Source organism: Streptomyces sp. NPDC046931 (assembly GCF_040644655.1).
Classification (GTDB): Bacteria; Actinomycetota; Actinomycetes; order Streptomycetales; family Streptomycetaceae; genus Streptomyces.
Genome location: NZ_JBEYWX010000003.1, coordinates 173014 through 394471 on the forward strand (window position 1 = coordinate 173014; position 221458 = coordinate 394471).

Annotated in this window: 244 protein-coding genes, 1 tRNA gene and 6 pseudogenes (2 of these 251 running past the window's edge); 168 read left to right on the forward strand and 83 right to left on the reverse strand. The window is 70.4% G+C overall.

From position 1 onward, the window contains the following. Both gltB and ABZ876_RS07960 read left to right on the forward strand, forming a co-directional pair. On the forward strand, positions 1–42 hold the final stretch of the coding sequence (gene gltB / locus ABZ876_RS07955; RefSeq protein WP_361776992.1) for a glutamate synthase large subunit. It extends 4554 nt beyond the left edge of the window; the window shows 42 of its 4596 coding nt (coding positions 4555–4596); its start codon lies off the left edge, out of view; its stop codon occupies positions 40–42. Continuing rightward, complete coding sequence (locus tag ABZ876_RS07960; RefSeq protein WP_361776038.1) at positions 35–1498, forward strand: glutamate synthase subunit beta; 1464 nt, start codon at positions 35–37, stop codon at positions 1496–1498. Before gltB ends, ABZ876_RS07960 begins: the two co-directional genes overlap by 8 nt. 124 nt (positions 1499–1622) lie before the next feature. Here the strand turns inward: ABZ876_RS07960 and ABZ876_RS07965 are convergent, their stop codons facing one another. Next, positions 1623–2534, reverse strand: coding sequence for a rhomboid family intramembrane serine protease (locus ABZ876_RS07965; RefSeq protein ID WP_361776041.1), 912 nt, complete (start codon positions 2532–2534; stop codon positions 1623–1625). Between the two features lie 149 nt (positions 2535–2683). Between ABZ876_RS07965 and ABZ876_RS07970 the strand changes: the two genes are divergently transcribed. After that, entirely contained in the window at positions 2684–3403 is a 720-nt protein-coding gene (locus tag ABZ876_RS07970; RefSeq protein ID WP_361776043.1) for a VWA domain-containing protein, read from the forward strand. Between the two features lie 21 nt (positions 3404–3424). Here ABZ876_RS07970 and ABZ876_RS07975 read toward each other — a convergent pair whose 3' ends face one another. Both ABZ876_RS07975 and ABZ876_RS07980 read right to left on the reverse strand, forming a co-directional pair. After that, positions 3425–4381, reverse strand: coding sequence for an acyl-CoA dehydrogenase family protein (locus tag ABZ876_RS07975; RefSeq protein ID WP_361776046.1), 957 nt, complete (start codon positions 4379–4381; stop codon positions 3425–3427). Then, complete coding sequence (locus ABZ876_RS07980) at positions 4381–5520, reverse strand: acyl-CoA dehydrogenase family protein (protein ID WP_361776049.1); 1140 nt, start codon at positions 5518–5520, stop codon at positions 4381–4383. The genes ABZ876_RS07975 and ABZ876_RS07980 overlap by 1 nt, the downstream gene beginning before the upstream one ends. Before the next feature lie 60 nt (positions 5521–5580). Between ABZ876_RS07980 and ABZ876_RS07985 the strand changes: the two genes are divergently transcribed. From ABZ876_RS07985 to ABZ876_RS07995, 3 genes are read left to right on the forward strand one after another with little or no spacing between them, the layout of a single operon-like run. Next, a complete protein-coding gene (locus tag ABZ876_RS07985; protein ID WP_361776052.1) occupies positions 5581–6366 on the forward strand; it encodes an SDR family oxidoreductase in 786 nt (261 codons plus the stop codon). A gap of 42 nt (positions 6367–6408) precedes the next feature. Beyond that, positions 6409–7020: a TetR/AcrR family transcriptional regulator gene (locus tag ABZ876_RS07990; protein WP_361776055.1), complete on the forward strand. Its 612-nt coding sequence runs from the start codon at positions 6409–6411 to the stop codon at positions 7018–7020. Between the two features lie 47 nt (positions 7021–7067). After that, complete coding sequence (locus tag ABZ876_RS07995) at positions 7068–8225, forward strand: acetyl-CoA C-acetyltransferase (protein WP_361776058.1); 1158 nt, start codon at positions 7068–7070, stop codon at positions 8223–8225. A gap of 169 nt (positions 8226–8394) precedes the next feature. Here the strand turns inward: ABZ876_RS07995 and ABZ876_RS08000 are convergent, their stop codons facing one another. From ABZ876_RS08000 to ABZ876_RS08015, 4 genes are read right to left on the reverse strand one after another with little or no spacing between them, the layout of a single operon-like run. Beyond that, on the reverse strand, positions 8395–9456 hold the full coding sequence (locus ABZ876_RS08000; protein ID WP_361776061.1) for a nitronate monooxygenase: 1062 nt from the start codon (positions 9454–9456) through the stop codon (positions 8395–8397). Beyond that, positions 9456–10211 (reverse strand): CoA-transferase, encoded by a 756-nt coding sequence (locus ABZ876_RS08005; RefSeq protein ID WP_361776064.1) that lies wholly within the window; start codon positions 10209–10211, stop codon positions 9456–9458. The genes ABZ876_RS08000 and ABZ876_RS08005 overlap by 1 nt, the downstream gene beginning before the upstream one ends. After that, positions 10208–11188 carry a CoA-transferase gene (locus ABZ876_RS08010; protein ID WP_361776067.1) on the reverse strand — a complete coding sequence of 327 codons (981 nt, stop codon included), beginning with the start codon at positions 11186–11188 and terminating at the stop codon, positions 10208–10210. Before ABZ876_RS08010 ends, ABZ876_RS08005 begins: the two co-directional genes overlap by 4 nt. After that, positions 11189–11932 carry an enoyl-CoA hydratase family protein gene (locus ABZ876_RS08015; RefSeq protein WP_361776070.1) on the reverse strand — a complete coding sequence of 248 codons (744 nt, stop codon included), beginning with the start codon at positions 11930–11932 and terminating at the stop codon, positions 11189–11191. It lies immediately after the preceding gene. Between the two features lie 82 nt (positions 11933–12014). On the opposite strand from ABZ876_RS08015, the gene ABZ876_RS08020 reads away from it, so the two are divergent. Both ABZ876_RS08020 and ABZ876_RS08025 read left to right on the forward strand, forming a co-directional pair. Then, positions 12015–12851 (forward strand): SDR family oxidoreductase, encoded by an 837-nt coding sequence (locus ABZ876_RS08020; protein ID WP_361776073.1) that lies wholly within the window; start codon positions 12015–12017, stop codon positions 12849–12851. Next, positions 12848–13759, forward strand: coding sequence for an SDR family oxidoreductase (locus ABZ876_RS08025; RefSeq protein ID WP_361776076.1), 912 nt, complete (start codon positions 12848–12850; stop codon positions 13757–13759). The genes ABZ876_RS08020 and ABZ876_RS08025 overlap by 4 nt, the downstream gene beginning before the upstream one ends. A 45-nt stretch (positions 13760–13804) precedes the next feature. Here the strand turns inward: ABZ876_RS08025 and ABZ876_RS08030 are convergent, their stop codons facing one another. The 3 genes from ABZ876_RS08030 to ABZ876_RS08040 all read right to left on the reverse strand — a co-directional run bounded on the left by ABZ876_RS08030 (position 13805) and on the right by ABZ876_RS08040 (position 16634). Beyond that, positions 13805–14125: a hypothetical protein gene (locus ABZ876_RS08030; RefSeq protein WP_361776079.1), complete on the reverse strand. Its 321-nt coding sequence runs from the start codon at positions 14123–14125 to the stop codon at positions 13805–13807. Positions 14126–14883: 758 nt separating this feature from the next. Beyond that, positions 14884–15627 (reverse strand): ankyrin repeat domain-containing protein, encoded by a 744-nt coding sequence (locus ABZ876_RS08035; protein ID WP_361776082.1) that lies wholly within the window; start codon positions 15625–15627, stop codon positions 14884–14886. Between the two features lie 110 nt (positions 15628–15737). Continuing rightward, entirely contained in the window at positions 15738–16634 is an 897-nt protein-coding gene (locus ABZ876_RS08040; RefSeq protein WP_361776085.1) for a hypothetical protein, read from the reverse strand. A gap of 262 nt (positions 16635–16896) precedes the next feature. Between ABZ876_RS08040 and ABZ876_RS08045 the strand changes: the two genes are divergently transcribed. After that, positions 16897–17667: a serine protease gene (locus ABZ876_RS08045; RefSeq protein ID WP_361776995.1), complete on the forward strand. Its 771-nt coding sequence runs from the start codon at positions 16897–16899 to the stop codon at positions 17665–17667. Positions 17668–17858: 191 nt separating this feature from the next. Then, the gene (locus tag ABZ876_RS08050; RefSeq protein WP_361776088.1) at positions 17859–18209 is read left to right on the forward strand and encodes a chorismate mutase; all 351 of its coding nucleotides are present in this window, start codon (positions 17859–17861) and stop codon (positions 18207–18209) included. 25 nt (positions 18210–18234) lie between these two features. On the opposite strand, the gene ABZ876_RS08055 is transcribed toward ABZ876_RS08050, so the two are convergent. The 3 genes from ABZ876_RS08055 to ABZ876_RS08065 form a co-directional block, all read right to left on the reverse strand. Continuing rightward, entirely contained in the window at positions 18235–19512 is a 1278-nt protein-coding gene (locus ABZ876_RS08055) for a hypothetical protein (protein ID WP_361776091.1), read from the reverse strand. 19 nt (positions 19513–19531) lie between these two features. Continuing rightward, positions 19532–19927 (reverse strand): hypothetical protein, encoded by a 396-nt coding sequence (locus ABZ876_RS08060; RefSeq protein ID WP_361776094.1) that lies wholly within the window; start codon positions 19925–19927, stop codon positions 19532–19534. A 110-nt stretch (positions 19928–20037) separates the two neighbouring features. After that, positions 20038–20559, reverse strand: coding sequence for a helix-turn-helix transcriptional regulator (locus ABZ876_RS08065; RefSeq protein ID WP_361776097.1), 522 nt, complete (start codon positions 20557–20559; stop codon positions 20038–20040). 215 nt (positions 20560–20774) lie between these two features. Between ABZ876_RS08065 and ABZ876_RS08070 the strand changes: the two genes are divergently transcribed. The 20 genes from ABZ876_RS08070 to ABZ876_RS08165 all read left to right on the forward strand — a co-directional run bounded on the left by ABZ876_RS08070 (position 20775) and on the right by ABZ876_RS08165 (position 30813). Next, positions 20775–20981, forward strand: a complete 207-nt coding sequence (locus ABZ876_RS08070; protein ID WP_361776100.1) for a helix-turn-helix transcriptional regulator — start codon at positions 20775–20777, stop codon at positions 20979–20981. Further along, entirely contained in the window at positions 20978–21307 is a 330-nt protein-coding gene (locus ABZ876_RS08075; protein WP_361776103.1) for a hypothetical protein, read from the forward strand. Before ABZ876_RS08070 ends, ABZ876_RS08075 begins: the two co-directional genes overlap by 4 nt. Before the next feature lie 130 nt (positions 21308–21437). Next, positions 21438–21857 (forward strand): hypothetical protein, encoded by a 420-nt coding sequence (locus ABZ876_RS08080; protein WP_361776106.1) that lies wholly within the window; start codon positions 21438–21440, stop codon positions 21855–21857. Further along, positions 21854–22141 carry a hypothetical protein gene (locus ABZ876_RS08085; RefSeq protein WP_361776109.1) on the forward strand — a complete coding sequence of 96 codons (288 nt, stop codon included), beginning with the start codon at positions 21854–21856 and terminating at the stop codon, positions 22139–22141. Before ABZ876_RS08080 ends, ABZ876_RS08085 begins: the two co-directional genes overlap by 4 nt. After that, positions 22138–22443, forward strand: coding sequence for a hypothetical protein (locus ABZ876_RS08090; RefSeq protein WP_361776112.1), 306 nt, complete (start codon positions 22138–22140; stop codon positions 22441–22443). Before ABZ876_RS08085 ends, ABZ876_RS08090 begins: the two co-directional genes overlap by 4 nt. Then, positions 22440–22649, forward strand: a complete 210-nt coding sequence (locus ABZ876_RS08095; protein ID WP_361776115.1) for a hypothetical protein — start codon at positions 22440–22442, stop codon at positions 22647–22649. Before ABZ876_RS08090 ends, ABZ876_RS08095 begins: the two co-directional genes overlap by 4 nt. Further along, a complete protein-coding gene (locus ABZ876_RS08100) occupies positions 22646–22999 on the forward strand; it encodes a hypothetical protein (protein ID WP_361776118.1) in 354 nt (117 codons plus the stop codon). Before ABZ876_RS08095 ends, ABZ876_RS08100 begins: the two co-directional genes overlap by 4 nt. After that, a complete protein-coding gene (locus ABZ876_RS08105; RefSeq protein ID WP_361776121.1) occupies positions 22996–23181 on the forward strand; it encodes a hypothetical protein in 186 nt (61 codons plus the stop codon). Before ABZ876_RS08100 ends, ABZ876_RS08105 begins: the two co-directional genes overlap by 4 nt. After that, positions 23178–23360, forward strand: a complete 183-nt coding sequence (locus ABZ876_RS08110) for a hypothetical protein (RefSeq protein ID WP_361776124.1) — start codon at positions 23178–23180, stop codon at positions 23358–23360. The genes ABZ876_RS08105 and ABZ876_RS08110 overlap by 4 nt, the downstream gene beginning before the upstream one ends. Continuing rightward, the gene (locus ABZ876_RS08115) at positions 23357–24049 is read left to right on the forward strand and encodes a hypothetical protein (protein WP_361776127.1); all 693 of its coding nucleotides are present in this window, start codon (positions 23357–23359) and stop codon (positions 24047–24049) included. Before ABZ876_RS08110 ends, ABZ876_RS08115 begins: the two co-directional genes overlap by 4 nt. After that, the gene (locus ABZ876_RS08120) at positions 24046–24405 is read left to right on the forward strand and encodes a hypothetical protein (RefSeq protein ID WP_361776130.1); all 360 of its coding nucleotides are present in this window, start codon (positions 24046–24048) and stop codon (positions 24403–24405) included. The genes ABZ876_RS08115 and ABZ876_RS08120 overlap by 4 nt, the downstream gene beginning before the upstream one ends. Beyond that, positions 24402–24815, forward strand: coding sequence for a hypothetical protein (locus ABZ876_RS08125; RefSeq protein ID WP_361776133.1), 414 nt, complete (start codon positions 24402–24404; stop codon positions 24813–24815). The genes ABZ876_RS08120 and ABZ876_RS08125 overlap by 4 nt, the downstream gene beginning before the upstream one ends. 164 nt (positions 24816–24979) lie before the next feature. Then, entirely contained in the window at positions 24980–25210 is a 231-nt protein-coding gene (locus ABZ876_RS08130) for a hypothetical protein (protein WP_361776136.1), read from the forward strand. 88 nt (positions 25211–25298) lie between these two features. After that, on the forward strand, positions 25299–26144 hold the full coding sequence (locus tag ABZ876_RS08135) for a hypothetical protein (protein WP_361776139.1): 846 nt from the start codon (positions 25299–25301) through the stop codon (positions 26142–26144). A gap of 2 nt (positions 26145–26146) precedes the next feature. Beyond that, positions 26147–27070 carry a hypothetical protein gene (locus ABZ876_RS08140; protein WP_361776142.1) on the forward strand — a complete coding sequence of 308 codons (924 nt, stop codon included), beginning with the start codon at positions 26147–26149 and terminating at the stop codon, positions 27068–27070. A 67-nt stretch (positions 27071–27137) separates the two neighbouring features. Further along, the gene (locus ABZ876_RS08145; RefSeq protein ID WP_361776145.1) at positions 27138–27539 is read left to right on the forward strand and encodes a hypothetical protein; all 402 of its coding nucleotides are present in this window, start codon (positions 27138–27140) and stop codon (positions 27537–27539) included. After that, positions 27536–27865, forward strand: coding sequence for a hypothetical protein (locus ABZ876_RS08150; protein ID WP_361776148.1), 330 nt, complete (start codon positions 27536–27538; stop codon positions 27863–27865). Before ABZ876_RS08145 ends, ABZ876_RS08150 begins: the two co-directional genes overlap by 4 nt. Before the next feature lie 97 nt (positions 27866–27962). Continuing rightward, positions 27963–28190: a hypothetical protein gene (locus tag ABZ876_RS08155; RefSeq protein ID WP_361776151.1), complete on the forward strand. Its 228-nt coding sequence runs from the start codon at positions 27963–27965 to the stop codon at positions 28188–28190. Then, positions 28187–29005 carry a hypothetical protein gene (locus ABZ876_RS08160; protein WP_361776154.1) on the forward strand — a complete coding sequence of 273 codons (819 nt, stop codon included), beginning with the start codon at positions 28187–28189 and terminating at the stop codon, positions 29003–29005. Before ABZ876_RS08155 ends, ABZ876_RS08160 begins: the two co-directional genes overlap by 4 nt. Further along, on the forward strand, positions 29005–30813 hold the full coding sequence (locus ABZ876_RS08165) for a DNA cytosine methyltransferase (RefSeq protein ID WP_361776157.1): 1809 nt from the start codon (positions 29005–29007) through the stop codon (positions 30811–30813). The genes ABZ876_RS08160 and ABZ876_RS08165 overlap by 1 nt, the downstream gene beginning before the upstream one ends. 88 nt (positions 30814–30901) lie before the next feature. On the opposite strand, the gene ABZ876_RS08170 is transcribed toward ABZ876_RS08165, so the two are convergent. Further along, the gene (locus ABZ876_RS08170; RefSeq protein WP_361776160.1) at positions 30902–31120 is read right to left on the reverse strand and encodes a hypothetical protein; all 219 of its coding nucleotides are present in this window, start codon (positions 31118–31120) and stop codon (positions 30902–30904) included. A 242-nt stretch (positions 31121–31362) separates the two neighbouring features. Between ABZ876_RS08170 and ABZ876_RS08175 the strand changes: the two genes are divergently transcribed. The 15 genes from ABZ876_RS08175 (at position 31363) to ABZ876_RS08245 (ending at position 38605) form a co-directional block, all read left to right on the forward strand. Beyond that, positions 31363–32505 carry an HNH endonuclease signature motif containing protein gene (locus ABZ876_RS08175; RefSeq protein ID WP_361776162.1) on the forward strand — a complete coding sequence of 381 codons (1143 nt, stop codon included), beginning with the start codon at positions 31363–31365 and terminating at the stop codon, positions 32503–32505. Beyond that, positions 32502–33233 (forward strand): hypothetical protein, encoded by a 732-nt coding sequence (locus ABZ876_RS08180; RefSeq protein ID WP_361776165.1) that lies wholly within the window; start codon positions 32502–32504, stop codon positions 33231–33233. Before ABZ876_RS08175 ends, ABZ876_RS08180 begins: the two co-directional genes overlap by 4 nt. Next, positions 33230–33574 (forward strand): hypothetical protein, encoded by a 345-nt coding sequence (locus ABZ876_RS08185; protein WP_361776168.1) that lies wholly within the window; start codon positions 33230–33232, stop codon positions 33572–33574. The genes ABZ876_RS08180 and ABZ876_RS08185 overlap by 4 nt, the downstream gene beginning before the upstream one ends. Next, positions 33571–33816 carry a hypothetical protein gene (locus tag ABZ876_RS08190; protein ID WP_361776171.1) on the forward strand — a complete coding sequence of 82 codons (246 nt, stop codon included), beginning with the start codon at positions 33571–33573 and terminating at the stop codon, positions 33814–33816. The genes ABZ876_RS08185 and ABZ876_RS08190 overlap by 4 nt, the downstream gene beginning before the upstream one ends. Then, positions 33813–34118: a hypothetical protein gene (locus tag ABZ876_RS08195; RefSeq protein ID WP_361776174.1), complete on the forward strand. Its 306-nt coding sequence runs from the start codon at positions 33813–33815 to the stop codon at positions 34116–34118. The genes ABZ876_RS08190 and ABZ876_RS08195 overlap by 4 nt, the downstream gene beginning before the upstream one ends. Next, positions 34115–34288 (forward strand): hypothetical protein, encoded by a 174-nt coding sequence (locus ABZ876_RS08200; RefSeq protein ID WP_361776177.1) that lies wholly within the window; start codon positions 34115–34117, stop codon positions 34286–34288. Before ABZ876_RS08195 ends, ABZ876_RS08200 begins: the two co-directional genes overlap by 4 nt. Before the next feature lie 96 nt (positions 34289–34384). Beyond that, positions 34385–35392: a class I SAM-dependent methyltransferase gene (locus ABZ876_RS08205; protein ID WP_361776180.1), complete on the forward strand. Its 1008-nt coding sequence runs from the start codon at positions 34385–34387 to the stop codon at positions 35390–35392. Positions 35393–35448: 56 nt separating this feature from the next. Further along, positions 35449–35640 carry a hypothetical protein gene (locus tag ABZ876_RS08210; protein WP_361776183.1) on the forward strand — a complete coding sequence of 64 codons (192 nt, stop codon included), beginning with the start codon at positions 35449–35451 and terminating at the stop codon, positions 35638–35640. Between the two features lie 76 nt (positions 35641–35716). Continuing rightward, entirely contained in the window at positions 35717–36187 is a 471-nt protein-coding gene (locus tag ABZ876_RS08215; RefSeq protein ID WP_361776186.1) for a hypothetical protein, read from the forward strand. After that, positions 36184–36363 (forward strand): hypothetical protein, encoded by a 180-nt coding sequence (locus tag ABZ876_RS08220; RefSeq protein WP_361776189.1) that lies wholly within the window; start codon positions 36184–36186, stop codon positions 36361–36363. Before ABZ876_RS08215 ends, ABZ876_RS08220 begins: the two co-directional genes overlap by 4 nt. Beyond that, entirely contained in the window at positions 36360–36698 is a 339-nt protein-coding gene (locus ABZ876_RS08225) for a helix-turn-helix transcriptional regulator (protein ID WP_361776191.1), read from the forward strand. The genes ABZ876_RS08220 and ABZ876_RS08225 overlap by 4 nt, the downstream gene beginning before the upstream one ends. Continuing rightward, entirely contained in the window at positions 36695–36913 is a 219-nt protein-coding gene (locus tag ABZ876_RS08230) for a hypothetical protein (protein WP_361776194.1), read from the forward strand. Before ABZ876_RS08225 ends, ABZ876_RS08230 begins: the two co-directional genes overlap by 4 nt. Continuing rightward, positions 36910–37593, forward strand: coding sequence for a hypothetical protein (locus ABZ876_RS08235; RefSeq protein ID WP_361776197.1), 684 nt, complete (start codon positions 36910–36912; stop codon positions 37591–37593). Before ABZ876_RS08230 ends, ABZ876_RS08235 begins: the two co-directional genes overlap by 4 nt. Then, the gene (locus ABZ876_RS08240; protein WP_361776200.1) at positions 37590–37904 is read left to right on the forward strand and encodes a hypothetical protein; all 315 of its coding nucleotides are present in this window, start codon (positions 37590–37592) and stop codon (positions 37902–37904) included. The genes ABZ876_RS08235 and ABZ876_RS08240 overlap by 4 nt, the downstream gene beginning before the upstream one ends. A gap of 38 nt (positions 37905–37942) precedes the next feature. Further along, positions 37943–38605: a hypothetical protein gene (locus ABZ876_RS08245; RefSeq protein WP_361776203.1), complete on the forward strand. Its 663-nt coding sequence runs from the start codon at positions 37943–37945 to the stop codon at positions 38603–38605. Positions 38606–38653: 48 nt separating this feature from the next. Here ABZ876_RS08245 and ABZ876_RS08250 read toward each other — a convergent pair whose 3' ends face one another. From ABZ876_RS08250 to ABZ876_RS08260, 3 genes are all read right to left on the reverse strand, one after another. Continuing rightward, positions 38654–39184, reverse strand: a complete 531-nt coding sequence (locus ABZ876_RS08250; RefSeq protein WP_361776206.1) for a GIY-YIG nuclease family protein — start codon at positions 39182–39184, stop codon at positions 38654–38656. A 15-nt stretch (positions 39185–39199) separates the two neighbouring features. Continuing rightward, positions 39200–39961 carry an XRE family transcriptional regulator gene (locus ABZ876_RS08255; RefSeq protein ID WP_361776209.1) on the reverse strand — a complete coding sequence of 254 codons (762 nt, stop codon included), beginning with the start codon at positions 39959–39961 and terminating at the stop codon, positions 39200–39202. 97 nt (positions 39962–40058) lie between these two features. Next, positions 40059–40304 (reverse strand): hypothetical protein, encoded by a 246-nt coding sequence (locus tag ABZ876_RS08260; RefSeq protein WP_361776212.1) that lies wholly within the window; start codon positions 40302–40304, stop codon positions 40059–40061. A gap of 215 nt (positions 40305–40519) precedes the next feature. On the opposite strand from ABZ876_RS08260, the gene ABZ876_RS08265 reads away from it, so the two are divergent. The 11 genes from ABZ876_RS08265 to ABZ876_RS08315 all read left to right on the forward strand — a co-directional run bounded on the left by ABZ876_RS08265 (position 40520) and on the right by ABZ876_RS08315 (position 47403). Then, the gene (locus ABZ876_RS08265) at positions 40520–40942 is read left to right on the forward strand and encodes a hypothetical protein (RefSeq protein ID WP_361776215.1); all 423 of its coding nucleotides are present in this window, start codon (positions 40520–40522) and stop codon (positions 40940–40942) included. Continuing rightward, the gene (locus ABZ876_RS08270) at positions 40939–41379 is read left to right on the forward strand and encodes a hypothetical protein (protein WP_361776218.1); all 441 of its coding nucleotides are present in this window, start codon (positions 40939–40941) and stop codon (positions 41377–41379) included. The genes ABZ876_RS08265 and ABZ876_RS08270 overlap by 4 nt, the downstream gene beginning before the upstream one ends. After that, positions 41376–41546, forward strand: a complete 171-nt coding sequence (locus ABZ876_RS08275; protein ID WP_361776221.1) for a hypothetical protein — start codon at positions 41376–41378, stop codon at positions 41544–41546. The genes ABZ876_RS08270 and ABZ876_RS08275 overlap by 4 nt, the downstream gene beginning before the upstream one ends. Positions 41547–41647: 101 nt before the next feature. Further along, positions 41648–41806 (forward strand): hypothetical protein, encoded by a 159-nt coding sequence (locus ABZ876_RS08280; protein WP_361776224.1) that lies wholly within the window; start codon positions 41648–41650, stop codon positions 41804–41806. Between the two features lie 79 nt (positions 41807–41885). Then, a complete protein-coding gene (locus tag ABZ876_RS08285) occupies positions 41886–42041 on the forward strand; it encodes a hypothetical protein (protein ID WP_361776226.1) in 156 nt (51 codons plus the stop codon). A 91-nt stretch (positions 42042–42132) separates the two neighbouring features. After that, a complete protein-coding gene (locus ABZ876_RS08290; protein ID WP_361776229.1) occupies positions 42133–42336 on the forward strand; it encodes a hypothetical protein in 204 nt (67 codons plus the stop codon). 10 nt (positions 42337–42346) lie between these two features. Then, positions 42347–42874 carry a hypothetical protein gene (locus ABZ876_RS08295; protein ID WP_361776232.1) on the forward strand — a complete coding sequence of 176 codons (528 nt, stop codon included), beginning with the start codon at positions 42347–42349 and terminating at the stop codon, positions 42872–42874. A 23-nt stretch (positions 42875–42897) separates the two neighbouring features. Next, positions 42898–44007 (forward strand): hypothetical protein, encoded by a 1110-nt coding sequence (locus tag ABZ876_RS08300; protein WP_361776235.1) that lies wholly within the window; start codon positions 42898–42900, stop codon positions 44005–44007. Between the two features lie 9 nt (positions 44008–44016). Next, positions 44017–46083 carry a hypothetical protein gene (locus ABZ876_RS08305; RefSeq protein WP_361776237.1) on the forward strand — a complete coding sequence of 689 codons (2067 nt, stop codon included), beginning with the start codon at positions 44017–44019 and terminating at the stop codon, positions 46081–46083. A 220-nt stretch (positions 46084–46303) separates the two neighbouring features. Then, positions 46304–46669 (forward strand): hypothetical protein, encoded by a 366-nt coding sequence (locus ABZ876_RS08310; protein WP_361776240.1) that lies wholly within the window; start codon positions 46304–46306, stop codon positions 46667–46669. Between the two features lie 236 nt (positions 46670–46905). After that, positions 46906–47403 (forward strand): hypothetical protein, encoded by a 498-nt coding sequence (locus ABZ876_RS08315; protein ID WP_361776243.1) that lies wholly within the window; start codon positions 46906–46908, stop codon positions 47401–47403. Here the strand turns inward: ABZ876_RS08315 and ABZ876_RS08320 are convergent. Both ABZ876_RS08320 and ABZ876_RS08325 read right to left on the reverse strand, forming a co-directional pair. Beyond that, positions 47400–47600 (reverse strand): hypothetical protein, encoded by a 201-nt coding sequence (locus ABZ876_RS08320; RefSeq protein WP_361776246.1) that lies wholly within the window; start codon positions 47598–47600, stop codon positions 47400–47402. The genes ABZ876_RS08315 and ABZ876_RS08320 overlap by 4 nt on opposite strands. A gap of 49 nt (positions 47601–47649) precedes the next feature. Further along, the gene (locus ABZ876_RS08325) at positions 47650–47937 is read right to left on the reverse strand and encodes a hypothetical protein (protein ID WP_361776249.1); all 288 of its coding nucleotides are present in this window, start codon (positions 47935–47937) and stop codon (positions 47650–47652) included. Positions 47938–48032: 95 nt separating this feature from the next. On the opposite strand from ABZ876_RS08325, the gene ABZ876_RS08330 reads away from it, so the two are divergent. Genes ABZ876_RS08330 through ABZ876_RS08350 form a run of 5 tightly spaced genes read left to right on the forward strand, consistent with a single transcriptional unit; the run spans position 48033 to position 49484 of the window. Then, entirely contained in the window at positions 48033–48395 is a 363-nt protein-coding gene (locus ABZ876_RS08330) for a hypothetical protein (RefSeq protein ID WP_361776252.1), read from the forward strand. A gap of 12 nt (positions 48396–48407) precedes the next feature. Beyond that, positions 48408–48815 carry a hypothetical protein gene (locus tag ABZ876_RS08335; RefSeq protein ID WP_361776255.1) on the forward strand — a complete coding sequence of 136 codons (408 nt, stop codon included), beginning with the start codon at positions 48408–48410 and terminating at the stop codon, positions 48813–48815. Further along, positions 48812–48961 (forward strand): hypothetical protein, encoded by a 150-nt coding sequence (locus ABZ876_RS08340; protein WP_361776258.1) that lies wholly within the window; start codon positions 48812–48814, stop codon positions 48959–48961. The genes ABZ876_RS08335 and ABZ876_RS08340 overlap by 4 nt, the downstream gene beginning before the upstream one ends. Before the next feature lie 8 nt (positions 48962–48969). Further along, positions 48970–49227: a hypothetical protein gene (locus ABZ876_RS08345; protein WP_361776261.1), complete on the forward strand. Its 258-nt coding sequence runs from the start codon at positions 48970–48972 to the stop codon at positions 49225–49227. Positions 49228–49253: 26 nt separating this feature from the next. Next, positions 49254–49484 (forward strand): hypothetical protein, encoded by a 231-nt coding sequence (locus ABZ876_RS08350; protein ID WP_361776263.1) that lies wholly within the window; start codon positions 49254–49256, stop codon positions 49482–49484. A 73-nt stretch (positions 49485–49557) separates the two neighbouring features. Here ABZ876_RS08350 and ABZ876_RS08355 read toward each other — a convergent pair whose 3' ends face one another. The 3 genes from ABZ876_RS08355 to ABZ876_RS08365 all read right to left on the reverse strand — a co-directional run bounded on the left by ABZ876_RS08355 (position 49558) and on the right by ABZ876_RS08365 (position 50246). Next, positions 49558–49725, reverse strand: a complete 168-nt coding sequence (locus ABZ876_RS08355; protein ID WP_361776266.1) for a hypothetical protein — start codon at positions 49723–49725, stop codon at positions 49558–49560. 123 nt (positions 49726–49848) lie between these two features. Beyond that, positions 49849–50043 (reverse strand): hypothetical protein, encoded by a 195-nt coding sequence (locus ABZ876_RS08360; protein ID WP_361776269.1) that lies wholly within the window; start codon positions 50041–50043, stop codon positions 49849–49851. Beyond that, positions 50043–50246 (reverse strand): hypothetical protein, encoded by a 204-nt coding sequence (locus ABZ876_RS08365; RefSeq protein WP_361776272.1) that lies wholly within the window; start codon positions 50244–50246, stop codon positions 50043–50045. Before ABZ876_RS08365 ends, ABZ876_RS08360 begins: the two co-directional genes overlap by 1 nt. A 111-nt stretch (positions 50247–50357) precedes the next feature. Between ABZ876_RS08365 and ABZ876_RS08370 the strand changes: the two genes are divergently transcribed. The 22 genes and pseudogenes from ABZ876_RS08370 to ABZ876_RS08475 all read left to right on the forward strand — a co-directional run bounded on the left by ABZ876_RS08370 (position 50358) and on the right by ABZ876_RS08475 (position 72926). Continuing rightward, complete coding sequence (locus ABZ876_RS08370) at positions 50358–50987, forward strand: hypothetical protein (RefSeq protein ID WP_361776274.1); 630 nt, start codon at positions 50358–50360, stop codon at positions 50985–50987. After that, positions 50984–52567: a hypothetical protein gene (locus ABZ876_RS08375; RefSeq protein ID WP_361776277.1), complete on the forward strand. Its 1584-nt coding sequence runs from the start codon at positions 50984–50986 to the stop codon at positions 52565–52567. Before ABZ876_RS08370 ends, ABZ876_RS08375 begins: the two co-directional genes overlap by 4 nt. Positions 52568–52666: 99 nt before the next feature. Then, the gene (locus ABZ876_RS08380; protein ID WP_361776280.1) at positions 52667–54190 is read left to right on the forward strand and encodes a phage portal protein; all 1524 of its coding nucleotides are present in this window, start codon (positions 52667–52669) and stop codon (positions 54188–54190) included. Continuing rightward, a complete protein-coding gene (locus ABZ876_RS08385) occupies positions 54190–55206 on the forward strand; it encodes a hypothetical protein (RefSeq protein ID WP_361776283.1) in 1017 nt (338 codons plus the stop codon). Before ABZ876_RS08380 ends, ABZ876_RS08385 begins: the two co-directional genes overlap by 1 nt. Before the next feature lie 51 nt (positions 55207–55257). Further along, entirely contained in the window at positions 55258–56040 is a 783-nt protein-coding gene (locus ABZ876_RS08390; RefSeq protein WP_361776286.1) for a hypothetical protein, read from the forward strand. 137 nt (positions 56041–56177) lie between these two features. Beyond that, entirely contained in the window at positions 56178–57092 is a 915-nt protein-coding gene (locus ABZ876_RS08395; RefSeq protein ID WP_361776289.1) for a phage major capsid protein, read from the forward strand. Between the two features lie 65 nt (positions 57093–57157). Further along, complete coding sequence (locus ABZ876_RS08400; protein WP_361776292.1) at positions 57158–57622, forward strand: hypothetical protein; 465 nt, start codon at positions 57158–57160, stop codon at positions 57620–57622. Positions 57623–57624: 2 nt separating this feature from the next. Beyond that, entirely contained in the window at positions 57625–58071 is a 447-nt protein-coding gene (locus ABZ876_RS08405; RefSeq protein ID WP_361776295.1) for a hypothetical protein, read from the forward strand. Further along, on the forward strand, positions 58068–58400 hold the full coding sequence (locus ABZ876_RS08410) for a hypothetical protein (protein ID WP_361776298.1): 333 nt from the start codon (positions 58068–58070) through the stop codon (positions 58398–58400). Before ABZ876_RS08405 ends, ABZ876_RS08410 begins: the two co-directional genes overlap by 4 nt. Positions 58401–58468: 68 nt before the next feature. Continuing rightward, positions 58469–58840, forward strand: a complete 372-nt coding sequence (locus tag ABZ876_RS08415) for a hypothetical protein (RefSeq protein ID WP_361776301.1) — start codon at positions 58469–58471, stop codon at positions 58838–58840. Continuing rightward, on the forward strand, positions 58837–59286 hold the full coding sequence (locus ABZ876_RS08420; protein WP_361776304.1) for a hypothetical protein: 450 nt from the start codon (positions 58837–58839) through the stop codon (positions 59284–59286). The genes ABZ876_RS08415 and ABZ876_RS08420 overlap by 4 nt, the downstream gene beginning before the upstream one ends. Beyond that, positions 59283–59507, forward strand: coding sequence for a hypothetical protein (locus ABZ876_RS08425; RefSeq protein ID WP_361776307.1), 225 nt, complete (start codon positions 59283–59285; stop codon positions 59505–59507). Before ABZ876_RS08420 ends, ABZ876_RS08425 begins: the two co-directional genes overlap by 4 nt. Further along, entirely contained in the window at positions 59504–59785 is a 282-nt protein-coding gene (locus ABZ876_RS08430; protein ID WP_361776310.1) for a hypothetical protein, read from the forward strand. The genes ABZ876_RS08425 and ABZ876_RS08430 overlap by 4 nt, the downstream gene beginning before the upstream one ends. A 3-nt stretch (positions 59786–59788) precedes the next feature. After that, positions 59789–60355, forward strand: coding sequence for a hypothetical protein (locus tag ABZ876_RS08435; RefSeq protein ID WP_361776313.1), 567 nt, complete (start codon positions 59789–59791; stop codon positions 60353–60355). A gap of 38 nt (positions 60356–60393) precedes the next feature. Beyond that, positions 60394–60804, forward strand: coding sequence for a hypothetical protein (locus tag ABZ876_RS08440; RefSeq protein WP_361776316.1), 411 nt, complete (start codon positions 60394–60396; stop codon positions 60802–60804). Positions 60805–60914: 110 nt separating this feature from the next. After that, a complete protein-coding gene (locus tag ABZ876_RS08445; protein ID WP_361776318.1) occupies positions 60915–61199 on the forward strand; it encodes a hypothetical protein in 285 nt (94 codons plus the stop codon). A 4651-nt stretch (positions 61200–65850) separates the two neighbouring features. Further along, positions 65851–66036 (forward strand): annotated as a pseudogene (locus ABZ876_RS08450) (LAGLIDADG family homing endonuclease); the annotation flags it as partial. Positions 66037–66210: 174 nt separating this feature from the next. Next, the gene (locus tag ABZ876_RS08455) at positions 66211–66864 is read left to right on the forward strand and encodes a hypothetical protein (RefSeq protein ID WP_361776998.1); all 654 of its coding nucleotides are present in this window, start codon (positions 66211–66213) and stop codon (positions 66862–66864) included. Further along, positions 66864–68522: a carbohydrate binding domain-containing protein gene (locus ABZ876_RS08460; protein WP_361776321.1), complete on the forward strand. Its 1659-nt coding sequence runs from the start codon at positions 66864–66866 to the stop codon at positions 68520–68522. The genes ABZ876_RS08455 and ABZ876_RS08460 overlap by 1 nt, the downstream gene beginning before the upstream one ends. A gap of 4 nt (positions 68523–68526) precedes the next feature. After that, positions 68527–71397 carry a fibronectin type III domain-containing protein gene (locus tag ABZ876_RS08465; RefSeq protein ID WP_361776324.1) on the forward strand — a complete coding sequence of 957 codons (2871 nt, stop codon included), beginning with the start codon at positions 68527–68529 and terminating at the stop codon, positions 71395–71397. Position 71398: 1 nt separating this feature from the next. Continuing rightward, a complete protein-coding gene (locus tag ABZ876_RS08470; RefSeq protein ID WP_361776327.1) occupies positions 71399–71923 on the forward strand; it encodes a hypothetical protein in 525 nt (174 codons plus the stop codon). Next, positions 71916–72926 (forward strand): hypothetical protein, encoded by a 1011-nt coding sequence (locus ABZ876_RS08475; RefSeq protein ID WP_361776330.1) that lies wholly within the window; start codon positions 71916–71918, stop codon positions 72924–72926. The genes ABZ876_RS08470 and ABZ876_RS08475 overlap by 8 nt, the downstream gene beginning before the upstream one ends. Here ABZ876_RS08475 and ABZ876_RS08480 read toward each other — a convergent pair. The 9 genes from ABZ876_RS08480 to ABZ876_RS08520 all read right to left on the reverse strand — a co-directional run bounded on the left by ABZ876_RS08480 (position 72885) and on the right by ABZ876_RS08520 (position 77275). Next, positions 72885–73157, reverse strand: a complete 273-nt coding sequence (locus tag ABZ876_RS08480) for a hypothetical protein (protein ID WP_361776332.1) — start codon at positions 73155–73157, stop codon at positions 72885–72887. The genes ABZ876_RS08475 and ABZ876_RS08480 overlap by 42 nt on opposite strands. Next, positions 73157–74020: a hypothetical protein gene (locus ABZ876_RS08485; RefSeq protein ID WP_361776335.1), complete on the reverse strand. Its 864-nt coding sequence runs from the start codon at positions 74018–74020 to the stop codon at positions 73157–73159. Before ABZ876_RS08485 ends, ABZ876_RS08480 begins: the two co-directional genes overlap by 1 nt. Next, entirely contained in the window at positions 74017–74445 is a 429-nt protein-coding gene (locus ABZ876_RS08490) for a DUF6221 family protein (RefSeq protein ID WP_361776338.1), read from the reverse strand. Before ABZ876_RS08490 ends, ABZ876_RS08485 begins: the two co-directional genes overlap by 4 nt. Next, positions 74442–75386, reverse strand: a complete 945-nt coding sequence (locus tag ABZ876_RS08495; RefSeq protein ID WP_361776341.1) for a glycosyltransferase family 4 protein — start codon at positions 75384–75386, stop codon at positions 74442–74444. The genes ABZ876_RS08490 and ABZ876_RS08495 overlap by 4 nt, the downstream gene beginning before the upstream one ends. Before the next feature lie 62 nt (positions 75387–75448). Further along, complete coding sequence (locus ABZ876_RS08500) at positions 75449–75772, reverse strand: hypothetical protein (protein ID WP_361776344.1); 324 nt, start codon at positions 75770–75772, stop codon at positions 75449–75451. Positions 75773–75781: 9 nt separating this feature from the next. After that, positions 75782–76732: an NAD-dependent epimerase/dehydratase family protein gene (locus tag ABZ876_RS08505; protein WP_361776347.1), complete on the reverse strand. Its 951-nt coding sequence runs from the start codon at positions 76730–76732 to the stop codon at positions 75782–75784. Next, the gene (locus tag ABZ876_RS08510) at positions 76729–76881 is read right to left on the reverse strand and encodes a hypothetical protein (protein ID WP_361776350.1); all 153 of its coding nucleotides are present in this window, start codon (positions 76879–76881) and stop codon (positions 76729–76731) included. The genes ABZ876_RS08505 and ABZ876_RS08510 overlap by 4 nt, the downstream gene beginning before the upstream one ends. After that, the gene (locus ABZ876_RS08515) at positions 76878–77060 is read right to left on the reverse strand and encodes a hypothetical protein (RefSeq protein WP_361776353.1); all 183 of its coding nucleotides are present in this window, start codon (positions 77058–77060) and stop codon (positions 76878–76880) included. Before ABZ876_RS08515 ends, ABZ876_RS08510 begins: the two co-directional genes overlap by 4 nt. Further along, the gene (locus tag ABZ876_RS08520) at positions 77057–77275 is read right to left on the reverse strand and encodes a hypothetical protein (RefSeq protein WP_361776356.1); all 219 of its coding nucleotides are present in this window, start codon (positions 77273–77275) and stop codon (positions 77057–77059) included. The genes ABZ876_RS08515 and ABZ876_RS08520 overlap by 4 nt, the downstream gene beginning before the upstream one ends. Before the next feature lie 289 nt (positions 77276–77564). Between ABZ876_RS08520 and ABZ876_RS08525 the strand changes: the two genes are divergently transcribed. From ABZ876_RS08525 to ABZ876_RS08570, 10 genes are all read left to right on the forward strand, one after another. Then, positions 77565–78374, forward strand: coding sequence for a hypothetical protein (locus ABZ876_RS08525; protein ID WP_361776358.1), 810 nt, complete (start codon positions 77565–77567; stop codon positions 78372–78374). A 2-nt stretch (positions 78375–78376) separates the two neighbouring features. After that, the gene (locus ABZ876_RS08530; protein ID WP_361776362.1) at positions 78377–79279 is read left to right on the forward strand and encodes an endolysin; all 903 of its coding nucleotides are present in this window, start codon (positions 78377–78379) and stop codon (positions 79277–79279) included. Between the two features lie 17 nt (positions 79280–79296). Then, complete coding sequence (locus tag ABZ876_RS08535) at positions 79297–79617, forward strand: hypothetical protein (protein ID WP_361776365.1); 321 nt, start codon at positions 79297–79299, stop codon at positions 79615–79617. Between the two features lie 31 nt (positions 79618–79648). Then, on the forward strand, positions 79649–79936 hold the full coding sequence (locus tag ABZ876_RS08540; RefSeq protein ID WP_361776368.1) for a hypothetical protein: 288 nt from the start codon (positions 79649–79651) through the stop codon (positions 79934–79936). After that, positions 79933–80628: a collagen-like protein gene (locus tag ABZ876_RS08545; protein ID WP_361776371.1), complete on the forward strand. Its 696-nt coding sequence runs from the start codon at positions 79933–79935 to the stop codon at positions 80626–80628. The genes ABZ876_RS08540 and ABZ876_RS08545 overlap by 4 nt, the downstream gene beginning before the upstream one ends. A 9-nt stretch (positions 80629–80637) precedes the next feature. After that, the gene (locus tag ABZ876_RS08550) at positions 80638–81726 is read left to right on the forward strand and encodes a hypothetical protein (RefSeq protein WP_361776374.1); all 1089 of its coding nucleotides are present in this window, start codon (positions 80638–80640) and stop codon (positions 81724–81726) included. 8 nt (positions 81727–81734) lie between these two features. Beyond that, a complete protein-coding gene (locus ABZ876_RS08555) occupies positions 81735–81863 on the forward strand; it encodes a hypothetical protein (protein ID WP_361776377.1) in 129 nt (42 codons plus the stop codon). Between the two features lie 118 nt (positions 81864–81981). Then, entirely contained in the window at positions 81982–82218 is a 237-nt protein-coding gene (locus ABZ876_RS08560) for a hypothetical protein (RefSeq protein ID WP_361776380.1), read from the forward strand. Between the two features lies 1 nt (position 82219). Continuing rightward, on the forward strand, positions 82220–82708 hold the full coding sequence (locus ABZ876_RS08565; protein WP_361776383.1) for a helix-turn-helix transcriptional regulator: 489 nt from the start codon (positions 82220–82222) through the stop codon (positions 82706–82708). Beyond that, on the forward strand, positions 82705–83721 hold the full coding sequence (locus ABZ876_RS08570; protein ID WP_361776386.1) for a tyrosine-type recombinase/integrase: 1017 nt from the start codon (positions 82705–82707) through the stop codon (positions 83719–83721). The genes ABZ876_RS08565 and ABZ876_RS08570 overlap by 4 nt, the downstream gene beginning before the upstream one ends. Positions 83722–84080: 359 nt before the next feature. On the opposite strand, the gene ABZ876_RS08575 is transcribed toward ABZ876_RS08570, so the two are convergent. Then, complete coding sequence (locus ABZ876_RS08575; RefSeq protein ID WP_361776389.1) at positions 84081–84269, reverse strand: hypothetical protein; 189 nt, start codon at positions 84267–84269, stop codon at positions 84081–84083. Between the two features lie 34 nt (positions 84270–84303). Next, positions 84304–84543 (reverse strand): winged helix-turn-helix domain-containing protein, encoded by a 240-nt coding sequence (locus ABZ876_RS08580; protein ID WP_361776392.1) that lies wholly within the window; start codon positions 84541–84543, stop codon positions 84304–84306. A 157-nt stretch (positions 84544–84700) separates the two neighbouring features. On the opposite strand from ABZ876_RS08580, the gene ABZ876_RS08585 reads away from it, so the two are divergent. Further along, complete coding sequence (locus tag ABZ876_RS08585) at positions 84701–84940, forward strand: hypothetical protein (RefSeq protein ID WP_361776394.1); 240 nt, start codon at positions 84701–84703, stop codon at positions 84938–84940. Positions 84941–85133: 193 nt separating this feature from the next. Here ABZ876_RS08585 and ABZ876_RS08590 read toward each other — a convergent pair whose 3' ends face one another. Next, entirely contained in the window at positions 85134–85340 is a 207-nt protein-coding gene (locus ABZ876_RS08590) for a helix-turn-helix transcriptional regulator (RefSeq protein WP_361776396.1), read from the reverse strand. Between the two features lie 573 nt (positions 85341–85913). Here ABZ876_RS08590 and ABZ876_RS08595 point away from each other — a divergent pair. The 5 genes and pseudogenes from ABZ876_RS08595 to ABZ876_RS08615 all read left to right on the forward strand — a co-directional run. Next, positions 85914–86024 (forward strand): annotated as a pseudogene (locus tag ABZ876_RS08595) (chorismate mutase); the annotation flags it as partial. A 139-nt stretch (positions 86025–86163) separates the two neighbouring features. Beyond that, positions 86164–86721, forward strand: a complete 558-nt coding sequence (locus ABZ876_RS08600; protein WP_361776399.1) for a response regulator — start codon at positions 86164–86166, stop codon at positions 86719–86721. Positions 86722–86924: 203 nt separating this feature from the next. Beyond that, entirely contained in the window at positions 86925–89426 is a 2502-nt protein-coding gene (gene pepN / locus ABZ876_RS08605; RefSeq protein ID WP_361776402.1) for an aminopeptidase N, read from the forward strand. Between the two features lie 792 nt (positions 89427–90218). Beyond that, positions 90219–91583, forward strand: coding sequence for an aminotransferase class I/II-fold pyridoxal phosphate-dependent enzyme (locus ABZ876_RS08610; RefSeq protein ID WP_361776405.1), 1365 nt, complete (start codon positions 90219–90221; stop codon positions 91581–91583). Continuing rightward, the gene (locus tag ABZ876_RS08615) at positions 91580–93079 is read left to right on the forward strand and encodes a SidA/IucD/PvdA family monooxygenase (RefSeq protein WP_361776408.1); all 1500 of its coding nucleotides are present in this window, start codon (positions 91580–91582) and stop codon (positions 93077–93079) included. Before ABZ876_RS08610 ends, ABZ876_RS08615 begins: the two co-directional genes overlap by 4 nt. Before the next feature lie 86 nt (positions 93080–93165). On the opposite strand, the gene ABZ876_RS08620 is transcribed toward ABZ876_RS08615, so the two are convergent. Then, positions 93166–94971: a 5'-nucleotidase C-terminal domain-containing protein gene (locus ABZ876_RS08620; RefSeq protein ID WP_361776411.1), complete on the reverse strand. Its 1806-nt coding sequence runs from the start codon at positions 94969–94971 to the stop codon at positions 93166–93168. A gap of 373 nt (positions 94972–95344) precedes the next feature. Here ABZ876_RS08620 and pyk point away from each other — a divergent pair, with 373 nt between their 5' ends. Continuing rightward, positions 95345–96781, forward strand: coding sequence for a pyruvate kinase (gene pyk / locus ABZ876_RS08625; protein WP_361776414.1), 1437 nt, complete (start codon positions 95345–95347; stop codon positions 96779–96781). 51 nt (positions 96782–96832) lie between these two features. Here pyk and ABZ876_RS08630 read toward each other — a convergent pair. Both ABZ876_RS08630 and ABZ876_RS08635 read right to left on the reverse strand, forming a co-directional pair. Further along, a pseudogene (locus ABZ876_RS08630) lies at positions 96833–97610 on the reverse strand (helix-turn-helix domain-containing protein). Between the two features lie 84 nt (positions 97611–97694). Next, a tRNA-Leu gene (locus tag ABZ876_RS08635) sits at positions 97695–97777 on the reverse strand. 99 nt (positions 97778–97876) lie between these two features. On the opposite strand from ABZ876_RS08635, the gene ABZ876_RS08640 reads away from it, so the two are divergent. Next, a complete protein-coding gene (locus ABZ876_RS08640; protein WP_361776417.1) occupies positions 97877–98527 on the forward strand; it encodes a response regulator in 651 nt (216 codons plus the stop codon). 85 nt (positions 98528–98612) lie between these two features. On the opposite strand, the gene ABZ876_RS08645 is transcribed toward ABZ876_RS08640, so the two are convergent. The 9 genes from ABZ876_RS08645 to ABZ876_RS08685 form a co-directional block, all read right to left on the reverse strand. After that, complete coding sequence (locus tag ABZ876_RS08645; RefSeq protein WP_361776420.1) at positions 98613–99329, reverse strand: ABC transporter ATP-binding protein; 717 nt, start codon at positions 99327–99329, stop codon at positions 98613–98615. Next, a complete protein-coding gene (locus ABZ876_RS08650; protein WP_361776423.1) occupies positions 99326–100237 on the reverse strand; it encodes an ABC transporter ATP-binding protein in 912 nt (303 codons plus the stop codon). The genes ABZ876_RS08645 and ABZ876_RS08650 overlap by 4 nt, the downstream gene beginning before the upstream one ends. A gap of 5 nt (positions 100238–100242) precedes the next feature. After that, complete coding sequence (locus tag ABZ876_RS08655; protein ID WP_361776425.1) at positions 100243–102066, reverse strand: branched-chain amino acid ABC transporter permease; 1824 nt, start codon at positions 102064–102066, stop codon at positions 100243–100245. 5 nt (positions 102067–102071) lie between these two features. After that, a complete protein-coding gene (locus tag ABZ876_RS08660; RefSeq protein ID WP_361776428.1) occupies positions 102072–103004 on the reverse strand; it encodes a branched-chain amino acid ABC transporter permease in 933 nt (310 codons plus the stop codon). Positions 103005–103118: 114 nt separating this feature from the next. Then, positions 103119–104351: a branched-chain amino acid ABC transporter substrate-binding protein gene (locus tag ABZ876_RS08665; RefSeq protein WP_361776431.1), complete on the reverse strand. Its 1233-nt coding sequence runs from the start codon at positions 104349–104351 to the stop codon at positions 103119–103121. Positions 104352–104639: 288 nt separating this feature from the next. Then, positions 104640–105251: a Tat pathway signal sequence domain protein gene (locus ABZ876_RS08670; protein WP_361777001.1), complete on the reverse strand. Its 612-nt coding sequence runs from the start codon at positions 105249–105251 to the stop codon at positions 104640–104642. Next, positions 105248–105673: a hypothetical protein gene (locus ABZ876_RS08675; protein WP_361776434.1), complete on the reverse strand. Its 426-nt coding sequence runs from the start codon at positions 105671–105673 to the stop codon at positions 105248–105250. Before ABZ876_RS08675 ends, ABZ876_RS08670 begins: the two co-directional genes overlap by 4 nt. 63 nt (positions 105674–105736) lie before the next feature. Further along, the gene (locus ABZ876_RS08680; protein WP_361776437.1) at positions 105737–106225 is read right to left on the reverse strand and encodes a hotdog fold thioesterase; all 489 of its coding nucleotides are present in this window, start codon (positions 106223–106225) and stop codon (positions 105737–105739) included. A 56-nt stretch (positions 106226–106281) separates the two neighbouring features. Then, complete coding sequence (locus ABZ876_RS08685) at positions 106282–108561, reverse strand: FdhF/YdeP family oxidoreductase (RefSeq protein WP_361776440.1); 2280 nt, start codon at positions 108559–108561, stop codon at positions 106282–106284. A gap of 373 nt (positions 108562–108934) precedes the next feature. Here ABZ876_RS08685 and polA point away from each other — a divergent pair, with 373 nt between their 5' ends. Beyond that, positions 108935–111661, forward strand: a complete 2727-nt coding sequence (gene polA / locus ABZ876_RS08690; protein ID WP_361776443.1) for a DNA polymerase I — start codon at positions 108935–108937, stop codon at positions 111659–111661. 70 nt (positions 111662–111731) lie between these two features. Here the strand turns inward: polA and ABZ876_RS08695 are convergent, their stop codons facing one another. Then, a complete protein-coding gene (locus ABZ876_RS08695; RefSeq protein ID WP_361776446.1) occupies positions 111732–112586 on the reverse strand; it encodes a DUF4184 family protein in 855 nt (284 codons plus the stop codon). A gap of 267 nt (positions 112587–112853) precedes the next feature. Between ABZ876_RS08695 and ABZ876_RS08700 the strand changes: the two genes are divergently transcribed. The 3 genes from ABZ876_RS08700 to ABZ876_RS08710 all read left to right on the forward strand — a co-directional run bounded on the left by ABZ876_RS08700 (position 112854) and on the right by ABZ876_RS08710 (position 115985). Continuing rightward, the gene (locus ABZ876_RS08700; RefSeq protein ID WP_361776449.1) at positions 112854–114626 is read left to right on the forward strand and encodes a lytic transglycosylase domain-containing protein; all 1773 of its coding nucleotides are present in this window, start codon (positions 112854–112856) and stop codon (positions 114624–114626) included. 140 nt (positions 114627–114766) lie between these two features. Then, positions 114767–114901, forward strand: a complete 135-nt coding sequence (locus ABZ876_RS08705; protein ID WP_361776452.1) for an SPW_0924 family protein — start codon at positions 114767–114769, stop codon at positions 114899–114901. Between the two features lie 91 nt (positions 114902–114992). Further along, the gene (locus ABZ876_RS08710; RefSeq protein ID WP_361776455.1) at positions 114993–115985 is read left to right on the forward strand and encodes a DUF3068 domain-containing protein; all 993 of its coding nucleotides are present in this window, start codon (positions 114993–114995) and stop codon (positions 115983–115985) included. On the opposite strand, the gene hrpB is transcribed toward ABZ876_RS08710, so the two are convergent. The 3 genes and pseudogenes from hrpB to ABZ876_RS08725 form a co-directional block, all read right to left on the reverse strand. Continuing rightward, the gene (hrpB, locus tag ABZ876_RS08715; protein ID WP_361776457.1) at positions 115975–118509 is read right to left on the reverse strand and encodes an ATP-dependent helicase HrpB; all 2535 of its coding nucleotides are present in this window, start codon (positions 118507–118509) and stop codon (positions 115975–115977) included. The genes ABZ876_RS08710 and hrpB overlap by 11 nt on opposite strands. Before the next feature lie 184 nt (positions 118510–118693). Then, positions 118694–119020, reverse strand: a complete 327-nt coding sequence (locus ABZ876_RS08720) for a hypothetical protein (protein WP_361776460.1) — start codon at positions 119018–119020, stop codon at positions 118694–118696. Between the two features lie 166 nt (positions 119021–119186). Further along, positions 119187–120243 (reverse strand): annotated as a pseudogene (locus ABZ876_RS08725) (class I SAM-dependent methyltransferase). A gap of 147 nt (positions 120244–120390) precedes the next feature. Here ABZ876_RS08725 and rpsA point away from each other — a divergent pair. The 4 genes from rpsA (at position 120391) to ABZ876_RS08745 (ending at position 124650) form a co-directional block, all read left to right on the forward strand. After that, a complete protein-coding gene (gene rpsA, locus ABZ876_RS08730; RefSeq protein ID WP_361776463.1) occupies positions 120391–121881 on the forward strand; it encodes a 30S ribosomal protein S1 in 1491 nt (496 codons plus the stop codon). Between the two features lie 659 nt (positions 121882–122540). Continuing rightward, positions 122541–123479 carry a PAC2 family protein gene (locus tag ABZ876_RS08735; RefSeq protein ID WP_361776465.1) on the forward strand — a complete coding sequence of 313 codons (939 nt, stop codon included), beginning with the start codon at positions 122541–122543 and terminating at the stop codon, positions 123477–123479. Between the two features lie 63 nt (positions 123480–123542). Next, positions 123543–124151, forward strand: a complete 609-nt coding sequence (coaE, locus tag ABZ876_RS08740; RefSeq protein ID WP_361776468.1) for a dephospho-CoA kinase — start codon at positions 123543–123545, stop codon at positions 124149–124151. Between the two features lie 118 nt (positions 124152–124269). Next, entirely contained in the window at positions 124270–124650 is a 381-nt protein-coding gene (locus ABZ876_RS08745) for a tetratricopeptide repeat protein (RefSeq protein ID WP_234515118.1), read from the forward strand. A gap of 29 nt (positions 124651–124679) precedes the next feature. Here the strand turns inward: ABZ876_RS08745 and ABZ876_RS08750 are convergent, their stop codons facing one another. Then, entirely contained in the window at positions 124680–124943 is a 264-nt protein-coding gene (locus ABZ876_RS08750; protein ID WP_361776471.1) for a DUF6343 family protein, read from the reverse strand. Between the two features lie 113 nt (positions 124944–125056). On the opposite strand from ABZ876_RS08750, the gene ABZ876_RS08755 reads away from it, so the two are divergent. Both ABZ876_RS08755 and ABZ876_RS08760 read left to right on the forward strand, forming a co-directional pair. Next, positions 125057–126043, forward strand: a complete 987-nt coding sequence (locus ABZ876_RS08755; protein WP_361777004.1) for an acyltransferase domain-containing protein — start codon at positions 125057–125059, stop codon at positions 126041–126043. 130 nt (positions 126044–126173) lie between these two features. Continuing rightward, a complete protein-coding gene (locus tag ABZ876_RS08760) occupies positions 126174–126650 on the forward strand; it encodes a DoxX family protein (protein WP_361776474.1) in 477 nt (158 codons plus the stop codon). 28 nt (positions 126651–126678) lie between these two features. Here the strand turns inward: ABZ876_RS08760 and ABZ876_RS08765 are convergent, their stop codons facing one another. Next, entirely contained in the window at positions 126679–127236 is a 558-nt protein-coding gene (locus ABZ876_RS08765) for an RNA-binding S4 domain-containing protein (RefSeq protein WP_361777007.1), read from the reverse strand. A 273-nt stretch (positions 127237–127509) separates the two neighbouring features. On the opposite strand from ABZ876_RS08765, the gene ABZ876_RS08770 reads away from it, so the two are divergent. From ABZ876_RS08770 to ABZ876_RS08780, 3 genes are all read left to right on the forward strand, one after another. Next, positions 127510–128211 carry a uracil-DNA glycosylase gene (locus ABZ876_RS08770; RefSeq protein WP_361776477.1) on the forward strand — a complete coding sequence of 234 codons (702 nt, stop codon included), beginning with the start codon at positions 127510–127512 and terminating at the stop codon, positions 128209–128211. Positions 128212–128240: 29 nt separating this feature from the next. Beyond that, complete coding sequence (locus ABZ876_RS08775; RefSeq protein WP_361776480.1) at positions 128241–129002, forward strand: nucleotidyltransferase domain-containing protein; 762 nt, start codon at positions 128241–128243, stop codon at positions 129000–129002. A 206-nt stretch (positions 129003–129208) separates the two neighbouring features. Continuing rightward, the gene (locus ABZ876_RS08780; RefSeq protein ID WP_361776483.1) at positions 129209–129382 is read left to right on the forward strand and encodes a hypothetical protein; all 174 of its coding nucleotides are present in this window, start codon (positions 129209–129211) and stop codon (positions 129380–129382) included. 34 nt (positions 129383–129416) lie between these two features. Here the strand turns inward: ABZ876_RS08780 and ABZ876_RS08785 are convergent, their stop codons facing one another. Next, positions 129417–129773, reverse strand: coding sequence for a hypothetical protein (locus ABZ876_RS08785; protein ID WP_361776486.1), 357 nt, complete (start codon positions 129771–129773; stop codon positions 129417–129419). 92 nt (positions 129774–129865) lie between these two features. Continuing rightward, positions 129866–130612 carry an ATP-binding protein gene (locus ABZ876_RS08790; protein ID WP_361776489.1) on the reverse strand — a complete coding sequence of 249 codons (747 nt, stop codon included), beginning with the start codon at positions 130610–130612 and terminating at the stop codon, positions 129866–129868. Between the two features lie 330 nt (positions 130613–130942). On the opposite strand from ABZ876_RS08790, the gene ABZ876_RS08795 reads away from it, so the two are divergent. From ABZ876_RS08795 to ABZ876_RS08805, 3 genes and pseudogenes are all read left to right on the forward strand, one after another. Continuing rightward, positions 130943–131803, forward strand: coding sequence for a helix-turn-helix transcriptional regulator (locus ABZ876_RS08795; RefSeq protein WP_361776492.1), 861 nt, complete (start codon positions 130943–130945; stop codon positions 131801–131803). Further along, positions 131804–132058, forward strand: a complete 255-nt coding sequence (locus tag ABZ876_RS08800; RefSeq protein WP_361776495.1) for a DUF397 domain-containing protein — start codon at positions 131804–131806, stop codon at positions 132056–132058. A gap of 127 nt (positions 132059–132185) precedes the next feature. Then, positions 132186–133000: pseudogene (locus tag ABZ876_RS08805) on the forward strand (SAM-dependent methyltransferase). Between the two features lie 323 nt (positions 133001–133323). Here ABZ876_RS08805 and ABZ876_RS08810 read toward each other — a convergent pair. Together ABZ876_RS08810 and ABZ876_RS08815 are read right to left on the reverse strand one after the other, a co-directional pair. Beyond that, positions 133324–134814: a glutamate synthase subunit beta gene (locus tag ABZ876_RS08810; protein WP_361776498.1), complete on the reverse strand. Its 1491-nt coding sequence runs from the start codon at positions 134812–134814 to the stop codon at positions 133324–133326. 214 nt (positions 134815–135028) lie between these two features. After that, positions 135029–135718, reverse strand: a complete 690-nt coding sequence (locus ABZ876_RS08815) for a DUF2293 domain-containing protein (RefSeq protein WP_361776501.1) — start codon at positions 135716–135718, stop codon at positions 135029–135031. Positions 135719–135998: 280 nt separating this feature from the next. On the opposite strand from ABZ876_RS08815, the gene ABZ876_RS08820 reads away from it, so the two are divergent. Further along, positions 135999–136640, forward strand: a complete 642-nt coding sequence (locus tag ABZ876_RS08820; RefSeq protein ID WP_361776504.1) for a uridine kinase — start codon at positions 135999–136001, stop codon at positions 136638–136640. 198 nt (positions 136641–136838) lie between these two features. After that, the gene (locus ABZ876_RS08825) at positions 136839–137267 is read left to right on the forward strand and encodes a CBS domain-containing protein (protein WP_361776507.1); all 429 of its coding nucleotides are present in this window, start codon (positions 136839–136841) and stop codon (positions 137265–137267) included. A gap of 21 nt (positions 137268–137288) precedes the next feature. Here ABZ876_RS08825 and ABZ876_RS08830 read toward each other — a convergent pair whose 3' ends face one another. Next, positions 137289–138416: a magnesium and cobalt transport protein CorA gene (locus ABZ876_RS08830; RefSeq protein WP_361776510.1), complete on the reverse strand. Its 1128-nt coding sequence runs from the start codon at positions 138414–138416 to the stop codon at positions 137289–137291. A 196-nt stretch (positions 138417–138612) separates the two neighbouring features. On the opposite strand from ABZ876_RS08830, the gene ABZ876_RS08835 reads away from it, so the two are divergent. Further along, positions 138613–139407, forward strand: coding sequence for a methyltransferase domain-containing protein (locus ABZ876_RS08835; RefSeq protein WP_361776513.1), 795 nt, complete (start codon positions 138613–138615; stop codon positions 139405–139407). A gap of 49 nt (positions 139408–139456) precedes the next feature. Here ABZ876_RS08835 and ABZ876_RS08840 read toward each other — a convergent pair whose 3' ends face one another. Together ABZ876_RS08840 and ABZ876_RS08845 are read right to left on the reverse strand one after the other, a co-directional pair. Beyond that, positions 139457–140362 carry a PfkB family carbohydrate kinase gene (locus ABZ876_RS08840; protein ID WP_361776516.1) on the reverse strand — a complete coding sequence of 302 codons (906 nt, stop codon included), beginning with the start codon at positions 140360–140362 and terminating at the stop codon, positions 139457–139459. Next, positions 140359–141264, reverse strand: a complete 906-nt coding sequence (locus ABZ876_RS08845) for a pseudouridine-5'-phosphate glycosidase (protein WP_361776519.1) — start codon at positions 141262–141264, stop codon at positions 140359–140361. The genes ABZ876_RS08840 and ABZ876_RS08845 overlap by 4 nt, the downstream gene beginning before the upstream one ends. A 97-nt stretch (positions 141265–141361) precedes the next feature. Here ABZ876_RS08845 and ABZ876_RS08850 point away from each other — a divergent pair, with 97 nt between their 5' ends. Continuing rightward, positions 141362–141790: a VOC family protein gene (locus ABZ876_RS08850; RefSeq protein WP_361776522.1), complete on the forward strand. Its 429-nt coding sequence runs from the start codon at positions 141362–141364 to the stop codon at positions 141788–141790. 87 nt (positions 141791–141877) lie between these two features. Here the strand turns inward: ABZ876_RS08850 and ABZ876_RS08855 are convergent, their stop codons facing one another. Then, positions 141878–142432 carry a methylated-DNA--[protein]-cysteine S-methyltransferase gene (locus ABZ876_RS08855; protein ID WP_361776525.1) on the reverse strand — a complete coding sequence of 185 codons (555 nt, stop codon included), beginning with the start codon at positions 142430–142432 and terminating at the stop codon, positions 141878–141880. 85 nt (positions 142433–142517) lie between these two features. Beyond that, a complete protein-coding gene (locus ABZ876_RS08860; RefSeq protein ID WP_361776528.1) occupies positions 142518–143390 on the reverse strand; it encodes a glycerophosphodiester phosphodiesterase family protein in 873 nt (290 codons plus the stop codon). 280 nt (positions 143391–143670) lie between these two features. Here ABZ876_RS08860 and ABZ876_RS08865 point away from each other — a divergent pair, with 280 nt between their 5' ends. From ABZ876_RS08865 to ABZ876_RS08890, 6 genes are all read left to right on the forward strand, one after another. Continuing rightward, complete coding sequence (locus ABZ876_RS08865; protein ID WP_361776531.1) at positions 143671–144534, forward strand: MHYT domain-containing protein; 864 nt, start codon at positions 143671–143673, stop codon at positions 144532–144534. 39 nt (positions 144535–144573) lie between these two features. Then, complete coding sequence (gene uvrB / locus ABZ876_RS08870) at positions 144574–146718, forward strand: excinuclease ABC subunit UvrB (RefSeq protein WP_361776534.1); 2145 nt, start codon at positions 144574–144576, stop codon at positions 146716–146718. Between the two features lie 155 nt (positions 146719–146873). Further along, complete coding sequence (locus ABZ876_RS08875) at positions 146874–147452, forward strand: TerD family protein (RefSeq protein WP_361776537.1); 579 nt, start codon at positions 146874–146876, stop codon at positions 147450–147452. Between the two features lie 45 nt (positions 147453–147497). After that, positions 147498–149462 carry a TerD family protein gene (locus tag ABZ876_RS08880; RefSeq protein WP_361776540.1) on the forward strand — a complete coding sequence of 655 codons (1965 nt, stop codon included), beginning with the start codon at positions 147498–147500 and terminating at the stop codon, positions 149460–149462. Between the two features lie 280 nt (positions 149463–149742). Continuing rightward, positions 149743–150723 (forward strand): TerC family protein, encoded by a 981-nt coding sequence (locus tag ABZ876_RS08885; protein ID WP_361776542.1) that lies wholly within the window; start codon positions 149743–149745, stop codon positions 150721–150723. Positions 150724–150765: 42 nt separating this feature from the next. Further along, entirely contained in the window at positions 150766–151866 is a 1101-nt protein-coding gene (locus ABZ876_RS08890) for an ionic transporter y4hA (protein ID WP_361776545.1), read from the forward strand. A gap of 35 nt (positions 151867–151901) precedes the next feature. On the opposite strand, the gene ABZ876_RS08895 is transcribed toward ABZ876_RS08890, so the two are convergent. Next, the gene (locus ABZ876_RS08895) at positions 151902–153236 is read right to left on the reverse strand and encodes an MFS transporter (protein WP_361776548.1); all 1335 of its coding nucleotides are present in this window, start codon (positions 153234–153236) and stop codon (positions 151902–151904) included. Positions 153237–153462: 226 nt separating this feature from the next. Here ABZ876_RS08895 and aroQ point away from each other — a divergent pair, with 226 nt between their 5' ends. The 3 genes from aroQ to ABZ876_RS08910 all read left to right on the forward strand — a co-directional run bounded on the left by aroQ (position 153463) and on the right by ABZ876_RS08910 (position 155769). Further along, positions 153463–153936 carry a type II 3-dehydroquinate dehydratase gene (aroQ, locus tag ABZ876_RS08900; protein ID WP_361776551.1) on the forward strand — a complete coding sequence of 158 codons (474 nt, stop codon included), beginning with the start codon at positions 153463–153465 and terminating at the stop codon, positions 153934–153936. 68 nt (positions 153937–154004) lie between these two features. Continuing rightward, positions 154005–154256, forward strand: a complete 252-nt coding sequence (locus ABZ876_RS08905) for a hypothetical protein (RefSeq protein ID WP_361776554.1) — start codon at positions 154005–154007, stop codon at positions 154254–154256. Between the two features lie 7 nt (positions 154257–154263). Next, a complete protein-coding gene (locus ABZ876_RS08910; RefSeq protein WP_361776557.1) occupies positions 154264–155769 on the forward strand; it encodes an ankyrin repeat domain-containing protein in 1506 nt (501 codons plus the stop codon). A gap of 48 nt (positions 155770–155817) precedes the next feature. Here ABZ876_RS08910 and ABZ876_RS08915 read toward each other — a convergent pair. The 3 genes and pseudogenes from ABZ876_RS08915 to ABZ876_RS08925 all read right to left on the reverse strand — a co-directional run. Then, positions 155818–156235: pseudogene (locus ABZ876_RS08915) on the reverse strand (ATP-binding cassette domain-containing protein); the annotation flags it as partial. A 317-nt stretch (positions 156236–156552) separates the two neighbouring features. After that, positions 156553–157209, reverse strand: a complete 657-nt coding sequence (locus ABZ876_RS08920; RefSeq protein ID WP_361776560.1) for an MBL fold metallo-hydrolase — start codon at positions 157207–157209, stop codon at positions 156553–156555. 38 nt (positions 157210–157247) lie between these two features. Beyond that, on the reverse strand, positions 157248–157934 hold the full coding sequence (locus ABZ876_RS08925; protein WP_361776563.1) for a maleylpyruvate isomerase family mycothiol-dependent enzyme: 687 nt from the start codon (positions 157932–157934) through the stop codon (positions 157248–157250). Between the two features lie 223 nt (positions 157935–158157). On the opposite strand from ABZ876_RS08925, the gene uvrA reads away from it, so the two are divergent. Further along, complete coding sequence (gene uvrA / locus ABZ876_RS08930) at positions 158158–161238, forward strand: excinuclease ABC subunit UvrA (RefSeq protein WP_361776566.1); 3081 nt, start codon at positions 158158–158160, stop codon at positions 161236–161238. 136 nt (positions 161239–161374) lie between these two features. On the opposite strand, the gene ABZ876_RS08935 is transcribed toward uvrA, so the two are convergent. Further along, a complete protein-coding gene (locus tag ABZ876_RS08935; RefSeq protein WP_361776569.1) occupies positions 161375–162286 on the reverse strand; it encodes a carbohydrate kinase in 912 nt (303 codons plus the stop codon). Next, positions 162283–163377: a LacI family DNA-binding transcriptional regulator gene (locus tag ABZ876_RS08940; protein WP_361776572.1), complete on the reverse strand. Its 1095-nt coding sequence runs from the start codon at positions 163375–163377 to the stop codon at positions 162283–162285. The genes ABZ876_RS08935 and ABZ876_RS08940 overlap by 4 nt, the downstream gene beginning before the upstream one ends. A 194-nt stretch (positions 163378–163571) precedes the next feature. On the opposite strand from ABZ876_RS08940, the gene ABZ876_RS08945 reads away from it, so the two are divergent. Continuing rightward, the gene (locus tag ABZ876_RS08945) at positions 163572–164000 is read left to right on the forward strand and encodes a Rieske (2Fe-2S) protein (protein ID WP_361776575.1); all 429 of its coding nucleotides are present in this window, start codon (positions 163572–163574) and stop codon (positions 163998–164000) included. Between the two features lie 18 nt (positions 164001–164018). On the opposite strand, the gene ABZ876_RS08950 is transcribed toward ABZ876_RS08945, so the two are convergent. Next, positions 164019–164975: a hypothetical protein gene (locus ABZ876_RS08950; protein WP_361776578.1), complete on the reverse strand. Its 957-nt coding sequence runs from the start codon at positions 164973–164975 to the stop codon at positions 164019–164021. 472 nt (positions 164976–165447) lie between these two features. Here ABZ876_RS08950 and uvrC point away from each other — a divergent pair, with 472 nt between their 5' ends. The 12 genes from uvrC to pgi all read left to right on the forward strand — a co-directional run bounded on the left by uvrC (position 165448) and on the right by pgi (position 181061). Next, positions 165448–167484, forward strand: a complete 2037-nt coding sequence (gene uvrC / locus ABZ876_RS08955) for an excinuclease ABC subunit UvrC (protein ID WP_361776580.1) — start codon at positions 165448–165450, stop codon at positions 167482–167484. Beyond that, on the forward strand, positions 167481–168497 hold the full coding sequence (gene rapZ / locus ABZ876_RS08960) for an RNase adapter RapZ (RefSeq protein ID WP_361776583.1): 1017 nt from the start codon (positions 167481–167483) through the stop codon (positions 168495–168497). The genes uvrC and rapZ overlap by 4 nt, the downstream gene beginning before the upstream one ends. Beyond that, complete coding sequence (gene yvcK / locus ABZ876_RS08965; protein ID WP_361776586.1) at positions 168494–169540, forward strand: uridine diphosphate-N-acetylglucosamine-binding protein YvcK; 1047 nt, start codon at positions 168494–168496, stop codon at positions 169538–169540. The genes rapZ and yvcK overlap by 4 nt, the downstream gene beginning before the upstream one ends. Beyond that, positions 169531–170520 carry a DNA-binding protein WhiA gene (gene whiA / locus ABZ876_RS08970; protein ID WP_055491670.1) on the forward strand — a complete coding sequence of 330 codons (990 nt, stop codon included), beginning with the start codon at positions 169531–169533 and terminating at the stop codon, positions 170518–170520. Before yvcK ends, whiA begins: the two co-directional genes overlap by 10 nt. A gap of 150 nt (positions 170521–170670) precedes the next feature. Then, the gene (locus ABZ876_RS08975) at positions 170671–173625 is read left to right on the forward strand and encodes a M14 family zinc carboxypeptidase (RefSeq protein WP_361776589.1); all 2955 of its coding nucleotides are present in this window, start codon (positions 170671–170673) and stop codon (positions 173623–173625) included. A 226-nt stretch (positions 173626–173851) separates the two neighbouring features. Continuing rightward, positions 173852–174859: a type I glyceraldehyde-3-phosphate dehydrogenase gene (gene gap, locus ABZ876_RS08980; RefSeq protein ID WP_361776592.1), complete on the forward strand. Its 1008-nt coding sequence runs from the start codon at positions 173852–173854 to the stop codon at positions 174857–174859. Between the two features lie 167 nt (positions 174860–175026). After that, positions 175027–176238, forward strand: coding sequence for a phosphoglycerate kinase (locus ABZ876_RS08985; RefSeq protein WP_361776595.1), 1212 nt, complete (start codon positions 175027–175029; stop codon positions 176236–176238). Between the two features lie 6 nt (positions 176239–176244). Then, positions 176245–177021 carry a triose-phosphate isomerase gene (gene tpiA, locus ABZ876_RS08990; RefSeq protein WP_361776598.1) on the forward strand — a complete coding sequence of 259 codons (777 nt, stop codon included), beginning with the start codon at positions 176245–176247 and terminating at the stop codon, positions 177019–177021. 131 nt (positions 177022–177152) lie between these two features. After that, the gene (gene secG / locus ABZ876_RS08995; RefSeq protein ID WP_311697112.1) at positions 177153–177389 is read left to right on the forward strand and encodes a preprotein translocase subunit SecG; all 237 of its coding nucleotides are present in this window, start codon (positions 177153–177155) and stop codon (positions 177387–177389) included. Positions 177390–177600: 211 nt separating this feature from the next. After that, a complete protein-coding gene (locus tag ABZ876_RS09000) occupies positions 177601–177936 on the forward strand; it encodes an RNA polymerase-binding protein RbpA (RefSeq protein ID WP_078066843.1) in 336 nt (111 codons plus the stop codon). 134 nt (positions 177937–178070) lie between these two features. Beyond that, on the forward strand, positions 178071–179339 hold the full coding sequence (locus ABZ876_RS09005; RefSeq protein WP_361776603.1) for an MFS transporter: 1269 nt from the start codon (positions 178071–178073) through the stop codon (positions 179337–179339). 69 nt (positions 179340–179408) lie between these two features. Beyond that, entirely contained in the window at positions 179409–181061 is a 1653-nt protein-coding gene (gene pgi, locus ABZ876_RS09010; protein ID WP_361776606.1) for a glucose-6-phosphate isomerase, read from the forward strand. Between the two features lie 75 nt (positions 181062–181136). On the opposite strand, the gene ABZ876_RS09015 is transcribed toward pgi, so the two are convergent. From ABZ876_RS09015 to ABZ876_RS09025, 3 genes are all read right to left on the reverse strand, one after another. After that, positions 181137–183419 carry an FtsX-like permease family protein gene (locus ABZ876_RS09015; RefSeq protein ID WP_361776609.1) on the reverse strand — a complete coding sequence of 761 codons (2283 nt, stop codon included), beginning with the start codon at positions 183417–183419 and terminating at the stop codon, positions 181137–181139. Between the two features lie 63 nt (positions 183420–183482). Next, on the reverse strand, positions 183483–184232 hold the full coding sequence (locus ABZ876_RS09020; RefSeq protein ID WP_361776612.1) for an ABC transporter ATP-binding protein: 750 nt from the start codon (positions 184230–184232) through the stop codon (positions 183483–183485). Beyond that, positions 184229–184744, reverse strand: coding sequence for a PadR family transcriptional regulator (locus ABZ876_RS09025; RefSeq protein WP_361776615.1), 516 nt, complete (start codon positions 184742–184744; stop codon positions 184229–184231). Before ABZ876_RS09025 ends, ABZ876_RS09020 begins: the two co-directional genes overlap by 4 nt. Positions 184745–184865: 121 nt before the next feature. Here ABZ876_RS09025 and ABZ876_RS09030 point away from each other — a divergent pair, with 121 nt between their 5' ends. The 5 genes from ABZ876_RS09030 (at position 184866) to ABZ876_RS09050 (ending at position 191557) form a co-directional block, all read left to right on the forward strand. Continuing rightward, entirely contained in the window at positions 184866–186137 is a 1272-nt protein-coding gene (locus tag ABZ876_RS09030) for an ABC transporter substrate-binding protein (RefSeq protein WP_361776618.1), read from the forward strand. A gap of 215 nt (positions 186138–186352) precedes the next feature. After that, positions 186353–187987, forward strand: a complete 1635-nt coding sequence (locus tag ABZ876_RS09035) for an alpha-amylase family glycosyl hydrolase (RefSeq protein ID WP_361777010.1) — start codon at positions 186353–186355, stop codon at positions 187985–187987. A gap of 40 nt (positions 187988–188027) precedes the next feature. After that, on the forward strand, positions 188028–189353 hold the full coding sequence (locus ABZ876_RS09040) for an ABC transporter substrate-binding protein (RefSeq protein WP_361776621.1): 1326 nt from the start codon (positions 188028–188030) through the stop codon (positions 189351–189353). A 6-nt stretch (positions 189354–189359) separates the two neighbouring features. Further along, positions 189360–190721, forward strand: coding sequence for an ABC transporter permease subunit (locus tag ABZ876_RS09045; protein WP_361776624.1), 1362 nt, complete (start codon positions 189360–189362; stop codon positions 190719–190721). Next, complete coding sequence (locus ABZ876_RS09050) at positions 190718–191557, forward strand: carbohydrate ABC transporter permease (RefSeq protein WP_361776627.1); 840 nt, start codon at positions 190718–190720, stop codon at positions 191555–191557. Before ABZ876_RS09045 ends, ABZ876_RS09050 begins: the two co-directional genes overlap by 4 nt. 72 nt (positions 191558–191629) lie before the next feature. Here the strand turns inward: ABZ876_RS09050 and pgl are convergent, their stop codons facing one another. From pgl to tkt, 5 genes are read right to left on the reverse strand one after another with little or no spacing between them, the layout of a single operon-like run. Continuing rightward, complete coding sequence (pgl, locus tag ABZ876_RS09055; RefSeq protein WP_361776630.1) at positions 191630–192412, reverse strand: 6-phosphogluconolactonase; 783 nt, start codon at positions 192410–192412, stop codon at positions 191630–191632. Further along, positions 192409–193485 (reverse strand): glucose-6-phosphate dehydrogenase assembly protein OpcA, encoded by a 1077-nt coding sequence (gene opcA / locus ABZ876_RS09060; protein WP_361776633.1) that lies wholly within the window; start codon positions 193483–193485, stop codon positions 192409–192411. The genes pgl and opcA overlap by 4 nt, the downstream gene beginning before the upstream one ends. Continuing rightward, positions 193482–195014 carry a glucose-6-phosphate dehydrogenase gene (zwf, locus tag ABZ876_RS09065; protein ID WP_361776636.1) on the reverse strand — a complete coding sequence of 511 codons (1533 nt, stop codon included), beginning with the start codon at positions 195012–195014 and terminating at the stop codon, positions 193482–193484. Before zwf ends, opcA begins: the two co-directional genes overlap by 4 nt. Positions 195015–195018: 4 nt before the next feature. After that, positions 195019–196137 (reverse strand): transaldolase, encoded by a 1119-nt coding sequence (gene tal, locus ABZ876_RS09070; protein ID WP_361776639.1) that lies wholly within the window; start codon positions 196135–196137, stop codon positions 195019–195021. 34 nt (positions 196138–196171) lie between these two features. Further along, positions 196172–198259, reverse strand: coding sequence for a transketolase (tkt, locus tag ABZ876_RS09075; protein WP_361776642.1), 2088 nt, complete (start codon positions 198257–198259; stop codon positions 196172–196174). Between the two features lie 400 nt (positions 198260–198659). Here tkt and ABZ876_RS09080 point away from each other — a divergent pair, with 400 nt between their 5' ends. From ABZ876_RS09080 to ABZ876_RS09090, 3 genes are all read left to right on the forward strand, one after another. Further along, positions 198660–199613 (forward strand): heme o synthase, encoded by a 954-nt coding sequence (locus ABZ876_RS09080; protein WP_361777012.1) that lies wholly within the window; start codon positions 198660–198662, stop codon positions 199611–199613. Positions 199614–199693: 80 nt separating this feature from the next. Beyond that, entirely contained in the window at positions 199694–200050 is a 357-nt protein-coding gene (locus ABZ876_RS09085) for a hypothetical protein (protein WP_361776645.1), read from the forward strand. A 68-nt stretch (positions 200051–200118) separates the two neighbouring features. Continuing rightward, a complete protein-coding gene (locus tag ABZ876_RS09090; protein WP_361776648.1) occupies positions 200119–201225 on the forward strand; it encodes an amidohydrolase family protein in 1107 nt (368 codons plus the stop codon). Between the two features lie 100 nt (positions 201226–201325). On the opposite strand, the gene ABZ876_RS09095 is transcribed toward ABZ876_RS09090, so the two are convergent. The 4 genes from ABZ876_RS09095 to ABZ876_RS09110 form a co-directional block, all read right to left on the reverse strand. After that, the gene (locus ABZ876_RS09095) at positions 201326–202333 is read right to left on the reverse strand and encodes a COX15/CtaA family protein (protein ID WP_361776651.1); all 1008 of its coding nucleotides are present in this window, start codon (positions 202331–202333) and stop codon (positions 201326–201328) included. 80 nt (positions 202334–202413) lie between these two features. After that, positions 202414–203184 (reverse strand): ABC transporter permease, encoded by a 771-nt coding sequence (locus ABZ876_RS09100; protein ID WP_361776654.1) that lies wholly within the window; start codon positions 203182–203184, stop codon positions 202414–202416. 88 nt (positions 203185–203272) lie between these two features. After that, a complete protein-coding gene (locus ABZ876_RS09105) occupies positions 203273–204196 on the reverse strand; it encodes an ABC transporter ATP-binding protein (RefSeq protein WP_361776657.1) in 924 nt (307 codons plus the stop codon). A gap of 52 nt (positions 204197–204248) precedes the next feature. After that, positions 204249–205040, reverse strand: coding sequence for an AAC(3) family N-acetyltransferase (locus tag ABZ876_RS09110; RefSeq protein WP_361776660.1), 792 nt, complete (start codon positions 205038–205040; stop codon positions 204249–204251). Between the two features lie 162 nt (positions 205041–205202). Here ABZ876_RS09110 and ABZ876_RS09115 point away from each other — a divergent pair, with 162 nt between their 5' ends. From ABZ876_RS09115 to dapD, 11 genes are all read left to right on the forward strand, one after another. Then, positions 205203–205982 (forward strand): metalloregulator ArsR/SmtB family transcription factor, encoded by a 780-nt coding sequence (locus ABZ876_RS09115; protein ID WP_361776663.1) that lies wholly within the window; start codon positions 205203–205205, stop codon positions 205980–205982. Continuing rightward, entirely contained in the window at positions 205979–207400 is a 1422-nt protein-coding gene (gene sufB, locus ABZ876_RS09120) for a Fe-S cluster assembly protein SufB (RefSeq protein WP_361776666.1), read from the forward strand. The genes ABZ876_RS09115 and sufB overlap by 4 nt, the downstream gene beginning before the upstream one ends. A gap of 88 nt (positions 207401–207488) precedes the next feature. Beyond that, the gene (sufD, locus tag ABZ876_RS09125) at positions 207489–208709 is read left to right on the forward strand and encodes a Fe-S cluster assembly protein SufD (RefSeq protein WP_361776669.1); all 1221 of its coding nucleotides are present in this window, start codon (positions 207489–207491) and stop codon (positions 208707–208709) included. Then, positions 208706–209035: a non-heme iron oxygenase ferredoxin subunit gene (locus ABZ876_RS09130; RefSeq protein WP_361776672.1), complete on the forward strand. Its 330-nt coding sequence runs from the start codon at positions 208706–208708 to the stop codon at positions 209033–209035. Before sufD ends, ABZ876_RS09130 begins: the two co-directional genes overlap by 4 nt. Before the next feature lie 7 nt (positions 209036–209042). Next, positions 209043–209807, forward strand: coding sequence for a Fe-S cluster assembly ATPase SufC (gene sufC, locus ABZ876_RS09135; RefSeq protein WP_361776675.1), 765 nt, complete (start codon positions 209043–209045; stop codon positions 209805–209807). Beyond that, entirely contained in the window at positions 209804–211060 is a 1257-nt protein-coding gene (locus ABZ876_RS09140; protein ID WP_361776678.1) for a cysteine desulfurase, read from the forward strand. The genes sufC and ABZ876_RS09140 overlap by 4 nt, the downstream gene beginning before the upstream one ends. An 18-nt stretch (positions 211061–211078) precedes the next feature. Continuing rightward, positions 211079–211546: a Fe-S cluster assembly sulfur transfer protein SufU gene (gene sufU / locus ABZ876_RS09145; protein ID WP_234516748.1), complete on the forward strand. Its 468-nt coding sequence runs from the start codon at positions 211079–211081 to the stop codon at positions 211544–211546. Next, on the forward strand, positions 211543–211878 hold the full coding sequence (locus tag ABZ876_RS09150) for a metal-sulfur cluster assembly factor (RefSeq protein ID WP_234516749.1): 336 nt from the start codon (positions 211543–211545) through the stop codon (positions 211876–211878). The genes sufU and ABZ876_RS09150 overlap by 4 nt, the downstream gene beginning before the upstream one ends. 252 nt (positions 211879–212130) lie before the next feature. Next, entirely contained in the window at positions 212131–212451 is a 321-nt protein-coding gene (locus ABZ876_RS09155; protein ID WP_361776683.1) for a multidrug efflux SMR transporter, read from the forward strand. Beyond that, positions 212451–212987 carry a TetR family transcriptional regulator gene (locus ABZ876_RS09160; RefSeq protein WP_361776686.1) on the forward strand — a complete coding sequence of 179 codons (537 nt, stop codon included), beginning with the start codon at positions 212451–212453 and terminating at the stop codon, positions 212985–212987. The genes ABZ876_RS09155 and ABZ876_RS09160 overlap by 1 nt, the downstream gene beginning before the upstream one ends. Before the next feature lie 98 nt (positions 212988–213085). Further along, positions 213086–214075 (forward strand): 2,3,4,5-tetrahydropyridine-2,6-dicarboxylate N-succinyltransferase, encoded by a 990-nt coding sequence (dapD, locus tag ABZ876_RS09165; protein ID WP_361776689.1) that lies wholly within the window; start codon positions 213086–213088, stop codon positions 214073–214075. 35 nt (positions 214076–214110) lie between these two features. Here the strand turns inward: dapD and ABZ876_RS09170 are convergent, their stop codons facing one another. Continuing rightward, positions 214111–214239 (reverse strand): hypothetical protein, encoded by a 129-nt coding sequence (locus tag ABZ876_RS09170; protein WP_361777028.1) that lies wholly within the window; start codon positions 214237–214239, stop codon positions 214111–214113. An 89-nt stretch (positions 214240–214328) separates the two neighbouring features. Then, positions 214329–215231: a 4-hydroxy-tetrahydrodipicolinate synthase gene (gene dapA, locus ABZ876_RS09175; RefSeq protein ID WP_361776692.1), complete on the reverse strand. Its 903-nt coding sequence runs from the start codon at positions 215229–215231 to the stop codon at positions 214329–214331. A 241-nt stretch (positions 215232–215472) separates the two neighbouring features. Between dapA and ABZ876_RS09180 the strand changes: the two genes are divergently transcribed. The 4 genes from ABZ876_RS09180 (at position 215473) to ABZ876_RS09195 (ending at position 217871) form a co-directional block, all read left to right on the forward strand. Then, positions 215473–215613 (forward strand): hypothetical protein, encoded by a 141-nt coding sequence (locus ABZ876_RS09180; RefSeq protein WP_361776695.1) that lies wholly within the window; start codon positions 215473–215475, stop codon positions 215611–215613. Next, positions 215610–216272 carry a hypothetical protein gene (locus ABZ876_RS09185; protein ID WP_361776698.1) on the forward strand — a complete coding sequence of 221 codons (663 nt, stop codon included), beginning with the start codon at positions 215610–215612 and terminating at the stop codon, positions 216270–216272. Before ABZ876_RS09180 ends, ABZ876_RS09185 begins: the two co-directional genes overlap by 4 nt. Before the next feature lie 196 nt (positions 216273–216468). Further along, the gene (locus ABZ876_RS09190) at positions 216469–217110 is read left to right on the forward strand and encodes a helix-turn-helix domain-containing protein (protein WP_361776701.1); all 642 of its coding nucleotides are present in this window, start codon (positions 216469–216471) and stop codon (positions 217108–217110) included. A 26-nt stretch (positions 217111–217136) separates the two neighbouring features. Further along, positions 217137–217871, forward strand: a complete 735-nt coding sequence (locus ABZ876_RS09195) for an SRPBCC domain-containing protein (protein ID WP_361776703.1) — start codon at positions 217137–217139, stop codon at positions 217869–217871. A 25-nt stretch (positions 217872–217896) separates the two neighbouring features. Here the strand turns inward: ABZ876_RS09195 and ABZ876_RS09200 are convergent, their stop codons facing one another. Beyond that, positions 217897–219723 (reverse strand): endonuclease/exonuclease/phosphatase family protein, encoded by a 1827-nt coding sequence (locus tag ABZ876_RS09200; protein ID WP_361776706.1) that lies wholly within the window; start codon positions 219721–219723, stop codon positions 217897–217899. A gap of 332 nt (positions 219724–220055) precedes the next feature. Between ABZ876_RS09200 and ABZ876_RS09205 the strand changes: the two genes are divergently transcribed. Continuing rightward, positions 220056–221458, forward strand: the 5' portion of a protein-coding gene (locus tag ABZ876_RS09205) for a hypothetical protein (protein WP_361776709.1). Its footprint extends 25 nt past the window's final position; the window shows 1403 of its 1428 coding nt (coding positions 1–1403); the start codon lies at positions 220056–220058; the stop codon falls past the right edge of the window.

Here is a 221458-nt window from a genome sequence, read left to right on the forward strand (position 1 = left end):
GAGATCACCGAGAAGATGATGGAGGCGGCGACCAATGGCTGATCCCAAGGGCTTCCTGACGCACGGCCGCGAGGTCGCCTCGTCCCGCCCCGTCGAGGAGCGCAAGAAGGACTGGAACGAGGTCTACGTTCCCGGCTCGCTGCTGCCGATCATCAGCAAGCAGGCCAGCCGGTGCATGGACTGCGGCATCCCGTTCTGCCACAACGGCTGTCCGCTCGGGAACCTGATCCCCGAGTGGAACGACTACGCCTACCGCGAGGACTGGACCGGGGCCTCCGAGCGCCTGCACGCCACGAACAACTTCCCGGAGTTCACCGGCCGCCTGTGCCCGGCCCCGTGCGAGTCGGCGTGTGTGCTCGGCATCAACCAGCCGCCGGTCACCATCAAGAACGTCGAGGTCTCGATCATCGACAAGGCGTGGGACAACGGCACCGTCAAGCCGCAGGTCCCCGAGCGCCTGTCCGGCAAGACGGTCGCGGTCATCGGCTCGGGCCCGGCCGGTCTGGCCGCCGCCCAGCAGCTGACCCGGGCCGGTCATACGGTCGCGGTGTACGAGCGCGCGGACCGCGTCGGCGGTCTGCTCCGCTACGGCATCCCCGAGTTCAAGATGGAGAAGCGGCACATCAACCGCCGTATCGAGCAGATGCGCGCGGAGGGCACCCGCTTCCGTACCGGCATCGAGATCGGCCGCGACCTCAAGGCGACGGACCTGCGCAAGCGGTACGACGCCGTGGTGATCGCCGCGGGCTCGACGACCGCACGTGACCTCCCGGTCCCGGGCCGCGAGCTCAAGGGCGTCTACCAGGCCATGGAGTACCTCCCCCTGGCCAACAAGGTGCAGGAGGGCGACTACGTGGCCCCGCCGATCTCGGCGGAGGGCAAGCACGTGGTCGTGATCGGCGGCGGCGACACGGGCGCGGACTGCGTGGGCACGGCCCACCGTCAGGGCGCGGCCTCCGTCACCCAGCTGGAGATCATGCCCCGCCCGAACGACGAGCGGCACCCGGTCAACCAGCCGTGGCCGACCTTCCCGATCCTCTACAAGGTCACCTCGGCCCACGAGGAGGGCGGCGAGCGCATCTACTCGGCCTCCACGACCCACTTCGAGGGCGACGAGGACGGCAATGTGCAGTGGCTGCACCTGGCCGAGGTCGAGTTCGTGGACGGCAAGCTGAACCGGAAGCCGGGCACCGAGCGGAAGATCCCGGCGCAGCTGGTCACCCTCGCCATGGGCTTCACCGGCACCGACCAGCAGAACGGACTGGTCGAGCAGTTCGGCCTGGAGCTGGACGAGCGTGGCAACATCGCCCGCGACGCCCACTTCCAGACGAACGTGCCGGGCGTGTTCGTGGCGGGCGACGCCGGCCGCGGCCAGTCGCTGATCGTCTGGGCGATCGCCGAGGGCCGCTCGGCGGCCCGCGGCGTCGACCGCTACCTCACGGGCGTCAGCGACCTGCCGGCCCCCATCCGCCCGACGGACCGCGCCCTCGCGGTCTGAGGCACCACGGCGTGACCTGAGGGTCGCTCACCCACGTCCCGTACAAAGGCGTACGGAACACAGACGGCGCCTGCCCAGTCCCCGACCGGACCACGGGCAGGCGCCGTCGCATGTGCCGAAGGGCTCAGCCCGTCAGTTCCGTGACCTTGCCGACCGTGAGCAGCACCAGCAGGACCAGCAGTGCGGCGCAGGCGGCCGCCTGGAGCAGGCCGCGGCGCGGGCCGCGCGGAACGTAGGCGTACGCAAGGGTCACCACCCCGCCCGCCAGCAGACCGCCGAGGTGCCCCTGCCAGGAGGTGAGGCCCGCGGAGACCACCAGCCACAGCAGCAGGCCCGTCATGTAGCGGTTCACGGTGCTCATGTCGGCTCCGAGACGGCGGGCCATCACGTAGTAGGCGGCGCCCAGCCCGAAGATGGCGCCGGACGCGCCGACCGTGTGGGTGCCCGGGGCGATCAGCAGGACCAGCACCGAGCCGCCGAGGGCCGAGAGCAGGTAGAGCGTGATGTAGCGGACCCGGCCCAGTTGTGCCTCCACCACTCGCCCGACGTTCCACAACGAGACCATGTTCATCACGATGTGCAGAATGCCGAAGGTCCCCTGCATGGGCGGAAGATGCAGGAACGCGCCGGTCAGCAGCCGCTCCCACTGACCGCCGGCCACGCCCTCCGCGTGCAGCTCCGGGGGGTACGGGTACTGCCACAGGTAGTGGCCGCCGTCCGGTCCCCGAAGAGCGGCGCCCAGCATCGAGAACCGGTCCACGATCGCCGGTCGCACCAACTCGCCCAGGTAGGCCAGGATGTTGAGGCCGATCAGGACATACGTCACCACGGGCGCAGTGGTGATCCGGCCGCCGAACGCCGTACGCGCCTGCCGGATCGACCGCGCGCCCTCCTTGACGCACTCCACGCACTGGTGGCCGACCGCCGCCTCGCGCATGCAGTCCGGGCAGATGTAGCGGTCGCAGCGGGTGCAGCGGACGTAGGACTCCACCTTGGGGTGGCGGTAGCAGGTGGTGACGGCGGATTCGGGCTCCACGGCCGGCTCCTCGGACGGGGGGGGGACGGATGAAGGTGAGCCGGTGGTGACGGCGGCGAACAAAATAGCGAACACCTGGGGATGGTGATCGACGAGGGGCAGGAGTGGCGTACCGTCGGCCTTCCACCCCGCAGTGCAAGGGAGTCCCCATGGCCGCGATCAGTCTCCGCAAAGTCGAGGAGACCGCTCCCGCGCTCGTCGGTCTGTACAAGACCGCCGGGGTGTCCCTGGCCAAGCACGGGCTGGACGGGCAGCGGGCCGCCGTCTACCTGGTGGTGGACTACTCCGGCTCCATGCGGCCGTATTACAAGGACGGCAGCGTACAGGCGCTCGCCGAGCGGGTGCTCGGGCTGTCCGCGCACCTCGACGACGACGGCAGCGTGCCGGTCTTCCTCTTCTCCACGGACGTCGACGCCGTCGCCGACATCTCCCTCGCCGACCATCACGGCCGGATCGACCGGATCGTGGCCGGGCTCGGACACATGGGCAAGACCAGCTACCACCTGGCGATGGACGCCGTCATCGACCACTACCTGGACAGCGGCTCCCGGGACCCCGCCCTCGTCGTCTTCCAGACCGACGGCGGCCCGATCAGCAGACCCGCCGCGGAACGGTATCTGTGCAAGGCGGCCAAGCTGCCCCTGTTCTGGCAGTTCATAGGATTCGGGGACCCGGACAGCAGACAGTTCGACTTCCTGCGCAAGCTCGACGAGCTGCCGGTGCCGCGCACGCGCGTCGTCGACAACGCGGGGTTCTTCCACGCCGGAACGGACCCGCGGCAGGTGTCCGACGCCGAGCTGTACGACCGGCTGGTGGGCGGGTTCCCGCAGTGGCTGGCGGAGGCACGGGCCGAGGGCATCGTGCCGTGACCGCGCGGGCCGCGCCGCTCCTCACCCGTGGGGACGCAAGCCCCTGAGGACGGCGGCCCGGCACTCCGCGGGCGTCCCCCACGCCCCGCGCAGCACACGGGCCTTCGTCAGCCAGAGGGACAGGTCGTACTCGGCGGTGTAGCCGATCGCGCCGTGCAACTGGAGTGCGGTCCTGGCGGTCGCGTACGCCGCCTCGCACGCCGCGACCTTGGCGGCGGCGATGTCCGCCGGAGCCATCGACAGCGCGGCCCCGAAGAGCAGCGGCCGTGCGAACTCCAAGGCGATCGCGGTGTCGGCCAGCCGGTGCTTGACCGCCTGGAACGATCCGACGGGCACCCCGAACTGGATGCGCTGCCCGACGTAGGCGACGGTCCGGTCGAGCAGGGCGAGACCCACGCCCAGAGCCTGCGCGGCCGTGGCCAGGCGCGCCCAGTCGAGAGCGTCCGGGGGGACGGCCGGGCACAGCAGCTCGCCGCCGGGCAGCGGGACGGCGAGCCGGCGGGCGGGATCCAGGGACGGCCGCACCTCGGGACGGCAGCCGGGCGACAGCCACACCTTCCCGTCCGCGAGGAGCAGGACGACATCCGCCGTGTCCCCGTCCAGCGCGTACACCGAGCCCACCGTGGCCATCGCCTTGCCGGAGACCAGCGGCGGCAGCAGCCGCGCGGCATGCTCGGGCGCCCCGGCGAGCAGGGCCGCCGCGAGCACCGTCTCCACCACCGGGCCCGGCACCGCGTGGCGGCCCAGCTCCACGAAGGCCACGGCGAGTTCCACGGGAAGCGGGCCCATCCCCTCGTACGCCTCCGGTACCGCCGGCGCGAAGACGCCGGCCCCGGCGATCCGGGACCACAGCGTCCGCCCGGCCGTGTGCTCGCCCGCACTCCAGGCCCGGGCGACCGACGGGGTGTCGGCGGCGGTCAGCAGGGCGTCCAACGAGCTTGCGAACGCCCGCTGTTCATCGGTGAGCAGAAATCGCATCAGCGTCGGCCCTTCGGCAGTCCGAGCAGACGCTCGGCGATGATGTCGCGCTGGATCTCGTTGGTGCCGGCGTACAGGGGGCCCGCAAGGGAGAACACATACCCCTCGGCCCAGTGGGTGTCCGCCCGCTCGCCCTCCTGGCCCAGGAGATCGAGCGCCGTCTCGTGCAGCGCCAGGTCGTACTCGGACCAGAACACCTTGTTCAGGCTGGCCTCCGGGCCGATCGGCGTGCCGTCCAGGAAGCGGGAGGCGACCGCGTAGGTGAACAACTGGTAGGCGCGGGCGCCGATCAGGGCGTCGGCCACCCGGTCGCCCACCGGCGCCGGACCGCCGTGCGCCTGCCAGAGCGCGAGCAGCCGCTCGGCGGCGGCGAGGAAGCGGCCGGGAGAGCGGAGGGTGAGTCCGCGCTCGTCGGCCGCCGTCGACATGGCGATCCGCCAGCCCCGGCCCGGCTCGCCGATCACGTCCTCGTCGGGCACGAACACATCGTCCAGGAACAGTTCGGCGAAGGCCGGCTTGCCGTCGAGCCGGCCGATCGGACGGACCGTCACCCCGGGAGCGCGCAGGTCGAACATGAGGTAGGTCAGGCCCAGATGGGGTTTCGGGGCGTCCGGATCACTGCGGAACAGACCGAACGCGCGGTCCGCGAAGGCCGCCCGCGACGACCAGGTCTTCTGCCCCCTGAGCAGCCAGCCGCCCCGGGTGCGCACGGCCCTGGACCGCAGCGAGGCCAGGTCGGAGCCGGCATCGGGCTCCGACCACGCCTGCGCCCAGATCACCTCGCCGGTGGCCATCGGCGGCAGCACCCGGGCCCGCTGCTCCTCGGTGCCGTGGGCGAACAGCGTCGGCGCCAGCAGGCTGATGCCGTTCTGGCCGACACGGCCCGGGGCGCCCGCCGCGTAGTACTCCTCCTCGAAGATCAGCCACCGCACCAGACCCGCGTCACGTCCGCCGTACCCGGCCGGCCAGGAAACCACCGACCAGCGGTCCGCGGCGAGTTCCGCCTCCCATGCGCGGTGGGCCGCGAACCCCTCCTCGGTCTCCAGTGAGGGCAGCGGCACCGAAGGCACATGCGCGGCCAGCCAGGATCGGGCCTCGGAGCGGAAGGCCTCGTCGGCGGGGGAATGGGTGAGATCCACGGGCGGCACCCTTCGAAGACGGGCTTCCCTAACAAGTGTTTGGTAGGTTAGCGTGGGCCTATGACAGGCGTCGAGAGTCCGGCGTACGTGCCCGGCCACGGGCTGCTCCAGGGCCGCACCGCCGTCATCACCGCGGCGGCCGGTGCGGGTATCGGGGGCGCGACCGCACGGCGGTTCCTGGAGGAGGGCGCGCGGGTGCTGATCAGCGACGCCCACGCCCGCCGGCTCCAGGAGCACGAGACCGAGCTGGCCCGGGAATTCGCGGGGACCGTGGCGTCGGCCGTCTGCGACGTCACCGACGACGCCCAGGTCAGGGCCCTCTTCGACACGGCCGTCCGGCTGCACGGCCGACTCGACATCGTCGTGAACAACGCCGGCCTCGGCGGCACCGCCACGCTGGCCGACATGACCGACGAGCAGTGGTCGAAGGTGCTCGACGTGACGCTGAACGGCACCTTCCGGTGCACCCGGGCGGCCCTGCGGTCGATGAGGGAGACGGGCGGCGGAGTGATCGTCAACAACGCCTCCGTGCTCGGCTGGCGCGCCCAGGCCGGACAGGCCCACTACGCCGCCGCGAAGGCAGGGGTCATGGCCCTGACCCGCTGTGCCGCCATGGAGGCCGCCGAGTACGGCGTACGGGTCAACGCCGTCTCCCCGAGCCTCGCCCTGCACCCGCATCTGGCGAAGGTGACGACGCCCGGACTGCTGCGGGAACTGACCGCACGCGAGGCCTTCGGGCGGCACGCGGAGCCATGGGAAGTCGCCAACGTGATCGTCTTCCTGGCCTCCGGCTACTCCTCCTACATGACCGGCGAGGTCGTCGCCGTCAGCAGCCGGCACCCCTAGAGCCGTGCGATGGACCAGCGCCCTCGGGACCACAATGGATCCGTGCCGACCAAGAAGAAGCCCCAGGTGACCGCCGCGCCCGCCCGCCGCCGCGAACTCCTCGACACCGCAGCCGAGGTCTTCGCCGAACAGGGCTACAACGCCACCACCGTCCGCACGATCGCGGACCACGCCGGGATGCTCGCGGGCAGCCTCTACTACCACTTCGACTCCAAGGAGTCGATGCTGGAGGAGATCCTGCGCACGTTCCTCGACGAGCTCTGGGACGGCTACGACACCGTCCTGGAGGCCGAACTCGGCCCCCGCGAAACCCTGGAGGCGCTGGTCACCGAGTCCTTCAGGGAGATCGACCGGCACCGCGCGGCCGTCGCGATCTACCAGAAGGAGTCCAGGCAGCTCGCCGCGCAGGAACGGTTCGCGTTTCTCGCCGAGTCGCAGCGCAAGTTCGAGAAGGCGTGGCTGTCCACGCTGGAGCGCGGGGTCGCCGCCCGGGTCTTCCGGTCCGATCTCGACGTCCGGCTCACCTACCGGTTCGTGCGCGACACCGTGTGGGTCGCCGCGTCCTGGTACCGGCCCGGGGGACAGCACAGTCCGGAGGAGATCGCCCGGCAGTACCTGTCGATGGTGCTCGACGGGATCGCCGTGCGCACCTAGTCGTAGACGACCGTCTGTGACATCCGTCCAGCGCGAGGGAGTTGACCATGGCCGAGGCCTATGTCGTCGAAGCGGTCCGCACGCCCGTCGGACGGCGCCGGGGCGGATTGAGCGGCGTCCATCCCGCCGATCTGGGCGCCCATGTGCTGAAGGCCCTGGTGGCGCGTTCCGGGGTGGACCCGGCCGCCGTGGAGGATGTCGTCTTCGGCTGCCTGGACACGGTCGGGCCGCAGGCCGGAGACATCGCCCGCACCTGCTGGCTCGCGGCCGGGCTGCCCGAGGAGGTGCCGGGCGTGACGGTCGACCGGCAGTGCGGATCCTCCCAGCAGGCCGTGCACTTCGCGGCGCAGGCCGTGCTCTCCGGCACCCAGGACCTCGTGGTCGCGGGCGGCGTGCAGAACATGTCGCAGATCCCCATCGCCTTCGCCTCCCGCCAGGCCGCCGAACCGCTGGGACTCACCGAGGGCCCCTTCGCGGGCAGCGAGGGATGGCGGGCCCGCTACGGCGACCGGCCCGTCAACCAGTTCCACGGCGCCGAGCTGATCGCCGCCAAGTGGGGCATCAGCCGCCGTGACCAGGAGGAGTACGCGCTGCGCTCGCACTTCAGGGCGGTCCGCGCGATCGACGAGGGCCGCTTCGACCGGGAGACCGTCGCCCACGGGGATGTCACGGTCGACGAGGGCCCGCGCCGGGGCACCTCGCTGGAGAAGATGGCCGGGCTGAAGCCGGTCCTGGAGGGCGGCACCGTCACCGCCGCCTGCTCCTCGCAGGTCTCCGACGGCGCGGCGGCCCTGCTGCTGGCCTCCGAACGGGCGGTACGGGAACACGGTCTGACCCCGCGCGCCCGGGTCCACCACCTCTCGGTGCGCGGGGAGGACCCGATCCGGATGCTGACGGCACCGATCCCCGCGACCGCGCACGCCCTGAAGAAGACCGGCCTCACGATCGACGACATCGACCTCGTCGAGATCAACGAGGCCTTCGCCCCGGTCGTCCTCGCCTGGCTCAAGGAGACCGGAGCCGACCCGGAGAAGGTCAACGTCAACGGCGGCGCGATCGCCCTCGGCCACCCCCTGGGCGCCACCGGCGCCAGGCTGATGACCACCCTGCTCCACGAGCTGGAGCGCACCGGCGCCCGTTTCGGCCTCCAGACGATGTGCGAGGGCGGAGGCCAGGCCAATGTGACGATCATCGAACGCCTCTGAGCGGACCCGATCGCCGCCCGCCGGGTGCCGGTGCCGACGGACGGCGATCGGCACCGCGCCGGCCCGGACTCGACGACCGCCCCTGCGCCTGCCGGGGGCTCGGCGGTCGCCGTCTGCGTCTGCCGGGGGCTCGACGGCCGCGCGCTGCGTCTGCCGGGGGCTCGGGCCGTCAGGGGCCGGGGCCGTCGAACCGGGCCAGGGTCTTCAGCACCTCCTCCGCCTCCCTCATGATCCGGTCCACCAGTTCCGCGCACGACGGCAGGTCGTCGATCACCCCGGCGACCTGCCCGGCCGCCATCACCCCGAGGTCCGTCCGCCCGTCCACCATCGCGGCCCTCAGCAGCATGGGCGTGTTCGCGGCCAGCAGGACCTGGCTCAAGCTCAGCTGCCTGCCGTGCCTCATGGCGAGACCGTCCCGGACCATCGCCGGCCACGTCAGTCCCGACAGCTTCCGGAAGCCCGCCGCCCGGCGCACCGCGCGCACCAGTGCCCCGGCCCGGCCCGCGCGCTCCAGCGAATCGACGAACGGGGTGCGCAGCATCCGGTGCGGCAGCCCGTCCACGGCCGTCGTCACCGTGACGTCCCGCACCGTCGCCGCCAGATACCGCGCCTTCACCGCGTCCGGAACCGTCGAATCCGAGGTCAGCAGGAACCGCGTGCCCATCGCGATGCCCGCCGCCCCGTACGCCAGCGCCGCGACCAGCCCCCGCCCGTCGCGGAACCCGCCCGCCGCCACCACCGGAATGTCGACCGCGTCCACCACCTGCGGCAGCAGCACGCTCGTCGCCACCTCGCCGGTGTGACCGCCGCCCTCGCCGCCCTGCACGACGACGGCGTCCGCACCCCAGGCGGCCACCTTCTCCGCATGCCGCCGGGCGCCCACCGACGGGATCACGACCACCCCCGCGGCCTTCAGCTCGGCGATCAGCTCACGGGACGGCGCCAGCGCGAAGGACGCGACCCGCACACCCTCCTGGATGATGATCCGCACCCGGTCGCCCGCGTCTTTGGCGTCCGCGCGCAGGTTCACCCCGAACGGTGCGTCCGTGCGCGCCCTCACCTCCCGTATCGCCTCCCGCAACCGGTCGGCCGTCATGGTCGCGGAGGCCAGGACCCCCAGCGCCCCCCCGTTCGCCGCGGCGGAGACCAGACGCGGCCCCGCCACCCAGCCCATCCCCGTCTGGACCACGGGGTGCCGCACACCGACGAGCCGGGTGAGCGCCGTGTCCATCAGCGCCCTCCACCCTCGGCGCCATGATCCGGGACCTCCCGCTCCCGTATCCCCTCCGGATCGATCGCCTCACGGATCAACCGCAGTTCCCGCGGCGTCGGTTCCCGCGTGGCGGGCACCTCGCCCGGCACCGTCAGCTCGAAGCCCGTCGCCGCGCGTACCTCCTCCACGGCCACCCCCGGGTGCAGCGAGACCAGCCGCATCGAGTGGTCCGGGGTGGCGAAGTCGAAGACGCCGAGGTCGGAGACCACCCGCGGGATGTCGTGGAAGCGTGCGGTGGCGGGATGCCGGGCCGCGCGGTCGTACCCCACCCCGCAGACCATGTCGACCCGCTCCACGAACACCCGCCGTGAGTGCCGTGGGATCCAGTAACTGGTCGGGTTGTTGAGGGTGTTGACCGGTGCCCCGCGCACCCCCAGCAGCTGTCGCCGGGGTCTCGCCCAGTCGCCGACGCACGAGATGTTCTGGTTTCCGAAGCGGTCGATCTGGCTGGCGCCCATCATCACGTGCCGTCGGCCGCCGGTGACCAGCGCCAGATGCTGACGGTAGGGCAGCCAGCCCTCCACCGTCCCGTCGACGTCCACGAGCATCGCCTCGCCGTCGGTGAGCAGCAGATCCGGCGAGAAGGTGCGCCGGGCGAGCCGCGCCCCGACCGAGGGGATGATCCCCATGGGACTCGCGAGGATCTCGCCCGCGCCGCGCCAGGCCTCGGCGCAGGCGATCACGCAGTACTCGGCGCGGGTGACTCCGCTCATGACCGCTCCCGGTGCCAGGCCCGTACGGCCGACTGGTAGGCGTGTTCGTCTCCGGTGAGGAACCGTTCGGCGAATTCGGGCCACGCCGTGGTCGCGTAGTGCCGCTGGAAGGACTCGTCCCGTTCGTGGTCCGGCGCACAGGACGTGAAGTGCGCCCCGTTCGGAGCCTCGACGACACCGGTCACGGTGTGGCGTTTGATCAGCAGGGTCCCCGGCGCGGCCTCCTTCGTCAGCTCCGCCGTGTCCACGATCCGCTCGCACGAGACGTAGGCCGCGTCGGCCGCCTCGCAGAACAGGTCGTCGAAGTACGGGTCCGGGCCCAGATACCGGCCGTTGCCCCGCCGGTCGGCACGGTTGACATGGACCAGTACCGCGTCCATCCGCAGCGCCGGCATGGCGACGAACTCCTCCGGGACACCCGGCTCCCGCGCATCGGCGCCCGCGCCCGCGACCGTGCCCGTGCGGATCACCTCCCCGGCGGCCCGCCCCGCCCGCCCGGGCTCGGCGGCCGGCTCGGCCGGCTGCCCACCGCAGAACGTCCACCCCTCCCCGTACGGCGAAGTGACGGTCCGCAGGCCGGGGTTGACCCGCAACACGTCCGATCCCACGCCCGCCCGCACCGGCAGGAACGGCAGCCGGTTCGCCGCCGCGCGCAGTCCCCACATCAGCATCGCCTCATCGATCTCCACCAGCTCCAGCGCGCCGCCCTCACGCGCAGCGCGGTAGTGCGGCTCCAGCGGAATCGAGTCCAGGGTCGCGAACGCGGCGACCAGTCTGCGGATCCGTCCCGCGGCCGCGAGCATGCCGACGTCCGGGCCGCCGTAGGAGACGACCGTGAGGTCGGTGATCCGGGAGCGGAGCAGCGCCCGCACCAGGGCCATCGGCTTGCGGCGCGAGCCCCAGCCGCCGATGCCGAGGGTCATGCCGCTCTCCAGCCGGGAGACCACCTCGTCCGCGGTCATCGTCTTGTCCCTCATCTATGTGTTCCCCTCGCCGAAGGTGTCCCGGACCCGGTCGGCGACGCCGCTGGTCTGTGCCTCGAAGGTGAAGCCCTGCTCGAAGCGGTAGCTGCGGCGCACATCGACCGGGTCGATGCCGTTGATGGCGGCCTTGGCGAGCCGCAGCAGTTCGCCGTCCTTGGCGGCGATCTCACGGGCCAGTTCCAGCGCGGCGCCCCGCAGGCCGTCCCGTGGCACGACCCGCCACACCGAACCGTGCGCTCGAAGCTCGGCCGCCGTCGCCGTGCGCGAGGTGTAGTACAGGGTGCGCATCAGATGCGGCGGCACCAGCCGGGCCAGATGCGTGGCCGCGCCCAGTGCGCCGCGCTCCAGCTCCGGCAGCCCGAAGACGGCGTCCTCGCTCGCCACGATCGCGTCCGCATTGCCGGCGAGCCCTATCCCGCCGCCCAGGCAGAACCCCTGCACCGCCGCCACGACCGGCACCTCGCACTCGTAGACCGCCGCGAACGCCTCGAAGCAACCGCGATTGGCCCCGATCAGCCCGCGGCCCCCCTTCGCGCGTATCTCCTTGATGTCCACACCCGCGTTGAAACCGCGTCCCTCCGCGGCCAGCACGACACAGCGGACCTGTGGGTCGCGGCCCGCCGACCGCACCGCGTCGGCCAGACAGAACCAGCCGGTCACCGGGAGCGCGTTGACCGGTGGGAAGTCGACCGTGACGACGGCGACCCCTTTTTCCGGGCACGAGGTGGAGACACCCATGGGCACATCAGCTACCTTTCCACCAAACGTTTGTTAGGTGTGCTTCGAAGCTAGCAGCCATCCCATTCCACCGGGAGGCCCTGTGGACAACTCCAGCGGCACGACCGCCCCGAGCCTGCGCGGCCAGGTCGCCGTCGTCACCGGCGGCACCCGCGGCGTCGGCGCGGGCATCGCCCGGGCGTTCGTCGCGGCCGGCGCCGATGTGCTGGTGTGCGCCCGCCGGCCACCCGAAACGCCCCTGCCGGGTACCGAGTTCGTCCGGCTGGACGTCCGCGACCCGGCCGCCGTACGGGACTGCCTGGACGCGCTGCCCCGCCTCGACGTCCTGGTCAACAACGCGGGCGGCGCCCCCTACCGGCTCCTCGCCGACGTGGGCCCCGAGCGGCACGCCCGGGTCGTCGAACTCAACCTCCTCGCCCCGCTGACGGTCTCGCTCGCCGCGTACGCCCACCTCAGGCGCGCCCGGGGAGCGATCGTCATGATCGGCAGCGTGAGCGGCAGCCGCCCTTCGCCGGGCACCGCCGCGTACGGCGCAGCCAAAGCCGGCCTGGAGAGCCTGGCGCGCTCCATGGCCGTGGAGTGGGCGCCGGAGGTGCGGGTCAACACGCTCGTCGTCGGCATGGTCCGCACCGAGCTGTCCCACCTTCACTACGGCGACGAGGACGGTATCGCGGCCGTCTCCCGCACCGTCCCGCTCGGCCGGCTCGCCGAGCCGTACGACATCGGCGAGGCCGCCGTCTTCCTCGCCTCGGACGCCGCCGCGTACATCACCGGCGCCAGCCTGCTCGTCCACGGGGGAGGGGAACGGCCGGCGTTCCTCGACGCGGCGACGGCCGACAAGGGCACCCGCTACGGCATCGCAGAGAGCCGGGAGACAAGCCGAGAAGGCAGCCGGAACACAGGAGGGGGTACGACGTGACCGGTATCGCGGACGGCCGTGTGGTGATCGTCACCGGGGCGGGCCGTGGGCTGGGCCGCGCGCATGCCCTCGCGTTCGCCGCCGAGGGCGCGAGGGTCGTCGTCAACGACCTCGGGGTCGGCCTCGACGGCGCGCCCGGTGCCGGAAGCCCGGCCGGGCGGGTCGTCGAGGAGATCCGAGCCGCGGGCGGCGAGGCGGTCGCGCACGGCGGCGACATCGCGACCGGAGCCGGCGCGGCGTCCGTGGTGGCGACCGCCCTGGAGACGTACGGACGCCTCGACACGCTCGTCAACAACGCCGGGTTCCTGCGGGACCGGATGCTGGTCAACCTCGACGAGGAGAGCTGGGACGCCGTACTTCGGGTTCATCTCAAGGGGCACTTCCTGGTGCTCAAACACGCGGCGGCGCACTGGCGGGCCGAGTCGAAGGCGGGACGCGTCCCGTGTGCCCGGGTCGTGAACACCGCCAGCGGCGCGGGACTGCTGGGCTCGCTCGGGCAGGCGAACTACAGCGCCGCGAAGGCCGGGATCGTCGCGCTGACCCTGGTCGCGGCGGCGGAACTGGCCCGCTACGGCGTGCAGGTCAACGCCCTCGCCCCCGCCGCGCGCACCAGGATGACCGAGCGCACGTTCGCCGAGACGATGGCCGCGCCCGCCTCGGGCTTCGACACGATGGCTCCCGAGAACGTCTCCCCCCTGGTCGTCTGGCTAGGCTGCGCCGCGAGCGCCGGCGTCACGGGACGTGTCTTCGAGGCCGAGGGCGGGCGGATCACCGTGATGGAGGGATGGCGGCGGGGTCCGACCGCCGAGGAGAGGGCGCGCCGGACACCGGCCGAGGCCGGCGAAACGGCCCGGAAGCTGCTGGCACGGGCCGAGTCGCCGCAAGCGGTGTACGGGGCGGAGCCATGAGGGCCGTTCCATGACGGTTGCCTCGGCGGGCGACTCCGCTCGCGGTCAGGGCACCACCGTTCCCTCCGCGATGCTCGGCATCCCCTCGCCCGACGCGTTCCAGCTGCACATGTACACCTGGTAGTGGTGGCCGGGGGTCAGGCCGGTGAACTGCGACGGGTCGGGCTGCGCCGGTGGCGGGTCGGCGGCGTTCTCGACCAGCGGCGGCGGCTCCGGCGGGTGCGCCGCGTTCTGCTTCTCGGCCCCGGTCAGCGGACCGACGAAACGGGCCTGCCAGTTCTGGTCCCGGGCCCACTCCCACAGCCGGTACCGCAAAGTGCTGTCGCCCTCGTACCCGTTGCTGATCGAGTCGCCGACGACCATCACGTTGCACGTCTTGCCGTCCGCCGCGCCGCACTGCTCGGTGGAGGTGGAGACGTCCGTCGTCCCGAGCCCCGTCTCGAAGTTGCAGACGTCGTTGTACGGCTCCGGCCGCCCCGGCGACGCACTTGCCCTTGATCACCCACGCCTGGCCGGAGGTCTGCCGGGCGTATTCGGCCGAGGCGAACCGCCAGATCTCCTTGGCGTTGTCGGGAGTGTCGAACGGCGGCATCTTGAGCCCGGCCTCGTTGAGGCGCATCTCCAGCGTCTTCTGGCCGCGCTGTCTCGCGTACTTCTCGGTCAGCGGTTTGACGCTGTCGGCCTCGCTCTCGCAGGAGCCGATCCGCCCGGTCCAGAAGAGGTTGCTGCCCGGCGCGCTCACCAGAGGGGCCCGCACCTGGTCCTGCGTGGGGATGCCGTCGGCGCACGCGTGCGGGGCCAGAGCGTTCTGCCCGAGAGCGAGCAGGGCGCCGACCACCATGAGCGTCAGCCATCTTCGCCATTCCGGTCGAGGGCGGCCGTCGTGCCGCCCGGATAACGCGCGTGTGGCCCGGCCCGGCGCGCCTGTGAACGCGTCTTCGGTGTTGGACGCCGTCAAGGAGACTCCTCGGTGGGGTGACCGCGAGGGTGGAGATCAGTGCCGCATTGACACCCCGTCAAGGCCTAGCGCCCGGCGATGGCAGAGGGGTTGCCGGGGAGTAAGACGTCGGCCGGGGCACCAGCACCGTCAGGTCTTGCGCAGACGGTCTGCCGGGCCGGGCCCGCTACCCCGTGAGCGAACCGGGATCCCGCTCCAGCAGGGCCACTATCGCGCGATGCCCCGTCTGCCGGTCGTTGCCCGCCGCCGGCAGACCGTCGCGCAGGAGCGCCACCTCCACGGTCACCGTGCCGGGCTCGTCCTCCCGGCGGCTCGTGGCGTACGCGTGCCCCGGCCCGTACGCCGCCTCCAGGCCCGCACGCAGTTCCTCCTCGACGTCCACCGCCAGCCAGCGCCGGGCCTCGGCCAGGGCCTCCCGGCGGGCCCGCGCCCCGTGCGCCAGCAGCGCCCGCACACAGCCGGGCGAGCCGCGGCGGGCGGCCGCCACCAGCGGGGGCTCGCCGCCGGGACCGGGCAGATCGGGGTCCGCTCCCGCCGCCAACAGCACTCGCAGGACCTCCACGTGTCCGCGTTGCACCGCCCACGTCAGGGCACGGAATCCGTACTCCTCCCGCAGATCCGGTGCGGCCCCGGCCGCCAGCAGCGCCCGTACGACCTCGGTGTGGCCCCCGCAGGCGGCGCCGCACAGTGGCGCGTCGGAGCCGGAGCTGAGACGGTCCGGGTCGGCGCCCGCCGCCAGCAGCAGCCGTACGATGCCGGGCGCGTCGCTCACCGCCGCCAGGTACAGGGCGGTCTGGCCCTCGGCGTCCACCGAGTCGGGATCGGCGCCCGAGCGCAGCGCCCGCAGGGCCGCGTTCTCGTCCCCTTCGTACACCGCCGCGAACAGCCTTGGCGGCTCGTGCATGTTCATGCCTCGACCCTCGCTCGCCGAGGGGGCCGAGGGCAAAGGCATATCGGGTGTTCTGTGCCACCCTTCGCCGCCTTCGCTGACCTCCCCGTCGCAGCCGCGCCGGCCGGACCTCAGGTGTCGCACTCCAGTACGGTCCGGCACAGCCCGCAGCGGGCCCGCACCCGCCCCCGCACGGGCACCCTGATCCGCTGGTGGCAGGTCGGGCAGGAGAAGCAGACCCCGAGCGGGCCGCGGCCGGCCGAGGTGAAGGAGTAGGGCGCGCCCGGATGCGAGCCGGGCTCGGAGTGGTCCTGGGCGTGCCGGCGGTCCCTGGCGTAGCGGCGGCGGCCCGCCCAGCCGGCCGCCGTCAACGGTGGCTGCTGCTCGTCGCGGCGGGCCTGGGCCAGGCCCCTGGTATATGCCGTGTACGCCTGCGGGCTGGTGAACCAGATCGCGGGTTCCTCGCCGAACAGCAGCGCCCGCTTGGCGAGGACATAGCCGAACTCCTCCGGGGTGAGATAGCCGAGCTTCTGCGACGAGGCGCTGTCCTCGCGGTAGGCGTCGAGGAGCAGCCAGCCCGCGCCCAGGTAGGTCGCCGCCGTGTCGGTGAGGATCTCGTTGTCCCGCGTGCCGGGGAAGGACAGGCCGAGGCGGTGCAGATACACATGCATCACCTCGTGCGCCAGGGCCGCCCCGATGTCCCGGCGGTGAGTGCGGAACCGGTCGTTCAGCTCTACGAAGTACTCGGGTCCGGCGGCGAGTTCGACGTTCGCCGCGTGGATCATCTCGCGGAAGCCGACGATGATCCGGGCGTCCGGCAGCCGGTAGTGGCGCACCATCTCGCGGGCCACGCGCAGCGCGCCCAGGTGCAGGTCGTCCTGGTCGCAGAACGCCACGTCGGCCGGGAGCACGCTGGTCGCGAAGGTGCGGATGGTGTCGTACGACAGCCGCTTGTACAGCGCGGTGATGGCCGCCCGCACCGTGTCCAGATGTGGATAGCCGTGCTCGACCGGTCCGCCGTTCGCCACGTCCGCACCCCCTGAAGACGCCGGCTCTGCCTCCACTGTATGCGCGCTTCCTGCCGGCCGTGTGCACGCTTCCTCCCGCGGTGGGGCGTGCCCGGGCGCCCGGTTGTCGCACCGTGCGCCGTCTGGCCGGAAACCGGTTCTTGTCGGCAGCGTCCGATTCTCCCAATAATCCGTAAAGGCTTGGCGGGAGCATGACATACATGATATTCGCGTGCCGCCGCCGGGCGATCAACCCCCCACGAAAGGAAGCACGGTGAAGCTTCTGAAGAACACCGGCGGCCTCAAGAGAGCCCTCGCGGCCCTCACGGTCGCGCTCGCCGCCCTCTCGCTCCAACCCCTGTCGGCGCAGGCGGCTCCCCGGCCCGTCGTCGGCGGGACCCCTGCCGCGCAGGGAGAGTTCCCGTTCATGGTGCGGCTCTCCATGGGCTGCGGCGGGGCCCTCTACACCGAGAACATCGTCCTGACCGCCGCGCACTGCGTCAGCGGATCCGGCACCAACACCTCCATCACCGCCACCGCCGGCGTCGTGGACCTGCGCAGCAGCAGCGCGATCAAGGTGAAGTCGACCAAGGTGCTCCAGGCCCCGGGCTACAACGGCAAGGGCAGGGACTGGGCGCTGATCAAGCTCGCCCGGGCCGTCGACCTGCCCACGCTGCCGATCGCGAACAGCAGCGCGTACAACAACGGCGACTTCTCCATCGTCGGCTGGGGCGCGGCGCGCGAGGGCGGCGGCCAGCAGCGCTATCTGCTCAAGGCCCAGGTCCCCTTCGTCGACGACGCCACCTGTCAGCGTGCCTACGGCAACGACCTGGTGCCCGGCGAGGAGATCTGCGCAGGGTTCCCGCAGGGCGGCGTCGACACCTGCCAGGGCGACTCCGGCGGGCCCATGTTCCGCAGGGACACCACGGGCGCGTACGTCCAGGTCGGCATCGTCAGCTGGGGCGAGGGCTGCGCACGGGCCGGCTACCCCGGCGTCTACACCGAGGTCTCGACGTTCGCGGCGGACATAGCCCGCGCCGCCGCCGGCCTCTAGCGAGACCCTGGGAACGTACCCCCCCCTGACGGGTACGGGGCGCCCGCGGCCCCTCCGGCCGCGGGCGCTCTCCCGTGGACCCGCACTTCACCGGCCGCGGGCACCCTCCAGCCGACCGCCCGATATCGGAGACGATCCGCAGTCCGGACAGAAGTGGGAGGGCGCCCGCACGCCCCGTAGGGTGGTCGCTCATGACCACCCGCAACACCGCCGACGGCGATGTCGACCCGGCCGTCCGCGCCGAACTCGCCCGGCTTCGCGACAGCATCGACAACATCGACGCCGCCGTCGTCCATATGCTCGCCGAACGCTTCAAGTGCACCCAGCGGGTCGGCCATCTGAAGGCCGCACATCATCTGCCGCCCGCCGACCCGGCCCGCGAGGCCGCCCAGATCGCCCGCCTCCGCCGGCTCGCCGAGAGCGCCAAGCTCGACCCCGCCTTCGCGGAGAAGCTGCTCAACTTCATCATCGCTGAAGTGATTAGGCACCATGAGCGGATCGCCGATGGGGGTTTGACCAGCAGCGGAGACGAAGGATCTTGACGTGCCCCCGGCGGAACCTGATCGTTTAGGAGATATTTGGGGGACCAGACCCCCAGACACTCTCCCACCCCAGGTTCCGCATCGCCCGCTCGTACCGCCGCTGAAAGGCGTCGAGCCGGTACTGCCGCATCACCGGAGTCGGATGCTGGTACGTGCCCTTAATCCCAGGGTACTTGTGCCCGGACTGCTCGTGCGCCAATACCGGATTCACGTCGTCCTCCGCCTGCCACGTGTCGTGCGTGTGCCGCAGAGCCCGCATCGTCAACCCCGGCATGATCGGATCCCATCCTTCCTTCAGCGCGGTCCCGCGCGCCTTCGGCCGCGCATCCCGGCCGTCAGCCGCGGGCCGGATGATGCGGAACCACTCCGAGCGCCACCACCACTTGCCCGTCGGCGTGCAGAACACCCACTCAAACGGCCACGCCTTCAGGTGCTCCTCAAGCGCCTCGGCGAGGAACGGCGGCAAGTCGATGTCCCGGGCCGACGTCTCATTCTTCGGAGGCTCCAGGCCACGGAAGATGCGACGCCTGCCCTCCTCGTCGCGCTTGTAGTACTCGGCCAGCGCACCCGCCTCCTTGTCGACACGCAGCACCGGGCACGTGAAGATGCCGCCGTCGTGCCGCTGGCGGCGCTCAAGTAGCGCGTTGTCCCGGTGCAAGCCGACCAGTTCCTCCCACCGCAGCCCGGTGAACGCCGTCGTCAGCACGTGCAGCCCGTAGGCCGGGCCGAGCCGGCGCGCCAGCTGCAGCACCACCTCCGGCTCGGCGACCTGGTCCTCGACCGGCTTCTTCTTCACGACGTCCGCAGGCAGGCCGGTGATACGGCGGCCGGCAAGCGGATTGGCGGTGATGTGCCGGGCATCGACGGCGCCGTTGACGATGCGGCTCATCAACTGCACGCAGTCCCGCACCGTGCTGCGGGCCACGGTCAGGGCCAGCTCGCGCGCCCACGCCTCGACGTCGAACCAGTTCAGCGCGTTCAACGGCGTGTCCTTCCACTTGGGAAGGATGTGCGCCTCGAGGCGCTCCCACCGGTTCATCGTCGTCCGGCCGCGCGGCTTCTGCGCCGCCATCCACTCCTTCACGAAGGAGCCGAACTTCTTGCGCGACAGTTCAGGGTCGACCCAGCGGCCCTCACGGATCGCCGCCTCCTGTGCGTCGCCCCACTCCTCGGCGAGCCTGCGGGTGGGGAAGCCCGGCTCGCTTCCCCACGTCCCGTCGGGCTTCTTGTAGCGGGCCCGCCACGTGTACTTGGTGGTCTTCTTCCCGTTCTTGACCTTGAAGACCTTCTCGGCGTGCGCCACGGTGCCCCCTTGCGTTCAGCTACTCGACGTCATTGTCGTCGTGGTAGCCCTCGGGTACACGCTGCCAGTACGGCGACCGTTCGGTGTCGAGACGGCCGAGATAGTCCGCGGCGCGCTGGCTGATCAGGTCCGGGTGCACCTTGTAGGTGATCGAGTCGACGCGGTCTTCCACGCCGATCGCCCACCGGTCCGGCAAGTCGCGGACACGCAGCCACAGTACGGGAATCATCGGGCCCACAGACCCGGGCGGGCGCGGCGCCCACCACTGCGCCTGATCCGTCAGGAGCTGGGACAGATGCTTGGGTCCGTCCTCGTGGATGTCCGACTCGTGCAGCCGGAACAGGCAACCACTGCCGTCCTCGAGATCGATGATCTCCGGCTCTATGTAGTCACCCTTGACGCGCTCAACGTGCATAACCCACATGTGCACTTCCCCGGTCCGAGCGGTGCCCCCCCCCTCGGTGACGGTCCGTCGATCGAAGCACACTTTTGAGTCACAGTCGACCTGTTGAGGCCGAAACAATGTCAGGAGTCCTGCGGGGTGTCTGTTTCGCCAGGGATTGCCTGAAGGTGACGTCGAGTCCTGCGCCACTGCTGCCACAGCTTGTCCAGGTCGTCGTCGCTGAGATCCTCCGCCCCCTTCAGGACGACGATGATCCGCGTGTCCTCGTCCTCGGTACCGAGGTGCACCACGGTGCTGTCGAGTGTCTTGCCGGAGCGCAGCTCGAGGTCGATGGCCGGCGGCAGATCGGATTTGCGGTCGGAGGCCTGCGCCGAAACCGGGCGCGTGGCCGGTTCTGGCTCTCGGCCTTCAAGGATTCGAGCCGGGGAGTCCTCGGTCCAGCCGACGAGGCGAGCGTAGGCGCGCATGGTCGCGGTGACCTTGGTGAACGGGCTGCCGTTGGCTTGCCGGCCTCGCTCGATCGCCTGGATCGGGGTGCGGGTGACGGACAGGCGTTCCGCGACCTCGACCTGCGTGAGGTCGGCCGCTTGACGTGCTTCGGCGAAGGCTTTGCCCAGCCGCTCCCAGTCTCGCTCTGGCTCCATGTCTCCACATCATGCACTACTGCCATGCAACCACCTAGCCGGGATCCAGCCTTTTGACCTGCGGCAAGGCTCTCAAACGGAGCGTTTGGGTTGCATGGGGGCGCACGACGTTTACAGCAGGTAAGCCCCATCTCACGCGGGCGAGCTCTCCTAAATAGCTACGAAGGCTCTCCGAAGGCTTGCGTAAGGCATCCGATACGGCTAGTTTCTGAGGCGTGAGACCGCATGCCAGCGCTATCCGCTACAGACGGGAGGCTCTCGATATGAGCCTACGAACGCTCTCCGCCAGAACAGGCATCCATAGGGGCCATCTCTCCCGAGTCGAACGAGGACTCGCCGGTCTGGGCGACGAGAACATCCGGAAGGTCGCGGACGCGCTGGGTGTCACTCCCGCCGACATCACTCACGAGGAGAAGCCGTGACCGCCGTGACCGCCCCCAGGGCCACGAAGAACCCCGCCAAGCACCAGGCCGGCGACGACACCCCCACGTCCCGCAAGCCCCCGACCTGGGACCAGATCCGCGAGGACGTCCCCGCGCCCGGAACACCCGAGGGCGCCTACTTCCACTACACGCCGGCCGAGGCCGCCGAGTGGCTCCCGTTCGGGGTGCACAAGCTCCGCAAGATGGCCTTCGCCCGCGAGATCCCCTACGTCGACAACGGGAACCGTGTCTGGTTCTCCGGCATGAACATCCGGGCGATCTCCGAGCAGTTCACGGTCCAGCCGTTCAAGAAGGCCGCCGCCTGAACTGCCACCGCAGTCGCCGCCTGACGGCTGAAGCCCCAACCGCCGGTTTCTGGCGAGTCACCGGCAGCCGGGGCCCCGCGGCCCGAAAGCCGCGCGATCCACCCACACCATCCGAAGAGAAGGGCAGACCGTGCCTACATCATCCCAGACTCCTGCCGAGCAGCACCTGTGGGAAAGCGACCACCCGTACTACTGCACCGAGGGCAACTACTTCGTTCCAGGCACCCGATGGGACGAGGTCCACGCCGAGTACGACTCGTGGACCGAGTTCTACGCCGCGTGGGGCAACAGCGACGAGGACATGAACCTCGTCTTCCGCTGGGACTGGAAGCGCGACAGCGGCGAGTACCTGGAAGAGGGCGAGGAGCCCGAGCCGGACAAGCTGCACGTCTACTGGGTCCTCCAGCGCAAGGCGATCCTCCGCTCCACCGTCTGCGTCGTCACCGAGGCCGACGAGCCCGCCGTCCGCGCTTGGCTGGTCGAGCGCGCGAAGACCATCGCCGCCATCTGGGCGCCCATCGTCCTTTCCACCGAGGACGGTGCCCGATGAGCGCCCCGACCCCGGACTACCCGCTGGACGAGTTCGACCGGATCACCGCGACCGTCCCGATGCTGTCCGCGTTCCGCGTCCTGTGGAACTGGGCGGAGGAACTGCTGAAGAAGGAGCACCCGCACGGCTTCGAGCCTGCGGAGATCGGCCGGACCGCGTTCGACTGCCTCCCCGAGGAGGAGCGCGAGCAGGCGATGGACGAGCTGTTCTACGCCTACTGGGAGCGGACCGTCGACGCCCGCGAGGCCCGCGCCCGCGCTGAGGCTGCCGGGGGTGCCGCATGAGCGCCAAGCCCCTGACCGACGAGCGGCTCGCGGAGATCCGGAGCCTGCTGCGCTACGAGTCGTCGATCTCGTTCCACTCGGCCCGCGCGAAGGAGTCGATGCTCCTGCTGCTCGCCGAGGTACACCGCCTCCGCGCCGAGCTCGCCCACGCCGTCCCGCACGCCCGCGAGCTGGCGCTGAAGGACGCGGCCCGCTGGATGTGCGAGGAGTCGCCCGAGGCGGCGTTCGACCGGATCCACGAAGCCGCGCAGGACGCCCAACGTGACGCCAACGCGGCGCTCGACAAGGCGGTGGCGCGATGACCCGCCCGATCTCCGACCTGGACGTGCCGCTCGCCGTGGTCGAGGCGCAGACCGCCGCCGTGGCGACCCTGCACGACGCTGCCGCGCACACCCACTCCCCGTCTGACCGGCTCGCCTACGCCCTCGACGAATGGTTCGTCACGCACGACGTGCCGCTGTCGACCGAAGCCGACTACCCCAACTGGCGCCCCGGAGGTGCCGCGTGATCCATACCACCGTCTCCGAGTTCCTGCCCGTCCGCCCGCGGAAGGCGTCCGCCTCGCGTCGCCGCCGGCACCACACCCGGCTGCCGTACCGGCTGCACCGCATCATCCCCGACGCGGCCACGGTCCTCCTCACCCCGGTCTGGTCGGACGCGAAGGGCCCGATGGAGCGCGTCTTCGTCATCGTCTGCCGCGACACCGACGGCCAGCAGATCCGCCTCCCGCGCGGAGCCTCCCGCGACATCGCCGCCCTCATCCAGGGCGCGTTCCCCAGCGCCGACTGGGACCGCACCCAGACCTGGCGGGCCGACACCAACGAGCTGACCACGTGGCGGCAGGGGAGGACGGCGTGACCGCGTTCCTGAGGGCCTTCGTCTTCTGCAGCAGCTGCGGCGAGCCGTTCGATAACGGCACCGTGCCCAGCGCGAGCACCGTCCGCGAGGCCCGTCGCGAAGCCAAGCGCATGGGCTGGGTCCACAAGCGCGACGGCCGCGACCTCTGCGAGGACTGCCAGGACGCCGAGGCCGTCTCGTGACCGCCTTCGCCGCCTACAAGACCGCCCGGATCCTCGCCGCCCACGGCCTCGACTCGGACACGGCCACCACCTCCGACATCGACGCCGCCGCCGACCACGCCGGCAGCCCCCGGCCCGCCAACGCACACGACCGGCACGCCGTGCGTATCGCCCTCGACGCCATCGGAGACGCCCGATGACCATCACCGACCCGACCACCGCACCGGCCACCACAGTCGCCGACTGGGAACTCGCCGAACGCGTCAGCCGCCACATGCAAACCCACTTCCCCGAGACCACGGCAGCCGCCTCCTGGACCGTCGCACGCGACGAACGCGACAACACCGCCGTCGTCGTCGGCCCCGGAGACGACCCGACCATGCCGGGCGGCTCCTACGGCATCCACGCCTGGCGCTGGCTGTGCTCCCTCCGAGACGCCGGGTTCACCGCCGAACCGCGCACCGACATGGAAGTGTTCGGCCGCCCCGACGAACAGTCCCCCGACGGGCGAGCCCGCTGGATGCACATCACCGACTGGAGCGAGGCAGCCATCGTCCCCGAGCGCAGCATCGTCGAACTCGTCGACGAGCTGTGCCAGAAGATCGGCATGCGGCCCCAGCATTACGTGGAGCTCGATCCGACCGCACACCCGCCGGTGCAGGCCGTGTTCGGGGCGGTCGTCCACGCCGAAACGGCCTGCTTCACCTACCACCCCGACGGCGAATGCGGCGGAATGACCGTGACCGTCTACCAGGACGAGACCGGTCACAAGGTCGCGCGCGGCAAGGTGCCCGCCTGGCTGTGGGAGATCGGCGAAGCCCACCGCGAGCACGCCGGCTACGTCGGGGCCTGGTGCCACCTCCGCGACATGGCCGGAGGCGACCGATGACCAGCACCATCACCGTCACCGCCATCGACATCGCCGATGTCCTCGACAAGGCCCGCGCCCACATCGTCCGGTACGGCTTCTACAGGAAGTACCTGTACAACGCCAACCAGGCCGCGAAGGGCATGCCGCTCAACCAGTGCGAGGTCGACCTCGACGGCGCGATCTGCGTCGCCGTACACGGCACCCCGCTCCACCTCGGCCGCGACCCCCTCACCCAGGCCGCCGCGGACGCCATCCTCGCCCGCATCACCGCCCCGTCGCTCGTCAACTGGTGCAGCCGGAAAGGCAACGGCAAGCAGCAAGCCATCGCCCTCCTCCGGGACGCCGCAGACCGGCAGCGCAGGAGGACGGCATGAGCATCGCCGACTACCTGCCCCGCATCGGCCTCTTCGACCGGACGGCACCCAGGCACCGCGCCATAGACGAGGTGGGACGACTCCGGCACCAGCTGGCCGGGGCGGAGATCTACATGGCCGGGCAGCGCATCCAGATCGAAGACGCCGAGCAGGAACGCGACGACGCGATCGAGCGCCGGGACATCGCCGAGAAGGCGCTCGCCCAGGCCGAGGCCGTCATCCGGCTCCGCGACCAGACCATCGCCCAACTCGAACGACGCCTCGACATCGCCTGCCGGGCGAACGCCGCCGCCGACCTCACGCAGGAACTCGACACCAGCAGCCTCCGCGACAACTACGCCGCCGGAGTCCTCACCCTCCAGCAGGCGCACTGCATCGGGCCCGTCACCGACCCCGGCCGCACCCAGTAGCCCGCCGGGCCGCGCGGATGGCGAAGGCCGCAGGCCCGGCGACACCACCACAACCGAAGACCGCCGCGTCGAGCCCCGCGCTCCGCGGCACCCCGGCCGCCGGCCCGCGGCCACCCCCAACCCGGGCCGGCGGTCACCCATCAGCACACCCGAAAGCAGGACCCATGAGCCCCATCCACCACTTCGGCCGCTGGCAGATCGAGCTGTACCAGCGCGCCATCCACATCACCCGACAACCCGACCCGCACTGCCCCGACTGCCGGGGCGACCTCGGCGGCTGGATCCCACACGGCGCCGACATCACCTGGGGCGAATGCGCCTGCCTCAACCAACTCCGCACCTGGCGCCTGCCCCTCTGGCCCCGCCGCACCATCCGAGAGGAGTACCCGTTCTGATGAGCCCGCTCGCCTGCCGCCAGTGCGGCAACACCGACGGGCCGTTCCTCCCGGACGGACGCTGCGAAGACTGCGCGGACGGTGCCGAATGACCGATCCCCGCCACGCCTACGCCACCGACCGCGGTCGCTACTACCGCGACCCGGCCGGTGGACCGGACCTCGTCTCCGTGACGAATGTCCTGTCCGCTGGCGTCGCGAAGTTCGCGCTCGTGCCGTGGGCCGTCAAACTCACCGCCGAGCACTGCGTCGACAACCGCCTCGAGGTCGCCCGCCGCGCCCTCAAGGACCGCGAGCAGCTCCTGAAGGACATCAAGGCCGTCCACGTAGCGGCCCGCGACAAGGCCGCAGACCTCGGCACCCGCATCCACAACCGCGCCGAGAAGATGGCCCTCCTCGCCCCGTTCGAGCCGGACGCCGAAGTCGACCCCTACGCCCGCCAGCTCACCCTGTTCTGGGAGCGCTGGGACGTCGACCTCGAGCAGGACATCATCGCCGCCGAGATCACGTTCGCGCACCGGCGCCTCGGCTACGCAGGCACCGGCGACGTGATGATCCTGCTGCGCACCGGCTGGCGCCGCATCCGCGGTCGCCGCGCCAAGCAGCTATGGCTGCTCGACTACAAGACCAGCGCCAAACGCCCGGCCTCCTCGGTCTACCCCGAGAACGCCATGCAACTGGCCGCCCTCCGGTTCGCGGAGTGCGTGTGGCTGCCGGACGACACCGACGGCCAGGTCCCCGCCATCCAGCGCACCGCCGTCCTCAACCTCCGCCAGCGCTCCCACGCCCTCGTACCGATGCCCGGCAACCGGCGCGCCTTCCGCGCCTTCCGCGGCGCGCTGGAGACCACCAAGTGGCTTCACGCCGCCCCGACCACCTACCCCGCGCTCCTGCCGCCCCCGGCCGAAGCGCAGCCGACCCGAAAGGCAGCCTGACCATGGGCTCCCGACTCCTCAACATCCAGCGCCGCGCCGCCGAACACGGCCGGCTCCGCACCGGCTACACCCAGGGCAACCGGCCCGTCCGCTCCGCCACCTGGGTCGTCACCTCCCACTCCGAAGAGCACGTCCGCACGGCCGCCAAGCTGTGGGGCGGCGAGCCCGAGTCGTGGAAGCCGCTCAACTCCACGATCGAGCAGTGGCGCGTCATCACCCAGGCGCCCGCCATCGAGGCCCTGATCACGCCCGGGGATCCGCTGAACCAGTACAACGAGCTGTGGTCCGCGGGTGGCTGCCAGCGCCGCTGCGACGGCGAGACGGAACTCCTGTCACGTCAGCCCTGCATCTGCGCCCGCCAGTTCGGCGAGGACTGGCACCAGCAGAAGAAGGGCACCGTCTGCTCCGCCACCTCCCGCCTCAACGTGATGCTCCCCGACCTGTCCGGGATGGGCATGTGGCGGGCCGAGACCCACTCCTTCTACGCCGCATCCGAGTGGGGCGGCATGGTCGACATGGTCCTCGCCGGCACCGACGGCAAGGGCTTCGTTCCGGTGACGCTGCGGATCGAGCCGCGGCAGGTCGTCCGTGAGGGCAAGACGAAGAAGTTCCCGGTCGTCGTGGTCGAGCTGCGCGGGGTGACGCCGCGGCAGGCACTCACCGGTCCGATGACGGCCGCGGTCGCGCTGGACCCGGCCGCTGGCAGCCAGGCTGTGGCAGCGATCGAGGCGGGCCGCCCGGACTACCTCGCTGAAGCCGAAGGATCCCTCACCTCCGACGACGTCCGAGACGTCTGGCGCCGCGCCCGGGCCAACGGCCACGTCGACCCGAAGGGCCAGGACGAACTGTCCAAGCAGCTCATGGCGATCGCCGAGCGCATGGACGCGGAAGCCAACGAACCCGTCGACGCCGAGCTCGTCGACTAGCCCGCACATCGCGAAGGCCGGCCCGCGGGTATCGGGCCGGCCGTTCACCCGACAAGGAAACCACGCCATGAAGGCACTTCCCGAGACCACGCTGCTGGTCTGGTACTGCGGACGCTGCCGCAAGTCCTGCAAGGTGCAGCCGCCGGACCCCGAGCAGGTCGCCTGCAAGTGCGACAGCCCCGTGCCCGGCCTGCGCCCCACCCGCGTCACCGTCATGCACGCGCCGAAGCAGCGGCCCATGCACGCCCTCAGCGACGAGGAAGCCCGACTCCGGGCGCTGGCCCGCAAGGGCACCCGCGTCCGCGTCACGTTCGAGGGCGAGATCGCTGACGCCTGGGAGTGGTCCAACGGCATCTCACGCGGCCTCGACTTCGTCGTCACCAGCCCAGACGGGCGCCGCCACACCGTCAACGGCAAGCAGCCCGGCCTCCGGATCGAGGCCATCACAGACGAGGAGTCCGCGCCGTGACCGCCACCGTGCAGCCCGCCCTCGACGGCAGCGTCCCCAAGTCCCGCACGCAGCAGCGCATCGACGACTACGAGACGTGGGTCGAACTCGTCCGCCCCACCTTCGTCGAGGTCGCCAGCACCGGCCGGCCGTTCCTGTGCTGGAAGGTCGCCCGCGACCACGAACTCCCCGACCCGCCGGACCGCGACCACGACTGGGGCCGGTTCATGGCCTCCCTCCACAAGGACGGCGTCGTCCGCACCGACGGGTTCGGCTACACCCGCGACAAGTCCGCCATACGCCGCTGGCGCGGCACCGCCGCAGCGGTGAAGGGGAGGGCCGCCTGATGGGCCTCGCCTGGATCGTCCCCGCCTGGATCACCGCCGGGGCCCTCATCGCCGCCGCCGGGCTCGTCTACCGGCGCCTCCGCTACGGGAGGCGACCGTGACCCGGCTCATCGACTGGGCCATCGCCCACCCCGCGCCCGCCATCGCGGCCTGGCTCCTCGCCGGGGCCGTCGCCTTCCTCGCCGCCTACTGCGCCATCGGCGCCCTCTGGGACGCCATCGACCAGCGGCGCGTACAGCGCGGCATCCGCGCCCTCGAACGCCACATCCAGAACCCCGCCGTCCGCGCCATGTACCTCGCCCAGCCCCGAAGGGAGAAGCCGTGACCACCGCCGTCCGCGAAGCCCCCCACCACAACAACACCCTGTGCGTGAAGTGGTACGACTGCAAGCTCCCCGACTGCCTGGACCGGTTCAACGCCCGACGGCGCGCCATCCGCGCCGGCATCACCGAGCCCAGCCGCACACTCGTCGACGCCGAACCCATCCGGAAGCACATCCTCGACCTGCAGGAAACCGGACTCACCCCCACCCGCATCGCCCGCCTGGCCGGCCTGTCCCACACCACCATCACCGCCTTCCTCAAAGCCCAGCCCTCCCGCGGCCGGGGCCGCAAGAGGTACACCACCCCCGAAACCGCGGCGAAGATCCTCGCTGTCCGGCCGCTCACCACCGCCGGCACCATGCGCCGCATTCAGGCCCTCGTCGCCGTCGGATGGACCATTCGGAAGATCGCCGACCGTGCGGGTGTCTCCGCCCGCTGGATCGTCGAACTCCGCCCCGAAATCGTCGTCAACGTCGTCAGCGCCGAAAAGATCGCCGCCGCCTACGAGCAGCTGCGCGAGCTCAAGCCCCAAAAGAACGGCGTCTGGCCCGGCCACGCGAAGAGGTCCCGCGAGCGCGCCAGGGCCAACCGGTGGCCCACCCCCAAGTACTGGGCCGACCACATGGACGACATCGACGACCCGCACTTCGAGCCCATGTACGGCGTGACACGCGGCGAGACCCTCGCCGCCGACGCCCGCGAACTCTTCGGCTACGGCGTGTCCGTCAAGCAGGCCGCCGACCGGCTCGGCGTCACCAAGCAGCACCTTCAGCAGGCGCTCCTGCGCCACCCCGAGATCGAAAGGACCGTCGCCTGATGTACCGCCACGACGACACCGCCTTGACGGTGATGGACTGGTTCTGCGGGGCCGGCGGCTCCAGCCAGGGCATGCACTCCATCCCCGGCGTCCGCATGGCCCGCGCGGCGAACCACTGGGAGCGGGCGATCGAGTCGCACGCCGCGAACTTCCCCGAGGTCGACCACTACCGCGGCGACATCCGCGAAGCCCCGGTCGACAAGTGGCCCGTCACGGACATCTTCTGGGCGTCCCCGGAGTGCCCGCAGTGGTCCAACGCCCGCGGCAAGCGCCGTGACTTCGACGCCTCCCTGCAGGGCGACCTTTTCGACGGCTTCGGGCCGTCCGAGGAGGTCGAGCGGTCCCGGGCGCTGATGGAAGAGGTGCCGATGTACCTGCGCGGGGTCATCGCCCGCGGCGGCCTGGTCAAGGCTGGGGTCGTCGAGAACGTCGTCGACGTCCGCGCCTGGGACCAGTGGGACCGCTGGATCGGCGAGATCAAGAAGCTCGGCTACAAGACCCGGGTCATCGCCCTCAACAGCATGCACGCCGACCCGCGCACCGTCCACAAGGCGCCGCAGTCCCGCGACCGCCTGTACGTCGCCTACTGGCACGAGTCCCTCGGCCGGACCCCGGACTGGGACAAGTGGCTCCGGCCGCGCGCCTGGTGCCCGGGCTGCGAGCAGTGGGTGCAGGCCGTGCAGCGGTTCAAGGACCCCGGCCGCGACATGGGCCGCTACCGCCAGCAGTACGTCTACCGCTGCCCCAACACCCGCTGCCGCAACCAGATCGTCGAACCGGAGACGCTCCCGGCCGCCGTCGCGATCGACTGGAACCTGCCCGGGCAGCGCATCGGCGACCGCGCGAAGCCCCTCGCCGAGAAGACGCTGAAGCGGATCGAGGCCGGCCTCCAGAAGTTCGCTCGTCCGATCACCCTGGAGGCGGCGGGCAACACCTTCGAGCGCCGCCCCGGTGTCCGGACGTGGCCCGTTGATGCGCCGATCACCACGCAGACGACTACGGCAACGAAGGCCCTGGCCTACGAGCCCCTGGTCGTCCCGGCGGGCGGCACCTGGCGCAACGACGCGACCAGCGTCGGGGAGCCGATGCCGACCCGCACCACCCGGGAGAACGACGGTCTCGCCATACCGCCGCTCCTCATCCCCGTCGAGGGCCGCGACGGCAAGGAACCCGCGTCCGCGCACGCTCCGCTCCGCACCCAGACCGCACGCAACGAAACCGGGCTCGCCTGGCTGCCGTTCATGATCAAGCTCCGGGGCGGCGGCGACCAAGGCCGGGCACTGTCGGCGTTCGAAGCCCTCGGCACTGTCTCCGCTGACGGCAACCACCACGGCGTCGTCACCCCGCCGCACCTGCCCGCCTTCGTGATGCGCAACAACGGCAGCCAGGGGAACGGCGGCGAGCACTGCACCCCGGCCGACGAGTACTTCCGCACCATGACCACAGCCGGCCACCAGTCGCTCATCACCTGGGAACACCTCCTCGTCCCCTACTACGGAAACGGCACCGCGCGGACCGTCCGGGAGCCCGTCGGCACCCTGTCCACCCGCGACCGGTACGCCCTCGTCCGCGGCGACGTCGACATCAACGACGTGCTGTTCCGCATGCTCGAGCCACACGAGATCGGCCGCGCCATGAGCTTCGCCGACGCCTACATCGTGCTCGGCAACAAGCGGGAGAAGGTCCGCCAGTACGGCAACGCCGTCACCCCGAACTGCGCCGAGGTCATCGTCGCCGCCCTGGTCGAGGCCATCAGCGGCGAGGACATCGAGCGGCACACCCAGCCCGAGACGGCGCTCGCTGCCTAGCCGCCGGCCGCGCGACCGGCCCTGACCAGCAGCACGACAAAGCCCCGCGCGGATGGCGCGGGGCGGGAGGAGAGGAGGAGGAATGCAGCTAGGACTGGGCGAGGTTCCGTGCGGCCAGGAGGTCGCGGACCTCCTCCTCGGCCAGCCGCTTCGGCAGCACAGCCTTCGGCCTGCGCAGATACCAGGCGATGAACTCGCGGATCAGCCGGGACCGCTCCCGGTCGCCCACGAGAGCACCGAAGTCGTCCCAGTCCTCCTTCGGGATCCGGACTGGGCGAGCGGTGGTGTGGGTCTCCTTCGCGGTCATGGCCTGAGCGTAGCGCGTGTGCGTACACGCGCGCCAGATAGAGCGTTGCCGTGTACGTACACGACGGGTAGGCTCGTGTACGTACACGAGAGCGCTAAGTCGCCCTGCTCGTGCAGTCCTTCGCGCCTGCAGATAGCCCCGAATTTCAAGATCAAAGGACACCACCGCATGGCCGTCTCCGAGCGCCCCAGCATGCCCAATCGCAGCCGGAAGGGTGGTGCCTGATGCCCCGCATCCGGACGGTGAAGCCGGAGTTCTGGGAGGACGAGCTCCTCGGCGTCATCCCGCGTGACGCCCGACTGCTCTTCATCGCCACCTTCAACATGGCCGACGACGAGGGGATCCTCCGCTGGACGCCGGCCTACATCAAGGCCCAGGCGTTCATGTACGACGACGACCTCACGATCGGCGACGTCGGCAAGCTCATGCAGTGCCTCACCGACACGGGCCTGGTCTTCCCGTACATCGGCGGGGTGGCTCGCCAGCAGATGGCCGTCGTCGTGAACTTCCGGAAGCACCAGCGGATCAACCGGCCGCAGAAGAGCAAGCTGCCGCCTCCATCGCTGGGCAACTACAAGGTCCGCGAGATGTACGCCCGCCGCGACGGCTGGACCTGCCAGCTGTGCGGCAACGAAATTCCGCGGCTTCCGGTAGCGAACGACTCGCACAACCTTTCCATCGACCACATCAGGCCCGTGGTCGCGGGCGGCACCGACCACCCGTCAAACGTGCGGGCCACGCACCAGGCATGCAACAAGAGCCGCCGCGACACCCCCGACGGGGAGGAGTTCATTCCACCCCGAAGCCTCGCCGGTCTTGAAGCCTCACTGAACGACGCACTGAATCGTTCAGGGAACAGTTCACTGAATGGTTCAGTGAACGAATCTCACGCAAACGTGAACTTCGAGCCTGAGCCGGATACGGACAGTGAGATTTCTTCACTGAACCATTCACTGATGGAAGGGAAAGGAAGGGAAGGGAACAGGGAAAGGAAGGGAACCCCCCAACCCCCGTCGGACTCCAGCTCTCCCGCCGTCGCGCAGACGGGCGAGAGGGCCATCGAAGACCGGATGACCGACGCCTTCCTCGACCGCTTCGCCCGCGGCAACTCCTACAGCCGACGCCAGGTCCGCAAGGTCGTCGCTGACGCTCTCGCCAACGAGACGGATCCCAGCGAGCTGTGGCGAGCCCTCGAGCGCCTCGGCTCCCTCTCGAAGCCCGTGAGCGCCGGAACCCTCCAGTTCGCCTTCTCCGAGATCCGGCAAGCCCAGAACGCCAGCAACGTCATCGCCCTTTCCTCCGGCCAGCCGCTGCCCGGCCTCGACACGAACCTCGCCGGCTGGGCTGCTGTTGCCGCTTCCTTCGACACCGAGGACTCCGCATGAATCCGCGAGAAGCAGCCGAGCTGCTTGGCCACTGCGCCATGTTCGACGGGCGCAAGCCCAGCCAGGGAGCCGCCGTCGCTTGGGCCTCCGCCCTCCACGACGTCCCGCTCGACAACGACGCCAAGGCCGCCGTCGCCGCGTACTACTCCACCCCGCCGAAGGACCCCGACGCGAAGCTGTGGATCCTGCCGCACCACGTTCGCACCCTCCGCTCGAAGCTCCGTTCCAAGCGGCTGGAGAACTTCCAGTACGAGCCGCGCCCGGACGAGACCGTCCGGGAGTACATCGCCCGCTACCGCGGCCAGGTGCAGGCCATCGCTTCCGGCGCCGCGCCCGCACCCACCGGTCCGCTGGCGCTGACGGGCGGCCCACACAAGGACGTGGCCAAGGCCCTCGAGGGCGTCGGCCGCGCCGTTCCGGACTCCGAGGAGGAATCACTCTCCGAGACGGTGCGCCGCTCGGGTCCGCTCGGTGTGGAGTGCCCCGCCTGCAACGCGGCGATAGGCCGGCCGTGCAAGACGCCGGGCGGCAACGACCGGCAGCCGCTCGGGAAGCCGCGCACCAGTCCGCACAGCGCCCGCCTGCGGGCCGCCTCTGGTGAGTCGGAGCTGACGGCAGAGCAGCGGGCCGCGGAGGAACAGCGGGTGCGTGAAGCCTCGCGGCGGGCCCTCGAGCGGATGACCGACGAGGTCGTCGACGCCGAGATCGTCGACGAGGAGGCGTCGTGAGCGCCGACCCGATCCCGTCCGACGACGGCATCCAGCTCGAGGACGTGAAGGCGGTACGCGCCGAGGGCCCCGCCGAGCTCCGCGCCCTGATGCGCTCGCAGATCGCGATCGGCCGTTCCCGCCGCGACGACAAGCCGAAGCGCGCTACCCCGCCCCCGCCGCCCGGTCACCGTCCCGGCGCCTGGCCCACCGGCTCCAGCCCACCCGGCCCGCCACCGGACTGGCAGATCCCCGCCCACGTCTGGGCCGCGGCTGCCCGCCACTACAGCAACGAAGAACACCGCCCCGACCTGCCCTGCGACTGCGGCAACTGCCCGGTCGACACCGAGGAGAACCAGTGACCGACAAGCCCCAAGCGACCATGACGCCCGACGAGCTGGCCCTTGAGCTCTTCACGACCGGCCAATCCATCACTGGCGGACGCAAGGAAGCCGAGCGCCTGCTGCGCCAGATCAAGGCCCGCCACGCCCACCAGCTCGCCGAGACGATCCGCACCACCGACCTTCCCGAGATCCATGTCGACATGTTCGACAACGGCACGCAGTGGGCCGCCAACCTGATCGACCCGGAGGCGACCCGATGACCGCCCGCTACGGCGCACCGATGCCCGAGTCGATCCGCCACGCCCTCCGCGCGAAGGCCGACCCGGCGCGCGGCGTCCCGTGCCCGCACTGCGGGGCCGCCGCCCACCGCCCGTGCCGCCTGCGTTCCACCGGGCTGCTCCTGGCCAAGCCGCACCCGCAGCGCCGCTCCGCCTGGGCGCAACTCTCCGCCTGCTGCCCCGAATGCCAGGTCGAGCCGACCGTGCCCTGCCACGACGAGGGCCGCGCCCGCGGCACCGTCCACGCCCGCCGCTACCAGGAAGCCGAGGAGACCGCCGCGTGACCGCCTACGACCGCCTGATGGCCGAGGTCGTCCCGATCCGGCCCACCAACCCCGCCCGCCAGCCGTGGACGGACGCCGACCGCGACGCCCACTGGGACGCCCTCTGCCACGCCGTCGGCACCCCCGGCGCCTCGAGGCCCCAGCCGGCCGCAGACCGCCCCGCCGCCTGACCGCCCCCCGCCCCGGCCCGTGCTGGCGGCCCGCCGCGCAGCCCACACGCCGCACCAACAACACACCCGACCCAGCCGACCTCCCGAAGGAGCACCGTGAAGATCCCGCCCGAAGTGCTCGCCGCGATACGCGAGCGCGTCGAAACCGACGGCCAGCGCCTCGTCCTGACCGGCCCGCGCATGGACCCGAAGCTGTACCAGCGCGTCAACGAAGTCCTCGAAGCCGTCGGCGGACGCTGGACATCGAACGCGGGCGCCCACCTGTTCCCCGTCGATGCCGCCGTGGCCATCGCCCCGGTGCTCGCCTCCGGGACGGTCGTGACGCTGCGAGAGAAGCGGCAGAGCGCCCAGTACTTCCCGACCCCGAAGCCCGTCGTCGAGCGGCTCCTTGACCTTGCGCGGATCGAGCCGGGAATGGCGGTCCTGGAACCGTCGGCCGGCTCCGGGGCCATCGCCAGCGCAGCGGCAGCCCGAGGCGCCACCATGGACTGCATCGAGCGCGACCCCGGGTACGCCGCTGTACTCGCCGAACAGGGATATGTGCGGGCTCTGACCGTCGCCGACTTCCTGTCGGTGCCGCCGCAGCCCGTGTACGACCGCGTCGTGATGAACCCGCCCTTCACGAAGGGCGCCGACATGGCCCACGTCGAGCACGCGCTGCGCTTCCTGAAGCCGGACGGGCTGCTCGCCTCGGTCATGTCGTGGACGGTCACCCAGCAGTCCCGCGCCACGGCGAAGTTCCGGGCGCTCGTCGAAACCCGCGGCGGCACGGCCGAGGCGGTGGGGGAAAAGGCGTTCGCGGAGTCCGGCACGGACGTGCCCACGGTGCTCGTCACGATCCCCGCCACCCGGCCCGCGGACGCCCAGCCGACGGTCTGGCCCAGCCGGGAGGTTCCCGAGCCGGGGGAGCAGGAGTTCCGGAAGCCGGAGGAGATCCTCGCGGAGATCCGCTCGAACCTCCTCGAGTCCCTGGCCATCTTCGACGACTTGGCGCAGATGCTCGCCGAGCCGCTCCCCAAGACGGAGCAGCGGCCGGCCGAGGTGCTCGGACTGCCCGCGGCGCGCCAAGAACAGCTGTCCATCGACCTTGACGCCACCGCCTGACCGCCGCCCCCGCCTGGGGCTGCACGTTGACCACCGAACGCACCTGGAGGAAACCGATGACCACCGCACCCGGCGCCGAGAGCTTCGGCCACGAGCCGTTCGAGTACGACGGCGCTCTCATCTGCGCCCGCTGCGGCGTCGACTTCGAGGAGCCCATCGCCGACGGCTTTCGGATCGGAACACGCCCCATCCCCTGGCCGTGCACCAGTGCGATCGTCCTCGGCCTCGTCGAGCGCCCCGCCCCGTGATCACGCAGCAGCCCGGGGCTGTCGCAACCAGCCCCGGGCCTTGCCCGCACCGTACCCGACCCGCAAGGAGACCCCGATGACCGACCCGACCATCACCGACCTGCGCCGCGAACTGGAGAAGGCGCGCCTCGCCCTGATCGACGCGCAGTCCCACCTTTCCGCTCACGCCCAGATGAATGCCGCGCTGCACTGCGCGACCGAGGTGTTCTACTCGCCGCTCCACGCCAAGGTGACGGCCGCGATCCAGGGCATCGAGCACGCTCTCGCCCGCACCGACCGGCCGCTGCCGACCCTCGACCACCGCAGCAGCGACGGCGTGTGGGCCTCGCTCGTCGCCGACCTCGACCGCTGCCAGCACGGCCGCCATCAAGGCGACCCGTGCGGTCCCGCTGGCGCCTGCACGGGCACGTCTGCCGGGAACCCCAACCTGCGCCCCGGTCAGGTCATCGGCTACGGGCTGCGCGGCGACCAGATCGTCATGCCTGACCGCGAGCACAAGCACGACCCGGCGGCATGGCGCGCCCGGTCGAACGGCGGCCAGTCGTGACCGCCGTCCCGCGTCCGCCGTTGGTGCGGATCACGGCGCGGACGGCGGAGATCCTGCGCCGCTGCTACCGGGGCGAGATCCCCGCCGACGTCCTGGAGCAGATGGCGGTCCTGAAGGCCACCGCGGACGGCCACCTCGACGCGGGCGGGCGGATCAAGACCGGGAGGCGGCCGTGAAGCGGCTGTCTGCCCGCCGCCGTCAGGTGCTGCGGATGGTTGCGAACGGCTACACGAACGCGCAGATCGGCCGGGAGCTCGACATTCACCCGCGGACCGTCGATCGGCATCTCGCCGAGACCTATGCCGTGTTGGGGGCCCGGGATCGGGCGAATGCGGTGGCGATCGCGTTGGTGGCCGGGCTCCTCGAGGCCGGGGATGTCGGGATGCCGGGGCCGCTGGCGGTCAGTGTGGCGTCTCTGGAGCCCGTAGACGCCCGTCTCGCGGCTTCGGAGCCCGCGCGGGCCGCCCGGGTGACCGGAGGCGCTACGAGGCGCTCAGGGGCGGCGGCGTGAGCCACGACTTCGCTCCGGGTCCCCGCAACCGCAAGGGCCGCCCGCAGCTGACCCCGGAGGCCCGGGCGCTGGCTGACGAGCTGTCCCGCCGGGCCGCGCAGATGTGGGCCGAGTCGGACGGCGAGCTGTCCATCGCGGAGGCGGTGGAGCTGGCCGCGTTCCGGATGGGTGTTGAACTACCTCAAACCGAGACAGAACCTAGGAGTGAGCCGTGAGCCAGGATCAGAACCCCACCGAACAGGGGCCGGAAAAGCCGCTGTACGCCTCTGAGAGCGCCGAAACCCCCGAAGTCGGTACGCGGGCAGGTTGGAACCCCCTCAGCGGGGCTCAGGCGGGCGCTGAGAGCTTCGAGGCCGACACCTGCCGCCCCGTCGAGATCGACGGCGAGACCATCCGCGTGCACGGCGCCAGCGAGATGAGCGAGGAAAGCCGGGCCGCACTCACCGAAGTCATCCGCGCGGCCAAGCGGAGGTACGCGGCCGAGCAGGCCAGGCCAACCGCACGGCAGTTGAGTGCCCGCGCGGTCAACGCCGTCCTGCCCGCGCTGCGAGCGAAGGACGAGTGGCTGCCGTTCTCCGTCCGACGCGCCATCGCCGACGCCGTCCTCGCCGTCGTGCAGCCCGAACTCGACCGGGAGCGGGAGAACTACAAGCGTCTGGCTCTCCGCCTGGACGTTGCGATCGGCCGCGCCGAAGACGCCGAGGCCGCCATCGATCGGGTGCGTGCGCTTGCCACCGACATGCGCGGTTCCTCCGACACTCGATGGCTGGCCGACCAACTCACCGCCGCCCTCCAGCCGCCCGCGCCCGCCCACGACGCCGGGCCCAGCGTCGCCGAATGCGCCGACAACGACCGCGCCCACTGGAACGACAAGTACGCAGGGGAGGGCGCGTGAAGCCCAACGAAGCCCTCGACGAGACACTCCTCGCGGACATCGAGATCTACCCCGTCGGCCTCCTCGCCGACTGGCAGCACTTCGTCCACGCGATCGACCGTAAGGCAGCCCGCCGCGCCCTGCGTGCCGCACTCCGCCGCGAGTGGGATCGCATCAAGGCCCGCAAGTGGCGCGCGGCGAAGAGCTACTTCAACGGCTACCTGGCCGAACACGCCTACGCCGGGAGCCGGTGCGGAACTGGCTGGACGCGGGGCCGCGCGTACCGCGACCTCGCCCGCCACCTGAACAGCGACCCCCGCGACAACACCTGACCCACCGCCCCGCCCGCACCACCGAACGGAGCCCCGCCGTGAACGACACCGCCGCCTGCATCGTCCCCACCTGCCTCCGTGAGATGCGTCCCTGGGAGCAGGAAGCCGCCATGCTCGCCTGTTCGCCCTGCCTGAACACGATGCGCGCCCAGCTCACCGCCATCCCCGCCGCGCTCATCGTCCTCCGCGACGGCTCCATGCAGCGGGAACGCACCGGCGAGCCCGGCCGCACCGGCACCCGCGAGGCGCCCCTCCCGTGCCGGATCGACACCCTCAACCTCATCGGGCCGGCGGCATCCGGCACCGTCCACGACCCCCACGGCGACCAGACCGGGCAGCGACCCCTGGTGGGCGTCCTCGGCGACTGGGTCAGGCTGATCTGCGAAGAGCGCCGCCTCAACGGGCCCGACGCCTGGACGCCGACGGCATTGGCCGGATGGTTGCGGGGGCAGGTCGCGTGGGTGTCGACCCAGCCCTTCGCGGGCGAGTTCGCCAGCGAGCTGCGATCGCTCATGTGGGCGATCCGCGGGATAGCCCGCGTCGAGGTACGCACCCGGGCCGTCAGTCGGCCGTGCCCTGGCTGCGGGTATCTGTCGCTGGCGCGCACGGACCACGACGCCTACACCCGCTGCTCGACCTGCGGCAACGCCTACACCGACGCCGAACTGAACGCCGACGCGGTCGCCCGGTCCGCGGCATGACGAAGGCCCCGACCGGATCGCCGGTCGGGGCCCTCTCGTGTGCGCGGATCAGGCGCGTGACACCTCGATCTCCCCGACAGCCTGCTTCACAACGTCTATCGGATCACCGAGGGATGTCAGGTCAAACCACTCGCCGCGCACGCGGTATGCGGCGAAATGGACGTGCAGATCGCTTTCGTAGTTCCCGGCCACGGACCACAGCAGGTGGAGTTCCATCGGCTGGCCTGTCTGATGCTCCTTCAGTCGGCGCATCGGGTCTTTCGCGATGCCAATCTTCACCAGGTGGGTGCCGTCGGCTGCGACCAGGTAGGTGTGCGGCTTGGGAGCAGTCGCCTTCGGCTTTGGCGGTCGGGGAGGGGCGGCGACAGGGGCGGGCTGCCCATGCTCAGGCGCCGGCTGCGCGTCTTCCGGATACGGGATGCCCTCGCGGGCGTAAGCCCACCTCCGGAATTCCTCGGTCATCGGCTTGCGGACCTTTGACCAGTCGGTCCGGGACCAGAGCCACTGCTCCTTGAACCACCAGGCTGGCCGATCGAGCGTGTCCTTGAACTCGGGCACGACTTCCAGGTGATTGGTCAATGCACTTCCTTCCATTTATTCGGGCACCCGGCTGTACTTGGCGATCGTCTTCTGGTTGGTGGACGAGTCCTGGAGGCGCAGCTCCCAGGGCCCGGTATTGACGTCCATGTCCTTGCCGAAGCCGACCCACTTGCCGGCCATACGGGTGCCGGTCGGTTCGATCAGCATCTGGATGGCACCGTGGTAGCGGGCGCCGCGGTAGTAGCCGTCGGTGGCGGTCTGCTCCACCCATGTGCCGGTGATGACGCTGCCGTCCACCGTGAGGTCCATCGTCAGCGGAGAGTTCGGGTTCGACGACGCTTCCGGTAGCGAGCGCACGGTGAGTCGGTTGCCGTGCTGGAGGATGACGACGTAGTGCATGCCGATGAAGCTGTCGTCCCGGCCGCTGGAGAAGTACTCGTACCGCGACAGCCAGACGCCGCTGTAGTTGGCGCGGGGTGAGGCCGCCGGGGTGGGGCCGGGGACTGGCGCGGCGACACCAGCTGTCGAGGGGTGGACGTCGTGGCCGCCTGCGCCGTCCTCGGCGACCCTGGCCATCGCGGGGGAGGCGAAGCCGAGAGTGTCGATCGGCATGCCGGTGACCGCCTCAAGAGCGCGGGCGTATCGGGGGCTGGGGGCGGCGATGGCTCCGGACTCCCAGCGTTGAACGAGTCGCTTGCTTGGCTCGATCGGGCATCCGGCGCGCTCGCCGGCCTCTCGGAGTGCGGTGGCGAAGTCGTCCTGACTGAGCATCATGGAGATGCGAACCGCCCGGAGCGTGGAGTTAGGGGTGGTCATGCACTCACGGTAGCGGGATGTCGCCGAGATGTCGCCTCAGATGTCGTCGCGCCCGCCGCTGAATGGGTGTCACCTTGTAGGCATGAACCGGACTCGGTTACCGACCTTTGGCGATTTGCTCAGCCCGCGAGCCCGACATGCCGAGCAGCTCGCCGACCTCGCGCCACGGCCTGCCCGGCTTGAGTTCGCTGACCGCAGCCCGTTCCAGCTCTCGGGCCTTTCGATCGCCGACCGCCAGGACCTCGCGGAGTTCGCGGGCCGCATGGAAGCGCTCGATGGCGTCGGAGATCTGTGCGAGTCGTCCCGTCTCGGACTCGATGGTGGAGGTGAGCGCTTCTGTCATGCACGTAGCGTAGGGGCCATTTGGCGCCACTTCAAGACTCCTCTTGACACCCCCGCTCGTGGCGCTACAAGATGTCTCTTGAAGCCGACGGGGCTCCACCCCCGGAAAGCCTCACTGCCGCTCCACCGGCACCCACAAACGAAGACGGCCCCGGCGCAGCGACTCCACTCGCTGACCGAGGCCTAACCGATCAGGTACCTGCTAGGGAGACCCTGATGGCTACACCGAAGCTTACCGGCGCGTCCGACCGCGCCGACCACCCCCTCACCGACCGCCACATCGTCCCGGCGCTGGTGGACGGCCAGACCGTCTACCTCGAGTGCCCGACGTGGTGCACGATCGATCATGTCCACGAGTCCCAGAAGTTCCTGGAGGACGTCTGGCACTCCGGGACCTTCGCCGACCTGGAGGCGCCGCGGCGCGGTAACACGCCCAGCCTCCTCGCCTACGCCCGGCTCGGCATCGACCCGTTCAGCCGCGACGAGGCGATGCGCCGGCCGTTCATCTTCGTCGAGGACGGCTCCAGCGCCGAAGGCTCCTACATGGACGCCGAGCACGCCGAGCAGTTCGCCGACAACCTCGTCGCCTTCGCGGAGAAGATCCGCTCCATGGCGACGGCGATGCGAGGTGCGGCATGAGCACCCCCACCGCCTCGTTGCCCCCGGCCGCCCGCACCGCGATGCGCCGCCTGGAGCTGGCGCTCACCCCGTCGATCCCGGCGGTCGTGATCCGTGCCGTCACCCAGTACGAGACCGCGGCCGTGCACGCCAAGGAGCTGGCCGCCGTCGCCGCGTCCGGCCAAATGACGGACCTGGACGCCGATAGCCTCGCCGCCACCGAAGACCTGATGGCCGCCTCCAAAGACACGCTCGCCGCCGCCGACTGGCTGGCGACCGGCTACCTGCGGACCAGCGCCCGGTACGGCGAGTACGAGGCCTGGCTCACCCACGGCCGTCTGCTCGCCGACCGCCTCGGCCTCGCCGGTGACGCCCACGCGAAGCGGCAGCAGTTGCCCGGAGCAGCGCGCGCCGTGGCCGCCGTCGTCGACCAGATGCACCTGGGTGAGCAGTCGTGACCATCGCGACTCCTCGGATGCCGGTCGAGTTCTCCGACGACCTGGACCGTGCCCTGTACCGGGAGACCACCCGCCAGGTCCCGGACGCTGAGCGTGCCACCTGCCCCCTGCACCTGGACTGGCGGTCGCACTGCCGCGGCCTGCACGTCCAGCGCCCCGCGGCCTGAGCCGCACCCATACCGCCGTGCCGGCGGCATCCATCCATCCCCCGTCAGCCGCCGGCACGGCCCCCCCTTCCACCCGGATTGACCAGCCGAGGAGTACTGCCATGCCCGAGAACACCGTCGTCGCCCTGTTCGCCGAGTACGGGGCCGCCCTCGCGGACGGCCGCCGCGACGTCGCCGACCTGATCCGCGACCACGCCGAGGCCATCGACCCGACCCTGGTCGACGAGCTCGACGGCTTCGACTACCCGGCCGCCGCCTGAACCGCCGCGCCTGGCGGTGTCCACCCCCAGCCCCGCCGGGCGCGACCACCAGAGCACCCCATCCATCGAGAGGACTCGCATGTTCGGCAAGAGCCATCACGTCACCGTCATGCCCGCCCGAGGCGGCCGCAAGTACCAGTGGGTGTGCCGCTGCGGCGCGAAGGGCTGGGAGGTCGACAGCTCCTACGAGGCGCAGCGGCAGGGCGAGGAGCACAAGGCCAAGGCCGACCGCTGACCGGCTGCCCGCGGCGCGCGTCCCCGGACGTGCGCCAAGGAGAACCGGCGCAGCAACACCCCACCGTCCATCCGACCCGAGAGAGGTCGCCATGCTCCGCACCGTCTTCTGGTCGCTCTTCGCGGCTTACTTGATTGCCGTCGGGATCTGGCACGGCGCCGACGCCCCCGTCTCGCTCGGGTTCGCCGGCCTCGGCCACCTCATCGGCCTGGTCCCCAAGCCCGTCTGGGCGCTCGCCGCAGGAGCCGTCTGGCTCTGGCACCGCCGTACCGCCCCCCAGCCCGCCACCGCCTGAGGAGACCGCCATGCGCTTCATCGCCCACCGTGTCGGCCGCCAGCATCAGGCGACCATCGACCGGGTGCACGCCGCCGTCGATGCGGCCGTCGACATCGTCGAGCGTGAGATCCGCGGCTGCGTCGGGCCGCTCGAGGTGGCCGTGTCCAACACATCCGACATGTGGCGGATGGTCGTCGACGCCCACCGGCCCATGTTCGGCCGCCAGAACGCCCGGCTGTGGCAGCGGCACGAAGGCCACGCGTTCGGCACCACCACGATCACCCCGGGCGGCGTGCTGGTCGTCATCAACGCCCAGACCTGCCGGGGCCGAGGTATCGAGATCGACAAGACGCTGCTGCACGAGCTGACCCACGCCGTGCAGTTCAACCGGCCCGGCGCCCGCGCCCTGATCATGCGGAGCCTCGCCAACAACTACGGCATCACGCCCATGACCGAAGCCGAGGCCAAGGCCGCGAACCGGCAGGTCGACGCCGAGGAGCGTGAAGCCGAGCGCATGGAACGCCACCACCGCCTGCTCGCCCAGAGCATCGCCTGAACCCCGAGAGGACACCGATCACCGTGAGCAGCTGGTTCGAGGAGCGTCGCGCCGACAAGGCGGAAGACGCCAAGCAGCGGCGCCTCGATGAGGACCATCGGGCCAAGCTGCGTCGGGAAGAACGTCGCGCAGACCGCGAAGAGCAGCGGGAGGTCAAGGCCCAGAAGCGTCGCGACAAGGCGCAGCGCCGACAGGCCCGCGCCGCCCGCCGGGAGAAGCAGCTCACCCCCGGCAACGTGTACCGCAAGGGCACCCTGGCCTTGGTCGCCGCGTCCGCGCTCGCGTCGCTGCCGGCGCAGGTCATGCACTTCGTCAGGGTCTCCCTGATGCTGCTGCCGCTGCCGTTCGCCCTGGAGGGCGCGGCCTGGGTGATGGCCGCGGGCGTGGCCTACGCGGATGAGCGGAAGCTGCCCGGATGGGTGCGGTGGCTGCTGCGGGCCCTATCCATGGGCGCGGCCGGGTACGCCGCCCACATCAACTACACCTACGGCGCCCAGACGAACGCCTCGGTGGCGTGGGGTCTGGCCGGGGTCACCGTGATGGGCCCGCTCGTGTTCGAGATCCGGCAGTGGGTCAGCACCCTGTCCGCCGCCGCCGTCGACCCGAAGAAGCGGGCTGAGGCGAAGGCGCGGGCGAAGCACGAGCGGCGGCGGTACAGCCATCACAAGGACGTTGTGAAGCTGGCCTGGAAGCTGGTGTCCGCAGCCCCCTACGGGGAGCTCGCCTTCGAGGAGGCGTTCGCGTCCGCGTGGGAGATCAAGCACGGCACGCGCACGCCCGGGATGACGCCTGAGTTGCACGGCCAGGCGCACGCCTCGCGGAAGGCTCTCGCTGCCGCGCTCGACGCCGCGAACGGCTCCCCGATAAGCACGCGCGGGCGCCTCCTGGAACTACTCCACCCGGCCCCTGTAAGCAGCCTCCAGGCGCCTGGATCTTCGCAGGCCACGTCCCAAATCCCCCCGGGCTCCGAGAGGGCCTCCAACGGGGCGCAGAAGACGTCCGCGAAGAGCCCTCGAATGAAGCCCGTCCCGCCCGTCCGCCGCAAGGGCGACACGGCCCCCTACCACCAGGCCGCCAAAGTCGCCGCCGCGCACACCGCCCGCAAGCACACCGTCAACGGCCACCACCACTAGGAGCACCCGATGGCCACCCCGCTGACCGACGAGCGCCCGCCGCTGACGCTCGTCACGCACACCGCCGAGCCGGTCGTCTTCAAGGCCCCCGTCGAGGCGGGCCGCCCGGCCTGGATCGAGTCCGCCCGCACCGTCGCCGACCGCACCAACCGCGTCGCCCAGTTGGCCCTGCTGCCGCACACCGTCCGCGGCTACCGGCAGCTCGGCCGCCGCTGGCTCAACCGCTACCGCGACGACTACCCGCAGCTGATCGCGTCCACCGACCGGGCCATCCGCGAAGCCGACGGCGACGTCGTCCTCGAGGGCCGGCTGAAGGAACGCCGTGCGGAGCTACGGGCCGAGTACCGGCGGCACCGCAAGATCTACGCGGGCAAGACTGCTGGGGTGGCCGGGGCGGTCGCCGGGGGAGTGGGCTTCGGCGCCGTCACCGGCAGCCTGTGGCTTGACCTGCTCGCCGGTATCAGCGCCTGGGGGCTCGGCGCTTTCCACGGCCGCGACCGCAGCGAGCTCACCGCGGAGACGGTGCTCGGGCTGCCCGCTGACGAGACGGTCCGCGGTCACGGCTCCGTCACCCTGGACGATCTGCCGGAGGGAGCCAAGCCGTTCCCGATCCGCCGCGCCGAGACCCCGCAGCAGGCCGCGGTTTGTGTGCTGCTCGCGATGGTCGCCGAGGGCGTCCCGGTGGTTGAGGTGTGGGACATGGAGCGGCAGCCGTGGGGCTGGCAGTGCAAGGTCCGCGTCGGTGAAGGCACCCCCGAGGCCATCATCGCGAAGGCCGGCGGCTTGGAGACTCGGTTCGATCTGCCCACCAACGGCGTCCGGCCGCAGCCCATGGTCGAACGCCGCGCCTGCGCCATCCTCCGCCTGGTCGAGGGCAACCCGTTCGCGACCGCGCCCGGCATGCCCTACCGGGCGCCCAAGTCGATCAGCATCACCGACAAGTCCCGGCTCGCCACCTCGGTCGGCGGCGACCCGCTGCAGGCTGCGCTCGCCGGAGTCATGGGCCTCGTCGTCGCCGCATCCGGTGGCGGCAAGACCGGCATGCTGCAGGCCATTGGCGAGGTCACCACCGCCTGCTACGACAACATCACCGTCGACCTCGACCCGCACGGCGACGGCCTCGAAGACCTCTACGACGCCGTCCGCGTGACCGGCCGCAGCCACCAGCAGATCGAGAACGTCCTGCTGTTCTTCCTGATGCTGTCCAAGGGCCGCGCCCGGCTGCGGGCCAAGCTCGGCATGGGCAAGAAGTGGCAGATCAGCAAGGAGCACCCGCACTTCACGGTCATCTTCGACGAGTTCCCGAAGGGCTCCGAGCTCGCCAAGCGGCTCGCGTTCGAACTCCTCCTCGTCGGCCGGAAGGAGGCCGTCACGCTGATCATCGCCTCGCAGGGCGGCACCAAGCTGTACCTCGGCGAGAACATCGCCCAGATGATCGCCCTCAAGGCCGTCGGCCCGTGCAAGGTCGGCGACACCCGCGCGGTCTTCGGCGACGGGGCCGTCGCCGAAGGCTGGCTGCCGCACAAGCTGTCCCCGGCCACCGACACCGACCCCAAGGACGCCGGCCACGTCTACCTCCAGGGCGTGCCCGGCATGGCCGACGAGCCGATCGAGTACGCCATCCACGCGACCCCGTCCGACACGCTCCGCAAGCTCGCCGCCGAACGGCGCGACGCCGGACTGGTCGAACCCGACCAGGACAGCCTGCGCGCCATGACCGAAGTCGACCTGCCCGACCTGGGCATGCCGCTGCCGAAGCTCCTCACCTGGGAGCAGCTGCTGCGTCTGTGCGGCGCCGACCCGGCCGAGGGCATGACGGTTGACGGGGCCGCGCGCACGATCGTCGAGGACGCGGTCGCCGTCATGGAGAAGGCGGGCGTCGACCGGATGAAGACCGAGACGCTGCTGCTGGCGCTGCGCGACTTCGACCCGGACGCCTACCTGGCGGTGACCGTGGACGAGTTGAAGGCCCGCCTCAAGGAGGCCGGCGCTGGTTCCCCGGAGACGCTCGGTCGGATCGGGGAGGAGCAGAATCCGCGCGGCTTCAAGCTCGCCAAGCTCACCGCCCTGCTGTGACCGTTACGCGAACTATGTACCCCTGATCAGGGCCTGCTCAGCCCTGATCAGGTAGCAAAGCCGCAGGTCACAGCCGCTCAGCCCGCCGCGCACGGCCTGCTCACCGGCTGCTCTGAGCAGCCCCTGATCAGACCCCAGAGCAGCCCTGACCTGCACATTCACCCGCTGATCACCCTTGAGCGGCGGGAACAAACCACCACAACACCGACAGGAGATCATCATGGCCGGACGCAGCTGGGAACCCACCCGCAAGGGCGCCAAGGAACTCAACCGCTGGCTCACCAAAGGCGCCACCGTCTACACGATCAACAACATGGCGACCAACCTCGCCCCCTACGAGGACGCCCAGACCTACTCGGCTCACACCTTCGACCGCCGCTCGATGATCAGCGGCGAGTGGATGACGGGCCACCTGTCCGCCTCCGGGCTCCTCGGCCAGTGCGGCACCGTCTACGAGCGCCCGCCCGCCGGGATGCGCGACATCGCCACCCCCGGACGCCAGTACGCCGCCCCCACCTCGCAGAGCGTCCTCGACCGGCTGGCGAGCGAGGACCGCCCCAAGACCAGGGCCCGCAGCCGCCGATAGCAACCCGCAGAAGGACACCGCCATGGAAAACGAATGCATCCTCTGCGACGCGCCCGGCGGCTACCCGTACTGCAACGAGGACTGCCGCGAAGCCGACAACCCCGACCCCGACGACGATTCCTGCATCATCGCCGGCCAGTAGCTCAGCCGGGGCGCCCCTCGAATGCCTGGAAGCGACCAGGGGCGCCCCTGGTCGCTTCCACCGACCGCGCATCAGCGCAGAAGGCAGCCCCTACATGACCACGCTCACCCGCGCGCCTGCAACCCGGCCGCCCGACCTCACCCTCGACGAGCGGCTCGCCCTCGCCAGCCTCGCCATGGATGAGCGGTGCACGCTCGCGGTCCTCGCCGTCGATGTGAACTCAGCGCACATCCCGGCCGAGCCCCTCCCCGAGATCACCGTCCCGTACCTGCCGCAGACCGTGGTCCCGGCGCCGTACACCACCCCGCTCGCCGCCCTGCTGCACCGGGCCCGCATCCGGCTCGAGACCGACGGCTGGACTCGCGACGCCCTCGTCGACGAGCAGGGGCAACGCTGCCCGATCGGCGCCATCCGGGTCGAGGCGAGCAGCAGGCGGCAGGCTGACGACGCGTGCGTGCTGCTGCTCGAAGCGATCCGCCGGGACTTCGCCGACGAGACCATCCCGGCCTGGAACGCCCGGCAGACCGGCGCCGCGCCTGTCCTCCTCTACCTCGGGCGGGCCGCCGAACTCGGCCACGCGCGCGGGCTCTAGGCGGACACAGCGGGGCCCCGACCGCCTTCTTCGGTCGGGGCCTTCGCGTTGGGTGCGGGTACGGCCCGTGCGATCCACCGGTCGCCGGCCACCTGGGCGGGCAGCATGACGGGCACGAACCCGGCCTCCACCAGTTGCGCGAGGCCTTCGACGCACTCGTCGCGGGAGTCTGCCTGCACACCGAAACGGATCGCCATACCCGCAGTGTGGCCCGCGCGGTGGGGAAGCGGGGCGGGAACGGGCGAATCAGACCTCGTCAGCCTGAGCCTTCTTGAGGCGTTCCGCTCGTTCCCGGTAGCGCTCGTCGGGTTCGATGCCAGCGTCCCGGGCCATCTTGCGGACGTGGGCGCCGGTCCATCCGGAGGCTTTGGCTACCTCGGTCGGCTTGAGGTGGCCTTCGCGGAGGGCGGCGAGGACGAGGTCCCGAAGGTCGTCGCTGGACTTCTTGAGGCGGTCGGCGTCGCGCTGTCGGCGGGTGCCAGCTGCTGCGATCTCCTCGAGCGTGGGTGGCTCGGTGTGCGGGCTCGGATTCATGGCATCAATGTATCGCAACAGGCTTGCGGTGCCTACGCCTCAGGAGTACTGTCTGAGTCATCGCAAGCGCAACAGGGCATCGCTAGCAAGTTGCGGTGCAAAGCAAGGGGGACCCGTTGATCCGCACCAACCGCCACCGCCGCGCCACGCTGAAGGCCCGCACCCGCACCCAGCGCGCCGCCTCCCGCATCCGCCGCAACGGTGCCGGCACCCTCGCCTCCCACGCCATGGCCGCCGGACTCGCCCCACGCGAAGCCCGCTCCGTCGCCGGCACCCTCCGCAAGAAGGCCAAGGAGCTCGGCATCACCGGCCAGACCGCCCGCATCCACGCTGGCCGCCACATGCGAGACGACTGCCGCCGGTACACCCCCGCCCAGGTCGCCCGCATCGCCATCGCCTACAAGCCCCGCAAGCCGGCCTACAAGGTCGTCGCCGCCCGCCTCGCCCTCGCCGCGTAAGGAGGTCCAGCCGTGATCCGCGAGTCTCGCTTCCTGATCTCCCGCCAGCCCTACGCCGTCGACCTGAACAGCCTGAACGGCACCCTCAAGGCCACCATGACCACCCCGGTCTACGTGGGCACGATCGACGCCGTCTGGTTCCGCCGCCGCAAGGGCGCCGTCGTCGCCTGCATCGGCCAGTTGTGGGACTTCCAGTCGGTCGAGCCCGCCGACGCCGCCGAGTTCCTCGCCCGCCTCACCGACGGCCGGACCGGCGGACGCTGCCACGGCCGCTGGAACGGTCGCTCCTACTGGGCCGAGGACGGGCACCGCGAGGAGCGGGAAGGCCACTTGGCGATCCTGCGCCCGATGCTCGCCGACTATCCCGCCCTGCCGGACGGCTACGACGGCTGGTGGACGTTCCATGGAGGTACCCGATGACCGCCTCGCTCCCGCCCGCCGCCCAGCCGCTCCCCGAGTGGGAGGAGACCCCGGCCGAAGCCGCGCGCGCCGACGACCGTTACTGGGATCTCGACCGCGACTGGCCCACCGAGCCCGACGACCCGTCCGACCACTACAACTACTAGGAGCGGCTATGCGTGTCGCCCACCCGCTCGTCGTAACCGACACCGAGGACGGCCGGGGTCTCGACTGGACGCATCCTGCTGACTGCCCGGACGGGGAGCGGTGCGAGATCCTCACCCGCGCCAACACCGCCCCCGCCGGCTACATGACCGGCCTCGCCGACGGACTCCCGCCCGGCGTCTACCTGCTCGGCCTGTTCTGGGACACCGGGCTCTGCCTCCTCGACCAGCACGGGCAGACGATCCAGACCGAACAAACCGCCGCCTGACCACCCAACACGACAGGATGGACCACGTGACTGACATCCGGCCCGCGCAGGGCACCCACTTCTGGTTCATGTCCCTCATCGTGCCTTCGCCTGTCGGGTTCGATAGCTACAGGCGCTGCGGCCACTTCACCCCGGACCCTGGCATGACCCGCCACGATGCCTTCGAACTCCTGCTGGCCGCAGTAAAGGAACAATCGCCCGAACTGCGAACGCACGCTGTTGTGATCTCCTTCGACGTCCAGCCCAACCAGCTCTGACCCCACAGCAACCCGAAGGGCCCGATCCCTCGCCACCCAGTGGGGATCGGGGCCTTCGCCCTGCGCGCGCACCTCAGTCCATGAACGAGCCGTCCGCCCGCCGCTGGTGCCGGGACTGCAGGTGCTTGCACTGCGGGCAGTGCGACATGCCGCCCCGCTTCACCACCCACGAGATCCCGCACGTCATCAGATGCATGAACCCGACACCCAGGTTCTGCCCGAGCCGGGTGAGCCCCGGCATCGTGCACGTCTGACAGTCTCTGCAGCCCCCAGCCATCACGGCCCCCTCCTGTGTAACGGAGACCCGATGCTAAAGCCACAGACGTGATCTGGCGCCTCGTCGGTTGAATCTCGCCCCGAACGGTTACCGCCTGCGGCCCTTCGCCTGCTGGGTCTTGGCCGCCTTGCGGGCCATGAGGGACCGTCCGGCGCGCGTGCGGCCCTCGTTTGAGATCTCCGCCGCCTTGGTCTTCGACATGCCCTTGCGACGTAGGGCCCTGTAGACGTTCCAGCGCGACCGATAGACGAAGCCCCAGCGGCCTCCGCGGTCCGAGACCATCACTTGCCCCTGCGGGCGGCGGCCCTGTGGCCGGCCTTGGCCATGGCGGTCATCTTCGCGGCGCCGAACTTTTTGCGGCCGGCGGCGGCTGCGACGGCGTTGGGGTTCTTCGCACCGGACTTGCGGGCGCTGGCCGCGACTGCGGCGAATCGCTTGCCGGTTCCGAGCTTGGGCGTCTTCTTCTTCGCTGCCATGTCTTCCATGCTGCTCCTGTGGCAGACGTTCCGGTAGGGGAGTGGGCGACTAATCAGCCCGGATGTCCTACGATTTGAAGGTGATAGGCGTGTGAAGCTGAGGAATCAACGGGAGGCGTGGTGGCGCGACGAGGGGGACCCAAGCCGTACACCCGCATCAACAAGGCCGCCCGCGCCGACCTCATCGCCCTCGTCTTCGACCTCCGCATCCAAGGCCTCTCCTACCGCGCCATCGAAGCCCTCACCGCCGACCCCAACGGGCCCACCGGCGGCGAACGCATCCCCTTCAGCACAGCCTGCGAACTAGCCGAAGAGGAGTACGCGCGCCGTATCGACCCCAAGGTCGACGAATACCGGGCCCTCGAACTCGCCCGCCTCGAAGCCACCCTCGAACGCCTCCACAACATGGAGCAATCCGTGCGTGAGGTGATGGGCCGCAAGCACATCACCGTCAACAACGGCCGGGTCATCCGCGCACTCAACCCCGACACCGGCGAGGAAGAGCCCGTCGAGGACGACACGTTCGTCCTCCAGGCCGTCGACCGGCTCACCCGCATCGAGGAGTCCCGGCGCCGCACCAGCGAATCCATCCGCAGGCTCCTCGGCCTCGACATGCCCGTCAAGGTCGACTACACCGTCACCGAGACCACCCAGCAGGACATCGCCCTGCAGGAGATGGTCGCGGAGATGCGCGCCAAAAACGCCGCCGTCGCCGAAGGGTTGCGCGCGGAGCGGGAGCAGGGCGAGTGACCACCGCCGTCACCCAGGCCCGGATCGCCGACCCCTACGACCCGGCCGCGAACGCCGACACGTTCGACTTCCCCGCCTGGGTCACCGGCATCGACGCGCGCCTCCTCGATGGAAGCGAGCAATACCGCGAAGCCCGCATCGAAGCCACCCGCTACGACCCCCTACTCTTCGCCGTCCTCTACTGCCTGCACCACCTACGCGACCCCGAGGGAAACGTCACCTTCGCCGACGCCCACCTCGAATGGGTGCGCCTCGCCCGCCAGTGGGCCATCCCGCCGTCAGCGCCGATGGAACAGCGGGACGCCTTCCTTGCACCCCGGGACACCGGCAAGAGCACGTGGATGCTGTTCATCCTGCCGCTGTGGGCCGCCGCGCACGGCCACGTCAAGTTCGCCGCCGTGTTCGCCGACTCCGGCCCGCAGGCCGAGATGCACCTCGGCACGTTCCGTAAAGAGGTGGATGAGAACCCCGCCCTGAAGCGGGACTTCCCCAAGCTGTGCACCGCGGGCCGGCGTCCGTCCGGCGCCTCCGAGTCCGACGCCAAGCACATGGTCATCCGGGCGAGCGGGTTCATCTTCGCCGCCAAGGGCATCGACGCGTCGAGCCTCGGCATGAAGGTCGGGCAGCAGCGGCCCGACCTCCTACTGCTAGACGATGTGGAGCCGGATGAGGCGTCGTACTCGGCGTACCAGGCTGACAAGCGTCTGAAGACGATCACGGACGCGATCCTGCCGTTGAACATTTACGCCCGCGTTGTGCTGTCCGGGACGGTAACGATGCCGGGGAGTGTCACGCACCAGTTGGTCAAGTGGGGCAAGGGGGAGCGGACCGAGGCGAATGAGTGGGTGGGGGAGCAGCAGTTCCGCGTCCACCACCACCTGCCCATCATTCGCGACGACTCCGGCCGCGAACGGTCGATGTGGCCGTCAAAGTGGCCCATCGGCTTCCTGACGAAGATCCAGCACACTCGCAGCTATCGCAAAAACTACTTGAACGATCCGATGGCCGCCGACGGTGCCTACTGGTCCGAAACCGACTTCACCTACGGCACGTTCCCCACGGCCCGCACCTACCTGTCCGTTGACGGGGCCGTCACCACCAAGAAGAAGAGCGACTTCACCGGCCTGTCCGTGGTCAGCTGGGCGCCCGCCCAGGAGGGGAAGCCGGCGCGCTGCCTGGTCAAGTTCGCGCAGCGCGTCAAGCTCAAGGGCGACCCGCTACGCAACCGCGCGCTGCAGATCCTGGACTCCTTCCCGGAGATCGGGGCGATCCTTGTCGAGGGCAACCAGGGCCAGGAGCTGTGGCACGAGGTCTTCCATCACATGCCGGTGAAGGTCGTCATCTTCTCCAACAGTGAGAAGAAGGAAGCACGAGCCGAACGTCTCCTCAACCTGTACCAGTTGATCCCGACGCGGGTGGTGCACGCCGAGCCGTTGCCTGATCTGGAGGAGGAGATGGTCGGGTTCCCGAAGGCGCCGAACGACGATCTCGTCGACAGCGTCGGGAACGCCGTCCTGCGGTTCCTGAAGCCGCCGCCGCGGAAGGCGCCGCCGTCGGCCGCTAGCGCAAGCTACGTCTAGCTCCTGCGATTTGCAGCCTCAGGCCACTTCTGGCAACGCTATGTATCACCAATGGCCTCAGCTATCCTTCGAATCAAAGGTGACGCTGGGAGGTCTGCTTTGGATGAGTCGCTCGCCGACCTCATGTACGGCATCGAAGAGCTCGGCGAGGCCCGCCCCGGCTACGACCAGGCGCAGACCTACTACGACGGCAAGGTCCCCGAGGTCTTCACGAGCATCCGCATCCGGCGCGCGCTCGCCCGCCACGACATCGACTTCGACCTCAACTTTGCCAAGACCCCCGTCGACGCAGTCACCGACCGCCTGGAGATCGCGGCGATCACCGGGCAAGACGACACCGTCACCGCACTGATCTCGAAGATCTGGCAGGACAACCAGCTCGACTTGGAGATGCCCGACCTGTTCCGCCGCGCCGGAGAGTACGGAGACGCCTACCTGTTCGTGCTGCCCGTCGAGGACGACCAGGGCAACGTCGTCCGGGTCGAGATGTACTACAACAGCCCGCAGACCGTGCGGGTGATCTACAGCGAGGACAACCCCCGTAAGAAGGCGTACACGATCAAACGCTGGTGCGAGGGGAAGTACCAGCGGGCCGAGCTGCTGTACGACGACCGCATCGAACGGTGGACCACCGGCGAGAACTCCGATGGCATCAAGCCCGCCGACTGGATGCACTGGCCCGCCGACCCAGAAGACCCCGAGTCCTGGCGCCTCGACCACGACTGGAACGAACAGCCCGTGTTCCACTTCCGCACCGACCGCCCCTACGGCACACCGGAACACTACGGCGCCTACGGCCCGCAGAACGCGATCACCAAGCTGCAGCAAACCCACATGGGCACGGTCGACTACCAGGGCTTCCCGCAGCGGTACGCGCTCACCGAGGCCGCCAACACCGACACCTCGGATCTCGAGCCGGGCGACTTCGCTGACGACGACTGGCCGCTACCAGAGAAGGGCGTCGGCCCGTCCGACTCCGGCGACGACAGCAGCCTAAAGGCAGGGCCGGGTGAGCTGATGCTGCTGCGCGGCTTCAAGGCTGTGGGCCAGTTTGACGCCGCGAACCCGTCCGTGTTCCTCGACCCGATCATGTTCAACGTGCGGGCGATGGCGCAGATCACCACCACACCGCTGCACCTCTTCGATCCCTCCGGGGAGCAGCCGTCCGGGCAGTCCGTGCGTGCGCAGGACGCGCCGTTCACCCGCAAGGTCGGCAACCGGCAGCTGAGTTATGGCGCCACCCTGCGGGAGGCCTTCAGCTTCGCGTTGCGCCGCCTCGGCATCGAGGACCCGGTGGTCACCGTGCACTGGAAGCCCGCTGAGACCGTCGATGACAGCGAAGGCTGGCAGACCGTACAGGCGAAGATTACTGCCGGGGTGCCGCGCCGACAGGCCCTGGTCGAAGCCGGGTACCGGGCCGAGCAGGTCGACGCTTGGCTTGCGGGCGTGGATGACGCTGAGTTGCAGCGCCGTGTCGACATTCTGACCTCTCTCGCCGCGTCCGCTCAGCAGCTCGGGTCCGCCGCCACTCTCGGCGTCATCAGCAGTGACCAGGCTGCGGCGCTGCTGTCCGGCACGATCGATGACCTTGAACTCCTCGCTCAGGCGCAGGAGGAGGGCTGATGCCGTACTCCAGCGACCGCCTCACCCGTCTCGTGCAGGATGACCACACCGGCGAGGTCATCGACCTGGAGAACCGGCTCGCCGGCCGGGCCATGCGCGGTTCGGATCGGGCGTTTGAGGAGTTGATCCGCCGCGTCCTCGCCGCCTGGACGAAGGCTTTCGGCGGCCCCGGCCAGTCCGCGCTGCCCGGCGATGTGCTGCGTCGCATCATCGACACCGCCCGCGCTGCTGTGCGCCGTCTGCTGGACGACCTTGCTGGGCGGGCGCCCGGCATTCTGCAGGATGGTCTCGGTCCGGCGCTGGCGATGGGGGTGCGGCAGGGCGCGGAGTTTGTGCGGGCCGCGTCTGGCCGTCGTCGCCGTGAGCCCCGTGTGCCGTCCGTCGGGCGGGCGTTGCGGGATGAGGCGCGTCGGATCCGGGACATGGTTGTCGAGCGCCGCGACCGCGCGCTGCACCTGTTGCATGAGGACCGCGTGTCGCGCTGGTCGCACATGCTGGCCGGGCTCGGTGCCGCCCGCGCCGCGCTGCCCGCAATCCGCGCGCACATCGCGTGGGTCATCAACGCCGCGGTCCATGAGGGCCTGGACGCGGTGGTGCGGGCGACCGCCCCGCTGCGTTTGTGGGTGGCGGAGGCGGACGCGTGCGTGCGCTGCCTCGCCTACACCGGCCGCAGCGCCCGCCCGGGCGAGGCGTTCCCGGGCGGCCTGTCCTGGGACCCTCGCCAGCGCAAAGCGCGCGCGGCCGGGGTGGACGGCCCACCGCTGCACGCTCACTGCCGCTGCCGGACCGTGCCCTGGTCCGACTCGTGGACCACCGAGGGGGTGCCGTTCCCGCTGGCTTTGCAGCGTGAGGCGCACCGGTCCATCGCCTACGGCCGCGCCCGCCCGTCGGAGTCCCGGGCTGCCCGCATCCGTGCCGTGCGGGAGCTCCTGCTCACCGAGCGGGACCTGCTGCCCGCTGTCCAAGCCCGCGCCCGCACCGCGGTGCGCACGGGGCGCTTTGCCCCTGCCGCATAACCGGCGCCCGAGACGGGCCGCCGATCAGCCCCCGTGATGGAGGAACACCAGATGGGCATCCACACCACCACCGACCAGGCCGACGGCATCAGCCTGCCCCCTGGCGCGATCCTCGGCTACCGCGCTGACGGGCGTCCGATCTACGTCATAGCCGGCGCCGCCGAAGAAGGCGACGACGACGGCCCGGACATCGAGGTCCCCGACGAGGAGGAGCCGGAGGTCGAGCCGGAGGAAGAGCCGGAGGAGGACAAGCCGAAGCCCAAGCCGCCCGCGAAGAAGACCGACGACGACAAGGCGGACGACTACAAGCCGCCGTCGAAGGACGAGTGGTCGCGCACGCAGGCCGCGTTGAAGAAGGCCAACGACGACGCGAGGAGGCACCGGCTCCGTAACAAGGAGTTGGAGGAGAAGGCTCGCGGCGACGAGACCGAGCACGAGAAAGCTTTGCGGGAGGCTCGCGAGGAAGGCGAGAAGCGGTACCGCACCCCGCTGGTCCGGACAGCGGTGCGGGGCGCGCTGGTTGAGGCGGGTGCGCTGGCGTTTCTGCAGGAGGAGAAGGACCCGGACTCCTCGGCTGCGCGGGAGAAGGGTGAGAACCGGCTCAAGCGGCTGCTGAAGCTGGTCGACACCGACGGGCTGGACGTCGACGAGGATGGCTCGGTGTCTGGCCTGGAGGCTGCGGTGGATGAGCTGCGCCGCGACTACCCGGAGCTGTTCGCGGTGCCGGCGCGGAAGCCGAAGCCGCGGCCGACGGGTGCGCCTCGTTCGCCCGCGCAGGAGAAGCCCAAGAGCACGGCGGAGTTGCACGCTGCCCGGCTTCTGGGCAGGGCTTGACCACAAGAGGTATATTCAGCAACAGGTGAATTGCTCCGGTGATCGGAGCGAGCCGCCGCCCTTGCTTGCGAAGGCGCCCGTGATGGGGCCCGAGCCTCAACCGCTTCCCCCATCACGCCGCCCGCAGGAGGGCCTCAGTGACACGCAACGCCATGGAAGCCTGGATTCCCGAAGAGTGGGAGACCAGCCGCGTCGTACAGTCCATCACCCAGATCTCCGCCGTCGAGTCCCTCGCCGCCCGCATCCCGATGGGCTCCGACACCAAGCACGTCCCCCGGACCGCCGGCATGGGCGTGGACGTGGTCGCGAAGGGCGGCGCCTACGGCGAGGACACCTCGCTGAACGACGAAGTCCTGCTCACGGCGGTGAAGTTCGGTAAGGCCGCGCGTATCGCGGAGGAGGACATCGACGACTCGGTCGCCAATGTGATCGAGGCGAAGATGGTCGGCTGGGGCAAGTCCTACGCGAAGATGATCGACAACGCGTCTCTCGCGGTGTCGGCGGCGGCCAACGGCACCACCGTCCCGTTCACGTCGCTGTACCAGCTGCTGAACACGACCGACGCCACTCTCAGCTACACCGGCGGCACGAACATCACCACCGCTGCGTCCGCGGGCATCCCCACCTACGCCGAGTTCTCCACCGCGATCGGCAACGTCGAGTCCGGCGACTACTTCGACCCCGGCAGCATGGTCGCGATCGCCCACCCCGCGTTCCGCAAGAGCCTGCGTGGCGTCGTCGACGGCCAGCAGCGCCCGATCTTCAACGAGAACGGTGCCGGTACCCCGGACACGATTTTCGGTGTCCCGGTCCGCTGGTCCCTCGGCGCGAAGATCTCCGCGACCGCCACGCCCACCCCGACCGGGCGGCCCATCATGGCCTTCGTCAACCCGGAGTTGATGTTGCTCGGCGTCAGGAGCGGCCCGGAGTCGGTGTTCATCGACGGACGCGACGGCCTGTCCGCCCTGACGGACGAGTCGATCCTCAAGATGCGCGCCCGCCGCGGCTGGGCCTACGGCCACCCCAACGGCGCATCCATCCTCGTCGGCTGACCTTCATCGTGGTGTTCCGCCCGACGGCTCCGGGCGGCACACCACCCACAACAGGGAGGTGAGCCATGGCAGCAAGGAAACCCACCAGCAGCAAGCCCGCCGACACCGAACAGGCACAGGCCCAGGCGGCGAAGACCGAGGACCGCGAGCAGCTCCGGCAGCGGCAGTTCCCGGCGAAGGCCGGCGCCCCGGAGGTCGAGGTCGATGAGCGTTCCGCCGACGGCGCCAAGGGCACGCGGCACGTCAAGGAGTTCGTGGTGCGCTCCGACCGGTGGACCGGTGAGGACTACCAGCACGAAGCCAACCGTGCCGCCCTCGTCGGTGAGGCCATCCAACGTGGCCTGCACCCGCGCGGCGACGTGTCCTTCGACGGGCAGGAGGAGCACCCGGACGGCAAGTCGCTGGTGCTGACCTACTCGGTGGAGACCGTGCCCGCGAGCGTGGACCACGCCCCGGAGGACACCACCACGCCGCGCGACGTCATCGAAGCCGACGGCAAGGACACCAGCAGCAGCAAGGCCGAGGGCTAACCATGGTCAACGCCTGGGCGACCGCGCAGCAGGTCATCGACACCACCGGCGTGTCCGTGACCGACGCTCAGCTTGCCCAGGCGCAGGACGACATCGAGATCTTTACCAACCGGGTCTACGAGGACACGCCTCGGATCCGGACGCGGGATCTCTACTGGCTGGGCCGGGCCGTCGCCCGACAGGCAGCGTGGCTGGCAGGCCAGTACGGGCTGGAGACGCGGCTGGATGCCACGCAGATCCAGCAAGATCAGGTCTCCACCACGCTGCAGGGCGACGGCCTGGTCCTCGCACCCATGGCCGCCCGCGCCCTTAAGCGGGTGTCGTGGATGCGATCCCGATCGGTACACATCCGCTCGGCTGTCGAAGGCGCGGGACCGCTCGTCGGTGACCCGCTGGCGGAAGGGATCGACGACTCGCTCGTCTGGGCCCCGTACACCGGAGGCCCGTGATGCAGGCCATCGCCACCACACAGATCAGCGTCCTGCGCGGCACCACCACCGACGCGTGGGGTGACGAGCAGGACACCGACACTCCCGTCCACACGAGCATCCCGGCCGCCCTGACGGAGCAGACCAGGCGGGTCACCACCCGCGACGACCCCACGCCCCGCATCGTCCGCTACGCCGTCGCGCGCGTCGCGGCCGGCACGGACGTCACTGACCAGGACCGGGTGCGTGACGAGCGCACCGGAGCGATCTACACCGTCGACACCGTCTCCTCGATGGCGAACCCAGCACTCACCGCAGATCTGCGACTGGACCTGCGGCGCACCACCTAACAGCACACGGCCACACAGCCCGGGGAGACCGGGCGGCCGGCACGACCACCTTCGGAGAGGAGGCGGCCATGGCGCGATCCGGTGTGCGGATCGACCCTTCCGCGCGCACGCACGTCGACGCGGCGATCAACGACTGGCTGGAGAACCGTATCGGCTCCGCCATCCTCGACGACGCACGGGCATTGGTCCCCAAGCAGTCTGGGCGCCTGCAGAAAAGCCTCCGCGCCGAAGTCCACGACAAGGTGCTCCGCGTCGGCTCCCTCGACGTCAACTACTGCACGGCCATCGAGATGGGCCTGCCCCCGATGACCATCTTCCCGAAGCACAAGAAGGCGCTGTTCTGGGAAGGCGCCGCCCACCCGGTGAAGAAGGTCAACCTCCCCGCGCGTGAGCCTCAGCCGTTTTTGAGGCCCAGCTTGTTCCAGCGGAGGACGCCGTGAGCCTCCGTCTGCGCGCCACTCCCGAACTCGTCACCGAAGCCTGGCTGAAGACGATCGTCGGGGACCGGGTGGCCACCACCCTGCCGAAGGACAACAGCAGCTGGGCGGCGTCCGGGTTCGTCACGCTCGTCACCGCGGGCGGCACCCCCGACCGGTACGTGCCGCTGCGGGAGCCCGTCATCGGCGTGGACTGCTGGGCCGTCAACCCCGCCAGCCAGAAGCCGCCGTGGAACAAGGCCGCCGCACTCGCCGAGGCGATCCAGGCGGCCTGCTACGACCATCCCCGCATCCCGCAGGCTGTCGCCCTGCCGTCCGGGTATCCGGCCGCGCTGGTCCGGTCGGCGTACACGACGGGCGAGCCGCGCCGCATCCACGACGACCCGTCCTCCTACGCCCGCTACTCGATTCCGGGCCTGGTCATCGCCTGGGTGGAGGTGCCGTCATGAGCCGCTACGCCCTCCAGGGCACCACCTCGCGGGACCTCCTCACGTGGAACGGCAAGGTGCTCGTCCACGACAACGCCGCGGAGATGGAGTTCCTGTTCGCCGGGGACGTCCGCGTCATCCCCTGCCCCCGCGACATCCCGCCCGAGCAGACCCTCGAGATCCGCTACCACCCCCAGCTCGAAGCAGTGACCTGGCCGCTCAACCGTAAGGACTTCCGGTGACCCACACGATCCGCACCACCATGCAGCCCACCGTCGAACTCGAAGTCGACGACACCGAGTACCTCGACCTGAAGCGGCAGGGACTCCTCGCCTACGACGACGCCGAAGAGGCCACGCAGGCGGAGTCCGGCCAGCCCGCCACGTCCGGCAATGAGGCGGCCGCGCCCCCGCGCGAGCAGGGCCCGGCCGCGAACCCGGCCACCCCTGACCAGGCCCAGGCACCCGCCCCGGCCACACCCAGCAAGCCGGCCAAGTCGGCGACCAGCAAGGAGGGCTGACCCGTGGCGGTCACCGCAACGAACCTCGTGCAGGGTCCGGCGACCCTGTACTCCGGCGCTTTCGGCGCGACCGAGCCGGCCGACGCTGCCGTCAACACGGCCCCGCCCGCCTCGTCGTGGACGGACGTCGGCGGCACCGACGGCGGCGTGAAGCTGACCATCGACCAGAGCTACGTCGAACTGGAAGTCGACCAGATCGTCGACCGCGTCGGCTCCCGGCTGACGAAGCGGAACTTCACCGTCGAAACCAGCATGGCCGAACCCACGCTCGCCAACCTGTCCCTCGCCCTCAACGGCGGCACCTCGGCGTCCGCGGCCGGCTACGCCTCGTTCGAGCCGTCCTTCGCGAGTTCGGCGACACAGCCCACCTACAAGGCGCTCCTTTTCGACGGCTGGGCGCCGGGCACCAGCGGCTTCATCCGCCGCGTCATCGTCCGCAAGGCGCTGTCCACCGATGCCGTCGACCTGGACTACACCAAGGACAAGAAGACCATGTACGGCGTCAAGTTCTCCGGCCACTACGTGTCGGCGTCCATCGCGCCCATACACATCGTCGACCAGACCAGCTAGCCGACGACCACCCCTGTCCGTAGCGAGGAGCACCACCCATGGCATCCACCACCCCCGCCCGTACCCGCCAGACCGCCGCGGCCCGCAAACGTGCGGCGGCCAGGCCCGTCAACGGAACCGGCGAGCTGGACTTCGAGCCGATCCGGATCGAAGCCGACGACGACTACGTGGAAGAGCGCGTGCCGCTCTTCTACATCGGGGACACCGAGTACACGATCCCGAAGGAGATCCCGCCCGGCGCTGCGCTGCAGTTCATGCGTGAGGCCCGCGAGCACGGCCGTGAGCTGGCCGCCGCTCCGCTCCTCATCCGCGTGCTCGGCGAGGACGCATACATGGCGCTAGAGAAGTCGCGGGCGCTCACCGAGGAACAGATGAAGTGGATCGTCGACAAGGTCTTGGACCTGGCCTTGGGACGGCAGGAGAAGCGAGGGGGAAAAGCAGCGAGGTAGGCCCCGGATGGTTCCGGCTACTGGACGAGGCGCTCTGCGAGCCGGACTGGGCCGAGGCCATCGGGGAGCGGGTCGACGAGCTCCTGTGGGTCCTCGACTACCAGGACGATTTGGACGCCGACTTCCTCGCCATCTACGGCATCGATCTCCTTGAGCAAGAGATCAGCGCAAGACGGTACTTCGCGCTGGCGCACCGGCTGACCGCCTACACCGGCGTGATGGCGGCCCGCGTCGAAGAGGAACGCGAGCAACAGCCGAGCACCACCCCAACCCGCACACACAGCGAAGCCCCGCCCACACGGCAGGGCAACGGAGCTGTCAAGGAAGTCAGCTTGACGGCGTTCCGGGTCATGTTCCCCGGAATCGTGAGCGGAGGAAGCGCAGGTGGCGGGTAGCTTCAGGATCGCCGAGGGCTACGTCGAGGTCACGGCCGACGAGTCGAACTATGACCGTGCCATGCAGCGTCTGCGGTCGAAGAAGAACACGGCCACCGTCACCCTCGACATCGACGACTCCGCCGCCCTGGCCAAGCTGCGCCGCTTCGCCGACGAGCACGCCCGCACCGTCCTCAAGGCCGTCATCGACGCCGACCTGTCCGAGACGTCGGTCCGCCGGGTCTCGGCCGCCCTGGACAGGTTGACGAAGGACCGGGTCGTCAACATCCGCGCCGACGTCGACACGCGCACGGCAGCGGACGACCTCGCCCTCCTCACCCGGCCGCGTACCACCCGGATCACGGCGGACGCTGACACCCGAACCGCCGCCGACGACCTCGCCCTGTTGACCAGGGCGCGCACCACCCGCATCACCGCAGACGCCGACACGGCCGACGCGCGCGCCCGGATCGACGCCCTCACCCGCGACCGGCGCATGAACGTCCGCGTAGACGTCGACCGGTCCGCCCTCTCCCGCCTTACAGGCGCCCTTGGGGGCGGAGGAGGCGGCGGGAGCAGCGCGTTCGGTCTCAAGAGCATCTACTCCGCTCTGACCAACCTGAAAGTCTTGATCGTTGGTTCCCTTCCCACCATCGCCTCCCTTGGGCAGACCCTCATCCAGATGGGCCCGGCTGCCGCAGTCGCCGCGCCAGCGGTCCTCTCCCTCGGTGCCGCGTTCGCCGCGATCAAGATCGGCACCAGCGGGATCGGGGACGCATTCAAAGCGGCATTCGCGCCGGCCACATCGTCGGGCAACGCGGCCGCCGCCGCCACGCGCCGCGTCGAGGACGCCCAGCGGTCGCTGGCTCGCGCGCAGCAGGGCGTCAAGGATGCCGAGGAACGCGCCGCGGAAGCCCGCGTACAGGCAGCCCGGCAGATCGAGGACGCCCAACGCAGCTTGAAGTCAACGGTGTCCGACGTCGCCGACGCCAACCGCCGCGCTGCCGAGCAGGTCGCCAAGGCCGAGCAGGACCTCGCCGACGCCCAGCGGGCCGCACGGCAAGCCCAGCTCGACCTCACCCAGGCCCGCAAGGACGCCGCCCGGCAGCTCGAGGACCTGGCGAACCAGCAGAAGGATGCGGAGCTCGACCGGCGCGAGGGACTCCTGCGCGTGCAGGACGCGAAGGCGGAACTCGACAAGACGCTCGCCGACCCGAAGGCCACGCAGAAGCAGCGCGACGAGGCACAGCTGACTTACGACCAGGCCGTACAGCACCTCGCCGAGATCGAGCAGAGGCAGCAGCGCTTGGCGCAGGACGCCGACGCCGCGAACCGGGCCGGCGTCGAGGGCTCAAAGCAGGTCACCGACGCCAAGCAGAAGATCGCTGACGCCAACCAGTCCGTCTCGGACAAGACGCGGGCGTTGAAGGACGCGGAGATCGAGCAGGCGCGCACCGCGCAGGACGGCCTGCAGAAGGTCGCGGCCGCGGAGCGGGCCGTCGCCGACGCCAGGACCGCGGCAGCGAAAGCAGCACGGGACGGGGCGCGGTCCATCGCCGACGCCCAGCAGGCCGTAGCGGACGCCGCCCGCAACCTCACCGACGCGCAGACGTCGGGCGCCGCAGCCACCAACAAGGTCGCCGACGCCATGGCCCGGCTCGCCCCGAACGCGCGGGCGTTCGTCAACGCCGTCCTCGCACAGTCGGGCGCCTGGCGGGCGCTGAAGCTCGACGTCCAAAACCGGCTGTTCCAAGGGCTCGGCACGTCCTTCACGACCATGTCTAAGGCGATCCTGCCGTCCCTGCACACCGGCCTGACGGGCACGGCCGGCGTGCTCAACCAGATGGCCAGGAACGCGGCCGGCGCGGTCACCCAGCTGGGCAGGACCGGCCAGCTGAAGCAGCTGTTCGCGGGCCTCAACGACGGACTGAAGCCTCTCTCGCGGATACCGGGCCAGTTCATCAAGGGCCTGACACAGATCTCCATCGCGGCGGCCCCGGCGTTCAAGCGGGTGACGACGGCGGCTGGTGGTGTCTTCGACCGGATCTCGAAGCAGATCGACACCGCGGCGAAGAACGGCCACCTCGAAAAGATCATCAATCAGGCCCTCGATATCGCCAAGCAGGTCGGCCATCTGATCGGCGACATCTTCGGCACGCTCGGCAACATCATGAAAGCCGCGTCCAAGGGCGGCGGTGACGCGCTCGGCGCGATCGGTGAGGCATTCAAGGAACTCCGGAAGATCACCGCAATGCCGGAGGTGCAGAAGGCCCTCACGAGCATCTTCCAGGCGATCAACGCGATCGCGAAGCTCATCGCCGGCACGCTCGGCGCGGTGATCCAGGCGGCGCTGCCGCTGCTCGCCGCGCTCGCACCGGTGGTGACGAAGCTCGCCACGCAGTTCGGCCCGGTCCTCGCTCAACTGGCAGGCCAACTGGGCAAAGCCCTGATGCCGGTGATTACCGCGCTGCTGCCGGTCGTGACGCAGCTCGGTGGTGTCCTCGTCGGGCTGGTGAAGGCGGTGATGCCGCTGCTGCAGCCGATCGGGAACCTGCTTGCGGTGATCGTCAAGGCGCTCGCGCCGATCATCGCCTCGGTTGGCGGCGCGCTGGTCACTCTGGTTGGCGCGCTCGCTACGGGGCTGGCGCCGATCGTGCAGGCTCTCGTCCCGGCCATCGGCATGATCGGGAAACTGCTCGCCGCGCTGGCGCCCATCTTTCCGCAGCTCATCACGGCGCTGATGCCGCTGATCCCGCCGATCTCCCAGCTGATCGTGTCGCTGCTGCAGCTGGCGATGCAGGTCATCACCCCGCTGATGCCGCTGATCACCGGTCTGGCGCAGCTGCTGGCCACCGTACTGGCGGGCGCGATCAACATCCTCGTCCCGGTGATCACGACGGTGATCGGGTGGCTGACCGCGCTCGCCGACGGGGCGAAGAAGGTCGTCGGCTGGATCGTCGACGGCTTCCAGTGGCTGTACGACAAGCTCGTCGGGCACTCGATCATCCCCGACATGATCAAGGCCATCGTCGGCTGGTTCGGCAGCCTGTGGGACAAGACGAAGCAGCTCTTCACCACCTTGAAGAACTGGGTCGTCGACACCTGGAACAAGCTGTGGAACGGCGCCCGGGACAAGTGGAACAGCTTCTACAACGGCCTGAAGAGCGCCGTGTCGACCGCGTGGAACTGGATCCGGAACAGCGTCTCCACCGTCAAGAACGCGATCACGAACACCTGGTCGTCGCTGTGGAACGGGGTCCGAGACAAAGCGACGGGGATCTTCAACACGATCCGCGACAAGATCAGCAGCTTCAAGAGCAGCATGCAAAACGCTTTCGGCGCACTCAAGGACGCCCTCGGCAACATCTGGAACGGCATCAAATCGAAGATCAGCGGCCCCGTTCGGTGGGTGGTGGACCATGTGTACAACTCGGGCATTCGGAAGATGTGGAACAGCATCGCGGGCAAGATCTCCAGCAAGATCACCCTTCCGGCCGTCCCGCTGAACTTCAACCGCGGTGGCGTCGTCCCCGGCACCGGCAACCGCGACACCGTCCCCGCCATGCTCACCCCCGGCGAACGCATCCTCTCCAACAGCCAAGTCGCCCAGCTCGGCGGGCACCGGGCCATCGACGCCATGCTTGGCCAGGACCGGCCCACGAAAACCGGCGGGAACCCCACCCAGCAGCAGGAACGCCGCCGCGAACAAGCCGGAGGCCAGCACTTCGCGTCCGGCGGCATCGTCGGCGCCATCACCAGCGGCATCAGCTCCGCCGCCTCCTGGGCCAAAAACCTCGTCATCGGCGGCCTCAAGGACGCGGCATCCAAAGCCCTCAGCTCCCTCGTCAGGCCCCTCATCAACCGGATCCCGAGTGGCGGCGTCGGCAGCCTCATGCGCGGCCTCGCCAACAAAGCCGTCGACGGGATGATGAGCTGGTTCGGCAACGAGGACAAGAAAGCCGTCGGCGGGCCCGCCGTGCAGCGCGCCCTGTCCTGGGTGAAGACGCAGGATGGGCTGCCCTATCAGTGGGCTGGAAACGGAAACCCGTCATGGGACTGCCTTACTCTTTCTTCTGTGATTACAACTCCGCAGGGACACATGGCACTTCGCGACCTCCACCCCGGCATGGAGGTGATGGCCTACCAGGACGGGAAGCTCGTCTCGTCCAAGGTGCTCGCGAAGTGGAACACCGGCGAACAGGAACTCTTCAAGGTCCGCACCCGTAACCGGTCCATACGCGCAACCGCCGGGCACAGGGTCCTGGTTGCAGCCCCCGTCAAGCGCCCGATGATGGACGTATCCGAGCGGGTCTCCATGGCCGAGTGGGGCACCGAGTGGAAGCACGTGCGCGACCTCACCCCGTCCGACTACCTGGTCACCTACACCGGGTCACCGAAGGAAGGCGGCGAGGAAGTCCCCGAAGACCTCGCCTGGCTGATGGGTCTTTGGCTGGCCGACGGCAGCATCAACCAGAGCAGCGGCATCCGGATCTGCGTGTACGACGACCTTGCCGAGAAGGCGATGGCCGTGCTGCGGAAGTACTCGCCGCACCGGAAGGTCACCCACCACCCGCGTCACGGCGTGATGATCAGCGACATCCAGCGCGTCCGGTGGATGCTCCGCAACGGCTTCCACGGCAAGTCCCACGAGCGCACCATCCCGCCCGTCGTCATGGAGTGGAGCCAGAGCGCACAGGACGCCTTCCTCCAGGGCTACGCCGACGGCGACGGCTCGTACAAGAACGGCAAGAACGGCGCCACCTTCGAGACGGCGGAACTCATTGAGTACAAGGCGACATCCAACGAACTCATCGAGGGTGTCCGAGAGATGCACCTTCGCCGCGGAGACCGCGTCTCGGTCACCAACACCCGGGTGCGCACCAAGGATGTCTACATCGGCGGCAAGAAGATCGAGAACGCCCGCCCCATCCACAGCATCGAGGTCGCACCGGGCAGGGGCGCCAACCAGACCACCGGGGCTGGCCACCGTCCCGGCCTGCTCCGCCTCATGGCGCAACTGAGGGCCGAGAACATGTCGGTCCAGCGAGTGCTCTCCGTGGAACCTGACGGCGTGGAGGAGACCTGGGACATCGAGGTCGAAGACTCGCACTCGTTCGTCTCCGACGGACTCATCAGCCACAACTGCTCGGGTCTGATGTCCGCGATCGAGTCGGTGATCCGCGGGGAACGTCCGCACCGCCGCTGGGCGACCGGTGCATTCCCGCCGGGAACGTCCGGTTGGGTGCGGAACCTGAACTCCCCGTTCATGATCGGTATCACGAATGCGGGCGTCGGCCACACCGCGGGCACCCTCGCCGGAATGAACGTCGAAAGCTCCGGCGGCCGAGGCGTCCACATGGGCAAGTCCGCCCGCGGCTACAACGACCCCATGTTCACCAGCCGCTGGGGCTTCGCACCCGCCGCAAAGTACGACAGCGGCGGCCTGCTCCAACCCGGCGCCACCATGGCCGTCAACGCCACCGGCCGGCCCGAGCGCGTCCTGTCCGCGGACCAGACTTCCCAGTTCGAAGCCCTACTGAGCGGGGGCGCCGGCATCACGATTCAGGCCGTCAACGTCAACGGAACGTTCGACTTCTCCAGCCCCGCAGACCGCCGCGCGGCAGCGAACGCACTGGTCGCGGAGATGAAGGAAGCTCTCCGCAAGTTCGATAGGAGCCGCGCCTGATGGGCCTGTTCAACTGGGGCGATGTCCAGCTCGGCCGTATCCCCCTCCGGGAGACCTTCGTCGTCACCGAGGCCGGCGGCGACGGCCGCGGCCTCGACTTGGAGGGCCAGGAGTCGAATCCGCCTCTCACACGGGCGCAGGTCATCGCCCGCCACGACGGCATCAACGCCCTGATCCCCGGCCAGGTCATCCCGGTCACGTGGACCGACAAGCCGGAACGTAGCGGCTACTACACGGTGAAGAGCGCCTCGTCGACGTACACGGAGTACCTGGGCGAGGTGGTCACAGCCGACTGGAAGGTCAGCCTCGACCGGGTCGGCTCCGACGCCGAAACCGACCTCCAGAGCAGGCTCACCGGTGCGGTCCGCCTCAACGACTTCTCGCTGTCGGGGGAGCGGTGGCACGCCCCGCCGATCGGCCACTACGGCTACTACACCGGCGCGACCAACCCGACCACGATGACCCGCTCGGGCGCGGACGGCACCATCACCGTCTACCGCGGTGTGCCTGCGAACGTCTCCCCACGCTGGGGGTGCCCGCCGACCAGCTACCTGACCGGCCGGGTGAGGGCGACGACCACGGGCGGTCAGGAGGTGTACGGCGTCGACGTGCCCCTGGCCGCCTCCGGGTGGTCCCTCGCGAACGGCCTCGTCAACGTCACCACCAGCGCGTCCGCCACCCTCGATGTCCAGACGTACACGGGCGGCGCCTACCGCTCCAAACTGTGGAACATCTCCGTGGCCGGCTCCGCGTCGTCCATCACCTCATGGGACGGGGCGACGCTCCTGCGCAACGACCCCGAAATGTGCATCCTCCGCCTCATCAAGGGCCTCAACCCGGGCCGCGCCACCCTCGACCTCACCCTCCGGCGCGGGTCCCGCACCATCGAGGGCTACCTCCAGACCGGCACCGCCGCCACACTCGCCGCCTACCGCAGCACCCTGGAAACCAACACGTCGTTCGCCGCCTCCGGGTACGTCACAGCCACCGGCAACGACCCGGACGGCAACCAGTTCACCATCGGATCCGCCCGCACCTTCACCGCCCACACCAACGGCGGCATCACCAAGTCAGCCGCGACCAACATGGACTTCTGGATCGGCTGCGTCGCCTCCCAGCCCACCCTCAACTCAAATCCGACCTTCGACACCGACGTCGTGGGCTGGACCGGCGCCAGCGCAACCGTAGCCCGGTCCACAGCAGTCGTGCACCCGCAAGGCGTAGCGTCGATGCTGGTCACCCCGGCAGGCGGTGTCGCCTCCGTGAGCGCACGCTCAGACCTCACCGCTGTGGGCAGCGTCATCCCCGGGCAGCAGTACCGCATCTCAGGCTGGTTCTACAGCCCGGCCGGCTGGTCGGCACTGTATCCGTCGGCCCAGTGGGCGGACGCCGGGGGATCGATCCTGTCGTCCGGCGGTACGGCTCGCTCTGTGCCTGCTGGGACGTGGACGTACTGGGAGGACACGGTCACCGCTCCGGCGAGTGCGAGCAGGGTCAGGATCACGGCGCGCGCCGACAACACCCCGACGGCAGCGGACATCTACTACGTGTGGAACCTGCGGTTCCGTGCGTCGACGCCGTCCGGTGATATGGCCACCGACCTGCGGAACATGTACATCGCCTGCATGCCGGAAGCCGTCTACGGCGTGAGGAGGTAGACGGGTGGCCGTTCAAGAGGTACTGAAGGCGCTCGGCTCGTGGGAGGTGAAACTGCTCCCCAGCACGCCCCGCGACGTCCTCGATGCCCTCGACTACTTCGGGCACGTCGCGATCGTGCCCGGCCGCCTCGACCCGCTGCAGTACGGCGACAATCTCCTCACCGCGGCCCGCTACGTCGGTGTGCTCCGCGCCCGCACTATCGGCGACGACGGCCGCACCAGCGCACCCCAAGACGACCTCAGCATCGGCGGCTGCGGGATGGCGTTCTGGCTCGGCGACGAAGACAACAAAGGCGCCGTCTACGAGAACGCCATCACACCCGCCTCCGCGTCCTTCGCCGCCACGATCAACATGCTGCTCCCAGCATCCGGCGCCTATCCGGTCACCGTCGGCACCCTCTACCCCGTCGCAGGCCAGTACACCGGCCGCCACCAGTACGAGTCGCCCCGCTCGGCGATCAACTACGTGTGCGACACCATGTCCACCACCAGCGTGCCCGTCTCCTGGCGCGTCAACGGCAACGCCACCCTCGACGCCGGGCCGGATAGCAACCTGTTCGTCACCAACCCGACCTGCGTCATCATGGCCATCGGCTCGGGCGAGGACATGGCGCTGCGTGCCCTGCCCGGCAGCATGGACGTCACCCGAGACGTCGAGGACTACTCCACCCGGGTGGTGCTGCTCGCCGAGGGGCAGGGCTCCAGCATCGCCACCGGCGCAGCGGACATCACCCCGGCGACCCCGTACAAGGACATCCACGGCAACCCCGTCCGCCTGACGCGGCTGGTGTCCGAGTCGGACACGGCCACGGCGAACGCAGCCAGCCGGGCGCAGCTAGCCCTCAGCCAGTTCACGTCCACCCGCAACGCCCTCACCCTGTCGACGGCGGACTACGACGTCCACGGCACGTTCCAGGTCGGCGACCGGGTGTGGGTGTACAACCCGGACGCCGGACTGATCGACACCACCACGGAGATCACATTCCGTGGGACGCGGATCAACCCCATCAAACTCCAGGTCACCGAAACATCGTGGGCGATCACCAACCAGTACACCGTCGCCTACCGCGCCGGCGACGGCACGTGGATCGACCTCACCCAGTACGTCGAATGGGAAACCGACAGCACCAACACTGTCACGGTCGGGGACTTCTCCCGGCAGCTCAATCAGACCGGCACCGAGCCCATCGGCTCCCGCCCCAACGCCGACACCTCGACCCCTGGACAGCCCGTCTTCATCACCCCGTTCACCGGCGTCGCCTACCTCGACAACCGCGGCTTCACCCGCGCCCGCGTCGTACTGAACTGGAACGCGCCGTTGAACATCGACGGCAGCACCGTGCTCGACGGGGATCACTACGAGATCCGGTACGCCGTCGACACCGACATGATCTACCCGGCGACCTGGGCATCCGTATCACAGGTCCGCTGGCAGGACATGCAGCTATGGCGGCAGCCATTCGCCGCCCCCACCGGCCAATGGCAGACGATGGTCGTGCCGTGGGACTCCACCACCGCCCAGATCCAAGACCTCTCCCCGGGCATCGGCTACGACATCCAGATCCGCGCCGTCGACAAGACCGGCAACACCGGCGCCTGGTCGCCGACGACGACGTTCGTAGCGTCCGCCGACAACATCCCGCCGAGCACGCCGGCCCCGCCGTCGGTGGCCGGCTCGCGGATCGCCGTGCAGATCACGCACACCCTCGGCAAGTCGAGCGGCGGCACGTTCAACCTGGAGTCGGACCTCGACCACCTCGAGATCCACGTGAGCTACGAGCCGACGTTCACACCGGACGCCACCACGTTGAAGGGCAAGGCCCTCGCGACCGCGGGCATGATCCAGGCGCAGATCCCCGTGGTTTTCACGGTGCAGGTCGAGGAGACGTCCGCCCGCTACGTGCGGGTCATCGCCGTCGACAAAACCGGCAACAAGTCCGGGCCGTCCGACGCTGCCACCGCGACGGCGCTGCTCATCGACGACGCGCACATCTCCGACCTCACCGTCTCCAAAGTCACCGCCGGAACCATCAACGCCGACTGGATCGTCGGCGCCCGCATCAAAACCGCCGACACCGGACCCCGCGTCGAACTCAACTCCGCCGGAATGCAGGCCTACAACGCGGCCGGCACGCAGACGGTGAATATCGCCAGCGCGGACGGCTCAGTATCCATCGTCGGCACCCTCAAGTCCGGCACATCCGGGCGCCGCCTCGAGATCAACCCCACATCGACGTACCTGCCAGAGCTCCGCTTCTACGCCAACAACGGAACCGACTTCGGATACATCAACGGCGTGAGCTCCGGAGCGGACGTCAACTTGGGCATGAACTCCTCGCAGTACGACGACGGAACCGGCACCGGCACCCAGGTCATTTCGCGCGTCTACCTGAACACCGGAAACGCAGAACTCTCCGTCGTCCGCGCCGACGACCAGACACGGCGCGGCGGCTATGTATGGGTCGCCGCAGGGGCGCTCTTCGCGGGATACAACCGGGGCGGAGTCGAGGCAGGCACCCTGACTCTCTACTCCGGCGAGGGCACCATCGGCTGGGACGACGGGGGCGCCAACGAGAACCGCATGAAGTTTGTCAACGACGGCGTCACCCGGCACATCGGCAAATGGCGCGACTACGTGGCCGCCGACACCAACGAGGGCCTGTTCACCGGGCACGTAGTGGTCAACGGCGGGACTGGCATCGCCCTCACTTACGGGCCAACCATGGAGAGCTTCCTACGGCCCATCATCTCCGTCTACGACGACATCGACCACCAACTCCGCATCTCCGCCGAGAGCGCAACCGGCTTCACCGCAGCCCTCAATCCAGCCGGTAGCGGCAACTGGGACCTCGACTTCTGGTGCTTCAGGACGTGACATGACCACCGAATACACCATCACCGACGTCGGCGAGGACCCCCACCGGGACCTCTGGTACGTGGCCTACGAGGACGCGGCCGGGGAGCGGCACACGCACGTCTTCCCCAAGAGCACCCTGGAGTGGCGGGCCGCCGAGTACGGGCTGACCGACCCGGCGGAAATCCTCGACGTCATCCTCCACGAGGCCCACACGCCCGACCCCCGCCCGCGGCGCGTCATGCGGTCCCTCACCTCGCCTACGGCCCACGTCAAGGCTGAGGTGGAGCCCGTCACGCTCTACACCGCCACCAGCACCACCCAAGCGCGTACCGCCCACCTTGATCGGATCCGCGCCACCAAGACGGGCCGGGCCCGGATCGTCAACCCGCCGTCCGACCCTCTCGCCGTCATCCGCGCCCGGCACGGCATTACCGCTGAGGGCGTCCGCGCCAAGCGGGAGCGCGTCGACGTCCACCGCTGGAACAGCTTGTACGGGGGCCTCCCCGTGCCCGTCCCGTCTGCCCTGGAGGTGCCTCGTGCCTGACCCGTCCACCACACGCCTCGCCCTGTACAAGTCCAAGAGCGACGGCTCCGAGCTGGTCAACTACACGCAGGACCTGGGCCAGAACTGGGACAAGGTCGACACGGCGGTCGGGTTCCAGATCGTCACCTCGTCCACCCGCCCCTCCTCGCCCTACCCGGGCAAGCCCATCGCCGAGTCCGACAACAGCTACCGCACCTACTTCTCCAACGGCACGGCGCCCGCGTCCGCATCCTGGGTCGAGATCCCCAACAGCTCCGCCACCTTCAACAACAACATCAAGTTGGCGGGCGGCAAACAGATCAACATCGGCGCCTCCAGCTCCGTCGCAGCGGTCGCAGTCCTCGCCACCGCCACCAGCGACGACGTCATGTCCTCCCGCGTCACCGGCGACACCGTCTCCCGCTACCTCATCGAAGCCGACGGCGCAACGTTCTGGGGACCCGGCGGCTCCACCGGCGCCGACACCAGCCTCACCCGCAGCGGCACCTCAACCCTCACCCTGGCAGGCAGCCTCACCATCACCGGCAACCTCACCGTCTCCGGCACCGGCCAAACCCTGCCCAAATACAAGGCGGCGACCACCAGCCGGGCCAGCACCACCACCATCACCTCCGACCCCGACATCACCTTCAGCGTCGTCGCAGGCGCCACCTACCTAGTCGAAGGCCTCCTCCTCTTCGCCGCCGACCCGGCAGGCGACTTCAAGATGGGGTGGACTGCGCCCGCCAGCGCGAATTTCCAGTGGTCCTGCTTCGGACAGGCGAGTACGGCTAGCGCCGGCTCGGGCTCCGTCATCACCGACGGCCAGGACCTCACCTCGAACAGCTTCGGTCTGGGTGGCGTCACCGACAACAACAAGACGATGACCGCGCAGGTGAGGGGCTACCTCACGACCGCCGGCACCGCAGGAACGTTCGCACTCCAGTGGGCACAGATCACCTCATCCGCCAACGCTACGAAGCTACTGGCGGGCACCCACGTCACCCTCACACGCGTCGCCTAGAAGGGCGCCGCTCCGCTTGTCGAGGTACGAGCCCGCCGGGACCTGGTCGGGTTCGGCCGGCGCGTGCTGCTGCGCCTCGCCCTGGAGGCGGGCCACCTCGCCCTCGAGCTCCGCAACCCGCCGCTCCAACCCGGCGGCCTGAGCGCGCAGGAGGACGTTCTCGTCGGCGACCTCGCCATGCCGCTTCCGGAACGCCTCCAGCGCGTCCTCCACGCTGATCTGCTGGGCCATCACGCCACCGCCTTGTCTGCGAGCTCCCGGTACCGCTCCAGGAGATCCGTGTTGTTGAGGAACGGGTGCTGCGGGAAGAAGCTCCAGTGGCTGACCACGGCGTTCCCGCGGAGGATGTTCGGCACGCCCTTCGCGACCGGCTGGTGGATCGTGTGCCACGACTCCTCCTCATCCGGGACGAGGACGCCCGGCGTGGGGAGCGCCGCATAGTCCTCGCCACGGGACGCGAAGCAGCTGACGGAGAACTGGGTGCCGGGCTGCAGCGGGAAATCCTGGTACAGGTACAGGTCTTCTACCGTGCCGGCCTCGACGTGCGAGAGCAGCAGCTCGTGCAGCTTCACCGCAAACGGTCCGTTGGCCCAGCCGGTGGGGTCCATGCAGTACGGCTTGACCTCACCCCACTCCATCGGGATCTTCCCGCACAGCTGCAGGAAGTGGGAGCAGATCGCATTGTTGATGATGATCGGGAACACGGCGACCGGCGCCGGCATCTCGATCCGGGCGCGGACCAAGTTCTCGACTGCGTCGTCGTGGATGTAGACGACGTCATCGTCGAGGCGCAGGTAGACCGTGTCAGGGTCGGTCATATACCGGTACGCCAGACCGGTGTACCGCTGCTTGGGCAGGTGGCCGAGGCTGACGCCCTCCGGCCGGTGCTTCAGGTGCACCCAGTCGAACTCCTCGTCGAGCTCGTGGGCGTAGGCGATGTCGTCTTCCTGGCCGACGGGGTCGGTGTTCATGAACGCCCACGCCTCGTCGATGAGGCCCCGCTCGACATCCCGCTGCAGGTAGCGGGCCAGAATGCTGTACGTTCTGCGGCGGCCGTAGGGGGTCCACGCTACGACGCGGCGGCCATCGATCATGACGGGTCCTGTTCTGCGCGCCATTCCGCGCGATAGTCGGGGTGGTGGTCGGCGTAGGGCATCCCCAGCAGGCGTACAGTCCGACACGGGTACTTCGGGCCCCAGTCGTGGACCTCGTAGCCCTGGCCGCATTCCTTGCAGCCCACGTGGGAGGACGCCCCGTTCCACGAGTCCGGGACGTGCAGGGCGAGCAGCGCCTCCTTGGCGTCGAGGTCGGCGAGTACAGCCGGATCAGCAGCCGACTCCCCGTACTGCTCGACGAACGCCTTCACCTCGATCCGGACGCGACCCGCTTGGACATACTCGCCGTTCTGGTCCAGCCGCCACTCCCACTCGAAGGGGCAGTCGCGCACGGTCCACTTGCTCTCCTCGCGCGCGCGTGCCTCGCGGTACCGTGCGGCCAGGAACTCATGCAGACCTGTCATGCGCCCACCCCCACAGGGGCGCACAGCGCCGCTTCCCACTGGGTGTTGATGGCTTGCAGGATCGACCCCGAGGCCTCGCCGCGGGCCGCCATGCCGACCCGCTGCCGCAGCTCGGGGTCGTCCGTGAGCCGCTTGAGCCACTTCCCCCACTCGTGCTCGTACCGGACCAGGAACCCGTTCTCCCCGTGCCGAATCACCCGCCGGTACGGCTCGATATCCGAGGCGATCAACGGGATGCCGAGGATGCTGGCCTCGAGGAACTTCGTCGGGAACTTCGCCCGATTGAAGGCGATGTCCCGGTACGGCGCCACCCACACGTCGAACTCACCCACAGCCTGCAGATAGTGCTCGATCCGCTCCACCCAACCCAGCGCGCCGATCCGCCGACCGCGGAGCCCGAGCCCCATGGCTTGCTCGGGGCTGATGCCGACGATCCGCACCTGCACCCCACCCGGGCGCGGGTACTGGGAGATCCGGTTCAGGGCGCGCACCGCCTCCGGGAGCTCAGCGACGGTGGACGCCGTACCGGCCCAGCCCACGAACAGCGGCCGATCCTCCGCCGCGTAGTCCCGCGGCGTCCCCAGGTACTGGGCGGGCAGCCCGTTCGGGATGACCCGCACGTCCGCCGCGTAGTCCCGCAGGACGGCCGCCAACGGCTCGGAGCAGCAGGTGACGACGTCCGCCACCCGCATGTTCGCAACCAGGCGGCCCAGCATGTCGACATCCCAGACCCGCCGCGCGGCCTCATTGCTGGGGTCGATGTGGAAGTAGTCGTCGTCCAGGTCGAGGACGAGCCGCTTGCCCTCCGCCTTCAGCTTGTGCCACATCAGGGACGGCTCCCGCTGCGCCACACGGCAACCGACGACCACGTCCATGGCGGGCCAGTCCATGGGGAGCCGCATCCCGCACGACACTGCATGCCCGAGCCACTGCAGACTCATGCCGGGGAGGACAGCCCTGTAGAAGGACGATCCCGCCTCGTCAGCCGACCACAAGTGGACTCTCATCGAGGCCACCGGCCTTCCATCCGGGCGAGCCGCTGCGCCTTCTGGATCTCGTCCAGCACCACTTCACGCACGCGGCTGAGGTCGCCTTCGACGTGAACCATGGGCGGTTCGACCGGGGTTCCGTTGGCGGGGATGTCGACGGTCTCCACGAAGATGAGCACGCCCCGCGCGCCAATTTCCTCACCGGCGCGCCGCCAACTGGATTCCACGGTCTCGACCATGTCGAGGGGGACGCCCTGGCACTGGTCGATGACGAGTACGAACGGCGGTCGGTCATCGCCGGAGCCTTCGGGGAGTTCCAGGATCTGCAAGCGGGCCACGGCCGCCTCCTACTTTCCTTCAGCTCGGTAACGGGGCAGCCAGTGGCGCGCGTACCAGGCGACGACGTCGGCGATGCCGTCCTCGAGCGGCACGAGCTTGTCGGCACTCATGCCGACGAGGGGAAGCGTGCTGGTGTCGGCGGTCACGCGGGCCCCGGGGATCTCACCGGGCCGCATCGGCAGATGGGTGAGCGGCACCTCGTCGAAGCCCAGGTCGACAGCGGCCTTGATAACCAGCTCGGCAACCTCGTTCACCGTGCGGTGGTCGGCTGGCCCGACCTCGACGGCCTTCTCCAGGACCACGCCTTCGGCCGCCTTCTCAAGGGCGGACACGAGCGCCTTCGCCCCGTCGGTGACGTGCACCATGTCGGACACCTGCTGCCCGTCGCCGTAGACCTCGATCGGCTGCCCGGTCAGCGCGCGACACACGAACGAAGGCGTGATCTTGCGGACCTTCGCCGCGCCGAACGGGGGCGCCACCGACTGGTACGGACCGTAGGCGTTGACGAGACGGACGATGTTGCAGCGGGTGCCGCGCTCCTTGTTGAACATGGCCACGAACCGCTCGACCGTGGTCTTGCTGATCGAGTAGGTGTTGTTCATCCAGTGGTTGCCAACCCCGATGTACACACCCGGGATGTCGTACTGGGCGATCGCTTCGAGGAAGTTGAGGCCGCCCTGCACGTTGGTCTCGGCAGCGGGACGCGGGTTCTTGATGGTCTCCTGCGTGCCGAGGCAGGCGGCCAGATGGATGATGCCGTCGACGTGGGCGGCGAGTTCGCACATGGCGACGGGGTCGCGGACATCGCCCATGAGGACGGGGCGGTAGCACTCGGGGATATCGCTGCGAGCCGTCCGGCCAAGGTGGTCGAAGATGACGGGTTCGTGGCCGCGCCGGGCCAGTTCGTCGACCACGTGTCCACCGATGAAGCCGGCCCCGCCGGTCACGCCGATCTTCATGCCTCTGTCTCCTTGTTGCAGGTGCAGGTCTTGCAGTGGTTGGCGGCGCCCTGGTGCTTGGTCTTGGCGACGTCGCGGATCGCAGCAACGATGAGGCAGCCGAGGCCGTAGATGGCGACGATCAGCGTGATGGCGATGGCGGTGTTCACGGCTGCTCCTTGCTGACCAGGCGGGCGTAGGGGCAGACCTTGCAGTGCTCGCACTGGGGCGCACTGTCGGGGCAGTCACAGCGGGGGCAGCGGCGGGAGGACGGGCACTGGATCGGGTTGCCCCAGCCGTCGGTGTGCACTTCGCCGCCGCATTCCGGGCGCGTGCAGGGGCCGGTCATCGGCTGCTCCCTGTGGGCTCGGCGAGCGCCTCGTCCCACTCGTAGCCGCAGCGCAGGCACTCGCGGTGGAGGCGTTCGTTCTTCGTCAGACCAACGGTGCAGCCGCTGTCGTGAAGGCACCGGCCGACGGCCCTGTACTGGGTGCTGGCGTCCTCGTAGCGGCACTTGGGGCAGACGGGCGAATCGCCGCTGAAGGGCGGCAGAGCCTCGCTCATCGGCTGCTCCAGGCGGCGATCGTGTACGCGATGTGGTCAGCCGGGGTGAACACGGCGAACGCGAACAGGAACGCGAGAGCTGCGCATATGGCTTTCATGGGTGCTCCTGTGCGGGTTGGTGTGCGGGTTGGGGCGCGGGTTTTGGTGTGGCGGGGACGCGACCCGCACGGACACGTCCCCGCCACCGGTCCCTGAGCAAGAACCTACCGCGATAGTACCTGTGATTCGTAGGTTAATCGTGGGGTTCAGGCTACGATTCGAAGGTATTGGTAGTCCTGAGGGGAACCGCATGGCCACACACCAGGCACAAGGCCTCGGCCGCCACGTCGAACACGACCCCCGGTCTCTCGCCTTCGCCCACAGCGTCCTCCCCAAGTCCGCCATCAAGAGCGTCGACTGGGTACGCCGGGCGCCCATCTTCGACCAGGGCAGCCTGGGGTCCTGCACCGGGAACGCCGCAACCGGCCTACTCGGCACCGACAACGCGGCCCGCCCCGGCCTCACCTCGGTCGAGATCAGCGGCAATGTGCTGCCGGTCGACGAGACCCTGGCCGTGCAGGTCTACTCTCTGGCCACCCAACTCGACAACATCCAGGGCACCTACCCGCCCGACGACACCGGATCATCCGGACTCGGCGCCGCGAAGGCGCTGGTCAGGCTGGGGCTGGCCACCAAGTACCGGCACGCCTTCTCCCTGGACGCCCTCAAGTCCGCCCTGCAGGCGGGCCCGGTCATGGTCGGCACGGTCTGGCTGGAGTCGATGTTCGACATCGACCCCGATGGCTACGTCATCGTCGACCGCAAATCCCCGGTGGCCGGCGGCCACGAGTACGTCATCTCCGCCTACGACGCCCACCGGCTCTCGTTCCGCATCGACAACTCGTGGGGCGAGTCGTGGGGCGTCCGCGGTAGCGCCTGGTTCAGCCAGACCAACCTCACCTGGCTCCTCTCCCAACAGGGCGACGTCACCGTCCCCGTCTGGGCGGCGGCCCCCACCCCTCCTCCGTCGCCCACGCCTTCTCCAGTGGATCCTCGCCTGGTTCAGGCACTGGATCTGATGCAGGCGTGGGCGCACGACAACCACGTGACAGGAGCCTGACCATGGCCGACCTCTGGATGCCGGGAGCGATACGCGCCGACGTCGGCGACCACGCCCCGTGCGACACGCAGTACCCGCCGAAGGCGATCTCCCACATCACCTGGGACCGCAATGCCACCGCGGCAAAGCCCGCCGACCTGGTGCCGTTCTCCGCCCTCAAGGACTACTTCACAGGCGGCGGCCGGGGCATGGCACCGCACATCCTGTGGTCGCCGTTCACCGGCCAGTTCTGCCAGTTCTACCCGGCGAACTCCCGCTCCAAGAGCGTGGTGGACCTGACTGGGGGGACCAGGACCAACCGGGCCGGCAAGGTGGTCATCCAGATCGAGGCCCTGTTCTTCCCCTACTGCCGCACCCCAGACGGCAAGGTGTGGGCGAAGCTCGCCGACACCCCCTGCAAGGGCTGGGAGCAGCTGCAGAACTGGGTGCACTCCTGGGGAGTCCCGAACGCCTGGCCCATGGGCAAGCCGGTCGACTTCACCCCGCACCGCGACGAGCACGTGTGGGAGACGCAAGGCGGCTGGTACGGGCACAGCCAGGTCCCGGAGAACACCCACCAGGACCCTGGTAGCTGGCCCGCGTTCGTGAACGTCTCCCCGCCCAAGCCGGCCACCAAGCCGAAGGTGTCCCTCGCGCACATCGTGTACGCGGCCAAGCACGATCCCGCCTCCGCCCAGGGCCACACCAGCTACAAGAGCGAGGTGCTCCTCGTCGAGCGCGCTCTGCACGCCGAGGGCCTCCTCGACTCCCAGTGGGTCGACGGCAGCTTCGGCAGCAAGACCATCACCGCCTACGCCGCCCTGCAGCGCCGCTACGGCTACAGCGGATCCGGCGCAGACGGCATCCCCGGCAAGACCAGCCTGACCCGACTCGGCGACAAGCACGGATTCACCGTCGTCGCCTGATCTGCAAGGAGTTCACCATGCACCCCACCGACGCGCAGCTGTGGTCTGCGGCCCTCGGCTACCTGCTTCCCCTCGCGATCGCCGTCGTGGCCCAGCCCCGCTGGTCCGGCGCCGTCAAGGGCCTGCTCATGCTCGTCGTCGCCACCGGAGACGGCCTCGGCACCGCCTACTTCAACGGCGAATTCTCCGGCAAGTCCATCGTCACCTGCGTGCTCGTCGCCGCCGTCGCGATCGGAGTCGCCTACCACACCGTATGGAAGCCCTCCGGAATCGCACCCGGCATCGAGCGGGCAACGTCGACGGGTGGGGTATCGGCACAGCAGCCCCGCGGCGTCTGATCCTGCCCGGTGCGAGCCTCTGGGAGGTGGCATGGATGCCGCCCTCGTCACGGCCTTCGGCGTGATCGGCGGAGCCGCCGTGACGGGGGTTGCAGCCATGTACGGCTCCAAAGTCGCGGGGCGCGGCCAGCGGGAGGGCACGGCATTGACCGGCTACGACAACCTCACCCAGCGCCTCATCGCCGAACGCGACAAGGCAGAGATGGATGAGAAGACCGCCGAGGCACGGGCCAGCGCAGCCGAGGCGAAAGCGTCCGCACTCGAAGCGGAAGTTGCGCGGCTCCGACTACTCGTGACGCAGCTGGGAGGCACGCCATGACGCGCACCAAGCGGGTGCTCGCGCGCCGTTGGCGGCCCATGGCCCTCCTCGCGTTCCTGCTGGCCCTAACCGGCGCCGTCCTCCTCGTCTACGTGCGCGTCCAGGCGGAAGCCAATCGCGCCGACCAGTTGGCGGCCGAGGCCGACCTGCGCGGCAACGCGGTGTCGACGCTCGCCGGAGACGTGCGAGCGCTACGGGCACAGGTGAAAGCCGCGGGTAAGACGCCCGTCGCGCCGGACCCGACGAAAGCGGTAAGCAATCTGCCAGCGCGGGCCGAGGTGCCGGTGCCGATCCCGGGGCCGAAGGGCGATAGGGGCGAGGCCGGTTCGCCCGGACCGTCCGGGTCGCCGGGCGCGGCCGGCAGGAACGGCAGCAACGGTCAGCCCGGCGCGTCGGGTGCCTCCGGTCAGCCCGGGGCCGCCGGGGCCGCCGGACCCGTTGGACCCCAAGGGCCTCAGGGCGAGCAGGGCCCGGCGGGACCGCAGGGGCCGCCCGGCAAGGACGGGGCGGACGGCAAGGATGGCGCGGACGGCCGCGACGGGCAGACCTGCCCCGACGGCTACAGCCTCCAGGCGCCGGCCTACGACCCCGACGCGCTCGTCTGCCGCAAGGACGGAGCCCCCCAGCCCAAGCCCGGCAACGGTGGCCTGCTCGGCATGGGCCTCGACCCGCAACGCCGCCAGTACGCATAGGAGACCGCGATGCCTTTCCCGCCTGGTGTACAGCAGGTCACGGTCACGGCCGGGGCGTCCGGCTACCACGCCCCCGACGGCACCCCCTATGCCGGCACGATCCGATTCACACCGTCCGTGCCGCGGGTTGTATCCACCGAGCACGGGGTGATCGCGCTCGGCCCGGTCAACGTCACGTTGGGCGCGTCCGGCGACTTCACAGAGACGCTCCTCGCCACAGACGCCGCCGACTTCAGCCCCAGCGGCTGGACGTACCGCGTCGACGAAGAATTCACGAACGCGCCCAGCCGCGCCTACAACATCAGCCTCCCCGCATCCGCTGGCAGCGTGGACCTGGCATCGCTTACCGTCGTCGAGTCGAGCACCGGGATCGAGATCGGTGCAGACGCCGCCGGCACGGCAGCTGCGGCGGTCGCCGTCCACAACGCCGACACAACCGACGTCCACGGCATCACAGACACGGCGCTCCTCGAGACCTCGACCGGCGCCGCAGCGAAGGTCACCGCGCACGCGGACGCCGCGGACCCGCACGGAGACCGCGCCTACACCCTCACGCAGGTCTCCACGAAGGTCACCGGTCCGGCATCGTCGACGGACAATGCGGTCGCCCGCTTCGACGGCACTACGGGCCTCGTCATACAGAACTCGACGGTCATCATCGGCGACGACGGCAGTGTGACCATCACCGGCAACCTGACCGACGCCGGGAACCTCGTCGTCCGCGACTCCAACACGGAAGCCACCAAGGGCTACCGCTTCCGCACCTCGGGCGGCTCGCTCGACACCGAGAGCGGCGGCACCGACTGGTTCTGGTCGACGTTCCCCAACCCGGACTTCACCGGACCGCAGAACAACTACTTCCGCATGGAGTCTGGCGCGGCGATCCTCCACGTCACTGCCGAGGCCCGCTTCGATGCGACAGCGTTCGGCGGGCGAGGCCACACCCTCGACGGGCCGGGCAGCAAGGTCGGCTTCTACGGGGCGGACCCGACGGGCCGCCCTACTGTGACGGGATCCCGCGGCGGCAACGTTGCGCTCGCGTCCGCGCTGACCGCCCTGGCCACGCTCGGTCTGATCGTCGACAACACCACCGCGTAGGAGCTGCTGTGTCTGAGCCGATCCTGCGCCTGCCGGACGACGACCCCGCCACCCCGTTCTACCTGTCGCCGTGGCCGTTCCTCGAACCCCGCTACCCCAACCCGCCCGACTGGCCGCCGCCCGACGAGACCGCGTGAACAACGCCCCCTCCTGCCTCGGCGGGAGGGGGCGTTCTGCTGTGTGGTGGCGCCGAGTTGGACGGCAGGACTCTCGATAACATGCCATATCGCGGGCGAAAAAACGGTACAATTAGCCATGTCTCTGAACCCCCAAATCAACTCTGGACCAGGCTGGTACGAGGTGATCAACCCTCGCAACGCCACCACCTGCATCGCCCTCGTGTACGAGGACGGATCGCTCTACCTGCCCGAGGGGCAAGGTGCCCTGACCGCCGAAGAGTTCGCGTTCGCCGCAGCCCGAGGAAACGCGCACCGGCTTGTGCGAGCCGACGAAGTGCCGGGCGGCGCATCCCTGACTCGTGAAGAGGTCTAACGTGACCGTCAACGTGAACCTTGGCGACGAGCAGGGCCTGGACCGGACTCGCCGTTACCTCCGCCCCGTAGCTCGTCTCCGCCTGCCCGACGAGCCGGACCTCGTACACCTCGCCGTGTACGAGTGGCTGCCCATGTTCGAAGCGTGGGCCACAGGCCCGGCAATCTGTGGGCGCTCGACCGCGCAGGGACCGCTGCCGGATGGCACCGAAGCGACTTGTCGCGCCTGTCTCGCGTATCAGCCGAAGTACCAAATGATGATGCGGCCGACACAGACCCCCGTCGTCCAAAAGGCGCTGAACGAACAGGTGCGAGCGGCAGTAAAGGAGTCCGGGCTGAAGCAGGCGTGGATCGCGGAGCGACTCGACATTACTCAGAAGCACCTGAGCCAGCTACTGACGGGCCACGCTCCGATGTCGCTGGAGTGGGCCGAGAAGATCTTCTTCCTGTGCGGGAAGCGGATCAGGATCGCCATCGAGGAAGCAGCGTGACCGACCTCGCCCCGCGCCAGCCGGACGCCACCCCTGCCGTCTACGACGCTGCGACGCTCGCCGTCCTCGCCGCCATGGAGAAAGCCGCCGACGAACACCTCGAAAGGATCATCCCCGACAACACCAAGCGCGGATACGCCAACGACTGGGCACTCTGGGAGGAGTTCCACGACTGGCTCGCCGAACGCACCGGCAGCCGTCTCCCGTCCACTGCCGTCACCAAGGGCACCCTCGTCGGGTTCGTCGTCTGGCTGGACACCATCAAGTTCGCGGCCCCCACGTCGATCGACCGGCGCATCACCGGCGTCACCGTCACCGCACGCGGGCTCGGCGTCGAAGTCCCCAAGCTCGCCACCGTCGCCGCACGCAAGGCCCTCAAGCCACTGAAGAACGACCCCGAACGGCAGGCACGCGGCCGAGGCAAAGCCGCCGCCGTCACCCCCGAACAACTCCGCCAGATGAACGCCGCCGTCGCCGACGGACTCACCGGCCTCCGCGACCGCGCCCTCTGGCTCATGGCCTTCGCCATCGCCGGACGCTCCGCCGAAGTCGCCGCACTCCGCGCCGACACCATCGTCCACGTCAGCCAAGGACTCGAAGTCCACGTCCCCGCCGTCAAAGGCCGCCCACCCCGCGACGTCGTCGTCGGCTACGGCCGCAACCCCGACACCTGCCCCGTCCGCGCCTGGCTCACCTGGCGCGCCGCGGCAGGCATCACCAGCGGGCCCGCCTTCCTGCCCATCACCGTCCATGGCCGCCTCGGCGACCGCGCCCTCTCCCCGGAAGCCGTCCGCGAAATCATCGCCCGCAACGCCGAACGCGCCGGACTCTCCGTCCGCCTCACCGGACACTCCATGCGGGCCGGATTCATCACCACGTCCCGGCGGGCCGGGAAGCGAGAGGAGAAGATCCGCGAGCAGTCCGGCCACGCGGAAAACTCGCCGGCCTTCTGGGGGTACATCCGCGAAGCCGACAAGTGGACAGACGCCGCATCCGAGGACATCGGCCTCTGAACACGCGAACGCCCCCGCGGCCGTCTGGCTGCGGGGGCGTCGTGCTGTCCGGGTTCAGCCCCAGGCGGTGTCGTCGCTCATGGCCCCTCCTCGCGTGTGGGTGCGGCCTGCCTGCGGGGTACTCCCCACGCCCCGGAGGGTCGCTGCGAACGAGGCAGGCCGCCCGGCCACGGTACGTGGAGGGCGGCCGTCCTGTCAGCCCTCCGTGCCACACTGGATCCGCGCCCGCCTCGCCCCCCGTCGAGGCGGGCGTCCGCGTTGTCGGTGCCCACGGTTACGCTGGGATCGTCATATCAGCAGCAGCTGGCACTGTGCTGATGCCCCGCCCGGAACAGCGCCCGGCGCGGGGCTTGCCGCTGTCAGGCCGCCTCGACGAGCCGGTTCCGCTCCGCCGCAACGGCGACCGTCCACTCCGCGATGAGCAGCTCGTACCGCTGCCGCGTCTCCCCATACAGCCAGCCGCCGCACGCCTCAACCAGGGCGCGGATGTCCGCATTCACGGCCGCGGCAGACCGCGCAGCACCCTGCGGCGGGGGAGTGGAAGGCATGACGATCAGCCTAGCCGCGGGGTCGGACAGCGGACTACGAGTTCGCCCCGTCCATGACGACGAAGGTCCCCTTGTTCGCCAGCGTCACGACCAGGCCACGGTCCCGCAGCTCCTGCACTGCCCGCCGTGCCGTCCCGGGCGCGACCCCGTACTGGGCGCCCATGTCCCGCTCGTTGGGTAGCCGGGCACCTTTCGGCAGCCGGCCGGACCGGATCTCCGCCTCGACCTGGTCGGCGACCCGCATGTACACGTAGCCGATCGGCTCCTCACTCATGATCGAAACGTAGGGCGGTGCCAAGCTCCCAGCATCCGCAGGTGGTCCCATGGGGCCACATGGGGCGGTATATAGCGGTACCGTCTGAGCAGCAGAAACCCCCGCGACCGTGCGACCGGCCCGGGGGCATGGCCGACAGCGAGCAGGAGCCGTCAGCGTGGACGAGCCTAGAGACACCCCAGCCCAGCCGGGAACCCGTCGGCCAGCCGTCGTCGCCGCGGGCACCAGGCTGAGCCCCCTGCAAGAGGCCTACGGCGAGTACACCGCCCACACCCTCGAGTGCCCCCGCTGCCGTGCTCTCGACGGCGGCCCGTGCGACGACTCCCAGCGGCTGCGGCACGCGTACCTGGCGCTAGGGGGCGACGCGTACCGCGCACTGAACGGCGAGTCAGCGTGACCTCCGAGGCAATAAACGGGCGTTAACCGTTGCCTCCGAGGAAAGCCCTGGCCAGAGCATGGCGAACGGCAGTTGACACCCGCGACGGAGGCGTGAACGCGTGTAGGTAATTGCTCGTTGAACCTTGCTCTTACCTAGGGGTGCATGTTGAATCAAAGTCAGGGCTAAGCGACCGCTCGCCCGTTACGTGCAGCTATCCATGGAGGAGGTCGGTCACGTGGCACCTGAGAGCGTGAGCGATGAGCAGGAGATCCGAGAACTGCGGATCCCGGACCGCGTTCTCGTACCGCTGAATCGACCTGCGCTCCATGCCGGCCATGTGGGCTAGCTGCTCCTGTGACAGCTCCTGCTGCCGCCGGAGATCCGCGTTGCGGTGACCGAGGGCGACACGTCTTTGCATGACCCAGTCGGGTCGGGGATTGCGGCGGGCTGGCACCCGTCACACGCTTAGGCGTTAGTGATCTTGTGTCAGTACCCAAGTGGTCGCCAAATGATCAATATTGAAATGCGTGCGACGGACGGACGTGCCCGCGTCGTAGAGAAGGTGAACGCACCGTGTAGCCCTGCGGTGACTGGCATATGCCGCAGGGCTCCGTGTAGTGTCCAGTAATCGAACGTGCGTTCGCTCGAAAGGGTGAATCCCTGCATCGACCTGCATCCCTCAGGCAACACGGAAGGTCGAAGCACCCGAAGACGTGCCGGCCCCGTCGTCAGGTCCCCCCCTCGGGGACGGTGGCCGGCACTTGGGGCGGCCCCCTGCTCCCCGCCGGCGCGGGTCGGCAGGGGGCCGTCTGGCTATCTGACGTGCAACAACAGCTTGATCGTTTAGGGGAGATTTAGGGGGCAGTGCACCGCACCACTAAGGAGCTACCGAGTATCCGCCAAGCCTCCACCAAGGTACTGACGTGGCGCGGCATCCCACGTCGAACAGTCCTTACCTGCGAAGACGCCGGATGAATGGAGGTCAGGACGCGACCCCGCCTTCGCGGAGAAGCTGCTCAACTTCATCATCGCCGAGGTCATCCGCCACCACGAGCGCATCGCCGAGGGCGCCACGTCCACCGCCGACACACCGAAGAACTGACCTCCGCGCCGCACGGCCCGTGCCGGTCGGCGGGACACCGCTCGCCCGTTCGGCCGAGTGACTCTTTGTCAGGTCAAAGGAACGCGGGGTAGGACGGTTCGGGCATAAGCTGGTTGCCCAAACGAGGGGACGTCGGGCCATGCCGTCTGATGCGAGCATTCTCATCGTCGACGACCACGAGGACATGCTCTACGCCCTGGAGAGTGCACTGGCCCCGCTGGGCTACCGGCTCACCCGTGCGACCAGCGGCGACGGCGCGCTCAAGGAGGTCCTGCGGGGCCAGGTGGGCCTCCTGCTCCTCGATGTGCGCATGCCCGGGGTGAGCGGACTCGACGTCGTGCGCTACATGCGGCGCGTGGAGCAGACCCAGCACATCCCGGTCATCCTCCTCACGGGTTTCGGTCCCGACGCCGCACTCACCTCCGCCGCCTTCGGCCTCGGTGTCGCCGACCTGTTGATGAAACCGGTCGACCCCTGGTCCCTGCGCACCAAGGTCCGCTACCTCTACAACGCCCACCAGCACTCCCAGGCCCTCGAACGGGAGGTACGCGCCCTGCGCGCCCGGCTCGAGGGGGCCGGCGCGCCCCCGGCGCGCGCCCTCCCGCATCCGGACGCACACCTGCCGGGCCAGCGCGAGGACACCGCCGACGGCACATCCCGCGGGTGCGCCCCGGCGCGGCACGAGAGACACCCCTAGGTGCCACGGGCGCAGCCCGCAGGCCGCACGGGACGTGTCCTCAGGCGTCTCGGGACACGTATGCGGACGGCGCGAAGGGCGCACGCGAACGGTACAAAACGTGCACGTGGGCGGCGCGAGAGGGAGCGAGAAGGCGGCAACGGAGTCGGACAAAGGGTGTGTACCGGGACCACCCCTGTGCGCTGTCGGCGGCATCAGGCAGCATGTCCCTCATGTCCGTACTGACGCGCGACGAAGCGCAGACCCGTGCCCGTCTCCTCGACGTCCACCGCTACGAGATCGCCCTCGACCTGACCCGCGGCGACGAGACCTTCGACTCCCGTACCGTCATCCACTTCACGGTGCGCGGTGACCGGAAGGCCGCGGACACCTTCGTCGAGCTGAAGCCCGCCGAGCTGCGCTCCGCCACGCTGGACGGACAGCCCCTGGACCCCGAGACGCTCGACGAGAACCGGCTGCCTCTCAAGGGCCTCACCGCCGGCGAGCACGAACTGCGCATCGACGCCGCCATGCGCTACTCGCACACCGGTGAGGGCATGCACCGCTTCACCGACCCCACCGACGGCGAGACCTACGTCTACACCCAGCTGTTCCTGGACGACGTCCAGCGCGTCTTCGCCGCCTTCGACCAGCCCGACCTCAAGGCCGTCTTCGAGCTGACCGTCAAGGCTCCCGAAGGCTGGAGCGTCCTCGCCAACGGCGTCACGACCCACGAGGGCGACGGCACCTGGCGCGCCGCCGCGACCCCCCTCATCTCCACCTACCTCGCGGCCGTCGCCGCCGGCCCCTGGCACTCCGTGCGCACCGAGCACCGCGGACTGCCCTTCGGCATCCACTGCCGCCGCTCCCTCGCCCCCTACCTCGACGCCGACGCGGACGAACTCCTCGAGATCACCCGCCGGTGCTTCGACCGCTACCACGAGAAGTTCGAGGAGCCCTACCCCTTCGACTCCTACGACCAGGCGTTCGTCCCCGAGTTCAACGCCGGAGCCATGGAGAACCCCGGCCTGGTCACCTTCCGCGACGAGTTCGTCTACCGCTCCGCCGTCACCGACACCCAGCGCCAGACCCGCGCCATGGTCATCGCCCACGAGATGGCCCACATGTGGTTCGGCGACCTCGTCACCCTGCGCTGGTGGGACGACATCTGGCTGAACGAGTCCTTCGCCGAGTACATGGGATACCAGACCCTCACCGAGGCCACCCGCTTCACGGACACCTGGACCGACTTCGGCGTCGCCCGGAAGGCCTGGGGATACGACGCGGACCAGCGGCCCTCCACCCACCCGGTGGCCCCCGACGCGGTCGACGACACCGCCTCCGCACTCCTCAACTTCGACGGCATCTCCTACGCCAAGGGCGCCTCCGCGCTGCGGCAGCTGGTGGCCTGGCTCGGCGAGAAGGACTTCCTCGCCGGCATCAACACCCACTTCGCCCGCCACCGCTTCGGCAACGCCACGCTCGCCGACTTCGTCGACTCCCTCGCCGACGCCACCGAACGGGACGTGCACGCCTGGGCCGACTCCTGGCTGCGCACCACCGGCGTCGACACCCTCACCCCGCACCTCACCCAGGCCGACGACGGCACCTACTCCCTGACCGTCACCCACGACGGCAGCCGCCCCCACCGCATCGCCGTCGGCCTGTACGACCAGGACCTCTCCGACGACGGCGGCCTCACCCTGCGCGAGCGCCTCGAACTGGACCTCCCGCAGACCGCGCCGCAGCCCCTCGGCAAGCGCCCCGCCCTGCTCCTGCTCAACGACAGCGACCTCACCTACGCCAAGGTCCGCTTCGACGCCGACTCCTTCAAGGCCGTGCGGGGCGCCCTGTCCGCCGTGCCCGAACCGCTCAGCCGCGCGGTCGTGTGGAACGCCCTGCGCGACGCCGTCCGCGACGGCAGCCTCCCCGCCGCCGCCTACCTGGAGACCGCGCGCACCCACCTCCCGCAGGAAACCGACCTGGCCCTCGCCGAAGGCGTCCTCGCCTTCGCCTCCGCCCAGGTCGCCGACCGATACCTGCCCGCCGGGGAACGGCCCGCGGCCCTCACCACCCTCACCCACCTGTGCCGCGACCTCATCCGCCGGACCGAGGACGGTTCCCACCCCGGGCTGCGGCTGATCGCCGTACGCCACTTCATCGACGCCGCGGCCCACCCCGACACCATCGCCGCCTGGCTCGCCGACGGCACGGTGCCCGGCGGGCCCGAACTCGACCCCGAACTGCGCTGGCGCATCCTCGGCCGCCTCGCCGTCCTCGGCGCCGTCGACGAGGCCACCATCGACGAGGAACTGGAGCGCGACCCCAGCGCCACCGGCCAGGAAGGCGCCGCTCGCTGCCGCGCCGCCCTGCCCGACCCCGAGGCCAAGCGGCGTGCCTGGGACGCGATGTTCGCCACCGACGACCTGTCCAACTACCTGTTCACCGCCACCGCGCAGGGCTTCTGGCAGCCCGAACAGGCCGACATCGTCGCGGAGTACGTCGACCGCTACTGGACCGACGCGCCCGCCGTCGCCGCCCGCCGCGGCCCCGCCATCGCCGCCGCCACCGGCCGCTGGGCCTTCCCGCGCCACGCCGTCGACGCGGACACCCTCCGCCGGGGCGAGAAGTGCCTGCGCAAGCAGGACCTCGTCCCGGCCCTGCACCGCAGGCTCGTCGACGAACTCGACGACCTGGCCCGCGCCCTGCGCGTCCGCGAGGCGTAGCCGACGCCGGCCGGCCCCCGTCCACGTGCGTCGGGGGCCCGTGTCCGGGACCCGGCCTGGGCCGGCGGCTGCATGCGTCACCCGCGCGTCGGTTGGCACGTGCCCGGCACCGGGTGCGGGGAGACCGGCGCTCGCTGCTGGGCGCGGGTCAGCGAATGCCCGTGCCGGGGGTCGGCAGGCGTGCGCGTGTTTGCGTGTGGGGATGGGCGGGCCTCCGGTTTCTGGGTGTTCCGGTCGGCACGCACCTCTCATGGGCCGCCGGTCGGTGTTCTTGCCCGGTGCGGGCCTGCGCGCACGCCTGCCACCGGGCGTCGGCCGGCGTGCCCCGGAACAGGCGTCGGCGGGCCGGTTCCCGGGTGTTTCGGTCGGCACACGCCGTTACGCGGCGTCGGCCGGTCCGTGCTCGTCACCGGACGCGGGCAGGCGTGCGTCACCCGGGCGTCGGTTGGCGCGCGCTCGTAGTCGGTGGCCGGTCGGTGTGCGCTGGCTGCTGAGGCGCGGGTCAGCGAATGCCCGCGTTCGGGGGCCTGCCGCCCCTCCCGGGGCCTCCGGTCGGCGCACCCCCCTCACGCGGCCGCCGATCGGCGAACGTCCGCCACCGGGCGCCCGCCGGCGTGAGCCCACACAGGGTGGCGGCGGTCCGTGAACGTGCTCTCACCCCGGCGGTTCCCTCCTGACGTGTCCCGCTCGCCACCGATACCCCCTCCCGGGTCGGATCGTTGTTCTCTGTGAGCGGGTGAACTCCCTCGTATGCGGGCCTGATTCCCCCCGACCAGTGCCCGGAGGACGTCCATGAGCTTGCCGCCCCTCGCCTCAGGCCCCGAAGGCCCGGCTGCCCTCGGGCCACTGCTCGCCACCGTCCTCGACGCCCTCCGGGAAGGCGTACGGCTGCGCGGCGGGCCGCTGCCCGCGGGCGGTCCCGCGGCGGTCGCCGCACGGGTCCGCGACGCCGTCGGCGACGTGCTGCCGCAGAAGGGCGACCCGGACGCCGTACGCGCCCTCGTACGCGCCTTCGCCGAGGGCGCCGCCGACCCCGCCCACCCCCTCTGCGCCGCCCACCTGCACTGCCCGCCCCTCGCCGTCGCCACCGCCGCCGACCTCGCCGCCTCGGCCCTCAACCCGTCCCTGGACTCCTGGGACCAGGCCCCGGCGGCATCCGAACTGGAATCCCTGGTCACCGCGGCCGTCGCCCAGGAGGCCGGTGCGGCCGCCGCCCTCGTCACCACCGGCGGCACCGAGTCCAACCAGCTCGCCCTCCTCCTCGCCCGCGAAGCCCACGGCCGTGTCCGGCTCGTCTGCGGAGCAGGCGCCCACCACTCCCTGGCCCGCGCCGCCTGGCTCCTCGGCCTGCCCGAACCCGTGGTGCTCCCCGCCCCGCGCGGCACTCTCGACCCCAGTGCCCTCGCCGAAGCCCTCAGCCGCCTGTCCGGCCCGGGCGAGCCGGTCCTCGTGGCCGCCACGGCCGGCACCACCGACGCCGGACTCATCGACCCCCTGCACGAGATCGCCGATGTGTGCGCAGCCCATGGCGCCCGCCTCCACATCGACGCCGCGTACGGGGGCGGACTCCTCTTCAGCGACCGCCACCGCCCCAAGCTCCACGGCCTGGACCGCGCCCACACCATCACCCTCGACCTGCACAAACTCGGCTGGCAGCCCGTGGCCGCCGGCCTCCTCGCCGTGCAGCGCCCGCACGACCTGCGGGCCTTGCAGCACCGCGCGGACTACCTCAACGCCGACGACGACACCGAGGCGGGTCTGCCCGACCTCCTCGGGCGCTCCCTGCGCACCACCCGGCGCCCCGACATCCTCAAGATCGCCGTCACGTTCAAAGCCCTCGGCCGGACCGGACTCGGCAACCTCGTCGACCACGTCTGCGCCCGCGCACAGGAACTCGCCCAGCTCGTCTCGGCACACCCCGCCTTCGAGCTGTACGCCCCGCCCACCATCAGCACGGTCCTGTTCCGGCCCGCCGGAGCCCCCGACGACAGCGTCGCCGCCGTCCGCCGCACCCTCCTGCACCACGGCCGCGCCGTCCTCGGCCGCGCCCGGCTCGACGGCCGCCTCTGGCTCAAGGCCACCCTCCTCAACCCCCACACCGGGCCCGGCGACCTGGCCGCGCTCCTGAACCTGGTGGAAGGAAGCACGCCCCGATGATCCACCTCCCGTACCACGACCTCCCGGCTCCACGCGACCTGGTCGGCATCGGCATCGGCCCGTTCAACCTCTCCCTCGCCGCCCTCGCCCAACCCCTCGCCGAACTCGACAGCGCCTTCTACGAACAGCGACCCGGCTTCGACTGGCACCCCGGCCTCCTCATCGACGGCGCCACCCTCCAGGTCCCCTTCCTCGCCGACCTGGTGACCCTCGCCGACCCCGCCAGCCCCTGGTCGTTCCTCAACTACCTCAAGAGCCGCGAGCGCCTCTTCCCCTTCTACTTCGCCGAGCGCTTCCACATCCAGCGCGCCGAATACGACGCCTACTGCCGCTGGGTCGCCGGCCACCTCCCCGGACTCCACTTCGGCCACCAGGTCGACACCGTCCGCTGGGACCCGGAGAACGACGTCTTCGAAGTCGACTTCACCCGGCTCGACCCGGACGGCCAGGCCGAGGCCTTCGGCCGGACCCGGGCGCGCAACATCGTCCTGGGCGTCGGCACCGAACCGTACGTCCCCGAACCGCTGGTCCCCCTCGCCGAGGCCCCCGCCGTGCCCGTCATCCACGCCGCGGACTACCTCCGCCACCGCGAGGAGTTCCTCACCGCCCGGCACATCACCGTCGTCGGCGCGGGCCAGTCGGGCGCCGAGGTCTTCCTCGACCTCCTGCGCCACCGGCCGGCCGGGCACGAGCGGATCCACTGGCTCGCCCGCACCGAGGCGTTCGCCCCCATGGAGTACTCCAAGCTGGGCCTCGAGCACTTCACGCCCGACTACACGCGTTACTTCCACGCCCTCGCCGAACCCGTGCGCGACCGGCTCGTCTCGGCGCAGTGGCAGCTCCACAAGGGCATCGACACCGCCACCAGCGCCGCCATCCACGACGAGCTGTACCGCCGCACCCTGCACGGCGGCTGGCCCGACGCCGTCCTCACCCCCGGCGTCCACGTCCACACCGCGGAACGCCTCGCCACCGCCAGGATCGAGCTGCACCTGGAACACACCCAGCAGAACGTCCGTTCCCGCCTCACCACCGACGCGGTCGTCCTCGCCACCGGCTACCGCGAGCGCCCCCTCGACCGCATCCTCGCCGGACTCGCCCCCTACCTGCGCCGCGACAGCAGCGAGCGTCACCGCATCGACGACCAGTTCCGCATGGTCCTCGACCCCTCCGTCACCGGCCGCCTCTACGTCCAGAACGCCGAACTCCACACCCACGGCGTCGGCACCCCGGACCTCGGCCTCGCAGCCTGGCGCAGCGCCACCATCCTCAACTCCCTCACCGGCAAGGAGCCCTACCCCCTGCCCCGGCGCACCGCCTTCACCACCTTCGGACTCCGGTATCCGGGTCCACCCGCGGCCCGGGCCCAGGATGACGGGAGCTGGACCTGGGAAGACGGACCCGGGGCCCCGGAAGACACGATCCGAGGCCCCAGAGGACCTGTTGCCCCAGAGGACCTGTTGCCCCAGAGGACCTGCTGCCCCCAAAGGGTCTGATGCCCCAAAGGGCCTGAGGCCTCGGTTTTCTGAGGCCTCAATGGGCATGGGGCCTCAGAAAACCGAGGCCCCAGCAGATCCAAGGCCTAGAAGACCGCCGTGCCGTTCCGCGTCAGCTTCCAGTCCACGGACGCGAAGTCCTTCGGGTCCAGGACACCCTTCGCGGTCACCCATTCCGCGATCCGGGTCCGGATCTCCGTCGACTCCGACCACAGCTCCTTCGCCGAGGCCACGTACGGGAAGGCGCCGCCGCCGTTGGCGCGGTAGTTGTTCACCGCGAGCACGAACTGCTGGGCGTCGTCCAGCGGGGCACCGCCGTAGGTCAGGTTCTTGACACGGGAACCCGCCGCCTGGGCGACGTCGATGTCGTAGCGCAGCCCCGACACATAGTCGTAGTTGTAGTCCGGCCGGCCGCCCGCGTTGGTCAGCTTCTCCACGTCCACCGCCGCATCCGCGGCCGTCTGCACGAAGTACCCCGCCGAGTACTCCAGGTACGCCCGGAGCTGCGCACCCGTCATCAGCTTCGCCACCAGCGTGTTGTCGTACACGTACAGGCCCGACAGATCCCGGATCGTCACATCGCCGGCCGGGATCTCCGAGGTCCGCGAGAACGGCGACGCCTGCGCCAGCACCGGCAGCGACGCGTACTCGGTGCCCGCCAGCGCCGCCTTGACCACGTCCTCCTGCACCTTGGTGATCAGGTCGATGATCGGGGCGTCCTTGTAGCGCGCCTCCACCGTCGTCAGCGTCTCCGTCGCCCGGCCGACCACCTGGTTCACGTACTTCACCACGGCCGCGTGCTCGTCGGACAGCAGCTTGGTGATCTCCGGGTCGTCGGCGACCGTGTTCGTGTTGCGCAGGGAGGCCGCGACGGACTCGACCTCCCACCGGCCCTCGGCGAAGACCAGCTCGATGTCGAAGAGCGTGAGCCGCTCCGCGTAGCACAGCGGCTCGGACAGTACGACCGTCTTCCCCGTCTGCTCGTTGGTGACCTTCAGCTCGGGGATCTCCACATGCGCGTGGCCCACCAGGATGGCGTCGATGCCCGGCACCTGGCGGGCCACATTGGCGGCCGCGTTCTCGACGTACGGCAGCTGGTCACCGTACGACGAGGTCCCGGAGGAACCGGAGTGCGCCGACACCACCACCACGTCCGCGCCCATCGACCTGAGCTTCGGCACCCACTTGGCCGCCTGCTCCTCAAGGCCCGGGAAGGTCAACTTCCCCTGCACATAGGCCTTGTCCCAGATCGCGATGCCCGGGTTGGTCAGGCCGAGGACCGCGACCTTCACCGGCGGGGCGCCCGGTACGTGGAACTTCTTCATGAAGTACGGGGGGAACGCCGGCCTCTGCGTCTTCGCGTCCAGCGCGTTCGCGCCGAGCAACGGGAAGTGACACTGCGACTCGAACTTCCGCAGCGTCTCGATACCGTAGTTGAACTCGTGGTTCCCGAGCGCCACCGCGTCGTACCCGATCGCGTTCATGGCCTGCGCCATCGGGTGCACGGGGCCGCCCTTGGCCGTGATCGGGTCGACCTTCGCGTAGTAGTACGTCAGGGGAGTGCCCTGGATCGTGTCGCCCGCGTCCAGCAGCAGCGTGTTGCAGTGGCCCTTCTCCTGCCTGATCTGGTTCACCAGGGTCGAGATCCGGGCCAGGCCCATCGCGTTGCCGGCCTTGTCCGCGTACTCCGCGTCCTTGAAGTAGTCCCAGTTGAAGACGTGTCCGTGCAGATCCGTCGTCCCCATCACCGTCAGCGCATACCGCTTCGGGCCCTTCTTCGCCGGGGTCGCGGACGCCGCCTGCGCCGCCGGAGCCGCCGCGGAACCCGCAAGCGCCACCCCCGCTCCGGTCACAGCGGATCTCTTCAGGAACTTCCGGCGATTCAACGGCATCTCTCGTACCCCTCGAGGACTGGTCAACAACGCGCGTAGATTCTGACCCGGTCACGACCGGCCGCAACAGACCCCGGAGGTTTCGATCTGATGACCGGTGCATGACTCCCCGTCAGACCGTCGGTGACAGAGCGGGGATCGACGCGTGCGTCATCACGGCGCCGCCCCGGACCGGCCGCACCGCATCACGAGGGCCAGCGGAATACGGGCGTCAGCGAAAACCGCGCGTATTTCGCTCCGGTTTTCCTTCGGGATGCTCATCGGAGCGCACCACCGCACAATTCAACACTTGTCAATAAGGCTTCACGTAAAGGTCGTTGGGTAGTCACGCGCAACGAATTCTCTACCGGCCGGTAAGGCATACGCTCGAACCATGCGCCGAGCGAAGATCGTCTGTACATTGGGGCCCGCCACCGACTCGTACGACCAGATCAAGGCACTGGTCGAAGCCGGAATGGACATCGCCCGCTTCAACCTCAGCCACGGCAGCTACGCCGAACACGAGGAGCGCTACCAGCGCGTACGCAAGGCTTCCGACGAGACCGGCCGCAGCGTGGGAATCCTCGCCGACCTTCAGGGCCCGAAGATCCGACTCGGCCGATTCACCGAAGGCCCCGTACTCCTTGAACGCGGGGACACCTTCACCATCAGCGTGGAAGAGGGCGTCGAAGGAGACCGCCAGATCTGCGGCACCACGTATGCGGGCCTCGCCTCCGACGTCACCCCCGGTGAACGCATCCTCGTCGACGACGGCAAGGTCTGCCTGGAGGTCACCTCCGTCGACGGTCCCCGGGTCCACACGACGGTCGTCGAGGGCGGCATGGTCTCGGACCACAAGGGGCTGAACCTGCCGGGCGTCGCCGTCTCCGTCCCGGCGCTCTCCAAGAAGGACGAGGACGACCTCCGCTGGGCCCTGCGCACCGGTTGCGACGTCATCGCCCTCTCCTTCGTCCGCAGCGGCCGGGACATCAGGGACGTCCACCGCATCATGGAGGACGAGGGCCGCCGCCTCCCCGTCATCGCCAAGGTGGAGAAACCGCAGGCCGTCGAGAACATCGACGAGATCGTGGCGGCTTTCGACGGCATCATGGTGGCCCGCGGCGACCTGGGCGTCGAAATGCCACTGGAACAGGTGCCCATCGTCCAGAAGCGCGCGATCAAGCTCGCCAAGCGCAATGCCAAGCCCGTCATCGTCGCCACCCAGATGCTCGACTCGATGATCGAGAACTCGCGTCCGACGCGCGCCGAGGCCTCGGACGTCGCGAACGCCGTCATCGACGGCACCGACGCCGTGATGCTCTCCGGAGAGACCAGCGTCGGCAACCACCCCGTCGAAACGGTCCGCACCATGGCCCGCATCGTCTCGGCGGCCGAGGAGGACATCCTCGCCAAGGGCCTGCCGCCCCTGACCGAGAGCAACAAGCCGCGCACCCAGGGCGGCGCGGTCGCCCGCGCCGCGGCCGAGATCGGCGACTTCCTCGGGGCGAAGTTCCTGGTCGCCTTCACCCAGTCGGGCGACACCGCCCGCCGGCTGTCCCGCTACCGCTCCCCGATCCCGCTCCTCGCCTTCACCCCCGAGCCGGCCACGCGCTCCCAGCTGAACCTCAGCTGGGGAGTGGAGACCTTCCTCGGTCCGCACGTCGACTCCACGGACGCCATGGTCGACCAGGTCGACGAGCTGCTGCTGAGGTACGGCCGCTGTCAGAGGGGCGACATCGTGGTGATCACGGCCGGCTCGCCGCCCGGGGTGTCGGGCTCGACGAACATGGTGCGGGTCCACCACATCGGCGAGGACGACAGCCCCAGCTAGCCCGACCCCACGCGCGAAGGGCCCTTCCGGGCCCTTCCGGCGTCCCAGGGGTCAGTACTTGGGTCCCACGTGGGCGTCGAGAAGGGCGAGGGAGGCCTTGCGGGCCACGGAGATGTCGTGAGGGCTTCCGTTGCGGGTGCAGGGCGTCCACTCGATGCCGAGCTTGCCGAGCGTGTCCGTACAGAGCGGGCGGATGTCGTCGGAGACGTTGGTGAAGAAGTACCGCGGATATTCGTAGCGCTTCCGCACCCCGCCGACGAGGCGGGTGGTCCAGCTGGTGGTGCGGCAGCCGTCGGAGTGCAGGAGGCCGCGGAGGAATTCCCAGGGATGGGCGTCGACGATGTCCCGCTGCCAGGGCTCGAGAACGATCCGGCGCTCGTGCTTCCTGCCGGGGCCGTGTTGGGGGAACATGCAAGTCCAGTGCTCCGTGTACGACTTGACCTCGACGCAGCCCGCCTTGTGGCCCCGCTTGATCGTCGGCAGGGGCATCACCCTGCGCATCGCCTCCTCGGCCGCGGCGATCAGGCCTGTCTGGTTGGCGTTGCAGAAGATGGACAGGTGGTGCTGCCCGGGCTTGGCGATGATGTGGCCATCACCGAGGTGGAGACCGAGCAGATAGGCGTACGCCTCGCGGTCGAAGCCGCGCCCGGTACAGCGGGGGCAGTCCGTGGGCCGCTCGTATGTCTCACCGCGCGCTCTGCGGTCTTCGCTGCGCCACCAGCCGACGGTGCCGCGCGGGACACTCAGCTGCTCCGCGACCACGCGGTTCGACCCCTTGGCGCATGAGTGCGACCGCGTGGGCGCGAATCGAAGGACTGTGCTGCTCCATACGGCCACTCTGCGTCACGGCACGTGACTTGGCGCAGCAAAAAGCGGAGGTTCACGCGAACGTGAGCCTCCGCTTCAAAGAATGTGCCGGGTGCGGGATTCGAACCCGCAAGCCCTCACAGGCAGAGGTGTTTGAGACCTCCGTGTATACCGTTCCACCAACCCGGCTCGGCACTTCCGAGAGTGTACCGGGTCATCATCGTCCGGCGCCTCTAGGTAGGCTGCATAAGCAGCACTACCTGCCCCAGCCCGTATCGAGGAGCCCGAGTGACCGCCCCCGAGTCGCCCCAGCCCGTTGACGACGACGACAAGTCGCATGTGCCTCCGCTGACGACCCGTGTCGTCATCGCGGAGGACGAGGCGCTCATCCGGCTCGACCTCAAAGAGATGCTCGAGGAAGAGGGCTACACGGTCGTCGGTGAGGCCGGCGACGGTGAGCAGGCCGTGGAGCTGGCCCGTGAGCACAAGCCCGACCTGGTGATTCTCGATGTGAAGATGCCGAAGCTTGATGGCATCTCGGCGGCCGAGAAGATCGCCGAGGAGCGTATCGCCCCGGTACTGATGCTGACCGCCTTCTCCCAGCGCGACCTCGTCGAGCGTGCGCGGGACGCCGGTGCCATGGCGTACCTGGTGAAGCCGTTCAGCAAGAGCGACGTCGTCCCGGCGATCGAGATGGCCGTCTCCCGGTTCAACGAGCTGAGGACGCTGGAGAAGGAGGTCGCGGACCTCACGCTGCGGCTGGAGACCCGCAAGCTGGTGGACCGGGCGAAGTCGATCCTGCAGACGGAGTACGGGCTGACCGAGCCGGCCGCCTTCCGGTGGATCCAGAAGACCTCCATGGACCGGCGCATGTCGATGCAGCAGGTCGCAGAGGCCGTCATCCAGGACGCCGAGGAGAAGAAGGCGTCCAAGGGCTGAACAGCTCCGCGTACGGCGTGCGGCGAGGCCCGCACCCCCTGACACCGGGGGTGCGGGCCTCAGCGTTGCCGGGCCGCGGGACGGGTCAGTCCTCGCCGAGGTACGCCTTGCGCACCGACTCGTCGTGCAGCAGGTCCTGCCCGGTGCCGGAGAGCACGATGTTTCCGACCTCCATCACATGACCGTGGTCGGCGAGCGACAGCGCCGCCTGGGCGTTCTGCTCGACCAGGAGGATCGTCGTGCCCTGGGACTTCAGCTCGGCGATCGTCGCCATGATCTTCTGCATCATGATGGGGGAGAGACCCATCGACGGCTCGTCGAGCATGAGCAGCTTCGGCTGGGACATCAGGGCCCGGCCCATGGCCAGCATCTGCTGCTCACCGCCGGACAGGGTGCCCGCGGCCTGCTTCCTGCGCTCCCCGAGGATGGGGAAGAGGTCGTAGGCCCGCTGGATGTCCTTCTCGATGCCCTGCTTGTCGCTGCGCAGGAACGCCCCGAGCCGCAGGTTGTCCTCGATGGTCATGCGGGGGAAGATGTGCCGGCCCTCGGGGGAGTGGGCGAGGCCCAGGGAGACCACCTGGTGGGCCGGTATCTTCTTGAGCGACTTGCCGTCGAACTTGATCTGGCCGCCGACCGGCTTGAGGAGGCCGGAGAGCGTGCGCAGGGTGGTGGTCTTGCCTGCGCCGTTGGTGCCGATGAGGGTGACGACCTCGCCGGCGTCGACCTTGAAGGAGATGCCCTTGACGGCTTCGATCTTGCCGTAGGCGACCCGGAGGTCCTCGACTTCGAGCAGTGCGGTCATCGGTCGTTCTCCTTGCCGGGCGCTGCGTCCGTCGTGGTCTCGGCGTTTGCCTCGGCGGCCTCGACCTCGGCGACCTCGTCCTCGCCGGGGGCGTTCTCGAAGGGTTCTCCGAGGTAGGCGGCGATGACGCGTTCGTCGCCCTGGACGGTCGCGCTGTCGCCCTCGACGAGCTTCTCGCCCTGGACGAGGACGGCGACGCGGTCGCAGAGGTTGAAGATGAAGCGCATGTCGTGCTCGATGACGAGGACGGCGATGCCCTTGTCGCGGATGGCGAAGACCAGTTCCTCGGTGGCGCGGGTCTCCTGTGGGTTCATGCCGGCGGTGGGCTCGTCGAGGAGCAGCAGGCCCGGTTCGCTGGCGAGGGCGCGAGCGATCTCGAGCTTGCGCTGTTCGCCGTAGGGGAGGTTGCGGGCCAGGTGGTCGGCCTTGCCGGCGAGGCCGACGAACTCCAGGAGTTCCATGGCGCGTTCGCGGGAGGCGGCCTCCGCCTTGTGGAACCCGGGGCCGCGCAGGAGGGCGGACCAGAGGCCCTCCTTGGTGCGGGTGTGGCGGCCGACGAGCACGTTCTCCAGGACGGTCATGTTGGCGAACAGACGGATGTTCTGGAAGGTGCGGGCGATTCCCGCCGCGGTGACCTTGTAGGACTTGGGCGGCAGGACGTTGCCCTTGTAGCGGACCTCGCCCTCGGTGGGGATGTAGAGGCCGGTGAGGCAGTTGAAGAAGGTGGTCTTGCCGGCGCCGTTGGGCCCGATCAGACCGACGATCTCGCCGCTCTTGACGGTGAAGTCGACGTTGCGTACAGCCGTCAGACCGCCGAAGCGCATGGTGACGCCGCGGGCGTCGAGTACGACCTCGCCGGGGGCGGAGGCGCCGGCGGTGGCGTCCTTGGTGGTGGTGTCGGTAGTCATCGTGGTCAGGCCCCTGCCTTGGTGAGGACGGCGGGCGCTTCGGTCTCTTCGTGGAACTCGAGCTGGCGGCGCCGGTTGGGGATGAGGCCCTCGGGGCGGAAGCGCATAAGCAGGACGAGCGCGACGCCGAAGGCGAAGAGCTGGTAGTTGCCCAGGAACTGGAGCTTGGCCGGGATCAGGTAGAGCAGTGCGGCGCCGACCAGCGGGCCGGCGATGGTGCCCATGCCGCCCAGGACCACCGCGGCCAGCAGGAAGGCGGAGTTGGGTGGCACGACGTGGGCGAACTGGTACTGCTCGGGGGTCACGGTGTAGGTCACGTGGGCCTGGACGGAGCCGGCGAGGCCGGCCAGGCAGGCGCCCAGGGCGAAGGCGATGAGCTTGACCCGGAAGCCGTTGATGCCCATGGCGAGCGCGGCGGTCTCGTCCTCGCGGATGGCGATCCAGGCGCGGCCGATGCGGGAGTCGCTGCTGCGCCGGAACACCACGACCACGATGAGCGTGATGAGCAGCATCAGCAGGAAGTAGTTGGCGAACCGGCCGATGGTGGCGCCGAGGAACGTGTGGTCCTTGCCGAAGTCGAACCCGAGGATGTCCAGGTTCGGGATGGAGGAGATGCCGTTGGAGCCGTTGGTGACGTCGGGGCCGGAGGTGCCGTCCATGTTCAGGACGGTGATGCGGAAGATCTCACCGAAGCCGAGGGTCACGATGGCGAGGTAGTCGCCGCGCAGTCGCAGGGTCGGTGCGCCGATGAGGACGCCGAAGACCATGGCGACGGCCGCGCCCAGCAGGGCGGAGGCCCAGAACGGCCAGTTCACGTGCAGGGGCGAGGACGGCGAGCCGGAGACCAGGGCCGAGGTGTACGCGCCGACGCCGAGGAAGGCGACGTAACCGAGGTCGAGGAGGCCGGCGAGGCCGACGACGATGTTCAGGCCGAGGGCGACGGTGGCGAAGATCAGGATGTAGACGCCGATCGTCGCGTACTGGTCGTCGGACTGGGTGAAGGGGAAGGCCGCCGCGGCGACGAAGGCGCCGGCCATCGTCACGGTGCGGTGCCGCCCGGTGATCGCGGAGACCCGGGCCACGATCCCGGACTTGCCGAGGGCGGCGAAGCCGAAGCCGGCGGTGATGAGGAAGCCGATGAACAGTTCGTCGTACTGGGTGCCGATGCCGTAGGTGAAGACGAGCAGGCCGGCGGCCATGGCCGCCGCGATGACGAGGATCTCGGCGTAGGCGGGCAGCAGGCGTGCCGGTGCCGGGGCCTTGGAGGCGAAGGCCGCCTTGAACACGTTCCAGTTCTGCCGGAGGTTGTGCCGGATCCGTTCCAGGCCGGTGTCGTCCGGGTCGGCGAGGTCGGGGGCCGGCCGTTCGAACGGCAGGGCCAGCGCGCCGACCAGGGCGGCCAGGGTGGCGACGGCGACGAGGTAGCCGCCGGGCTCCAGGTTCACCAGGCCGCCGAGTTCGACGCTGATGGCGACGACGGTGTACCAGGCGGTGGCGAAGGTGCCCAGTGCCGCGAGCTTCAGGGCGCTGTCGGCGCTGCCGGGGGCCAGCCATCGAAGGCCCTTGATGCCGTAGGAGGCGAGGCCGAACAGGGTGGTGAAGACGGCGCCTATGAGGACGAGGACCTGCAGGCCGCCCGGGTAGCCGTAGACGGTGAGGTCGCCGGGGAAGTCGGCGGTCCAGGTCCAGGATAGGAAGGTGGAGATGACGGTGAGGGCGCCGCCGCCGGTGGCGAGGGCTCGCCCGAGCTGATGCGGGAGGCCGATGAGGCCGGACTGTGCGGCCGCGGGCGCGCTGGGGGTCTCTGGTGCGGTGGTCTGTGTGGTCATCGGTGTCACGCCCTGTCCGCGACGCGCTCGCCGAGCAGGCCCTGGGGCCTGAACAGCAGCACAAGGATGAGGAGTACGAACGCCCAGACGTCTGCCCAGGACTGGCTGCCGAACTTGTCCATGCCGGGGATGTCCGAGATGTAGGCGGTGGACAGGGCTTCGGCGACGCCGAGGACGATGCCGCCGAGCATGGCGCCGTAGATGTTGCCGATGCCGCCGAGGACGGCCGCGGTGAACGCCTTGAGGCCGAGGATGAAGCCCATGCGGAAGTCGATCTGGCCGTACTTGAGGCCGTAGGCGACGGATCCGACGGCGGCGAAGGTGGCGCCGAGGGCGAACGCGATCACGATGATGCGGTCGGTGTTGACGCCCATCAGCTTCGCGGTGTCCGGGTCCTGGGCGGTGGCCTGCATGCCGCGTCCGGTGCGGGTCTTCATCACGAAGTAGGCGAGGACGGCCATGCTGATGGGGGCGGCGACGAAGAGGAAGATGTCACCGGTCTGGAGGGTGACACTGCCGAGGTGGAAGGGGCCGCCGTCGATCTGCGGGAAGATACGGGGTGACTTGGCGTCGGGGTACCAGGCCCAGACCGCCTGCTGGAGGGCGAGGGAGAGGCCGATGGCCGTGATGAGCGGGGCCAGGCGGGGTGCGTTGCGCAGGGGCCGGTAGGCCAGCCGCTCAGCTCCCACGGCCACCATGACGGCGACCAGGATGGCGCCGATGAGCATCAGTGGCAGGGCGACCCACATGGAGGTGCCGTCGGGCAGGATGTATGCGTAGACCGTGAGGGCGCCGAACGCCCCGGTCATGAAGATCTCGCCGTGGGCGAAGTTGATGAGCTGGACAATGCCATAGACCATTGTGTAGCCGATGGCGACCAGCCCGTACATGGATCCTAGTAGCAGGCCGTTGACCAGCTGCTGCGGCAGTTCGTTCACCGCATGTCCTCCGAGACTTTCGGACGTTCGACGGATGTGGCCGGATGCGAGTCCGCGCGGGGCGCCAGTGGAACAGCGCCCCGCGCGGCTCGTGGATGGTGCGGGTGGGAGGGATCAGCCGGTGTAGGTGCCGGACTTGACCGTTGCCCAGGCACCGTCCTTCACGGCGTACACGGTGAGCTGCTTGTTCGTCGTGTCACCGAACTCGTCGAAGGAGACCTTGCCGGTCACGCCGTCGAAGGAGACGTTCTGCATGGCGGCGGTGACCTTCGCGCGGGCGTCGGAGGGAAGCTTTCCGCCGTTGTCCTCGACGACCTTCTTCACGGCCTCGATGACGGCCCACGCGGAGTCGTAGGAGTAGCCGCCGTACGCCGCGTACCCCTCCTTGTAGCCCCCGGCCTTGTAGTTGGCCACGAACTCCTTGGCGGAGGGGAGCTGCTCGACGGGGGCACCGACGGAGGTGGCGAGGTCGCCGGTGCTGTTGCCGCCGGCCAGCTTGATGAACGTCGGGTCGTAGATGCCGTCGCCACCGACCAGCGGGACCTTGGCGCCGGCGGCCTTGATCTGCTTGCTGAGCGGGCCCGCCTGCGGGTACTCGCCGCCGTAGTAGACGACGTCCGCTCCGGAGTTCTTCACCTTGGTGGCGACCGCGGAGAAGTCCTTGGTGTCCGGGTTGATGTGCTCGCTGCCCACGACCTTGCCGCCGAGCTTCTTGAACTCGTCGGTGAAGGTGGCGGCCAGGCCGGCGCCGTAGGTCTTCTTGTCGTCGATGACGAAGACCTTCTTCTTCTTGGCGTCGTTGTAGACGTACTGGGCGGCGAACGGGCCCTGGATGGCGTCCGTGGTCGCGGTGCGGAAGTACGACTTGTACTGGCGGACCTTCTTGGTCTGCCAGTCCGCGCCCTGGGTGAGGCCGGGGCCGGTGTTGGCCGGGGAGACCTGCACCAGCTTGGCGTCGTCGAAGACCTTCTGCATGGACTCGGCCACGGAGGAGTTGAGCGGGCCCACGGCGCCGAGGACGCTCGAGTCGGCGACGAGCTTGGTGGCGTTCTGCTGGCCCGAGGAGGGCTGCGCCTGGTCGTCCAGCGCCTGGATCTTGAAGGTGACGCCCTTGACGTAGTTCTGCTTGTTGGCGGTATTGACAGCGAGGTCCACGGAGTTCTTGATGCCCAGGCCCAGCGCGGACAGGTCGCCGGTCAGGGGGGCGTCCACTCCGATGGTGACGGTGGTGCCGCCACCCTTGCCGGAATCCGAGCTCTTGCCGTTGTCACGCGAGCCGCAGGCGGTGAGGGTGAGCGCTCCCGCCGCCAGCGCGGCGGTGATGGCGATGAGCGAACGTTGACGCACGATCAGTCCTTTCCCTGGCACGGCCCTCCACCCTGGAAGTGGCCGAGTCGAGCGCTGGGCCGAAGTGAACATTCAGACCGCGCGGTGACTGGCCGTGACTCTAAGCGTGGGTGGGGAACGTGGAGGAGGGTCTGACCCAGGCTGTGACGCTCTTGTTATGACACGAGGTAATGCAGAGCGGTACTGGACGGGTGATACAGCGGAATTCCGGCCGATTCGCCCGGTCCGCATAGTGAGAACCCGCAGGACGCGCGCCGCTGTGTTCAGGTGTGTCAGGTGTTTTGGTGATTACCGGGAATGGTTGCCGCAGGCGACGTGCAGGGCCTCGGAGAGGTCGTGGGCGTAGCGCGAGCCGAGGATGTAACTGTGGTCCTCCATTGCGCGCTTATTACGCAGAGTTACGTCGAGGAAAGGGAGTCCGGCGTTCTCGGACACCTTTCCGCATTCGGTCACGCGCATGGTGATGGCGATCTTGCGGGTGGAACCTGCGTTTGTACGGAAAGGGAGACGCGGTGCCGAGGCCACGGAAAGACCCGCATAGGGCTGGGCTATCCGGGTCACCGTGACCGGCGGGCCCGACTCCACGCTCAGCAGTACCGAGAGGGTGAAACTCCGGGGAGGAGCGCCGCGGGGCGCGGGCCGCGCGTCCAGGTAGGCGACGCTGACCACTTGGGAGGGGTACGGCGGTGGCGGTGCCGGCGGTCTCTGAGGCCGGGTCGCGTAGAGGTAGCCGCCGCCCGCGAGGAGGGTGGCGACCGCCGTCGCCGTGAGGAGGGCGGGGCGGTGCCGGTCGTACAGATGGGCGAGGCGTCCGTGTGGAGGACCGGACGGGGGCGAGGCGTCCGGGTCGTCCCATGCGTGCGTGCCCTCGCCGGGCTCGACGGGGCCGACGCCGCTCACTGCCACGGGCCCTTGCTCGGGCCGCCGGTGCGGTACCAGCCGGCGCATCCCTCGTGCGCCTGACGGTCTATCAACCGGTCGGCGGCAAGGGCGCCTTCTCGCCTCTTCTCGGCCCGGGCGGCGTCCACGACCGTCCGCAGGATCTCGTACTGCCCGTTGGACAGCCCCATCGACTGGTAGTCGCCGTAGGTGTCGCTGTCCAGCACCCTGCGGGACCAGTAGGCGACGACCCGCGCGCACAACTCGTCGGGAGGCGTGGCCCTGAGTGGTGCCGAGGCGGTGACGGCCGCCTCGGTGCTCCTCGCGCCGGCGGAGCCGGAGCCGGCGGTGCAGGCGGCCGTCGTCACACTCGTCAGGAGGGTCAGCCCGAGCCGGAGTCCGAGCAGTGTCAGCCCCGGCCTGGGGGCTCCTCCCGTTGCCATGGCATGACGCTAAGGCGCCGGTGGTCCCGGGGGCAACGGCGCTGCGGACGCCGGCTCGCCGACTCAGCCCGCGCTGGGGATGTGGTCCCCGTCGCCGGGCCGCACATCGCGCAGCAGACAGGTCAGGCGGGCCGTGCACACCCGCTTGCCGTCCTCGTCGCTGATCACGATCTCGTACGTCGCCGTCGACCGCCCGCGGTGGACGGGGGTGGCGACGCCGGTGACCAGTCCGGAGCGCACCCCGCGATGGTGGGTGCAGTTCAGGTCGACACCCACGGCGATCTTGGAGGCGCCGCCGTGGAGCATGGAACCGACCGAGCCGAGGGTCTCGGCGAGGACCGCGGAGGCACCCCCGTGGAGCAGTCCATAGGGCTGGGTGTTGCCCTCCACGGGCATCGTGCCGACGACCCGCTCCGCTGAGGCCTCGACGATCTCGACGCCCATGCGGGTGCCGAGGTGTCCGGCCGAGAAGAGGGCGGGCAGGTCGACGCCGAGCGCGGCGTACTCGTCGACGACGTCTTGCGGGAACTTCACGGTGTGCTGCTCGCCCATGGGGCCTGGCTCCGTTCGTGGGGTGGTCGGTCACTCGCCTGTCGCTGAGCAAACGCTCAGTCGGTCGCCGATTGTTCCAGGCGCACCACGACGGACTTGCTCGCGGGGGTATTGCTGGTGTCGGCCGTGGCGTCCAGCGGGACCAGCACATTCGTCTCCGGGAAGTAGGCGGCCGCGCAGCCACGGGCCGTGGGATAGTGCACCACCCGGAAGCCGGGGGCGCGCCGCTCGACGCCGTCCTTCCACTCGCTCACCAGGTCGACGTACGACCCGTCCGCCGCGCCCAGCGCCCGCGCGTCCTCCATGTTCACCAGCACCACCCGGCGGCCGTTCGTGATGCCCCGGTAGCGGTCGTCGAGTCCGTAGATCGTGGTGTTGTACTGGTCGTGCGAGCGCAGGGTCTGCAGCAGCAGCCGGCCCTCGGGCAGGCTCGGGTACTCCACGGGCGCCGCGGTGAAGTTGGCCTTGCCGGTGGCGGTGGGGAAGCGGCGCTCGTCGCGGGGCGCATGGGGCAGCGCGAAGCCGCCGGGGCGGGCCACGCGCGCGTTGAAGTCCTCGAAACCGGGGATCACTCGGGCGATACGGTCGCGGATGGAGGCGTAGTCCATCTCGAACTCCTCCCACGGCACCTTGCTGCCGTCGCCGAGCACGCGGCGGGCGAGGCGGCACACGATCGCCGGTTCGGACAGCAGGCGCGGGCTCGCGGGCTCCAGTCGGCCTCGGGAGGCGTGCACCATGCCCATGGAGTCCTCCACGGTCACGAACTGCTCGCCGCCGGCCTGCACATCGCGCTCGGTGCGGCCCAGAGTGGGCAGGATCAGGGCACGCGCGCCGGTGACGGTGTGCGAGCGATTCAGCTTGGTCGACACATGCACGGTGAGGCGGGCCCGGCGCATGGCCGCCTCGGTCACCTCGGTGTCGGGTGACGCGGAAACGAAGTTGCCGCCCATCGCGAAGAAGACCTTCGCCTCGCCGTCCCGCAGCGCGCGGATGGCCCGTACGACGTCATAGCCGTGCTCGCGCGGCGGCGCGAACCCGAACTCCTTCTCCAAGGCGGCCAGGAAGGCGGGCGCGGGCCGCTCGAGGATGCCCATGGTGCGGTCGCCCTGCACGTTCGAATGGCCGCGCACCGGGCACACACCCGCGCCGGGGCGGCCGATGTTGCCGCGCAGCAGCAGGAAGTTGACGACCTCGCGGATGGTGGCCACGGCGTGCTTGTGCTGGGTGAGGCCCATGGCCCAGCAGACGATGGTGCGCTTGGAGGCGAGGACCATCCGCAGGGCCTGCTCGATCTCGGCGCGGGTGAGACCGGTCGCGGTCAGCGTCTCGTCCCAGTCGGCGGCCCGCGCGGCCTCGGCGAACTCCTCGAAGCCGTGGGTGTGTGCGCGGACGAACTCCTCGTCGACCGCGCCCTCGGTCTCCAGGACCAGCTTGTTGAGGAGACGGAACAGGGCTTGGTCGCCGCCGATGCGGATCTGCAGGAACAGGTCGGTCAGCGCGGCACCCTTGAGCATGCCCTGGGGGGTCTGCGGATTCTTGAAGCGCTCCAGGCCCGCCTCGGGCAGCGGGTTGACGCTGACGATCCTCGCCCCGTTCGCCTTGGCCTTCTCCAGGGCGGAGAGCATGCGCGGGTGGTTGGTGCCGGGGTTCTGCCCGGCGACGATGATCAGGTCCGCCTTGTGGAGGTCCTCGAGCAGCACGCTGCCCTTGCCGATGCCGATCGTCTCCGAGAGTGCGGAACCGGACGACTCATGGCACATGTTGGAGCAGTCGGGCAGGTTGTTGGTCCCCAGTTCGCGGGCGAAGAGCTGGTAGAGGAACGCGGCCTCGTTGCTGGTGCGGCCCGAGGTGTAGAAGACGGCCTCGTCGGGGGAGCCCAGCGCGGCGATCTCCTCGGCGATGATGTCGAAGGCGCGCTCCCAGCCGACCGGCTCGTAACGGTCGCCCCCTTCGGGGAGGTACATGGGGTGCGTCAGCCGCCCCTGCTGGCCCAGCCAGTAGCCGCTGCGGGTCGCGAGGTCGGCCACGGGGTGCGCGGCGAAGAACTCCGGGGTGACCCTGCGCAGGGTGGCCTCCTCCGCGACCGCCTTCGCGCCGTTCTCACAGAACTCGGCCGTGTGCCGGTGCTCGGGCTCGGGCCAGGCGCAGCCCGGGCAGTCGAAGCCGTCCTTCTGGTTGACGCGGAGGAGGGTGAGGGCGGTGCGGCGCACACCCATCTGCTGCTGGGCGATGCGCAGGGTATGTCCGATGGCGGGCAGGCCCGCCGCCGCATGCTTCGGCGCGGTGACCTGCGGCGCGTCCTGAACCGGGTCCTCCGTGGGCGGCTTGCTGGCCATCTCGGCCCTCCCCTTCACCTGCACCTGTGAACTAGGTATCCGATCCTCGCACGCGCCGCCGGCAACGAGACCCGTGCGGTCATGGGGAGCGCGGCGGGCGCGCTCGGGGCGGCTGTGTGCGGTGACGCGGCTGTGTGCGGTGACGCGGCTGTGCGCGGTGATGCGGCTGTGCGTGGTTATAAGCAGTGGCGGCTCCGGCGGCACAGCGCCGGACGGGGCACTTGGCGCCGCGCGTGCGACGCTTCGCCGCCGGAAGCGCACGGTCCGTGACGCCGCGCCCTTACGAGGGCCACCGGCCGTCTCTTCCTGCGCCGCCGAGCCGCCAGGACCCGGGCGGGCCCGAGTGTCAGTGGAGCGTGGCAGGATCGGGGGCGTGGCAGAAACAGCATCGAAGAAGACCGAGAAGACCTCCGGCGGCGGCCGTCCCCGGCTGATGCTCATGGACGGGCACTCGCTGGCCTACCGCGCGTTCTTCGCGCTGCCCGCGGAGAACTTCACGACCGCGACGGGCCAGCCGACGAACGCGATCTACGGCTTCGCGTCGATGCTGGCGAACACGCTGCGCGACGAGGCGCCCACGCACTTCGCGGTGGCGTTCGACGTCTCCCGCAAGACCTGGCGCTCCGAGGAGTTCACGGAGTACAAGGCAAACCGATCGAAGACCCCGGACGAGTTCAAGGGCCAGGTCGAGCTGATCGGCGAGCTGCTGGACGCGATGGGCGCCCAGCGCTTCGCCGTCGAGGGGTACGAGGCGGACGACGTCATCGCCACGCTCGCCACCCAGGCTGAGGCCGAGGGCTTCGAGGTGCTGATCGTCACGGGCGACCGGGACTCCTTCCAGCTGGTCTCCGAGCACACCACGGTTCTGTACCCGACGAAGGGCGTCTCGGAGCTGACCCGGTTCACTCCGGAGAAGGTTTTCGAGAAGTACGGGCTGACGCCGGCGCAGTATCCGGACTTCGCGGCGCTGCGCGGCGACCCGTCGGACAACCTGCCGGGCATCCCGGGCGTCGGCGAGAAGACGGCCGCGAAGTGGATCAACCAGTTCGGCTCGTTCGCGCAGCTGGTGGAGCGCGTCGACGAGGTCAAGGGCAAGGCCGGGCAGAATCTGCGCGACCATCTGGAGTCGGTGAAGCTGAACCGCCGGCTCACGGAGCTGGAGCGGCAGGTGGAGCTGTCGAAGACGGTCGCCGACCTGGGGCGGGCCCCCTACGACCGCAAGGCCGTCGCGATGGTCCTGGACACCCTGGAGATCAGGAACCCCTCGCTGCGCGAGCGGCTCTTCGCCGTCGACCCCGGGGCCGAGGAGGCGGAGACGACGCCCGTCCCGGCGGACGGCGTCGAACTGGCGGGAGCGGTGCTGGGCGCGGGCGAGCTGAAGCCGTGGCTCGCCGAGCACGGCGGCCGGCTCCTCGGCCTGGCCACGGTCGACTCGTGGGGGCTGGGCGTGGGCGCGGTCGCGGAGATCGCGCTCGCCGCGGCCGACGGGGCGGCGGCGTGGTTCGACCCGACCCAGATGGACGAGGCGGACGAGAAGGCGTTCGCGCAGTGGCTCGCCGACCCGGCCAGGCCCAAGGTGCTGCACAACGCCAAGGGCGCGATGAGAGTCTTCCCCGAGCACGGCTGGTCCCTCGACGGCGTGACCATGGACACGGCGCTCGCCGCGTACCTGGTCAAGCCGGGCCGCCGCTCCTTCGCACTGGACGCGCTGTCGCTGGAGTACCTCGGCCGGGAGCTGGCCCCCGCGGCCACGGCCGACGGTCAGCTCGCCTTCGGCGCCGACGAGGGTGCCGAGGCCGAGGCGCTGATGATCCAGGCCCGCGCGATCCTCGACCTCGGCAAGGCCTTCGAGGAGAAGCTGCGAGAGGTCGGTGCGGCGGATCTGCTGCGCGACATGGAACTGCCCGTCTCCGCGCTGCTCGCCCGCATGGAGCGGTACGGCATCGCGGCGGACCGCACGCATCTGGAGGCCATGGAGCAGCTGTTCGCCGGCGCCACCCAGCAGGCGGTGAAGGAAGCGCACGCGGCGGCGGGACACGAGTTCAACCTGGGCTCGCCCAAGCAGCTCCAGGAAGTCCTCTTCGGAGAGCTCGGCCTGCCCAGGACCAAGAAGACCAAGACGGGCTACACGACGGATGCGGACGCGCTGGCGTGGCTCGCCACCCAGACCGACAACGAGCTGCCGGTGATCATGCTGCGCCACCGCGAGCAGGCGAAGCTGCGCGTGACGGTCGAGGGCCTGATCAAGACGGTCGCGGCGGACGGCCGGATCCACACCACGTTCAACCAGACGGTCGCGGCGACCGGCCGGCTCTCGTCCACCGACCCGAACCTGCAGAACATCCCGGTACGCACGGACGAGGGCAGGGCCATCCGCCGCGGCTTCGTGGTCGGCGAGGGCTTCGAGTCCCTGATGACGGCGGACTACAGCCAGATCGAGCTGCGCGTGATGGCGCATCTGTCGGAGGACGAGGGCCTGATCCAGGCGTTCACGTCCGGCGAGGACCTGCACACCACGGTGGCCTCCCAGGTGTTCGGGGTGGCCCGCGACGCCGTGGACGCGGAGATGCGGCGCAAGATCAAGGCCATGTCGTACGGCCTGGCGTACGGTCTGTCGGCCTTCGGCCTGTCCCAGCAGCTGAACATCGAGGCGGCGGAGGCCCGGGCCCTGATGGACACGTACTTCGAGCGTTTCGGCGGAGTACGGGACTATCTGCGCCGGGTGGTGGACGAGGCGCGGGCGACCGGCTACACCGAGACGCTCTTCGGCCGCCGCCGCTACCTCCCGGACCTGAACAGCGACAACCGTCAGCGCCGGGAAATGGCGGAACGCATGGCGCTGAACGCCCCGATCCAGGGCACGGCGGCGGACATCGTCAAGATCGCGATGCTGAACGTGGACCGCGCCCTGCGCGAGGCCGGCCTCGACTCCCGCATGCTCCTCCAGGTACACGACGAAATCGTCCTGGAGATCGCTCCCGGCGAGCGCCGGAAGGCCGAGGAGCTGGTCCGACGCGAGATGGCGGATGCGGTGCGGCTGAGGGCACCGCTGGATGTGTCGGTGGGAGAGGGAGCGGACTGGGAGTCGGCGGCGCACTGACCTTTAGGCGAACCGCCCCGAGGCATCTAGGTCCTGTGGCTGTGGCCCCGTCCCGTGCACGCGGACGGGGTCAGCGGCGCGTCGGCCGGGCCGGTTCCGGCCGCGGGGCCGAGGGGCCGGGGGCGGCCGGACGCAGCGCCCGGACCCCTGCCACGTAGAGTGCCAGCCCGACGGCGAGCCCGGCACCCGCCCCGAAGCACACCGGTGGGATCACCTCCCACGGCTTCGCGGTCGGCCCCCAGTACGCCCACCACCGGGACGCCCGCTGCACCGCGCCCACCGCCGCGCATCCACCGATCACCGCACCGGCCAGCCACCGGTCGGCCCAGGACAGCAGCGGCACACCCGACCCCGTGGCCGGGCCGGGGGGCGTCCGCCGGAGCACGACCGTCATGAACACCGCGATCACCACCGCCGCCACCGCTGAACTCCCGTACTGGAGGTACGTGTACAGCGGCGTTCCCTCGAACGGCGTCCTCAACACCGGAAACAGCCGCATCCCCCACCGGTCGAGATGCGTGAACGCATCCCACACCACATGGGTCAGCGCACCCAGTGCCGCCGAGACATACCAGCGGAGAACCAGAGGAAACGACACTTTGCGGCGCGGTGTACCGCAGCGCACCAGCGCCGCCACCCGCCCCTGTGCCGCGCGCGGCAGGAGTGCCACCACCGGCTCCCGCAGCAACAGCCACGTCCCCACCAGCGCCCACGCGATGAGCACGTCCACCGTGAACACCCCGGCGAAGGAGTGGGTGACGGCACCGAAGTCCATCGCCCCGGACACCGCGCTCGCCGCGAAATAGGTGATGTCGGGCGCGAACGAACCCGCGACGAGGACCGAGGGCACCAGTCGTCCGCGCCCGGACCCGTCCCCGCGCACGGCGGGAAGCACGGCCGCGGCATGGCTGAGGGTGAACGGCAATTCGGCTCCCTCGGCAGACGTTGACCGGGCACAACCGCCCGGCGATCACAGACGTCCAGTATGAAGGACACATGAAACGGGTGGGGTGATCCGCCCCGCTCCTGTGTCCCGGCCAAGCACGCATGACCAACCGGTGAAAACCGGGCACCAACCGGTGCCGACGCGAAGGAAGTTGTCGTAGGGTCACTTGGTCGCCGTGCCGGGGAGCGCGGTCGCACACACAAAGGCGCACCACTACACGGGGTCGTCGACGGAAGGGTTCACTCAATGGCGGCGCATATCGGCAGGAGGCTGCGCAAGGGGGCGGCAACCACGGCTCTGGCCGCGGCCACGGTCGCGGCTCTGGCGGCGTCCCAGGCTCCGGGAGTGACCACCGACGACCAGGGCAGACAGACCACCGGTGCGCAGACCACGCCCGAGACCGACGTCACCACCGCCCAAGGCGGTGACGGCACCGCCACCGGCAACGGCGGTTACTACACGGACCTCCCGCCGCTCCACAGCCCCACCGAGTCTCCCGCCCCGACCGCCGGCCCCACCCCCGCCGGCGCCGCGGGTACTGCGGAGTCCGGAATTCCGGCCACGGTCCTGGACGCCTACAAGAAGGCGGCGGCGGAACTTCAGCAGTCCAAGCCGGGCTGCAACCTGCCCTGGCAACTGCTCGCCGCCATCGGCAAGGTCGAGTCCGGCCAGGCCCGCGGCGGCCAGGTCGACGCGGACGGCACGACGTACTCGAAGATCCTCGGTCCCCTCCTGGACGGCAACGGCTTCGCGAACATCAGGGACACCGACCACGGTGCCTACGACGGCGACACCACCTACGACCGCGCCGTCGGCCCGATGCAGTTCATTCCGTCCACCTGGGCATGGGCGGGCCGCGACGGCAACCACGACGGGGTCAAGGACCCCAACAACGTCTACGACGCCGCCCTCGCCGCCGGCCACTACCTGTGCCGCTCGGGCCGTGACCTGTCCGTCCAGTCCGACATGAACGCGGCGATCCTCGGCTACAACGCATCGCAGGACTATCTGAACACCGTTCTGTCCTGGTACGAGTACTACCGCAAGGGCACCCACGAGATCCCGGACGGCACGGGTACGGTGCCCCGGCACCGCAGCGACACCGACTCCGGTGCGCACCCTGGCCCGAAGCGGGCGGGGACCAAGAAGCCCGGCACTCACAAGCCCGGCACTCACAAGCCCGGCAGCCACAAGCCCGGCAGCCACAAGCCCGGCGGCACCACCACCCCGTCTCCGGACCCGTCGACGCCGGGCGCGCCCAAGCCCAAGCCGCCGACCGCGAGCGACACGGTGGCCCGTCTGGCGGACGCCGGAACCGGAAAGCTCTCGGCCAGAACGGGCGACACGTTCGACCGGAAGATCGCGGTGACGGCCCTGACCAGGGCCGGCAAGGCGGTGCCGAAGGTGCGCGTGCGGTTCACGATCTCGGGAGAGACGGACGCCACCTTCACGAGCGGCGAGACCGTGGCGACCGTCGTCACCGACGCCTCGGGCCAGGCCACCGCGCCGGCGCTCGTCGCAGGCCGGAAGACCGGCGGGTTCACGGTCCGCGCCCTCCTCGTGGGCCGTAAGGTCACCGCCGAGTACAAGGCCACCGTCGTCGAACGCCAGGCCGACACCCTCGCCCGTACCAGCGACACCGCGCTGACGTGCACTCCGGGCGGCGAGTTCGCGGACCAGGTCGAGGTGAAGGCCACCTACAAGGGTGCCGTCGCGGACGGTGTCGCGGCCACCGCGACCCTCGCCAAGTCGGCCGACGACCCGACCGAGAACGACAAGGGCCCCTACTTCAAGGACGGGGAGGGCCACACCGTACGCACCCTCACGGGCCTTCAGACCGACGCCCACGGTCTGCTCGAGCTCCCGAAGCTGTACGCCGACGACACGACCGGCACCTTCCTGCTCCGCATCACCACTGCGGGCGGCGCGACCCTCACCGTCCGGCTGGACGTCGCTGCGGCCACCTCGTCTCCCAGCCCGACCCCGTCGGGCAGTACCTCTCCGAGCCCCACCGCGTAAGGACGCACCGGCCCGCGTGCGACGGCGGCGCCCCTCCCTCGGGGAGGGGCGCCGCCGCCTTGCGTGCGACGTGTTCTCATCTCGCGCGCCCGTTGCTACGGTGCGGGGACCTGACGGTATATCAGCTACGGGAGGCCCGTATGCGCGCCCTCGTCGCCGCCGCGATCGGTCTCGCCGCAGCGCTCGCCCTGGTCTTCGCCCTGTCGGCCATGGGCCCGCCGTCCGGCAGTACGTCACCGAAGCCGCTGCTGACGACGGTTCCCAGCCATCCGTGACACATGGTCCCCAGCCATCCGTGACGCATGGGCCCGAACGCCGTGACACGCGGACGCGGACCCGCACCGCACGCAGAGGGAGGACGCCGCGATGCGACGCAAGGCCGGCCTGATCCTGCTCGCCTTCGCCGTGTTCCTCACGGCGCTGTCCCCGCTGCTGCGCTGGTATGTCTTCCCGCGCGTGGCCAAGGTCCCCGCCAACCAGTACCAGACGATGGTCCTTCAGGCGAAGAACGCCACCCTCCTCGACTACAGCACCATGACCTCCCACACGGTTCCCGAGGTCACCGTCGTGCAGACCCTCAAGGGCAACGTGGAGGCCGCGAGGGAGGCCGGGAAGACGGCCGGCCGGGACGTGGTGGTCTGGGACGGCCTCTCCTACGTCCGGGGCCCCGGCGGGGAGATGGTCGCCCGCGTCCCCGAGCGCTACGTCTTCGACGCGCACAGCCAGGAACCCGTCCATGTCGCCGGCGAGTCGGTCGACGGCGACCCCGTCCGGCGCGACGGCATCGAGTTCAAGTGGCCGTTCCTGACCCAGAAGAGGGACTACCGGTACTTCGACGCCCAAGCGCGCGTCACCGCGCCCATCCATTACAAGGGCGCCCGGAACTTCCGCGGACTGACGGTCTACTACTTCGAACAGACCATCCCCTGGACCAAGGTCCCCTATCCCAGGGTGCTGCCTGTCAAGGGCCTCACCCGCGAGTGGGTGGCGAAGACCGGCACGACCCGCTGGTACACCACGGTCCGCAGGTTCTGGGTCGAGCCCGTGACCGGGGCGCCCGTCTACGGGGAGGAGATCCACCGGGAGGAACTGCGCGGCGGCGCACTCCTCGGGGGCCGCGCCAAGGTCACGGCGTTCGCGGGCCATGTGAAGATGCGCGAGGACTACATCAGGTCGACGGTCGCGCTCGTCAAGCACAACCGCCTGCCGATCCTGCTGCTGACGTCCTATCTGCCCTGGGGCTTCCTCGTCCTGGGGGTCTGTCTGCTGGCGCTGTCCCTCTGCCTGGAGGCGCGCGGCCGCCGCCCGGACGGCCCGGCGCCCGCCGAGCCGGCCGAGCCCGAGCCGGTCACCGCCTGAGCCGGGCGTTGGTGTGCCGGGTCGGCTCCGCGGAGGCGGGATCCTCGGGCCAGGGGTGCTTGGGGTACCGGCCCCGCAGCTCCGCCCGTACGGCCCGGTACCCGTCCCGCCAGAACGAGGCGAGATCCGCGGTGACGGCGACGGGCCGCCCGGCCGGGGACAGCAGATGCACCAGCACCGGCACACCGGCGATCCTTGGCGACTCCTGGAGCCCGAACATCTCCTGGAGCTTGACGGCGAGGACGGGCCGCTCGGGGTCGCCGTAGTCGACCCGGACGGCAGACCCGCTCGGGACGGTGATCCGCTCGGGCGCCAGCTCCCCGAGCCGGGCGGCATCCCCTGTGGCCCAGGGCAGCAGCCGGGCGAGGGCCTCTCCCGCGTCGACCCGCGCGAGGTCGGCGCGTCGCCGGGCACGGCTCAGCTCGGGCTCCAGCCACTCCTCCACGCGCGCGTGGAGCGCCTCGTCGCAGACGTCCGGCCAGGGCTCACCCAGGTGCCGGCGCAGGAAGGCGAGCCGCTGCCGCAGGACGAGGGCCCCAGGCGGCCATCGCAGCAGACCGAAACCCTCCTCGCGCAGTCCCGTCAGAAGGGCCTCCCGGACGAGGCCGGGGGCCGGGTCCCGCAGGGGCCGCACCGTCAGCTCCACCGCGCCGAGCCGTTCGGCGCTTCGCGCCACGACGTCCCCATCGGCCCAGCGGACCTCCTCGTCCTCGGTGTGCAGGGTGGCGGCGGCCCGCCGGGCCACGTCCTCGTCCACCGCCGCGGCGAGCCCCACGCGCGCGTGGACGTGGCCGACCGGCCGGTCGGCCACGGCGACCGCGAGCCACGGGGCGCCGCGCAGCCCGGATCCGTTCCCCAGCTCGGCACGGGTGCCGTTGACCATGAGGTACGAACCGCCGTCCGCGCGCGCGAGCCGCTCGGGGAAGGCGAGGGCCGCGACTAGACCGGCCACCTGATCGTCCGGCGCACTCGCCGGCCGCTCCGCGTCCTGAGGCAGGGTCCCGCCCGTGTCGGCGGGGAGGCCGTCCGCCGCGGCCCGCAGCCGGCGCACCTCCTCCCGCCAGCGCGCCGCGTACGCGTCGCTCCCGCGACGGGCCGCCCGCCAGGCCGCCGCCAGATCGTCCCCGTACTCCCGCGGCGGCTCCTCGCTCAGCAAGGCGACCACTTCGGCGGCCCGGTCCGCGCCCACCTGCGGCGCCGCGTCCAGCAGCGCCCGAGCCAGCCGTGGGTGCAGACCGAGGCGGGACATCCGCACACCGCGTTCCGTGGCCCGTCCCGTTCCGTCCACGGCCCCGACCGCCGTCAGCACCGAGCGCGCGGCCGTCATCGCCCCGCCCGGCGGGGCGTCCAGGAGCGCCAGCCCGGACGCGTCCGGGTCACCCCAGCACGCCGCCTGCAACGCGAACCCGGTCAGATCGGCGAGCCGGATCTCCGGCGCCGGGAACCGGGGCAGCCGCGCGTCCTCCGCCTCGGACCAGCAGCGGTAGACCCGGCCCTGCGCCTCACGCCCCGCCCGGCCCGCCCGCTGCCGTCCCGCCGCCTGCGAGGCCCGCACCGTCGCCAGTGCGCTCAGCCCGCGCGCGTGGTCCACCCGCGGCTCGCGAGCGAGTCCGCAGTCCACGACCACCCGCACCCCGGGCACCGTCAGCGACGACTCCGCCACGGACGTCGCCAGCACCACCCGCCTCCCGTCGCCGGGCGACAACACCGCGTCCTGCACGGCCGCCGGAGCCCGCCCGTGGACCTGAAGCACCTCGACGCCCGCCAGGTCCGCCAGCTGCCCCGCCACGCGCGCGATCTCCCCGACGCCCGGCAGGAAGCAGAGAACGTCGCCCTCGCATTCGGCCAGCGCCCGCCGCACCACCGACGCCACATGCGTCAGCAGCGCCGGGTCCACGCGCAATCCGTGCGGCGGCCGTACCGGGCGCCCGGGTGGCGCCCACACCACCTCGACCGGGTACGACACGCCCTCCGCCGCGACGACCGGGGCCCCGCCCAGCAGCCGGGCCCAGCCCTCCGCGTCCGTCGTCGCGGAGGCCGCCACCAGCCGCAGCCCGGGCCGCAGAGTCTGGCGTACGTCGAGCAGGAAGGCGGCGGCCGTGTCGGCGTCCAGGTGCCGCTCGTGGCACTCGTCGAGCACGACCACATCGACGCCCGCCAGCTCCTGGTCCCGCTGCAACCGCTGGAGCAGCACACCGGTCGTGACGACCTCTACGCGCGCGTGCCGTCCGGTCACCCGCTCCCCGCGCACGGTGTACCCGACGCTGTGGCCGGGCTTCTCGCCGAGCAGCCAGGCCATCCGCCGGGCCGCGGCCCGCGCTGCGATCCGGCGCGGCTCTGCGACGACCACGCGGCGTGCCGGGCCGCCGCCGACGAGCCCGGCGAGGACCAGCGGTACGAGGGTCGTCTTACCGGTGCCGGGCGGCGCGCACAGCACCGCGACACCATGCTCCTCGAGCGCGCCGCGAAGGGCGGGGACGGCGGAGCGGACGGGAAGGCGGTCGAGGGCGTCGTGGCGGATCACCGCACCAGTGTTCCAGGCGGCTCCGGCCCGGTGTCGCGGGAGAAAGGCTCGTTGTCAAGGGGGAAAGGCTCGTTGCCACTGGGGAAAGGCCCGCCGTCAGAGGCGAAACGTCAGAGGCGAAACGTCAGAGGCGAAACGTCAGAGGAGAAAGGCCCGTTGTCCGTCGCGGTGGAGAGGCCCGTTGTCACGGGAGAAAGTCGTGGTGGCACCGCCGGCAGAACTGCTTCCGGTGCCAGTCCGCCCGTCGCTTCGCCGTCTGGGCCACCTTGTCGCGCAGCGACACCAGCCAGAAGCCCCCGCCGGCCACTCCGACGAATCCCAGCCACGCTTCGGAGAGGAGGAGGGCGCAGCCCAGGGTGAGCAGTCCGAGCGGAGCCGTCCAGCGCTCGTCGTGCAGAGCGGGACGCGCGAGGTGGGGCGCCCCCGCCCGCCGTTCGGCCGGGAGCGTCCTCCAGTACACGCTGAGCTTGGTGGTCCTGTCGCTCCGCTTGCAGACGGGACAGACATGCATGCGCGTACCCCCACCGCCGGTACCGGTGACCGCAGCCCTGAGGGCGACTTGTCGACTCATCGGTTCTGCCCGGCCTGCACCATGTGCACACGCGTGCGGACGCCGTCACCGCCGATCGGCCGGAAACGCCCCGGCTCGGCTCCGCCTCCCGGCGCCGTACCGTCCCTCAGTCCCGCTCGCAGACGAAGATCGCCGTACCCGGGATCAGGCCGCCGCGCAACGGCGACCAGCCGCCCCACTCCGCCGTGTTCCAGACGGGCCACTCCGGCTCGACCAGATCGACGAGCCGGAAGCCGGAGGCCGCGATGTCCCGCACCCGGTCACCGAGCGTGCGGTGGTGCTCCACATAGACCGCCCGGCCCTCGTCGTCCTGCTCGACGTACGGCGTGCGGTCGAAGTACGAGGCGGACACCGACAGACCCTCGGGACCCGGCTCGTCCGGGAACGCCCAGCGGATCGGGTGCGTCACGGAGAAGACGAAGCGGCCGCCGGGGCGCAGTACCCGGCGCACCTCGCGCAACACCAGGACCGGGTCCGCGACGAACGGCAGCGCGCCGTACGCGGAGCACGCCAGGTCGAAGGAGCCGTCCCGGAAGGGCAGTGCGGCCGCGTCCGCCTGGACCAGGGGGAAGGCTCCGCCGATGCGCAGGGCGTGCTGGAGCTGGCGGTGGGAGAGATCCAGGGCCACCGGGCGCGCGCCCTGCGAGGCCAGCCAACGCGAGCACTGCGCCGCGCCGGCGCCTATCTCCAGGACGTCCCTGCCCTTGAGGTCCTCCGGCGCGCCGAGCAACTCGGCCTCGACCTCGTCGAGGCCCTCGGGTCCCCAGACGAAGCGATCGTCGCCGAGGAAGGTGCCGTGCTCGTTCTGGTACTCGTCCGCGTTCCGGTCCCACCAGCCCCGGTTCGCCCGGGAACTCTCCGTGACACCCGCGGCGCGTCGGGTGGCTTCCGGCTCGAACTGCTCGGGCTCTTGGATGATCGGCTCCCTCGTCGTACTCTTCCGTCCAACCCGCCTCGGCGGTGTCAGAGTGTGGTCTTGCGGGCCTGCGCGGAGGCGCGGCGTGTCCGGTATATGGGTGGTGCCGCGGCGGGTTTTGTGCCGGGAATGCGGCGATCCGCCCCGGGTGCGCCCCTTCGCGCATTGACCCTGTCCGGCTGCCCCCGTATGCTACAAGTTGCGCTGCGGGCCTGCGCACCTCAGACGTAGCAGGCTGCGCTCGCATCTGTTGTATGTCCCCTCGGTTGTCGAGGCGCCACAGGCTGTACCCGGTGTGGCGCTTCCTTGGCTGTCCGGCTTCTGCAGAGCGAAACGGGCTCCCGGCGTAAGCAGTGCCTACGACTTCAATGTCCGTACCGGAGCCCTTTCCCACATGACGAGCAGCACCGAGACCACCGCCACCACCCCGCAGGTAGCGGTCAACGACATCGGTAACGAGGAAGCCTTCCTCGCAGCGATCGACGAGACGATCAAGTACTTCAACGACGGCGACATCGTCGACGGCGTCATCGTGAAGGTCGACCGGGACGAGGTCCTGCTCGACATCGGTTACAAGACCGAAGGTGTCATCCCGAGCCGCGAGCTTTCGATCAAGCACGACGTCGACCCGAACGAGGTCGTTGCCGTCGGCGACGAGATCGAGGCCCTCGTCCTCCAGAAGGAGGACAAGGAAGGCCGCCTGATCCTCTCGAAGAAGCGCGCCCAGTACGAGCGTGCCTGGGGCACCATCGAGAAGATCAAGGAAGAGGACGGCATCGTCACCGGTACCGTCATCGAGGTCGTCAAGGGTGGTCTCATCCTCGACATCGGCCTCCGTGGCTTCCTCCCGGCTTCCCTGGTCGAGATGCGCCGCGTCCGTGACCTCCAGCCGTACGTCGGCAAGGAGCTCGAGGCGAAGATCATCGAGCTGGACAAGAACCGCAACAACGTGGTCCTGTCCCGCCGCGCCTGGCTCGAGCAGACCCAGTCCGAGGTCCGCCAGACGTTCCTCACGACCCTCCAGAAGGGGCAGGTCCGCTCCGGCGTGGTCTCCTCGATCGTCAACTTCGGTGCCTTCGTGGACCTGGGTGGCGTCGACGGTCTGGTCCACGTCTCCGAGCTGTCCTGGAAGCACATCGACCACCCGTCCGAGGTCGTCGAAGTGGGCCAGGAGGTCACCGTCGAGGTCCTCGACGTCGACATGGACCGCGAGCGCGTCTCCCTGTCGCTGAAGGCGACCCAGGAAGACCCGTGGCAGCAGTTCGCCCGCACCCACCAGATCGGCCAGGTCGTGCCCGGTAAGGTCACGAAGCTGGTTCCGTTCGGTGCGTTCGTCCGCGTGGACGAGGGCATCGAGGGTCTGGTCCACATCTCCGAGCTGGCCGAGCGCCACGTGGAGATCCCGGAGCAGGTCGTCCAGGTCAACGACGAGATCTTCGTCAAGGTCATCGACATCGACCTCGAGCGTCGTCGCATCAGCCTCTCGCTGAAGCAGGCCAACGAGTCCTTCGGTGCCGACCCGGCCTCGGTCGAGTTCGACCCGACCCTGTACGGCATGGCCGCGTCCTACGACGACCAGGGCAACTACATCTACCCCGAGGGCTTCGACCCCGAGACCAACGACTGGCTCGAGGGCTACGAGAAGCAGCGCGAGGAGTGGGAGCGCCAGTACGCCGAGGCGCAGCAGCGCTTCGAGCAGCACCAGCAGCAGGTCATCAAGTCCCGCGAGGCCGACGCCGTTGCTGCGGCCGAGGGTGGCGAGGCTGCGGCTCCGGCCGCGACCGGCGGTTCGTACTCCTCCGAGGGTGGCGACAACTCCGGCGCTCTGGCGTCGGACGAGGCGCTGGCCGCCCTGCGCGAGAAGCTGGCCGGCGGCCAGAGCTGAACGCTCGCCGCTAGGCGTTAGCCGATGAACTGAGGGCCCGCCCCACATGGGGGCGGGCCCTCAGTGCGTCAGGCCCCTCCATGACCGGGGCAGCCCTGAGGCGCCGTACGGGCCGCCGGCGGTCCTCGGCGCGTCGGCGCCCCGCGCAGCGCAGGGGCGCGGGCGTGTGTCGGCGCGCCGGCCCACTCCGGGCGCCTTCGTGGTGCCCCCCGGCTCCGTCCGGCGCCGTACCGCGTCTCCGTTCGTCGTCGTGCCGCCCTCCTGTCCGGTGCGGTCTCCGGCCGCCGTTCGTCGTCGTGCCGCCCTCCTGTCCGGTGCGGTCTCCGGCCGCCGTTCGGCGTCGTGCCGCCCTCCTGTCCGGTGCGGTCTCCGGCCGCCGTTCGGCGCCACCTCCCGTCTTCCGGAGTCCGTCTCCCCTCTGCCGAAGTCCGTTGCCGCGCCCCTCGGTTGCCCGACAAGGCCGCCGACGAGGGGTTGGTCGTGGGGGAGTTGACCGCCGTCGGCCACCGCGTCGCGACCCTTTCGCCCCGCATCCTCGGCTGCATCCCCAGCGGCCACCGCCTGAACCGGCAGAGCGAGGAAGGCGAAAGGGTGAGGGACGGGAATGCCCGCGCCCCGCAGCGCGTTGTGCCGGAAGAGACACGAGGAGGAGCGGTCCAGTGCTTGATCCGCAGGGTTTGTACGCATGGGAGCCGAAGGGGCTGGCCGTCGTCGACATGGCGCTCGCCCAGGAGTCGGCAGGCCTGGTCATGCTGTACCACTTCGACGGATACATCGACGCGGGCGAAACCGGGGACCAGATCGTCGACCGGCTCCTCGACTCGCTGCCCCACCAGGTCGTGGCCCGCTTCGACCACGACCGGCTCGTGGACTACCGTGCCCGCCGTCCGCTGCTCACCTTCAAGCGGGACCGCTGGGCCGGATACGAGGTCCCGGCCATCGAGGTACACCTCGTCCAGGACACCACCGGGGCGCCCTTCCTGCTGCTGTCCGGTCCCGAACCGGACGTGGAGTGGGAGCGGTTCGCCGCGGCCGTCCGGCAGATCGTGGAGAGGCTCGGTGTCCGTCTGGCCGTGAACTTCCACGGCATACCCATGGGCGTGCCGCACACCCGTCCGGTGGGTCTCACCCCGCACGGCAACCGCACCGACCTCGTGCCGGGCCACCGCAGCCCGTTCGACGAGGCACAGGTCCCCGGCAGCGCCGAGTCCCTGGTCGAATACCGGCTCATGGAGGCCGGCCATGACGTGCTCGGCGTCGCCGCCCACGTCCCCCACTACATCGCCCGCTCCGCGTACCCGGACGCCGCGCTGACCGTTCTCGAGGCCATCACGGCCGCCACGGGACTCGTCCTCCCGGGAATCGCGCACACCCTGCGCACGGACGCGCACCGCACGCAGACGGAGATCGAACGCCAGGTCCAGGAAGGCGACGAGGAACTGGTCGCGCTCGTCCAGGGGCTCGAGCACCAGTACGACGCCGCTGCCGGTGCCGAGACGCGCGGCAACATGCTCGCGGAGCCCCTAGAGATCCCGTCCGCGGACGAGATCGGCCAGGAATTCGAGCGTTTCCTGGCGGAGCGCGAGGGCGAGGGCTGACCGCAAGGGCCTGCCACCGGTCTGCCGCCGCGGCTGTCGGCGGCAGGCCGTAGGCTTCCCGTCATGCTGAAGGTGGGGCTGACCGGCGGTATCGGCGCCGGCAAGAGCGAGGTGTCGCGGCTGCTCGTGGAGTGCGGGGCCGTACTGATCGACGCCGACCGCATCGCGCGCGAGGTCGTCGCGCCCGGCACTTCCGGGCTCGCGGCGGTCGTCGAGGCTTTCGGGGAGGACGTCCTCACCCCGGAGGGCAGCCTGGACCGTCCCAGACTGGGCTCCCTCGTCTTCTCCGATCCGCAGAAGCTCGCCGTCCTCAACTCGATCGTGCATCCCTTGGTCGGCGCCCGCTCCCGCGAGCTGGAGACCGCGGCGCCCGAGGACGCCGTGGTCGTCCACGACGTGCCTCTCCTCACGGAGAACGGACTCGCCCCGCTCTACGACGTGGTGGTCGTCGTCGACGCCAGCCCGAGCACCCAGCTCGACCGGCTCGTCCGTCTGCGCGGCATGACGGAGGAGGACGCCCGTGCACGGATGGCCGCCCAGGCGCCGCGCGAGAAGCGCAGGGAGATCGCGGACATCGTCATCGACAACGACGTGCCCCTGGAGCAGCTGAGGCGGTGCGTACGGGAGGTATGGGCGGATCTCGTACGCAGGGCCGGGCGCTCACCGGAATAGCGATGGTCCCGGCATGGCGATGGTCCCGGCATGGCGATGGTCCCGGCATGGCGATGGTCCCGGAATAGCGATCGTCTCGGGGAGCGTTGAAACGCCGGAGCGAGGGAAGGATTCAGCCGTGCCCGAGACCAGCGATCCGACCGGACGGACCCCGGAGACTCATGTGATCGACTTCCGTGCCGCCGAGCAGTTGCTCGCGGCACGGGACCCGCGGGGCGCGGTCAAGCTGCTGGACGGAGTGATCGCCGCGCATCCCGAGAACACGGCCGCGCGGCTGCTGCGCGCGCGTGCCTTCTTCGCCGCCGCGCAACTGCGGCCTGCCGAGCTGGAGTTCAGCATCGTGCTGGAGCGTGAGCCGGACAACGCATTCGCACATTTCGCGCTGGCCCGCACCTACGAGCGTCAGGCGCGGCCCGAGGAGGCGAAGCGGCACTTCCGTCTGGCGGCCGCCCTCGACCCCAACCCGCAGTATCTGAAGGCGGCGCGCTTCGACTCGTAGCCCGGATGGCCTGGTGACCGCGACGGCCGCTACCCGCGGCGGTCCGGTGGCGGATAGGGCGGCACGTCGCGGCCCGGCTGCCAATGGGCCCCCTGCCGGATGTGCCGCACGATGAGGGCCATGTCCGCGCCGACTATCAGCCACAGCACGCCGCATGCGGCCGCCCAGCCCGGCCGGCCCACGAGCGTGAAGGCGACCACGCCGAAGGTCGCCCACGCCAGACCCCAGACACTCAGCCAGAAGCGCATCCGCAGCGCACTGCGCGCCGTCGCCGGTTCACTGCCCGTACGCATCGTCCTCATCACTCCTGACCGGACACGTACCCTTCCTGGTGCACATTCACCATGGACGGCGACCGGAATCCGAAGCCGTGGGGGCGCGGCCGGGGCCGCTCGGGGAGGCGATGGTGCTGCTGGAGGCGGTGCGGGCGGACGCGAGGCTCGCCAAGTGGCTGAAGGACCTCGAGCGCGAGGACGACGCGGGTGTGGCCCTCGTCCTGCCCGACGCGGACGAGCTGCCCGGCATCCTGCTCGACTTGACCGTGCCTCACGAGGACATCAACGAGCTCGTCGCGCTGCGCACCCGGCTGGGGCGGGACGCCGAGGCGATGACGCTGCTGGCACGGTGCGTCACCCGTTTCGTGCGCGACATGGGGGAGATCGGAAAGGCGTGTGAGCCGCCGCCCTTCCCGGACTCGGCCGGAGCCCTCGGGCGGTTCTTCCATCTGTACGTCTACGTGGCGTCGCTTCCGTATGTGCGCGCGTACCACCAGGAGCGCGGCGTTCCGGAAGAGGTGACCCGCCGCACGCTGGCGGACCTCGGGCGCCAGGTCGCGGTGCACCGCAGGCGGCGCGGCACCGGCGGACTGCTGTTTCCCTGGTGGCCGGCGCTGCACTTCCACGGGGAGCTCTTCCAGCTGGGGCGGCTCCAGTTCCAGCGCGCACGGCTGGGCGAGCGCACGGGCCGGGCCGTAGCTTCGGCGGGCCGCGGCCTGGGGCCCGGTGACCCCTGCTTGAACCTGCACATACCCGACTTTCAGGGCCCGCTGTCACCGTCCGCCTGCGAGCGGTCCCTGGCACTGGCGCGGCGGTTCTTCGCCCGTCACTATCCCGACGAGCGCCACGAGATCGCCGTATGCCACTCGTGGCTGCTCGACCCCCAGCTCAAGCGGTACCTTCCTGCCGGCTCCAACATCATCCGCTTCCAAAAACGCTTCGATATCGCGTACGAGGAAGCGACACCGGACGACGGTGTGCCGATCGGCTTCGTCTTCGGCGACCCCGACCTGCCGGTGGACGGACTGCCGCGGCGGACCGGCGTCGAGCGTGCGGTGGCGGACCACCTGCGCGGGGGCGGGCACTGGTACACGGGCCACGGCTGGTTCGCGCTCTGAGGGGGCACGGCGGCCGGCCTCGCTGAGAGGAGGCACGGCGACCGGCCCTGGAGCGATGAGTTCCGGGACGTCGGCAGGTCTGTATCCGTGACAGCAACCGTGCATCTGCTTCTCGCATCCAGGAGAGTCCATGTCCGAGACCGCCCCCTCAGCCTCCCGAGCCTCCGCCGCCACGTCGGTCTCCGCCTCCACGTCCGACGTCCCGTCGGTGAACCTCGGCCGGAGCCGTCGCGCCGAGATCTCCCTGCGCGCCCTTCAGATCGTCCTGGCGCTCTTCTACGGCCTCGCGAGCGCGCTGCCCAAGCTGATCGCGCACCCGACGGCCGTCGAGTCCTTCGACAGGATCGGCTGGGGGAGCACCGGGATGTACACGATCGGCTCACTCGAAATGGCCGGGGCCGTGGCGCTGCTCGTACCCCTGCTGTCGTCGGTCGCGGCCATGGCGCTCTGCGGGCTGATGGCCGGCGCCTTCGTCGTCCAGCTCACCGTCTTCGACGGTCAGTACGCGGCGACCCCGCTGATCCTGATCGTCCCGCTCACCGTGATCGCCCGGGCCCGTCGCCACCGCACCGCGGAGCTGGCCCGCCTGGTACGCCGCCGGGTGTGACCGTCTCCGCCGGTCCGCCCGCCCGCGCTCAGCGCCCCCCGGAGCCGCCACGCCCCTGGGGCCGGTTCCGTCCCTCGGACCCGCCCCGTCCCTCGGAGCGGCCCGGTCCCTCGGACCGGTTCTGGGCGCCCAGGGCTTCGGCGTATCCGCCGTAGGGACTGCCCGCTGCCGAGCCGCGAAGGCGTTCCATCTCGCGGCGGTCCCGCTTGGTGGGGCGGCCGGCGCCGCGGTCGCGGATGCCCGCCGGGGCCACGGCCTCGCGGGGCGGCGGGGGCGGGCTGTTGTCGATGTAGCACTGGACCGCCACCGGGGCCCCCACCCGCTTGCGAATCAGGCGCTTCACGACGACGATCCGCTCCCGGCCCTCGTGCCGCAGCCGTACCTCGTCGCCGATCCGCACGGAGTGCGCGGGCTTCACACGCTCCCCATTGACCCGGACGTGTCCGCCCCGGCAGGCGGTGGCGCCGGCCGAGCGGGTCTTGACGAGCCGCACGGACCAGATCCAGCTGTCGATGCGCACGCTCTCACCCTGCGACGGGCCGGCCGCCTCGGCGGCAGCCACCGCAGCGGCGGTCTTCGGGTCCATGGCCGGGGCGGCACCGCCGGTGCCCGGCGCGCCCGCACCGGATTCACGGGGATCCGTCCGGCCGCCAGGGCCTTCCCCGGACTCCTGGTCCCTCGCCGCGGCGCGGGTTCCCCCCGTCCCGCCCGCCCTCTCGTCGACCGCGCCCTCGACCGCGCTTTCGGAAGCCATGCCCCCGACCTTAGCTCGCCGAGCCCGTTGCACCCGAGGCCTTTTCCCCGCGGCGCCCGGAGCCCTCACGCCAGGGCCCTGGCCATCCGGTTCTACCGTGGAGGCATGGACAGCAGCAGTCTCACCGCGCTGGACGAGCGGATCACCGGGTGCCGTGCCTGCCCCCGTCTGGTCGCCTGGCGTGAGGAGGTGGCCCGCACGAAGCGCGCCGCGTTCGCCGACTGGACGTACTGGGGGCGGCCGGTGCCGGGCTTCGGGCCCCCCGACGCGAAGCTCCTCGTCGTGGGGCTCGCACCCGCGGCGCACGGAGGGAACCGGACCGGACGCATGTTCACCGGGGACCGGTCCGGGGACGTGCTGTACGCGGCGCTGCACGCCGTCGGACTGGCGTCGCAGCCCACCGCGGTCTCCGCGGGCGACGGGCTCGAACTCTACGGCGTGCGCGTCACCGCGCCGGTGCACTGCGCCCCACCGGCCAACAAGCCCACCCCCGAGGAGCGGGACACCTGCCGGCCCTGGCTGGTCCAGGAACTGCGGCTGCTGCGCCCGTCGCTGCGGTCCGTGGTCGCGCTCGGTGCCTTCGGCTGGCAGGCGGCGCTGACCGCGCTCGCCGAGGCGGGCTGGGCGGTGCCCCGGCCGCGGCCCGCCTTCGGGCACGGGGCGCGGGTGTCGCTGGACGGGCTGGAGCTCTTCGGCTGCTTCCACGTCAGCCAGCGCAACACGTTCACCGGACGGCTCACCCCTGCGATGCTTCAGGAGGTGCTGCGCACGGCGGCGCAGTCCGCGGGGCTGCCGACCGGGTCGTAGCGACGAGGGCTCCGGTACGTTGCGTTTCCATGGATGACGAGGCATTCCTCGACGGTGTGGCGCATCGCCTCGCCGCGCTCCCAGCCGTCCGGGCCGTCGCGCTCGGCGGCTCCCGCGCACAGGGCGTCCACGGCCCGGACAGCGACTGGGACCTGGCCGTCTATTACCGCGGCCCGGGCTTCGACCCCGCCGACCTCCGGGCCATCGGCTGGCCCGGTGAGGTCTCCGAGATCGGCGGCTGGGGCGGAGGTGTTTTCAACGGCGGCGCCTGGCTGACCGTCCGGGGCCGCCGGGTCGACGTCCATTACCGCGACCTGGACGTCGTGGAACACCAGTTGACGGAGGCCGAGGAAGGCCGCTTCCACGTGGAGCCGCTGCTCTTTCATCTCGCGGGCATTCCCAGTTACCTGGTGGTCGCCGAACTGGCCGTCAACCGGGTGCTGCGGGGCACCCTTCCGCGCCCCGCTTCGTACCCGGAGAAGCTGCGCGCCTCAGCCGCCGACCGCTGGCACGGCACGGCCCGCGCCACACTCGCGTACGCGAAGACCAACCACGCCCCGAAGGGCCGCCTCACCGAGGTCGCCGGTGCTCTCGCCACGGCCGCCGCCCACGCCGCGCACGCGGTGCTCGCCGCACGCGGGGAATGGGTCACCAATGAGAAGCGGCTGCTGGAGCGGGCGGGGCTGCGGGGCATGGACCGGACGGTGGCCGGGCTCCCGGCCCACCCCGACGGGCTCGTGGCGGCTGTCGTGTCCGCCGGGAAACTCTTCGAGGACGTCCTCGGTCGGTGACCTACGGGACTGGGGAGGCCCCTGCTCCCCATGTGTCCGGACAAAACCGGCGACTCCGAAGTCTTCTTCGCCAAAGCGGCCGTGACCGAGTGTCGAATACGTCTCAGTACCGTCACTTCACGAGCCCTTCACCGGGGGAGAGGCGTTTAACTCTACGAGCCGATCGGGATCGGCTGCCGAGACACGGCATGGCAAGGAGGTGCAGGGTGAGTGCGCGAACGGTTCTGGAGCGCTTTCCCGCAGGCGGGCCGCGCGGCTCGTGGCCCGCGGAGGAGTATGCGCAGGCACGCCGGCTGGAGGGGCAGCCCGCGGAGGTCGTCATGGACCTCGCCACGGACGCGTTCCTGGTGATCGTACGGGGTGCCGACGCCGCCGAGTGACGCCACCCGCCACCCTCGGCCGGTCACGGAGGGGTCAGGCGGTGAGCGGCCGTGACCACGCCGGCGCCGTGCCGATGACCTGACACAGGGCCAGGTACAGCGGGATGGGCGGGGTGTACGGCACGGTGTCGTCCGGCCGGTGGACGAGCCCAGGGCCGTCCGACTCGTCCGGGACCAGCGCTCCCCTGGAGTAGCGCGCGGGTGCGGGCCAGTTCACTGCCACATCGGAGTCCGACGGCACGATCCACCACCAGTCGGCACGGTCGGCGTACACGCAGCCCAGCCTGGGCAGTCTGGACAGCAGCAACGGTCCGTAGGCGGCGGGTACGGTCACCGCGTCGCAGCCGAGCGGAACCGTCATGTCCTCCGGCAGGGCAAGTCTCCTGGACATCGCCCCGGACGTCCGCCGAGCCCGCCCCAGGCCGCCCAGCGAGTCCAGGGTCAGAATCCGTGAGGTCCCGAGTCCCGAGGCTCCCGCACCCCTCACGCCCACGCGGTCCCCGTCCCGGCTCCCGTTCCCCAGGACGCCTCCGCCCCGGACCCGGCCCCCCGGCCGGCGGCCGGGGGCCTCTTCGCGCCCCAGCCGAGGTCGGACCGGGCTCCGTCGTCCGCCGGCGGCTTCTTGGCGCCCCAGCCGAGGTCGGACCGGGCCGTCGTGTCGCCGACCGCCCGGGACCTGCCGCCGGAACACGGCAGGTCCCGGGACGGCTGCCCGGGGCACGGCTGCTCATCGGACGCCGACTGGCCCGGATCCCGTGCCAGCTCGGCCCAGACGAGCAGCCCGGGCCCCGCTTCCTGGGCCCCCCAGGCGCGGCACAGCGCCCCGACGAGAAGCAACCCCCTCCCGTGCTCCTCTTCGGGGCGCTGCGGACCGGAGTGTGGCTCACCCGGAGCGCATCCCTCGTCCTGTACGGCTATGCGCAGCAGGTCGCCGGAGTCGCGCAGTTCACACACGACGCGCTCCCCGGCGGTGTGCACGATCGCGTTGGTGACCAGCTCGGACACGACCAGAGCGGCCGTGTCGCATGTGTCCTCGCACACCGCCCAGCCGGACAGCCGGGCGCGCGTCAACTGCCGGGCCCGTGCGACGGAGCCCGGGCGTGCGGCCAGCTCGAAGCGGAAACGGCGCTCGACAGCCGCGCCTGGACGCAGCGCTGCGGCACCGCACAGGCCGAACCGGTCTGCGGCGGCGTCTGTTCCTAACGGCGCGGACGGAATCACACTTGCCACTATCGCTGTGACGTGAACACTTGGCAAGAGTCACTCTGAAAATTGCAGAGTGCGGTGTGACTCGGTGAGAGGCCGTGGCACACTGTCGCAACGGCCCGCGCAGCGAGGCCAGTTGGGATCCGAGGCGCAGGCGGCCGAGTCCGGTGTCCACGCCGGCTGGGGACGGATCGAACCGGCAGGGAACGGATCGAACCAGTACGACCTGGCCGGGAACTGGATCGAACCGGCAGGGAACGGATCGAAGCCGAACGCGGGCGTGCGCGAGCGCGGAAGGGTTCCGGACGGCGCCCTTCGGGCTGTCGGGACGCTTCAGGACGGGAGGAACGCCAGGTGAGCGAGCCGCGGTCGGCGCCGACGGTCGGTCAGGTCGTCCTCGGTCGGCGCCTGGTGGACCTGCGTGAACGCGCCGGCCTCAAACGGGAGGAGGCCGCACGCATTCTGCGCGTCGCGCCCGCCACCGTCCGCCGTATGGAGACGGCCGAGGTCGCCCTGAAGATCCCGTACCTTCAGCTGCTGCTGAAGGCGTACGGGGTGAGCGACGAGGAGGCCGGGTCCTTCGTCCAACTCGCCGAGGAAGCCAACAAACCGGGGTGGTGGCAGCGGTTTCACGACATCCTGCCGGGCTGGTTCTCCATGTACGTCAGCCTGGAAGGCGCGGCCGCGCTCATCCGCCAGTACGAGCCGCACTTCGTGCCCGGCATCATGCAGACGGAGGACTACGCCCGGGGCGTACTGAGATCCGGTGCCGTCGGACAGACCAGCCCCGAGGACATCGAGCGTCACGTGGCGTTGCGCATGCGGCGCCAGGCGTTGCTCACACGGGAGAACGCGCCCCGGATCTGGGTCGTGATGGAGGAGACCGCGCTGCGTCGGCCGGTGGCCGGGCCCCACGACATGCGTACCCAGCTCGACCGGCTGCTCGAGGTCACGCAGCTGCCCCATGTCACGCTTCAGGTGCTCGAGTTCTCCTCGGGACCCCACCCCGGCACCTACGGACCCTTCGTACTGTTTCGATTTGCCATGTCGGAACTGCCGGACATGGTCTACAGCGAGTACCTGACCGGTGCCGTCTACCTCGACGCGCGCACCGAGGTGGCGAACCACCTCGAGGTCATGGACCGCATGGCGGCCCAGGCCGCAACGGCACAACGCACGAAGGAGATCCTCGAGAATCTCCGCAAGGAGCTGTGAATGGACCGCATCACGCCGCGCCAGCCCGTCTACAACGGCATGCCGGCCCGCGAACTCGGCAGCGAGGGCTGGCACAAGCCGTGGAGCGGAGGCAACGGCGGCAACTGCCTGGAGGCGATGAAGCTCGCCGACGGCCGGATCGCCGTCCGTCAGTCCACCGACCCGGACGGGCCCGCGCTGATCTACACCTCCGACGAGATGACCGCGTTCATCGAGGGGGCCAAGGCGGGGGAGGCCGACTTCCTGCTCTCGTGACTGATCTGCCGCTCCGCGACCTTGCTATCAGTACCACCGCCATCGGCACCGCCACCGCTGTCATGACCGATGTGCCTTCAGTTGATCACTGACTTTCCCATGGAACAATGGAATAACGGAGTCCCTCATGACCGGGCAGGACCCCGCACCGGACGCCGTCGTCATCGACACGAGCAAGCCGCACCCGGCACGGATGGACGACTGGTACCTCGGCGGGAAGGACAACTACCCCGTCGACGAGGAGATGGACCGGCAGATGCTCGCCCTCGACCCGAGGGTGCCCGTGATGGCGCGGGTCAACCGGGCGTTCATGCACCGTGCCACGCGCCGGCTGGCGCACCAGGGCATACGGCAGTTCCTGGACATCGGCACGGGCATTCCGACCGAACCGAACCTGCACCAGATCGCCCAGGAGATCGCACCGGAGGCGCGCATCGTCTACTGCGACACGACCCCATCGTGCTGACTCACGCGGCCGCCCTGCTGCGCAGCACGCCCGGAGGAGTGACGGAATACCTCCAGGCCGACGTGCGAGACCCGGCCGCCATCATCCAAGGCGCCCGGCGCGTTCTGGACTTCGGGCGACCCGTCGCGTTGTCCCTCGTGGCGCTGCTGCACTTCGTCTCCGACGAGGACGGCGCGCACGACCTCGTGGACCGGCTGCTGTCCGAACTGCCCTGTGGCAGCCATCTGATGATGACCCATGGCACCGCCGACTTCACCCCGGAGGAGTCGGCGGCGGCGACCGAGAGGCTGGAGACGGCCGGCGTCACGCTGGCACTCCGTTCCCGCGACGAGTTCGCCCGCTTCTTCCACGGACTCGACCTCGTCGAGCCCGGGGTGGAGGTGGTCCCCAAGTGGCACCCGGAGCTGGGTGAGCCGGTCCCCGGACAGGACGACGGCGTCATTCCCGGCTATGGCGCGGTGGGCCGCAAGCCGTAACTCCGGAGAACCGTCAACGTGCCGGGACCTGGGACGGGCCGGGGACCTGGGACGGGCGGGGGCGTGGGCGGGCGGGGCGGGCCAAGGGCCGTCCGCCGGATGTCTGCCCCCGGCCGGCCACCGGACAGGCAGCGGCTTGGCCGGGGAACGGGCACCGCCACGGCCCGCTGCCCGGCAGCCGTCCGGGTCGACGACCGGCGGGTGCGGAAGGCCGTCCAAGCCCTCACCGGCCGACCGGGTCATGTCTACGCTCTCATCGGCATCAGGCTCTTATCGGCTTCAGGCTCTTATCGGCTTCAGGCTCTCATTGGCTCTCATCGGCCTTACGCCCTCATAGGCCGGTCGTACGGCCCGATCGGCGCCGGCAGATGCGACGCGCTGCCGGTCAGCCGCCGGTCCACCGCCGCGGCCACGGCCCGCCCCTCCGCGATCGCCCACACGATGAGCGACTGTCCGCGTGCAGCGTCCCCCGCGGCGAACACTCCCGGGACGTTCGTCGCGAAGTTCTCGTCCCGTGTGATCGTCCCGCGTGCGTCGAGCGCGATCCCGAGCTGGTCGATCAGCCCGTCCCGGCGGTCGGGCCCCGAGAAACCCAGCGCGAGCAGCACGAGGTCCACGGGCAGCGTCCGCCCGGTACCCGGCACCGGCCGCCGTTGCTCGTCCACCTCGATGAGATGCAGCGCGCGTACATGCCCGTCCGCGTCCCCCGTGAACCGCAGAGTGGAGGCCGCGAACAGTCGCGCGTCCGCCTCCGCGGCGGGCGCCGTCCGTAGATCGCGCGCCTCCTCGTGCGCGGCGGACAGCCGGTAGATCTTCGGATACGTCGGCCACGGCTCGGTCTCCTCGTTCCGGGCCGCCTCCGGCTGCGGGTAGATGTCGAGCTGGGTCACGGACGCCGCCCCTTCGCGCACCGCGGTGCCGAGACAGTCCGCCCCCGTGTCCCCGCCGCCCACGATCACGACGTGCTTCCCCGCCGCCGACAACGGTGAGACCTCCAGGTCACCCTCGCACACCCGATCGGCCAGCGGCAGGTACTCCATCGCCTGATGGATCCCGGTTAGCTCCCGCCCCGGCACATCCAGTTCCCGCCACGCCGTGGCGCCGATCGCGAGCACCATGGCGTCGTACCGCGCCCGCAGCTCGGCGGCGCCGATGTCCTTCCCTATGGCCGTCGACGTACGGAACTTCGTCCCCTCCGCCCGCATCTGCTCCAGCCGTCGGTCGAGATGCCGTTTCTCCATCTTGAACGCCGGGATCCCATAGCGCAGCAACCCCCCGACGCGGTCCGCGCGCTCGTACACCCCCACCGTGTGCCCGGCGCGCGTGAGCTGCTGGGCCGCCGCGAGCCCGGCCGGACCCGAACCCACGACCGCGACGGTCCGCCCCGACAGCCGCTCCGGCGGGCGAGGCGGCGCGAACCCCTCCTCCCAAGCCCGGTCGGCGATGGCCACCTCCACGTTCTTGATGGTGACCGCGGGCTGGTTGATGGCGAGCACGCACCCCGCCTCGCACGGCGCCGGACACAACCGCCCCGTGAACTCCGGGAAGTTGTTCGTGGCGTGCAGCCGGTCGCTGGCCGCGCGCCAGTCCTCGCGGGAGACCAGGCCGTTCCACTCGGGGATCAGGTTCCCGAGCGGGCAGGCGTCGTGGCAGAACGGGATCCCGCAGTCCATGCACCGGTTCGCCTGGCGGCTGATGATCGGCAGCAGCGCACCCGGGACGTACACCTCATTCCAGTCCCGCACCCGTTCCTCCACAGGCCGGCGGGGCCACTCCTCCCGGGGGGTGCTCATAAAGCCCTTGGGATCGGCCATGGCCGTCCCCCTTGCGTACGCGTACCGGGTCGTTTCGTGCCACGATACGACGCCCTCCGCGCGCCCGCCCCTCGTCGCCAGGGCCCTCCGACCAGGGGCTCAGCGCTCCCCTCATGCCACGGAGGCCCGCTCCGCCTCCGTCATGCCCACCGGCCCCCGCTCCGGCTCCGTCATGCCCACCGGCCCCCGCTCCGCCTCTCCCGGGCCGCCCGGGTCACGCCGCCTCCCGGAGCCTCCACTCCCGCAGCACCGTCTCCACGCTCTCCGCGATGCGGCGCCGCGCCTCGGACCTCGGCACACCGTTCATCAGCAGCTGGTCGTACGGCGTCTCCGTGTGCCGTATCGACGCCCGCACCGCGGCCGCCACGGCGTCCGGCGACAGCGCCCGTCCGGCCGCGCTGCGGCCGACCCGTCCGCTCCCGCGCATCGCGGCATGCGCCGCGACGGTCTCCGCACGCCCGGCCGGGCACCCGGGGAACAGCCGGCGGATCTCCCGCGCGAAAGCCTCCGTGAACCGCACGTCCTCGGCCGCCCTCCGCCGTGCGTCCCGCACCCGCCGTCTGCGCCGTGCCTCCGCATCCGCCAGGCAGCGCTCCTCGGCGAGCGCGAGCGCCGCCTCCTCGACGAGCACCCCCTGCCGCTCGTACCGGCCGCGGCGCCGGTTGAACCGCACCACCACCGCCCAGAGCGCACTCGCCTCCCGCGACCGCCGGGTCAGCGCCGCGTCGCCGCGCGGCAGGAACACCAGATGCCCGAGATCCGCACAGTCCAGACACCGGGGTGCCCCCTCCTCCAGCACCAGCAGCGACAAAGGCCCGCCACGGCAATCGGCGCAATGCCGCCGCTTGAGCGGCTGGAAGACAAGAAGTGCTCCCAGAGGCGGGGGAGTTGGGGTCGACGCCATACCGGCTTCATTCCCCGCCCGGCCGAGCGGTGACCTCGATGGACCTGTCGTCGTCCTTGCGGGTGGCCGCGCCAGGCCCCTTCCTCCCGGCGGTCTCGCCGAGCCCCCACCGCCGCGGTCGCTCTCGCGGCGCCACTCCCTCCCGAGGCCCCCGCCGGCCTCTCTCACTCCCTGCCACCCGGCGGGGCCCACGGCGGTGCGGCAACCCGCCCGCGACCGACCGCAGCCCCGCACGCCCGGCACCGGAGGCGTCGCGGTCCGCCTCCGGCGGCGCGGCATCATGGGCCATGTGCGACTCGAAGCGATCACTTGGGAGCGGCTCGCCGACCTCCTCGCCGACCGGCTGCTCGACCTGAGGCCCGACGACGGCAGCCCCTGGCCGCGCATCGCCTTCGACGGAGCCCCGGCCGCGCGCCCCTGCGATCTCGCCCAGCGTGTGTCCGACGCGCTGCGGATACGCGGCCGCCCCTCGCTCGTCGTCGGCGCGGAGGGCTTCCTGCGCCCCGCGTCCCTCCGCCTGGAACACGGCCACCGGGATCCGGACTCCTATTACGACGAATGGCTCGACACCGGTGCTCTGTGGCGTGAGCTCTTCGGGCCCCTCGAACCCGGCGGTGACGGCCGCGTCCTGCCCGATCTGTGGGACCCGATCACGGATCGCGCCACACGCCGCCCCTACGTTCACCTTCCCGCCGGCGGCCTTCTGCTGCTCCACGGCCCCCTCCTTCTCCGGCACTGGTTCCCCTTCGACCTGACCGTCCATGTGCTGCTGTCGGCAGGCGCCCTCCGCCGCCGCACACCCGAGTCCGAGCACTGGACCCTCCCCGCCTTCGAGCGCTATGAGGCGGAGACCGACCCGGCCGCCTCCGCCGACGTCCTGGTCCGCGCGGACGACCCGCGCCACCCCGCCTGGAACGGATGAACACGCCCCGGCCGCCCGAACCGGTCGTCCGGATCAAGCGTCGCTGCACCGGCCGCCCTCGTCGGTCGACGGCCCGGCCCACACCGCCCGCTCCGCCCCTCCGGGTGCGCTCCCCGGACGACGCGGCGAGAATGAGGGGCGCCGGGACATGCGGTGCGTCCCGTGCCGCGCCGGCCCTCCGGCATCGGGAGGTACGACATGACCACCGCCAGAGACATCATGCACCGCGGTGCCCAGTGGATCCCCGCCCATGAAACCCTGGACCGCGCCGCCCAGCTGATGCGGGAACTCAACGTCGGTGCGCTGCCCATCAGCGACGAGAACGAACGGCTCTGCGGCATCATCACCGACCGCGACATCGTCGTCGGCTGTGTGGCCATGGGCCACAACCCCTCACGGGTGACCGCGGGTGACATGGCCAAGGGCACACCGTGCTGGATCGACGCGAACGCCGACGTCGGCGACGTGCTCCAGGAGATGGAGGACCACCAGATCCGCCGGCTTCCCGTCATCGACGACAAGCGCCTCGTCGGCATGATCAGCGAAGCCGACCTGGCCGAGCATCTGACGGAGGATCAACTGGCCGAGTGGGTCGAGAGGGTCTACTCGAGGAGTGCGACACGCTGACCCGGACCACGCCGCGCGGGGTCACAACCAGCCGTTGCGCTTGAACCCCCGGTACAGCACGAGACAGGCGGCGGCTATCACGACCAGAACCAGCGGGTAGCCGAACCTCGAGTGCAGCTCGGGCATGAACGTGAAGTTCATGCCGTACACACCGGTGACCATCGTGGGAACCGCGATCAGCGCGGCCCAGGCCGTGATCCTGCGCATGTCCTCGTTCTGCGCGACACTCACCTGAGCGAGATGCGCTTGCAGAATCGAGTTGAGCAGCTCGTCGAAGGCGGCTATCTGTTCAGTGGCGCGCAGCAGATGGTCGGAGACATCCCGGAAATAAGCCTGTATCTCCGGGTCGATCACCCGGATCGGCTTGGTGGCCAGCTCCTGGATGGGGCGATCCAGGGGCGCTACCGCCCGCCTCAGCTCCAGGAGTTCACGCTTGAGCTGGTAGATGCGGCCCGGATCCAGTCGCGCGCTGTTGTCCGCGAACACCTCCGTCTCCACCAGGTCGATGTCCCCCTGCACCGCGTCCGTGACGCTCAGATAGTCGTCCACCACATGGTCGGCGATGGCGTGCAGCACCGCGGCGGGGCCCTTCGCGAGCTGTTGGGGGTGGGCCTCCAGCTCCTCACGCAGCGGCCCGAGCGAGCCATGCCGTCCGTGCCGCACCGTGATGACGAAGGCCGGACCGATGAACACCATGATCTCGCCGGTGCTCACCACCTCGCTCGTCGCGGTCAACTCCTTGTGCTCCACGTAGCAGACGGTCTTGAAGACGGCGAACAGCGTTTCCCCGTACCGCTCCAGCTTCGGGCGCTGATGCGCCTCGATCGCGTCCTCGACCGCCAAGGGGTGCAGATCGAAGAGGTCGGCGACGCCCGCGAACTCCTGGTCCGTCGGCTCGTGCAGCCCGAGCCAGACAAAGCCGTCGTTGCTCTTGCGGACCCGCTCCACGGCCTCCACCAGATCCCGGCCGCCTGGGACACGAACGCCGTCCTGGTACGTCACGCAATTGACCACCGCGGAGCCCAGCGGTGACCGGGCGGGGTGACTCAGATCGACGCGCGCCCGACGCCGCGCCAACCGCGCCACGTTGCGGAGGCCGCCGACCCTGTCGAGGCCCGCGACCTTCCGCAGATTCCCTGCCATGGACATCCGGATCTCCTTGCATGGATCTCCTCGCGCCTCACTCCGCGCCTTCGCGAGCCAGTCTGCCAGTCGGCCTCGACCACCGGAAAAGCCTGTGGATACGGAAAGTTCCGCTTCGATACGGGGCCATGCCCCCGCCGGGTGCCGGTCGAGCGGAGCGTCGTCCGGCGCGGACGGGGCGGAGAGCTGGGATGATCGCCGCATGACGGCGAGCGACGGATACCTTCTCGACAACCGGCAGACCGAGGCGGGCCGGCGTTTCGACGCACTCTCCGCCCTCTTCGATCCCACGACGTTCCGTCACATCGAGGACCTCGGTATCGGACCCGGATGGCGCTGCTGGGAGGTCGGGGCCGGCGGCACTTCCGTGGTCTCCTGGCTCGCCCGGAAGGTAGGCCCGACCGGAAGGGTCCTCGCCACCGACATCGACACGTCGTGGGCGGTGTCGGCCGCCCGGCTCCCGATCGAGGTCCGCGCCCACGACATCGGCACCGAGGAGCCGCCGGGACAGGGCTTCGACCTCGTGCACGCCCGGCTCGTCCTCGTCCATGTACCGGACCGGGAGAAAGCCCTGCAATCGATGATCAAGGCGTTGCGCCCCGGCGGCCGACTGCTGATCGAGGATGCCGACCCCGCGCTCCAGCCCCTCATCTGCCCGGACGAGTACGGCCCCGAGCAGCGGCTCGCCAACCGACTGCGCCAGGGTTTCCGCACGCTCCTCGCCGACCGCGGCGCCGACCTCTCCTACGGCCGCAGGCTCCCGCGCCTGCTCCGCGAGGCGGGGCTGCGGCGCGTGCAGGCCGACGCGTACTTCCCGATCACCTCGCCCGCCTGCGCGACCCTCGAAACAGCGACCGTCCGTCAGATTCGCGACCGGCTCGTCGCCGCGGGCCTCGCCACGGACGAGGAGATCGACCTCCACCTGTCCCATGTCGCGTCCGGCACGATGGACCTGGCGACATCCCCGTTGATCTCGGCGTGGGGACGCAAGGAGTAAAGGCGCACCGGGGGAGGGCGGCACCCGGCGGAGCGCAGCCGGTCGCCGCCTACCCGGCGCCCGTCGGGGGCCTGCCTCCCACCTTCTCCACCGCCATGGCGCCGGCCCTGCACCCTTCCGCCGTCGCCTCCTCCGGCTCCGCCCCCGCCAGAAGGGCCGCCAAGAAGGCCCCGGTGAAGGCGTCGCCCGCCCCCGTCGTGTCCCGGGGCGTGGCGGGCAGTGCCGGGGTCCGGGCCCGGACCCTCCCCGACGCGGCCACCAGCGCCCCGCCCGCGCCCAGCTTGGCGACCACCAGGGGGACATGGCGGCTCAACTTGGCGGCCGCGTCCGCCGGGTCGGGCAGCCCGGTCAGCAGACACGCCTCGTCCCGGCTGGGGAGCAGCACGTCGACGCCTTCGGCGAGCGTCGGGAACCGGCCCACGCCCAGATCGGTCAGGAACCCGGCCGACGCCGGGTCCAGGCTCACCGGTACACCACGCGCGCGTGCCGCTGCCAGGGCCACCCTCACCAGCCCCCGGCTCGGTTCGGAGAACAGCAGATAGCCCGACAGATGCAGCCGTGCGACACCGTCGAGCAGCGCGTTCGACCAGTCGCCGGCGTCCAGCCGCAGACAGGCCCCGCTGTCGGTGAGGAAGGTGCGCTCCGCCGAGGCACTTCCGTCCACCAGGCAGATGACCGTTCCCGTGGCCGCCTCGGTGTCGACGACCAGAAAGGGCCGTACGCCCGACCCGGTCAGTTCCCGTTCGTGCCAGGCCGCCGTATCGGCTCCGACGCGTCCGAGCAGCCGCACATCCGGGCAGCCCCAATGGGCCGCCCAGCACGCCACGTTCGCGCCGGCGCCCCCCGGGAGCCTACGGATCACGGCGGCCGTGTCCGTGCCCGGCGCGAGCGGGCCGTGGTGCCGGGCGACGACATCCGTGACCACGTCCCCGATGACGAGCAGAGCCCCGCTCACGCCTTCGCCCAGGCCGCCGCGATCCGTGCCGCCAGGCGTACGTTGCCGCGCACGGCCGCCAGATTGGCGCTCAGCGAGGCCCCCTCCGTTTGCCGCACCAGATAGTCGAGCAGGAACGGCGTGACCGCCTGCCCGCTGACACCCTCCTCCTCGCACGCCTGGAGGGCGGCGGCCAGCACACGCGCGTGGAGCTGAGGATCGAGTTGCTCCTCCTGCGCAACGGGATGGGCGACGATGAGCGCCGACTCCGGGCCGCCGAGCCCGTCCTGCGCGTGCATGACCGCCGCCACCTGTTCCGGCGACTCCAGGGTCCAGCCGACCGGATGCCCGGAGTCGGACAGATAGAAGCCGGGGAAGCGATCCGTGCGGTAGCCGGCCACCGCCACGCCCAGCGTCTCCAGACGCTGGAGCGTCGCCGGCACGTCCAGGATCGACTTCACGCCCGCGCACACCACGGTGATCCTCGTCCGGGCCAGCAGGGCCAGGTCGGCGGACTCGTCCTGGGTCGCCGTCCATTGCCGGTGCACCCCACCGAGGCCGCCCGTGGCGAACACCCGCACCCCGGCGAGGGAGGCCAGCAGGGCCGTCGCGGACACCGTCGTCGCCCCGCTCTCACCCGCCGCGACCGCGAGCGGCAGGTCGCGGTGGCCCAGCTTGCGGATGCCCTCCTCGTTCGCGATCCGCTCGACCTGCTCCTTGTCCAGCCCGACATGGGCCCGGCCGTCCAGGACGGCGATCGTCGCCGGTACGGCGCCTTCCTGCCGTACCAGGTCCTCCAGTTCCAGGGCGACCTGGAGGTTCCGCGGACGGGGCAGCCCGTGGGCGATGATCGTCGACTCCAGAGCCACCACCGGCCGGCGGGCGGCGAGGGCTTCCCGCACCTCTTCGGACACCATGAGCACGCCTGCCTCCTGTCTCTCGGTCTTCCCTCATCTCTGGCGGGTGGCGCCCGCTGCCAAACACTTGCGAGCTGTGGGGGGAGAACACCAGCCTGGGGGCATGACGGACAACTCGCCACGTCTCGACCATGTCGTCCTGTGGGTCCGGGACCCGGTCGCCGCTGCCGTGTTCTACACGGAAGCGGTCGGCCTGGAACCGCTCGGCATCACGGATTTCACCGCGGGCAAGGTGTCGTTTCCCTCCGTACGGCTCAATGAGGACACCATCCTCGATCTCGCCCCGCTCTCCCTGGCCAACGACATGCGGATGCTTCCGGGGGCCGCAGAGAGCGCCGGTAATCCCGTCAACCACGTCTGCCTGGCTCTGACGGCGGACGGCTTCGAGGCGCTCAGGGCCCGCCTGGAGGAGCGGGCCGTCCCCGTCTCGGACTTCTCCTACGGCTCCTCGGGCGCCCGCGGTGCGGCCCGCCGCAGCTTCTACTTCCGCGATCCGGACGGGAACGTCTTCGAGGCAAGGCACTACGAGTAGCGCCGCCACGCGAAGCGCCCACCGCTGCCCACGGGCACCCCGCGGGCGGCGGCCTCCCGGATCCGGCTCCCGTCCCGCGTGGGCGGGTCAGAAGAGCGGTTCCGGCAGCACCCCTTCGAGAGCGAGCAGTTTCCGTTTGGTCTCCAGTCCGCCCCCGAACCCCCCGATACCTCCGTCGCTCTCGATCACGCGGTGGCACGGCACGACCAGCGGCAGCGGATTGGAGCCCATCGCCACGCCCACGGCCTGGGCCGCACCCGGCTGGCCGACCCGGCCGGCCAGGTCGCCGTACCCCACCACGGCGCCGTACGGCACGGCGGAGGCCAGCTCGCGCAGCACCTGCCGGTTGAAGCCGGTGATCAGAGACCAGTCCAACGGCAGAGCGAAGTCGCGCAGCTTCCCCGCGAAGTAGGCAGCCAGCTGGCGTATCGCCTCGGCCAGCAGCGGAGAGTCCCGGGCCTCGACGGGCTCGATGCCGAGCCGGGGCCCCAGCCGCGCCAGGGCCTGGTCGCGCACGGCCTCCGACGCGTGGAACACCACGTTCACCAGGCCGTCGCGCGTCGCGGCCAGCAGCAAGGGCCCGATGTCCGTGGCGACCACGGTCCACACCAGGCGCTGCTCGTCCTGCCCGTCACTGTTCATGCGCCCACCGTACGGCCCGGCACCGACAACGCCTCCGCGGTCGCGGGCCGGGCGGCCGGCCGCGGCCCGGGAGGACGCCGCCGGGTCAGCGGGCCGTGACCGCTGCGCGCACCACGTCGGGAACGTTCGTGATCACGCCGTCCACACCGAAGCAGTCCACCCGCCGGGCCTCGTCCGCGCCGTTGACGGTCCAGGCGAAGACCTTCATCGGCTTGTCGTGCGGCCCCTTGAGCGCGTGCACCGCGGAGACGTAGCCGGGTGAGAGCTTGGTGTACAGCGCGTTGATCTGGTCGGCGAACCGGGCGTACGCCCGCAGCTCCGTCACCCGTGGGGTGCCCAGGTACGCGGTCCTGATCCCCGGCCGCAACGCATGGACGGTCCGCACGCTGGCCGCACTGAAGCTCTGGACGATCAGCCGGTCCCTGAGGTGGCCCGAGTCGAGCCAGCCCTCCTTGTCCAGCAGCGCCAGGGTCTGGCCCTCGATGCCCGGGTACAGCTCGGGATTCTTGATCTCCAGGACCAGGCTCTGACGGTTGTGCGACACGCGCTCCATGTACTGCTGGAGGGTCGGTACGCGCACGCCCGCGTACCGACGGCCGTACCAGCTTCCCGCGTCCAGGCGCGCGATCTCCTTGGCGGTGAAATCCCTCACCCTCCACGGCGCCCGGTGCGGGAAGAGCAGCTTGACGTTGGTCGTCCGCTCCAGCGTGGCGTCGTGGATCACGACGAGCCGGCCGTCCTTGGTGCGCTGCACGTCGTTCTCGACCCAGCCGAAGCCCATGGCGGCCGCCCTGTCGATGGCCGCCAAGGTGTTCTCGGGCGCATAGCCGGAGGCGCCACGATGGGCGACGACAACCAGCTGGTCGTCACCGGCGGCACCGGCATGCGGCGTCGGCAGCATGGCGACGCCCAGTCCGAACAACGCGATGGCCGTGGCGGCTGCAACGCGCGCGTGCATACGTACTCCTCGCGTCAGGCGATCACATACAGCACCAGAGTGGCAGCAACGAGTCAAGTAAGTGACGGAGGGAGGCGGGCACAGATTGGCGGGGGTTGCCCAAAAGTGCTCACAAGCGCCGCACAAGTGCGGCAGCGTCGTGATTCTTTGCCGGAAAATCGTTCGACCGATCCGGTGGAAGTCATACTCTCTGCCACAACCCTGACCGTCGTCGCGGTCCTGGGGATGGGGGCATTTTCGCTTTTCAGGGACGTCATCAGGGTGAGAAGGGCAGCCGCGCATGCAGGGCACCGTCGACGGCTTCAGTTACGGACTCGTCACTCCCGTGGTGGCGTACCTCATGGCCTGCCTCGGCGGCGCGCTCGGTCTGCGCTGCACCACAAGATCGATGCTGGTCAGCCAGTCCTGGCGGGCCGGGTGGCTCGCCCTGGGAGCGGCCGCGATGGGGTCCGGCATCTGGACCATGCACTTCGTCGCGATGATGGGGTTCACCGTCACGCAGACCCCCATCCACTACGACAAGGCGACCACGTTCGCGAGCCTCGCCGTCGCCATCGTCATGGTCGGCGTCGGCGTCTTCATCGTGGGCTACCGGGGCGCGACCGGGGTCGCGCTCTTCACCGGCGGAACCCTCACCGGTCTCGGGATCGCCTCGATGCACTACCTCGGTATGGCGGGAATGCGCCTCAACGGAGTGCTGCAGTACGACACCCTCACCGTCGCCGCGTCCGTCGTCATAGCGGTCGTCGCGGCGACCGCCGCCCTCTGGGCCGCCGGACAGATCCGCGGATTCCTGTGGAGCGTCGGAGCGAGCCTTGTGATGGGACTCGCCGTCACCGGCATGCACTACACGGGCATGGCCGCCCTCAGCGTCCATCTGCACGGCATGGGGGGAACACCGGCCGGTGAGACACCGGCCGCCCTGCTGGCCCCCATGATGATCGGCCCGCTCGTCTTCCTGTGCCTGGCCGGCGTCGTCGTCATGTTCGACCCGCTGATGGTCATGGGCAGGCCCGACTGGGCTCCGGCGGAGCGCAAGCCCGGTGTGCCGGCCCACCCCCGGGTCGCCCACACCGGACGGCATCCGTCCGTCCACCCCCGCCGGGGTGCCGCACAGAGGTTCCGGGCCCCGCAGAACCGGTGACCACCCCGGTTGTCAGTGCGGGGTCGTACGGTGGACAGCATGCGGCCCGTTTCCCAGATCGAACGCTCGGTGGCGCCCTTCGAGGTCGTCAGCTCCTACCAGCCCAACGGCGACCAGCCCACGGCCATCGCCGAGCTGGAAAAGCGCATCAGCGCAGGTGAGAAGGATGTCGTCCTGCTGGGTGCCACCGGTACCGGTAAGTCCGCGACCACCGCGTGGATGATCGAGAAGCTCCAGCGGCCCACCCTGGTGATGGCGCCGAACAAGACGCTGGCCGCCCAGCTGGCCAACGAGTTCCGCGAGCTGCTGCCGAACAACGCGGTCGAATACTTCGTCTCGTACTACGACTACTACCAGCCCGAGGCCTACGTCCCACAGTCGGACACGTACATCGAGAAGGACTCCTCGATCAACGAGGAGGTGGAGCGCCTGCGTCACTCCGCCACCAACTCGCTGCTCACCCGGCGTGACGTCATCGTGGTCGCTTCTGTCTCCTGCATCTACGGCCTCGGTACTCCCCAGGAGTACGTGGACCGCATGGTCAGCCTCCGGGTCGGCGACGAGATCGACCGTGACCAGTTGCTTCGCCGCTTCGTCGACATCCAGTACGCGCGCAACGACATGGCATTCGCGCGCGGCACCTTCCGGGTGCGCGGCGACACGATCGAGATCTTCCCGGTCTACGAGGAGCTGGCCGTCCGCATCGAGATGTTCGGCGACGAGATCGAGGCCCTCTCGACCCTCCACCCGCTCACCGGTGAGGTCATCAGCGACGACGAGCAGCTGTACGTCTTCCCGGCCTCCCACTACATCGCGGGCCCCGAGCGCATGGAGCGGGCGATCAGCGGCATCGAGAAGGAGCTGGAGCAGCGCCTGACCGAGCTGGAGAAGCAGGGCAAGCTCCTGGAGGCCCAGCGGCTGCGCATGCGCACGACGTACGACATCGAGATGCTTCGCCAGATCGGCACCTGCTCCGGCGTGGAGAACTACTCGATGCACTTCGACGCGCGTGACCCCGGTTCCCCGCCGAACACGCTGCTGGACTACTTCCCGGAGGACTTCCTGCTCGTCATCGACGAGTCACACGTCACCGTTCCGCAGATCGGTGCCATGTACGAGGGCGACGCCTCTCGCAAGCGCACCCTCGTCGAGCACGGCTTCCGCCTGCCCTCGGCCCTGGACAACCGCCCGCTGAAGTGGGAGGAGTTCCAAGGGCGCATCGGCCAGACCGTCTATCTCTCGGCGACCCCGGGACCGTACGAGCTCTCCCGGTCCGACGGGCAGGTCGAGCAGATCATCCGCCCCACCGGACTCGTCGACCCCGAAGTCGTGGTCAAGCCCACGGAAGGACAGATCGACGACCTGGTGCACGAGATCCGCAAGCGCACCGAGAAGGACGAGCGCGTCCTGGTCACCACGCTCACCAAGAAGATGGCGGAGGATCTCACCGACTACTTCCTGGAGCTCGGCATCCAGGTGCGCTATCTGCACAGCGACGTGGACACCCTGCGCCGTGTCGAGCTGCTGCGCGAGCTGCGGTCCGGTGAGTACGACGTCCTGGTCGGCATCAACCTCCTCCGGGAGGGCCTCGACCTGCCCGAGGTCTCCCTGGTGGCGATTCTCGACGCCGACAAGGAGGGATTCCTGCGCTCGGGGACCTCGCTCATCCAGACCATCGGCCGTGCCGCGCGCAATGTCTCGGGCCAGGTCCATATGTACGCGGACAAGATCACTCCGGCGATGGAGAAGGCCATCGAGGAGACCAACCGCCGCCGCGAGAAGCAGATCGCGTACAACAAGGCGAACGGCATCGACCCGCAACCGCTCCGCAAGAAGATCAACGACATCGTGGCGCAGATCGCCCGAGAGGACGTGGACACGGAGCAGCTGCTCGGCACCGGCTACCGCAAGGCGAAGGACGGCAAGGGCGCCAAGGCTCCCGTGCCCTCGCTCGGCGGCCAGGCGGCGAAGGGGGCCAAGCCCGCCAAGGGCAAGGGCAAGGCCAAGGAGGCGGTCCCGACCGACCGGCCGGCGGCCGAACTTGCCGAGCAGATCGAGGAGCTGACGGAGCGGATGCGGGCCGCGGCTGCGGACCTCCAGTTCGAGATCGCGGCGCGGCTGCGCGACGAGGTCTCCGAGATGAAGAAGGAACTGCGCCAGATGAGGGAGGCGGGCCTGGCCTGACGTTCCCCACCCGGACGAACCCCGGAACACACGCGCTGTGTTGCAAGACCGACACAAAGCGCGGCCCGGGGTTCGTCACTGTCAGTGCCGCTGCGTAGGGTTTTGGCATCCGCGGAGTCCGCGGCACAGGGGACGGTTTGAGAGGGGAACGGCGCGTGACCGTCAACATGACCAAGGGGCAGGCCATCAGCCTGCAGAAGAACGACGGGGGCACGCTGACCGCGGTGCGCATGGGGCTCGGCTGGCAGGCCGCCCCCCGGCGCGGGCTGTTCGGTTCGCGCACCCGGGAGATCGACCTGGACGCGTCCGCCGTGCTCTTCGCGGACAAGCAGCCCGTGGACGTGGTCTTCTTCCGTCACCTCGTCAGCGACGACGGATCCGTGCGGCACACGGGCGACAACCTCGTCGGCGGAGTCGGACAGGGTGGAGACGACGAGGCGATCCTCGTCGACCTTCAGCGCGTTCCGGTCCACATCGACCAGATCGTCTTCACGGTGAACTCCTTCACGGGCCAGACGTTCCAGGAGGTGCAGAACGCGTTCTGCCGCCTGGTCGACGAGAGCAACGGCCAGGAGCTGGCCCGTTACACGCTGGCCGGCGGGGGCGCGTACACGGCGCAGATCATGGCGAAGGTGCACCGCGCGGGTGCGGGCTGGACCATGACGGCCCTCGGCACCCCGGCCAACGGCCGCACCTTCCAGGACCTGATGCCGGCGATCCTGCCGCATCTGTAGACGTCCGGACGCCGGGAACAAGAAGCGACACAGGGGGACGAGGCGATGACGGCCGAGCTGGTCCGGGGGCAGAACCATCCGCTTCCGCAGGCCCGCCTCGAGGTCCGGGTGTCGGCCGGGATGCCGGTGGTGGCCGGGGCCACGCTGGGAGACGCACAGGGCAGGGTGCGCGGCATCGAGTGGGTGGCCCATCCGGGCGCACCCACGCTGCCCGGACTCGAGGTCTCCCGGCAGGCTGCGGCCGACCACCGTCTGGCCTTCGACCTGGACGCGCTGCCGGAGACCGTGCACCGGGTGAGCGTGCTGCTCGCCTTGCCCACGGGGACCGGCGGTCCGGCGCGGTTCGGCGGCCTTGCCGCCCCCGTCGCCGCGGTCACCGGCCTCGACGGCTCGGAGGTCGCCCACTACACCGTGAGCGGCCTGGACTCCGAGTCCGCGGTCATCGCGCTGGAGCTCTATCGCAGAGGGGGCGCCTGGAAGGTCCGCGCGGTCGGCCAGGGGTACGCGGGCGGGCTGGCCGCGCTCCTCGCGGACCAGGGCCTGGCCGAGGCCGAGCAACTCGCGGGAGGGATCAACGAGGCGGTGGTCCAGGGCGTGGCTCGCTTGGTCGCGCCGCCCCCGCCGCGCCTCCCGGACGGTGACCGCACACGGCAGCCGGCCGCCCCGGCGGCGCCTCACGGGGCATCCGGCGCCGTACCGCCGCACCAGGGGGCGCCGGGCGTGCCGAGACAGGAGTCCCCGTACGACGTCACCGGCTCGCCCGATCCGGCCCCGCAACCCGGTCCCGGCGGCCCGATCGACTACGTCCACCCCGGCCGGCAGAGCGTGGCACCGCCGGCGCCCCCGCCGCCGCCCGCGCCCGGGACGCCGGGGCAGCCTGCCCAGCCCGTCGCGGGCGACGCAACCGGCTGGTCCATGGAGGAGCGGCTCTACAACCAGGTGTGGGGCATGTTCGAGGACCTGGCGCGCACGGCCGCCGCGTACCGCAGCGCCGTCGACTTCGCCGACTCACGACTGGCGCAAGAGCTGGACAAGGTCCTGGCCGACCCGCGCAACCGGCTCGGCCGGCAGGGCGACCTCGCACGCGAGGCGGCCCGGACCAAGCACGCCCAGCTCGTCGGCCAGGCCAGAGCCTCGCTCGACCGTGACCTCACCCAGCTCATCGCGGAGTCGGATGTCGTCGAGCCCGCGCTGCCCCCGGCGTTCGCGCGCTGGGACAACCCGGTCTGGCACGGCTACCGGGTGCCGATGGAGATCCCCATGGCCGTGCGCCTCGGGGATCTGCACCTCCCGGAGAGCGAGAGCCTGCGCATCCCCATGCTGGTCAGGCTGCCGTTGGAACGCGGGCTGTGGATCGACAGCGGCCGCTCCGGATCCCTCGACCCGCTCGCGGACTCCGATCAACTGCGTCGGCTGGCCATGGAGACGGCGGTGGCGCATGCGGCACGGCTCCTGGCGGTGTACCCGCCCGATGTGTTCGCGGTGCATGTGATCGACCCGGCCGGTTCGGGGGCCCCGGCGCTCGCCCCGCTGGTGCACTCCGGCGTGCTCGCCGACGCGCCCGCCGTCGGCGCCGCGGGCGTGGGCGACATGCTGACGCGGCTGACCCGGCGAGTCGACCTGCTCCAGATGGCAGCGCGCGGCGGCGCCTCGGACGCTCTGCCGCCGGACCTCGACACCTCGGAGCACCTGCTGATCGTTCATGATTTCCCGCACGGCTTCGACGACCGGGCCGTGACCCAGCTGCGCTACCTCGCGGACGAGGGGCCGTCCGTGGGCGTGCATCTGATGATGGTCGCCGACCGGGAGGACGCTGCCGCCTATGGTCCGCTGCTCGACCCCCTCTGGCGCTCACTGCTGCGGCTCACCCCTGTTCCCGACGACCACCTCGCGGACCCTTGGGTCGGCCATGCGTGGACGTACGAACCACCGCGCGTGCCACCGGGCAGCCAGGTCCTCGTGCAGGTGCTCGGCCAAGTGGCGCAGGCCCGTCGCGCCTGGAACCGCTGACCTGCCCCGACCTGCTTCCCAAGGACGAGTAAAGGTGCCCTGAGCAGGCGACTTGGCTTTTCCTTTACCAATCTCTTTACCTTTCCTTGGTGATTGAGGTAGTGTCTTTCCCACGGAGGGGAGTACCCCCTACGGCGCACCCGTCAGTACGGATCAGGCCAGATCCCGGGGCGTCGGCCCACCGGCATCCGGCGCCCCGAACGCCCCGGAGGCCACGGGTGGAAGAGACCTCCGGTAGCGACGACGCTGACATATGCCGTGACGTACTGCCGGAGGCGCAGTGGATGTTTCCCCGACCCTGTGGGTCCTCACCATCGCGGGCCTGGCCGCCCTCATCGCGGTCGATTTCTTCATCGGCCGCAAGCCGCACGACGTGTCGACCAAGGAAGCCGGCATCTGGACGATCGTCTGGATCGCCCTGGCCGGAATGTTCGGCCTGGGTCTGCTCGTCTTCGGCGGCGGCCGGCCGGCCGGCGAGTTCTTCGCGGGCTTCATCACCGAGAAGTCGCTGAGCGTCGACAATCTCTTCGTCTTCGTCCTGATCATGACGAAGTTCGCGGTGCCCTCCCAGTACCAGCAGCGCGTGCTCCTCGTCGGCGTGCTCATAGCCCTGGTCCTGCGGGCCGTCTTCATCGCCGCGGGCGCCGCCATCCTCTCGTCCTTCTCCTGGGTCTTCTACCTCTTCGGCGCATTCCTGATCTGGACCGCCTGGAAGCTGATCCAGGAAGCAAGGGCCGGAAAGGAGGACGAGGAATACGAGGAGAACAAACTGCTGAGGGCGGCCGAGCGCCGCTTCGGCGTGGCCGACCGGTACCACGGCACCAAGCTGTGGATCCGGCGGAACGGCAAGCGGGTCATGACACCGATGCTGGTCGTGATGCTCGCGATCGGCAGCACCGACGTGCTGTTCGCCCTCGACTCCATCCCCGCCATCTTCGGCCTGACCCAGGATCCGTACATCGTCTTCACGGCCAACGCGTTCGCGCTGATGGGCCTGAGGCAGCTTTACTTCCTCATCGGTGGCCTGCTCAAGAGGCTGATCCACCTCTCCTACGGCCTGTCGATCATCCTCGGCTTCATCGGGGTCAAGCTGGTGCTGCACGCCCTCCACGAGTCCGGTGTGCAGGTTCCCGAGATCTCGATACCGGTCTCCCTGGGCGTGATCTGCACGGTGCTGGTCATCACCACCATCACCAGTCTGATGGCCTCCAGAAAGCAGGAGGAGATCGAGAGGGCACAGCAGGACAGCGTCCAGACCTGACCCGGAATGCGGCCCGCGTGCCGGTCTGCGACGATCATTGGCATGGTCGTCGGGCTCCGGTCACTCGCGGCGCGGTGGACGGCCGTCGTCCCGGTGGCCGCGGTGGTCCTCCTGGCCCTCACCTGGGGGCGGAGTCAGCCCGGCGGGGTCGTCGCCCTGGTGACGGTGGTCCTCGCCGGATCCGTCCTGGCCGCGGTCCACCACGCCGAGGTGGTCGCGCACCGGGTCGGTGAGCCGTTCGGGTCACTCGTCCTCGCCGTCGCGGTCACGGTCATCGAGGTCGCGCTCATCGTCACCCTCATGGCGGACGGCGGCAGCAAGAGCGCGACCCTGGCCCGTGACACGGTCTTCGCGGCCGTGATGATCACCTGCAACGGCGTCGTCGGCGCGAGCCTCCTGGTGGCCTCGCTCCGTCACAGGATCGCGGTCTTCAACCCCGAGGGAACCGGCGCCGCGCTCGCCACCGTCGCGACCCTGGCGACTCTCAGCCTGGTCCTGCCGACGTTCACCACGAGCAAGCCCGGCCCGGAGTTCTCCACGGCCCAGCTCACCTTCGCCGCGCTCGCCTCGCTGATCCTCTACGGGCTGTTCGTGACCACCCAGACCGTGCGCCACCGCGACTACTTCCTCCCGATCACCCGGCAGGGAGAGGTGATCCGCGCGGACGACCACGCCGACGCGCCGCCCACCCGAGTCGCGGCCCTCAGCCTGGGCCTGCTCGCGCTGGCCCTCGTCGGTGTCGTCGGACTCGCCAAGGGCGTCTCGCCCACCATCGAGTCCGGCGTGGCGGCGGCCGGCATGCCCCAGGCCGTCGTCGGGGTGGTGATCGCGCTGCTCGTGCTACTGCCCGAGACCATCGCCGCCCTGCGGTCGGCACGCCGCGACCGGGTCCAGACAAGCCTCAACCTCGCCCTCGGCTCGGCGATGGCCAGCATCGGCCTGACCATCCCCGCCGTGGCCTTCGCCTCCCTGTGGCTGCCCGGCCCGCTCCTCCTCGGCCTCGGCCCGCTCCACATGGTGCTGCTCGCGCTGACCGTGGTGGTGAGCTCGCTGACCGTGGTCCCCGGCCGCGCCACACCGCTCCAGGGCGGAGTGCACCTCGTACTGTTCGCGGCGTATCTCGAGCTGGCAGTGGCCCCTTAGACGACGGCCGGACACCCCAGGCCCGCGGCAGGTCGTCACGGAAGCGCCGGTGTACCCGCCGGCCTCTCACCGGGCGCGGGTTCCGCCACCGGGACGGACACGGGACGGGTCTCCGGCAGCAGCGCGAAGCATGCCAGGCTGAACAGGGCCACAGCCGTCAGATAGGCGCCGACACCCCACGGCACCCGCCCCCCGTGCCCGGCCAGCGTGGTGGCCACGATCGGGGTGAGGGCGCCGCCGAGCACACCGCCGAGGTTGTAGCCCACGGCCGCGCCCGTGCACCGGACCCGGGGTTCGTACAGTTCCGGCAGATACGCGGCGGTCACGGCGAACATCGTGATGAAGGCGAGCATCGCTCCCAGGAACCCCAGGAACATCAGCAGAGGCTTTCCCGTGGACAGCAGCGCGACCATCGGGAACATCCACAGGGCGACGGCGGCGCACCCCGTGAGGCACAGCGGCCGCCGTCCGTAGCGGTCGCCCAGGAGGGCCGCGAGGGGGGTCAGGGCTCCCTGCACCAGGACGGTGGCCATGACGCACGTCAGCATGACCGGACGGCTCACACCGAGCCGCTCCGTCGCATAGGCCAGGGACCAGGTCGTCACGGAGTAGAAGACCGCGTACCCGACCGCGAGCGCGCCGGCCGTCAGCAGCACCAGCCGCCAGTGGACGCGTACGATTTCGGCGAGCGGCACCCGCGCGTGGTCGTCGATCTCCAGGAAGAGCGGACTCTCCGTCAGCGAACCGCGCAGCCACAGACCCGCTGCCGCGAGCAGCCCCGCCGTCCAGAAGGGGATCCGCCACCCCCAGGACGCGAACTGGGCGTCCGACAGCGTCGCCGACAGCCCCAGCATCATGCCGTTGGCCAGCATGAACCCCAGCGAAGGGCCCACCTGCGGAAAGCTCGACCACAGGGCACGCCGCCCGGGCGGCGCGTGTTCCACGGTCAGCAGCACGGCACCGCCCCACTCTCCGCCGAGCCCGAGACCCTGAAGAAAGCGCAGCACCAGAAGGAGCACGGGGGCGGCCACGCCGATCGTCTCGTACGTAGGCACACAGCCGACCGCCACCGTCGCCGTTCCGGTCAGCATCAGGGAGGCGATGAGGACCGGCCGTCTGCCGCGCCGGTCACCGATGTGCCCGAACAGCACCGAGCCGAGCGGGCGGGCGATGAAGCCGACCCCGAAGGTGCCGAAGGCCGCGAGCGTGCCCGCGACCGGCGAGAAGGTCGGAAAGAACAGAGGTCCCAGGACCAGGGCGGCGGCGGTCCCGTAGACGAAGAAGTCGTAGAACTCGATGGCGGTCCCCGCCAGTGAGGCGGCGGCGAGCCGGAACAGGGACGGCGCCCTCACATTGCGTGCGTCGTGCATGCCGCCTCAACTACCCACCGTGATCGGCGGTTACGGGGGCGCATGGGGGCTCGGTGCATGAGGTGACGGGAGAGGGCGTACGCCCGCGGCGCAGGGATGATCAGTGCGTCAGGACCATGCGCCGGGCGGGGCCGTCCCCGGCGTACGGTGCCGCCGCACGTGATAAACCGGGGGCCGAGCCGCGGTCCGAGTGTGGGCCGGCAGATCCGAACGGACCGGAGGAACCGTGCCCCGTACCCTCGCCAGCGCCCCGATCTTGGTCCTCAACGGCCCCAACCTCAACCTCCTCGGGCAGCGCCAGCCGGAGATCTACGGCTCCGACACACTCGCGGACGTCGAGACGCTGTGTGCGAAGACGGCGGCCGCCTACGGGGGCACCGTGGACTTCCGGCAGTCCAACCACGAGGGCGAACTGGTGGAGTGGATCCACGAGGCACGGCTGAACCACGCGGGAATCGTGATCAACCCGGCCGCCTACTCGCACACCTCCGTCGCGATCCTGGACGCCCTCAACACGTGCGACGGACTGCCGGTCGTGGAGGTCCACATCTCCAACATCCACCAGCGCGAGCAGTTCCGGCACCACTCGTACGTCTCCCTGCGCGCCGACGGGGTCATCGCCGGGTGCGGTGTGCAGGGATACGCGTTCGCGGTGGAGCGGGTCGCGACGCTCGCGGGGGCGGAGCGGACGGAGGCGTGACGCCCCGTCACCGCCCCTGAGCAACGACGCCAAGTCCGGTTGTCAGTGGCGGGTGCCACGATCAACTCATGAACTTCTTCGACGGATTGATCGTGCCGGACGCGCCGGATGAGCCGCAGTCCGTGATGCATCGGCTGGGCCCCTATCACCAGGCGGAGGACGAGTCGCTCCCGCCGGCCGACTGGTTCGTGCCGGCGCGTGTGCCCCAGGTCACCGAGGCCGGCGCCGGCCCCGACGTGCGCATCATGCTCACGGGCTGGGGAGGTATGGCCAGGATCGGTCACCTTACGTCTGGGGATCTTCCTGCGGACCTTCCATGACGGCCGGTTGGAGCATCCCGTCCCCTGGGGCGGTCGGGGCGGTGCCGGAGCCCTGCGGTTCGGTGTGCTGCTCGCCGACGGGCGGCGGGTGACCACCCTCGACGGGCAGCCCTGGCCCGGGCCCGCGGAGGGAAGGCCCCGGCCGACGCTCCAGCTTGGCGGTGGCGGCGGCGGTGGATTCCACTACGACATCGAACTCCACCTCTCACAGCTGCCGCCAGAGGGTCCCACGCAACTGGTCGTGGAATGGCCCGACATGGCGGTGCCCGAGACGCGCACGGAGATCGACGCGACCGCGCTGCGGGCTGCTGCCGCCGACGCCGTGAGGATCTGGCCGGCGCACGAGGACGAGCCGCCCGAGGAGGAGCGGAACGCCTCTGCGGCGGAGGAGGAGACGCCGCGGACTCTCCTCGTCGCCACGCGACCGGCGCCGTTCATCACCACCGTCGTCGGGCCCGCCGGTCGGCTTCACGACGTGCCGTCCGACCCGCCGCGACCCGATCCCGACCGCGGCGACTGGGAGGGGATCACCCACGACGGATGGAAGGACATCGACCTCATCAGAGCACGGCTGGCACATGGCGCCGAGCCGGGCGGACCGCTCGAATCCTGGAGCGACGAGACCCCGCTGCATCTCGCCGCGCAGCACGGCTCGGGCGAGGTCGTCGCGGAACTGCTGCGCCATGTCGAGGACGTGGACATCCCGGCGGACAACGGCCGGACCCCGCTGTGGGACGCGGTCTGCCACGGCGCACGGGAGCCGGTCGAACTACTGCTCGCCGCGGGCGCGGACGCCTGGAGTCCGCAACTGGGCGGACGCTCACCCGGCAGACTGGCCCTGACGACCGCGCTCGCCCCGCTCTTCGCGGGACTGCCGGGCGCGGTGCCGCTGACCGCCGAGGAGCGCGCGGCGCAGGAGGACGCCGACCGCCGGGCCGCCGTCTTCCACGACGTCCACACCGAGGGGGCTTCGTTCGCGTTCGTGGCCGGGCTGGACGAGGAGACGGTGATACGGCGTTTGGGCGCCGACCCGGCAGCCGCGGCCGTACTGGACCTCGACAAGGAGCCGGGCCCCTACGGCACGGGACCCGGCGGCTTCGACCCCTACGGTGAGGAGGCCGGGCGGTTCGTGGGGGTGACCGGAGTGCCGGGTGGCTGTGTGCTCCTCCAGCCCATGGGATTCACGGTGAGCACCCATGCGGTGCTCGACGCGCTGTCCCTCGGCACCACCGCGTACGGGCTCTACTTCAATCCCAAGGGGGGCACCTTCGGCCAGTTCTCGCGCGACGGCCGCAGCGAGCCGCACGAGGAGATCGGGTTGGTCTGGGGCGGTGAGCCGGAACTGCACTGGCTGTACCGCTTCTGGCAGTGGGACAAGCCGGGGATGTGGGACGCCGGCGAACTGGCGTACGCCTCACACAGGGGAGGGGTACGCCTGGCCGACCAGCGTGCCGTCGCGGGACCTCCGCGGCGATGGGCGGAGATACCCGAGGGCAGCCCGTTGCTGCCCTGAGAGCAGGCGAGACCGTACGCGAGGCCCCGGAGCCGTCGGGTGCCCGTCTCAGAGCCGTCCCGCCTCCACGATCCGGCGCAGAAAGTGCTGTGTGCGTTCCTCCCGGGGGTCGTCGAAGACCTGCTCGGCCGTGCCGCGTTCCAGGACCACACCGCCGTCGAGGAAGCAGACCTGGTCCGAGACCTCGCGGGCGAAGCCCATCTCATGGGTGGCCAGCACCATGGTCATGCCCGCGTCCTTGCAGGTCCCGGACGACAGTGAGGACCTCACCCACGAGCTCCGGATCGAGGGCGGCGGTGATCTCGTCCAGGAGCAGCAGCCGGGGGCGTACGGCCAACGCGCGCACGATCGCGACGCTTTGCTGCCGGCCACCGTTCAGGCGGTCCGGATACTCGCCCGCCTTGGCTGCGAGCCCGAGGCGCTCCAGCAGTGCGCGAGCCTGCTCCTCGGCCGTGGCACGGTCCACGCGCACAAACGCTCGACTTCTCCCTCGCCGAGATCTCACGGCACGGCGAGGAACGCTGCGCCGGTGAGCGCGCCGGGGCCGCCGGCCGAGGGCGGGAAACAAGGGACCGGCGGCCCGTACCGCGCAGGAGCCGTCATCCTGAGCGGGGCTGCTTCCAGTTGACTGCGTCGGCGCGTGCGCCGGGAGCGCGCGCAGGAGACCGGTGTGAGCGAACGGTTCACACGGGGCGCGTGCGCCCGGCCCTCAGACCGGGCGGCGGGCCACGGGGGCGGCGCCGGTCGGCGTCGCCTCACCTGCCTCCGCTCACCTGCCTCCGCTCACCAGCCCCGTGCGTGCCACTCCGCCAGATGCGGACGCTCGTTGCCCAGCGTGGTGTCGTTGCCGTGCCCGGGGTAGACCCAGGTCTCGTCGGGAAGCACGTCGAAGATCTTCGTCTCCACGTCGTGGATCAGGCTGGCGAAGGCTTTCGGGTCCTTGTGGGTGTTGCCCACGCCGCCCGGAAAGAGACAGTCCCCGGTGAACACGTGCGGGTGCCCGTGCGGGTCGTCGTAGACGAGGGCGATCGAGCCCGGCGTGTGGCCCACCAGATGGCGGGCGGTGAGCTCCACGCGGCCCACCCGGACCGTGTCGCCGTCGTCGACCGCCACGTCCGTCGGCACGGGGATGCCGTCGGCGTCCTCCCGGCCCGCGTACGTCCGCGCGCCCGTGGCCGCCACAACCTCGGCGAGCGCCTGCCAGTGGTCCCCGTGCCGGTGCGTGGTGACGACGGAGGCGATGCCGTCGTCACCGATCATGCAGAGGAGCGTCCTCGCGTCGTTGGCCGCGTCGATCAGCAGCTGCTCGTCGGTGGCCCGGCAGCGCAGGAGATACGCGTTGTTGTCCATCGGGCCGACCGCGATCTTGGTGATCATCAGGTCCTTCAGCTCGTGCACATCCGCCGGGCCGCCGACCGTCACCTGTCCGCTGTACGTCATGGCGGCAGCCTATAGCGGCGGGCCGAAGGGGGCTTGGCCTACAGCGGCGGGAGCTTCGGCAGCGACCCGCCCTCGACGTCCAGTGCGGAACCGTCGCCGCGGCCCGCCAGCCAGCCGAGCAGCACGGGCGCGGGCCCCCGGACCGTGACCTCGGGCTCGGCGGCGTCCCGGCCGGTGCTCCACGCGCGCGTGCCGTCCGTGACGCGGGTGGGCGGCACCCCCGTCTGCCCGGTGAACCGCTGTGTGAGGAAGTCGATCTCCCGCTCGGCGAACTCGAGCGGCAGGTCCTCCAGCTCGTACCCGATCCCGAGGTCGACATGGTGCAGTTCGACCTCGATCCAGCGTCGGAACGGCACCCGGGCGGCCGCGTCGGTGACGCCGTTGCGCAGCTCCACCGTGCGTGACCAGTCCGCGGGCGCGGCCCCGGCCTGCTGGAACCGGGCCGCGCTCTCGCGCAGGTCGGCGAGCTGGGCGTCCAGGGGGCGCGAGGCGTCCCGCTCGATATCGGCGTCCCGTGCCTCGGCCGAGACGTACATCGGACGCCCCTCCAGCACGTTCACGAGCGCGTCGGCGTTACGGGAGAGGTGGGCGAGGACGTGGCCCCGGGTCCAGCCGGGCAGGCGTGACGGCTTGGCCACTGCCGCGTCGTCCAGCTTGGCGACTGCGATGAGGAGTCGTTCGGTCGCGTCGCGTACAGATGCCAGGTCGTGCGCGTGATCCATCATGGGCCCGACCCTAGCCGGGCCACTCCTTCGGGTGAAGCATGCGGACCACGGCCGCAAATCGAATGCGCGTGCTATATGGTCGAGTGCGGCGTCGGGCATGCTGGATGGGCGGGGATTGTTGTGAACCCTGGAAACCGACCGGCGTTGTCAGTGGCTCCCCCTAGTCTGAGAAATCACGGGGGCCCCGCCCCTGTCGCTTCTCTCAAGAAAGGTGCGGACCGGCGTGGCCGACCGTCTCATCGTCCGTGGCGCGCGCGAGCACAACCTGAAGAATGTCTCGCTCGATCTGCCGCGCGACTCGCTCATCGTCTTCACGGGCCTGTCGGGGTCGGGCAAGTCCTCCCTGGCCTTCGACACGATCTTCGCCGAGGGCCAGCGGCGTTACGTGGAGTCGCTGTCCTCGTACGCCCGGCAGTTCCTCGGCCAGATGGACAAGCCGGACGTCGACTTCATCGAGGGCCTCTCGCCGGCCGTCTCCATCGACCAGAAGTCGACCTCGCGCAACCCGCGCTCGACGGTCGGCACCATCACCGAGGTCTACGACTACCTCCGTCTGCTCTTCGCGCGCATCGGCAAGCCGCACTGCCCCCAGTGCGGCCGCCCGATCTCCCGTCAGTCGCCGCAGGCCATCGTGGACAGGGTCCTGGAGCTTCCGGAGGGCAGCCGCTTCCAGGTGCTGTCGCCGCTGGTGCGTGAGCGGAAGGGAGAGTTCGTCGACCTCTTCGCCGACCTCCAGACCAAGGGCTACAGCCGCGCGCGCGTGGACGGCGAGACGATCCAGCTCTCCCACCCGCCGACCCTGAAGAAGCAGGAGAAGCACACCGTCGAGGTGGTCGTCGACCGCCTCACGGTGAAGGAATCCGCCAAGCGCCGCCTCACCGACTCCGTCGAGACCGCGCTCGGTCTGTCCGGCGGCATGGTCGTGCTCGACTTCGTCGACCTCCCCGAGGACGACCCCGAGCGCGAGCGCATGTACTCGGAGCACCTCTACTGCCCGTACGACGACCTGTCCTTCGAGGAGCTGGAGCCCCGCTCCTTCTCCTTCAACTCGCCCTTCGGCGCCTGCCCCGAGTGCACCGGTATCGGCACGCGCATGGAGGTCGACCCCGAGCTGATCGTCCCGGACGAGGAGAAGACCCTCGACGAGGGCGCCATCCACCCCTGGTCCCACGGACACACCAAGGACTACTTCGGCCGCCTGATCGGCGCCCTCGCGGACGCGCTCGGCTTCCGGACCGACATCCCCTTCGCGGGGCTGCCGCAGCGCGCCAGGAAGGCCCTGCTGCACGGCCACAAGACCCAGATCGAGGTCCGCTACCGCAACCGGTACGGGCGCGAGCGCGTGTACACCACGCCCTTCGAAGGCGCCGTCCCCTTCGTCAAGCGGCGGCACAGCGAGGCCGAGAGCGACGCCAGCCGGGAGCGCTTCGAGGGCTATATGCGCGAGGTGCCCTGCCCCACCTGCCAGGGCACGCGCCTGAAGCCGGTCGTCCTCGCGGTCACGATCATGGGCAAGTCGATCGCCGAGATCTCCGCGATGTCGATCAGCGACTGCGCGGACTTCCTGGGCGAGCTGAAGCTCGACGCCCGCGACAAGAAGATCGCCGAGCGGGTGCTGAAGGAGGTCAACGAGCGGCTGCGGTTCCTGGTCGACGTCGGCCTGGACTACCTGTCGCTGAACCGGGCGGCCGGCACCCTCTCCGGCGGCGAGGCCCAGCGCATCCGCCTGGCCACCCAGATCGGCTCCGGGCTCGTCGGTGTCCTGTACGTCCTCGACGAGCCGTCCATCGGCCTGCACCAGCGGGACAACCACCGGCTGATCGAGACCCTGGTCCGCCTCCGCGACATGGGCAACACGCTCATCGTCGTCGAGCACGACGAGGACACCATCAAGGTGGCCGACTGGGTCGTCGACATCGGCCCCGGCGCGGGCGAGCACGGCGGCAGGGTCGTGCACAGCGGCTCCCTGAAGGAGCTGCTCGCCAACGAGGAGTCGCAGACCGGACAGTACCTCTCGGGCAGGAAGTCGATCCCGCTGCCCGGCATCCGGCGTCCGCACGACCCGTCCCGGCAGCTCACGGTGCACGGCGCACGTGAGAACAACCTCCAGGACATCGACGTGTCGTTCCCGCTGGGTGTGTTCACGGCCGTCACCGGCGTGTCCGGCTCCGGGAAGTCGACCCTGGTCAACGACATCCTCTACACGCACCTCGCCCGTGAGCTCAACGGCGCGAGGAACGTCCCCGGGCGGCACACGCGCGTGGACGGCGACGACCTCGTGGACAAGGTCGTGCACGTCGACCAGTCGCCCATCGGCCGCACCCCGCGGTCGAACCCGGCCACCTACACCGGCGTCTTCGACCACATCCGCAAGCTGTTCGCCGAGACCACCGAGGCGAAGGTCCGCGGCTACCAGCCGGGCCGCTTCTCCTTCAACGTCAAGGGCGGCCGCTGCGAGAACTGCGCGGGCGACGGCACCATCAAGATCGAGATGAACTTCCTCCCGGACGTCTACGTCCCGTGCGAGGTCTGCCACGGCGCCCGATACAACCGGGAGACGCTGGAGGTCCACTACAAGGGCAAGTCCATCTCCGAGGTCCTGAACATGCCGATCGAGGAGGCCCTGCACTTCTTCGAGGCCGTTCCGGCGATCGCCCGCCATCTGAGGACGCTGCACGACGTGGGGCTCGGCTATGTCCGTCTCGGCCAGTCGGCGACCACCCTGTCCGGCGGTGAGGCCCAGCGTGTGAAGCTCGCCAGCGAGCTGCAGAAGCGGTCCACCGGGCGCACGGTCTACGTCCTGGACGAGCCGACCACCGGTCTGCACTTCGAGGACATCAGCAAGCTGCTCACGGTGCTCGGCGGACTGGTCGACAAGGGCAACACGGTCATCGTCATCGAGCACAACCTCGATGTCATCAAGACCGCCGACTGGGTCGTCGACATGGGCCCCGAGGGCGGCGCCGGCGGTGGTCTCGTGGTCGCCGAGGGCACGCCCGAAGAGGTCGCCGGGGTGCCGGCCAGCCACACCGGCAAGTTCCTGCGCGAGATCCTCGGCGCGGAGCGGATCAGCGACGCGGCCTCGGTCAGGGCGCCGCGCGGGAACTCGGCAGGCAAGACGGTCGCGGCCGCCTCGACGGCCAGGAAGACGGCGACGGCCAAGACGACGGCGACGGCCAAGACGACGAAGACCGCGGCGGCCAAGACCGGGAAGGCCCTCAACAACACGGCGGCCAAGAAGTCGGTCGGCGCCACGAAGAAGGCGGCACCCGCGAAGAAGTCCACGCGGGCGCGCAAGGCCTGAGTCACACGCGCGAACCGGGCGCTCCGCGGAATCCCCGTGGGGCGCCCGCTCGGCGGACGGTCGGCCGCACCTGTCCCTGCGACTCGGCGGCCCGTTGCCGCCGCTCGGCCTGGACTGTGGCCTCCTGGGGCGTGGGCTACGGGGCCGTCAGCTCGGACGCGTACGGCGGTTCCGCACCGGCCCGGGAGCAGGTGATCGCCGCGGCGCGGGCCGCGAAGCGCAGCAGCGCGCTCCAGCCGTCGGCGTTCAAAGCGGCCACCGCCGCCGGGGAGAGGGCGTCGCGGGTGGCCAGGCCGTGCAGCAGGGCCGCGTTCACCGTGTCGCCGGCACCGATCGTGTCCACGACGTCGACCGGTACCCCTGCCACGGAATGCTCCGCCCCGTCGCGGGTGAAGACCGTCAGTCCGTCGCCCCCGTGGGTGATCACCACGGCTGAGGGCCCCGAGGCCAGCCATTCCTGCGGGGTGCCGCCCAGCCACCGGGCGTCCTCGGCGGACAGCTTGAGCAGGGACACCGACGGCAGCCAGCTCTTGAAGCGGGCACGGTAGGCGTCGGGGTCCGGGATCAGCCCCGCGCGGATGTTCGGGTCGAGGGCCGTGAACACGCCCTGGGCCGCCGCGACGCGCATCAACTCCTCGTAGGCGCTCGCCCCCGGCTCGAGAACGAGGGAGCAGGTGCCGAACGAGACGGCCCGCGTGCCCTCGGGGAGACGTGCCGGTGGCGTGAACAGCCGGTCGGCGGTGCCGTCGACATAGAAGGAGTATCCGGCCGAGCCGCTGTCGTCGATCGTGGCGACGGCCAGGGTGGTCGGCTCGGGGCCGCGCTGCACCGCCGACACGTCCACGCCCGCCGCGCGCAGCCCGTCGAGCAGGGCCTCCCCGAAGGCGTCGGACGACACACGGGAGCAGAACGCCGTCGGGGAGCCGAGCCGGCCGAGCGCCACGGCGGTGTTGTAGGGGCCGCCGCCGAGCGCCGGAAGCAACGGTGCCAGGGCGCCCGCCTTCCGCGGGACCAGGTCGATCAGGGCCTCACCGGCGACGACGATCACGAGACAGTTCCCTTCTCGGAGGGGGTGTCGGGGCAGCCGCACGAGGTGCGGTGGACGAAGGTGCAGGGGAGCCGCACGGTGCGGGAGGGACGGTCCGGCGCCTCCAGGCGCTCCAGGAGCAGCCGTACGGCCTCGGCGCCGATCTCCCTGCTCGGCTGGGCGATGGCGGTGAGCCGGGGCGAGAACAGATCAGCCCAGGCGAAGTCGTCGAAGCAGACGAGCCCAAGGTCGCCCGGCACGGACAGTCCGTGATCGCCCAGGGTCCGCAGCGCACCGATGGTCATCGCGTTGTTCGCGGTGACCAGGGCCGTGGGCGGTGCGGCGAGCGACAGCAGGGCCCTGGTGGCGCGCTGGGCACCCTCCGCCGCTGAGTCCCCGTGCACCACCAGCCGCTCGTCGTGGGGCAGGCCGGCGGCCGCGAGACCGTGCCGGTAGCCGCTGATCCGCTCCGTCGTGGTGCTGAATCCGGGAAGACCCGCGACCAGGCCGATCCGCCGGTGGCCGAGTCCGGCGAGATGGGTGACCAGACGTGCCATGGGCTCGGCGTTCTCGGCGCAGACCTGGTCGAAGCGGAAGGGGCCGCCGGCGTGCGCCTCCGGAGCGGGGGCGTCTGCGGGGTGCGCGTGACGTGTCGCGGGCTGAGGAGAGACCAGCCGGTCGAGGAACACCGTCGGGACCCGGTGGCGCGCGAGGAGGGCCAGGAGTCCGCCCGGATCCGCAGAGGGCGCGACGACCACGCCGTCGACGCGGCGCTCGTGCAGCAGCCGGACGACATGGCGCTCGTGCTCCGGGTCGTCGCGCGGATCGGCGATGAGCAGGCCGTAGCCGTGCTCGCGGGCTCGGGCCTCGACACCCTGGAGGATCTCCGTGAAGTACGGGTTGCTGATGGCCGACACCGCGAGCCCGATGGACCGGGTGCGCGAGGTCACCAGGGAGCGGGCGAGCGTGTTCGGCGTGTAGCCCAGCTCGTCGATGGCGTCCAGTACCGCCTGGCGGGTGCGCGGCAGCACCGGGCGGGTGTCGTTCAGTACATGGGAGACGGTCGCCACGGACACACCCGCGCTCCGTGCGACATCGGCCATCGTTGCCAAACGCCTCCCCCTCCCCGGGCCCTACGGCCGAGAACGTATCCCATTCCGCGCCCGACGTAAACGCTTACGCAAGCGTTTGCGCGCGCTCCGGGCGCCGAGCGCTCCCCGCCCCGGTCTCCGGCGGAATGGCCGCCACCGGTATCGTCTGCATGTCCCCTTCCCGGCATACACCGCCCTTGACCAGTGGAGATCTCATGTCCGCGCGTCCCTCCGCGACTCGTCGTACCGTTCTGCGCGGGGCGGCGCTCACCCCGGTCGCCGGTCTGGGACTCGCGGCCTGCGGGCCCGGTGGCGGCACCGGCGCGACGCCCGCCACCCCCACCGCCCCGGTCGCGCTCGGAGCCGAGAGCGAGGTCCCCGAGGGCGGCGCGAAGCTGTACCGGGATGCGAACGTCGTCGTGAGCCGCGCCGAAGACGGCTCCCTGAAGGCGTACAGCACCATCTGCACGCACGCGGGATGCGCCATCAACAAGCTTTCGGGCACGACGCTGGTCTGCCCCTGTCACGGAAGCCGGTTCGACGCCGCCACGGGCAAGGTGGTGCAGGCCCCGGCCACCGAGCCGCTGCCCGGGCTGCCCGTCGAGGTGAAGAACGGCCGGATCGTGGCGGGCCCGGCGGCCTGACGGCTCAGCGGGGCCCGGTCACTCCCAGTCCCATCCGATACCCACAATCCCCGATCGCACCCTCGGCTCCACCAGGTGCACGGAGCGATGGCTTCCGCTCAGCCGCAGCTCCTGGCGGCCGCTGCGGGGTGCGGCGGGGGAGTGCTGGGTGAACCGGTGGCAGCGCACCGGCAGCGCCTCCTCGTCGAAGCGCACCTGGAGGGCGTACTGGCCGCCCGCCAGGCCGAACCCGCGGACGTATTCGCCGGTGGCGCCGGCGGTGCCGTCCTCGAAGACATAGCGGAAGAGAAACGTATCGCCGGTGTGCAGCCGGGTGTCGAAGAGCAGTTCGGCGACGAGGATGCCGGTGTCGCGATGCCAGCGCACCCGGCCGGTGCGGCAGTTCTCCAGCGCGTGCACCGCGATCCGCTCGGGGGCGCACCCCGGGTCGCCGTGGTGGACGGCGAGATAGCGGTCCACCCCGTCCCTGTGGGCGCGCACTATGTGGTGGGACTCGCGCGCCAGCAGCTCCCGCCGCGCTCCTATACGGACGTGATCCTGATGGCCGATGGTGTGCAGTCCGCTGTCGAGCGGCGCCTCCAGATCGGAGAGGAGCCTCTCCAGTACGCCCGACGCCTCGACCAGGGAGCGGTACGAACGCCCCGCGGGACGGCCGGGACCGGTCCGCTCGCCGGTTTCCGCGAGCAGCCGGATCAACGACTCGTCGGGCAGCTGGAGGATCTCCTCGAGGGCCCGCACGGCGCGCAGCGACTCGGGGCGCTGCGGGCGGCGCGCACCCTGCTGCCAGTAGCTCAGGCTCGTCACCCCGACCCTGACCCCGTACCGCGTCAGATGATGCTGCACGCGCTGCAACGGCAGCCCGCGGGCGGCGATCGCGGCGCGCAGCGCGACATGGAAGGGGCCACCGTGCAGGGCGGCCTCCAACTCCGTCGGAACGACCGGAACGACGTCCGCATGCTGTGTGCCGTGCCGCATACCGGGGCCTTTCTGTGAAGGTGCACGTCGGCTGGTCAGACGGTGCGCAGGGTCGTACCGGGCCATCCGGAGGCGTGTGAGGTTCGTTCACAAGCGAACCTCTCCGGCGGCGGCCCGAAGGTTCCCCGCATTGAAGCGTGTTGACCAAGCCGCGACAACACCCGAGTTCCGGCGAGCGGTGGCCCGTGGCCGAAGGCTGTACCCGCTGCTGCGGGGCGATTACCGACCGCTGTCCCGGGCCGCCGGAAACGGCTCCACGGGCATGGGGCCCACGGGACCACCCAGGGACGCCCCCTGCCCGGAGGCCCTCCAGGACGCCCTCGGGAGGCTCCCTCCCGCCGGACCCGTACGCTCGCCTCGGTGCCGGGCCGGGACCGGGCGCCGGGTGGCCCCGCGGGAGGGGGGCGGGATCCCGCCGAGGGTTGTCCACAGGGGCGCCGCGCTGTCGGCCCCCGCCAGTAGGGTGTGAGACATGGCCGACCCCTCCAGCTACCGACCCAGGCCGGGCGAGATCCCGGACTCTCCCGGGGTCTACAGGTTCCGGGACGAGCACCGCCGGGTGATCTACGTCGGAAAGGCGAAAAGCCTGCGCCAGCGCCTGGCGAACTACTTCCAGGACCTGGCGGGCCTCCACCCGCGCACCCGCACCATGGTCACCACGGCCGCGTCCGTGGAGTGGACCGTGGTGTCCACCGAGGTCGAGGCCCTTCAGCTGGAGTACACCTGGATCAAGGAGTTCGACCCTCGGTTCAACGTCAAGTACCGCGACGACAAGAGCTACCCCTACCTCGCGGTGACGATGAACGAGGAGTTCCCGCGCGTACAGGTGATGCGCGGCCAGAAGCGCAAGGGTGTGCGCTACTTCGGACCGTACTCGCACGCGTGGGCGATCCGCGACACCGTGGACCTGCTGCTGCGCGTGTTCCCCGTGCGCACCTGCTCGGCGGGCGTCTTCAAGAACGCAGCCCGCACCGGCCGCCCCTGCCTCCTCGGCTACATCGGCAAGTGCTCCGCGCCCTGCGTCGCCCGGATCTCACCCGAGGACCACCGCGAACTGGCCGAGGAGTTCTGCGACTTCATGGCCGGCCGCACGGGCGCGTACCTCCGCCGTCTGGAGAGGCAGATGATGGAGGCGGCCGAGGAGATGGAGTACGAGCGGGCCGCCCGTCTGCGCGACGACATCGAGGCCCTGAAGCGGGCCATGGAGAAGAACGCGGTCGTGCTCACCGACGCGACCGACGCCGATCTGATCGCCGTCGCCGAGGACGAGCTGGAGGCGGCCGTGCAGATCTTCCATGTGCGCGGCGGGCGGGTGCGCGGCCAGCGCGGCTGGGTCACCGACAAGGTGGAGGACGTCACCACCGGCGCCCTCGTCGAGCACGCCCTCCAGCAGCTCTACGGCGAGGAGACGGGCGACTCCGTGCCGAAGGAGGTGCTCGTCCCCGCGCTCCCCGATCCCATAGAGCCGGTCCAGGAATGGCTGACCGGCCGCCGCGGGTCCGGCGTCTCCCTGCGCATTCCCCAGCGCGGCGACAAGAAGGCGCTCATGGAGACCGTGCAGCGCAACGCCCAGCAGGCACTCGCCCTGCACAAGACCAAGCGCGCCTCCGACCTGACCACCCGCTCGCGTGCCCTGGAGGAGATCGCCGAGGCCCTCGACCTGGACAGCGCCCCGCTCCGGATCGAGTGCTACGACATCTCGCACCTCCAGGGCGAGGACGTGGTGGCCTCCATGGTCGTCTTCGAGGACGGGCTGCAACGCAAGGGCGAGTACCGCCGCTTCCAGATCAAGGGCTTCGAGGGCCAGGACGACGTCCGCTCCATGCACGAGGTGATCAACCGCCGCTTCCGGCGCTACCTCGCGGAGAAGGAGAAGACGGGGGAGTGGGCGGACGGGGAGGTCTCCCTGACCGAGGAGGACGGGCGGCCCAAGCGGTTCGCCTACCCGCCGCAGCTCGTGGTGGTCGACGGCGGCCGTCCGCAGGTCGCCGCCGCCCGGCGGGCCCTGGACGAGCTGGGCATCGACGACATCGCCGTATGCGGTCTCGCCAAGCGCCTGGAGGAGGTGTGGCTGCCGAGCCAGGACGACCCGGTGGTCCTGCCCCGCACCAGCGAGGGCCTCTACCTGCTCCAGCGCATCCGCGACGAGGCCCACCGCTTCGCGATCACGTACCAGCGCACCAAGCGGGCCAAACGTGTCAGGTCGAGCCCCTTGGACGAGGTGCCGGGGCTCGGCGAGGCCCGTAAGCAGGCACTCGTGAAGCATTTCGGCTCGGTGAAAAAGCTGCGGTCCGCGACAATCGACCAGATTCAGGAGGTTCCCGGCATCGGCCGCAAGACGGCCGAGACCATCGCCGTGGCCCTCGCCCAGGCGGCTCCGGCCGCACCCGCCGTGAACACGGCGACTGGAGAGATCATGGAAGAGGAAGAATCCGGGACCATGCCGGGTTTCCCCGGGGAGCCCGTGTCCGCGGGCGCCCCGGACGAGCGACGGGGGCAGGAGACATGACCGAGCACGACCAGCGCGCAGTAGAAGAACACTCGGCCCAGGGCGGGACCGCCCACGACGAGACGGGCGAGGAGCCGACGCCGCAGCAGACGGTCCAGGAAAACGGAGCACAGGTGAGTACGGGCATCGACACGGCCGGGGCCGCCGACGCGGGCATCCCCGAGCTGGTGATCATCTCCGGCATGTCCGGCGCCGGCCGTTCCACGGCCGCCAAGTGCCTGGAGGACCTCGGCTGGTTCGTCGTCGACAACCTGCCGCCCGCACTGATCCCCACCATGGTGGAGCTGGGCGCCCGTTCCCAGGGCAACGTCGCCCGTATCGCGGTCGTCGTGGACGTCCGGGGCCGGCGTTTCTTCGACAACCTCCGCGAGTCCCTGGCGGACCTGGAGGCGAAGCACGTCACCCGGCGCATCGTATTCCTGGAGTCCTCCGACGAGGCCCTGGTCCGCCGCTTCGAGTCGGTCCGCAGGCCGCATCCCCTTCAGGGCGACGGCCGCATCGTCGACGGCATCGCAGCCGAGCGCGAGCTGCTGCGCGAGCTGCGCGGTGACGCCGACCTCGTGATCGACACCTCCAGCCTGAACGTGCACGAACTGCGCGCCAAGATGGACGCCCAGTTCGCCGGCGAGGAGAAGCCCGAGCTGCGGGCCACCGTCATGTCCTTCGGCTTCAAGTACGGCCTGCCGGTCGACGCCGACCTGGTCGCGGACATGCGCTTCCTGCCCAACCCGCACTGGGTCCCGGAGCTGCGCCCCTACACCGGCCTCAACGAGGAGGTCGCCGCCTACGTCTTCAACCAGCCCGGCGCCAAGGAGTTCCTCGACCGGTACGCCGAGCTGCTGAGGCTCATCGCGGCCGGGTACCGCCGCGAGGGCAAGCGCTATGTGACCATCGCCATCGGCTGCACGGGCGGCAAGCACCGTTCCGTCGCCATGTCCGAGAAGCTCGCCGCCCGCCTGGCCGCCGAGGGAGTGGAGACCGTGGTCGTGCACCGGGACATGGGGCGCGAGTGACCGGACGTTCTCTGCGGCTGAGCAGGCTGCGTCGAGTGGTGCCCGAGGGCGGCCGCGGCGGGCGGGCGCGCCGTCGCGGTACCCAGCCCAAGGTGGTCGCCCTCGGCGGAGGCATGGGCCTGTCCGCCTCGCTCGCCGCTCTGCGCCGGATCACCGGCGACCTCACCGCCGTCGTCACCGTGGCCGACGACGGCGGTTCCAGCGGCCGGCTGCGCGACGAGCTGGGCGTGCTCCCGCCCGGTGACCTCCGCAAGGCGCTGGCCGCGCTGTGCGGCGACGACGACTGGGGCCAGACCTGGGCCCGCGTCATCCAGCACCGCTTCCACTCCCGGGGCGACCTGCACGACCACGCGGTCGGCAATCTGCTGATCGTGGCCCTGTGGGAGCAGCTCGGCGACCACGTCCAGGCGCTCGACCTGGTCGGCAGGCTCCTGGGCGCCCACGGCCGTGTCCTGCCCATGTCCGCCGTCCCCCTGGAGCTCCAGGCGCTGGTCAAGGGCCACGACCCGGAGCATCCGGACGAGGTCGGCACCGTACGGGGACAGGCGACCGTCGCGCTGACCCCGGGCGAGGTGCAGTCGGTGCACCTCGTGCCGTCCGACCCGCCCGCCGTCCCGGAGGCCGTCGCCGCCGTTCTGGACGCCGACTGGGTGGTGATCGGGCCCGGCTCCTGGTTCTCCTCCGTGATCCCGCATCTGCTCGTGCCCGAGCTGCTGGACGCCCTGACGGAGACCAAGGCGCGCCGGGTACTCTCCCTCAACCTCGCTCCGCAGCCGGGAGAGACCGAAGGGTTCTCCCCGCAGCGTCATTTGGAGGTTTTGGGACGACACGCCCCTAAACTCGCCCTGGACGTGGTGCTGGCCGACCAGGCCGCCGTGCCCGACCGCGCCTCGTTGACCGAGGCCGCCCAGCGGTTCGGCGCCGCGGTCGAGCTGGCGCCGGTGGCCCGTACCGACGGGTCACCGCGGCACGACCCGGAGCTGTTGGCCGCCGCGTACGACCGTATTTTTCGGATGCATGGAAGGATCGGCCCATGGCGATGACGGCAGCGGTGAAAGACGAGATCTCCCGGCTTCCCGTCACCCGGACCTGCTGCAGGAAGGCGGAGGTCTCGGCGATCCTGCGATTCGCGGGCGGGCTGCACCTCGTCAGCGGCCGCATCGTGATCGAGGCGGAGCTGGACACGGCGATGGCGGCCCGGCGTCTCAAGCGGGACATCCTGGAGATCTTCGGCCACAGCTCCGAACTGATCGTGATGGCGCCCGGCGGTCTGCGCCGCGGCTCCCGCTATGTGGTGCGTGTGGTGGCGGGCGGTGATCAGCTGGCCCGGCAGACGGGCCTCGTGGACGGCCGGGGCCGCCCGATCCGCGGTCTGCCCCCGCAGGTGGTCTCGGGTGCCACCTGCGACGCCGAGGCTGCCTGGCGCGGCGCGTTCCTGGCACACGGCTCGCTGACGGAGCCCGGCCGCTCGTCGTCCCTCGAAGTGACCTGCCCCGGCCCGGAGGCTGCGCTCGCCCTGGTCGGCGCCGCCCGCCGCCTGTCGATCGCCGCCAAGGCCCGGGAGGTACGCGGCGTGGATCGCGTCGTCGTCCGGGACGGCGACGCGATCGGTGCGCTGCTGACCCGTCTCGGCGCCCATGAGTCCGTGCTGGCCTGGGAGGAGCGGCGGATGCGCCGCGAGGTCCGGGCCACGGCGAACCGCCTCGCCAACTTCGACGACGCCAACCTGCGCCGCTCGGCCCGCGCCGCCGTCGCCGCCGGTGCGCGCGTCGCCCGAGCCCTGGAGATCCTCGGCGAGGAGGTTCCCGAGCACCTCGCGGCCGCGGGACGCCTGCGCATGGAGCACAAGCAGGCCTCCCTGGAGGAGCTGGGCGCGCTCGCCGACCCGCCGCTGACCAAGGACGCGGTCGCGGGCCGCATCCGCCGGCTGCTGGCGATGGCCGACAAGCGCGCCGCGGATCTGGGCATCCCGGGGACGGAGTCCAACCTCACGGAGGAGATGGCGGACAACATGGCGGGGTGACGAGCAGTACCCCGATACGCCGGTGCCGACGCCCACTTGGGCCGTCGGCACCGGCGTTCGTCTGTCCTTGAAGCGCTCTTGACTCGATCAAGATTTGTCATGAGCCTGGCAGACGTTCGCCGCCGGGGCGAACCACTGCTAGGGGGGTCCATGAGACACAGAGCGAGATCGATCCTCGCCGTCGGCGCACTCCTGCTCGGCGGAGCGGGCCTCGCACCCATAGCCCAGGCGCAGACCGGCAGTTCCCCGGACCCCGACCCGGACGAGGTCGGGGTCTACCGCGCCGACATCACCCAGAAGCAGATCCCGCTGCTGCTCCGGGCCGGACAGGACGGCCGGGAACTCGGACAGCGGGTCGCCGCGAACGGCCGGCGCGCCGTCGAGGTCTATCTCACCGGCCGACAGGCCGCGCAGCTCAGAAAGCAGGGCGTGCCCCTCACCGAGCGCACCCTGTCCGCCAAGGCGGAGCAGCGGGTCGAGGACGCCTCCCAGGGCGTGTTCCGCCCGTACAGCGGCAAGGGCGGCCTGAGGGAGGAGATCGTCGGGACCGCTCGGGACCACCCCGGACTGACGAAGGCCGTCTCCATCGGCAGGACAGTACGGGGCCAGGACATCCTCGCGCTCAAACTGACCAGGAACGCGAGGACGTCCGAGGACGGCTCCAAGCCCTCCGTGCTCTATGTGTCCAACCAGCACGCGCGTGAGTGGATCACCACGGAGGCGACCCGCCGGCTGATGCACTACTTCCTGGACCACTACGCCACCGACAAGCGCATCAAGAAGATCGTCGACTCCACGGAACTGTGGTTCGTGCTCTCGGCCAACCCCGACGGCTACGACTACACCTTCAAGGACCCCAGTACGCGTCTGTGGCGCAAGAACCTGCGGGACGCCAACGGCGACGGCGCCATCGGCGTCGGCGACGGCGTCGACCTCAACCGCAACTTCGCCTACAAATGGGGCTACGACGACGAGGGTTCGTCCCCCAACCCCACCAGCCAGACCTACCGCGGACCCAGCCCCGAGTCAGAGCCCGAGACCCGGGCACTGGACACCCTCGAGAAGCGCATCGGGTTCACCTACGCCGTCAACTACCACTCCGCGGCCGAACTGCTCCTGTACGGAGTCGGCTGGCAGGTGGCCACGCCGACCCCGGACGACGTCCTCTACAAGGCACTTGCCGGCACCCCGGACCACCCGGCCATCCCCGGCTATCACTCCCAGGTCTCCTCGGAGCTGTACACCACCAACGGCGAGGCGGACGGCCATGCGTCCAACGTCAACGGCATGGCGATGTTCACCCCGGAGATGTCGACCTGCCAGACCGCGTCGGACAGCGACCCGGACGACGCCTGGAACGCGGCCGACTGCCGGTCGGTCTTCGACTTCCCCGACGACGAGAAGCTGATCGAGCGGGAATTCGAGAAGAACATCCCCTTCGCGCTCTCCGTCGCTCAGACCGCCTCCCACCCCGACCGGCCGTCCTCCTCGGTCGGCCTCGACGCGCCGGACTTCACCCCGAACCCCTTCTCGACGTCGTACTCGCGCGGCGCGGACCAGGAGGTCTCGGTCGTCGTACGCAAGGCCGTGCGCGACAAGGAGCTGAAGTACCGCGTCAACGGCGGACGTGTCGAGGACCAGGCGCTCAGGCCGTGGAAGGGCGGCGAGACCTACGGCGGCTCGGACAATCTCTACTTCGACGAGTACCGGGCCAAGGTCCGCGACGGCGAGCCCGGCGACAGGGTCGAGGTGTGGTTCACGGGCGAGACGAGGAGCGGCAGAAGGACCTCCAGCGAGCACTTCACCTACACCGTGGCCGAGCGGCCGAGGGCGGACGTCCTCGTGGTCGCCGAGGAGGGCGCCAAGGCCACCCAGGCGCGGACCTACGTCGACGCGCTGAAGGCGAGCGGCCGCAGAGCGCTCGTCTGGGACGTCGCCACCCAGGGCGCGCCCGACGCGCTCGGCGTGCTCGACCACTTCGCAACGGTCGTGCACTACACGGGCGCGGGCGCTCCGGGCAACGCCACCCAGCTCCAGCTGCGCGCCTTCCTCAACGAGGGCGGCAGGCTGATCGAGGCGGGCGAGCAGGCCGGCGGCACCGTCGACCTCGGTGACGGCACCCTGTCGGACGACTTCAGCCAGTACTACCTGGGCGCCTACTCGCGCACATCGACTCCGGGGGCCACCGGCTTCACCGGGTCCGGGCCGTTTGCCGGCTTCACCGGGGCGCTGGGCGCCGCGCCCGGCAATCCGCTGGACGTCGCGGGCACCTACGGGGTCACCTCGGACCAACTGCCCGCCGCCGGCCACCCCCAGTTCAAGAGCGCCGGGGCGGGCCAGTTCGCCGGCACCGTCAATCCCTACGGGCCCTACACCGGCTCGTACATGGCGGCGGCCGTCCACACCGACGACGCGTACAAGCGGCTGACCCGTACCCTCGACCTCACCAAGGTGACCGCCGCCGACAAGCCCGTGCTGCGCACCCGGCTGCTGTGGGACACCGAACCGGGCTACGACCACGCCGTCGTCGAGATCCACACCGCCGGGGCCGACGACTGGACCACGCTGCCGGAGGCCGGGGGCGCCACGAGCGACGCCGCGCCGCAGGACTGCGGGGCCGGATTCCTGGTGGGCGAGCACCCCTGGCTGAGGCACTACTTGACCGTGACGGGGGGAGGCTGTTCCACGACCGGCACCACCGGCGCATGGCACAGCTTCACGGGCGCCTCGCACGGCTGGCAGCAGGCGGACTTCGACCTCGGTGCGTACGCCGGGAAGACGGTCGAGGTGTCGCTCGGCTACATCACCGACCCGAGCAGTGGCGGCCGAGGCGTCCTCGCCGACGACGCCTCGCTCGTAGTCGGCGGCACGGCCGCCGAGACCGAGGGCTTCGAGACCTCCCTCGGCGCCTGGAGCGTGCCGGGACCGCCCGCGGGAAGTCCGGCCGTTCTCAAGGACTGGGCGCGCACCGGTGCGCTGTTCCGTACCTATGGAGCGGTCACCACGGACCGCACCGTGCTGCTCGGCTTCGGTCTGGAACACCTGGCCTCGCCGGCGGACCGGACCGCGCTGATCGGCAAGGCACTCGCCGCGCTCGGCGGCTGACCCCCCGAAGTCAACGGCAGTTGGTCCGTATCGCCGGAAGGAGTGGCGGGGCCTTCGGGGCAGGGCGGTCCGTACCCCTACTGGCGGGTACGGACCACACTGCCGCGTACGAGCCGTCTCGATGTCACTCCGGGGGCCTCAGGGAGGTAGGGTCGTAGGCGGTCGGGGACATCCCAATAGAGCTCGCCGGCGTCTACAGCCGGCGTACCAACGAGGAGATCGGTTCGTGACGATCCGCGTAGGCATCAACGGCTTCGGCCGCATCGGTCGTAACTACTTCCGCGCGCTGCTGGAGCAGGGTGCAGACATCGAGATCGTGGCTGTCAACGACCTGGGTGACACCGCGACCACCGCTCACCTGCTGAAGTACGACACCATCCTCGGCCGCCTGAAGGAGGAGGTGTCCCACACCGAGGACACCATCACCGTCGGCGGAAGGACGATCAAGGTCCTGTCCGAGCGCAACCCGGCCGACATCCCCTGGGGTGAGCTGGGCGTCGACATCGTCATCGAGTCGACCGGCATCTTCACCAAGAAGGAAGACGCCGAGAAGCACATCGCCGGTGGCGCGAAGAAGGTCATCATCTCGGCTCCGGCCAAGAACGAAGACGTCACCATCGTGATGGGCGTCAACCAGGACCAGTACGACCCGGCGAACCACCACGTCATCTCCAACGCCTCCTGCACCACCAACTGCGTGGCGCCGATGGCGAAGGTCCTCGACGAGAACTTCGGCATCGTCAAGGGTCTGATGACCACGGTCCACGCGTACACGAACGACCAGCGCATCCTGGACTTCCCGCACAAGGACCTGCGCCGCGCCCGCGCCGCCGCGGAGAACATCATCCCGACCACCACCGGTGCCGCCAAGGCCACCGCTCTGGTCCTGCCGCAGCTCAAGGGCAAGCTGGACGGCATCGCCATGCGCGTCCCGGTCCCGACCGGCTCGGTCACCGACCTGGTCGTCGAGCTCGGCCGCGAGGTCACCAAGGAAGAGGTCAACGCCGCCTTCCAGAAGGCCGCCGAGGGCGAGCTGAAGGGTCTGCTCGACTACACGGAGGACCCGATCGTCTCCTCCGACATCGTCAACGCCCCGGCGTCCTGCACCTTCGACTCCTCCCTGACCATGGTCCAGGAGGGCAAGAACGTGAAGGTCATCGGCTGGTACGACAACGAGTGGGGCTACTCAAACCGTCTCGTCGACCTCACCGTCTTCATCGGCAACCAGCTCTGATCGTCGAAACAGGCACCTCGGTGTGAGAACAGGGCTCGGGCAGCGCACCGTCGCGCTGCCCGGGCCCTGACTCACGTGCAGCGAGCGGTCCCGCGTACGACGGGGCCCCTCGTGTGCAGCTCGACCGGCCCTCGTACGATCAAGAGCCCTTCCCCAGGAGTCCCCCAATGAAGACGATCGACGAACTTCTCGCCGAAGGCGTGGACGGCAAGCGGGTCTTCGTCCGCGCCGACCTGAACGTCCCGCTGGCCGACGGCCTCATCACCGACGACGGCCGTATCCGCGCCGTCCTGCCCACCGTCAGGGCCCTCGCCGAGGCGGGCGCCAAGGTGGTCGTGGCCTCGCACCTGGGCCGCCCCAAGGGCGCCCCGGACCCGGCGTTCTCCCTGCTCCCCGCCGCCGAGCGCCTCGGTGAACTGCTCGATGCGCCCGTGGCGTTCGCCCAGGACACCGTCGGCCCCGCCGCCCACGACGCGGTGAACGGCCTCCAGCCGGGCCAGGTCGCGGTCGTAGAGAACCTGCGCTTCAACCCCGGCGAGACCTCGAAGGACGACGCCGAGCGCGGTGAGTTCGCCGACCGGCTCGCCGCCCTCGCCGACGTGTACGTCGGTGACGGCTTCGGCGCGGTGCACCGCAAGCACGCCTCCGTCTACGACCTCCCGGCCCGCCTGCCGCACTACGCCGGCTACCTCATCGCCACCGAGGTCGCGGTCCTGAAGAAGCTCACCGAGGAAGTGCGGCGCCCGTACGTCGTCGCGCTGGGCGGCGCCAAGGTCTCCGACAAGCTGGCCGTGATCGACCAGCTGCTCGGCAAGGCCGACCGCCTGCTCATCGGCGGCGGAATGGCCTACACCTTCCTCAAGGCCAAGGGCTACGAGGTCGGCATCTCCCTGCTTCAGGAAGACCAGGTCCCGGCCGTCACCGAGTACATCGAGCGGGCCGAGAAGACCGGCGTGGAGCTGCTCCTCCCGGTCGACGTGCTGGTGTCGCCGGAGTTCCCGGACCTGAAGACCAAGGCCCCGGCCAACCCCACCGTCGTCGCCGCGGACGCGATCCCCGCCGACCAGGAGGGCCTGGACATCGGTCCGGAGACCCGCAAGCTGTACGCCTCGAAGCTCGCCGACGCCGCCACCGTCTTCTGGAACGGCCCCATGGGCGTCTTCGAGCACCCCGACTACGCCGAGGGCACCAAGGCGGTCGCCCAGGCCCTCGTCGACTGCCCGGGCTTCACCGTGGTCGGTGGCGGCGACTCCGCCGCCGCCGTCCGCACCCTGGGTTTCGACGAGTCGGCATTCGGCCACATCTCGACCGGCGGTGGCGCCTCCCTCGAATACCTCGAGGGCAAGACGCTCCCCGGCCTCGCCGCACTGGAGGACTGAACCTCGATGAGCACCCGCACGCCGCTGATGGCGGGCAACTGGAAGATGAACCTCAACCACCTCGAGGCCATCGCCCACGTCCAGAAGCTCGCCTTCGCCCTGGCCGACAAGGACTACGAGGCCGTCGAGGTCGCCGTCCTGCCGCCCTTCACCGACCTGCGCTCCGTGCAGACACTGGTCGACGGCGACAAGCTGAAGATCAAGTACGGGGCCCAGGACGTCTCGGCCCATGACTCCGGCGCCTACACCGGCGAGATCTCGGGCTCGATGCTGGCCAAGCTGAAGTGCACCTACGTGGTGATCGGCCACTCCGAGCGCCGGCAGTACCACTGTGAGACCGACGAGCTGGTGAACGCCAAGGCCAAGGCCGCCTTCAGGCACGGCCTGATCCCGATCCTGTGCGTCGGTGAGGAGCTGGAGGTCCGCGAGGCCGGCAACCACGTCGGGCACACGCTCACGCAGGTCGAGGGCGGGCTCAAGGACCTCCCGGCCGAGCAGGCCGAGTCCATCGTGATCGCTTACGAGCCCGTCTGGGCCATCGGCACCGGCAAGGTCTGCGGCGCCGACGACGCCCAGGAGGTCTGCGCGGCGATCCGCGGCAAGATCGCCGAGCTGTACTCGCAGGACGTCGCCGAGAAGGTCCGCATCCAGTACGGCGGCTCCGTGAAGTCGAGCAATGTGGCGGAAATCATGGCAAAGCCGGACATCGACGGTGCCCTGATCGGGGGCGCCTCGCTGGACGCCGACGAGTTCGTCAAGATCGTCCGCTTCCGCGACCAGTGATCGGCACCACGGAGGCGAACCAGGCGGCCGTGAGTGTGTCCTAGGGGCGATCCGTCGTACCCTTGCGGGGGCATGGTGGTCTTCCACCGTGCCCCCGTCGTCCATCCGATTCCGAGGAAGTTGGTCCAGCCGTGGTTTTGGGGTTCTCGATCGCCCTGATCATCTTCAGCCTGCTGCTGATGCTGCTGGTGCTGATGCACAAGGGGAAGGGCGGCGGCCTCTCCGATATGTTCGGCGGCGGCATGCAGTCCTCCGTCGGCGGCTCGTCGGTCGCCGAGCGCAACCTCGACCGGATCACCATCGTGATCGGTCTCCTCTGGCTGGCGTGCATCGTGGTGCTCGGCATCCTGATGAAGGTCAAGAGCTAGCGCCGGTCGCCTTCGGCGGACCGCACATAAAGCACGTAACGCCCCATGTCCGGTACGGGTCTTCGGACGCGGCCTATCATGGGGCTTGCGTCTGGGGGCGGGGGTAACTCCCATCACTGGACGCGCGTTGGGCCTTACGTAGACTGAGGCGCTCGCGGCGAAGCGAAACGCCGACTCGCTTCGCGGCACCATCACGCAGGGAGTTACGACCGTGGCAAGTGGCAACGCGATCCGAGGAAGCCGGGTCGGGGCGGGGCCGATGGGCGAGGCCGAGCGCGGCGAGTCCGCGCCGCGTCTGCGCGTCTCCTTCTGGTGCTCCAACGGGCACGAGACCCAGCCGAGCTTCGCCAGCGACGCGCAGGTTCCCGACACCTGGGACTGCCCGCGCTGCGGCTTTCCGGCGGGACAGGACCGGGACAACCCGCCGGACCCGCCGCGTACCGAGCCCTACAAGACGCACCTCGCCTATGTGCGGGAGCGGCGCAGCGACGCGGACGGCGAGGCGATCCTCGCCGAGGCGCTCGCCAAACTGCGGGGCGAGATCTAGAAGTTCAGTCCGGCCGGACACCGTGCGGTGCCCGGCCGGAGCCGTTTTCCCCCGACCGGCGGCGGACCGCCTCCACCGCGACTGTCAGTGGTGCCCTCTACGGTTTGTGCATCAGCGAATCGTGAGGGGGAGACGTGACGACGGTGGAGGTGACGGGCGCGCGTGCGCCCGCCTGGCGCGGAGGGTTCGGGCGGCTGTGGAGTGCCGCCGTGCTCTCCAGCTTCGGTGACGCCCTGCGCGGGGCCGCGCTGCCGCTGCTCGCCGTCAGGCTGACGGACCGGCCGCTGCTCATCGCCTCGGTCACCGCCTGCGGCTATCTGCCCTGGATCGTCTTCGGGCTGCTCGGCGGGGCCGTCGCGGACCGCGTCGACCAACGGCGCGCGATGTGGACGGTGGACGCGGTGCGCGGGGTGCTGGTCGGGTGCTTCGCCTTGGCCGTGATGACGGGGCACGCCTCGATCGCCCTGCTCCTCGCGCTGGCCTTCGCGCTGACCGCCCTCGAGACCCTCTTCGACAACGCCGCGACGGCGCTGCTGCCCGGCCTGGTGGACCGCGAGGCACTCGGCAGCGCCAACACCCGGCTCATGACCGGCCAGCGGATCGCGGGCGGCCTGCTGGCCGGCCCCGCCGTACCGCTGCTCCTCGCGGCGGGGGCCGCCGTCCCCTTCGTCACGGACGCGGGCACCTTCCTGGCGGCGGCCCTGCTGGTCGCCTCCCTGCGGGTCACCCGGCGCGAGCGGGAGCCGAGAGCGTCGGGCGGCACCCTGCGCCGGGAGATCGCCGACGGCCTGCGCACGCTGGGGCGCGACCGGGCCCTGCGCGGGCTGTGCGCCGCCACGGCCCTGTGCAACGTCGGGGTGGGCGCGCTGGTCGCCACCCTGGTGATCGTGGTGACCGGCTGGCTGGACGCCGGTCCCGGGGGGTACGCGGCGGCGGGCACGGCGTACGCCGTCGGCAGCCTGGCCGGTGCGGCGGTGAACGGCCCGCTCGTGGCCCGTCTCGGCCGTCCGGGAGCGGTCCTGGCCGCAGGGACGGTGCAGACCGGTTCCCTGATCGTCATGGGTTCCGTGCGCAGTCTGCCTGTGCTGGTGGCCGCCCTCGGTGTCTTCGGGCTCATGGGGATGGTGTGGAACGTCAACACGACGACGCTGATGCAGCAGCGCACCCCCGCCGCACTGCTGGGCCGGGTCGGTTCCGCCTTCCGCACACTGGCCGTGGCCGGAGCCCCGCTGGGTGCCCTGCTGGGCGGCGCCGTCGCCACCGCCTGGGGCCCGAACACACCGGTCCTGCTCGCTGCCGCCTTCTTCGTCCTGTCCGTCACGGCGCTGATACCCCTGCGCCATCGCGACGTACCTGTTGTTGTGCCGGACGACGGCGCGACACCGGGTCACCGCGCACCCTGATCAATTAGGTTGGGACCGGCAGCGGGGTGAGGTACGCAGCACTGGCAAGGAAGAAGGCTGAAGTCCGAGATGAACGCAGACAGCCGTACCCGGCTCAATCAGATGCCCGAGTGGACCGCTCTGGCCAAGCACCGCGAGGAACTCGGCGAGGTGCGGCTGCGCGACCTGTTCGCGGCTGACCCCGGGCGCGGCAGCGGGTACACCCTCGAGGTCGGCGATCTGTACGTCGACTACTCCAAGCAGTTGGTCACCGACGAGACGCTGCGGCTGCTGCGCGAGCTGGCCGCCGCCCGGGACGTGTTCGGCCTCCGGGACGCCATGTTCCGCGGTGAGAAGATCAACACCACGGAGGGCCGTGCGGTCCTGCACACCGCGCTGCGCGCCCCGGGCGACGCCGTCATCGAGGTCGACGGGGAGAACGTCGTCCCCAAGGTCCACGCGGTGCTGGACAAGATGAGCGCCTTCGCCGACCGCGTCCGCTCGGGCGAGTGGACCGGCCACACCGGCAAGCGCATCAAGAACGTCGTCAACATCGGTATCGGCGGCTCCGACCTGGGCCCGGCGATGGCGTACGAGGCCCTGCGCGCCTACACCGACCGCGGTCTGACGGTCCGCTTCGTGTCCAACGTGGACGGCGCCGACCTGCACGAGGCGGTCCGGGACCTGGACGCGTCGGAGACGCTGTTCATCATCGCCTCGAAGACGTTCACCACCATCGAGACGATCACCAACGCGACCTCGGCGCGCGCCTGGCTGCTGGGGGAGCTGAAGGCCGGTCAGGAAGCCGTGGCCCGGCACTTCGTGGCCCTGTCGACGAATGCGCCGAAGGTCGAGGAGTTCGGCATCGACACGGCCAATATGTTCGAGTTCTGGGACTGGGTCGGCGGCCGTTACTCCTACGACTCGGCGATCGGCCTCTCCCTGATGATCGCCATCGGGCCGGACCGCTTCCGTGAGATGCTCGACGGCTTCCGCACCGTCGACGAGCACTTCCGCACGGCACCCGCCGAGGCCAACGTGCCACTGCTGCTGGGCCTGCTGGGCATCTGGTACAACAACTTCCACGATGCCCAGTCGCACGCGGTGCTGCCGTACTCGCACTACCTGTCCAGGTTCACCGCCTACCTCCAGCAGCTGGACATGGAGTCCAACGGCAAGTCCGTGGACCGGGACGGCAAGGAGGTCGACTGGCAGACGGGGCCGGTCGTGTGGGGTACGCCGGGCACCAACGGGCAGCACGCCTACTACCAGCTCCTCCACCAGGGCACCAAGCTGGTCCCGGCCGACTTCATCGGCTTCGCCGAGCCCGTCGCCGAGCTGGCGCCCGGCCTGGCCGCCCAGCACGACCTGCTGATGGCCAACTTCTTCGCCCAGACGCAGGCGCTGGGCTTCGGCAAGACCCCGGACGAGGTGCGTGCCGAGGGCGTCCCGGAGGAGCTGGTGCCGCACAAGACGTTCAAGGGCAACCGCCCCACCACTACGATCCTCGCCAGGGAACTCACCCCGTCGGTGCTCGGGCAGCTCGTCGCGCTCTACGAGCACAAGGTCTTCGTCCAGGGTGCGATCTGGAACATCGACTCCTTCGACCAGTGGGGCGTCGAACTCGGCAAGGTCCTCGCCAAGCGGGTGGAGCCCGCGCTGACCGAGGGCGCGGAGGTCCCGGGGCTGGACGAGTCCACCAAGACCCTCGTCGCCAAGTACCGGGAGCTGCGGGGCCGTTGACGCTCGCCGAGACCGGGGAGCGGCCGGCACGGTGCCGTCCGCTCCCCGGGACTCCCGGGTGACCATGCTCCCCGCTCAGGCCACCGCGCTCAAGGTGTCCGCGAGCCGTCGGCGGGCCGCGCGGGAGGCGGGCAGGGCGGCGAGAGCGGCGGCGCCGAGCACGGCGGCGGCGCCGAACAGGATCAGAAGGACCGGGGACGGGATCTGGGCGAGACCGGCACCGATGCCGCTGTACCGGCCCTGGGCATTGATCAGCCAGTGGGCGAGGGGAATGCCGAGCGCCGTGCCGACGCAGACCGCGGCCAGGGCCGTGCAGACCGTGGCCATGACGGTGATCCCGGTGATCTGCCGTGGGGACAGGCCGATCGCCTTGAGCGCCAGCAGGTCCCGCTCGCCCTCCCGGACGGTGCCGCCGATCGCGGTCAGCAGCTCGACGATCCCGATGAGCGCGAGAACGGCGATCAGGCCGGCGACGACTCCGCGCAGCGGAGACAGCCCGTCCGCGGGGTTCGCCACCGGATGCACGTCCAGGTGCCCGTGGGCGGCCCGGGACAGCGCGTCGGCGACCGCGTGCGGGTCGGCGCCGGGACGGAGCCGGAGCTGATAGAGGGTGGGGTGCAGTTCCGGGTCGTTCTCGCGAAGGGTGTCGAGCGAGGTGGAGATGACCCGCCCGGCGTTCTCCGGTTCGATGCTGCGGCCCACGATGTGCAGGATCTGCGGCTGGTCGCCCACCGTCATCCGCACCCAGTCGCCGACGCGCACGTCCAGCAGATCGAGCAGCCCCTGGCCGGCCACCGCCTCGTCGGAGCCCCGCGCGGGGCGGCCCTCGGCCAGGGCGTAGGGGTAGGGATCCTGCCGGGTGCCGAGGCCGCGCAGGGCGATCGTCGCCGTCTGGCCCGGCACGAGGGCCGCCACCTCCACGCCGGGGTAGGCGGCGGCGACCCGGGGATCGCCCTCCAGCAGGGAGCGGGCGGCAACATCACCGAGTCCCGAGTCGGGACGGACCGTGAGGGCGGCGGCGAGGCCGACCTCGTCGGGCCTGCTGTGGAAGCGGTCGATGGTGGTCCACGCGCTCATCGCCACCACGATCAGCAGCAGCGGCAGCGCCAGCCGGACGACCGCCGCCAGCGACCGGGGACGGCGCGTGAACGCCTGGTGCCAGCCCAGCACCAGCGCGGGCGGCAGCCGCAGTCCGAGCGCCGCGCGGGCCACGCCCGTAAGGCGCCCGCCGACCGGCGCCGCGGGCCGTGGCACCGGCACCGGAGGCACCCGTCCGGCGCGCCAGGCCGCGAGCCCGGTGGTGGCGGCGATGAACAGCACCGCGCCCACCGGCACCGTGAGCAGTGCCACGGTGTGCCCGGGCAGCCCCTGCCACACCCCGACCGCGTCCCCGAAGCGGCCCGGGATACGGCCGCCCAGCACCTGGGTGAGCGCCGCCGCGGCCACGGCCCCCAACAGCGCGTACGCCACATGCTGGAGCAGGAAGACACGGACGACCTGCCCGGGGGTGAAGCCGATCGCCTTCAGGACCGATATGTCCCGCAGATGCCCCCGGATACGGGTGCCGATCGCCCCGTGCACGGCACATCCCGCGGCGACGAGCGCACCCAGACCGAACAGGCCGAGGACCTGTCCCAGCAGCCGGTTCTCGCCCTGCGCCTCGGCCCGTGCCTGCTGCCAGGTGGAGACCTCGCTGATCGCACCGGCACCCAGGACGGTGACGGCGCGCTGGACGGCGTAGTCCGTGTCCTCGGGGTCGCTCAGGCGCAGCCCGGTGACCTGGCCGTCGGGGTCCCGCACGGCGGAGGGCAGCGCCCAGACGAGCCCCGGCTGCTCACCCTGGCTGTAGCGGGGTTCGGCGCTGTCGGCGATGCCCACGACGGTCAGCGTCCGGGCCGTCCCGGACACGCTCAGGGTGTCGCCGGGTTCGGCCAGCAGCGCCCGGGCGAGCCGGCTCTCCAGCACCACGCCGCCGGGGTCCGCCGGATTCAGCCAGTGGCCCGTGGTGAGCAGTGGCCGGCCGACGGACGGCCGGCGGAGCGTGCCGCGCAGTTCCACCGAGGCCCGGGTGCCGCGGGAGGTGACGGTCGTGGACTCGGTGGGGTAGGGGCCGGCGACGGATGCGACACCGTCCAGCCGGCCCAGCTTCGAGGCGTCGGCCAGGCGGCCGGTGTGAATCCACACATGCGCGCCGTGCGCCTGGGTGAAGATCCGCTGCCAGGGGTTGGTCGCATACCCGAACAGGGCCGTGGCGAGGAGTAGCGAGGCGACGACCCCGGCGGTGGCGAGCACCATGAACAGTGCCTCGCCGCGGTGCGTCCGCAGATCGGAGTGCGCCCAGCGCAGAGTGGCCCGCACGGCGTCAGCCCCTCGGCCCGCGGGGCGTGAGACGGTTCGGCGTCGGACGGTCGTGCACGGCGGTCAGTCCTTCAGTTCCAGCACACCGGACGTCCCGCTCCGGCGGGACGGCGTGCCGTCCAGCTTCGCGTCGTCGACGATCCGGCCGTCGAAGAAGCTGATCACGCGGTCGGCGGCGCTCGCCAGCCGGGCGTCATGGGTGACCAGCACGATGGTCTGGCCACGCTGGTGGAAGCGGGTGAGCAGCCGCATCACCTCGCGGGTGCCCTTGCTGTCGAGGCTGCCCGCGGGTTCGTCGGCCAGCAGCAGCGGCGGATGGTTGACCAGGGCCCTGGCCAGCGCGACACGCTGCTGCTCGCCGCCGGACAGTTCACCGGGCATGCTGCGCTCCTTGCCCGTGAGGCCCAGCTCGGCCAGCAACTCCTCCCGCCCGGCGCGCGCCTGCCTCGGCGGCGCACCCGCGAGCAGCGCGGGCAGCTCGACGTTGTCCGCGACCGACAGGTTGGAGACGAGGTTGAAGAACTGGAAGACGATCCCGATGCGCTTTCTGCGCTCGACGGCCCAGCGTGCCTCCGTGTAGGAGTCCGTGGGCTCGCCGTCCAGCCAGATACGTCCGGCGTCCGGCCGCTGGAGCCCGCCCAGCAGGTGCAGCAGCGTCGACTTGCCGGCGCCGGAGGGACCGGTGACGGCCACGAACTCACCCCGGCTCACGCACAGGTCGACCCCGCGCACGGCATGCGCGGGCGCGCCCTCCCCATGGTGGGTCTTGACGAGGCTCTCGGCCCGCAGCAGAGGTGGGGGGCCCTCGCTCACTCCAGCTCCTCCAGTTCCTCCTGGCACCGCTCCAGCCAGTCGAGGTCGGCCTGCAGATGCAGCATCGCGCCCTCGATCAGCAGATGGGCGACCCGGTTGTCGCGGTCTTCGGCGGCGGCCAGTTTCGACAGGCTGCGCATGGTGTTGAGGTACTGGCGCCGCTGTTTGTTGATCAGGGCGATCTGATCGGCTAGACCGGTCTGCGGAGCGAGTGCCAGCTTCATGAAGAACTCGTCCCGCACCCGCGGCTCGTCCTCGGTCTCCTCGTACCAGGCGTGCAGCGCCTCCCGCCCGGCGTCGGTGAGGTGGTAGATCTTCTTGTTGGGCCGGCTGGACTGCTCGACCTCCTCGCCCTCGATCAGTCCCGATTTCTCGAGGCGGCCGAGGGTTACGTAGATCTGGCCGACGTTCGGCTGAGGGTACGCGGAGCCCAGCAGTTGCTCAAGGTCCTGCTTGAGCTCGTAGCCATGGGCGGGGCCACGCGCCAGGAGTGCCAGGAGGGGCAGGCGCACTCGTGCTGTCCTCCTGTCCTCGTAATGTGCTCCAGGCCCTAGTATCGCCCATACCTAACAGGTATACATGGCCTCTGACCCCGGGCGAGGGTGCCCGGTGCCGGTGTACAGGGAGGAACCTATGCGGTGGATGCGCGCCGCCGGAAGGGGCCTCCTCGTCCTCGCCGTGGTCCTGACCGGCTATGTCGCCTCCGGCGCCCGTGCCGACGGCGGGCTCGGGGGCGGCCGCGGCCCGCTGACCCTCGCCACCGCGGGCGATCTCACCGGCTACCTCGGCCCGCTCCTTCAGGGCTGGAATCGTACCCACCCCGGCGAGAAGGTCACCCTTGTCGAGCTGCCGGACTCCGCGGACGAGACCCATGCGCAGATGACGACCGACCTGCGCGGCGGCGACCGCAGCCGGTTCGACGTCCTCAACATCGACGTCGCCTGGACCTCGGAGTTCGCGGCGGCCGGCTGGATACGCCCGCTGCCGCGCGACCGTTTCCCGCTGAAGAGCTTCCTGCCGCCGGTCGTCGACACGGCGACGTACGACGGACAGCTGTACGCGGTCCCTTACGTCACCAACGCCGGCCTGCTGCTGTACCGCAAGGACATCCTCGCCAAGGAGGGCGTGGCTCCGCCGCGCACCTGGGCGGAACTGGAGCGGGACGCCAAGACCATCGCCCCGAAGTACGGGCTCGAAGGCTATGCGGGCCAGTTCCTGCCGTACGAGGGCCTCACCGTCAACGCGGCCGAGGCCGTGTACTCGGCGGGCGGCACGATCCTCGGCGACGAGGGTGAGCGCGTCACCGTGAACTCGGCCGCGGCCCGCGAGGGCATCGGCTTCCTCGCCCGCGGCGTGCGCGAGGGCTGGATACCCAAGGAGGCGCTGACGTACAAGGAAGAGGAGTCCAAACAGGCCTTCCAGGACGGCCGGCTGCTCTTCCTGCGCAATTGGCCCTACGCGTACGTCGGCGCCTCCGCCCGGGGGTCCGAGGTCGCCGGCAAGGTCGGCGCCGTACCGCTGCCGGGGCCACACGGGCCGGGGACCAGTGTCCTCGGCGGCTCCAACCTGGCCGTGAACGCCCATGCGCGGCATCCGGACTCCGCCGCGCGCCTGATCGCCTACCTCACCGGCGAACGGGTCCAGCGGCAGGTCCTCACCCGCGGCGCCCTGCCGCCCGTGCGGGCCGCCCTCTACGACGATCCGGAACTGGTGCGGCGGTTCCCGTATCTGCCGACCCTGCGCGCGAGTGTCCTCGCCGCCGCCCCGCGTCCCAAGAGCCCACGCTACGACCAGGTGAGCCTGGCCGTGCAGGCGGTCGTCCATGACGCGCTGACCGGGCACGAGACGCCCGAGAGCGCGGTGCGTCGGCTGGCGCGGGAGCTGGCCGCCATCTCTCACTCCTGATCGGTTAGTTACATGTTAGGTAACGCGAGATCTCATTCTTGCACTTAAGAGGTCCGATATATACGCATATAGCTGACCAACTTCCAAGCATCTTACGCCTGTTCATTGACACCTTCCCGACACCCCTACTTAACATGCATGCATAACCGCTGGCCCTGGGACGACCTGGGCCTTCCCGCACGCACAGACAGGTCGACGGGGTGAGTCTCGAGCGCATCCGCACCCACCACTGGTGGCGCGACGCAGTGATCTACCAGGTGTACGTCCGCAGCTTCCTGGACAGCACCGGCGACGGCATCGGCGATCTCGCCGGGGTCAGGGCCGGGCTGCCGTACCTCAAGAAGCTCGGCGTCGACGGCATCTGGCTGAGCCCGTTCTACCCGTCGCCGCAGCACGACCACGGCTACGACGTGGCCGACTACTGCGGTGTCGACCCGCTCTTCGGCGACCTCGCCGAGTTCGACCTGCTGATGACGGCCGCCCACCGGCTCGGCATCAAGGTCCTGCTCGACATCGTGCCCAACCACTGCTCCAGCGACCACCCGTGGTTCCGCGAGGCGCTCGCCGCGCCGCCCGGCAGCCCGGCCCGCGCCCGCTTCCACTTCGCCGACGGCCGGGGCCCGGACGGCACCGAGCCGCCCAACAACTGGCACGCCATGTTCGGTGGCCCGGCCTGGACCCGGATCACGGAGTCCGACGGCCGCCCCGGCCAGTGGTACCTCCACATGTTCACGCCCGAGCAGCCCGACTGGAACTGGCGCACCCCCGAGGTCGCCGCCGAGTTCGACCGGGTGCTGCGCTTCTGGCTGGACCGGGGCGTGGACGGCTTCCGCATCGATGTCGCCGCCGGCCTCTTCAAGCACTCCGAACTGCCGGACTCCCCGGACCCGGAGGTCGACGCCCGCACCCGCGACTCGGTCAACCCGCTCGCCTGGAACCAGCCCGAGGTGCACGAGGTCTGGCGGCACTGGCGGGCGGTGTGCGAGGAGTACACCGCACGGGACGGCCGTGAACGCCTGCTGGTCGGCGAGGTCTCCGTGCCGACCGCCCGCGAGCACGCCCGGTACGTCCGCCCGGACGAACTGCATCAGGCGTTCTTCTTCGACCTGCTCAGCGCCCCCTGGGACCCCGACGCCTTCCGCAAGGTGATCTCGGAGGCCATGCAGGACATCGCCGGCACGGGGTCCACGGTCACCTGGGTCCTGAACAACCACGACCAGGTCCGCACGGTCACCCGCTACGGAGAACCCGCCACCGAGGGCAGTGGCCTCGGCCCCGCCCGGGCCCGCGCCGCCGCGCTGCTGATGCTGGCGCTGCCCGGGGCCGCGTACATCTACCAGGGCGAGGAACTGGGCCTGCCCGAGGTCGTCGATCTGCCCGACGACGTCCTCACCGACCCGATCTTCCACCGCACCGGCAGCCGCGCCCGGATCCGCGACGGCTGCCGGGTGCCGCTGCCGTGGTCGGGGCAGGCGTCCCCGTTCGGCTTCACCTCCGGCGCCGAGGGTGCCAAGCCCTGGCTGCCGCAGCCCGAGTGGTTCGCAGAACACGCCACCGACCGGGCCCTCGCCGACACCCGCTCCTTCTGGCACCTGTACCGCGACGGTCTCCAACTGCGGGCGGCACTGCCCCAGTTGGGCGAGGGAACCCTGCGCTGGCTGGACACTCCGCCCGGCGTCCTCGGATTCGTCCGCGGCGACGGCCTGGTCTGCGCCGTCAACTTCGGCACCGCGCCCACCCCCGCACCCGTCTCCGGCGCCCCGCTGCTGGCCAGCGGCCCCTGCCCGCCCGGAGTGCTCACCGGCTCCACGGCCGCCTGGTGGATCAGCGACGACGCCCTCGGCCTCTGATCCCGCTCAGTTTTCCCAACTCCCCGAAGGGACATCAACGATGATGCGACGACGTACCACCCTCCTCACCGGCTGCACCGCCCTGGCGCTGGCGCTCGGCGCGACGGCGTGCGGCGGCGGACCGGTCTCCGCCGGCGGCGGCGACAAGGCGCTCAGCGGCCAGACGGTCACCGTGGCCGGCGTCTGGTCGGGCAGCGAGCAGAAGAACTTCCAGAAGGTACTGGACGCGTTCACCGAGAAGACCGGCGCCAAGACGCAGTTCGTGTCCACCGGCGACAACGTCTCCACCGTCGTCGGCAGCAAGATCGAGGGCGGCAACGCCCCCGACGTGGTGATGGTCCCGCAGGTCGGCGTGCTCCAGCAGTTCGCGAAGAAGGGCTGGCTCAAGCCGCTGTCGGCCACCACGCAGCAGTCCGTCGACGCCGGCTACGCGCCCGTCTGGAAGAAGTACGGCAGCGTCGACGGCACCCTCTACGGCCTGTACTTCAAGGCCGCCCACAAGTCGACCGTCTGGTACAGCCCCGGCGCGCTCACGCAGGCCGGCGTCAAGGCGCCGAAGACATACGACGAGATGCTCAAGGCCGGGCACACGGTCTCCGACTCCGGTCTCGCCGCCTTCGCCGTCGCCGGGCAGGACGGCTGGACGCTCACCGACTGGTTCGAGAACGTCTACCTCTCCCAGGCCGGACCCGAGAAGTACGACGCCCTCGCCGCGCACAAGCTCAAGTGGACCGACCCGAGCGTGGTCAAGGCGCTCACCACGCTCGGCAAGCTCTTCAAGGACAAGCAGCTGATCGCGGGCGGCCAGAAGGAAGCCCTGAACACCGACTTCCCGGGCTCCGTCGAGAAGGTCTTCGGACCCAAGCCCGAGGCCGGCATGGTCTACGAGGGCGACTTCGTCGCCGGTGTGGCCCACGACCAGTTCGGCAAGTCCATCGGCAAGGACGCGAACTTCTTCCCCTTCCCGGGGGTCGACGGCGGCACCGCGCCGGTGGTCAGCGGCGGTGACGCGGCGGTCGTCCTCAAGGACGGCAAGAACGCCAAGGCCGGAATGAAGCTCCTGGAGTACCTGGCGACCCCCGAGGCGGCGGCCGTGTGGGCGAAGGCGGGCGGCTTCCTGTCCCCGAACAAGAAGCTCGACCTCGCCGCCTACGGCGACGACGTCACCCGCGCCACCGCCAAGTCCCTCGTCGGCGCCGGGGACTCGGTCCGCTTCGACATGTCCGACCAGGCGCCCGCCGCCTTCGGCGGCACCAAGGGCGCCGGCGAGTGGAAGCTCCTTCAGGACTTCCTGCGCGACCCGTCGAACCCCAAGGCGACCGCGGCGGCACTGGAGGCCGCGGCGGCCAAGGCCTACCAGGGCTGACCGGTCATGACCGCCACCACGCTCGCTAAAGAGGCGAGTTCCCCGCCCGTCGCGTCCGCCGCCCGCACGCGGCGCACGCGACGGCGCGGCCGGACCGTCGCCCTGCTGTTCGTCCTCCCCGCGCTGCTGCTGCTCGGCGCGCTCGTCGTCTACCCGGTGCTGTTCTCCGTCGGCCGCAGCTTCTTCGACGCCTCCGGCACCCGCTTCGTGGGCGGCGGCAACTACGCCGAGATGTTCCGCGACCCGGCGACCCTGAAGGCCATCCGCAACACCGCCATCTGGGTCGTCGTCGCCCCGGCGCTGCTGACCGGCCTGGGCCTGATCCTGGCCGTCCTGGTCGAGAAGGTCCGCTGGGCCACGGCGTTCAAGCTGCTGCTCTTCATGCCGATGGCCGTGTCCTTCCTCGCCGCGGGCATCATCTTCCGGCTCGCCTACGACGAGGACCCGAACAAGGGCGTGCTGAACGCGGCCGTGGTGTCGGTCCACGACGCCTTCGAGGGGACGTCGTCCTATCCGACCGCCCGGGCCCGCCCGGGGCAGGGGCTCGTCCAGGGCCGGGACGGCTCCTACACGACCGGCGACGGCGTGTCGCCCGGTGCCTCGGTGACGCTCCCGATGGTCGGCGTGCTGCCCAAGGACCTGCCCGGCAGCGCCGCGCCCGCCTACGCGGCGGCCGAGAGGAAGGCCGCCCCCGACGAGCTGCGCGGAGTCGTCTATCTGGACTTCACGCCCGGCGGGGGAGGGCGGCAGGGCAAGGTCGACCGGCGGGAGAGCGGCCTGCCGGAGATGAAGGTCGAGGCGTTGCGCGACGGGCGGACCGTGGCGAGCACGACGACGGCGTCCGACGGTTCCTTCCGCTTCACGAAGCTGGCCTCCGGCACGTACACGGTGAAGCTGCCGGCGGCGAACTTCGCGCCGCCGTACCAGGGCGTCTCCTGGCTCGGGCCCGCCCTGGTCACACCCGCGATCATCGGGGCGTATCTGTGGATCTGGACCGGCTTCGCGATGGTGCTGATCGGTGCGGGCCTGTCCACCCTGCCGCGTGACGCGCTGGAGGCGGCGCGGATGGACGGGGCCAACGAGTGGCAGATCTTCCGGCGCATCACCGTGCCGCTGCTCGCCCCCGTGCTGACCGTCGTCTTCGTGACCCTCGTCATCAACGTGATGAAGGTCTTCGACCTCGTCTACATCATCGCGCCCGGCCCGGTGCAGGAGGACGCGACCGTGCTCGCCACCCAGATGTGGCTGGTCTCGTTCGGCGGCGGCAACAACCAGGGGCTGGGCAGCGCGCTCGGGGTGCTGCTCCTGGTCCTTGTGATCCCCGCGATGGTGTTCAACGTCCGCCGCTTCCGAAGGAGTCAGCGATGAACGCGGTCAGGCGCGGCCTGGGCAACGGGCTGGTACAGGCCGTCCTCGTGGTGATCGGCCTGATCTGGCTCACCCCGCTGGCGGGGCTGTTCGTCTCGTCGTTGCGGTCCGCCGCGGACACCGCTAAGGGCGGCTGGTGGACGGCCCTGGCCAGTCCCGGGCAGCTGTCCTTCGACAACTACTCGGTGCTGCTGAAGAACGCCGGGATGACGCAGGCGTTCTGGAACACGGTGCTGATCTCCGTGCCGGCCACCGCACTGGTGGTGGTGATCGCGGCGCTCGCCGGATACGCCTTCGCCTGGCTGGACTTCCCGGGGCGCGAGCCGCTCTTCCTGGTGGTGGTCGCGCTGCTGGTGGTGCCGGTGCAGATCGGTCTGCTGCCCGTCGCCAAACTCTTCGGGCAGCTGGGGCTGTTCGGCACCATTCCCGGAGTGGTCCTCTTCCATGTGGCCTACGGTCTGCCGTTCGCCGTGTTCCTGCTGCGGAACTACTTCGCGGAGATGCCGAAGGAGATGCTGGAGGCGGCGCGGATGGACGGCGGGAGCGAGTGGCGCATCTTCACGCGGCTCGTGCTGCCGGTGGGGCGGCCCGCCATCGCCAGCCTCGCGATCTTCCAGTTCCTGTGGGTCTGGAACGACATGCTGGTGGCCCTGCTGTTCGCCGACAGCTCCTCCCAGCCGCTGACCGTCGAACTCCAGTCACAGATACGGCAGTTCGGCAGCAACATCGACGTCCTGGCGCCGGGGGCGTTCCTGTCGCTGATCGTCCCGGTGGTGGTGTTCTTCGCCTTCCAGCGGCACTTCGTGCAGGGCGTCATGGCGGGTTCGGTCAAGTAGCCCCACTCCAGGAACGACACGACGGACGGGCCGGTCACCGGCCCGTCCGTCGTGCCACGGCAACCCCGTCCGTCAGGGGGACGCCGGGGGGTACAGCGATCGCGGCAGCTGCGCGGCCGCCGTCCGGTCCAGCAGCCACAGCGTGCGGGACCGGCCGTACGCCCCGGCCGCCGGAGCCTGGATCTCGCCCGCGCCCGACAGCGCGATCGCCACGGCCTGTGCCTTGTCCTCGCCGGCCGCCAGCAGCCACACCTCGCGGGCCGAGCGGATGGCCGGCAGGGTGAGGCTGACCCGGGTCGGCGGCGGCTTCGGAGCGCCGTGCACGCCCACCACCGTCCGCTCCGTCTCCCGCACCGCGGGCATCTCCGGGAAGAGGGAGGCCACGTGGGTGTCCGGACCGACGCCGAGCATCAGCACATCGAAGGTGGGCACCGCGCCGTGGTTCTCCGGGCCCGCGGCGCGGGCCAGCTCCGCCGCGTACGCCTCGGCCGCCGCTTCCACATCCTTCCCGTACGGGCCGTCCGACGCGGGCATGGGGTGCACGCGCTTCGGGTCCAGCGGGACGGCGTCGAGCAGTGCCTCCCGCGCCTGGGTGTGGTTGCGCTCCGGGTCGCCCTCCGGCAGGAAGCGCTCATCGCTCCACCACAGGTCGAGCCGGCCCCAGTCGATGGCGTCCCGGGCCGGCGCGGCGGCGAGCGCGGCGAGCAGTCCGTTGCCGTTGCGGCCGCCGGTGAGCACCACCGAGGCGGAGCCCCGCGAGGCCTGGGCGTCCACGATCTTCGTGATCAGCCGGGCCGCCGCGGCCTGGGCCATCAGTTCCTTGTCGCGGTGCACCACCAGCTGCGGAGTGCTCACTTCGCTGCCGCCTTCCTCGTCGGGGCCTTCCGTGCGGCCTTCTGCGCGGGTGCCTTCGCGGCGGTCTCCACGGGTGCCTCCACCGGCACCGCGCTCTCGGCCGTGGGCTCCTGCGCCCCGGATCCGCCGGCCGGGGCCGCTTCGGCCGCGGTGGTCAGCCGGTGCACGCCGTACCGCAGCGCCGACGCGTAGGTGTCGTCCGGGTCGAGCCGGCGCAACTCCTCCGCTATCAGCTCGGAGGTGTCGCGGCGCTTCAGCGCCACCGCGCGGTCCGGCTGCCCCTCGATGGAGAGCGTGGCCAGCGAGCCGTCCGCCCGGCCCAGCGTGATCGGGCCGCAGCTCGTGTCCATCCGGACGGCCGTGAGGCCCGGACCCGAGGACAGGGACCGCCTGACGGGGACGTCGAGCCGGTCCGCGAGCCACATCGCGAGCAGCTCACAGCTCGGGTTGAACTCCTCGCCCTCCACCTCGACGCCGTTGACCTCGCAGGTGACCTGGTCGAGGGCGGCGGCCAGCATCGAGCGCCACGGCGTGATGCGGGTCCAGGACAGGTCGGTGTCGCCGGGCGTGTAGGCGTCGGCTCGGGCGTTCAGCTCCCGCACCGGCGCCTCGGCCGTGTAGGAGTCGGTGACCCGGCGCTGCGCGAGCGCGCCGAGCGGGTCGTTGGCCGGGTCGAGCGGGGCGTTGACCGGCCACCACACGACCACGGGAGCGTCCGGCAGCAGCAGCGGAAGCACCACCGAGTCGGCGTGGTTGACCACCTCGCCGTACAGCCGCAGCACGACCGTCTCGCCGGTGCCCGCGTCCGCGCCGAGCCGCACCTCCGCGTCCAGGCGGGAGGACGTGCGGTCGCGCGGGGAACGAGAGACGCGCTTGATGACCACGAGGGTGCGCGAGGGGTGCTCGCGGGACGCGTCGTTGGCGGCCCTCAGGGCGTCGTAGGCGTTCTCCTCGTCGGTGACGATGACGAGCGTGAGCACCATGCCGACGGCGGGGGTGCCGATGGCGCGGCGGCCCTGCACCAGCGCCTTGTTGATCTTGCTGGCCGTGGTGTCCGTGAGATCCGTCTTCATGGGCGGCGCCAGCTCCGTCCGTCTCGTTGCAGCATCTCGTCGGCCTCGACGGGCCCCCAGGTGCCGGCCGGGTACTGGGCGGGCTTGCCGTGCTTCTCCCAGTACTCCTCGATCGGGTCGAGGATCTTCCAGGACAGCTCGACCTCCTCGGTGCGCGGGAAGAGGTTCGAGTCACCGAGCAGTACGTCCAGGATCAGCCGTTCGTACGCCTCCGGGCTGGACTCCGTGAACGACTCGCCGTAGGCGAAGTCCATGGAGACGTCCCGGATCTCCATCGACGTACCCGGCACCTTGGAACCGAAGCGCACGGTGACGCCCTCGTCGGGTTGCACCCGGATGACGATCGCGTTCTGCCCGAGTTCCTCGGTGGCGGTGGTGTCGAACGGGGAGTGCGGGGCGCGCTGGAAGACGACCGCGATCTCGGTGACCCGGCGTCCCAGCCGCTTGCCGGTGCGCAGATAGAAGGGGACGCCCGCCCAGCGGCGGTTGTCGACCTGCAGCTTGATCGCGGCGTAGGTGTCGGTCTTCGACTGCGGGTCGATGCCCTCCTCCTGGAGGTACCCGATGACCTTCTCGCCGCCCTGCCAGCCGGCCGCGTACTGCCCGAACACCGTGGCGCGGCCGAGGTCCTTGGGCAGCCGGACGGCCCCGAGGACCTTGGTCTTCTCGGCGGCGAGCGCGTCCGCGTCGAAGGAGGAGGGCTCCTCCATCGCCGTGAGCGCCATCAGCTGGAGCAGGTGGTTCTGGATGACGTCCCGGGCGGCGCCGATGCCGTCGTAGTAGCCGGCCCGGCCGCCGATGCCGATGTCCTCCGCCATCGTGATCTGGACGTGGTCGACGTACGACCTGTTCCATACCGGCTCGAACAGCTGGTTGGCGAAGCGCAGCGCCAGGATGTTCTGGACGGTCTCCTTGCCCAGGTAGTGGTCGATACGGAAGACCTGGTCCGGGGCGAAGACCTCGTGCACGACCTTGTTGAGCTCCTCGGCCGACTTCAGGTCGTGGCCGAAGGGCTTCTCGATGACGGCCCGGCGCCAGGAGCCCTCCGGGGGGTCGGCCAGGCCGTGCTTCTTCAGCTGCTGGATGACGACCGGGAAGGACCGCGGCGGCACCGAGAGGTAGAAGGCGAAGTTGCCTCCCGTGCCCTGGGCCTTGTCCAGCTCCTCGATGGTGGCGCGCAGCCGCTCGAACGCGTCGTCGTCGTCGAAGGTGCCCTGGACGAAGCGCATGCCCTGGATGAGCTGCTGCCAGACCTCCTCACGGAAGGGGGTGCGGGCGTGCTCCTTGACCGCGTCGTGGACCTCCTTCGCGAAGTCCTCGTCCTTCCATTCGCGGCGGGCGAAGCCGACGAGCGAGAAGCCCGGCGGCAGCAGGCCGCGGTTGGCCAGGTCGTAAACCGCAGGCATCAGCTTTTTACGTGACAAATCGCCCGTAACGCCAAAGATGACCAGGCCCGACGGCCCCGCGATACGCGGGAGCCGTCGGTCCGCGGCGTCACGAAGCGGGTTCGCTCCGTGTACGGATGTCAAGATCTCAGCCCTCCGAGGGGGCGAGGCGCTCGAGTTCCGCCTCGGTCGACTTCAGGAGGTCGTTCCAGGAGGCCTCGAACTTGTCGACGCCCTCGTCCTCCAGGAGCTGGACCACCTCGTTGTACGAGATCCCGAGCTTCTCGACCGCGTCCAGGTCGGCGCGCGCCTGCTCGTACCTACCGGCGATGGTGTTGCCGCGGATCTCGCCGTGGTCCTCGGTGGCCAGCAGGGTGGCCTCCGGCATGGTGTTCACCGTGTTCGGCGCCACCAGCTCCTCGACGTACATGGTGTCCTTGTAGGCAGGGTCCTTGACGCCGGTGGAGGCCCACAGCGGACGCTGCTTGTTGGCCTGCGCCTTGTCCAGGGCGGCCCAGCGGTCGCTGCTGAACATCTCCTCGTACGCCTGGTACGCCAGCACCGCGTTGGCGATGGCCGCCTTGCCGCGCAGCGCCTTGGCCTCGTCGGTGCCGAGCTCGTCGAGGCGCTTGTCGATCTCGGTGTCCACACGGGACACGAAGAAGGACGCCACCGAGTGGATCTTCGACAGGTCCAGGCCGCGCTCCTTGGCCTTCTCCAGGCCGGTCATGTAGGCGTCCATGACCTCGCGGTAGCGCTCCAGCGAGAAGATCAGCGTGACGTTGACGCTGATGCCGTTGGCGATGGTCTCGGTGATCGCCGGGAGGCCCGCCTTGGTGGCCGGGATCTTGATCAGCGTGTTCGGGCGGTCGACCAGCCAGGCGAGCTGCTTGGCCTCGGCGACGGTGGCCCGGGTGTTGTGCGCGAGCCGCGGGTCGACCTCGATCGACACCCGGCCGTCCTGGCCCTGCGTGGCGTCGAACACCGGGCGCAGGATGTCGGCGGCGTCCCGGACGTCCGCCGTGGTGATCATGCGGACCGCCTCTTCGACGGTGACCTTGCGGGCGGCGAGGTCGGTGAGCTGCTGCTCGTAACCGTCGCCCGACGAGATCGCCTTCTGGAAGATCGTCGGGTTCGTGGTGACGCCCACCACGTGCTGCTGGTCGATCAGTTCGGCGAGGTTGCCGGACGTGATCCGCTTGCGCGACAGGTCGTCCAGCCAGATCGCGACGCCTTCCTCGGAGAGGCGCTTGAGTGCGTCTGTCATGGAAAATGCATCTCCTACGTGTCGTATATGAGCGTCAGCGCTGGGCTGCGGCGATCGATTCCCGGGCAGCGGATGCGACGTTCTCCGGAGTGAAACCGAACTCACGGAAGAGCACCTTGCCGTCGGCCGAAGCACCGAAGTGCTCCAGGGAGACGATGCGGCCCGCATCCCCGACGAAACGGTGCCAGGTGAGGCCGATCCCGGCCTCGACCGCGACCCGTGCCTTCACCGACGGCGGCAGGACGCTGTCCCGGTACCCCTGGTCCTGCTCCTCGAACCACTCCACCGACGGCATCGACACGACCCGCGTCGGGATGCCCTCGGCCTGGAGCTGCTCACGGGCCTCGACGGCCAGGTGCACCTCGGAGCCGGTGGCGATCAGGATCACCTGCGGCTCGCCGCCGACCGCCTCGGCCAGCACGTAACCGCCGCGCACGGTGTCCTCGTTGGGCTCGTACGTGGGCACGCCCTGGCGGGTCAGCGCGAGACCGTGCGGGGCGCCCTTGCCGAACTCCTTCGTCCAACGGCGCATGATCTCGCGCCAGGCGATCGCGGTCTCGTTGGCGTCGGCCGGACGCACGATGTTCAGGCCCGGGATGGCGCGCAGGCTGGCCAGGTGCTCGATGGGCTGGTGGGTCGGGCCGTCCTCGCCCAGGCCGATGGAGTCGTGCGTCCACACGTACGTCACCGGCAGGTGCATCAGGGCCGACAGGCGCACCGCGTTGCGCATGTAGTCGGAGAACACCAGGAAGGTGCCGCCGTAGACGCGGGTGTTGCCGTGCAGCGTGATGCCGTTCATCTCCGCGGCCATGGAGTGCTCGCGGATACCGAAGTGGATGGTGCGCCCGTACGGGTTCGCCTCCGGCAGCGGGTTGTCCGCCGGGAGGAAGGAGCTGTTCTTGTCGATGGTGGTGTTGTTGGAGCCGGCCAGGTCGGCCGAGCCGCCCCACAGTTCGGGGATGATCGCGCCGAGGGCCTGGAGCACCTTGCCGGAGGCGGCGCGGGTGGCCACCGCCTTGCCCGCCTCGAAGACCGGGAGCTTCTCCTCCCAGCCGGTGGGCAGTTCGCCCTTGCTGATGCGGTCGAACTCGGCGGCGCGCTCCGGGTTGCCGGACCGCCACTCCTGCAGGCTCTTCTCCCACTCGGCCTTGGCCTCACGCCCCCGCTCCAGCGCCTTGCGGGTGTGCGCCAGGACCTCGTCCGCGACCTCGAAGTCCTTCTCGGGGTCGAAGCCGAGGACGCGCTTGGTGGCCGCGACCTCGTCCTCGCCCAGTGCCGAACCGTGCGCCGCCTCGGTGTTCTGCGCGTTCGGGGCGGGCCAGGCGATGATCGAGCGCATCGCGATGAAGGACGGCCGGTCGGTGACCTTCTTGGCCTCCTCGATCGCGTCGTAGATCGCGTTCGGGTCCAGGTCGCCGTCCGGCTTCGGCGCCACGCGCTGCACATGCCAGCCGTACGCCTCGTACCGCTTGACCGTGTCCTCGGAGACCGCGGTCTCCGTGTCGCCCTCGATCGAGATGTGGTTGTCGTCCCACAGCAGGACCAGGTTGCCGAGCTTCTGGTGGCCCGCCAGCGAGGACGCCTCGGCGGAGATGCCCTCCTGCAGACAGCCGTCACCGGCGATGCAGTAGACGAAGTGGTCGAAGGGCGAAGCGCCCTGCGGGGCGTCCGGGTCGAACAGGCCGCGCTCGTAACGGGAGGCCATCGCCATGCCCACCGCGTTGGCCACACCCTGGCCCAGCGGGCCGGTCGTCGTCTCCACACCCATGGTGTGTCCGTACTCCGGGTGCCCGGGGGTCTTCGAGCCCCAGGTGCGGAACGCCTTCAGATCATCCAGTTCCAGGCCGAAACCGGCCAGGTAGAGCTGGGTGTAGAGGGTCAGGGACGAGTGGCCGGCGGACAGCACGAAGCGGTCGCGTCCCACCCACTCGGGATCCGCCGGGTCGTGGCGCATCACCTTCTGGAAGAGGGTGTAGGCGGCCGGAGCCAGGCTCATCGCCGTACCCGGATGGCCGTTGCCGACCTTCTGTACGGCGTCGGCGGCCAGGACGCGGGCGGTGTCCACGGCCCGCTGGTCCAACTCGGTCCACTCGAGGTCTGTGGTGGTCGGCTTGGTGCTCACCCTGAGTCAGGGCTCCTCTCCACATGTCGAATGCCGGTGCACTTGGCGCCCACCGGCCGCTGCTGAGCCTACCCCTGCAAGTACGTGCGTCTTTTCGAGTCATTCCAGACTGCCGGGAGTCGCCACGATCCGCCTCCCGACCGGCCGGAACGCCATTCGGCAAATGAATACGGGGCCGCTCATCCGACTGCTCAATCGAGCGGTCCCCGGCTCGCCCTTTTCCCTCCTCTCCGTCCGCTCGGCGGGCGAGCCCGCAGCTCACGCGGGCACCCGGCGGCGGCCCCAACACGACCCACCCCCGCGAAGGGCGGGCTGGGGGCAACGTCTAAAGTTGCGTGGGTACGCGCGAGCCTTTACCGCAAGTTCACAGCCCGGGCTCGCTGGGATGTCTCTGTCAGGGGTGTACGTGACGGCCGTCGAATCCCGTCCGCCGGGAGTGCTCGAAACGAGCAGCAGCCGGGGCCAGCGGCCGTTTGGGGCCCGTGTCAAGGCGTTCGTGGCGCTGACCAAGCCGCGGATCATCGAGCTGCTGTTGATCACCACCGTCCCGGTGATGTTCCTCGCCCAGCAGGGCGTACCGAGCCTGAGGCTGGTGCTGCTCACCTGCATCGGCGGCTATCTCTCCGCGGGTGGCGCCAACGCGCTGAACATGTACATCGACCGCGACATCGACGCGCTCATGGAGCGCACATCGCAGCGTCCCCTGGTCACCGGCATGGTGAGCCCCGGTGAGTGCCTCGCCTTCGGCATCACGCTGGCGGTCGTCTCGACGCTGCTGTTCGGTTTCACCGTCAACTGGCTGTCGGCCTGGCTGTCGCTCGGAGCGCTGCTCTTCTACGTCGTCGTCTACACGATGATCCTCAAGCGGCGTACATCGCAGAACATCGTGTGGGGCGGCATCGCCGGCTGCCTGCCCGTCCTCATCGGCTGGTCGTCCGTCACCAACTCCCTGTCGTGGGCGCCGGTCGTTCTCTTCCTCGTCATGTTCTTCTGGACGCCGCCGCACTACTGGCCGCTGTCCATGAAGGTGAAGGACGACTACGCGCGTGTGGGCGTGCCGATGCTGCCGGTCATCGCCTCCAACAAGGTGGTCGCCCGGCAGATCGTGATCTACAGCTGGGTGATGGTGGCGGTCTCGCTGCTGCTCACCCCGCTCGGCTACACGGGATGGTTCTACACGGTGGTCGCCCTCGCGGCCGGCGGCTGGTGGCTGTGGGAGGCGCACGCGCTGCAGAACCGCGCGAAGGCGGAGACCACGGGCGCGAAGCTGAAGGAGATGCGACTCTTCCACTGGAGCATCACCTATGTCTCGCTGCTGTTCGTCGCGGTGGCCGTGGATCCGTTCCTGCGGTAGCCGCCTGCACGGGGGAGCGTGGTCAAAGCCACGCACCCTTCCCGTCGCCGTTTGATCTACCCATCGGTAGCATCCTGGCCATGGCAGACACGCAGCAGGTTGACGGGGCCATCGACGCCAAGCAGGCCGCCAAGGCCGAGCGCAGGGCGGACCGGCTCGCCAAGGAGATCAACGCCTTCGCCAAGGCGCACGGTGGTGCCGAGGGCCAGGTGGCGTACATCGGGGAGCGCGGCGCCCGGATCGTGCTCGTCGGCGAGGACGGCGGCTGGGGCGACCTCGTCGCGCCGTCGTACGACATCGCCGAGCAGGCGGTGAAGAAGGCCGGAATCACCGTCCACGAGGCCTTCGACGGCGAGTTCGCGGGCAAGGTGAAGACCGGCCCGTACGAGTGGACGCGGATGGCGGGGATCCAGGTGGGCGGCAAGCGCACGGCCTGAGAGCAACACTTCACGCCGGTTCACCCGTTAGGACCTTCGAAGGCACGGTCCAGTCGCGGGGAGTCCGGATGATCGAAACGCCGTCCCTGGTGGACCAGTACTGCCACGGCGTGCTCCGTACCGAGCTGGGCCTCGGCACCTTCGAGGCCCACCTCGCCCGCACCGAGGGACCGCCCGCCGCCGGCACCACCCTCTTCGACACCCAGACCGGTTTCGCCGTGCGCCGCTGGTGTCCGCCGCTGCTCGGCCTGGAACCGCACTGCCCGCCCGCCCGCTACCTCGCCCGGCGCCGCGAACTCGGCGTCCTGGAGGCGGGGCGCAGACTGCTGAGGGGCAGCGGCATCACCACGTACCTCGTCGACACCGGGCTGCCCGGCGATCTGACCGGGCCCACCGAGATGGCGTCGGCGGGGGACGCCGAGGCGCACGAGATCGTCCGCCTGGAGCTGCTCGCCGAGCAGGTGGCCGACACCTCGGGCACGGTCGAGGCCTTTCTCGCCAATCTCGCAGAGTCGATCCACGGGGCGGCGGCGCACGCGGTGGCGTTCACCTCCCTCGCGGGCGTACGGCACGGTCTGGCGCTCGCGCCGGAGCCGCCGGGGCCCGGAGAGGTACGGGGCGCGGCCGGCCGCTGGCTCGCGGGCCGCCGGGTGGGCGGCGCCCTGTCGGATCCTGTTCTGCTCCGTCATCTGCTGTGGAGCGCGGTGGCCTCGGGCCGCCCCCTCCAGCTCCACGCGGGCCTCGGCGAGCCGGGCCTGCGCATCGACCGCACCGACCCGGTCCTGCTCACCGACTTCGTACGCGCCACGGCCGGGCTCGGCACGGACCTGGTCCTGCTGCACGGCTATCCGTACCACCGGCACGCGGCGCATCTGGCGGGGGTGTTCCCGCATGTGTACGCCGACCTGGGCGCGGTGCTCGCCCGCACGGGCGCCCGGGCCGCAGCCGTCCTCGCGGAACTCCTGGAGCTGGCCCCCTTCGGCAAGCTCCTCTTCTCCAGCGGCGCCCACGGCCTGCCCGAGCTGCATGTGATCGGCGCCCGCCTGTTCCGCGAGGCGCTCTCCCGGGTACTGGGCGGCTGGGTCTCCGAGGACGCCTGGTCGCTGGAGGACGCACAGCGCGTGGCGGGGATGATCGCCGCGGGGAACGCGCGGCGGGTGTACGGCCTGAAGTGACCCGTGCGCCCGTGAGCAGGCACGTGTACGGGCCCGGTGACCCCTTACACACGTCGGACGGCCCGGAGCAGTGTGCGCGCCGGCTCCCGGGCTTCCGGGGTCACGCCGCCGTGAGGGCCGACTCGGCCGAGGAACCCGGAAGTCCCGCCGTCACCTCGGGCCGCTCGCGCAGCGACAGCAGCACCCGCAGCACCCCGATCCACACCAGGCAGGACCCGAACATGTGCAGCCCCACCAACAGCTCCGGCAGATGCGTGAAGTACTGCACATAGCCGATCGCACCCTGGCCCAGCAGGATCAGGAACAGATCGCGGGTGCGGTGCAGCGGCCCCTTGGGCGCGTCCACCGCCTTGAGGACGAACCAGAGAGCGAAGGTCAGCGTCACCACGATCCATGCGAGCACGGCATGCAGCTTGGCGACGGTCTCCCAGTCGATGTCGATGCGCGCGACCTCCCTGGAGTCGCCCGCGTGCGGTCCCGCGCCCGTGACCACCGTGCCCACCGCGATCAGCAGCACCGAGGCGGCCACGAGGAACCACACCAGCTGCCACACGGCCTTGCCGACCAGCGGGCGGGGCTCCCCGTCCCCTTCCCGGGTGCGCTGCCACATGACCGCGGCCACCGTGATGAGCGCGGTGGAGAGCAGGAAGTGGGCGGCGACGGTGTACGGGTTGAGGCCGACGAGCACCACGATGCCTCCGAGGACCGCGTTGCTCATGACGATCCAGAACTGCGCCCAGCCGAGCCGGGTGAGGCCCCGCCGCCACGGCTTCTGCGAGCGGGCGGCGACGATCGCCCAGCCGACCGCCGCGCACAGCACGTAGGTCAGCATGCGGTTGCCGAACTCGATGGCGCCGTGCACGCCCATGGCGCTGGTCGTGGTGAGCGAGTCGTCCGTGCACTGCGGCCAGGTCGGGCAGCCGAGCCCGGAGCCGGTCAGGCGTACGGCACCGCCGGTGACCACGATGACCACCGACATGACGAGCGCGGCGAGCGCCGCCCGCCGGACCGTCCGGGAATCGGGGGTCCAGCGTGCGGCGATGAAGGCGAGCGGGTTGCGCACGGCCGCTACGGCATCGGCGCGGGTCACGTTTGGCACGCCCTTCATGGTAGGGGGCCGCTTGTGCACGCTTTCACGAGGGGTGGGCCTCCCGGAGGCGGGAGCCTCACTCCCGGCACCCCCGGCCGTCACTCCCAGCGGAAGAACCGGCCCGCCGCCGCCAGCCCGGCGACGGCCCACACCGTGAGGATCCCCAGGTCGCCCCAGGGCATGCCGGCCCCCTGCCGGAGCACGTCCCGCAGGCCGTCCGACAGGGCTGAGATCGGGAGCAGGCCCAGCACGTCCTGGGCGCCGGAGGGGAACTTGTCGAGCGGCACGATCACACCGCCGCCGACGAGCAGCAGCAGGAAGACCAGGTTGGCGGCGGCCAGGGTCGCCTCCGCCTTCAGCGTGCCGGCCATCAGGAGGCCGAGCCCGGAGAAGGCCGCCGTACCGAGGGCCAGCAGAAGCAGCACGGCGAGCGGATTGCCGTGCGGCGACCAGCCCAGCGCGAGGGCGATGACCGTCAGCAGGACCACCTGGAGTACCTCGGTCACCAGGACGGAGGCCGTCTTGGCGGCCATCAGCCCCCAGCGGGGCAGCGGCGAGGAGGCGAGCCGCTTCAGCACGCCGTAGCGGCGCTCGAACCCGGTCGCGATGGCCTGTCCCGTGAACGCGGTCGACATCACGGCGAGCGCGAGGATGCCCGGAGCGAGGAAGTCGACGGCCTTGCCGGCGCCGGTGTCCACGACGTCGACGGAGCTGAAGAGGACCAGCAGCAGCGTCGGGATGACGACCGTCAGGAGCAGCTGCTCGCCGTTGCGCAGCAGCATCCTCGTCTCGAGCGCGGTCTGCGCCGCGATCATCCGTGGCAGCGGCGCGGCACCGGGCTCGGGGGTGTAGGTACCGGCGCTGGTCATGAGCGCAACTCCTTGCCCGTCGGCTCCAGGCTGTGTTTTTCCGGGGGGCAACCGCCGGGCCCCCGGCCGAAGGCCTCACGTGCCGCTGTCATGAGCGCAACTCCTTGCCCGTCAGCTCCAGGAAGACGTCTTCGAGGGTGTGCCGTTCGACGGAGATCCGGTCCGGCATCACTCCGTGCTGGGCGCACCAGGAGGTGACCGTGGCGAGCAGCTGCGGGTCGACCTTGCCGGCGACGCGGTACGCGCCCGGTGTCAGCTCCGCCGCCGTGCAGTCCGCGGGGAGGGCCTTGAGCAGGGACGCCAGGTCGAGGCCCGGGCGGCCGGTGAAGCGCAGCGTGTTCTCGGCGCCGCCGCGGCACAGCTCCTCGGGGGTGCCCTGGGCGATGACCCGGCCGGCGTCGATGATCGCGACGTCGTCGGCGAGCTGCTCGGCCTCGTCCATGAAGTGGGTCGTCAGGATCACGGAGACGCCGTCGGCCCGCAGATCGCGTACGAGGTCCCAGGTGGCCCGGCGGGCCTGAGGGTCCAGGCCGGCGGTGGGCTCGTCCAGGAAGACCAGTTCCGGGCGGCCCACCACGGCCATCGCCAGTGCGAGCCGCTGCTGCTGGCCGCCGGACAGCCGCCGGTACGCCGTCCGTCCGCAGCTGCCGAGCCCCAGCCGCTCGATGAGCGCGTCCACGTCCAGGGGGTGTGCGTGCAGCTTCGCGATGTGGCGGAGCATCTCGTCGGCGCGGGCGCTCGCGTAGACGCCGCCGGACTGGAGCATCACGCCGATACGGGGGCGCAGCGCGGGGGCGTCGCGGACGGGGTCGAGGCCGAGGACGCGCACCGTTCCCGAGTCCGGCTGCCGGTATCCCTCGCAGGTCTCGACAGTGGTCGTCTTTCCCGCCCCGTTGGGGCCGAGTACGGCGGTGACGCCCGGCCGGGCCACCAGGTCGAGGCCGTTCACCGCGGTCTTCGTGCCGTACCGCTTCACCAGGGACTGCACCTGGATGACCGGCTCACTTCGCATGGGTCCAGAGTCTAGGTACGCGCGGCCGGCGCCGGAGCGGGGGGTCCGAAAACTACTCTTCGCGTGGCCGGTGCACGGCCAGCCACCGCTCCGCGTAGGCCACGGCGTCCGCCACCGGGAAGATCCGGGCGTCGGCCGCGCCCACCTTCCCGCGGATCACCGGACGGTCCCGCTCGAAGTCGTGGCCGAGCTCGTCGAACCGCTCGGAGGTGATCGAGACCTCGGTCACCACCTCCCAGCCGTCCGGTCCGGGCCGTCCCACCCGGACCTGGGGCGACGGGATCCGGTACTCGGCCAGGTGGAAGCTGGTGCAGGTGTCGTAGCCCGCGCCCAGCAGCAGGACCCGTGCGGCCATCGCCTCCAGCCGCGCCAGCGGGCTCCGCTCACCGAGCCGGCAGTCGGTGGCGTGTCCGGCGACCACCTCCGCCGCCCGCGCTCCGAGGGCCGCGAACGAGGTCTGCGGGTGCGCGCTGCGCAGGGCGCCCGGCCATCCGCGGACGGCCTCCGGTATCACGCCGACCCCGCGCGAGGGGGTGACGAGCGGGTCGAACGCGGGCATCGTGGCGCGGATGGTGTCCCACCACTCCTCGGGTACCGGCGGACGGGACCACAGGGCCGGGTCCGAAAGGTCTCCCGACTGGGTGGGAACGACCAGCGTGCCGTCCGGCCCGAGCGCGTCGAGCAGTCCCGCGACGACCGCGACGGCGCCTCCGCAGACCCAGCCGAGTGCGCTGAGCGAGGAGTGCACGAGGAGCGTCTCGCCGGGCTCGACGCCGAGCGTGCGCAGCCGGCTGAAAACCGTGTCCCGGGTGACAAGAGGGCCGGTCGGAGGGGGTGTGGGCATGGCCAGGGAGTCTCCCGGAGGCCGCCTGGAACCGCTACCCCGTTTGATCGATCAAAGATCGTTTGCGCAGGTCGGTTTAGGTATGCCTAAGTGATGTACCGCACCGGCGGGCGGTCCGGACGTCGCTTGTCAGCCTTCGAGGAATTACGCAACAATGGCGTTGTGAAAAACGTCGGCGAGGCTCGGGAGACCCCCATGGGGGCCCCTCAGGAGGAACTCGCGGCCGGGTTGCGCTCGGATCGCTCCACGCGCAACCGGGTCGCGCGATCCATCCTGGACCACGGCCCGTCGACCGTCGCCGAGCTCGCCGGACGGCTGGGGCTCACCCAGGCGGCCGTACGGCGTCACCTGGACGCCCTGGTCGCGGACGACGTCGTCCAGCCGCGTGAGCAGCGGGTGTACGGGGCGCGTACGCGAGGCCGCCCCGCCAAGGTCTTCGCGCTCACCGACTGCGGCCGGGACGCGTTCGACCAGTCGTACGACAAGCTCGCCGCGGACGCCCTGCGCTGGATCAGGGAGCGGTTCGGCGGAGACGAGGCCGTCGTCGCCTTCGCCCGCGCGAGGCTCGCCGAGCAGGCGACCGCCTACCGCCGGGCCATCGAGGCCGCCGATCCCGATCAGCGGACCGAAGCACTGGCCAGGGCCCTGAGTGCGGACGGGTACGCTGCTACGGCGCGCAGCGCACCGGTCGGCGAACAGCTCTGCCAGCACCACTGCCCGGTCGCCCACGTCGCGGAAAAGTTCCCGCAGCTGTGCGAGGTCGAGACGGAGATCTTCTCCGAGCTGCTCGGCACGCACGTCCAGCGACTGGCGACGATCGCGCACGGCGACGGCGTCTGCACGACGTTCATCCCCAAGGCGCCCCGAGCGACCGAACCCCCGAAGATTTCCGAGACCACCCACAACGCATCTGCCAGCAAGGCCGGGAGGAACCCCGCATGACTCTCCCCACGGAGACTGCCCACCCCGAACTCGAGGGCCTGGGCACGTACGAATACGGCTGGGCCGACTCCGATGAGGCCGGTGCCGCGGCGAAGCGCGGTCTGAGCGAAGAGGTCGTCCGTGACATCTCCGGCAAGAAGTCCGAGCCGGAGTGGATGACCAAGCTGCGCCTCAAGGGCCTGCGGCTCTTCGAGAAGAAGCCCATGCCGAACTGGGGCTCGGACCTGTCGGGCATCGACTTCGACAACATCAAGTACTTCGTGCGCTCCACGGAGAAGCAGGCGGAGTCCTGGGAGGACCTGCCCGAGGACATCAAGAACACGTACGACAAGCTCGGCATCCCCGAGGCGGAGAAGCAGCGCCTCGTGGCCGGTGTCGCGGCCCAGTACGAGTCGGAGGTCGTCTACCACCAGATCCGCGAGGACCTGGAGGAGCAGGGCGTCATCTTCCTCGACACCGACACCGCGCTGAAGGAGCACCCGGAGCTCTTCAAGGAGTACTTCGGCACGGTCATCCCGGCCGGTGACAACAAGTTCGCCTCGCTGAACACCGCAGTGTGGTCCGGCGGCTCCTTCATCTACGTGCCGCCGGGCGTGCACGTGGAGATCCCGCTCCAGGCCTACTTCCGCATCAACACGGAGAACATGGGCCAGTTCGAGCGGACCCTGATCATCGTCGACGAGGGTGCCTATGTGCACTACGTCGAGGGCTGCACGGCCCCGATCTACAAGTCGGACTCGCTGCACTCCGCGGTCGTCGAGATCATCGTCAAGAAGAACGCCCGCTGCCGCTACACGACCATCCAGAACTGGTCGAACAACGTCTACAACCTGGTCACCAAGCGTGCCGTGGCCTACGAGGGCGCGACCATGGAGTGGATCGACGGCAACATCGGCTCCAAGGTGACGATGAAGTACCCGGCCGTCTACCTGATGGGTGAGCACGCCAAGGGCGAGACGCTGTCCATCGCTTTCGCCGGTGAGGGCCAGCACCAGGACGCCGGCTCCAAGATGGTCCACATGGCGCCGAACACCTCGTCCAACATCGTCTCCAAGTCGGTGGCGCGGGGCGGCGGCCGTACCTCCTACCGCGGCCTGGTCGAGATCGGCGAGGGCGCCGCGGGTTCCAAGTCCAACGTGCTCTGCGACGCGCTGCTCGTCGACACCATCTCCCGCTCGGACACCTACCCCTACGTGGACGTCCGCGAGGACGACGTGTCCATGGGCCACGAGGCGACGGTCTCCAAGGTCTCCGAGGACCAGCTCTTCTACCTGATGAGCCGCGGCCTTTCCGAGTTCGAGGCGATGGCGATGATCGTGCGCGGCTTCGTCGAGCCGATCGCCAAGGAACTGCCGATGGAGTACGCGCTGGAGCTCAACCGGCTGATCGAGCTGCAGATGGAAGGCGCGGTCGGCTGACGACCGTCCTCGTCTGCAGCAGGCGGCCCGCCTTTCCGGGGCGGGCCGTGGGTCACCACTGACTTAGGAAGAGAGCACAACGACAGCCATGGCTGAGGCCCAGAACTCCCCGACGCTCGGCTCCGCTCGCGCGGGGGGACCCCCACCGGTGGGCAGCACCACCGCCGGCTCGATCGCGGTCGCCGCGGAGTCGACCGTCGCCACCCGCATGAGCGCGCCGCCGTCCTTCGACGTGACGGACTTCCCGGTGCCGCACGGCCGCGAGGAGGAATGGCGGTTCACCCCGCTGGAGCGCCTGCGCGGCCTGCACGACGGCACCGCCGTCGCGAACGGCGACGGCGTGAAGGTGACCGTCGAGGCCCCCGAGGGCGTCACCGTCGAGGCCGTCGGCCGTGACGACGCCCGTCTCGGCAAGGCGGGCACCCCGGTGGACCGCGTCGCCGCCCAGGCGTACTCCGCCTTCGAGAACGCCTCGGTCGTGACCGTCCCCAAGGAGACCGTCCTCACCGAGCCGATCCGCATCGCCGTGCACGGCCAGGGCGGGACCGCCTACGGCCACCAGGTGATCGAGCTGGGCGCCTTCGCCGAGGCCGTCGTGGTCATCGACCACACCGGTGACGCGGTGCTCGCCGCCAACGTCGACTACCTCCTGGGCGACGGCGCCAAGCTGACCGTCGTCTCCGTCCAGGACTGGGACGACAAGGCGGTGCACGCCGCCCAGCACAACGCGCTCGTCGGCCGGGACGCCTCCTTCAAGTCGGTCGTGGTGACGTTCGGCGGCGACGTGGTGCGTCTGCACCCGCGGGTGACCTACGCGGGCACCGGCGGGGAGGCCGAGCTGTTCGGGCTCTACTTCACCGACAAGGGCCAGCACCAGGAGCACCGGCTCTTCGTCGACCACAACACCCCGCACTGCAAGTCGAACGTCGTCTACAAGGGCGCGCTCCAGGGCGACGACGCGCACGCCGTGTGGATCGGTGACGTGCTCATCGAGGCCAAGGCCGAGGGCACGGACACGTACGAGATGAACCGCAACCTCGTGCTGACCGACGGCGCCCGTGTCGACTCGGTCCCCAACCTGGAGATCGAGACCGGCGAGATCGTCGGCGCCGGCCACGCCAGCGCCACCGGCCGCTTCGACGACGAGCAGCTCTTCTACCTGATGGCCCGCGGTATCCCGGAGCACGAGGCCCGCCGTCTGGTGGTCCGCGGCTTCTTCGCCGAGCTGGTCCAGCAGATCGGTGTCGCGGACATCGAGGAGCGGCTGATCGCCAAGATCGAAGAGGAGCTGGAGGCGTCGGTCGCATGACTGACTCGTCGAAGTTCGTACGCGTCTGTGGCCTGAGCGAGCTGGAGGAGGACACCCCGAAGCGGGTGGAGATCGACGGCACGCCGGTCTCGGTCGTGCAGACCGAGGGCGAGGTGTTCGCGATCAACGACATCTGCTCGCACGCCAATGTCTCGCTGTCCGAGGGCGAGGTCGACGACTGCCACATCGAGTGCTGGCTGCACGGCTCGCGCTTCGACCTCCGTTCCGGCAAGCCCGACGCCCTTCCCGCGACGCGTCCCGTCCCCGTATACCCCGTAAAGATCGAAGGGGACGACGTGCTCGTCTCCCTCACCCAGGAGTCCTGAGGCACCCATGGCAACGCTTGAAATCCGAGACCTGCACGTCACCGTCGAGGCCGACAACGCCACGAAGGAGATCCTCAAGGGCGTCGACCTCACCGTGAAGCAGGGCGAGACGCACGCCATCATGGGCCCCAACGGCTCGGGCAAGTCGACCCTCGCCTACTCGCTCGCGGGTCACCCCAAGTACACGATCACCGGCGGCGCCGTCACCCTCGACGGTGAGGACGTCCTGGAGATGTCCGTCGACGAGCGCGCCCGCGCGGGCCTGTTCCTGGCCATGCAGTACCCGGTCGAGGTCCCCGGCGTCTCCGTCTCCAACTTCCTGCGCACCTCCGCCACCGCGATCCGCGGCGAGGCCCCGAAGCTGCGCACCTGGGTGAAGGAGGTCAAGGAGACCATGGAGCGTCTCCACATGGACCCCTCCTTCGCCGAGCGCAACGTCAACGAGGGCTTCTCCGGCGGTGAGAAGAAGCGCCACGAGATCCTCCAGCTCGAACTGCTCAAGCCGAAGATCGCGATCCTCGACGAGACCGACTCGGGTCTGGACGTGGACGCTCTGCGCATCGTCTCCGAGGGAGTCAACCGCGTCCGCGAGTCCGGCGAGGTCGGCACCATGCTGATCACGCACTACACGCGCATCCTGCGCTACATCAAGCCCGACTACGTCCACGTCTTCTCCGCCGGCCGCATCGTCGAGTCCGGCGGCCCCGAGCTCGCGGACAAGCTGGAGAACGAGGGCTACGAGGCATACGTGAAGGGTGGCGCATCCGCGTGACACAGCTGCCGGGCCTCCTCGACACCGAGGCGATCCGCAAGGACTTCCCCGTCCTGGACCGCCTGGTCCACGACGGCAAGAAGCTCGTGTACCTGGACAACGCGGCGACCTCGCAGAAGCCGCGCCAGGTGCTCGACGTCCTCAGCGAGTACTACGAGCGCTACAACGCCAACGTCCACCGCGGTGTGCATGTGCTCGCCGAGGAGGCCACGGCGCTGTACGAGGGCGCGCGTGACAAGGTCGCCGAGTTCATCAACGCGCCGAGCCGCGACGAGGTCATCTTCACCAAGAACGCCTCCGAGTCGCTCAACCTCGTGGCGAACATGCTCGGCTGGGCCGACGAGCCCTACCGGGTGGATCGCGACACCGAGATCGTCATCACGGAGATGGAGCACCACTCCAACATCGTGCCGTGGCAGCTGCTCGCGCAGCGCACGGGAGCGAAGCTGAAGTGGTTCGGCCTCACCGACGACGGCCGGCTCGATCTGTCGAACATCGACGAGATCATCACGGAGAAGACGAAGATCGTCTCCTTTGTGCTGGTGTCCAACATCCTCGGCACGGTCAACCCGGTCGACGCGATAGTGCGCCGTGCCCAGGAGGTCGGCGCGCTGGTCTGCGTCGACGCCTCCCAGGCCGCGCCGCACATGCCGCTGGACGTCCAGGCCCTGCAGGCCGACTTCGTGGCCTTCACCGGCCACAAGATGTGCGGCCCCACGGGTATCGGCGTCCTCTGGGGCCGCCAGGAGCTGCTGGAGGACCTTCCTCCGTTCCTGGGCGGCGGCGAGATGATCGAGACGGTGTCCATGCACTCGTCGACGTACGCTCCCGCCCCGCACAAGTTCGAGGCGGGCACCCCGCCGATCGCGCAGGCGGTCGGTCTGGGCGCGGCGATCGACTATCTGACCTCGATCGGCATGGACAAGATCCTCGCCCATGAGCACGTGCTCACCGAGTACGCGGTGAAGCGGCTGAGCGAAGTACCCGACCTGAAGATCATCGGCCCCACCACGGCCGAGGACCGGGGCGCGGCGATCTCCTTCACGCTCGGCGACATCCACCCGCACGACGTGGGGCAGGTCCTCGACGAGCAGGGCATCGCGGTGCGCGTGGGTCACCACTGCGCGCGGCCCGTGTGCCTCCGCTACGGAATTCCTGCGACCACGCGAGCGTCGTTCTATCTGTACTCCACGCCGACCGAGATCGACGCACTGGTCGAGGGGCTGGAGCACGTACGGAACTTCTTCGGCTGAAGGGCGTGAGCTGAGACCGTGAAGCTTGACTCCATGTACCAGGAAGTCATCCTCGACCACTACAAGCACCCGCACGGGCGGGGCTTGCGGGATGGCGACGCCGAGGTGCACCACGTGAACCCGACGTGCGGCGACGAGATCACCCTTCGCGTGAAGTACGACGGCACGACGATCAAGGACGTCTCGTACGAGGGCCAGGGCTGCTCCATCAGCCAGGCCTCGGCCTCCGTGCTGAACGAACTCCTCGTCGGCAAGGACCTGGCCGATGCGCAGAAGGTCCAGGAGACGTTCCTGGAGCTGATGCAGTCCAAGGGACGGATCGAACCCGACGACGCGATGGAGGACATCCTGGAGGACGCGGTCGCGTTCGCGGGTGTCTCCAAGTACCCGGCACGGGTCAAGTGCGCCCTCCTGAGCTGGATGGCGTGGAAGGACGCGACGGCCCAGGCGCTGGGCGGCGCCGACGCCGAAAGGAAGACCGCATGAGCGACACCGTGGAGATGAAGCCGGCCTCGGAGGAGGAGCTCCGCGAGGCCCTGATGGACGTCGTCGACCCCGAGCTGGGCATCGACGTCGTCAATCTCGGCCTGATCTACGGCATCCACATCGACGAGGCGGCGAACATCGCCACCGTCGACATGACCCTGACCTCCGCGGCCTGTCCGCTGACGGACGTCATCGAGGACCAGGCGAAGTCCGCCACGGACGGTCTCGTGAGCGAGCTGCGCATCAACTGGGTCTGGATGCCGCCGTGGGGTCCCGACAAGATCACGGACGACGGACGCGAGCAGCTTCGGGCGCTCGGCTTCAACGTCTGAGAACCCTGGCCTTCCCCCGCCCTGAAGAAACGGCGACGCCCCTGCGGGCGTCGCCGTTTCTCATGCGCCGCCGCCGGACCGGACGGCCACGGCGAGCAGGCCGGCCGCCCGGAGTCCGGCATGCGCGGTTCCCCTCGGCGTCGCCGTACCGGGCACGCGGATGACGGGTTCCCAGCACTGTGTCAGAGAGCGGTCTCCGGCTGTTCCCGGGCTTGTGTACGGGCGTACATATCGATGCGTACACTCGTCCGCATGGGATACGCGTTCCTCGCGGGGGCCATCGCCGCCGAAGTCGTCGCCACCACCGCCATGAAGTACAGCGAGAGCTTCAGCAGGCTGGGACCGTCCCTGCTGACCCTCCTCGGGTACGTCGTCTCCTTCGCGCTGCTAGCCCGGACCCTGAAGACCGTGTCGATCGGCACGGCCTATGCGATTTGGTCGGGGGTCGGCACCGCGACCGTCGCCGCGATCGGACTGGTCCTCTTCGGTGAGGACCTCGGCCTTGCGAAGATCGCCGGGATCGTGCTGATCGTCGGCGGGGTGGTGGTCCTCAACCTGGGAGGTGCTCACTGATGCCCCGGCGCTACGACCCCGAGCGGCGGCAGCGGATCGTGGACGCGGCGATCCGGGTGGTGGGGAAGAAGGGCCTGGCCGGACTGAGCCACCGCTCCGTCGCCGCCGAGGCGGACGTGCCGCTCGGCTCCACGACGTACCACTTCGCGACCCTCGACGAGCTCACGGTCGCCGCGCTCAGGCAGGCCAACGAGGGATTCGCCGAGGTGCTCGCCGCGAGCGGACTGCTGGAGGACACCCACGGCGACCTCGCCGGTGACCTCGCCCGGGTCCTGGGCGAGTGGCTGGGAGGCGACCGTACCGGGGTCGAGCTGGAGTACGAGCTGTATCTCGCGGCCCTGCGGCGCCCCGTCCTGCGCCCCGTCGCCGCCGCATGGACGGAGGAGACCGCCGAGCGGCTGGCCCGGCGCACCGACCCGGTCACCGCGCGGGCGCTGCTCGCGCTCATGGAGGGGATCTGTCTTCAGGTGCTGCTGACGGGGGCACCCTACGACGAGCGGTACGCCCGGGAGGTCCTGGCACGGGTGATTCCATGACCAGGTTCCGCGTTCGGCCGGCCGAACGGACGCCCGGCACGTGAGATGTCTCGTTCACCGGTTCGCCCGCCCGCCCCCCGCCACGTTAGGTTTCCCTCATGACCGACACGACTGCTCCCCGCACCACCGGTGCCGTGGCCGCCGGCCTCGCCACCATCGCCGCCGACGGCACCGTTCTCGACACCTGGTTCCCCGCGCCCGAACTGGCCGCCGAGCCCGGCCCGTCCGGCACCGAGCGGCTGTCCCCCGAGCGTGCCGTGGAGCTGCTCGGCGAAGGAGCCGCGCGGGCGATCGGCCCGGACGCCCGCCGGGGCGTCGAGGTGGTCGCGGTCCGCACGGTCATCGCCTCGGTCGACGACAAGCCGATCGACGCGCACGACGTCTACCTGCGCCTGCACCTGCTCTCGCACCGCCTGGTCAGGCCGCACGGCCAGAGCCTGGACGGGATCTTCGGCTTCCTCGCCAACGTGGCCTGGACCTCGCTCGGCCCGGTCGCCGTCGACGACATCGAGAAGGTGCGCCTCAACGCCCGCACCGAGGGCCTGCACCTCCAGGTGACCTCCATCGACAAGTTCCCGCGTATGACGGACTACGTCGCTCCGAAGGGCGTCCGCATCGCCGATGCCGACCGGGTGCGCCTCGGCGCCCACCTCGCCGAGGGCACGACGGTCATGCACGAGGGCTTCGTGAACTTCAACGCCGGCACGCTCGGCACCTCCATGGTCGAGGGCCGCATCTCCGCTGGCGTCGTGGTCGGCGACGGCTCGGACATCGGTGGCGGCGCCTCCACCATGGGCACGCTCTCCGGTGGCGGCAACGTGATCATCTCCATCGGCGAGCGCTGCCTGATCGGCGCCGAGGCGGGCGTCGGCATCGCCCTCGGCGACGAGTGCGTCATCGAGGCCGGCCTGTACGTCACCGCCGGGACCCGGGTGACGATGCCCGACGGCCAGATCGTCAAGGCCCGCGAACTCTCCGGCGCCTCCAACATCCTCTTCCGCCGCAACTCGGTCACGGGCGCGGTCGAGGCCCGCCCGAACAACGCGGTCTGGGGTGGCCTGAACGAGATCCTGCACAGCCACAACTGACCATCGGCGGCCGTGACCTGCGGCCGCGTCGTCGGTCAGCGCAGGGCCCGCCCGGGGTGCAGGGAGACCCTGATCGTCGTATAGCCTGCCGGGCGCCGCTCCGGCTGGGCCGCCCACGGGTTCAGCGGGCCGTCGACGTCGAGGAAGAGCAGGGGCCGGTCCACGCAGCCACCGTACGGCACCAACGGCACACGTCCGCCCGAATTTCGCGGCCGGGGCCGTGGCGACGGGCGGTCCCACGGGTCACGAGGGATCAGCCGGCCGTGAGCCGCTCGTACGCCCTCAGCAGCCCCTCGACCGCCTCACGGCCGGCGGGCCGCAGCGGTGCGCGGACCGGGCCGGCGGGCAGGCCGAGGGCGCCGAGCAGTGCCTTGGCCGTGACCGTGCCGGGCAGTCCCGCCGCCATCATCCCCTCGATGAGAGGCGTGGCCCGGTGCTGGAGCCGGGCGGCTCCCGCGGTGTCGCCCGCGTCGAACGCGTCCAGCACGGACCGCATCCGGCGCGGGGCGACGTTCGCCACCGTGCTGACGTAGCCCGCGCCACCCACCGCGTACATCGCCAGATTGTGTTCGTCGCAGCCCGCGTAGTAGGCGAGATCCGTCCGGGAGAGCACCTTCTGGATGCCGAGGAAGTCGTAGGAGCAGTCCTTGACCGCCACGATCCTCGGGTGTTCGGCGAGACGGATCATCGTGTCGGGCGCGATGCGGGTGCCGGTGCGGCCGGGGATGTCGTACAGCGCGAGCGGCAGCCCCGACGCGTCCGCGATCTGCCGGAAATGCCAGGCGAGGGCGTCCTGCGGGGGCTTGCTGTAGTACGGGCTGACCACCAGCAGGCCGTCCGCGCCCGCCTTCTCGGCCTCCAGGGCCAGTTCGACCGTGTGCCGGGTGTCGAAGGTGCCCACGCCCGCCACGAGCGACGCCCGGTCGCCGACCGCCTCCCGGACGGCCCCGATGAGCGCCGACTTCTCGGCGTCCGTCGTGGTCGGCGACTCGCCCGTCGTCCCGTTCAGCACCAGTCCGTCGCACCCTTCGGACACCAGCCGGTCGGCGAGCCGCTGGGCCCCGTCGAGATCGAGCGCGCCCTCCTCGGTGAAGGGCGTGACCATGGCGCACAGGGCGCGGCCGAAGGGCGGGGGCGCGGAGGCTGTTGTCGTCATGGGGGTAGTGTCGATGTGTTGATCATAAAGCTCCACTTAATTCTTCTGCGCAGTATGTATTAGAGATGCTGTCCAATGCTGTCGGATGAAGGGATCGAGCGGACCGGCTCGGTGAGGTTCCCCGCCGCGGTGCCGGGGGCATTCGGGGCGCACCGAGGGGGCGCGGAGCCTCACGCACTGGTGCCAAACCGGACTCCATGGGTCACCATGGCCGGGACGGTAACCACCAACGGGAGGCGTCATGAGGCTGGGCAAGGCACTCGCCACCGGGGTCGCGGAGGAGCACCCGGAGGCTCATGAGGAAGAGACGGGCCTCCACGTCACCGAGGTCGTCGAGGAGCCCGCGGCATCCGCCCCCGCAGAGGTTCCCGCGACCCGATGAGACTGCGGCTCCCCGAGGAACGCCCGACGGAGCCGCCGACCGGTTACAAGATCGCCCACCCGGTGCTGTCCCAGGACGGCACCCGGGCCGGGTTCACCGGTGTGTCCCTGGGCGGCGCGCTGCCCTATGCGGTCCTCGACGAGGCCCGGTGCGTCTACGGGCTGCGCCACCGTGCGCCGCACCGACGCTGCGACTGCGGTTTCCACTGCGTGCACGACCGCGCGGAGGCCGAGGCGCTGCTGTGCACCGGGGAGCACCGGGCGGCCGTGCTGCTGGAGGTCTCCGTTCTCGGCGCGTACATCCGCTTCGAACGCGGCTTCCGGTACGCCCGCCAGCGGGTGCGGACCATGACGGTCGGCTCCTGTGGGTGCGGAGGGGCGGCTGTCGCCCTGGCCGACGCCGACTGGGGGCGCCCGGGCTGGCGCGCGCTCCGGGCGGCGTGCACGGGGTGCGTGCGCGGCCGTACATCACTGTCACCCGCCGTGTTCGAGCGGCTCGCCGGAGAAGGGCTGCGCGTGCGGGTCGCCCAGGCAGCCGTGGGCTACCCGGCCGGCCTCGGCGTGTCCGAGCTGGTCGCCGAGGCGGCTCTGCTCCAGGCGCGGCTCGACTGGTTCCAGACCCAGCTGGCACAGCTGGAGGAGCGGGGTCCGCAGGCGTAGCGGCCGTCAGTCTCCCGCGTGATCCGCGACGTCCTCTCGTTCCTTCGATCCGCGACGCCCCCTCATTCGTTCGCCTTGCTTCTGCGCCGCCTCCGCGAAGCGCCGGCCTCGGGTCCGCCTCCCTGTCTCCACCCGTACCCTCACCGAAAACTCTTCCCGTCTGGACAAAAAAATTTTTCGGTGGGAGGGTGGAGCCATGCTGGACGTGACCGTGATCGAGGACGCCGAAGCCGCAGCCGTATCGCTGGACCCTGTGCGGTCCCGGCTGCTTGCCGAGCTGGCGGCCGGGCCCGCGTCGGCCGCCATGCTGGCCGGCCGGGTCGGACTGCCCCGGCAGAAGGTGAACTACCACCTGAAGGCCCTGGAGCGGCACGGCCTGGTAGAGCTGGCCGGCGAGCGCCGCAAGGGCAATGTCACCGAGCGGCTGATGCAGGCCACCGCGGCCTCGTATGTGATCAGCCCCCTGGCCCTGGCCTCCGTGCAGCCGGACCCGGACCGGTTCCGCGACCAGCTCTCCGCCCGCTGGCTGCTCGCTCTCGGCGCCCGGCTGGTGCGGGACGTCGGCTCGCTGATCACCGGAGCGGCGAAGGCCCGCAAGCGGCTCGCGACCTACGCGCTGGACGGCGAGGTGCGCTTCGCCACGGCCGCCGACCGCGCCGCGTTCATCCAGGAGCTGACTGCGGGCGTCAGCGCCCTGATCCGCAAGTACGACGCCCCGGACGCCGAGAGCGGCCGCGACCACCGGATCGTCGTCGCCGTCCATCCCACCCTCAAAGAGCAGGCCGCCGGGCCCGGGTCCGGGCCGACCGCGTCCCCGGCCGCCGAACTCACCGACTGAACCGCCCACCTCGCGCAGGAGCCACCATGTCCAAGGAATTCGAGATCGTCCGCGAGTTCGAGGTCGACGCCACGCCCGAGGAGGTGTGGGAGGCGATCACCCGCGGCACCGGAGGGTATCTCTGGCCGATGGAGCCCCCGGAGCCCCGGGAAGGCGGCAAGGGCCCCTTCGGCTCCGAGGTCGTAGCCTGGGACCCGCCCCACCGCTACATCAACCGCGTCGCGGACGTCGAGGGCATCCCCCAGCAGACCCTCAACCAGCTCGACCACACCATCGAGCCGCGCGACGAGGGGCGTCGCGCCTGGGTGCGGTACGTGCACAGCGGCATCTTCGTCGACGACTGGGACAACCAGTACGACGGCGCGAGCAAGCACACCGACTTCTATCTGCACACCCTGCGCGAGTACCTGACCCACTTCGCGCCGCGCCCGGTGGCCTTCGCGACCCTGAACGGCCCCGAGGCGTCCACCGCGGACGACGCCTTCAGCGCCGTAGCCGGTGCCCTCGGCCTGCCCGAGGACGCCACCGAGGGAGTGGCCGTCAGCGTCCGGGGACCCGGCGGGCAGCCCCTGGACGCCGTGCTGGACTTCCGCAACCCGTATTTCATCGGGCTGCGCACCGAGGGCGCCCTGATCCGCTTCTTCGGCCGCAACCACTGGGGCGCCCCGGTCGGCATCAGCGTCCACGACTTCGCCGCGGACGCCGACGCCAAGGCGAACGAACTCGCCTGGCAGCAGTGGCTGGACGGGGTCTACGCCTGACCCCGCCCAGCACGCCCCGCGGGTGCTACGGACGGAACCGCAGCACCTGCGGGTCGTGGTCGCTGATCTGGTCGTGGAACTCCGAGTTGATGTGCACGCTGTCGTAGTCGAGGTCACAGCCACGGCGGATGACCGGGCTCACCAGGATCTGGTCGAGGACCTGGCTGTTGCCCTGGTAGTCGTATGTGTACCGCTCGCTCTTCGGCAGCGACTTGATCGCCGACCACAGCTCGCCGTCACCCTCGAGGATCTTTGCGGTGTCGGAGAACTCGAAGTCGTTCATGTCGCCGAGCGCGACGACCCTGGCGTTCTTCTGGGTGTCGAGGATCTTCTTGGCGAAGGTGTTCACCTCGGTCGCCTGGAGGTGGCGCTGGGTCTCGGAGCTGCGCACCGGCGGCTGGTACTGCGCGGTCAGCCCCTGGTCGCCGCCCTTGGAGTTGAGGTGGTTGGCGATCACGAAGACCGTCTTGCCGCGGAAGACGAACTCGCCGACGAGCGGCTTGCGGCTGGACTTCCAGGCGTCGCTCGCCGGGTCGATCCGGCCCGGGGAGGCCGTCAGCTGCGCCCTGCCGTGCACCTTGGTGACGTCCACGGCGGTCGTGGAGCCCCCGCCCGCACGGTCGGTGAACGAGACGCGCTCGGGGTTGAACAGGAACACCTGGCGGATGTTGCCGCCCGGCTCGCCGCCGTCCTGGTCGTTGACCGGGTCGATCGAGCGCCAGTCGTACTGCGGGCCGCCCGCCGCGACGATCGCGTCGATCAGCTTGTTCACCGTCTGGCTCGCGTCGACCGTGCCGTCGTCCTTGGCGCCGTTGTTGTCCTGGATCTCCTCCAGGGACACGATGTCCGGGGACTTCAGGTTGTTCACGATCGCGGAGGCGTGGGCCGCGAAGGTGGTGTCGGACGGGTCCAGGTTCTCGACGTTGTACGTCGCCACGGCCAGCTCGCCGCGCGCCTGCTCGCGGGTCGTCTCGCGCTGGAGCCCCCCGCTCTTAAGGGTGCCGAGCTTGCCGGCGACGAGCGTGTAGCCGCCGAACTGGTTGTAGTCCAGCGGGCCGCTGGTCGTGCCGGTGAGCGCGTCGCCGACGTTCGCCGCCGGGAAGTCGGCGGTCGCGCCGAGCGACTGGATCTGGAGCCGGCCGGTGTTCTGGGATCCGTAGGAGCCGTACACCGTGCCGCCGCGGCGGTTGGCGTGCTCATGCGGCTTCACCGTGACCCACAGCTCGGTGTACGGGTCGGTGGCGGTGACCACACGCGCGTCGGCGACCTGGACGCTCATGCCCTCCAGGGACTCGTAGTAGTCCAGGGCGTACGTCGCCGGCTCGAGGGGGAGACCGTTGACCGAGCCGTTCGCGGCCGCGTCGCCCGACGGGGCGTACTCGGCGGGCACCGAGCGGGCGTCGATGACCGTGGGCGCCGGGACGGCGTTGCCGCCGGACACCACCGTCACCGTCGGCTTGGTGATCTCGGTGACCGACTGGTTGCCGGAGGAGGTACCGCCCGGGACGTACTCCGAGACGGTGCCCGTCACCGTGACCGAGTCGCCCACGGCGACCTTCGGGGCGGAGCCGGTGAAGACGAAGACGCCCTCGCTGGTGGCCGGGTTGGCGTCCGGGTTCGGGTCCTGGATCCAGAACCCCTTCGACGAGCCGTAGGCCCGTACGCCCGTGACGATTCCGGCCACGTCGGCGACCTTCTGGCCCGCGAGCGGCGATATACGGGTGGTGCCCTGAATGTCATGGATACGCACGGTGTCCGCGTGTGCCGGCGTGGTGAGCACCACGCCGGACAGCGTGGAACAGGCGGCGGCAACGGTGAGCGCGGCGAGACGCGCGGAAGACTTGCTCGGCAACGGGATCCCTCCGGGGACATACGTGGGCGCCGGGACGAAAGTGGACGTGGAGCCATGGCGGCCGCGACCGTGGGGCGGCGGCGACGCGCGTAGAAGGCGGAGAACGCCGGTGAACGCCCGGTGAGCGTCGACCGGATCGGTGAACAAGTGTCCGCCGACTTCTACGCGCGTCAATCTCCTGTGTAGTCAGGCCAGTTGTCAAGGTTTCGGCCATGTACGGTGCCTGGCGGAGAGATGAACCGGGCGGCATGGGTGGAAATCCGTCTAGGCTGAGCCGTGTGTTTCGGGGCGCCCCCCTCGGTCACTACGTACGTCCCAAGGAGACCCAGCCGATGTCAGACAGCTCGCCCTTGCCGCCGGTTCGGCTGCGCTCCGAAGCGGAGCTCGCGCGGGACGCGCTCGCCACGCCGCTGCTCTCCCGCGCCGCCCGGCTCGCCCGCTGGACCGGGCCGGACACCCGCGTCGGCAGCGGGGGCGAGCTCGTCGAGGAGCAACTGCCCGCCGCGGCCGAGGTCCTCGGGCTGACCGGCGACGACGCAGCCGCCTACGCCAGTGAGGCCTGGCGGACCGCGGTCGACACCGGGCTCGTCGAGATCGTCGACGAGGAGGAGGGGACGGTCGCCGCGGGCGCCGAGCTCGCGCTGCTGACCTCCGGAAGCCCGAACGACGTGCTCGGCGTGTGGCTCACCGCGCTGGAGACCGTGCTCGCCGACGCGAGCGTGCCCGGCCTCGACGACCTCGTCGACGCCCTGGACGAGGGCAGCGAGATCGACTTCTCCTCCCTCGACTGGGACCCGGAGGCGGAGGCCGAGTTCCTCGACGGTGTGCTCGGCAATCTCTACCTGCTGACGGTCAGCGAGGAGGGGCCCGGCGACGGTCCGGTGCCGCTGCCCGCGCTCGCCGCGTCGATGATCGTGCCCGAGGACATGGGCGAACCCACCAATGACGTCCTTGAGCAGGTGTCGGACGCCATGATGCGGCTCGACGACCAGTTCCGGCTCCTCGAGCCGATCGGGCTCGTCGACTTCCAGCCGGTCGACGAGGCCCTGATGGCCGGTGCCGAAGAGGAGCCGGCCGCGCCCGCCGACGAGACGGACGTCAGCCGGTACGGGATGGTGCGGCTCACCCCGCTCGGTCTGTTCGGGGTGCGCGAGCGGCTGCGGGAGGCCGGAATGACCGCTCCGGCGGTCGGGGACCTGGCGGACAAGGGCGCGGACGCGCTGCTCGACGGCACATCCGGGTTTCCCCCGGCGGCGGCGCAGGCCGAGACCGAGCAGTGGCTGGTCCGCCGGGAGCCGCTCGAGGCCGCACGGGAGCTGCTCGCGGCGGCGCGCGGCTCGGACGCCGGTGCGCCGCTGCGCCGGCTGCGCTGTCAGCAGGCGCTGTCCCTCGTCGGGCCGGAGGCCGAGCCCGCGCTGCGCGAGGTGCTGGACGATGCGGAACTGGGCGGCCTGGCGCGGGTCTGGCTCACCGAGCGGGGGGCGGCCGACGTGCCCGCGCCCTCGGAGGCGATGGTCTTCTGGCTGACCATCGACACCGTGGCCGCGCAGCTGGCGGCCGAGGGCAACTCCACGGAACTTCAGGGACTGGTGGAGGGCCTGGCGGCACAGCACGGCGGCTTCTTCGCCAGGGTGTGGCGGGTGGACCATCCGGCGACCCCGGACGTCCTGGAGGCGATGGGACGCCTGCACCCGGACAAGAAGGTGGCGAAGGAGGCCCGGAAGGCGGCGTTCAA

What these genes read in the sequence shown, in the direction of transcription:
- ABZ876_RS09110 (WP_361776660.1), bottom strand. Translation starts at nt 205,040, where the DNA reads ATGCCCACACCCCCTCCGACCGGCCCTCTTGTCACCCGGGACACGGTT.
- ABZ876_RS08880 (WP_361776540.1), top strand. Translation starts at nt 147,498, where the DNA reads ATGACGGCCGAGCTGGTCCGGGGGCAGAACCATCCGCTTCCGCAGGCC.
- ABZ876_RS08815 (WP_361776501.1), bottom strand. Translation starts at nt 135,718, where the DNA reads ATGGCGTCGACCCCAACTCCCCCGCCTCTGGGAGCACTTCTTGTCTTC.
- rpsA (WP_361776463.1), top strand. Translation starts at nt 120,391, where the DNA reads ATGACGAGCAGCACCGAGACCACCGCCACCACCCCGCAGGTAGCGGTC.
- ABZ876_RS08210 (WP_361776183.1), top strand. Translation starts at nt 35,449, where the DNA reads ATGACCACCGCACCCGGCGCCGAGAGCTTCGGCCACGAGCCGTTCGAG.
- ABZ876_RS08315 (WP_361776243.1), top strand. Translation starts at nt 46,906, where the DNA reads ATGACCACGCTCACCCGCGCGCCTGCAACCCGGCCGCCCGACCTCACC.
- whiA (WP_055491670.1), top strand. Translation starts at nt 169,531, where the DNA reads ATGGCGATGACGGCAGCGGTGAAAGACGAGATCTCCCGGCTTCCCGTC.
- ABZ876_RS08130 (WP_361776136.1), top strand. Translation starts at nt 24,980, where the DNA reads ATGAGCCCCATCCACCACTTCGGCCGCTGGCAGATCGAGCTGTACCAG.
- ABZ876_RS08760 (WP_361776474.1), top strand. Translation starts at nt 126,174, where the DNA reads ATGTCCGAGACCGCCCCCTCAGCCTCCCGAGCCTCCGCCGCCACGTCG.
- ABZ876_RS08400 (WP_361776292.1), top strand. Translation starts at nt 57,158, where the DNA reads ATGGCAGCAAGGAAACCCACCAGCAGCAAGCCCGCCGACACCGAACAG.
- ABZ876_RS08545 (WP_361776371.1), top strand. Translation starts at nt 79,933, where the DNA reads ATGACGCGCACCAAGCGGGTGCTCGCGCGCCGTTGGCGGCCCATGGCC.
- opcA (WP_361776633.1), bottom strand. Translation starts at nt 193,485, where the DNA reads ATGAAGACGGATCTCACGGACACCACGGCCAGCAAGATCAACAAGGCG.
- ABZ876_RS08340 (WP_361776258.1), top strand. Translation starts at nt 48,812, where the DNA reads ATGACCGCCTCGCTCCCGCCCGCCGCCCAGCCGCTCCCCGAGTGGGAG.
- ABZ876_RS08355 (WP_361776266.1), bottom strand. Translation starts at nt 49,725, where the DNA reads ATGCCGGGGCTCACCCGGCTCGGGCAGAACCTGGGTGTCGGGTTCATG.
- ABZ876_RS08560 (WP_361776380.1), top strand. Translation starts at nt 81,982, where the DNA reads ATGTCTCTGAACCCCCAAATCAACTCTGGACCAGGCTGGTACGAGGTG.
- ABZ876_RS08455 (WP_361776998.1), top strand. Translation starts at nt 66,211, where the DNA reads ATGTCGGTCCAGCGAGTGCTCTCCGTGGAACCTGACGGCGTGGAGGAG.
- ABZ876_RS08270 (WP_361776218.1), top strand. Translation starts at nt 40,939, where the DNA reads ATGAGCACCCCCACCGCCTCGTTGCCCCCGGCCGCCCGCACCGCGATG.
- ABZ876_RS08645 (WP_361776420.1), bottom strand. Translation starts at nt 99,329, where the DNA reads ATGACCGCACTGCTCGAAGTCGAGGACCTCCGGGTCGCCTACGGCAAG.
- ABZ876_RS08540 (WP_361776368.1), top strand. Translation starts at nt 79,649, where the DNA reads ATGGATGCCGCCCTCGTCACGGCCTTCGGCGTGATCGGCGGAGCCGCC.
- ABZ876_RS08320 (WP_361776246.1), bottom strand. Translation starts at nt 47,600, where the DNA reads ATGGCGATCCGTTTCGGTGTGCAGGCAGACTCCCGCGACGAGTGCGTC.
- ABZ876_RS09105 (WP_361776657.1), bottom strand. Translation starts at nt 204,196, where the DNA reads ATGCGAAGTGAGCCGGTCATCCAGGTGCAGTCCCTGGTGAAGCGGTAC.
- ABZ876_RS08005 (WP_361776064.1), bottom strand. Translation starts at nt 10,211, where the DNA reads ATGAGCGGAGTCACCCGCGCCGAGTACTGCGTGATCGCCTGCGCCGAG.
- ABZ876_RS08520 (WP_361776356.1), bottom strand. Translation starts at nt 77,275, where the DNA reads ATGAGCGAGGCTCTGCCGCCCTTCAGCGGCGATTCGCCCGTCTGCCCC.
- ABZ876_RS08415 (WP_361776301.1), top strand. Translation starts at nt 58,469, where the DNA reads ATGGCGCGATCCGGTGTGCGGATCGACCCTTCCGCGCGCACGCACGTC.
- rapZ (WP_361776583.1), top strand. Translation starts at nt 167,481, where the DNA reads ATGACCGAGCACGACCAGCGCGCAGTAGAAGAACACTCGGCCCAGGGC.
- ABZ876_RS08390 (WP_361776286.1), top strand. Translation starts at nt 55,258, where the DNA reads ATGGGCATCCACACCACCACCGACCAGGCCGACGGCATCAGCCTGCCC.
- ABZ876_RS08710 (WP_361776455.1), top strand. Translation starts at nt 114,993, where the DNA reads ATGCGACGCAAGGCCGGCCTGATCCTGCTCGCCTTCGCCGTGTTCCTC.
- ABZ876_RS08530 (WP_361776362.1), top strand. Translation starts at nt 78,377, where the DNA reads ATGGCCGACCTCTGGATGCCGGGAGCGATACGCGCCGACGTCGGCGAC.
- ABZ876_RS08655 (WP_361776425.1), bottom strand. Translation starts at nt 102,066, where the DNA reads ATGACCACACAGACCACCGCACCAGAGACCCCCAGCGCGCCCGCGGCC.
- ABZ876_RS08920 (WP_361776560.1), bottom strand. Translation starts at nt 157,209, where the DNA reads ATGACGTACAGCGGACAGGTGACGGTCGGCGGCCCGGCGGATGTGCAC.
- ABZ876_RS08050 (WP_361776088.1), top strand. Translation starts at nt 17,859, where the DNA reads ATGACCACCCGCAACACCGCCGACGGCGATGTCGACCCGGCCGTCCGC.
- ABZ876_RS08170 (WP_361776160.1), bottom strand. Translation starts at nt 31,120, where the DNA reads ATGACCGCGAAGGAGACCCACACCACCGCTCGCCCAGTCCGGATCCCG.
- ABZ876_RS08810 (WP_361776498.1), bottom strand. Translation starts at nt 134,814, where the DNA reads ATGGCCGATCCCAAGGGCTTTATGAGCACCCCCCGGGAGGAGTGGCCC.
- ABZ876_RS08770 (WP_361776477.1), top strand. Translation starts at nt 127,510, where the DNA reads ATGGACAGCAGCAGTCTCACCGCGCTGGACGAGCGGATCACCGGGTGC.
- dapD (WP_361776689.1), top strand. Translation starts at nt 213,086, where the DNA reads ATGACCGACACGACTGCTCCCCGCACCACCGGTGCCGTGGCCGCCGGC.
- ABZ876_RS08610 (WP_361776405.1), top strand. Translation starts at nt 90,219, where the DNA reads ATGAGCTTGCCGCCCCTCGCCTCAGGCCCCGAAGGCCCGGCTGCCCTC.
- ABZ876_RS08785 (WP_361776486.1), bottom strand. Translation starts at nt 129,773, where the DNA reads ATGTCCAGGAGACTTGCCCTGCCGGAGGACATGACGGTTCCGCTCGGC.
- ABZ876_RS08825 (WP_361776507.1), top strand. Translation starts at nt 136,839, where the DNA reads ATGACCACCGCCAGAGACATCATGCACCGCGGTGCCCAGTGGATCCCC.
- ABZ876_RS08675 (WP_361776434.1), bottom strand. Translation starts at nt 105,673, where the DNA reads ATGGCAACGGGAGGAGCCCCCAGGCCGGGGCTGACACTGCTCGGACTC.
- ABZ876_RS07975 (WP_361776046.1), bottom strand. Translation starts at nt 4,381, where the DNA reads ATGCGATTTCTGCTCACCGATGAACAGCGGGCGTTCGCAAGCTCGTTG.
- ABZ876_RS08720 (WP_361776460.1), bottom strand. Translation starts at nt 119,020, where the DNA reads ATGCATGTCTGTCCCGTCTGCAAGCGGAGCGACAGGACCACCAAGCTC.
- ABZ876_RS08550 (WP_361776374.1), top strand. Translation starts at nt 80,638, where the DNA reads ATGCCTTTCCCGCCTGGTGTACAGCAGGTCACGGTCACGGCCGGGGCG.
- ABZ876_RS08945 (WP_361776575.1), top strand. Translation starts at nt 163,572, where the DNA reads ATGTCCGCGCGTCCCTCCGCGACTCGTCGTACCGTTCTGCGCGGGGCG.
- ABZ876_RS08405 (WP_361776295.1), top strand. Translation starts at nt 57,625, where the DNA reads ATGGTCAACGCCTGGGCGACCGCGCAGCAGGTCATCGACACCACCGGC.
- ABZ876_RS08950 (WP_361776578.1), bottom strand. Translation starts at nt 164,975, where the DNA reads ATGCGGCACGGCACACAGCATGCGGACGTCGTTCCGGTCGTTCCGACG.
- ABZ876_RS08775 (WP_361776480.1), top strand. Translation starts at nt 128,241, where the DNA reads ATGGATGACGAGGCATTCCTCGACGGTGTGGCGCATCGCCTCGCCGCG.
- ABZ876_RS09130 (WP_361776672.1), top strand. Translation starts at nt 208,706, where the DNA reads ATGACTGACTCGTCGAAGTTCGTACGCGTCTGTGGCCTGAGCGAGCTG.
- uvrB (WP_361776534.1), top strand. Translation starts at nt 144,574, where the DNA reads ATGCGGCCCGTTTCCCAGATCGAACGCTCGGTGGCGCCCTTCGAGGTC.
- ABZ876_RS09150 (WP_234516749.1), top strand. Translation starts at nt 211,543, where the DNA reads ATGAGCGACACCGTGGAGATGAAGCCGGCCTCGGAGGAGGAGCTCCGC.
- ABZ876_RS08360 (WP_361776269.1), bottom strand. Translation starts at nt 50,043, where the DNA reads ATGGTCTCGGACCGCGGAGGCCGCTGGGGCTTCGTCTATCGGTCGCGC.
- ABZ876_RS08485 (WP_361776335.1), bottom strand. Translation starts at nt 74,020, where the DNA reads ATGATCGATGGCCGCCGCGTCGTAGCGTGGACCCCCTACGGCCGCCGC.
- ABZ876_RS09195 (WP_361776703.1), top strand. Translation starts at nt 217,137, where the DNA reads ATGTCCAAGGAATTCGAGATCGTCCGCGAGTTCGAGGTCGACGCCACG.
- ABZ876_RS08120 (WP_361776130.1), top strand. Translation starts at nt 24,046, where the DNA reads ATGACCAGCACCATCACCGTCACCGCCATCGACATCGCCGATGTCCTC.
- ABZ876_RS08295 (WP_361776232.1), top strand. Translation starts at nt 42,347, where the DNA reads ATGCGCTTCATCGCCCACCGTGTCGGCCGCCAGCATCAGGCGACCATC.
- ABZ876_RS08495 (WP_361776341.1), bottom strand. Translation starts at nt 75,386, where the DNA reads ATGAGTCTGCAGTGGCTCGGGCATGCAGTGTCGTGCGGGATGCGGCTC.
- ABZ876_RS09180 (WP_361776695.1), top strand. Translation starts at nt 215,473, where the DNA reads ATGAGGCTGGGCAAGGCACTCGCCACCGGGGTCGCGGAGGAGCACCCG.
- ABZ876_RS08305 (WP_361776237.1), top strand. Translation starts at nt 44,017, where the DNA reads ATGGCCACCCCGCTGACCGACGAGCGCCCGCCGCTGACGCTCGTCACG.
- ABZ876_RS08515 (WP_361776353.1), bottom strand. Translation starts at nt 77,060, where the DNA reads ATGACCGGCCCCTGCACGCGCCCGGAATGCGGCGGCGAAGTGCACACC.
- ABZ876_RS08460 (WP_361776321.1), top strand. Translation starts at nt 66,864, where the DNA reads ATGGGCCTGTTCAACTGGGGCGATGTCCAGCTCGGCCGTATCCCCCTC.
- ABZ876_RS08015 (WP_361776070.1), bottom strand. Translation starts at nt 11,932, where the DNA reads ATGGGTGTCTCCACCTCGTGCCCGGAAAAAGGGGTCGCCGTCGTCACG.
- ABZ876_RS08800 (WP_361776495.1), top strand. Translation starts at nt 131,804, where the DNA reads ATGGACCGCATCACGCCGCGCCAGCCCGTCTACAACGGCATGCCGGCC.
- ABZ876_RS08135 (WP_361776139.1), top strand. Translation starts at nt 25,299, where the DNA reads ATGACCGATCCCCGCCACGCCTACGCCACCGACCGCGGTCGCTACTAC.
- ABZ876_RS09160 (WP_361776686.1), top strand. Translation starts at nt 212,451, where the DNA reads ATGCCCCGGCGCTACGACCCCGAGCGGCGGCAGCGGATCGTGGACGCG.
- ABZ876_RS08425 (WP_361776307.1), top strand. Translation starts at nt 59,283, where the DNA reads ATGAGCCGCTACGCCCTCCAGGGCACCACCTCGCGGGACCTCCTCACG.
- ABZ876_RS08085 (WP_361776109.1), top strand. Translation starts at nt 21,854, where the DNA reads ATGAGCGCCCCGACCCCGGACTACCCGCTGGACGAGTTCGACCGGATC.
- coaE (WP_361776468.1), top strand. Translation starts at nt 123,543, where the DNA reads ATGCTGAAGGTGGGGCTGACCGGCGGTATCGGCGCCGGCAAGAGCGAG.
- ABZ876_RS08345 (WP_361776261.1), top strand. Translation starts at nt 48,970, where the DNA reads ATGCGTGTCGCCCACCCGCTCGTCGTAACCGACACCGAGGACGGCCGG.
- ABZ876_RS08480 (WP_361776332.1), bottom strand. Translation starts at nt 73,157, where the DNA reads ATGGCCCAGCAGATCAGCGTGGAGGACGCGCTGGAGGCGTTCCGGAAG.
- ABZ876_RS08385 (WP_361776283.1), top strand. Translation starts at nt 54,190, where the DNA reads ATGCCGTACTCCAGCGACCGCCTCACCCGTCTCGTGCAGGATGACCAC.
- ABZ876_RS08145 (WP_361776145.1), top strand. Translation starts at nt 27,138, where the DNA reads ATGAAGGCACTTCCCGAGACCACGCTGCTGGTCTGGTACTGCGGACGC.
- ABZ876_RS09185 (WP_361776698.1), top strand. Translation starts at nt 215,610, where the DNA reads ATGAGACTGCGGCTCCCCGAGGAACGCCCGACGGAGCCGCCGACCGGT.
- ABZ876_RS09030 (WP_361776618.1), top strand. Translation starts at nt 184,866, where the DNA reads ATGCGGTGGATGCGCGCCGCCGGAAGGGGCCTCCTCGTCCTCGCCGTG.
- ABZ876_RS08140 (WP_361776142.1), top strand. Translation starts at nt 26,147, where the DNA reads ATGGGCTCCCGACTCCTCAACATCCAGCGCCGCGCCGCCGAACACGGC.
- ABZ876_RS08575 (WP_361776389.1), bottom strand. Translation starts at nt 84,269, where the DNA reads ATGCCTTCCACTCCCCCGCCGCAGGGTGCTGCGCGGTCTGCCGCGGCC.
- ABZ876_RS08000 (WP_361776061.1), bottom strand. Translation starts at nt 9,456, where the DNA reads ATGGACACGGCGCTCACCCGGCTCGTCGGTGTGCGGCACCCCGTGGTC.
- ABZ876_RS09095 (WP_361776651.1), bottom strand. Translation starts at nt 202,333, where the DNA reads ATGAAGGGCGTGCCAAACGTGACCCGCGCCGATGCCGTAGCGGCCGTG.
- ABZ876_RS08195 (WP_361776174.1), top strand. Translation starts at nt 33,813, where the DNA reads ATGACCGCCCGCTACGGCGCACCGATGCCCGAGTCGATCCGCCACGCC.
- ABZ876_RS08265 (WP_361776215.1), top strand. Translation starts at nt 40,520, where the DNA reads ATGGCTACACCGAAGCTTACCGGCGCGTCCGACCGCGCCGACCACCCC.
- ABZ876_RS08650 (WP_361776423.1), bottom strand. Translation starts at nt 100,237, where the DNA reads ATGACTACCGACACCACCACCAAGGACGCCACCGCCGGCGCCTCCGCC.
- ABZ876_RS09190 (WP_361776701.1), top strand. Translation starts at nt 216,469, where the DNA reads ATGCTGGACGTGACCGTGATCGAGGACGCCGAAGCCGCAGCCGTATCG.
- ABZ876_RS08470 (WP_361776327.1), top strand. Translation starts at nt 71,399, where the DNA reads ATGACCACCGAATACACCATCACCGACGTCGGCGAGGACCCCCACCGG.
- ABZ876_RS08010 (WP_361776067.1), bottom strand. Translation starts at nt 11,188, where the DNA reads ATGAGGGACAAGACGATGACCGCGGACGAGGTGGTCTCCCGGCTGGAG.
- ABZ876_RS08035 (WP_361776082.1), bottom strand. Translation starts at nt 15,627, where the DNA reads ATGAACATGCACGAGCCGCCAAGGCTGTTCGCGGCGGTGTACGAAGGG.
- ABZ876_RS08095 (WP_361776115.1), top strand. Translation starts at nt 22,440, where the DNA reads ATGACCCGCCCGATCTCCGACCTGGACGTGCCGCTCGCCGTGGTCGAG.
- ABZ876_RS08165 (WP_361776157.1), top strand. Translation starts at nt 29,005, where the DNA reads ATGTACCGCCACGACGACACCGCCTTGACGGTGATGGACTGGTTCTGC.
- ABZ876_RS09040 (WP_361776621.1), top strand. Translation starts at nt 188,028, where the DNA reads ATGATGCGACGACGTACCACCCTCCTCACCGGCTGCACCGCCCTGGCG.
- ABZ876_RS08830 (WP_361776510.1), bottom strand. Translation starts at nt 138,416, where the DNA reads ATGTCCATGGCAGGGAATCTGCGGAAGGTCGCGGGCCTCGACAGGGTC.
- ABZ876_RS08865 (WP_361776531.1), top strand. Translation starts at nt 143,671, where the DNA reads ATGCAGGGCACCGTCGACGGCTTCAGTTACGGACTCGTCACTCCCGTG.
- ABZ876_RS08060 (WP_361776094.1), bottom strand. Translation starts at nt 19,927, where the DNA reads ATGCACGTTGAGCGCGTCAAGGGTGACTACATAGAGCCGGAGATCATC.
- tpiA (WP_361776598.1), top strand. Translation starts at nt 176,245, where the DNA reads ATGAGCACCCGCACGCCGCTGATGGCGGGCAACTGGAAGATGAACCTC.
- tal (WP_361776639.1), bottom strand. Translation starts at nt 196,137, where the DNA reads ATGACAGACGCACTCAAGCGCCTCTCCGAGGAAGGCGTCGCGATCTGG.
- ABZ876_RS08820 (WP_361776504.1), top strand. Translation starts at nt 135,999, where the DNA reads ATGGGCCATGTGCGACTCGAAGCGATCACTTGGGAGCGGCTCGCCGAC.
- pyk (WP_361776414.1), top strand. Translation starts at nt 95,345, where the DNA reads ATGCGCCGAGCGAAGATCGTCTGTACATTGGGGCCCGCCACCGACTCG.
- ABZ876_RS08440 (WP_361776316.1), top strand. Translation starts at nt 60,394, where the DNA reads ATGGCATCCACCACCCCCGCCCGTACCCGCCAGACCGCCGCGGCCCGC.
- ABZ876_RS08590 (WP_361776396.1), bottom strand. Translation starts at nt 85,340, where the DNA reads ATGCAAAGACGTGTCGCCCTCGGTCACCGCAACGCGGATCTCCGGCGG.
- ABZ876_RS08985 (WP_361776595.1), top strand. Translation starts at nt 175,027, where the DNA reads ATGAAGACGATCGACGAACTTCTCGCCGAAGGCGTGGACGGCAAGCGG.
- uvrC (WP_361776580.1), top strand. Translation starts at nt 165,448, where the DNA reads ATGGCCGACCCCTCCAGCTACCGACCCAGGCCGGGCGAGATCCCGGAC.
- ABZ876_RS08290 (WP_361776229.1), top strand. Translation starts at nt 42,133, where the DNA reads ATGCTCCGCACCGTCTTCTGGTCGCTCTTCGCGGCTTACTTGATTGCC.
- ABZ876_RS08620 (WP_361776411.1), bottom strand. Translation starts at nt 94,971, where the DNA reads ATGCCGTTGAATCGCCGGAAGTTCCTGAAGAGATCCGCTGTGACCGGA.
- ABZ876_RS08115 (WP_361776127.1), top strand. Translation starts at nt 23,357, where the DNA reads ATGACCATCACCGACCCGACCACCGCACCGGCCACCACAGTCGCCGAC.
- ABZ876_RS08750 (WP_361776471.1), bottom strand. Translation starts at nt 124,943, where the DNA reads ATGCGTACGGGCAGTGAACCGGCGACGGCGCGCAGTGCGCTGCGGATG.
- ABZ876_RS08260 (WP_361776212.1), bottom strand. Translation starts at nt 40,304, where the DNA reads ATGACAGAAGCGCTCACCTCCACCATCGAGTCCGAGACGGGACGACTC.
- ABZ876_RS08505 (WP_361776347.1), bottom strand. Translation starts at nt 76,732, where the DNA reads ATGAAGATCGGCGTGACCGGCGGGGCCGGCTTCATCGGTGGACACGTG.
- ABZ876_RS07995 (WP_361776058.1), top strand. Translation starts at nt 7,068, where the DNA reads ATGGCCGAGGCCTATGTCGTCGAAGCGGTCCGCACGCCCGTCGGACGG.
- ABZ876_RS08490 (WP_361776338.1), bottom strand. Translation starts at nt 74,445, where the DNA reads ATGACAGGTCTGCATGAGTTCCTGGCCGCACGGTACCGCGAGGCACGC.
- ABZ876_RS08890 (WP_361776545.1), top strand. Translation starts at nt 150,766, where the DNA reads ATGGTCGTCGGGCTCCGGTCACTCGCGGCGCGGTGGACGGCCGTCGTC.
- ABZ876_RS09155 (WP_361776683.1), top strand. Translation starts at nt 212,131, where the DNA reads ATGGGATACGCGTTCCTCGCGGGGGCCATCGCCGCCGAAGTCGTCGCC.
- pgi (WP_361776606.1), top strand. Translation starts at nt 179,409, where the DNA reads ATGAACGCAGACAGCCGTACCCGGCTCAATCAGATGCCCGAGTGGACC.
- ABZ876_RS09100 (WP_361776654.1), bottom strand. Translation starts at nt 203,184, where the DNA reads ATGACCAGCGCCGGTACCTACACCCCCGAGCCCGGTGCCGCGCCGCTG.
- ABZ876_RS08125 (WP_361776133.1), top strand. Translation starts at nt 24,402, where the DNA reads ATGAGCATCGCCGACTACCTGCCCCGCATCGGCCTCTTCGACCGGACG.
- ABZ876_RS08925 (WP_361776563.1), bottom strand. Translation starts at nt 157,934, where the DNA reads ATGATGGATCACGCGCACGACCTGGCATCTGTACGCGACGCGACCGAA.
- ABZ876_RS09050 (WP_361776627.1), top strand. Translation starts at nt 190,718, where the DNA reads ATGAACGCGGTCAGGCGCGGCCTGGGCAACGGGCTGGTACAGGCCGTC.
- sufB (WP_361776666.1), top strand. Translation starts at nt 205,979, where the DNA reads ATGACTCTCCCCACGGAGACTGCCCACCCCGAACTCGAGGGCCTGGGC.
- ABZ876_RS08895 (WP_361776548.1), bottom strand. Translation starts at nt 153,236, where the DNA reads ATGCACGACGCACGCAATGTGAGGGCGCCGTCCCTGTTCCGGCTCGCC.
- sufD (WP_361776669.1), top strand. Translation starts at nt 207,489, where the DNA reads ATGGCTGAGGCCCAGAACTCCCCGACGCTCGGCTCCGCTCGCGCGGGG.
- ABZ876_RS09085 (WP_361776645.1), top strand. Translation starts at nt 199,694, where the DNA reads ATGGCAGACACGCAGCAGGTTGACGGGGCCATCGACGCCAAGCAGGCC.
- ABZ876_RS08090 (WP_361776112.1), top strand. Translation starts at nt 22,138, where the DNA reads ATGAGCGCCAAGCCCCTGACCGACGAGCGGCTCGCGGAGATCCGGAGC.
- ABZ876_RS08700 (WP_361776449.1), top strand. Translation starts at nt 112,854, where the DNA reads ATGGCGGCGCATATCGGCAGGAGGCTGCGCAAGGGGGCGGCAACCACG.
- ABZ876_RS08280 (WP_361776224.1), top strand. Translation starts at nt 41,648, where the DNA reads ATGCCCGAGAACACCGTCGTCGCCCTGTTCGCCGAGTACGGGGCCGCC.
- ABZ876_RS08215 (WP_361776186.1), top strand. Translation starts at nt 35,717, where the DNA reads ATGACCGACCCGACCATCACCGACCTGCGCCGCGAACTGGAGAAGGCG.
- ABZ876_RS08310 (WP_361776240.1), top strand. Translation starts at nt 46,304, where the DNA reads ATGGCCGGACGCAGCTGGGAACCCACCCGCAAGGGCGCCAAGGAACTC.
- ABZ876_RS08855 (WP_361776525.1), bottom strand. Translation starts at nt 142,432, where the DNA reads ATGAACAGTGACGGGCAGGACGAGCAGCGCCTGGTGTGGACCGTGGTC.
- ABZ876_RS08835 (WP_361776513.1), top strand. Translation starts at nt 138,613, where the DNA reads ATGACGGCGAGCGACGGATACCTTCTCGACAACCGGCAGACCGAGGCG.
- ABZ876_RS08975 (WP_361776589.1), top strand. Translation starts at nt 170,671, where the DNA reads ATGAGACACAGAGCGAGATCGATCCTCGCCGTCGGCGCACTCCTGCTC.
- sufC (WP_361776675.1), top strand. Translation starts at nt 209,043, where the DNA reads ATGGCAACGCTTGAAATCCGAGACCTGCACGTCACCGTCGAGGCCGAC.
- ABZ876_RS08285 (WP_361776226.1), top strand. Translation starts at nt 41,886, where the DNA reads ATGTTCGGCAAGAGCCATCACGTCACCGTCATGCCCGCCCGAGGCGGC.
- ABZ876_RS08850 (WP_361776522.1), top strand. Translation starts at nt 141,362, where the DNA reads ATGACGGACAACTCGCCACGTCTCGACCATGTCGTCCTGTGGGTCCGG.
- ABZ876_RS08615 (WP_361776408.1), top strand. Translation starts at nt 91,580, where the DNA reads ATGATCCACCTCCCGTACCACGACCTCCCGGCTCCACGCGACCTGGTC.
- ABZ876_RS08765 (WP_361777007.1), bottom strand. Translation starts at nt 127,236, where the DNA reads ATGGACCCGAAGACCGCCGCTGCGGTGGCTGCCGCCGAGGCGGCCGGC.
- ABZ876_RS08325 (WP_361776249.1), bottom strand. Translation starts at nt 47,937, where the DNA reads ATGAATCCGAGCCCGCACACCGAGCCACCCACGCTCGAGGAGATCGCA.
- ABZ876_RS08580 (WP_361776392.1), bottom strand. Translation starts at nt 84,543, where the DNA reads ATGAGTGAGGAGCCGATCGGCTACGTGTACATGCGGGTCGCCGACCAG.
- ABZ876_RS08680 (WP_361776437.1), bottom strand. Translation starts at nt 106,225, where the DNA reads ATGGGCGAGCAGCACACCGTGAAGTTCCCGCAAGACGTCGTCGACGAG.
- ABZ876_RS08065 (WP_361776097.1), bottom strand. Translation starts at nt 20,559, where the DNA reads ATGGAGCCAGAGCGAGACTGGGAGCGGCTGGGCAAAGCCTTCGCCGAA.
- ABZ876_RS08535 (WP_361776365.1), top strand. Translation starts at nt 79,297, where the DNA reads ATGCACCCCACCGACGCGCAGCTGTGGTCTGCGGCCCTCGGCTACCTG.
- ABZ876_RS07985 (WP_361776052.1), top strand. Translation starts at nt 5,581, where the DNA reads ATGACAGGCGTCGAGAGTCCGGCGTACGTGCCCGGCCACGGGCTGCTC.
- ABZ876_RS08180 (WP_361776165.1), top strand. Translation starts at nt 32,502, where the DNA reads ATGAATCCGCGAGAAGCAGCCGAGCTGCTTGGCCACTGCGCCATGTTC.
- pepN (WP_361776402.1), top strand. Translation starts at nt 86,925, where the DNA reads ATGTCCCTCATGTCCGTACTGACGCGCGACGAAGCGCAGACCCGTGCC.
- ABZ876_RS08860 (WP_361776528.1), bottom strand. Translation starts at nt 143,390, where the DNA reads ATGCACGCGCGCGTTGCAGCCGCCACGGCCATCGCGTTGTTCGGACTG.
- ABZ876_RS09090 (WP_361776648.1), top strand. Translation starts at nt 200,119, where the DNA reads ATGATCGAAACGCCGTCCCTGGTGGACCAGTACTGCCACGGCGTGCTC.
- ABZ876_RS08255 (WP_361776209.1), bottom strand. Translation starts at nt 39,961, where the DNA reads ATGACCACCCCTAACTCCACGCTCCGGGCGGTTCGCATCTCCATGATG.
- ABZ876_RS08905 (WP_361776554.1), top strand. Translation starts at nt 154,005, where the DNA reads ATGAACTTCTTCGACGGATTGATCGTGCCGGACGCGCCGGATGAGCCG.
- ABZ876_RS08705 (WP_361776452.1), top strand. Translation starts at nt 114,767, where the DNA reads ATGCGCGCCCTCGTCGCCGCCGCGATCGGTCTCGCCGCAGCGCTCGCC.
- ABZ876_RS08365 (WP_361776272.1), bottom strand. Translation starts at nt 50,246, where the DNA reads ATGGAAGACATGGCAGCGAAGAAGAAGACGCCCAAGCTCGGAACCGGC.
- ABZ876_RS08600 (WP_361776399.1), top strand. Translation starts at nt 86,164, where the DNA reads ATGCCGTCTGATGCGAGCATTCTCATCGTCGACGACCACGAGGACATG.
- ABZ876_RS08685 (WP_361776440.1), bottom strand. Translation starts at nt 108,561, where the DNA reads ATGGCCAGCAAGCCGCCCACGGAGGACCCGGTTCAGGACGCGCCGCAG.
- ABZ876_RS08525 (WP_361776358.1), top strand. Translation starts at nt 77,565, where the DNA reads ATGGCCACACACCAGGCACAAGGCCTCGGCCGCCACGTCGAACACGAC.
- dapA (WP_361776692.1), bottom strand. Translation starts at nt 215,231, where the DNA reads ATGACGACAACAGCCTCCGCGCCCCCGCCCTTCGGCCGCGCCCTGTGC.
- ABZ876_RS07960 (WP_361776038.1), top strand. Translation starts at nt 35, where the DNA reads ATGGCTGATCCCAAGGGCTTCCTGACGCACGGCCGCGAGGTCGCCTCG.
- ABZ876_RS07970 (WP_361776043.1), top strand. Translation starts at nt 2,684, where the DNA reads ATGGCCGCGATCAGTCTCCGCAAAGTCGAGGAGACCGCTCCCGCGCTC.
- ABZ876_RS09045 (WP_361776624.1), top strand. Translation starts at nt 189,360, where the DNA reads ATGACCGCCACCACGCTCGCTAAAGAGGCGAGTTCCCCGCCCGTCGCG.